Raw genomic sequence first — 230,686 nt, 5'->3', positions numbered from 1 at the left:
ATTCGGAAGGTTTTTTGTCGAGCGCGCGTATAGTAGGGAAAGTCGCGCGCTGAATCAAGAAAATGTCACCAAAAACTGTTTAATTGCCGGTTTATTAAGCGTTCTGGGCAGCCTTTTGTTGCAATTTGGCGGAAAAGTCCAGCATCCGGTTCAGTGGGACCAGGGCTTTTTGACGCAATCCTTCCTCAACAAAGATTTCGTGCCCCTCAGAACCTTCAGAAAGTGCGTTGTAAATCGCCTCTAGGCCGTTCATCGCCATCCAGGGGCAATGAGCACAACTTCGGCATGTTGCGCCGTTACCGGCGGTAGGAGCCTCAATAAAGGTCTTGTGCGGCGCCAGTTGTTGCATCTTGTAGAAGATACCTTTATCGGTAGCTACTATAAACTTTTCGTGAGGCAGTGTTTGTGAAGCCTTAATCAGTTGACTGGTTGAGCCGACAGCATCTGCCATCTCTACCACACTGGCCGGTGATTCAGGGTGAACCAGAATGGCGGCATCCGGATAAAGGGCTTTCATGTCTTGCAGTTTCTGAGCCGAAAACTCATCGTGAACGATACATTCACCCTGCCACATCAGCATGTCAGCACCGGTTTGCTTGGCAATGTACGCCCCCAGATGACGGTCAGGCCCCCAGATAATGGGTTTACCCAAACTATCAAGATGCTCAACAATTTCGAGCGCGATACTGGAGGTAACCACCCAGTCAGCACGGGCTTTCACTGCTGCTGACGTATTGGCATACACCACTACCGTATGATCAGGGTGCTGATCACAGAATTCACTGAACTCCTTGACCGGACAGCCCAGATCCAGCGAACAGGTTGCTTCCAGCGTGGGCATCAGCACCTGCTTTTCAGGGCTGAGTATTTTGGCGGTTTCTCCCATAAAGCGCACACCGGCTACAATGAGAGTCTGTTCCTGGGCATCACGCCCAAAACGGGCCATTTCCAGCGAATCTGCGACACAACCGCCAGTTTCTTCAGCCAGCGCCTGGATTTCATGATCGGTGTAGTAATGAGCCACAAGCACGGCATTGCGCGCTTTCAGCAATCGCTTTATCTCCGCCGTTAAACTTTGCTTGCGCTCTTCAGAGAGCGACTCAGGCTTTGGAGGAAAAGGATAGTCTATTTGTTCTACTCGAAAAGCTACTGTCATTTCTGTATCGACCCGGCTGTCTACAACGGCGGAATTATACCCGACTGTCATAAAAATTTCACATGCTAAAATTGCCTGCACAGTCAGGGATTACAAGGGTTGCAACACCTCATGGACTGGGTATTGAACTGACTTGGAACGAAATGAATGCCTATCCCCCGTTTATGGGGTAGAGCCTAGAGCCAGTACTTGAGATATCTTGAAAAGAGAGAAGATGGTGGGTCGTGCTGGATTCGAACCAGCGACCAATTGATTAAAAGTCAACTGCTCTACCAACTGAGCTAACGACCCATCTCTTGGATTCGGAAAACGGCTTCTGGGAACCAGGGAGCGATGGTGGGTCGTGCTGGATTCGAACCAGCGACCAATTGATTAAAAGTCAACTGCTCTACCAACTGAGCTAACGACCCTTCGCTTTCCGCTTGTTGCCATGCCTTGGCAACGGCGGCATATATTACTCATTTCCTGAGCCGGTGCAAGCCAAAAACCTAATTTATTTTCCTTTTTCTGCCAAAAACGCACCGAACGCTCAAAATCATAGCAAATAGCCGATTCTTTAACCTGCACAGCACACTGAAATATATCCCGGCCCTAAAGTTCATGCCCGCAAATGCGTCAGTTTTTTTAAGTAAAGGCAACAGAAAATGAAGAAAGCAAAGCTATAAAAACAAAAAAAACCTCTCGCTTGAGAGGTTTTTCAGATGACAACTTTCACATTGTTACAATGCGGAAATTTTCGACTCGGCCAGTTTGCTGGCTGAAGAGTTGGGATATTCACTTACAACTCGCTGGTAATACTGGCGCGCCTGACCCGCGTTACCGGTTCGGTGCGCAATATCACCGAGTTTCAACATTGCATCGGCTCGTTTGCTCGAACTGCCAAAACGGCTTACAACCACCGAAAACTCAGCCTGAGCGTCGGCCCATTGCTGTTTATTGAACAGCAACTGCCCTAGCCAATAATGCGCATTAGGTGCATATTCACTGTTAGGAAAACGCTCAATGAAAGACTGAAATGCCGGGATCGCTTTATCATACTCCCGGGACTTCAGTATCAGATTCACTGCTTCATCATACGCAGCGTCTTCGTCCGCAGTGGATGCAACTGAAACTGGCTGGTTTACAGCAGGTACCGACGCAGATGAGCCGGTACCGCCGGCCGGCTGCCCGGTAGCCATACCACCTTGCTTTAACGCTTCAACCCGTTTGTCAATTTCCAGGTACAGTTCCCGCTGGCGCTCGAGCACTTTTTCCAATTGGTAAGTGTGCTCCTCAACGGCACCGCGTAATTCGTCCACTTCCCCCTGCATGGCGTCAAGCTGCTGCTGAATGCGATGTTGCATTTCAGTTCGGCTGTCAACCATACGCTCGAGCACCTCAATACGCTGCTCAAGGTTTCCGTTGGAACCGTTTACGTCGTAAACCGGTGCCTGGGCACTCACAATACAGGGCACGCTCACAGCAGCGCCCAACAGCGCTGCCTGAACGAATCGATACGGCAAGGTGTGTTTAGGCATTACTGATAAACAACCACACCGCGACGGTTTTGCGCCATGGCGTACTCAGTAGCGCCCATAACTGCAGGTTTCTCTTCACCGTAAGATACGGTTGAAACCTGGCTGCTGCTAACGCCAGCGTTCAGCAGGTAGGTTTCTACTGCCTGTGCACGACGTTCACCCAGAGCAATGTTGTACTCAGGCGTGCCGCGCTGGTCGCAATGGCCTTCAATCACAACACTTTGAGAAGGGTTTTTGATCAGGAATTCAGCGTGTTTGCTCAGCAACGCCTGGAATTCAGGCTTGATGGTAGAACGGTCAAAATCGAAATAAACCGTCTGCTCTTTTTGCAGCATGTCCAGTTGCTGCTCAACCATTTCCTGTTGAGCCTGAAGGCGCTGGGCAGCTTCAGCCTGTACACGGGCTTCTTCAGCTTCACGAGCCTGACGCTCAGCGGCTGCCTGCTCCTGGGCAATACGATTACGCTCAGCTTCCAATTCTGCTTCAGAAGGTCCGGAGGAACAAGCCATCATAGTCACCACTGGCAAGGCGATAATGAAACTTTTCATTATTTTATTCATTTGCATGCTCTTTAATCCTTATTACTTATATTGCTTAATGTTCTGGTTCGTTAAAACAAAAAGGGTGACCAACTTGGCGATTTTACTTGCCCATTGGCTGCTGGCAACCTAGCTTTAAAGCGACCATCAAGAGATACTAAGGATAATACCTGAGTACCTTCATGCAAGGTGCTGTAAATAATCATGCTTCCATTCGGGGCAATACTGGGCGACTCATCCAAAAACGTTCGGGTCAGCACCTGCAATGCTCCATCGTCCAACGCCTGCTTGGCGATATGGTAATCTCCGCGGGTCTGATTCACCATAACCATCTGGCTACCATCAGGCGTCACCGTGCCACCGAGATTCTGCTCACCATCAAAAGTGAGGCGTCTCACTTTCCTAGTTGCTAAATTTACGCTATAAATCTGAGGTTTACCACCCCGCTCAGAGCTAAAAATCAAGCTCTTACCGTCCGGCGTCCACGCCGGTTCTGTATCAATCGCCCGGTTTCGGGTAATGCGGCGCGCTTCCCTGGTCGCAATGTCCATCACGTAAATCTCCGGATTACCATCTTTAGACAACACCATGGCCAATTGTTTGCCATCCGGAGAAAATACCGGGGCACCATTGATACCAGGAAAATTCGTCATCCTGGTGCGCTCCATCGTATAGATATCCTGTATGAATATTTGCGGGCGCTTATTCTCAAAACTCACATACGCGAGCTTTTCGCCATCCGGTGACCAAGCTGGGGACATTAACGGTTCTGGAGATGACAGTAAACGGGTTTCGTTTTCACCATCGTAATCCGCTATGACCAACTGGTATGGAAGTTCATACTTTTCCCGATCACGTACAATCACATAAGCAATGCGGGTAAGAAACGCACCGCGTACGCCAGTGAGCTTCTCGTACACTACATCACTCACCCGATGTGCGTACTGTCGAAAGTCACGCCCGGCTATCACCGCCTGGCGGGCTTCGATAATGTGATCGTTGCTGGCAACCAGCTGGCCATTACTCAGCACCTGGGACTTGCCACCGGTAATTTGCCCGCGAAGCACATCTATCAACTGGTACGACACTGTGTAACGGTCAACTGACTCTTGCTCGATTGCCCCAACCAACACTACGTCTACGCCACTGGAGGCCCATGCAGAATAATTCACTTCCGCGTCGGATGAAGGCAATTGGGGCATGCGCTCTACAGCAATCGGATTAAACTTGCCGCTGCGCATCAAATCGGCCATTACCACCTCGGAAATATCGCCGGGCAAAGCGCCCTGCCCTTTCCACTTGAAAGGTACCACCCCGATTGGACGGGCACTGTCGATACCTTCTGTAATTACGATTTCCAGAGTCGCACGGGCCATAGAGCTCACACATAGCGTCACTACGCCAAGCCAAATTCCCAGATTTCTGATTGTCACTACAATTCCACCCTTACATTGATGTCTTTTAATTGCTCATACACATCCGGCGCGTCGGACATGGGCATTCTGTCCGGTCTCAGTACCGCACTCTGAGCTGCCCGGCACAAAGCCGGATCGCCGTCGAGTATGGTTACCTTGGTTACCAGCCCGGTTGTAGCCAGCCTGATATTGAGACGGCACTGTTTGCCTTTGAAACTGTCATCTTCGATAAGAAAACGCATAATGGTCTGTTTGATCAAAGCCTGATAGCGTTCCACCTCTGACAACACCTGCTGTCTTCGGCGTTGTTGCTGGGCAGCCTGCTCCGCAGCGAGCTGCTCCTGCATTATCTTTTCCATTTGCGCCTTTTGTTCGGCCTCTTTGCGTTTGCGCTCCGCCTCAGCTTTCTGTTGAGCTTCACGCTCTTTGCGCTGCTGTTCTTTCTGCCTGGCTATGCGCTCCAGCTCTTTTTGCCGCTGTTGCTCTTTTTGCGCAGCTTCCTTTCGGGCACGTTCTTTCTGGGCCGCCAACTCCTGGCGACGCTTACGCTCGGCAACTTCCCGGGCCTTACGCTGGCGCTCCGCTTCTTCCGCACGTGCCTGGGCTTCCGCCTGCGCCTGGGCACGCTGTTGATCGGCAATGGCCTGGGCATCAATAAAAGTCGCCTGAATTACTGGCGCGCTGGGAGATGGTAGGTCCGGAAGCGGGTCCGGAGAAAAAGTGACGCTTATCAGCAACACAATGGCTATTGCCAGATGCACACCCAGCGACTTATATACCGCAACCTGCATGGGAGTCATAAATTCACTCTGACCCTTAATCCGGTTCAACAGGATCGGTCATGAGCCCAACGGAAGGCACCCCAGCCTTTTGCAACACAACCATCAACTGGATGACCTCGTTATAGGCAACAGCACCGTCGCCTTTTACAACCACGGGTGTATTCGGCTCTTTCTGCAGTTGTGCCTGCACCAATGCCGCCAGTTCATCAGCTTCCAGAACCTGCTGATCGTCTCCGACATTAAGGTAATAGTTGCCCTGCACGTCAACGGAGGCTATCAGAGGGGGCGTATCTTCCTGCTCGATCGGGTTGGCACTGGCCTTGGGCAGGTCCACCTTCACGCCCTGAGATATCAAAGGCGCAGTAACCATAAAAATAATCAGCAGTACCAGCATCACATCGATGTAAGGCACCACATTGATTTCCGAAACCGGTCGACGGCGTTTTCTTACGTACATAGTTGTCCTCCTGGCGGGAATATTGCCTGCTTAAGCATTATGCCTGCTGGGAAGCAATGGCCTGGCGATGCAGAATGGCGGAAAACTCTTCCATAAAATTGCCATAGCTGTTTTCCAGTTTTTCAACCTGATGACTGAAACGGTTGTAGGCGATGACCGCCGGAATGGCCGCAAACAATCCAATAGCTGTAGCGATCAGCGCTTCGGCAATACCAGGTGCCACCATGGCCAGTGTTGCCTGCTGGACTTCACCCAGTGCGATAAACGCGTTCATGATGCCCCATACGGTACCGAACAAACCAATGTAAGGACTGATAGAACCGGCAGTTGCCAAAAACGGCAGGCGACTTTCCAGTTCTTCCACCTCCCGCGACATACTCACCCGCATTGCGCGATAGGTACCGTCTACAATGCCATTGGTGCTGGTGTTGCTTTTTCTCAGCCGAACAAACTCTTTAAATCCGGCACAAAAAATACTGGCTATGCCGGATACGTTGTCATGGGAGGAAACTTCCTGGTATAGCTTGTTCAAATCGGCGCCTGACCAGAATTTATCTTCAAACTGGCGCATTTCTTCCCTGGCACCGCCCAATGCGCGGCTACGCTGGAAAATAAACGTCCAGGAAGCGACAGAAACTCCAAGCAGGAGCAACATGATCAGTTGTACAACGAAGCTCGCCTGCAGGAACAGGCCAATAAAGGTCAGATCAGATGACACGCGTTAATTCCCCTACTAAAGTGCGTGGTAATTTCCGGGCTCGCATTTTCTCCGGATCCACACAGGCAACTTGTATTTCCGCAGATACCAGCTGGTTACCCTGCGAATTTTTTATGATTTGTTGAAACGTCAAACTAGCGCCCTTTAATTCTACAACCTCGGATTCAATACTCAACAGCTGATTGAAGCGGGCAGGCGCATAGTTATGCATTTCAACCCGTTTGACGACGAAAGCCACCGATTGTTCCATCAGCGAGTCCTGCTCAAAGCCCAGCTCCCGTAACCACTCCGTGCGCGCCCGCTCCATAAATTTCAAATAGTTGGCGTAATAAACAATGCCACCAGCGTCAGTATCCTCGTAATAAACGCGCACAGAAAATTGATGCATAGTTATAAATTTAACCCCAGCAAATTTTATCAGAACCAGGAATTTAGACACTCCTGAAAAATTTCCCCAGCTACTTTTCATTGAGCCAGAAGCCAATCGGAGCTCGCATTTTAACCGCACAGAGCGAATAGGTTAACAGTCTGCTCACACATTAGTTTTTCTAATTAGAAAAACTAATTTTACTCAATTGTCGAAAGTAAGGATTCACCTATAATGCGCGCCATCAGTCGTACAGAATGTGATGGTGCAAACGGTCACGAAAGAGTTTTTCTCCTGTTTGACATGAGTTCCCTGGATTTATTTCCTTCAACACTTGTTGTTTCGCCCGCTCTTTTGAGCGGGCTTTTTTTTGCCTGCGTGAAAGCAGGCAAGTTAACGGTGCATCAGTCTTTTATGTCAAACCCAAAATGCAGGTAAGCCCGCTGGGACACAATTCGCCCCCTTGGCGTGCGTTGCAAAAAACCCTGCTGGATGAGAAACGGCTCTATCACATCTTCAATGGTTTCTTTTTCCTCACCGATTGCCGCCGCCAGGTTATCAAGCCCCACCGGTCCTCCATCAAACTTATCGATGATAGCGGTCAGCAATTTTCGGTCCATGTAGTCGAAGCCTTCCTTGTCCACATCAAGCATATCGAGTGCCTGTGCAGCAACATCAACAGTAACTGACCCATCGGCTTTGATTTCGGCATAGTCGCGCACCCTGCGCAGCAAACGGTTTGCGATACGTGGTGTTCCTCGCGAGCGGCGCGCCACTTCCCGCGCACCGTCAACGTCCATATCAAGGTTCAAATACCCGGCGCTGCGCTGTACGATAGTTGTCAGGTCGGTAACGGAATAAAACTCCAGACGCTGAACAATGCCGAATCTGTCACGCAATGGCGACGTTAATGAACCGGCCCGGGTAGTGGCGCCGACCAGCGTGAACGGTGGTAAGTCCAGTTTGATAGAGCGAGCCGCCGGCCCTTCACCAATCATAATATCGAGCTGATAGTCTTCCATGGCGGGGTAAAGAATTTCTTCAACCACTGGGCTCAGGCGATGGATTTCATCAATAAACAACACATCGTTTTGTTCAAGGTTAGTCAGCAGTGCGGCCAAATCGCCGGCTTTTTCCAATACAGGCCCGGATGTGGTTTTAATGTTTACGCCCATTTCATTGGCGACGATGTTTGCCAACGTGGTTTTACCCAAACCCGGAGGGCCAAATATCAAAAGGTGATCCAAAGCATCTTCGCGATTGCGGGCCGCCTGAATGAAAATTTCCATCTGCTCGCATACGTGCCGCTGCCCGGTATAATCCGCCAGCATTTTGGGGCGTATGGCGCGGTCTATAATTTCGTCTTCACTGCTGGCTGCAGGCGCAATGAGTCGGTCGGCTTCAATCATGAGTTATTTGTCTCTAAATCGCGGCTTTCAGGGCTTCCCGGATAACGTTTTCGCTCTCCATACCCTCTTTGTAAACGCTGTTAACCATTTTGCTCGCCTGAGCTGGTTTATACCCCAGCGCAACCAACGCACTGAGGGCTTCCTCTTTCACGTCATTCACCGTCACGCGGGCATCAGACGGCGCTTCCTGACCCGGCAAAACGGGCAGGCTGGTTTCCTGCTGACGGCTGAATTTGGCCAGACGATCTTTTAATTCAACCACCAGCCGCTCAGCGGTCTTTTTACCAATGCCGGGAAGGCTAACCAAAGCGGAAACATCTTCCTGCTGAACGCTGGTCAAAAACTGGCTGGCAGACATACCTGACAGAATTGTCAGGCCAAGTTTGGGACCAACACCATTGGCTTTGATCAGCTCCCGAAACAAACTGCGTTCAAGTTTTTCTGCAAAACCAAACAGCAGCTGGGCGTCTTCGCGCACCACGAAATGGGTATACACGGCAACCTGCTCGCCCACTGACGGCAGCTGGTAGAAACTGGTCATGGGCATCTGAATTTCATAGCCGACGCCACCTACATCGATCAACACTTCCGGGGGTTGCTTTTCGAGCAAGGTTCCTTGAATACGGCCTATCATAATGCTTTGTTTACCTCTTATCGCAGTCTTCTGCGTACTGTCTTACTGGCCTGACCGGCTAGCCGGATCAAGCTCTGTTCGGTGTGCGCGTGGCACAGGGCCACAGCCAGTGCGTCTGCAGCATCGGCCTGTGGCGTTCCCGGCAATTGCAACAAGTGTTTGACCATGTGCTGTACCTGGGCCTTTTCCGCCCCGCCTTTTCCCACTACCGCCTGTTTGATTTGCCGCGCTGAATATTCAGCAACCGGCAATTGGGCCTGAGTAGCAGCAACAATTGCTGCGCCCCTGGCCTGCCCAAGCTTAAGCGCAGAGTCCGGATTCTTGGCCATAAACACTTGCTCAATGGCAAATTGCTCCGGCTGAAACTGGCGAACAATGTCGCTCACGCCGGTGTAAATCTGAGCCAACCGCTCAGCGAGCGTATCGCCCTTGATTCGAATACAGCCACTGGCTACATACACCAGCTTGGTCTGCCTGCGGGCGATAACTCCATATCCGGTTACTCTGGACCCTGGATCAATACCCAGTATTATCATTAATTCCCTCCGGGTACAAACCGTTCCACCGCATCACGGTTGGACGGGGACCACAATTTCGCCAACGCATCGGATTTAGCCAGCCACTCAAAGGCGAGATGTTCCGTTAACTGTATCGCCTGACGGCTGTCCACTTGAGCGATAAAAACATATTCGGTGTTGAATCTGGTGTCGGGTGGATATCGGTGTCGCCAGCGAGAACGGATGGGATACTGATTGGTGATTTGGCAATCTCTGATTTGCCCTGAGGTTGGGCTGAGCGTCAGCCCGGTTTCCTCAGCCACTTCACGGTAGGCGGTATCGACAGGCTGCTCGCCCTCCTCCAGCGCCCCGGTAACCGATTGCCAGAATTCGGGGTCATCCTTACGCTGCAACACCAGTACCCGGTGATGTTGATCATACAACACCACCAGGACAGATTCCGGGCGCTTGTACTTCATTTATTCAGCAGTCTTTTTCACCACAGTTATGGCCAGATCGTCCAGTTGCTGAGGGTTTGCCGGGCTTGGAGCGTCGGTCAACGGGCACGCCGCAGTGGTGGTTTTCGGGAATGCCATTACGTCACGAATGGATGTCGCCCCGGTCATTAGCATTACCAGACGATCCAGACCGAACGCCAGGCCGGCATGTGGCGGCGCACCAAACTGCAGAGCTTCCAGCAGGAAGCCAAACTTGTTGCGCGCTTCCTCTTCCTCAATCCCCAGAATACTGAATACCGCTGACTGCATTTGCTGATCATGGATACGCACCGAGCCGCCCCCCAGTTCCACACCATTGAGCACCATGTCATACGCATCCGACAATGCGCCCACCGGATTGGCTTTGAGTTCTTCGGCTGTAAGGCCCCGTGGTGAGGTAAATGGGTGATGCAAGGCATGCAGAGCGCCGTCTACTTCTTCAAACATCGGGAAGTCAACAACCCACAGCGGGCGCCACTCACCTTCCAGCAAGTCAAAATCGTTACCCAGCTTCAGACGCAGTGCGCCCATGGCTTCAGTCACTACTGTTGCGCTGTCAGCGCCAAACAGCAGGATATCGCCGTCCTGAGCACCCGTGCGTTCGATGATGGCATCCGTTATTTCGGCACTAAGGAACTTCAGTACCGGCGACTGCAAACCATCCTGACCCTTGGCTTTCTCATTAACCTTAACCCAAGCCAGACCTTTGGCGCCATAGATGCCTACAAACCTGGTGTAGTCATCAATTTGCTTGCGCGACAGACTGGCACCACCGGGGACGCGAATAACGGTTACACGCCCCTTGGCATCGTTTGCCGGGCCGCTGAATACCTTAAATTCGACACTTTGCATCAAATCGGCCACGTCAACCAGCTCCAGTGGGTTACGCAAGTCCGGCTTGTCACTGCCGTAGCGCTGCATGGCTTCAGCGTAAGTCATACGCGGGAACTCACCCAAATCCACATCCAGCATGGTTTTGAACAGGTCGCGGATCATGGCTTCAGTGATAGACATCACCCCTTCGGCGTCCAAAAAGGTGGTTTCAATATCAATCTGGGTGAATTCAGGCTGGCGATCTGCACGCAAATCTTCGTCGCGGAAACATTTTACGATTTGATAGTAGCGGTCCATACCCGACATCATCAGCAATTGTTTAAACAACTGTGGTGACTGAGGCAATGCGAAAAATTCGCCTTTGTGAGTGCGGCTCGGAACCAGATAATCCCGCGCACCTTCCGGCGTAGCTTTGGTCAGGATTGGGGTTTCAATATCCAGAAACCCCTGCTCTTCCAAAAAGCGGCGTACGGCACCGGTAACCTTGGCGCGGAATTGCAGGCGCTGGCTCATTACTGGGCGGCGCAGATCGAGATAGCGGTAACGCAGACGCTGCTCTTCCGAGTTTTCCTGGTTCCAGTCCAGCGGCAGTACCGCCGATTTGTTGATCACTTCAAGGCCAGTACCCAGTATTTCAATTTCACCGGTTTTCATCTGTGCATTTACCTGGCCTTGCGGGCGCGGGCGAACCTTTCCGGTTAATCTGACACAAAACTCACCACGCAGGGTATTGGCCACTTCCAGTACATCAGGCAGATCAGGGTCAAACACCACCTGCACCATTCCCTCACGATCACGCAAATCGATAAAAATAACGCCGCCTAAATCCCGACGTTTGTTTACCCAACCGCAAAGGGTTACTTCTTGTCCGATGTATGATGAATCAATATTCCCACAGTAATCTGTGCGCATGGTCCCTGACCTCTGGTAGTTTTTCTTAAGCGTTGCATTCAATTTTGCTTCGTTGAAGGAGTGGTTGCGCATTCGGGTGCGCAATGCTTCAATGTTGGCTCATTTCACCGGTGAACCCGGGAAAAAGCAGCACAACCAAGCTGATCTATCTTCAGCAACTCAATGACAAAATAAAGGCCGCATAGTATAAACAAATGCATCGCAAAGCCCAATGACAAATCCATCCAAATCCGTGCCTTCTGAGTCTGAATTGCCCCCCGTTTATATTGGTCTGCCCTTATGGCAGCACCCACATTGGCCAACGCATTGGTTTGGGCAAAATACCGCGCGACAAAACGGCCTGGCATTTTATGCCCGCCAAATGAACAGTGTGGAGGGCAATACCACGTTTTATTCGCTGCCCGATACACAGACCCTGCTGCGCTGGAAGGAGCAAACCCCCGAAGAGTTCCGTTTTACCTTCAAGTTTCACCAGCACATTTCTCATAAGCTCAATTTGGTGAATACACAAGAGCTGGTGAGCAAACAACTGGAATTACTTTCATTGCTGGGTCCAAGGCTTGGCCTTGTCATGCTGCAGTTGCCTGCGTCTTTCGGACCACAAAGGCTGGATGTTCTTGGCCGGTTTCTGGCGGCACTTCCAACAACCGTTGATTACGGTGTAGAGGTGCGTCACCCCGCTTTCTTTGCCAAGGGGGATGAGGAGCGCAGCCTCAACCAGTTATTACTGGAACATGGAATTAACCGTGTGATCATGGACACCCGGGCGTTGTTCACCGGGCCGTCTGACAGTGAACTCACCACGGAGGTAAGGGGCAAAAAACCCAGGGTACCGGTTAATGTGATTGCCACCGCTAAAGCACCGGTGGCTAGGTTTGTTGGTGGGAATAACGCTGAAGTCAATCTCAAATGTTTACAGCCCTGGGTAAGCAAATGCCACCAGTGGCGTCTGCAGGGGCTGTCACCCTATCTGTTCTTTCACCGCCCGGACAACAGGGATTCGCCCTGGCTGGCACAACAATTTATCAGCTCCTACAATCTGAAACACCCGGGCTCCCCCCTGCCTGAGATCATCTTTCCGCCCAGTGCCCTGCAAGAAAAGCTGTTTTAATTTTAAAACAGCAGCCAGCCAGTTCAAGGACTGCCTGTAAGCCCACACAGAGCGATAGCAATTAGCGAAAATCGCTGGCGTCCAGATCATGCTTTTTCATCAGCTTGTGCATATCGGTACGGTTGCGCCCGGCCAATTCTGCTGCCCGGGTTACATTTCCATCGGTCATTTTCAATAGCTTGTGCAAATACTTTTGCTCGAACGCATCCCGGGCTTCCGTCAGCGTAGGCCAACTCTGCTTGGTTGCTGACAGCGCCTGCTCCACCAGATGCAAAGGAATAACCGGAGTCTGGGTCAGAGCAACACATTGCTCCACCACATTCACCAGTTGACGAACGTTGCCCGGCCAGTTGGTTTTCACCATCAACTGAAGCGCGTCATCAGAAAACTGCGTAACATTGACCCCATGGCGCTGGGCACTATGTTGCAACAGAGAGCGGGCGAGCAACGGAATGTCTTCACTGCGTTCCTTCAGTGAGGGCAGCTTCAAATTCACCACGTTGAGGCGGTAATAGAGATCTTCACGAAAACTGCCCTCTTCCATCTCCTTGTGCAGATCTTTGTGAGTAGCGGAAATGATACGTACGTCAATGTCAATGTGCTTGCTGCTACCCACCGGACGGATTTGTCTCTCCTGCAGAGCCCGCAGCAATTTGACCTGAAGTGTCATCGGCATATCGCCAATTTCATCCAGAAACAGGGTACCGCCATCGGCTTCCCGAAACAGGCCGGCGTTGGCCTGCACTGCACCGGTAAACGCCCCTTTAGCGTGCCCGAACAATTCTGATTCCAACAGATTTTCCGGCAGAGCCCCACAGTTAATAGCCACAAAGGGCTTATTGCTACGCTTGCTTGCACGGTGAATGGCGTTGGCCAGCAGCTCCTTTCCGGTACCACTGGCACCACTGATCAAAACGCTGACTTCACGCTGGGCAATGCGGTAGGCTTGGTCCAGTACATTCAGCATTTCCGGCGAGCGGGTAATAATATCCTGACACCATTCGCCTGGCTGGGCTGCCAGTGACTGGCTGAGAGCCTTGTTCAGCAGGCTGCGCAGTTCGTCATGATCAACGGGCTTGGTCAGAAATCCAAATACTCCCCGTTGGGTCGCTGCCACGGCATCCGAAATGGTACCGTGGGCAGTCATCAGAATAACGGGAATATCTTTGCGTATTCCCATGATTTCTTCAAACAGACTCAGCCCGTCCAGACCCGGCATACGCAAATCGCTGAGTACCACATCGAAGTCATCGCTGCGAATTTTTTTCAGCGCCGCCTGACCGTCTTCCACTGCCGTAACTTTATACCCTTCTCCTTCCAGCCGGATCGTCAGTAAGCGCAGCAGGCTCTTGTCATCATCTACCAACAGTAACTGGGGTGGTGTGCCTGATTTATTGCTCATTGCTGAGTACTCCTGTTTTTGTCCATCAGTGTTGCTTCAATCTGCAACAATTCTTCAATTTGCTTACGCTGTGCTTCCAGTTCTTCCCTGAGGTTCTCCATTGACTGTGCCTGTTGAGTGTTCACCCGGCTTAGTAACGTTATGGCTGATTCAAATTCCAATAACTGGGTGTTGGGCCGGGACACCAGCGTGTTCACAGCTTCTATTACCTGCGGGTTCAGTACAGACTGGATCTCAGTGAGATAGTTTTGTGCCCGCAGCCTGTCCTGATATGGGGTATCGGTTGGTAGCGACAACACTATTTTCTTGAGGGTATCGGGTAACGATGTGCCCAGTTCAGCCAGCAGGGCTTTTCGCTGGGGCCAGCGCATTGCGTCTGCTTCAACCCACATGCGCACCCAATAACCGATATCGCACTGGCCAACAAATGACTCAACGTCCCTGGGCACAATGCACAGTGGCGGTGACTTCTGTTCAGTACTGTAAACATGCTGAATTACCGGCGCCGGTGCAGGTGGCATTTGCTCCTGAGTGGCTTTGCACCCCTGCAATATTGCCAGCATCAGCACTACCGTCATTGTTCTCATTTAAAGCATTTCCTTTTGCGGTATTCTTACTCTGAAACAAACGTCAGCATAATCCACGTCCACCACTTCCACATCCCCGTGCATCAGGCGCGCGCAATCAGACACAATAGACAACCCCAGCCCGGTACCAATGACATTGTCATTACGTGGTTCATCGCCACGAATAAAAGGCTCAAACAGATTCGCAGCTTTGTCCTTTGCAATACGTTTGCCCCGATTAGCGACATCCAGAATGGCCATTTCCTGATCAAGGTAAATTCGCATGTTAATTGGCCGCCCGGGCGCACCGTGCGCCACAGCGTTAGACACCAGATTATCTAAAATACGCCGATATAATTCCTCATCAACACGAATTTTTTCCACCATGATGTCAACTGTCACTTCCCTGTCCTGCAATGCCAGTGCGTAGTCTTCCAGACATTCACTGACCAGTTGTCTGGGGCTGGCAAAAATAAAAGTCGGCTGGGCCTGCTGAAGCAATAAATTATAATCCAGCAGTTTTTCCACCAGCGTGTTGAGGCGCTGGGTGCTGGACATCAGCAATGAAAGGATTTCCATCTGCGAGGCATTCATTTCGCCAACCACCTGATCTGACAACAGGCTACAGCCTTCTTTAATACTGGCCAGAGGGGTTTTCAATTCATGCGCGGCATGACGTAACAGGGCCGTACGGATATGTTCCAGTTGTTTGAGGCGATCCGCCAGCCAGTGCAAATCCTTCTCTACCCCTATCAGTTCCCTGGGTGCCTGAGTGGACAAGGGCGGAAGCTGCCCCTGTTGCTGTGCCAGTATGCGAATGATTTGTTTGAGTTTTTTAACCGGATTTACTATCAGTTGGGTGCCAAGGAGGATAAGCAGCAAGGATACGCTGACCAGCATAGCAGTCAGCCAGGCCTGTTTGGCCTGCATCGCCGTTAAATCGTCTTTTTGAATCGCCAATCGTTGTTGTATCGCCTGGTCTACGTCCGAACGCAACTGCACAACGCTGGCATTCAACGACGCCAGATACGCATTCAGTAAAAGTTGATCGTTGATGGTACGAAAGTTTTCCAGTTGCTGTATGTGCTGCGCCAGTTTTTGACACGCTCCAAACTGGTTGAGGCGCTCACATAAAGCCAGTTTCGCATCATTGAATTGCTGGATGGCATTATCCGTAAGCTCGGCGACGGTTTCATTCTTAATCACCGAATATTGTCGCAGACTGCGTTCAAGGTCGATGGTTGCACTGTCAAGTTGCTGCATCAGTCCAACTGCGCTGACCACAAAGCGGGTTTCCACACTGGTCATGCGGCCGACTTTGGCAAGGTCATTCTGGCTTTGCCACAACAATGCAATCAGCGGCACCAAAGCCAGTACAAAGCTCCCCAACGTTAATTGGCGTAAAGAACCGAGTTGCACTAATCGCTCACTGATAGAAGACCGGTCAATCAGAATGGCATACCCCTAAAGTGCCCGCAAGGGCGGATGGCCCAAAGCTGGCCAACCGCATAATGAGTGGAATTAAGACTGGAGGATTTTCCCTCTGCCGTTGAACTGACTGGCAAGTATTTCCCGATCACTGAGCTTACCATCTTCATTGACATCCAGTTTTCCGAACTGCCTGAGCAGTTCCGTATCGCTAATTGCTTCTTTGATGGAGATAAAACCGTCCTGGTCCACATCCAGTTTACTGATGATATCCAGAGGTCCCTTGTTCTCGGCATTGGCATTCGCTACTACTATCGTCTGAATCACTGCGGCGGTAAAAAGAAGAAGAAAGAGTTTCTCGATGCGTTTCATCACGTCCTCCGTGTTCGCATTGTCGATACTGCTAACAGGGTTGCTTGGCCACCCCACAGCCGATGCACCAGGCATCGGCTTACCGCTACTAATCAGGTATTATGCCAAAAATAAAATAAATATAAATTTCAACAATTTAAACAAATTTTGTTAATGGGAAGATCATGCCGCGTCGCCAATAAGAGACACAAGAGGCGGATGGTGAATGATTAAAGCGACACTGGGTTTATGACTGGCCAGGCTCAGCCAAGGGCCATCCGCTGGGAGGTATCCCGGGCAAAGGTCTGGGACAATTCCGTGGCCTCTGCCAGAGGTACAGGCTCGCTGAACAGGTAGCCCTGAAAATGCTCAACACCGTGCTCCAGCAAATACTCCCACTGCCGGTGATTCTCAATCCCCTCCGCACATATGGTAAGCGACAGACGCTTGGCCAAATCGATAATAGTGCCGGTTACCAAACGACTGCGCTCGGAAGTTTCGAGCTTACAGATAAACTGGCGATCAATTTTCAGGGTATCGATACTGATTTGGGTCAGGTAACTCAGTGAGGAATAGCCAGTACCAAAATCGTCCAGGGAGATAGCACACCCCATATTGGAAACCCGGCGGAAAAACTTGTTCGACAACGCAAAATTCTCCAGGTACGCCGACTCTGTCACTTCAAATTCAATGTACTCCGGCTCTACCTGATAGCGCTCGAACACGCTGTGGATGGTGTCAAACAACCCGGCGTCTCTCAAATCATGCCCAGAAAGGTTAATCGATACCCGAAAACGGCTGTCGATTTGCTGCTGCAATACCGAAAGTTCCTGACAAACCCGATCAATGACCCAACGGGTAATGGCGGATATTTTGCCGCCCTGCTCCGCGATAGGGATAAACTCCCCCGGCATCACCAGACCTAGTTCGGGATGTTGCCAGCGAATCAGGGCTTCAAAACCGATGATGCGGCCTGTCCCGGCCACCTTGGGCTGATAGTAAACCACGAATTCACTGTTACTTACAGCCTGATCCATACTGTTGGCCAGTGACAGCTTGCGCTTGTATGCGTCTACCATGTCGGGAGTAAACACCGTGTAGGTACCACGCCCTTTCGCTTTGGAACGGTACATCGCCAAGTCCGCGTTACTCATCAGCTGGCTGAGCTCATAATCGGCGTCAGACGCCCGGGCAATACCAATACTGATGCCCACGCTGAGCTCCAGACCTCGCAATTCAAACGGTTGGGAAAAGGCGGTAATCAGTCGATTGGAAAGATTGGTAATACTGGTATCACTGCAATCTCCGTCCGGGATAATAATGAATTCGTCGCCGCCCAGTCGTGCCAGAAGATCACTCTCGGTCAGCAATGAACTGACTCGGTCCGCCACTTCGATAAGGATCAAATCACCGGTCTCATGACCGAGCGAATCATTGATGCCCTTAAATCCGTCCAAATCAAAAAACATCAGCACCAAATCCTGTTCGGTACGACTGGAACGCGCCAGCTCAAGGCGCAGGTTATCCATCACGAACTGCCGGTTTGGCAAGCCGGTGAGACTGTCGAAATTGGCCAGGCGGGTCATGGTTTCCTGCTGTTCAACCAGGGTCAGGTTTTGTTCCTGATTGATAGTCAGTTCAACTTCCATGGCTTCCATAAGGCTGTTGATGTCTTCACCCAGGCGCCGCACTTCCGAGTCGGAATGATCGCTGAAGCGTAATGAATAGTCCTTATTCTCTCGCACCAGACGGGTAAAGTGAGACAGTGAATACAAGGGGCTTAACAACCGCTTTAACAGGTAAAGACAGGCCAGAATGGTACTGAACAGTCCAACCAACACCAGCGGCATGGTTTGCCAAAGCAGATTGCGGCGGCTGTTTTGCACCGGACCAGAAATATCATTCACCACCATCAGGTAACCTTGCGGCACCGCTTGCGACCCAATCCGTTCAAAACTTATTACCCGGCCGCCCTCTACCGACGTTCCGGTCTGGCGGCTATGTACAGTGACAAAGCCGAGGCCCTGCTCTTCATCGGTTATTCCGTCTGTCTGAAACTGCTTTCTGCCTGCCCGCCCAACCAGGGTCGCCAGAGGCTGCCGGGACTGATTAAAAACCCTGGCATACACCAGATTGTCTAAACCCTGCAATTCACTGAGAATCTGGTCAATTCGATGAGCCCGCACCGGCGCGGCAGACAAGATGGGCGTAAGTTCACTGCTAAAATGGCGGGTTAATGTTGAAAGGTCTTTACTGACTGCGCCCACATACAGCTTTTCGTGTTCATTGATGGCAAGCCAGAGCACGATGATGGATGTGAATAAAACTGCGCCCACAATGGTGATCGACAGGGAAGATTTAATAGATTTTAACAACGCACTCTATCTACTTTTAATTAAAAACTTTCTGTGGTGTGTCACCACAGCCTGACGAACCGACCGGGCCGTACTATTCACCCGTCACTTCCAGTTTCGCCTTTATAAACTGGCTGTGTGGCAGGTACAACAATTCGGAAATCCGACGAATAACGTGCTCTTCTATCGGTGCGATGGTACTGTCTGCAAAGGCTATTTGCCACAAACTTTTGAGTATTTTCTGCTTTTCCCCGGAGTCGCACTGAGCATTAATGACCTTCGTAAACTGAACCAGATCCACCGCCTCGTCCGAAGATTGTAATCCATCGTCCATCAGCGCACACAGGGCTTCGTCAGACAGGTCAAAATGCGATGTCAGCATCGTGCGATAGGTTTCCAGTTCCCGCTCATCGGCGTGATGGTCTGCCCGAATGATTTCGCTCAACAGAACCGCAGTAGCCAGTTCAACCGACGTTCCCGGTGTGGCAGAGGCAGCACTTTTACGAAACAGCTCCAAAACCGCCTTTAACATAACTTACTCATTATTTTTACAAATTGCACTACCTATAGCATAACAACCGACGCCAAAGACAGACAATAGTGGATGTTATACCGCGAATAGGATCCTGGTCCAGGATTCAGTATACTAACCCGCATCGAGAATTCGGAATTGTTTGTACTCTCCGGGAAAGATTATGCAAGATTCAAAACTGGTTTACAGTACCGGTGTAGGGCGCATTGTTGAAACTGACAAAGCCGCCGCACGCTCGGTAAGCACCGATGGTGTGGTGCGCATTCATCGTGAAACAAAAGGCCGAAAAGGCAAAGGCGTATCGATTGTGAAGGGGTTAGACCTTGAACCCAAAGCTCTGAAGGATTTGGGTTCCGAGCTGAAGAAAAAATGCGGTTGTGGTGGTGCGGTCAAAGACGGCACCATAGAAGTACAGACCGACGACAGGGAAAAACTCAAAACGCTGTTGCAAAGCAAAGGATTTACCGTAAAGCTGGCGGGCGGGTAATGATTCGCCAATCAACCGAGCTCTTTATTCGATTTTAAAATCTGCAGTCAAATGAGAAGTAACATGGAAAAGCTGTCAATTTCTGATCTCCATATCGTGTTGGTTGAGCCCTCCGATACTCAACGGAAAATCATCACAACATTGCTGTTAAAAGAAAAAGTAAAAGAAATCGATCCGGTTTCAACCCTTGCGGAAGCCAGAGCAGCACTGAAATCTCATAGCGCCGATCTGATTGTCAGTGCCATGTATTTCGAAGACGGCACGGCCATTGAACTGATTAAATTCATCAAAGAGCACAAGGATTTTTGCGACATTCCTTTTATGCTGGTTTCCAGCGAAAACCGCCTCAGCAAACTCGAAGAATTCAAGCAGGCCGGTGTTGCCGCCATACTGCCCAAGCCCTTCAAGCCCATTCACCTCTCACGTGCACTTAATGCCAGCCTGGACCTGATTAATCACGATGAGCTGGAGCTGGAACTGTTTGACATTCAGAGCGTGAGGGTCCTGCTGGTGGACGACAGTAAACTGGCCCGCAATCACATTCGTCGGGTTCTGGAGAACATGGGCCTGCAACGCATTGACGAGGCAGAGAACGGTGCGATGGCGGTCACTCTGATAAAAGAAAACGACTACGACCTGGTGGTAACCGACTACAACATGCCAGAAATGGACGGACGTGAACTGTCGGAATTTATTCGTTTCAACCCGGAAACCACTCACATTCCCATCATCATGGTGACCTCAGAGTCTTCCGACAGTGCACACATGGCCAACATTCAGCAAACGGGCGTGAACGCACTGTGTGACAAGCCTTTTGAACCTAATGAAGTGCGGGCTATGCTGGCAGCACTGCTCAGCGAGTGACAGTACGAGGCTTCAGTTAGCATAGGAAAAGCATTAAGACCAGTTTTGAAGGCTAATCTATGGAAATTAGTTGTAAAAAGCGGTTGACACCACAGGCCCCGATGAATAAAGTCAGGCCATGAATATAAAAAACACACGGGCGTTCTTTTTTGCGTTTATTACCTTCAGGTAAGGGGGAAGCGCAGTGTGTTAAAACCTCCCCCAGGGAGGTTTTTTTTTGCCAAAATCGTGAGAAATATCTATGTCTGATTCCGCCTTGGGGCCATTACGGGAGCGTATTACCACGCTGGACGGTCAACTGCTGACTCTGCTTGCCGAACGTCGCCGGCTCACTAATGAAGTGGCAGAAACTAAAATTAAGCATCACATTCCCGTACGGGATGTAAAACGGGAAGAACAGTTACTGGTGCGCCTTATTCGGGAAGGCCAGAAAGTGGGCCTTGACCCCCACTACGTAACCCAGCTGTTTCACGTCATTATTGAAGACTCGGTACTGAACCAGCAGGCGATGCTGGCAGAAAGGGCAAACCCAGGCAGTACGCTGCCACTCAACCGCGTGGCTTTCCTCGGTGATAAAGGATCTTACAGCTATCTGGCAACCCAGAAATATTTCTCGCGCCGGCCGGGCGAACTACTGGAAATTGGCTGCCAGAGCTTCAGCGAAATTATCAACAAGGTAGAGCACGCCGAAGCTGACTATGCGGTACTGCCAATTGAGAACACCACCTCCGGCAGCATTAATGAAGTGTACGACCAATTGCAGCACACCCAGCTGAGCATCATTGGTGAACTGACACATCCTATTAAGCACTGTCTGCTGGTAGCAAAGTCCACCAGCATCAGCAAAATAAAAACCCTTTACGCCCACCCACAGGTATTTACTCAGTGCAGCCACTTTTTGGCGGAGCTGGGCAACGTGGAAGTAAAGACCATGGACAGTACCTCGTCTGCCATGCTGACTGTGAGTGAATTACAACGGGACGATGTAGCGGCTCTGGGCAGCGAAGCAGGTGGCAACCTGTACGGCCTGACCGCCATCAAATCCAACCTTGCCAACCAGAAGGAAAACCACAGCCGGTTTATTGTAGTCGCCCGTGACCCTGTGGTAGTGCCTCTGCAGGTACCGGCAAAAACCACTCTGGTACTTTCCACAGTGCAAAAGCCCGGGGCGCTGGTAGAAGCATTATTGATACTCAGAGACAACAACATCAATATGACCAAGCTGGAATCCCGTCCGATTCCGGGGAACCCGTGGGAAGAGATGTTTTACATCGATGTGGACGGTAACCTTAAAGACGGACACATGCAGAACGCACTGGACAATCTGCGCAAAATCACCCGATACATAAAAGTTTTGGGTTGTTACCCCAGTGAAGAAGTCAGCCCCACCAAGGTGGCGGCAGCAAGTGCGCTGGATCAGGCATAGCCTGATCCCGGTTTAAATCAGCAGGCTCTGAAAACGGATTTTCGGTGCCGGAGCCAGTTTTGCCTTATGCTTATTTTCGCATGGTCTGGCCATCATCCGCTTTGAGCAGCAATTGCTTGCTGTCAACCAGACATTTCTGGGCATATTCGCCGAACCACCTGGAAATTTGATTGAACTGTTCAATAAACCCGGCCTTATCTCCAGTTTCCAGCACGTCCAGTGCACGCCCGAAACGTTCATAAAACCGCCGAAGCAAGGCAAAATTGGCCGGATTATTAAAGATGATGTCGGCATAAAGTTCGGGTGCCTGCGCAAACAACCGCCCTACCATGGCCAGCTCCAACCGGTAAATCGGTGAACTGAATACCGTCAGGGTTTCCAAATCAATATCTTCCCCCTGCAAATGTGCGCCGTAAACAAAGGTGTTGAAGTGGCGCATAACCTGAATATAGGCCATGGCCTGATCGTGTTCTTCTGCTGAACTGAAATGCAGGGTAGCGCCCCAGGTGCGCATTTGCTCAAGCAACCAACCATACTGTGCTTCACCACGACCGTGACACACTACAACCACCTGTTTGATCATGCCAGGCGCATCCGGACCAAACATGGGGTGCAGGCCTACTACCGGCCCGGTATGGGTTTTGAGCATGGCATTCAGGGGCTTGGCCTTGATACTGGTAATGTCGGCCAGAATACAATCGTCAGCCAACATATCCAGGCTTTGAACAACCGACTCGGTAAGGTTAATCGGGACCGCGACGATCACCAGATGGGCGCATGCCAGCATGGCACGTGTTTCCGGCTTGTCCCAGTCATCCTTTTCAACCACCGAGACCTCATAATGGCTGCGCTCAAACAGACTGACCATGACGCGGCCCAGCGCACCCCGCCCACCGATAACAACCACGTTGCCGGCTTTTGGATTAATGCAGCGATAGCGGTTGTTCTGGGTATGGTAAGACTCACGCATGATACGTCGCAACAGGTCTTCCGCCATATCTGCCGAAACCCCCTTTGATACCGCCTTTTGTCTGCGACTGGCTATCAGCTCTTTTTCGCGCTCAGGCACATAGACCGGCATTCCGGTCTGCGCTTTTATCTGGCCAATGGAGCCGGTGAGTTTGGCCCTCTTGGCCAGTAATTCGATCAATTGATCGTCCAGCGTGTCTATATCCTGTCGTAAATCAGCAAGACGCCGGGATAAATCCGTCATATTAGCAACTCAGTTATCAATCAACTTCAAACGCTTATGTTACACAGACAAACGGCCCGGGTCGATCCGGGCCGTTTGTTAGCCAGCATGTGTGAACACCGAACGTTCAGTGTCAGGCAACTTCCGAACGCTTGTTCATCCGCAGAGGCAACACGGTAATCAGCTTGTCGCGAATTTGTGCTACCAGGGTTTCGGTGGTTTGCCAGTCTATACAGCCGTCGGTGATCGACACCCCATACTCCAGTTCATCCGGCGTTTTGTCGTCAGCCGACTGATTTCCCGAGTTAATGTGGCTTTCCAGCATCAGGCCTATAATCGACTGATTACCTTCCAGGATCTGGTTCACCACATTGAGAGCGACCAGGGGCTGACGGCGATAATCTTTACTGGAATTGGCATGACTGCAATCCACCATCAGTCCGGCAGTCAAACCAGCCTGGGCCAGCTCGGTTTCACAATCTGAAACACAAACCGAATCGTAGTTGGGTTGTTTGCCCCCACGCAGAATGATGTGCCCGTCTGGATTCCCCTCGGTAGCAATAACACTCACCTGCCCTTTCTTGTTGATGCCCATGAAACGGTGTCCGGATGCTGCAGATTTGAGCGCGTTCAGGGCAATCCCCAAACTGCCATCAGTACCGTTTTTGAATCCCACCGGCATAGAAAGGCCACTGGCCATTTCGCGGTGAGTCTGAGATTCTGATGTACGGGCACCAATAGCACTCCAGCTGAACAGCTCTGCCAGATACTGTGGGCTGATTGGGTCGAGGGCTTCAGTCGCCACCGGCAATTCAAGCTCTGCCAGCCAAATCAGTAATTCCCGGGCCTTTTTCAGTCCAGTTTCAATATCAAAACTGCCGTCAATGTGCGGATCGTTGATAAGGCCCTTCCAGCCTGTGGTGGTACGCGGTTTTTCAAAATACACGCGCATAACAATAAACAACGTATCCTTGCACGACTCATGCAATTCTTTCAGGCGCAAAGCGTAGTCTTTGGCAGCGTCAATATCGTGAATGGAACAGGGCCCACAAACAATCAGCAGACGATGGTCGCGGCCATGAATGATATCGGAAATGGTTTTACGGGCTTGCGAAATGGCGCTCAACGCCTGAGCTGAAACTGGCAGCTGTTTCGCTAGGTCTTCGGGAGTGATCAGCACATCTTCAGCGCTGACATGCACATTATTGACGGTGTCCTTAAGCATAACTTTCTCTTTCAGGCAATTAACGGAATTTCCGTGTAAATCAGATAAAACGTGGACTCAGGCACAAATGCACACATATCTTTACAGCTGGAAATCAAATATTCATATGGCGAGTTGACTTTCTACCAATTTAAGATAAGGGAAGCAAGTAAACTTTAAGATTAATTTTGTCTTTTTCATGCCTTACATCCGGACTGCTCACTTTTCACTCTGCCCGTGCCAAAAGGTCAGCCCCGAACCACTGAATTGTCCGTGATAACGGAACCGTCGGGGATCCGGGCTCCCGGCAGAATTGTTACATTGTTACCAATCTCCACGTTGGAACCAATAAATATAGGTTCACTGCGTTGCCAGCCCAGATTACGGCGCTTAGCATCAAGCGGATGGTGCAGCGCGCATACCACCACACCTGCTCCCACGCGGGTGTTCGCACCAATATGCACTTCCCCCGCATCCAGAATGGTTACTCCACCAGCCAAAGATACATTGCTCCCTGCATGGATGTTGGCTCCGTAATCACAATAAAAAGGTGGGCTGAGCTGAATGTTCCGGGCGTTGGGCAGCAACCTTGCCAGAATGCCATCCCGCTCGGTCTCACTCAGGTCGGAACAATTAAATTGCCAGCACAACTCCTTGGCGTAGGCGCGGGCCTGAGCCAGCCCCTTGGCGCGGGTTTGATACCAGCTGCCACTGAGCATAGCTTGCCACAGAGGATGTTGGGGAGTTGCGCGGGCCATGATGGGTAAATGACTTGAAAAATCGTCGCGACAGCATGCCACAACAGGCACAAAAAAGCCCGCTGGAAGCGGGCTTTTTGAAAGTTAACAATAACGCAAGGATTAGTAATCTTAGTTAAGCTTCTCTTTGATACGTGCAGACTTACCTGAACGCTCACGCAGATAGTAAAGCTTAGCACGACGAACCGCACCGCGACGTTTCACTTCGATAGAAGAGATTGCCGGGCTGTGTGTCTGGAACACACGCTCAACGCCTTCGCCGCTGGAAATTTTACGTACGGTAAAAGACGAGTGAAGACCACGGTTACGCTTAGCGATAACAACACCTTCATATGCCTGAAGACGCTCTTTGTCACCTTCGGTAACGCGAACTTTAACGATCACTGTGTCACCTGGGCCAAACGCTGGCACATCAGATTTCAACTGTGCTTGCTCGATTTTTTTGATGATATCTTGACTGACTTTGCTCATCATATCCTCTCGTCCTAGTTAACTGTCATCTTGCTGCAGTTCGGTCTGGAACTGTTCCAGTAGCCGTTGCTGCTCCTCAGTCAGAGCTAGGTGATTAAACAATTCAGGGCGACGTTGCCAGGTTCTACCCAGCGACTGCATTAATCGCCACTGCCTAATTTTTTCGTGATCCCCACTCAACAACACAGGAGGTACTGCACGACCATCCAGAATTTCCGGGCGGGTGTAATGCGGACAATCGAGTAACCCGTCAGCAAACGAATCTTCCTCTGCTGAAGCGCTGTGGCCCAATACACCAGGCACAAGCCTGGCGACTGCGTCCATCAGCACCATTGCCGGCAGTTCCCCACCGCTGAGCACGTAATCTCCGATTGACCATTCTTCGTCTACCTGAGATTCAATTACGCGCTCATCAATTCCTTCATAACGCCCGCAGATTAGTATCGTGCGGTCGTGGCTGGCGAGATGTTTTACACCAGCCTGATCGAGGGGTTTCCCCTGTGGTGATAAGTAAATCACCCTGGTATTTTCTCCGCCTGCCTGTTTGGCAGCGGATATGGCGTCAGTTAAAGGCTTAACCATCATCAACATACCGGGGCCACCTCCATACGGGCGGTCATCCACTGTGCGATGGCGATCATGGGTAAAGTCTCTTGGGTTAAAAGTGTCTACCGACAGCAAACCTGATTTCACCGCTCGCCCGACCACACCCTGTTGGGTGAAAGGAGCGAACATATCGGGAAACAGACTGACGATACCGAACCATTTCTCCGCGGTCACTTAAAACCCCGGATCCCAGTCAACCGTAATGATCTTGCCTTGTTTGTCGACCGATTGAACGACAGAGTCGAACACAAAGGGCAACAATCTTTCTTTTTGACCAAATGCGTCCTTCGGATTGGCTCTGACCTGTAACACGTCATTCGCCCCGGTATTAAACACATCTTTCACCACACCCAGGTTGTAACCTTGCGTAGTTACTACCTGCATGCCGGTGAGCTCACGCCAGTAAAACTCATTGTCACCCAGTTCGGGTAACTGGTGTGCAAAAATTTGAATATCCAGGTTTTTGATGCGCTCGGCATCATCACGACTGTCTATACCATCAATTTTTGCAACCAGAGCTTTACCGTGCGGTCGCCATTGATCGATTAGGTACTCTTTTTCGTCACTGAGAATCCAGGGACGGTACTCGAAAATACCTTCTGGTGTGTCGGTGAAGCTGTTGATTTTGACCCAACCTTGAACGCCATAGGGCGCGCCAATTTTGCCAATTACAACCATGTCAGACGCTTGACTCATCTACACCCACCAGTCCGCAACATTAAGCTGCAGCTTTTTTTGCTTCTTTAACCAAGCTAGTTACGCGCTCTGACAAGCTCGCGCCAACGCCAACCCAGTATTCAACACGTTCCAGGTCCAAACGCAGACGTTCAGCCTGACCTTGTGCAGTTGGGTTGAAGAAACCGACGTTTTCAATGAAACGACCGTTCCGGGCGCGACGGCTGTCAGCCACCACTACTTGATAAAATGGACGCTTTTTCGCGCCACCACGCTGTAAACGAATAGTAACCATAAGTGCCTCAAACTCGTTGTAGCGTTACCGTTAACTTACCTTCCCTATGATGCTTAAACATTCAGCACCAGTAAGAAGGCCGCAGAATTATACGTATTTAGCATGTAATTGCAAGGAACAATGACTGAAAAACCAGCAGTGGCTGGCCGTTTGCTGATAAAACCTTTGAGGGTATGCGCTACGGTAGGGCCTGTTGATCTTTGCTGTTCGAAATTTGTTCTCTCTGAGTGCTTTCAGGGCAAGGCGAAAGCCATGAAGCGTAGTCAGCCAAGTAAATGACGAACAACGCAGTCATGGAAGCACTCAGAGTGAACCCTAAGGGCAGCACTTGTCGCGCTTTTCAGCTGCGTTAGTGACTGTTCATGTAGATGACTACACTTCACAGCCTCTGCCTTGCATAAATGCACGACAATTTGCTGCAAAATTGAACAACAAAGATCAACAGGCCCGAGCAAAGATCAGTGAAAGTCGCTCGGTGCTACCGCCGCACAATCCACTATAGCACCGGCAACTTAAAGCATTAATCCCTGCTGGTTGATTTTTCACCCGACACAGGTCACATTCTATAGCGCTGATGTACGTGCAACTGACCAACAATTACAAGCTGATATGCCAATACCCTCAACCCCTAATACAGCCAGAATCCGCACCCGCCAGGTGCTCAGTTGGCTAGGCAACCTGCTCTCACCTTATCGCAAGCGGGTAGCTGCTGCTATTGCAGCCTTACTGGTCGCATCCGGTGCATGGCTGGCACTGGGCCAAGGCATACGTTTTGCCATTGATAGAGGCTTCGTGGCAGACAACATGGAAGTACTCAACCAGGCCGTATTGTTGGTTCTGGTAATCTGTTGCATAGCCAGCCTGGCAACCTACTGTCGCTTTTATCTGATGACCTGGCTGGGCGAGCGGGTAAGCGCAGACATTCGTAACCAGGTTTTCCATCATTTACTTACCCTGCCGCCGTCCTTCTTTGCCGAGTTGCGCACCGGAGAAGTTATATCCCGCTTTACCAGCGATACCACCGTCCTTCAAACCGTGGTCGGCATGAGTCTTTCCATGGCCGTTCGTTCCGCCCTCACATTCACCGGAGCCATGATACTGATGCTGATTACCAGCCCGTTGCTGACCGCCAGCGTTTTGTTAGCGGTACCCGCGGTATTGATTCCCATACGCATTCTGGCTCCCCAGGTGCGCCACTATGCAAAACTGAGTCAGGACAAAATTGCCGATCTGGGGGCACACATTGACCAAAGCCTGCATGAAATTGTCACCGTTCAGGCTTTTAGCGCAGAGCCTCATGAATATCAGCGCTTCAACCAGCGGGTGGAACTCGCCATGCAGGCGGCCAGGCGACGCATTCATTACCGGGCGCTGCTAATAGGCTGCATTATGTTACTCAGCTTGTCTGCGATTACTGTTATTGCCTGGATAGGCGCCCGCAATGTGTTCCATCAGTCCATGACCATCGGTGAACTGTCTGCGTTCCTGTTCTATGCAGTGATGGCTGGCGGTTCGGTGGCCACCATCAGTGAAGTGATAGGTGACATTCAGCGAGGCGTCGGTGCCAGTGAACGGTTACTGGAACTGCTTGCCAGCGAGCCAGGGATCGTCCCAGGAACACTCGCCCATCTGAATGACATCTCCGCCCCACCAGCCATTCAGTTTGACAATATTACCTTTGGCTATCCAGGTTCCTCACCGCTGTTCCGGCATTTTTCCCTGTCCATTCAAAGTGGTGAAAAAGTCGCTCTGGTGGGAGCCAGTGGAGCTGGGAAATCCACCTTATTTCAGTTACTCATGCGCTTCTACGATGTGCAGAACGGTACTATCCGCATCGGTGACACAGCAGTAAGAGATTTAACCCTTTGCGCGCTGAGAAGCCAAATAGCCATTGTTACTCAGGAGCCGGTTGTGTTCGCCGATTCGGTTCTGGAAAATATTCGCTATGGAAAGCCTGGCGCCAGTGATGCTGATGTTTTCCATGCGGCAAAAAGTGCATTCGCCCACGAATTCATTGACCAGCTTAGTGAAGGCTATTACACCCAGTTAGGCGAACGGGGTGTAAAACTGTCCGGCGGTCAGCGACAACGTATTGCCATTGCAAGAGCTATTCTGGCCGACCGCCCGGTGCTGTTGCTGGATGAAGCCACCAGTGCACTGGATGCCATTAGCGAAAAAATGGTTCAACATGCGTTGAATACCCTGATGCAGGGCCGCACCACCATAGTGATCGCACACCGTCTGGCGACAGTAAAAGATGCCAACAGGATTGTGGTAATGAAGGATGGAAACGTCGTGGCAACAGGCCGCCACGAAGAATTGATGAAAAGCGACGCACTGTACCGCGAATACGCCGAGCTGCAGTTGCTGAGCTAGGCCCCATATGATGCTATATCGTATGCAAAAAACATTACACCAATAATCAATCTTGTCATTGCCACCGGCCTCAATCAGACCTGAACATTCACAGGCGCAACAAGCGGTGGCAGAGAATGCATTTTTACTATGGAAGTCAAATGATTACTACAACCTCCCGGGGAATGAGGGCTTACGTCGCCTGCGTGTTTCTAAGTATCTTCAGCGGCCTCTCCCAGGCCCAGTTTTACGGTGATACCCAGGCCAAGCTGGTTGTCCTCGAACCGGTCAAGTTTCAGTATGAGCGTAAAAATGTGGAAGCCGTCGGCACCGCCGAAGCAGTGCGTTCAATTATTCTTTACCCGGCCGTATCCGATGAAGTTCTTGAAGTGAACTTCGTTCCCGGTCAGTTTGTCGAAAAAGGAAAATTGCTTTTAAGACTTGATGATCGCCGTCAGCGGATTGCATTAAACCGCGCCAGGCTGCAACTCGAAGATGCCGAACGCACCCTGAAACGCCTGAGGGAAAGCCGGGCGCAGGGCGCTGTTCCACAAAGTGAACTTGATATTGCACAAACCGACAGGGATTTGGCTAAAGTGGCCGTTGACGAGGCGCAGGCCAACCTGGACGATCGCCGTGTAATTGCTCCGTTCAGCGGCGTGGTTGGCCTCACCGACGTTGAAGTGGGTGACCGCATCACGCCTCAAACCGCGGTTACCAGCCTGGACGACCGCAGTAAGCTGTATATCAACTTCCGCGCTCCGGAGGCATCACTTAATGTACTTCTTTCAGCGCCGCAAGTGGAACTCCTGCCCTGGACCGACAGAAATAACCCAATTAATGCCGAAATCGCTCAGGTAGATTCCCGCATCAATGAAACCGATCGCACATTGCGGGCCCGGGCTGTGCTGGACAACAGCCACGACCGTTACCGCCCGGGCATGAGCTTCAGAGTCAATCTGTCAATGGACGGAGACAGGTTTGCCGCCATCCCCGAATCTTCATTATTGTGGGGAGCTACCGGCGCTTACCTTTGGAAGGCGGTCGACGGCAAAGCCAAGCGGGTGGAAGTAAAAGTGCACCAGCGTTTGCGCGGCACCATACTGGTCACCGGAGACCTCGGAGAATCCGATATGCTTATCGCTGAGGGCATTCAGCGCCTGCGCAACGGTCAGCAGATCACCACTGAATTGGCAAGGGGTGTGGGCAATGAGTAATCTCGCCCACCAGCACAATGATCTGCCTTCATTGTCAATTCGTCGCCCGGTACTAATTGTCGTACTGAACTTGCTCATTGCCATTGCCGGGATTGCTTCCTTGTTTGGATTGGAAGTTCGGGAATTACCGGATGTGGACACACCCACCATTACGGTTACGGCAAGTTACCCGGGAGGCTCACCCGAAACCATCGATGCTGAAATCACCAGCCGCCTTGAAGGCGCAGTGGCCAGGGTGAGCGGGGTCAAAACCATTTCAGCCCAGAGCGAAGAAGGCAGCGCCAGAGTGCGTGTGCAATTTCGCCCAGGCGTGAACCTGGAAGACGCTGCCAACGAAACCCGGGAATCCGTGAGCCGGGTGCAACGTCAACTACCCGAGGATGTCGAACGTCTGTCTATCATCCGAGCCGATAACGACGCCCAGGCCATAGTCAGCCTGGCGGTGTCGAGTTCATCTCTCGATCTGGAATCACTGACGGAAATGGTCGAAACCGATCTTGCGCCGCTGTTTCTGAGTATTCCCGGGGTGGCAGATGTGGGTTTGGACGGTGGCCGGCAGCGGGTACTGAGAGTATCAGTGGACCCTTTGCGGCTCACCAGTTTTGGCCTGTCGATGACCGATGTGGCCGCAGCGCTTCGTCAGGCTCCTTTTGACGTACCAGCAGGCTCAATTCAGTCCCAGGATCAATCCTTGATTGTGCGTGCCGACGCCACTTCGGTATCGGCAGAAGACGTGGCGCAAATCGTACTCGAAGGTGACGTTCGGGTCGGCGACGTAGCGAGCGTCTATTTTGGACCCGCGGATGCCCGCAGTATTGTAAGGCTGGATGGCACACCGGTAGTTGGGCTTGGCATTATCCGCCAGGCCAGTTCCAATACCATTGAAATTTCTGACGAAATTCTAAAAATGGTGGAAGACCTCAACAATCGGTTCCCGAATCTGGACATTGTTGTTACCTCTGACGATGCCGAATTCATCCGTGATTCAGTGCAGGAAGTGGTTTCCTCGCTAAGCCTGACCATCGTACTGGTGGTTGTAACACTGCTGGTATTCATCGGGTCCTGGCGTTCCACAATTGTTCCCGCCCTGTCCATTCCGGTATCGCTTGCCGGAGCACTGGGTATTATGTGGGCCCTGGGTTTTTCCATCAACATACTCACATTGCTGGCCCTGGTATTGGCCACCGGTATGATCGTTGACGACGCAATTGTGGTGTCGGAAAACATCCAGCGCCGAAGAAGTATGGGCCTGGGTGCCCGTGCAGCCGCCGTAATAGGTTCACGGGAAGTGTTCTTTGCCGTTATCGCGACCACTGCAGTACTGGCTTCTGTGTTTATTCCCATTGCCTTTTTGCCATCCACCGCTGGCCGTTTGTTCCGAGAATTTGGTGGTGTACTTGCTGGTGCGGTTATCATTTCTTCGTTTGTAGCCTTGTCGCTGGTACCCGCGCTGACAGCCCGCCTGCCAGTAAAAAGCATTAACCAGGGCGCCCCCTCGTGGTTCGACAAAACATTAGGCTGCGTAGGCCATGTCAGCCTGCAGTTTTACCAGCGTTCTCTGGCCTGGTCCCTGAAGTACGCCTGGCTCATCGTTCTGTTCAGCCTGTTATCGGGTGTGGGCGCCTGGATGACCGCCAAGACCATCAACAACGAGCTGATGCCGACAGAAGATCGGGGAACCGTGCGCATTTTCGCCCGGGGCCCGGACGGTGCAGGGCTGAACTTTATGGACCGGCAGGCTGAGAAAATGGAAGAGTTACTGCTGCCCTATGTGGAAAACGGAACCGTCGATTCGATTTATACCGTGGTTGGCCGATGGGATCCGAACATTGTGTTTATCACCGCCCCACTTAAACACTGGGATGAACGGGATAAATCTTTGCAGGATGTAGTCCGGGAGATACGCCCCAGCCTGCAATCCATTCCCGGAGCCCCCGGGAATGCCTTTGGCGGCAACAGCCTCAATCTCAGGGGCCAGGGTGGCGGCCTTCAGGTTGCCCTGACCGGTGATACCTACGAACGAATCTATCAGGCTGCGGTAGACTTTGCTGCGCGCCTTGAAACTGACATGCCGGAGGTTGGCTCCCCCCGAATCGGCTATGAGCCAACCCAGCCACAAATGCGGATCAACATTGACCGGCGTCGGGCAGAAGAGCTGGGCGTACCATTGAACGACATTTCCAGTACCCTTCGGGCTGCCGTCAATGGCAACGATCTGGCCGATCTCAATGTTGGCGACCAGGCCGTGCCGATTATTTTGCAGACCGACAGCCGCAATCGCATCAACCCGGCCGAACTCACCAATCTGTATGTCAAATCCAATAAAGGTACCCTGGTGCCGATGTCGAGCGTGGCGTACATCACCGAAGAAGGCGTAGCGGCTGAACTTGAGCGCCAGGCACAGCGTCGTGCCATCGAGGTCAGCCTCGAGCTGCCGGAGGACATGCCCATCGAAGAAGTTGTGGAAAAAATCCGTACGCTGGGCCAGCAAACCCTACCGGACGGTATCGGGCTGGTATTCCTGGGTGAGGCACAAACCTATGAAGAAACCTCAAGACAGGTTGCCATGACCTATCTGCTGGCCTTTTTGATAGTGCTGCTTGTTCTGGCTGCACAGTTTGAAAGTATTAACAGCGCCGTCGTGGTCATGCTAACCGTGCCCTTTGGAATTGGGGCAGCCATCTACGCACTGTATCTGACTGACACTACCATTAACGTATACTCACAAATAGGTTTGGTGATGCTGATTGGGCTGCTGGCGAAAAACGCCATTCTGCTGATTGAGTTTGCAGACCAGCTTCGAGATCGGGGTTACAGCGTCTACGACGCCATAGTCGAAGCCGGAAAAGTACGTTTGCGCCCAATCATGATGACCCTGGTTTCAACCATCTTTGGCTGTTTGCCACTTATCCTTTCATCCGGAGCCGGCTCTGAAGCTCGTAATGCAATAGGCTGGGTTGTCTTTGGTGGGTTAGGGATAGCCGTGCTGTTCACCCTTTATCTGACACCGGTGTTGTACCTGGCGCTGGCCCGATTTACCAAGCCCAGGGCTGACGAAAGCCAGCGGCTGGAAAATGAGCTCGCTGACGCACAGCAGCAACAACTTTAGGCCAAGTTAGCGGATAAAAAATCCCCCTGAAAAGGGGGATTTTTTCATCTGCCTTTCAGCAGCATATTGAGCATAGAAGTAAGTGGATCAATTCATCACGCTCGGCACATCCGCTGTCTGAACCGGCCGGACCAGACCTTTAGCCAGAATTTTGTGCGTTAAAAGGGATAGCAACTCGGTTTCCGACTCACTGCGTTCGCCATCCACACCAGTAATCGCCATGGCCACTTCCAGTGCCTTACCAGCGTCAAACAGAAGATCCTGCTGCAATGATCGGATGAAGTCCTTGGCTTCTCCGGTATCGAGTGCCTGACGGGTCCGGTAAATCGCATCATTCAGGAATGCACTCTGGCAAATCGGGCTTTGCCAGTTTAGATGTTCAATGACGTCGTCAATATACTCCTGTTCCGACAGAGTGACCTTGCCATCAACCTGATAAAGAAGAACGGAAAGTTTGATGAGTGCCTGGTTAAAGGCCTGTTCGCTTGATAACTGCATTTCTTGCCTCCTTAAGTGTGCTGTACGCCCAGCACATCAACACCTGGTCTGCTGCCCTGCTCTGACCAATGAAAAATGTCACGGGAGAATACGCATTGCGCGTGACACGCGTATTACAAAGTTAAGACGTTTATTATCGCCTCAAGTTGTTGCGAGAATGTTAACTATAAGTTCAATTGTTGAAATGACAAGTTAAATCGGTTCAATTGGTGCAAGATACGCGATCAGTCGGCCACAATTCAGCCAAATTGAATAACGGGTAGGCAGAAACCAAATACCTGTTACGGTGCAGGATGAACAAGGCCTGCTGAGCGATTTGGCTGCACACAGGCCTGTTGCCTCAAGAGGATAGGCTAGCGCAGCCCCAGCGTTACATCACTGATGTAAAAATTGCCACTGTATATGGGATCTGGCTGGCCGTTGGCATCGAGGGCAAAATACTGCTTGTCAGCATCTGCCAGTGACTGATAACCACCAATCACCTGATATATCCATACCTCCGGGTCGAAATCCAGATCTTCGCGGGCGTAATACTCGAGTGCCGACATGGGCTGACCGTTATCAATAACCTCACAAAAGTAGTCATCAACCGCAAGCTGCAACGGGTCTTTGGACAACGCCACTGATGTCTGCTCAGTGACCTCAATTTCTTTGCTGGCATGATTTTCAGCAGTTTGCGCCTTACGCCGATGAACGTTAGTCAGACCGGCTACTATGGTCTGGTAATCCGCTTCATGTCCTACCTGGTTCAGGTCGGCACTGGCGTTACCAAGCAGGCGACTGGCCTGATTGAACAGCAGCGGCACCTGACTCAGGCTGGGATAATTGCCTGGGGTAAAGTCCGGTTGCTGTTCCATATGCAGCAAATATCCTTTGAGCAAGCGGGTGCGCCCCTGGAATTCCCGGAACCGGCCGAGCAAATCGAGCAGTCGTGCCTGCACCACAGAAAGCTCCTGCGCCGCACGGGAGAAGCTTTGCTGCAGCGAAACCACCAGCAGATGGCGCAGTTCTCGGTTGCTGCCCGCAATGCTGCTTAGCTCATCAAAGCGGAAACATTCCAGTTGGTTGAGCAAATCGGATACCTGCCCCTGGGCCAGTTCATTTTCACGAATTTTGGCTTCCACCGAAGACACATAACCAAACTCGTTGTTAATACGGCTGAACAACACCCGGACGCTGTTGCCCAGTGATTCGGTCAGCTGATATACATGTTCGGTCAAATCGGTCATGTACGCATGAGCTTCGTTAAACCGGTTGTAATGCAATGCTTCCTTGTAATGCTCGGCCAGAGTTTTGAGACTGGCCAGAGAGGCGCCAATATTCGCGTTGATGGTACGATTGCGCTCATCCTGCAGACTGCCTTCGAGCAGGGTTCTAACTGCACTTTTCAGGCGCAGCGCACTTTGCGGATCCGGGCGCCATAGTACACCCAGTTGCACCAGTTGTTCGAGTACCTTGGGACTGTGATCGCGCTCAACCACTGAGCCGTTCACGTAAGCGTGCATGATCAGTTCACTGTGCCGCCCCAGAGCGTTGAGCAGCCGGGCACCGGCCTGGATCAGCACCTGACTCATAGCAGGCTGCCTTGCTGTATAGCGGCTTCGGCCTGTTCAGACAATGAAAGGGATTCCGTTTCATCAATAAATTTGATCATCTCGTACAGATGTTCAACCTTGCCGGTCACCAGATAAATCTGCTTTTCCGGGTTAGGTTTAAGCAGATAGCCTAAATCGGTCAAACGCTTGAACACCTGTTTGATCTGACCATCCAGATTAACACTGGTTGAGCCAAACAGCCGATAACGGGAAATTTTTTCCAGTTGTTCTGCATACGCCGGCGTGTCTTCAATCACGCTTTGCAGCTCATTAAGGCGAATGGCGTTGCCCATGGTAACCGGCAAATCCGACTCACTGGCCTGTTGCACCAGTAACAGCCATTCGACCAGCGGCACCAGGCTACTGGCGGTTTCCTGGAATTGCTGGGTAAGCACCTTTCTTTCTTCGTCACCCAGGGTCAGGTACGCTGCAAAAAATACCTCGCCATCGGCAGTAGCAGCCAGTGTGCGGTTAAGCATGTTCAGATGGGGTTCCAGTTTCTGGGCATTGTCGCGGCTTTTCAGGTGGCGCCAGCCTTCTTCATCGCTGACCTGACAAATAAACTGGCCCTGCAAAAGACTGCCGAGAATGCGGCCTTGTTCGGTCATCATGCTGATACCTCCTGTTGTTCACGTCGGGCCTGGATACGTTGCGCAATGGTGCTGACTTTGGGTTCAACCACCTGTAACTGGCGGCTGACCTTGTCGATCAGATAGCGGTTTTCAAACAGGGTCAGGACATCCGATTCCGGGTTCGGGAATGCGCCAACTACACTGATATTGTTGTTCTGACAGGCGTCGAAGATTTTTTTCACGTTGCTTTGGTGCAGGGTACCCAATTCATCGATGGGCCAGTGAATGGTGGCATCCGCTTCACCGCGCAGCAAGCGGGTAAAGGCCAGCAGGAACTTGCACAGGATCAGGTAGGCCATACCATGGCTGGACGACTCATTGAGCTGGCGGTCCGTGCGGATCACCAAATCGCTGTTGCCCTCGCGCAGATGCAGTTCGATGTCGAGCAGCTTACTTATGCCGCCAGTCAGAGCGGCACGGCCCAGAATGTCGAGAACCCGGCGCATACTCTGGCCATATTCCTCTTCCGGTAGTTCATTGGCTCCCTCATCCATCCAGCGCTGATAGTAGTCACGGAACTGCTCCAGCTCCGGCCAGAATTCCAGTTCGCTGATGCGTGAACGGATTTTTACCGCCGAATCGGATACCCCGTCGAGGAACAATTCGCCGTCCACCTCTTTGGTGATGCGGCGGCTCTGGCTGACAATACGCTTGTCGATGTCAGCCAGAACGAAGTAGTACTGGCTGAGGTCGGCACCAAATATGCGGCCCTGTTCTTTCAGCCCCTGCAGTTTTTGCGGCACAATCACATTCAGCAACTGCGCAAGGTGGCTAACCATTCGGCGATGGTCGATGCCTTTCACCCCATGAGCGTTGATCACCGCGCATTCTTCACGGGCCCGCTCCCAGGTGTCGCTGAGCCCCGTGCCGGCCTGGGCTGCAATCAGCTGGTCAAACCGCTCTACGTAATTACGCACGTCGCTTAACAACTCTTCACGCTCCTGCATCAGGCTTTGGGCCTGGGACAGACGTTGTGCAATGCTAACGTCGTCGTGCTTCACGTCTGCGGAAATTTCGGCACTGTGTAAATTCAGTTTGGCAAGGGAGCGGCGTAATGCGTCCACCTGTTCCAGCTGCTCGACAGCTGTTTTAAGCGTGGCTTCCAGACTTACCTGCTGCTCCTTGAGCTGCTCCCGCAGATCACGGTATTCACTTTGTTTGCTCGCCAGGCTGCGCTCAGCTTCCGCCAATTCCTTGCGGGCTTTGGCCAGGCCGGTCTGCCAGGTCATTTTATGGCCGGTGAACACGGTCAGATACCAGCGCTCATAGTCTGCAACCTTGTGGCGCTGGGATTCGGTACGGTAGATGTCTTCTTTGAGCGCTTTAACACGCTTTTTTAACTGGCCTATTTCGTCCACATCCACACCGCGCTGGTTGAGTTCGTTCTGCAACCACAACTCGGTTTCCTTACGATCTCTGGCAGCCGACTCGCGGGCTTTCTTCATATCGCTGTCAAGCTGGCCAATCCGGGCATCGGTGTCTGCGATCAGTTGCTGCCAGTGAAAACGGTGTTCGGTTTCCGCTTCGCGCTGCTGATCCCTGAGTTCGTCACGGGCCAGTTCATACTGGGCCAGACGCTGCTTTTGTGCCTGCCCGTTGGCTTCCAGTTTGCTCTTGGCTTTTTGCTTACGCGCCGACAAAGCCTGCTGATATTCACTCAGAACTGCATCCCTGTCCTGCTGAGCGCGTTTGCGGGTAGATTCTGCGCTACGCACGCTGTTGTCTTTCTGGGTCATGGCCAGTTCGGCGTTGCGCACTTCTTCATTCGCTTTGGCCAGTGCTGCTTCACATTCATTTTGCAATTCCAGCGCTTTCTGCTGCTGGCCTTCTGCGTCTGCCAACTGTTGTTTCAGGGCCTGTTCGGTCTGCGCATACTCTGGGGTGTCCAAGGCCTCCAGCGCCAGTTCCACCCCCAGCAATCCGGCCTTATCACCGGCCAGTTTAGGCGCCAGATCGCAGCGCTCAAGCAGTTCAGGGCGGATAACCTTCCCCAGCGACTGTTCCCAGTTATCAAGATTGCCTCGCAGAAACTCGAGCAAAGAGCCTTCACCGGGGTAAAGCAAAGCGCGGATTTTTTCGACGTTTTTCTCTTCTCGCTGAAACGCCAGACGAGCCTTGTCAAGATTTTGTGAAGCGTCGTTGCGCTGGTGCAGAACCTTCTGGTGCGCCTGCTGTGCCTGGCGATATTCGCTGCGCGCGGCATCTTCGTTGATGCTCGCCTCTTTGATGGCAGCATCCAGCAGTTCAAGCTGTGACTGTTCGAATTCATTGTAGCCAGCGTTGTTTAGCGCCGCTTTGAATTCGGCTTCGGCGACTTTAAGGCTACTAAGTTGCTCCTGATGCTGCTGATTTAACTGCTGCATCTGAGAGGAATAATCGTCGCGGATCCGTTGCAGCGCGTCGCGCTCTTTTTGCTGCTGCTCACTGCGTTTGTCGGCGGCTTCCTGACGTGCGGCAGAGAGCTGCTCCAGAGTCAGGCTGAGTTTATCACCCAATTCCGCCACACGGCGGTTGTAAGCTGATTCAATGTCCTGGTGCTTTTCGGTTAACAGCGCGTAGCGACTGGACACCAGTTCAAGTTCATTTTGCCATTGTGGCAGGTTGGCCACGTCTTCTTTGAGCTGCTCAATGTTCTGCTCCTGCCAGGCCTGAAACTCGTCCTCCACCGCATCCAGTTCACTGGTGTACTTTTCCACATCCGCACGGCACGACGACACCACCTGGTTCAGCCCATCACGGCTTTCCGACCACTGGCTGTCGTTGTGTTTGCGCTGAAACTGATTTTCATCCAGCGCGTTTTTGGTACTTTCAACCCGGGCGGCCAGATGGGTCTTATCCAGCTCAAAGTATTGCTTCACACCACTGAGCTGCGACTCGGCAGTATTCAACGCCATATCGGCCTGCTCCAGTTTGGCAAACTCGGGGCGTATTTTGTCGAATTGCTTGATCAGCTGACACTCTTTTAACCAGTCATCTACCCGGTTCCGGCTAAGATTGGACGTCGGTGGCTGCACACCATCTTCCTCCAGAATGGCAGCAATCATGGCCTTGATGGTTTCCATCTTGCCTTCTTTGGAGTGCACGGCCTTGGCCAGTTTTTCAATATGCCGAACGTGCAGATTGGGTTGGCACAAACTGAATATTTTGGCGTAACCGAGCAGTTCCCTGGCGTTGCTGCTCTGGTTCAGAACACCGTGATCGTTTTGCAGAATCGCGCGGAAATCTTTAGTATTCAGCAGGCTGGTTACCAACACATTATTACGCTTCATGGCGCGCGCCAATTCAGCACTGCCTATACTGCTGTGTTTACCGTTTTTCTGCCTAAACAGATAGTCGTCAATATCAAACGGCTTGCCAATAAAACGGTAATTCACACCGGTGCCGTTGGAACTCAGAACTGCCTGACACAGATCCCCTTCGGCGCGGGTGTATTCATAAATGATAAAACTGGAAGTGCGGGGCAGATACCAGCGCTCAAAGCTGTCACGGGTTGCCGGCACAACGCGACTGGGATATTCACCGTAGAAAACCGGGATCAAGCGCTGAAGGGTGGTTTTCCCCGAGGCGTTAGTGCCACAGATGTTGGTGTGGCCATCGAGTTTCAGTTCCACTACCCCGGGTAAATGGGTATCGATCAGTATTATACGTTTTAAGCCGGCCATATTAATCCTGTAATGCTAATTACTTCTGTGCAGGGGCTGCCTGCCCGCTTTTTCTTTAAGGTGGCTGAATGGGCCCGAAAGCCTAAAATACACGAAGACGCCCACCACCCAAGGCTTTGCAGACCGGGCAGTTTAGTACGAAACCAACGCTTTGCACAGCCTGGGAGCAGCTGAGGTGGGTATCATTCCCGTTGAATGGACATTAATTAGCCTGCGCGCCCTGTCGGGCAGATTGAATCAGGCAACCCAGGGCGAGTATGGGCTCACTGGGAGCCCTCTCACGAACTAGCGGGGCGGGAACATGCCTCCCATACCGCCACCCGGTGGCATCATTCCCTTCATCTGGCGCATCATTTTTTTCATGCCGCCACCGGACATCTTCTTCATCATTTTCTGCATCTGGGTAAATTGCTTGAGCAGACGGTTGACGTCCTGGATCTGGGTACCTGAACCCGCGGCAATCCGACGTTTGCGCGAACCCTTGATGATATCCGGGCGTTCACGCTCGCCTGGTGTCATGGAATTGATAATGGCTTCCATTTGCGTGAACTGCTTGTCGTTGGCCTGCTCTTTGATTTTGTCACTCATACCGCCCATGCCGGGAAGTTTGTCGAGCATCCCCATCATGCCGCCCATGTTGCGCATTTGCTCGAGTTGCTCTTTGAAATCCTGCAGGTCGAAGCCTTTGCCTTTCTGAACTTTTTTGGCCAGCTTTTGGGCTTTTTCCTTATCAACCTTGCGTTCCACTTCCTCGATCAGGCTGAGCACATCCCCCATGCCCAGAATGCGTGACGCTATTCGCTCCGGATGGAAAGGTTCAAGTGCATCAACTTTTTCACCCATACCGATGAACTTGATGGGTTTACCGGTGATGTGGCGTACCGACAAAGCGGCCCCGCCGCGGGCGTCACCGTCTGCCTTGGTCAGAACGACCCCGGTGAGCGGCAGTGCGTCGTTAAAGGCTTTGGCAGTATTGGCTGCATCCTGACCGGTCATCGCATCAACCACAAACAGGGTTTCTATCGGTTTGACGGCCTGATGCAACGCCTTGATTTCATCCATCATGTCGCTGTCGACGTGCAGGCGACCCGCAGTATCCACCAGCAACACATCAAAAAACTGCTTGCGTGCCTGTTCAATGGCACCTTCAACAATGTCCACCGGTTTTTGCAGAATGGTGGATGGATAAAACTCAACCCCTACTTCCTCTGCCAGGGTTTCCAGCTGTTTGATGGCCGCCGGCCGATAAACGTCGGCACTCACCACCATGACTTTTTTCTTTTCACGCTCTGTCAGGTACTTGGCCAGTTTACCCACACTGGTGGTTTTACCGGCCCCCTGCAAACCCGCCATCAGCACAACCGCAGGGGGCTGGGTGGCAAGATTCAGTTTTTCGTTGGCCTGTCCCATCACAGACTCAAGTTCAGACTGCACTATCTTGATGAAAACCTGACCCGGTTTTAAGCTTTTCGAAACTTCCGTTCCAACGGCGCGTTCCTTGACCTGGGCAACAAAATCTTTGACAACAGGCAGGGCAACATCCGCCTCCAGCAATGCCATGCGGACTTCCCGCAAAGTCTCTTTGATGTTGTCTTCGGTCAGTCGCCCGCGCCCACTAACGTTGCGTAACGTCTGGCCGAGGCGTTCAGATAAATTCTCAAACATATTGAATCAACACTTTTTCGATGGGCGTAAATGCAGCCATTATAACCAAAAAGCAGCACGGAACGTACCGCCTTTATAAATCTGTGCAAGATAAATTTTCAGCCCTCCCCGGGATGACTGGAATAACGGGTTTGGCCCCATACTACGCTGCCGTCCTCAGCGGAACACCCGGCACTGTAGCCAATGCCAGGGCAGGTTATCAAAAATTGCGTAAACCCAAACCATCAAATCCGATTGAGAAGGTTGAATTTACGCGTCAGTTTAGCTAACAATACCCGCTGCGATTTTTCGTCGCCTTACCAATCACAGGACAGTCAATGAGTACCATTTTTGCAGTTGCCGGAGCGGCCCTGTACATCCTAGCGGCCTGCCTGTTAATGGGTCGGTTTTTTCACACCCGGGGGCCAAATAAAGTGTTGGCGGTTTCCCTCGCCGCTTTCGGTGCCGCAGCACACATCCTGTTCCTGGGAGACGTGATTATGCTTGCGCCCGGGCAAAACATGAGCCTGACCAACGTACTGTCTCTGGTTTCATGGCTGATCACGGTATCAATGTTAGTGAGTGCAAGCATACTGCCCAACATTATTCTGTTGCCGGTCGTATTCGGGTTTGCTGCGCTTGCGCTGCTCGCTTCGCTGTTGATTCCGGCATCCCACATTGTGCACATTGAAATGCATCCTGGCCTGGTAGTACACATTACATTATCACTGTTTGCTTACGGCACGCTGGTTATTGCCTTTTTATACGCACTGCAAATGTCTTTTATTACTTATCGGCTCAAACAAAAGGGGGCAGCCTTGCTGCACTCCTCGTTACCTCCACTCACTCTGGTTGAGGGCATTCTGTTTAAATTACTGCTTGCAGGAACCGTATTGCTGGCAGTCTCGCTGATCAGTGGTTTCGTTTTTCTTGACGACATGTTTAACCGCCAATACGCCCACAAAACAGTACTCTCACTGCTGGCGATGGTTGTGTATGTCATCCTGCTGACTGGTCAGAAAATATGGGGCTGGCGGGGCAGGCAGGTGATTGCACTTACCGTAATCGGCGTCCTGCTACTCACCCTGGCGTACTTCGGGAGCCGCTTTGTGCGTGAATACATTTTAGGCTGATAACCTCCACCGAAACACTCCGGAGCGGATAAATATAACTATTCCGGTGATTTATCCGCACTTTCCTCTTGAAACCCGCTACCCGAATTACTACATTGGTGAGTCTGATGGTTTAAGGGCCCTATAGTTGGACGACATATCTACTGGCACGCTGTTTATTGTACTGTTCGTGCTTATTCTACTTTCCGCATATTTTTCCAGTTCCGAAACCGGGATGATGTCGATAAATCGATATCGCCTCAAGCATCTGCAAAATGAGGGAAACCGTGCAGCCAATCGGGTTCAGAAATTGCTTGATCGGCCAGACCGTCTCATCGGTCTTATTCTGATTGGGAACAATCTGGTCAACATCGCAGCCTCTTCCATCGCCACCATTATCGGTATGCGTCTGTACGGCGACGTGGGCATTGCAATTGCTACATTCAGCCTGACCATGGTGGTGCTGGTGTTTGCCGAAGTTACGCCAAAAACCCTGGCAGCCCTGTACCCGGAAAAAATCGCTTTCCCAAGCTCATTTATTCTACTGCCGCTGTTAACCGTGCTTTATCCGTTTGTGTATTTTGTTAACGGCATTACCAACGGCATACTGGCACTGCTACGAATCAACCCAATCGGCAGCGGAGACGATGCACTCAGCAGGGAAGAACTTCGCACCGTGGTTTATGAAGCCGGCTCGATGATCCCCAAAAAACACCAGGACATGCTGGTGAGCATACTGGACCTTGAAAATGTAACTGCCGAGGACATTATGGTCCCAAGGGCAGATATCGTTGCCATTGACATCAACGACGAATGGAAGGTCATTCAGAAACAACTGACTCTTGCCCAGCATACGCGGGTATTGCTCTATCGTGACAGTATCGACGACGCGGTTGGTTTTGTGCATTTACGAGATGCCCTGAGGTTGCTGGCGAAAGACCAGTTCACCAAATCCAGTTTGTTGCGGGCGGTAAGAGAAATTTACTTCACCCCGGAATCTACCCCGTTACATACTCTGATGTACCGTTTTCAAATCGAAAAGGAGCGAATCGCCCTGGTAGTAGACGAATACGGTGATATTCAGGGGCTGGTAACGCTCGAAGACATTCTCGAAGAAATTATTGGCGACTTCACCACCAGCATGGTGCCCGACCACAGTAAAGAGGTGCACATCCAGCAGGATGGCAGCGTACTGGTTGACGGCAGCGCCAACATTCGTGATTTAAACAAGGAAATGGACTGGAAACTGCCCATAGAAGGGCCCAAAACGCTCAACGGCCTGATTCTGGAATATCTCGAGGAAATCCCTGAACACAAAGTCAGTGTCAGGTTAGCAGGCTACCCGATTGAAATTGTCGATATCAGTGAAAATATGATAAAGACGGTTCGCATTCTTCCCGAATACTACCTGCCCGCTCACGATATAAGCCAGGAATAATCCGCTCAGCGATTTTTACCGGCGGCTCTGCGAGCCAGGGCTTTGGCTTTGGCTTCTGCAACCTTAGCAGACAATACGCTGAGTTTATCCAGAATTTGCCGGGTTTCTTCGTCAGCATGCAGATCCGCTTCTTCAATGTGGCTTTGAAGCGAGCGCTGCAGTAATTCCGGAAGTGACTTGGTGGTCATTGTTTGCCGTATGCCCCGATGATTAATCGTTATGAATTTCAAAAAATTGCACTTGAAAACTATATCGGACGATTCACAAAGTTCTGAAGGGACGATGTCAAAAATCTGACAATCCAATTAGTGGGCCGGAAACTCAATCCCCTTGATAGTGGTAGAGCAACTGCCCTTTATGCTGTTCCGGCCAGTAGTTCACCACTGCAATTGACGCGGTAGAAAACAAACTGGTGGTGTGTGACTGGCAAAGGCTGTCAACCAGATAACTGACCAGCGGCATATGACTGACAACCATCAGGCTTGTAAGCGGCATGCCATCTTTTTCAGGCTGCTGTAAACGGGCATCCAGATAATCGTGCACCCAATCGGCGTGGCCGTTCGGAGTAATATCCTGACAAATTTCCATATGCCTGGCTGAGATAACTGCAGAGATCGTATCGAAAGTTTGCCGGGTTCGGCGGTAGGGACTTACCAGAACCAGATCTATCTGTTTTTCAGGTAAAAACTGTCGTTGCAGCCAGTAAGCCGCACGGGCTACCTGACCTCTTCCAACTTCTGTCAGCTGGCGTCCTTTATCATCCTGGCACAGGGGTTCGGCTTCGCCGTGGCGCATAATGAAAAGTAAAATGCCGTCTTTGCTACTTTGACCTGACATATTATTACGCATAAGATGAGTTACTACCCGCTAACCTTATCAGACGGGAATCGCATCTCCTAGTAGTAAAGTACCTTTTTCATGCTACCTCATACTATAGTGGTAGCAGGGGCGAGCAAAATGTTGCTGTACTGTCTTGCTCACATACAGTTTGTTTCACCCCGAACAACTGTTTACGGCCTGAAATGAAAAAGAGGTTATAAGGCAGGCGAAAAATTTAAAAATGCAGTAAAAACAAAATAATATGAGAGCATTTTGACAACATCTCTGAATCTCGACAAATCGCTGTTTTTTACCCTTCCAAACGGGCTGAGAGTGATGGTTTGCCAACAGCGTAGCTGGCAGACCTGTTACGTTTCCATGTCAGTCAAGGCCGGTCATTTCTACGACCCGGAAGACTGCCAGGGGCTGTCCCATCTGCTGGAGCACGCTATGTTTCTGGGCAGTCGACATCTGCCCAAACCCAACAGCATAAACACACTGGTAGAGCAATGTGGCGGCACCATCAATGCGTGGACCGGAACCGAATATGCAAACTACCATTTCGACTGTCAAAGCGATGCCCTGACAAAGCTTTTACCGGCATTTGCCGATATGTTGCGTACCCCGCTAATGGACAAAGCAGCTATACGAAAAGAAATCCAGTCCATTGATGCCGAGTTTCAGTTTAAACTCAAAGACGATCTGCGTCGCCTATACCAGATCCACAAGGAAACCTGCAACCCAGAGCACCCCTTCAGTAAGTTTTCGGTCGGCAGCGGTGAGATATTCAACAGTCATACAATGGACGAGCTTCACCAGCGTCTTCAATCATTTCACAGCCAGTATTATTGTGGGCGCAACATGGCGCTATGCATTGCAACTCCGTTTGCCCCTTCGCGCATCAAAGAGTTGGTCGCCCAGTCATTCAATATGCTCAGGGCCGGAGCACAAGCGGCTGCCGAATGGCCTGCACTGTATTTGCCAGAGCAACTGGGCATACAAATCAACATAGTGCCACTGCAAACCGCCCGGAGGATGATTGTCACTTTCGCCCTTCCCGGCCTCCATAATGACTACCGCACCAAGCCGCTCAATTATCTGAGCCATTTGCTCGGCGATGAGGGCGAAGGAAGCCTGCTGGCCTATCTGAAATCCTGCAACTGGGTAACCAATCTGATCGCCGGAAGTGGTATCGAAGGAGATGATTTCAAAGACTTCAATGTCAGCTTTCAGTTAACTCCCACTGGTCTGAACCGTCGTTTTGAGATCCTCAATGCTCTGTTCGCTTACATTGATATCATCAAGGTTGGAGTACTGGAGCCCTGGCGTTACCAGGAGAAGGCCCGTCTGGCGATGCTGGCCACAGAATTTGACGATAATCCCAAACCACTTTCTGCAGCCTGCGAATACGCGCAGCATCTGTTTTCCTATTCATTTGAGGAAATCCCGCTGCTGCACGCCACTGTCGAAGATTATGACCTGCACAGCATAGAAAGAGCCCTGAGTTACTTTGTTCCGCAGAACATTCGGGTCAAAACCATCGCACCGAACCTGCCTACAGACAGAAAGTGCAGATATTATGATGCGCACTATCAGGTAGCCCCCCTCCCCGCAGAAATGCTGGAGGCACTGGCGACTCCGGAACCGATTACTGCTCTGTCACTGCCTCCGCCGAACCCGTATCTGAGTGACGACTATCATCTGACCCTGCCTGAGCGTGGCTTCGACCAACCCAAACTGATTGACAGCAGCCGGGGCCTGCGTACCTGGTTTGCCCAGGATCATCAGTTTCACAGCCCTAAAGGCGACATCTACATTTCCTTCGACACAGAGGCATTCTCTGTTGGCCTGCAGGCAACCGCTGCTAAGCGGATCTGGCTGGCAGCACTCAATGACCATCTGCAGGAAAAGTACTATCGGGCGGACATTGCCGGACTGCATTACCGTATTTATGGCCACCAGGCAGGCTTTACACTGCACACACGGGGCTTCTCCAATCAACAAACCACACTGGCAATGCAACTGTTGCACTCAATTCTGACCTTTGAACCCGGCGAGGAAAATTTTGAGCGTCTGAAGGGCATTCAGGCCCAAGGCCTGCACAATTCGCTGATGAATAAGCCTACGAACCGGCTGTTTTCGCGTTTAAGTGTTTTGATTCAACGCAATACCCAGGCACCGGTCGAATTACTCAAAGCAGTTCAGGACTGCAGTCTGGATACCGTCCAAACCCTCAGAAAGCAGGCGTTTGGTCGCTACTTTGTGGAAGCCTTCATGCACGGAAACTGGTCCAGCGAAGAAGCCATCCAGTTCGCACGAACGCTCAACACAACCTGCCGGAATGCGACCGGCGCCCCACTGTCCCGCTCGGTCACCAGACTGCCAGCAGGAGTGCGGCTGTTTCACGAAGTCACTTGTGAACATGACGACGCCGCAGTGGTATTTTATCTGCAGGCCCCGGGCAGTACACTACAGGACACGGCACTGTGCATGGTGCTTGACCAGATTCTGGCCGCGCCCTTTTTTAACGTGCTGCGCACCGAAAAGCAGTTAGGTTACGTAGTCGGGACCGGTTTTGTGCCCCACAACCAGCATCCGGGCGTCACCTTTTACGTGCAAAGCCCCACTACTTCAGCGACAGAACTGCTGAATGCAGATTACTTCGTTTCTCAGTCAGCATCTTCAGGAACTGGATTTTTACCGTTTTTACTGGACAAATATTCAGCAAAACCTGCTTAAACAGTTGCAGGAGAGGGATTTGTCGCTGTCGATGAAGTCCCAGCGCCTGTGGGTCAGCCTGGGCACACAGGACCTCACGTTTAACCGCAATGAACAGCTTGCAGACTGCATTGGCAAACTGACGTTCGAGGACATTCAGGCATTCGGAGAACAGCTGGCAAACCGGGAGTTGTTTGGTGAATTGGTGTTGTATGCGCCAGGCAAGTTTGGCCCCATGGATACTCCTGAAGAGCACACATTGTCGGACATCGCCGGGTTTAAAATGGGTACAGAGTACTTTGATTGAGTGTCACTTGAGCGATTGTGGGCTTCACAGTTGCCTATCATTTGTTCCAATACCTTGTTAATCCAGAAAAAAACCTTGTAGAGCGGATCCGATTTGGGCATATTGGGCCTACGGTTTGAACGGATTCAGCCGATAACCTCACTTAGTTTGTCATAAAAATTATAAGGCCCGGTGGCCGAAGGTGTGTTGGTGCGTTCAACCCTTAAACATTCTGTACTGTGTTTGTTGACCATTTTTGCTTGCTGTTTAAGTGCGGTAAGCCACGCTGTGTCGCTGGTTGACATCTACTTCACCGAACTGAATCAACGAGACGGGCTTTCCGACCTCACTATTGTCGACATCGTTGAAGACGCCAACGGTTACATGTGGTTTGCCTCTGTAAACGGCCTCAACCGCTATTCCGGTTACAGCACCCGGCAGTACCACCCTTCCGATGTAGACCCCAATTCCATTCCCTCAGGCTATATTCGCTCGCTGTTTGTAGATCACAATGGAACACTGTGGGTTGGCACACTCGACGGCCTTGCCAGATACCAGCCGCAAACCGACAATTTTAAAGTTTTTACCAAGCAGCACTCAGCCCTGAAGTCCAATGACATTTGGGCGATTAGCCAAAGCAGCGACAATCAGCTTATCGTGGCGGACAAATCCAACCTGTATGTGATGGACCCGAACACCGAGACTCTGTCACTTCTTGATAGCAAGGTGGACTTTCCTGACGATATCAAAGTCATCCGCGACGAAGCATCACGCATCTGGATAGGCACCTATCAGCACGGTGTCTTTATCTACAGCAAGAAAGAACAACGGCTGTATTCACTGAGCAAGGTCAACCCCTGGAGTTTTAATATTGATGCCACAACGATTTTCGACGTCAAAGTGGTAGATGGCGAATACTGGCTGGCCACTGACAGGGGCGTTTTCCGCGTCGCCAACAGCGGTGAAACGCTGGAAGTGATCAACCAGGAGTCACATTCAGCGCTGGCTTCTAACCGGGTAACTTCAATACTGCCCCGCGATGATTCTGTATGGCTGACTACCATAAACGGCCTTTCCATTTACGACAAAAAGTCGCGACACTTTGTTACCGCCGGAGTGGATACCAGTGCCCTCACCGGCCTGACACAGAAGTTCCTGCTCAAAATATACCAGGACAGTACCGGTGGGCTTTGGATAGGTGCACTCGCCGGGGCCTTTAAATATCATCCGGATATCAGCAGCGGCCGCCTGTTCAGCAATAAACGGGAATTCCAGAAGCGGGAAGACGGCAACAGCGTTTGGGGTTTGTCCGAAGATGAGCAGGGAAATGTATGGTTTGCCACCCAGCACGAAGGCATTGGTAAATTCAACATTGAACTGGGTACCCTGGATTATTATCTGACCAACATTGGCACGTCCTTTTGGGATTTGGAGATAGACGCCTATGGACGTTTCTGGCTTGCGTCTTCAAACGGTTTGCAGGTGTACGAATTGGAGGACGACGAAATTCGCCATCTTACTACCCTGTTCGAAGGCCAATATGTCGCATCGGTATTTTTCGATGGTCAGCAGATTTGGACATGGTCACCGTCTGAAGGTGTGATTTCCATTCGCACCAATCAGATTTTGCCTTATCTCAAAGACGGAACTACAAACCAGTTGTTCCAGCACCACCCGGAACTTCCCAAAAATAATGCTCCAGTGCCCATTTTCAAAGACGCACAAAACCGCTTGTGGTTGACTGATGAATCGGGTGAGCTAAGTATTTACGATGAAAGCCAGAGCAAAATCGTCAAGACAATTGGCACGGAAGATGGCTTAACCTCCAGGGCAATCAGGGTGCACAGCTGGCGAAATTTTTTCTGGGCTACCACCTTGTCTGACGGAGTACTGCAGATCGACAAGCGCGATCTCAAAGTGATCGCCAGACAACAGGGTCCAGTCGACGGTAGTTTCATTTTAGCGTCCGTGGGTCTGAACGGTTCGGTTTGGTACGCCAACAGTCTGGGTCTGCACCGGGTAGATTTGTCTGAGTTGACAATTGCCGAAGAAATCTCCCTTGAACAAATGCAATTCAACTCCCTGAACGAAGATGCAGTGCTCAGAACCCGTGATGACCGGATCATTTTTGCCGGAAATGAGGGTTTCAACGTGCTGGCCCGTGAAAGCTCGACACTTGGCGAACACAACGCAGAGCAAACCCGGGCGCCCCAATTGTTCGAATTTGAAATTTTTGGCTACTACCAGAGTAACGATGTCAAAACGGCTAACCAATCCATACGCCTGCAAACCAAATCAGGAGTAGACATCAATTACGACCAGTCTCGCTTCAGCATATCCTACGGGCTGGTTAATCCCAGAATGGCCAACACCGTTGAATACCGTTACCGCCTTACCGGCTTTGAAGACAACTGGATCCCGGTGGGCAATGACCGTGTGGTCCAGTTCAACAATGTGAAATTTGGCAGCTACGAATTTGAACTGCAAGCGAAAGAACCCGGAAAAGCCTGGTCTAAACCTCAAAAACTGGAAGTCAGAGTCGGCCGCCCACCCTGGTTGTACACCTCTGCACTGGCCTTCTATGCGCTTATCCTGGCATCCATACTGATTTATGTGCTGCGCCAGTATCAAACCCGCAAAGCGGCCCAAATTGCCATTCGTGAATCGGAAGAGCGACTCAAGCTGACCCTTTGGAGCAGTGGCGATGAGTTGTGGGACTGGGACGTGTATCGCGGCCGGGTCTACCGCTCGAATACCTGGGGAACACTGGATTTCCCTCAGGACAACATTCGCACCCAAAGCGCCTACGACGCCAACATCCACCCCAATGACATCGTCAGAGTTCAGGAAGCCCTGCAGGAACACCTCGAAGACAAAAGCGATTACTTCGAACTTGCCTACCGCGCCAAGACCTTTACCAACAAATGGATTTGGATCCTGGACAGAGGCAAGGTCGTACAAAGGGATCACAACAATCAGCCTATCCGGATGACAGGTACACTGAAGAACATTCATCACCTTAAGCAGGCAGAAGAACAGCTCAACCTGTTTAAACGCTCAATTGAAAACATTTCCGAAGGGGTGTTTATTGCTGACACCAATTTTAAATTTATTTCGGTGAACAATGCTTATTGCCGCTACACCGGTGAGACCCGTGAGCAGGCGCTGGCAAGCTACATGTATTTTCATCAGTATCCTGACGCTTTCACCGAGGAAATCAAGAAGACCCTGCGCGGTAAGGGTAACTGGTCCGGCGAAGTCGAGAGTGTGCGTGTCAATGGCGACCGTTATGAAATTGAGCTGAACATCGATGCTGTCCATGACGAAGATGGCAAAATCAGCCATTTTGTAGGCGTATTTTCTGACATTACGTCGCGTAAAAGCACCGAAAAAGAACTGCTGAAACTGGCCAATACCGACCCTCTGACGGAACTACCGAACCGTTCATTTTTCCAGGCCAGTCACCAGAACCTGGTTCGTAAGTCAGTCCCACACGCACTTCTGTGCCTGGACATGGATAACTTCAAAAAAATTAACGATTCACTGGGCCACCAGACCGGCGACGTGCTGATCAAGCAAATAGCCAAGCGGTTACTGAGGATAACCGGCACAGAAGCAACCTGTTACCGTCTGGGCGGCGATGAGTTCAGCATACTGGTCGAGGATAACTCCGACATTCACTTTATTACCCACTACGCTCAAAGCATTCTGGATACCCTTTCACGACCCTTTATTATCAATAAGCAGGAGTTCGTGCTCGGTGCCAGTGTGGGTATTGCCTTCTACCCGGACGATGGCAACTCGCCCCAGGAAATGCTCAAGAACGCAGACACCGCCATGTACTTCGCCAAAAACAACGGCGGTAATGGTTACCAGTTTTTCAGCGGTGAAATGAACCAGAATGCTGTTCGTCAGTTGCAAATCGAGAACCTTATCCGTCAGGGAATCAAGGACGATCTGTTCAGCGTGTATTACCAGCCGAAAGTAGATATTACCACCGGCAAACTGGTCAGTATGGAAGCCCTGGTGCGATTTGAGCATCCGCAAAAAGGGATCGTCAGCCCAGGGCAGTTCATACCGCTTGCAGAGCAGACCGGACAGATTATTGAAATAGGTGAGCAGGTTCTCCGTAAAGCCTGTGCCGACACCAAACGCTGGGTCAGCCAGGGCATATTCAGTGGCCGGGTTGCCGTGAACCTGTCTGCCAAACAGTTTGAGCTGCCTGATCTGGACGACCGCATTGACCGTGTTCTGCAGGAAGTAGGACTTTCTCCACTGCATCTGGAATGCGAAATTACCGAAGGCACCCTGATGGCCAACCCTGAACAGGGTTTGAGCATGATGGACCGCCTGCGTGAAAGAGGCATTCACCTGGCACTGGACGACTTTGGTACCGGCTATTCCTCTCTGGCGTATTTGAAACGCTTCCCGCTCAATACCCTCAAAATTGACAAAGCGTTCATTGACGATATTGCTGAAAGCAGCGTCGACCGCCATATGTGTGCCGCCATCATCAACATCGCCCACAACCTTGGGCTGAAAGTCGTGGCCGAAGGCGTTGAGCACGAAAGTCAGCTGACCATTCTGCGTCGCTATGATTGTGAGATGCTGCAGGGTTACCTGTACAGCCGCCCGCTAAGTGCCGATCGTTTTGAAAAATTACTCAAGGAAAATCAACAGCTTCACGACCTGATCGGCCAGAGCGCGCAGTGACAGCTTTTTGACACACCAATAAAAAATCATTTAAAAACAACACCTTAACTCAATAAAAAATCTTGGCACAAGATTCGCTATATCCTCTTTGACCGGCAAATTACTTGTCAGTCGGATTTGTTTGTTTTGTTCAAAATAAAAATCAGAGGATTGAATTATGTTGAAAGCTTACGCAGTAGCACTAGTACTTTCTACCACCGCGCCGGTTGCTGACAAGCAGGAAGGTGTTAAAAATGCATCAGAGAAGCCACAACAGGCTTCTACTCAGCCACAGGTTGTTAAACCTGGCCGTGGCGGATCTACAGGCGGTATCGCTTTCTAAATTGAACAGGGATATGACTAAAAAAGAGAGGCATGCCTCTCTTTTTTATGCGCGTAGATAAAGGTTATTGAAACCTGTTGAGCGGCGCCAGGCCACGTGGCGGCTAACCGTAAACATGGGAAACAGCAGAGGCCCTAACAGCAGGCCGGCGAGCGCCCAGTTGCGCGCATTCAAACCGGATTTAACCGCCTCAATGTAATAAAACACACTACTTAATACAGCGACCATCACTAATACCAACAAACAAGCCCCCTTATTAAGTAAATATGGCTCAGACACTAGCCAATAAATTGACGAACAAAACTCCAGAGAGTAGAAATTGTACAGATCGAAGTCTAATAAACCAGTGTTTTTGTCGCTTTGGTACAAAAAAACCGGGCAAAGCCCGGTTTTTAACTGTTTTATTACATTTTAGTAAAATGTTGTTCCCGTTTCCGCCATGCTGACTAACACGTCAGCCGGAGCAAATTTAGTGTCAACCGTCTCTGCCAGGTGCGTCAGTCGTTCAACCACATGCTGCAGCCCCAGACTGTCCATATAGCGGAACGGACCACCAAGGAATGGAGGGAAACCAATACCGAATATGGCCCCAATATCACCGTCACGGGCACTACGAATAACCCCCTCATCCAGACATCGGGCCGCTTCGTTTAGCATCATCATTACACAGCGCTCTGCTACCTGCTGTTCGCTTAATGATTTTGCCGCATTGATCCCAAGCAGTGTATAAATGCTTTCATCAACCTCTTTACCCGCTTTTTTACCGCTATAAAGATAGAAGCCTTTTTTATTTTTCTTGCCCTTGCGATCGTCTGCCAGTACCTTGTCAAACGCATCTGGGGCAGTGAAACGCTCACCGAATTCGCTTACCAGGAAAGGGATGATTTTGGTTCCTACGTCAATCCCCACCTCATCCAGCAATTTTACCGGCCCAACCGGGAAACCAAATTTCACCAGTGACTTGTCAATATGTTCTACCGGCTCGCCGTTAAGCAGCATGCAAGCGGCTTCATTCATATAGGGAGCCAGAATACGGTTCACATAAAAGCCTGCCCCATCCTTCACTACAATGGGGGTTTTACCTTGTTTGCGGGCAAAATCCACTGTTGTGGAAATTGTCTCATCCGACGTTTCGGCATGCGCAATAACCTCTGCCAGCGGCATTTTATCAACCGGTGAGAAGTAATGCAGACCAATCACGTTCTGAGGACGGCTTGCCTTGGCAGCAATTTGTGTGATTGGTATGGAGGACGTGTTAGAGGCGAAAACAGTATGCGCCTGACAGTGATTTTCCACATCAGCGACCATGTTCTGTTTGAGGCCAAGATCTTCAAATACCGCTTCCACCACAATATCCGCGTCCTGCATCCCTTTATAATCCAGAGTACCGGTTAACAGCGAAAGTTGTTGTTGCATTTCGCTCTTGCGCATAAAGCGACGTTGTACTTTCTTGCTCAGCAAATCGTATGAATATTTCATGGCATTGGCGATACCTTCGGCCCGCACATCTTTAATACGCACCGGCAAACCAGCCTTGGTCGCAGTAACATAGGCGATTCCGCCGCCCATCAGGCCACCACCGAGCACGCCAACCTTGCGAACTTTTGAAGGCTCAACCCCCACAACGCCCCGCTCTTTTTTCATTTCTGTGGTCGCGAAGAAAATCTGCCTCAACTGGAAAGATTCGGGGCTCATCACCAGTTTGCCAAACGCCAGGGCTTCCGCCTCCAGCCCTGCCCTAAAGCCTTTATTTATCCCGGTTTCAATTACATCAATAATTTTCAACGGTGCCGGATAGTTGCCCTTGGTTTTAGCCAGCGTTTGCTGACGGGCCTTCTTAAACAGAAGATTACGCCCAAACGACGTCCGCTCCAGTGCTTTGCTGGCGATGTCTTTTTGCGGAGTGCCCCGCTCAGGGTGAGGTTTAAGCGCGAATTGCGCTGCCACATCGGTAAGCACGCTCAGCGGCACCATTTCATCCACAATGCCATACTTTTTGGCTTGCTTGGCACGCACAGAAGCCCCGGTCAGCATCATTTTCATAGCCTGCTGTATGCCAATCAGCCGAGGCAGCCGTTGCGTACCACCGCTTCCGGGCAACAATCCCAACTGAACTTCCGGCAGTCCAAGCTGAGTGATGGCAGCATCACTGCAAACCCGGTAATGACAGGCCAGTGCCAGTTCCAGCCCACCGCCCAGTGCAGGGCCGTGAATGGCGGCAACAAAGGTGGCCCGCATGCGTTCTATTCTATCAAAAACCGCCTGTCCGCCTTGAGCCAGGGCTTCAGCATCCTGCTCCGTTTCACACGCGGCCAGCATGGCTATATCGGCTCCGGCAACAAAGGAATTCGGCTTGCCGCTGACCAGCACTACGCCTTTAATATCGCTGTCCTGTTCAATGTGATCAAGAACCTGATTGATTTCATCACCAAACGCCTGCTTGAGCGTATTCATGGATTCACCGGGAACGTCCATGGTGAGAATGGCTACACCGTTATCCTGCTTAACAAGCGAAAAAGCACTGACCGTCGATTGGGCTTGAGATTCACTCACTGGGGTATTCTCCTGACTCATTATTCTGTCTCCACGATCATGGCAGCGCCCAATCCACCTGCGGCACATGCGGTCAGCAACCCTGTACCTCCGCCACGACGGTTCAATTCATTGAGCATCTGCGTGATCATGCGGGTACCGGTAGCCGCAAACGGGTGGCCATACGCAATGGAACTGCCCATTACATTAAATTTTTCCATATCGATTTCACCGGTTGCTTTTGAGCGGCCCAGTTTTTCCTGCGCAAACTTGTCGCTGGCGAACATTTTCACGTTGGCCAGCGTCTGAGCTGCGAACGCTTCGTGCATTTCAATCAGGGTAAGATCATTCAGGCTCATGCCAGCACGTTCAAGCGCAATCGGAGTTGCATACGACGGACCCATCAGCATATCTTCCCATACATCAATGGCTGCAAAGGCATAACTGCGGATATACCCCAATGGCGTGTATCCCAGTTCCTTGGCCCGGCTCTCTGTCATCATCAGAACTGCCGATGCACCGTCAGTAAGTGGTGTGGCGTTGGCCGCGGTTACTGAACCGTATTTTTTATCAAACACCGGGCGTAATTTGGCGTATCCCTCAAGGCTGGAATCAAAACGCACATTGTTGTCTTTCTCTAGAGCGCCCTTGAATGGTTCGGCGTAGGCGGTCATGACTTCACCGTCCAGTTTGCCGCTTTCCCAGCTTTGGGCCGCAAGGGTATGTGAGCGATGTGCCAGTTTATCCTGCTCAGCACGGCTGATCTGATGGGTTTTGGCCATCTGCTCAGCGGTCTGCCCCATTGACAACCCGGTGGAATATTCGGCTACAGCCGGAGGTACCGGTAACAGATCCTTGAATTTAAGCTTTTTCAAAACCTGCCACTTCTGACCTACGGTTTTTGTCTTTTGCAAATCCACCAGTGCCCTGGCCAGCTTTTTGGACACCCCAATAGGAGATACGGACGTTGAATCTGCCCCGCCAGCGACCCCAACCTGAATGTTCCCCGCCATCATGCTCTCGGCAATGTTTACCGTGGACTGAAAGCTGGTCGCACAGGCACGGGAAACGCTGTAGGCGTCGGTATGCACATTCATCCCGGTTCCCAGCACTATCTCTCTGGCAATGTTGGGTGCCTCCGGCATTTGTACAACCTGCCCATACACAACCTGCTCCACCCACTCAGGTGCAACGCCGTTACGCACAAGCATTTCATTAACAACCATCTTACCTAAATCCACGGCGGGTACGCCGTGAAAGTAAGTTGCCATCTTTGCAAATGGGGTTCGCAGTCCTGCGACAATCGCAATGCGTTCACCAGAACGGGTAGTAACAGTTTGTTTTGTTGCCATGTTGCACCTAATTTTCGCCACGCCAAGTGGTCAGACCTGTAAATGCTGCAGATTTTTACAAACAATGAACAAAATAGCAAATATCCTATGCCCAACAGCCGTGTCCTTTCGTTTAAACAGCAAGACCAAGCGCTTAGAACACATTTTTTTACATTGCACATTTGTGCAGAAATTCACGCTCTGATAAAAACACCTCAATTCGATAGAACGACATCTCTTGAAGATGAACGAAGGAACCATATATGAGAAGGACAGTCTCTGATAGAGACCCGATGGGTTGTTAACCACACCGGGCGGCTGAACACACTAAACACACTGAGAATAATTCAATAAACGGACAATCACCGCTATGGCAGCAGAGCAGTTTCGGCAGTTACAAGCCTACCTTGATACACAAATTATTGGCCAGAACCAGCTTACCCGCAATTTGCTGATTGCGTTACTGGCTGACGGCCATCTCCTGGTGGAAGGCCCGCCAGGGCTGGCGAAAACCCGTGCCATCAACGCGCTGGCCAATGGCATGGACGGCGATTTTCATAGGGTGCAGTTTACACCAGACCTGCTCCCGGCGGATTTGACCGGCACCGATATCTATCGGCCGGAGACCGGCGAGTTTGTGTTCCAGAAAGGCCCGCTTTTCCACAATCTGGTGCTTGCCGATGAGATCAACCGTGCTCCGGCCAAAGTCCAGTCGGCGTTGCTCGAGGCAATGGCGGAACGGCAAATTACGGTTGGCAATAAGACCTACCGGCTTCCCAATCTCTTTTTGGTCATGGCGACCCAAAACCCGCTTGAGCAGGAAGGGACCTACCCTCTGCCAGAAGCCCAGCTTGACCGCTTTCTGATGCATGTAGAAATTGACTATCCGCAGGCCGATACTGAGCTGGAAATTCTCAGACTGACCCGTAACGAAGAACTAAAGCAGGGCACCGTGACCCCGCCATCACTCACTCAGCAGGAAATTTTTTCAGCCCGACAGTCAGCCCTCTCTCTGCATATGGCTCCGGAGCTTGAACAATATATGGTGCAGCTCATTATGGCCACCCGGCAGCCGGAAAAGTACGATGCAGCCATGGCCAACTGGATTGAGTTTGGGGCCAGCCCCCGGGCCACCATTTCTCTGGACCGCTGTGCCCGCGCCCACGCCTGGCTGTCAGGCAGGGATTTTGTCGGGCCGGATGACATCCAGGCTGTGGTCCATAACGTGCTGAGACACCGCATAATCCTGTCTTATCAGGCAGAGGCGGAAGGTATCAGCGTCAATAAGGTTCTGGATACCATTGTAAACACAGTAGCTGTACCCTGAATGTGATGGCAGACACAATGGACTGGCTCGACGAGTTACACACCGACGGCATTCACCTGGGCGTCAGTGAGCTGTTGCGTTATCAGCAACTCAATCGGATGTTGGATCTGACCCCCAAACGAACGCCCCTTGCCCACCTGTCTGGGGCATACCTGGCCAAACACAAAGGCCGTGGGATGGAGTTTGACGAAGCCCGGCATTACCAGCCCGGCGACGATATCCGCGCCATCGACTGGCGGGTAACTGCGCGAACCGGAAAAACCCACACCAAAATCTATCGGGAGGAACGAGAGCGCCCGGTACATATTCTGTGTGATATGACTTCCAGTATGCAGTTCGGCACCCAATTACTGCTCAAAGCTGTGCAAGCGGCACATCTGGCTTCCCTGATCAGCTGGGCTGCGGCCGCCCGTGGTGACAAAGTGGGCGCACTGCTGTTTAACGACTGGCAACACCGGGAGTGTAAGCCCCTGTCACGTAAACGTGCGGTACTGAATATCTGCCACGAACTGATTGGCATCCAGCAACAGGCACAAACTCAAGGCAACAATACGAATCCGGAAGTGTCGAGCAACGATCCTGAGCGCCTTTTTGCGGACGCCTGTGCCAGGCTTCGGCGCCTTGCCAAACCCGGCAGTCTGGTTTACCTCATTTCCGATTTCAACCATTTCGGCGAGTTGGCCCAACAGCATGTCAGCCAGCTAAGCAGACACTGTGAAATTCAGGCATTGATGGTCGTAGACCCGCTTGAAATGACATTACCGGCAACCGCAGATGTCCTGCCGGTCAACGTCACCGATGGCGTTCAACGCCAGACCTGGTTATTAGGCGACAAATCGCAACAACAACGCTATCAGCAGTGGCGAAGCACCCACTTTTCCTCGGTTGAAAAAAGTTTCGCCAAAGCATCGGTAAAACTGCATCAAATCAACGCAGGTTTACCTCTGGATACCCAATTGAACGCACAACGGGGGTTTGGATCATGAACAGCACAGTACCAATGCAAACAAACCCTCTGGATCAACTCAGGGATGTTCATCTGCCCGGTCAGGTAGACTGGTGGCCTTTGGCCTGGGGATGGTGGTTACTGGCTGTCGTGGTCCTGCTGGTTACCGTGTACGCTATTGTTACCTGGACAAAACGGCGTAAGTTTCGGCGCGCCCTCAATGAAGCCATTGGACATGTCCAGCAAATCGATGGCAATCAGCCCGACTGGGCCGGGCAACTTAACGGGATTTTAAAGCGAATATCAAAGCGCTACTTCCCTAACCAGCAAACCGCCAGTTTGTACGGCGAACGCTGGCTGGAGTTTCTGCTGAGACAACTGCCTGCCCGGCACCGAAAGGCATCTGTGCAGCAGGGCCTGGAAACATTACAGAACGCACTTTACCGCAGTGGCAGGGTTAACCCGAATCAGTTTGGTGTTTGCCAGCAGGCCTGTATAAGCTGGCTGAAAAGTGCCCGCTTGGGCGCAAAATCAAACCACCCTTCTGAAATTGCAGAGGCTAGCCATGTTTGAATTTGCCTGGTGGTGGGCATGGTTTGCACTGCCGTTGCCGCTTTTTATGCTTTTTTTACCAGCCCGAAAAACACAGCAGGACGTTGCCCTGAAGGTGCCATCTCTGCAGCCCGATACAGCAATATCGAGCCCGCCGGTCAGTAAAAAGCGTGGCATAACCGTAATCGCGTTCCTGGCGTGGATTTGCCTGGTGGCGGCCGCCGCCCGCCCTCAGTGGCTGGGTGAACCTGTCAGTGTGGCCGATGAAAGCCGCGAAATGATGCTGGCGGTGGACTTGTCAGGCAGCATGAAAATCGATGACATGCAAATTAACGGGCGCCCGGTTAACCGCCTGACAATGATCAAATCCGTTTTGCACGATTTCATCAAACGTCGTGAAGGTGACAGATTAGGGCTCATTTTGTTTGCCGATACGGCCTACTTACAGGCCCCCCTGACGTTTGACAGGGATACGGTTGCGACCCTGCTGAACGAAGCAGTTATCGGTCTGGTAGGTGAACAAACCGCCATCGGCGATGCACTTGGCCTTGCAGTCAAACGCTTTGAAGCGAAGGAAAACGGCAACAAAGTGGTGATCCTGCTCACCGATGGCCAAAACACGGCAGGAAACATTACCCCTCAACAGGCTAAGGAACTTGCGGTCAATCGTGGCGCAACGGTGTACACCATCGGAGTCGGCGCAGACAGCATGCTGGTACAGAGCTTTTTCGGCAATCGTCAGGTAAATCCATCGCAGGAACTCGACGAGGAAATGCTGACAGATCTGGCCACTTCTACCGGCGGAAAATATTTTCGGGCCCGCGACGCCGCGGAACTGGAAGCCATCTACCAGCGGCTGGATGAGCTCCAACCCATCAAAGGTGAAGATCGCAAGATGCGCCCGCAAAGTGCGTTATTTTATTATCCGCTGGCGGCAGCACTCATACTGACCTGCCTGCCCATACTGATGTATTTGCTTCGCAACCTTCGAAGCCGTTGGTCACTAAGTCAATCTCAACAGAAAATGGATACCGCATAATGCATTGGCAAGATTTTCATTTTCTCCGCCCTGAGTGGTTTTACGCACTGATTCCGCTTTTATTGGCGTTGTTTATTATGGTTCACTGGCGTAAGCGCCATTCCGGGTGGCAGAGTGTGATTGCCAACCACCTCTACTCACATATGGTGACCGGCAAAACTGCGCGGCGACATTCGCCGCCTTACTGGTTGCTGGCTGCTGGCTGGCTGCTGGCGGTAACGGCATTAGCCGGCCCCACCTGGGAAAGGCTGCCACAGCCGGTATTTCAGCTCAAAACAGGTCATGTGGTGGTGATGGATATGTCGATGTCGATGCGCGCGACGGACGTAAAACCCGACAGACTGACCCGGGCAAAATACAAAGCCATAGACTTAATCAATCAGATTGACGAAGGCGACATGGGATTAGTGGCCTACGCCGGTGACGCCTTTACTATTAGCCCGTTAACCGCCGATGCAACCAATCTTACCGCCCTGTTGCCCAGCCTGCGCCCGGAAATTATGCCGGTAGCCGGAAGTGAACCCTTGTACGGGCTGGAACTTGCGGCAGAATTACTGACCAACGCTGGCTACACCCGAGGTTCCATCTACTGGATTACCGACGGCATTGAGCTGTCCCAGCTTAATGAGTTACAGGACTTTGTTGGTGATCTTCCGTTTACAGTCAATATTCTCGGAGTCGGTACTGCAGAGGGAGCACCGATCAAACAACTGAACGGTGAACTCCTCAAACAAACCAACGGAGCCATTGTGATCCCAAGGATGGACGAGGGGCCACTCAAAAGCCTGAGCCGCAATGCGGGTGGACGATACAGTTCTCTGAGTGCCGACGAACGGGACATAAAATATTTGGTACACACCGACCTGTTAGACCGTACTCAGGCTGATGACGAACAAACACAGGAGCGTACCGGAGACCAATGGGACGAACTGGGTCCGTACCTGCTGCTGGTGCTGCTTCCCTTCGCAGCCTATGGCTTTCGTCGCGGCCTGGTGCTGTGTGTTGCCAGTCTGCTGATTTTGCCGCTCGCCTCTAATACAGCCACGGCCCAACAACAGCCAGAGGCTTCTCTTAATCAAGCTACAACGCCCTGGTGGCAAAAGCCGTTTCTCAACCCTGATCAACAGGGTATCCGGGCGTTTGACCAACAGCAATATGCAGAAGCTGCTAACCGCTTTGATTCATGGGCCTGGAAAGGTGCAGCCGAATACAAAGCAGGTAACTACCAGGCCGCCCTCGATGCCTATTCCCAGCTGGACACGCCAGAAGGTTTGTACAACCAGGGAAACGCACTTGCGCAGCTTGGAGAGCTGGACGCAGCCATTGAAAAATATTCTGAGGTTCTTGAGGCAAACCCGGATTTTGAAGATGCCCGCATAAACAAGGAATTGCTGGAGCAACTTAAGCAACAGCAGGAATCCGAATCTGACAACAATCAGCAGCAAAACGACGAGCAGTCTTCGCAGGATTCTCAGTCTGACGATTCTCAATCACAGCAGAGCAATTCTGAAAACAACCAGCAGAATTCCGATAACCAGGAGTCCTCCTCGGAGCCATCCTCTGAGCAATCAGAGTCTGAGTCTCAACAAAATGACGGTTCACAATCTTCACAGCCTGAGGAGCAGCAGGAAAACCAGCAGCCTCAGGACCAATCGGGTGAGGATCAGCAAGACTCACAACCTGATGGGTCCCGTGACGAATCGGAACAGTCTGAAGAGGCTTCGGTTCAGGATGCTCAGATGAGCGATGAAGAAAAAGAAAACCAGCGTCGGCTGGATAATCTGATGCGTCGTATCCCTGATGATCCGGCCTACCTGCTGCAACAAAAAATGAAATTGGAAGCCCAGAAACGCCGCCGTGAACGTATGCCGGCCAATAGGAGCGAATGGTAATGAAAAATGCCTTTTTTCTGTTTTTTACCCTTAGCCTGGTTTCATCGGCCTGGGCGGATGTGAGTCAGGTTGACGCCACTATCGACAAAAATCCGGTAATGCTGGACGAAGCCATTCAGTTAACCGTCATCTCCGAAGGTGATCCCAACCGCGATGCATTTGACAGTTCGGCCCTGCTTAAAGACTTTGTGGTTGGAAGAACGTCGGTCAGCACCCAGACTTCCATCGTCAATTTTGACAAACGCCAGACCACAACCTGGACCACTACCCTGTTCCCGCGCAAAACAGGGCGTTTTACCATTCCGGCGTTTCGCATCGAAAACCAGCAATCGGCCCCCATCCAGGTTGAAGTTATTCCGGTGCAGGATGGTGCCAACAAACCGGCGCGGGACTACTACGTGACCACGGAAGTGGATACAGACTCCGTCTATCTGCATCAGCAAATCCGTTATACCACCAAGCTGTACCTCGCCACGGGAATTGAACGGGGCAGCCTTCAGGCACCGGAGCTGACCAACGCTCAGGTCAAACAAATCGGAGATGACAAACAGTACTCTGAAATCATCAATGGCAAACGCTATCAAATTATTGAACGCAGTTTTGCCATCATTCCCCAGCATTCCGGAGAGTTTACTGTCCGGGGGCCGGTTTTCGCCGGCGAAGTGCTGGCCCCCAATACCAATCAGAGATTTGGCTTTTTCAACCGCACCCAGTCTGTCAACCGGGTCGGGCCCGATATTGATATTGAAGTAAAACCGGTTCCGGCAAACATTGGCTATCACTGGCTCCCCAGTGAATTCGTGCGACTTGATGAAGAATGGCAACAGGATAAGGAATTTGTGGTCGGTGAGCCCGTAACCCGAACGCTGACACTCACCGCCATGGGTGTTGTGGAAGAGCAACTGCCAGATTTGCCCCAATCTTACCCGCCAAACTTCAAGTTATATCCAGACCAGAGCAACACAGCGACGATCAACCGGGATGGTACGCTCATCGCTCAGCGGGTTGAATCCGTGGCACTGATCCCAACCCAGGCTGGCCGGTTCGTTCTGCCCGAACTGCAGGTTCCCTGGTTTAATGTTCTGACTGGAGAAACCGAATACGCCCGCTTGCCGGCACGCAGTATTGAAGTCAAAGCAGCAACGTCGGCGACTAGAGCCCCTGCTCAGCCTTTACCGGAAAACACCTTCCAGTCTTCAGTGGAACAAAACACAGCCGCTCCACAACCTCAGCCTTCCGTACCTGCAGAGATCTCTGTACCCAGCCGGGATTACGCCTGGTGGGCATTGGCGGCACTGTGGCTGGCCACATTGGCAGGATGGGGCGGCACTGTCTATTATTACCGCAACGCGCGGGCACGTCCGGCGAAAACAAGTATCCGGGTAGCACCTGGCATCGAAGCGGAAAAGCAGGCGTTTAATACCTTGTTAGATGCGCTGAAAAGTGGCAAAACCGGAAGCATCCAGGCTGCTTTGAAGCATTGGCTGACTGCTCTGGACTGCCCAAAAGGTCAGCTAATCAGGCCGGCAGACTGGGAGGTTACCAGGCCACTGCAGGTACCGGTAGATGAAATGCTGCAGTACCAGTATGGAAATCATGCGGGGCAGTGGCAACCAGAATTGCTCGTAAGCACGTTAAAGCAGGTCAGACAGACTTATTTACAGCAACGAAAAACGTCCGCGGACAGCCTGCCCGCGCTTTACCCAAGCTGAGAAATCAATTCAAAAACAACGATGGAAAAAATTCATGCATAGCAAAAAAATCAGCTGCGGCTTGCGCCTGACTTCAATGGCGGCCCTGTTCTGTGGAATCATCGGGTGTACTTCGACTCCGCCAGCCAGTAATAGCCAGTCTGCAGACAGCGCGCGACCATCTGAACAGATTCAGTCAGAATCACAGCGCTTACAGGCATTTTTCGCGCGAACCTTCGAGGAAGATCTGCAACGCTCGCCCCTATTTCAGAGTTACCTGGGAATCAAATGGAATTACGGCGAATGGGACGACGTATCCGAGCAACACATCGATGAAACTATAGCCATCGCCAAATCCCGCCTCCAGGAACTCGATGGCTTTGACACCAGCCAGTTGTCAGAATCCGAAATGCTGAGCCTTCGGTTATTCCGTCAGCAGTTGCTACGAGAGCTCGCTAATGACGAATTTCGTCATCACACCTATATTGTTCACCAGTTTCGCGCTGCCCACACGATGGTGCCCAGCTTTCTTATTAACATTCACCGTGTTGCCGATGAATCGGACGCACAAGCCTATATCAGCCGCCTGCAAAAGGTAGCAGCGCTCTTTGACCAAGTTATTGATCAGATGCGTGTGCGGGAACAGCTGGGTGTGTTTCCGCCAGACTGGGCGTATGACCAGATGATACAGGCTTCCCGCAATGTTATTGCCGGAGCACCGTTTGATAGCAGTGAACAGTCTTCCACCATATGGGAAGACTTTCAGAAAAAGGTCAATGACCTTGAGTTGGACCCGCAAAGTCAACAGCGATTACTGGATGAGGCGAAATCCGCCCTGCTTACTTCGGTGGAACCGGCCTATCGGAAATTGATGCATGAACTGGAACATCAGAAAACACTTACCCCCGACGGCGATGGCGTCTGGAGACTGCCCGATGGAGACCAATGGTACCAAAACCGTCTGAACTGGTTCACCACTACCGATCTTACTGCCGAACAGGTGCATCAGATAGGGCTGGATAACGTAGAGCGTATACACGAATCAATGAAAGGCATCATGCAACACGTTGGCTTCGAGGGCAGCCTGCAGGAATTCTTCGAATTCATGCGTACCGACGAACAATTTTACTACCCTAATACCGACGAGGGTCGCCAGCGTTATCTCGACGAAGCAAAAGCCGCCATCGACAAAATGCGCGAGGCTCTCCCCGAGTACTTTGGTCTGATCCCCAAAGCTCCTATGGTGGTGAAACGGGTCGAAGCCTTTCGCGAACAGTCTGCCGGTAAGGCGTTTTACCAGAACCCGGCACAGGATGGCTCCCGCCCGGGAATTTATTACGCCAACCTCTACGATATGAAAGCCATGCCCACCTACCAGCTTGAAGCACTTGCCTATCATGAGGGCATCCCGGGACACCATATGCAACGGGCGATTGCCCTTGAACTGGAAGGCATTCCCGAATTCCAGAAATTCCTGAGCGCAACTGCTTACACCGAAGGATGGGGGCTGTACAGCGAAGAACTTGCCAAGGACATGGGATTTTATCAGGATCCCTACTCAGACTTCGGTCGCCTTGCAATGGAACTGTGGCGGGCCTGCCGTCTGGTGGTCGACACCGGTATCCACGCCAAACAATGGAGCCGGGAATACGCCATTGACTACCTGATCAAAAATACGCCAAACCCGGAATACGATGCGGTGAAAGCGATTGAGCGTTACATCGCCATGCCAGGTCAGGCCACTGCCTACATGATTGGAAAATTGAAGATCATGCAATTACGTGACAAGGCACAACAAACCTTGGGGCCGAAATTTGATTTCGCCGGGTTCCATGATGAAATCCTTAAAGATGGACCGGTTCCACTGTCCATTCTGGAAGAAAAAATTGACGCCTGGATTATCAGACAGGCGACGGGGGAATAGCCAAAATCGAAGCCCCCGGTAAAAGGTCTGACGCTTTTGCGTCAGGCCTTTTTTGATTGTAATCAGAAAAAGTTAGGTATATGCGAAATAAAAATGGAGAGGCTCAGGTCTTATCCGGCATGAAGGAAAAACAAAAACGTTACGAAACCCTGGTCCGGGCATTTCATGCTGATATATATCGGTATGCCTACTGGCTGGTGAAAGACAAGCCAGTGGCCGAGGACATTGTCCAGGAGACCTTCCTGCGCGCATGGCGAAGCCTCGATTCCCTGCAGGATGAAAAAGCTGCAAAATCCTGGCTGATTACCATTTTGCGACGGGAAAACGCACGGCGCTTTGAACGCAAGCAACTGGATTTGGTCGACATTGATGATGTCAGTGTATTCGATGAACAGCCCTCTACCGAATCGGCGCTGGCTCATCGCGAGCTGAATCAGCTGATGCTGGGCCTGAAGGAGGAATACCGAGAACCTCTGATGCTACAACTGTTGTTCGGCTTCAGCGGTGAAGAGATTGCAGAACAGCTGAACCTGAACAAAAATACCGTCATGACTCGCCTTTTTCGGGCCAGAAACCAGTTAAAAGAAGCCCTGGAGAGTCAGAATACACTGCGAGGTCGTAAAAATGGATGAGTTGGAATTCAGACGCCGTGTTTACGCAAACCCTGACAATAATGAGCAGGATGTTATCGATGCTGCAACTCAGGACCCAGAAAAACAGGCGTTCCGCAACGAACTTAAGGCATTCAACAATCGCCTGAGCGTTGCCAGCAAAGTGCCTGTACCCGAAGATTTGGCACACAAACTGATATGGCAACAATCGGTAAGGGATTTCGCGTTACAGAAAAAACGCAATCGCTGGTATACCGCCATGGCAGCCTCAATTGCCTTTGTAGCCGGCATCAGTTTTACCCAGTGGTACAACGCTCCCCAGGCTGACCTTAGCATGCAGGCACTGGCCCACATGCAATACGCGGAGCAGGAAAAATCCCATTCAGCAGTGCCAGTAGACCTTCAACAGATAAACGCCAAACTTGCAGGGTTCGGCGCCCATCTGGCCGCTGACATCGGCAATGTAAAGTCCGCCAATTATTGCCATCTGAGTACGGTTCGTTCTCTGCATCTCATACTGGACACCGATCAGGGTCTGATGTCTGTGTTTGTGCTGCCCCACTCTGACGACACAGCGTTACCAAAAAGCTTTGCCGGTGAAAGATTCCACGGAGAGAGTGTGGATCTGCACAAAGCCAACGTCATCGTGGTGGGTGAAAACGGCGCCGAACTCGCACCACTAAAAAACAAGGTCACACGCAATATGTTATTTTCAACCTGACAGGCGGGGCTTGGTCCCCGCTTTTTTAGTTGATGCCGATACGTTTTTGCAGTGAACTGCCAGTTAACTGGTTACCGCCGCCATAGAAGCCCACTTTGAATCCTGTTAGCATTAAGTAAAAAATAACAAGGAAAAATCATGGCGACAGGCACAATCATTTCCCTGGGGTTGTATTTTTTGGCGATGTTGGGCATCGGTTTTTTTGCCTACAGGCAAACCGATACCAGTGTAGAAGGCTACATGCTGGGTGGGCGTCAACTTGGCCCTGCAGTTACCGCTCTTTCTGCCGGTGCCTCCGATATGAGTGGGTGGATGCTGATGGGGTTGCCCGGGGCCATGTATGTCGCAGGCATCTCGGCTGGCTGGATTGCCGTTGGCCTGATAATGGGCGCACTTGCCAACTACTATCTGGTCGCGCCCCGATTACGGGTTTACACTGAAGTTGCCAACAATTCCATAACTCTGCCCGATTATTTCGAAAATCGATTTGCCGACGATTCCCGCCTGCTGAGAGTCATCGCTTCGGTGGTGATTGTGATCTTTTTCACCCTGTATACATCATCCGGCGTTGTTGCTGGCGGTAAACTGTTCGAAACGTCGTTTAACCTGAGTTACGAAGTGGGCCTTTATGTAACTGCCGGTGTGGTGGTTGCCTACACCCTGGTGGGTGGATTTATGGCAGTAAGCATGACGGACTTTGTTCAGGGCTGTATCATGTTTGTTTCATTGGTCATGGTACCTTTCGTAGTGATCGCCGAGCTGGGCGGTCCCGGCCAGGCCATCGACGCAATACAAGCCATCGACCCTGCATTGTTTAACCCTTTCAAGAATGCGTCTTCCGGACAGTCGTTGTCTGTCATCGGCATCGTATCCCTGATGGCATGGGGCCTTGGCTATTTTGGTCAGCCGCACATTATCGTGCGCTTTATGGCTATTCGCTCAGTTAACGACCTGCCCTCTGCAAGGCGTATCGGTATGAGCTGGATGGTCGTTTCCATCATCGGCGCACTGGCGACAGGCCTGTTTGGCATGGCGTATGTTACTGCACAGCCCGGTGTGTCGATTGATCCGGAGACCGTGTTTATTTACCTGTCTCAGATCCTGTTTCACCCTTTGATTGGAGGCTTTTTGCTGGCAGCCATTCTCGCGGCTATCATGAGCACCATCTCTTCCCAGTTGCTGGTAACCTCCAGTTCACTGACCAGCGACTTTTATCAGGCCTTTCTGCGTAAAGACGCAACCCAGGGCGAATTGGTTATTGCCGGACGAATTTCGGTTGTGGTTGTTGCTCTGACAGCCATATTCCTGGCCTACGATCGCAACAGCACCATCCTGAATTTGGTCAGCAATGCGTGGGCAGGTTTCGGAGCGGCATTCGGTCCCCTGGTATTATTCAGCCTGTTCCGCCGTGGCATGACTCGCAGAGCGGCGCTGGGTGGAATGATTGTTGGCGCCGTTACCGTACTGTTGTGGATTTATCTTCCGGTTACGATTGGCGGCCAGAGCCTCAGTAACTGGATGTATGAAATTGTTCCGGGTTTTGTACTGTCCAGCCTCACTATCGTGATACTGAGTAAGTCTGGCTCTCCCCGTGACGGCGTAACCGAAACCTTCGATCGCTTCCGCCAGACACTGCTTGGTGCAAGCACGAAACCTTAATCTGTATTCCAGCATCAGCACCGGTCCTGTTCAGGCCCGGTGCTCTTTATCCTCCCGGCTCTATTACCCAAAAACCACCCGATTAGTCGCTAACTGCCTAATGAATAGTAATAAAACTGCTATTTAAAATAGCGAAATCGCATTACAGTTTTCCGTTTTAATATGTTAGGGTTCTATACATATAATTCTTTAGCATATAACCACAACCATCGGACTCGAAGACAATGACTGCAAGTATTCCGTCTATTACGCACCTTAAACAGCTCGAAGCCGAGAGTATCCATATCTTCCGTGAAGTTGCCGCAGAGTTTGACAACCCTGTCATGCTCTATTCTGTTGGAAAGGATTCCTCGGTATTGTTGCACCTGGCCCGCAAAGCGTTCGCGCCAGGTAAAATTCCCTTCCCGTTACTGCATGTGGATACAACGTGGAAATTTCACGAGATGATCGAGTTTCGTGACCAGCAGGCAAAAAAACATGGCTTCGATTTGCTGGTGCATATTAACCAGGAAGGTGTTGAACAGGGCGTTGGTCCGTTCACCCATGGTAGTGCCAAACACACCGACATCATGAAGACAGCGTCTCTCAAACAGGCACTTAACAAGTACAAGTTTGACGCAGCCTTTGGTGGTGCTCGCCGTGACGAAGAAAAATCTCGCGCCAAAGAGCGGGTATACTCCTTCCGCGACAGCAATCACCGCTGGGATCCGAAAAACCAGCGTCCGGAGCTGTGGAACATATACAACTCACAAATCAACAAAGGTGAAAGCATCCGGGTGTTCCCGATGTCTAACTGGACCGAGCTGGATATCTGGCAATACATCTATCTGGAAAATATCGAAATCCCGTCATTGTATCTGGCCAAACCCCGCCCGGTTGTGGAGCGGGACGGCGTTCTGATTATGGTTGACGACGATCGCATGCCGCTGGAAGACGGTGAAGTGCCAGAGATGCGTTCCGTACGTTTCCGTACCCTGGGTTGCTACCCACTGACCGGAGCAGTGGAGTCCAAAGCGGATACACTGCCGGAAGTTATTCAGGAAATGCTACTGACCAAAACTTCCGAACGTCAGGGCCGGGTCATCGATCACGACAGTGCCGGTTCCATGGAGAAGAAGAAAATGGAAGGGTACTTCTGATGTCAACCAACATTGTCTGGCATAAACACGAAGTCAATAAAGCTTCCCGTGCCGATAGTCTCGGTCAGACACCCCGAGTGTTGTGGTTAACCGGCCTGAGCGGTTCAGGCAAGTCAACCACAGCCAATCTGCTGGAGAAGAAGCTGCAGGCGCAGGGCAAACACACCTATTTGCTCGATGGCGACAATGTTCGTCATGGTCTGTGCGGCGATCTGGGGTTCAGCGACGCTGACAGGGTGGAAAACATCCGCCGCATCAGCGAAGTGGCCAAGCTGTTTGTTGATTCCGGAATCATTGTACTGACTGCCTTCATTTCTCCCTTTCAGGCCGATCGCAATTTCTGTCGCAATCTGCTGGAAGACGGTGAGTTCATAGAGGTCTTTATCGACACCCCTCTTGAGGTGTGCGAACAGCGTGACCCAAAAGGGCTCTACAAGAAGGCGCGCAGCGGTGAAATCAAACATTTTACCGGCATTGATTCAGCGTATGAGGCACCGGAAAATCCGGAAGTTCATTTGCAGTATCAGGAAGAGTCTGCGGAGCAAACCGCCGAACGCCTGTACAACTTGCTATCAGAAAAAGGACTTGTGTAATGGCACTACCTGATCCACTCGCAGAACAGATTCTGCGCATATCCAAATTAGCCGGCGACAAGATCATGTCGATTTATGATCAGGATTTCGCCATTTTTGAAAAGCAGGATACCAGCCCTTTAACCGAAGCCGACCTGGCCGCACACAATTGCATTGTCAGCGAGCTAAAGGCAATTTCTGACCTGCCCATTCTGTCGGAAGAGTCTGCCAACATCCCCTGGGATGAGCGTCAGACCTGGCAGCAATACTGGTTGGTTGATCCCTTGGACGGTACCAAGGAATTCATCAAGAAAAATGGTGAATTTACCGTTAACATTGCGTTGATTGACAAAGGTGTGCCGGTATTGGGCGTGGTGTATGCTCCGGTATTGCAGAAAGCTTACATCGGCATTGCCGGCTTGGGCGCCTGGACAGAAACCCCTCAGGGCTTCACCTCAATCTCTGCCCGACAGCATGAAGAAGGCGAAATCTGGAAGGTGGTAGGCAGCCGCTCTCACCAAAGTCCGGAGATCAAGAATCTGCTTGAGCAACTGGGCGGTGAATCCGAGCTGGTTGCAATGGGCAGTTCTTTGAAACTGTGCCTGGTCGCAGAAGGCGAAGCACATCTCTACCCCCGTCTGGGGCCAACTTCAGAATGGGATACCGGCGCGGCACACGCTGTCGCAAACGCAGCCGGAGCCAGCGTAACCGTACTGGACCCAGAAAACCCGCTGAACCCGGTTGCCGAGGCTCTGACCTACAATCAAAAAGAGTCTGTGTTAAACCCCTTTTTCCTTGTGAGCGCATGAGCATGAATAGCGAAAATACTTTATTACAACAGGATATCCTGGCTTACCTTGAGCAACACGAAAACAAAGATCTGCTGCGCTTTCTGACCTGCGGCAGCGTGGATGACGGCAAAAGCACCCTGATCGGACGCTTGCTGCACGACTCAAAAATGATATACGAAGATCAGTTGGCGGCAATCACCCAGGACAGTAAAAAAGTCGGCACCACAGGTGAGAAAGTTGATCTGGCACTGCTGGTAGACGGTCTGCAGTCTGAGCGTGAGCAAGGTATCACCATCGACGTGGCATACCGCTATTTTTCAACGGATAAACGCAAGTTCATTATTGCCGATACTCCTGGGCACGAACAGTACACCCGCAATATGGTGACCGGTGCGTCTACCTGCGATCTGGCCATCATCCTGGTTGACGCCCGTGGCGGAGTGAAAACCCAGACCAGGCGCCACTCATTCCTGGTCAGTCTGCTGGGGATCAAACACGTTGTTGTCGCCATCAACAAAATGGATTTGATGGGCTACAGCGAAGAAGTCTACAACCAGATTCGGGAAGATTACCTGACCTTTTCTGAAAATCTCGATATTCCGGACATTCGCTTCGTGCCCATTTCGGCTCTGGAAGGTGACAACGTTGTGAACAAGAGTGTCCACACCCCCTGGTTTGAGGGGGAGCCTCTAATGTCGCTGCTGGAAACCATTGAGATTGGCGAAGACAGCAACCACGACGATTTCCGCTTCCCGGTACAGTATGTGAATCGTCCAAATCTTGATTTCCGTGGTTTCGCTGGGACTGTGGTTTCCGGTCAGATCGCACCGGGTGATGCCATTACCGCTTTGCCGTCAGGAAAAACTTCCACGGTTAAGTCCATTGTAACCTTTGAAGGTGAGCAGGAACGGGCATTCACCCCCCAGGCGGTAACGCTGACACTCGAAGATGAAATTGACATTTCCCGCGGTGACATGATTGTCAAATCCGACAATCTGCCATTGATGTCTACCCAGTTTAAGACTCACCTGGTGTGGATGTCAGAAGAGCCAATGATGCCGAACAAGCAATACAGCTTTAAGTTCGCCACCAAGATGACCACTGGCGTGGTGGCTCACATCGAATACCTGATTGACGTAAATACGCTTGAGCACAAAAATTCCGTGCACATGAACCTGAACGAAATCGCGGTCGTCGACGTGAAGTTTACCCAGCCTGTTGCCTGCGACCCTTACGTGAAAAACCGCGATACCGGTGCTTTCATTATCATTGATCGCCTTACCAATGGTACTGTTGGAGCGGGAATGGTCATCGATGCACTGGCTAAGGACCAGCAACACGCTGCGCCGGAGTTTTCAGAATTCGAACTCGAATTTAATGCTCTGGTCCGTAAGCACTTCCCTCACTGGAATGCGATCGATATCAGCAAACTGTAGGGCGAGTACGGACACTATATGGACGTAAACCAAGTTATGGTGCTGATGGTTTTCCTCAGCACCATTTTTGCGCTGATCTTTTCCAATCAGCGTCCTTCGACCATTTTTGCGGTTGCCGTTTTGGGGTTGATGGTCTCACAGCAACTCAGCTTTGATGACATTCTTGAAAACCTGACCAATAAGGGTCTGATAACGCTGATATTGCTGTTGCTGGTGAGCAGCGCAATTGACAAAACAGCCCTCATCAAGCGGTTGGGCCGGAAACTCGTTACCGCCAGTTTTACTGCATCATTCTGGCGCCTGTTTGGTCTGACGTTTTTCTCCTCTGCATTGCTCAACAATACCGCCATTGTCGCCAGCCTGATTGGCCCGGTAAAACAGAATCAGTACCATCCGGCTTCCAGATTGCTGATACCGCTCTCTTACGCCGCCATTCTGGGCGGGACGGTAACGCTTATTGGTACCTCAACCAACCTGATTGTAGACAGCTTTCTCCAGGAGCATGGTCACCCGGGGTTCAACTTCTGGGACTTTACCCTGTTTGGGCTGGTAGCCGGCCTGAGTTGCGGGTTGCTGCTGTTTGTCACCACCCCCCTTTTGCCAACCATCGCCAACAAGCAAAACGATTATCGCGAATACATTGTAGAAGCAGAAGTTGAAGCCGACTCCGAGTTGATTGGCAAAACGGTGGAGGAAAATCACCTGAGAAACTTGCCGGAGCTTTTTTTGGTAGAGGTAATACGGGAAGGCCAACTGATAACGCCAGTTTCGCCGGATCTCATCATTATGGAGGGAGACAAACTAATCTTTTCCGGCAATGTGCAAAAGCTCGACAGCCTGAGCCACATTCGCGGGCTGACCACGTTCGCAGAGGCGGACGGCATTCTCAGAGAAAACCTCACCGAAGTGATTGTCGCCAACCGCGCCCAGATCATTGGTAAAACCATAAAGGCTCTCGGTTTTCGTGCATTGTTTGATGCGGCTGTGGTGGCCATTCGTCGCGACGGGGAGCAGTTATCCGGCAAGCTTGGGGAGATTACCCTTCAGGCAGGGGACTTTTTGCTGCTGGCCACAGGGCCGGATTTCCAAACCCGACAAAACCTGGGTAAGAACTTCTTCATTCTATCCGAGCAAAAAATTTCCCGCCCGTTAACTTACTGGCAGGAATGGGTCACTGTGGGTGGATTTCTGCTCACCGTTGGGCTGGCAGCGAGTGAAATTTTACCATTGGGTATCGGGCTACTGTTTTTTGCCGCACTGCTTGTAGGTGCCAAAGTCACCTCCAGCGGCGAAATAAAACGCAATATGCCGCTAAACCTGATTGTTGTAATAGTGGGAGCGCTGAGCCTTGCGACAGCACTGGAAAATTCCGGAGTAATCAGCCTGAGCACATCACAACTCATGCCCTACCTTTCAGACACCAATTGGTTTTTGGCCTTGGCTGTAGTGTATCTGACGACCCTTCTGCTGACGGAGTTTGTAACCAATAATGCGGCTGCCGCTTTGATGTTCCCGTTCGCCTATGGGCTGGTTGAGATCATCGGAGCACCTTTGATGCCATTTGCGCTTGCAGTTGCATTTGCCGCCAGTGCCAGCTTTATATCCCCCTACGGTTATCAGACCAACCTGCTGGTATTCAACGCCGCGAACTATCGCTTTAAGCACTTTATTCAGATCGGGTTACCAATATCCATTTGCTACAGCACAATTGTGCTGCTGTTACTCAATATGGTTTATCTGCAATCCTGAGCCATAAAAGGCGCTGAAAAGCGCCTTCAGAGTGTTGATGAAGTCTGGCTATTGACATTAAACACTCTGCAGATTAGAGACAAACGTAGCGAGCGAAGAAAGTGCAAGGAAAAAGCCGCCGAAAAACCGCAGTTTACAAATGGTAAATGAGGATTTTGAGAAGACTTTTGACGCCGCAATTTCGAGCGCAGTAGTTTGTCATCAGTCTGAAGGCGCTGAAAAGCGCCTTCTTCATTTGTATCGTCAGGTCGGTTATCTGAACAACACCTTCTCGCGATTGAACCAGTACAAGCAAAAGCCCAGAAAAAGACCGGCTATCATGACAGTAGATGAAAAAATGGCCAGTAGCTGAACGTAATCCATCGTCCCTTTGATTAGCTCTTTTATTGCCAGTGCGACGTTGGTCAGAGGAACCCACGCCCAGCCCCCTTTGAGCTCCATTCCAGGAAGCATCGCCAGTATAACCGGAACCACAACAACGAGCACAAGCGGCGTCATATACCCCTGGGCTTCTTTAAAGCTGCGGGCATAGATGGAAAGACTCAGCAGCACCGATGCGAAAATGGCAACCACCGGGATCAGCATAAGAAACATCAGAATAAAATCCACTGCACTGATAGCACTCATAAATTTGGCAACCAACTCAATCGCCATACCCTGACTGAGTACAATTCCCCAAATGGCCATGCTGCTGACAGTTATCATTGCAGACGTAACCCCGGCAAACGCAATGGTAATAAACTTGCCCAGCACCAGCTTATACCGTTCAATCGGCGAAATAAGCAGTGTTTCCAGAGTTCCCCGTTCCTTCTCTCCTGCGCCCAGGTCGGTAGCGGGGATCATGGCTCCCTGCAAACATAAAATGAAAACGAGGTACGGCACCAGCCCGCCGATTTTCTCCCCCCAGTTTTCACGCTGATCCGCCACATCTATTTTCTCGACAACAATCGGTTTGAGCATGGCCTTACTCTGACTGGCATCCAATCCCAGGCGCACAAACGCATCCTGTTGGTTCCGCTCGGCAATTTTGGTGGTGATTTCATTCAGGCGTTTCTCCACCATGTTCAGACTCGAGTCGTTAAGATGAACCGAAAGGGTGATTTGCCCGGCTGTGAGTACATCGTTACTGTAATTTGGCGGAATCACGAGTACAAAATCCACTTTCTCCTGTCGAACCCACTGTGCAGGTTCCGTATCCGAGGCCATTTCAACCCATTCAAACTCACCGGATTCCGATAAACGCTGGGCCAATTCCGGTGCATGCTGCTGCCCAATGATGGAATAGCGTAAAACCTTGTTCTGAGCCTCTTCGATGGCTTTACCTGAAAAATACGCCACTACACCAAAAATCAGGGGAAATACCAGAATAGGCAGAGCTATCATAAAAAACAGAGTCTTGCGGTCACGCAACAGTTCTTTAAGTTCTTTTCTAAAAACCAGCCACATAGATCAAGCTCCCTGTTGCAATGTATTCAAAAAGGCCTGATGCATGGAACCAGGGCTCAGTGCCTTGAAGGCTGAAAGACTGTTATTAAAGCGGGTAACCCCGGCATCAATAACGGTTACCTGATCACACAATTCGGACACTTCATCCAAATGATGGGTGGAAAAAATAACCGGCGTACCCTGCTCTTTTAGCTGGCGTATAAAAGTATGAACTGTTTGTGCCGCCATGATATCCAAACCGGTAGTGGGCTCATCCAGGATCACCACTTCAGGGCTATGCACCACCGCACGGGCAATGGCAGTTCTTTGCTTCATTCCGGTCGAGAAACTTTCGCAGCGACGATCCAGAAAGCTATGCAGTTCCAGCAGGTCTGCCAGGTAGGCAATGCGTTGTTCAATGGCATCAGCCTGCATTCCGTGCAACTGCCCAAAATAGGTTATGTTCTCGCGACCGGTCAGTCGCCCGTAAAGACCGGTAGATCCCGATAAAAAACCAATTTTCTGACGCGCGACCAGAGGCTTTTCCACTACATTCACGCCCTGGATAGCAATTTCCCCGTGGTCAGGTTTAAGAGCCGTGGATAACATACGCAATGTCGTGGTTTTACCCGCCCCGTTTGGCCCAAGCAATCCCAGCACCTGCCCTTGATTACAACTAAAAGACACGTCTTTTACCGAATGGAAATAGCGCCCCTTTAGTCGCGGATCTTTTTTTTCCTGTTCACTAAGCTTTTTGGGGTTTTCCACCGCAAAACGCTTGGCGAGGTGTGCAATCTTGATCATTCCCTTTCCTTACCTGAATATTTCTTTACACCGCCCCGCGTTCCCACGGCGATGACGTTCAGCTTAATCACTTAAAGTATCAAGCCCAACTGTAAATTGCTTCAAAATGTGTCCTCAGTAACGCCTTGTGCTCAGACAAAAATTCTGTTTATGCTTGTTGCTGCAATTAAAAACAAGGAACAACGGATGCATACCGTGAGTAACCCCCTTCAGGCCTGCAAAGACATATTTCTGCGCCCCAATGGGGTATTCAGGGCGCTCGCCGCCAAAGACAACTGGTCCTGGTTCCCGTTTATCATCGTAGCGGTGGTATCGGTACTGCCAAACTACGCCTACCTCAACACGGTAGATTTTGACTGGTACCGGGATTTGCTAATAACTGCTCAGTACGACCAAATCAGCCCGGCAGAACAAGACCAGATTCGGGCTCAACTCACCCCGCAATCCGTACTGGTATTTGCGACCGTCGCCACTGTGTTGGGCTACATTATCATCAATGCCATTGTTGCGGCATATCTGAATATTGTCACCCGCTCCGACGAGCAGAATGTGCACGGGTATATGGACTGGTACGGTTTTTCCTGGTGGACAGCAATGCCGGTTGTAGTGAATTGCCTGCTCGCTTTGGTGCTGATGATGTTTACCTCCAATCCGCAAACTTCGCCCAACATCCTGACGCCTTTGTCGGCAGCATTCGTCTTTGGCATTGAAATGGATTCGCCCTATCACAATTTCGCCCAGGCAATCCGCCTGGACAGCTTTTGGAGTATTTACCTGACCATCGTCGGCATCAGCCAGTGGACGTCGTTTTCGGTAAAAAAAGCGGCAGTAATCGCCATCACCCCGTACGCGCTGATCTGGGGCCTGTGGCTGATAGTCCTTGCACTCTAATCCAGGGGTAGTTGGCTGGTTGCTGGCCGCCCGGGACGCAAAGGCCGGAAGTAATCAGAATTGGCATAAAACTCTCTTTGCTGTTGGGGATACCAATGCGGTACCCCCAATAGCGGCAAGGGTTTCAGTATATGCGGGGGCTGAAAATCCTCCAGCGCCTGAATGCGCTCTTTCAGCGCAACATCAAGCATCTGCTGTTGCTGCATGGAGCCTAAGCAGACGAATTCCTCACCAACTGTGACCGCCAGCCATTTACCCGTCAGCCCAATAAAGGGCTCAAGCAACATTTCCAAATTAGCGTGCCCGAACATCACGGGTATCACAACTTCACCCCACCATTTTCGGCATTCCAGAAAGGCCCATTCCCATTGGTGATCGGCCAGCGCCTGTAATAATCGGTTGGCCCTGTCCAGGTGTTGCCGGGGGACGGCAAGCACAACACCACACTCGTCAAAATGGGTTAGACGATGTCGGCGAGATGTTCGGGGGTGAACGCCATATTCCCTGATATCCTGCATATGCAAAGTATTCAGATAACGCTTTGTAAGGGGAAACTCATGCCAGATAAGCGCATTGAACAGATCATGCCAACTGTCCTCGCGGGTAGGGATAACACCCGACTCGTATATGATCTGCTCGTAGTAGCGTTCTTCATCAGCAGCTATCTGGCCCTGATCAATAAATTCCGGCCCGGTACAGCCTGCTGTAGACGTAACCCGGGCCATACCATTCAGTACTTTCGCTCTCGGAAAACGGGCCAGTTCATCAATTCGGTATCTGCTAAGGATATCGTCCAGGGGTTTGAGCACCGGGTCTGGCAGAGCCTGGGACAACCAGGAGGGAACAACTTTTTTCATGTTACGGAGTTGGTTCAGAAAGGGCTTTTCTCTATACTGGGTGGCTATTGTAGAGCAAATAGAGACCAACAATGAAAAAAATTCTGTTGCCGTTTTTTGTACCCGCATTTTTCGGGCTCAGCGCCTGCATTCCGGACGATTCCCCGGCACAAAGCAGCCCGATACAGACTGACGAAACCGCAACGCCGGCGTCCAATTTCGAAGCTTCCTACCGTTACATCACTGACGAAAAGATCCGTGAACCACTGAAAACGCTTGCGTCTGACGAGTTTGAAGGCCGATTACCCACTACCGAAGGGGAAAAGAAGACCCTGGATTTCCTTACCTCGGAATTTAAAAAAGCGGGTTTTGCTCCCGGTAATGGCGACAGCTATCTGCAGGAAGTCGCGTTAATGGAAATCACCGCCAACCCGGAGATGCAACTGACCATTGGCAACAATACATTCCTGTATAAGGAAGACATGGTGGCTTCGTCAAAACGTGAACAGGCCAGCGTCAGTCTGACCGACTCAGAACTGGTATTTGTGGGTTACGGTGTGAACGCTCCGGAGTACAACTGGAACGATTATGAAGGCCTGGATGTAAAGGGCAAAACCGTGGTCATACTGGTAAACGATCCCGGCTTTGAAAACCCGGACAACGGCCTGTTTCAGGGCAAGACAATGACCTATTACGGCCGCTGGAGCTACAAATACGAAGAAGCCAGTCGCCAGGGAGCCGCAGGTGCCCTGATTGTACATGAAACCGCACCGGCCTCTTACGGCTGGTCAGTGGTTGCCAACAGCTGGAGCGGCCCCCAGTATGGCCTGGTATCCCAGGACGGCGGAGCCAGCCGGGTAGCGGTAGAGGGATGGTTAACCCTGGATGCGGCGAAGAAGGTATTTGCGGATGCCGGGCTCGATTTCGACGCGGAGAAAGCCAATGCCATGCAGGGCCCCTATTCCAAGGCGATGGACATTGCTGCATCGGTAACCGTCAACAACGAATTTGAAAAATCCCGCAGCTACAATTTCATTGCCACCTTGCCGGGCGCAAGTAAACCCGACGAGCATGTCATTTACAGCGCGCACTGGGATCATCTCGGTAAAGACGAAAGCCTTGAGGGAGATCAAATCTACAATGGTGCCCACGATAACGCAACCGGTACGGCGGCGAGCATCGTTATGGCCAACGCTTTCAGCATGTTGACGCCCCGTCCGGAGCGTTCGATTACCTTTCTGATTGTCACCGCTGAAGAGCAGGGCTTACTTGGCTCCAAATATTATGCCGATCACCCCGTTATTCCACTGGATAAAACGGTCGCCAACATCAACATGGATGCCATGAACGTACTGGGCAAAACCAAGGATGTGGCCGTTGTGGGGATGGGCAAATCGGAGATGGAAGAGTATCTGAAAATTGCTGCTGAAAAACAGGGGCGTTATCTGACCCAGGAAGACAAACCGGAGGCAGGATATTACTACCGCTCGGATCATTTCAGTTTCGCAAAGAAAGGCGTTCCGGCCCTTTACGCAGAAGGAGGATCTGAACCTGTCGACGAGCAGACAGCCCAGTACCGAAAACGCATGAACGTGATTGTTACCGGCTGCTATCATCAGGTCTGCGATCAATACCGCGATAGCTGGGATTTGAGCGGTATCGCCCAGGACGCGCAGTTGTTTTTTGATGTGGGTGTACAGGTTGCCAATGCACAACAATGGCCAAAGTGGAACCCCACCAGTGAGTTCCAGCGCCAGTAATTAACCATACCCATCTAAACGCCCCACTTTGACGGGGCGTTTTTTTTGCCCCTCTCCTTGTCAGGGCTTTCGAAGCCAGGAAGCCAAGGCGTTATCCGGCTCCAATTGTCTAATTCCTGAACAGGGGTATTAGATAGATAAAAATATGCTCAGATTCCGCTTGCTTTTTTCGCTCATGCTGGCACATTCGATAGACGCGGAATGCAACCAAACCAATAAAAAAACGCTTTTCGCAGGCATCATTAAGCTTCCCGACAGAAAGCAAGCCTTTAAAATTCAACAAGTGAAAAGAGAGAACCCGTTATATGTGTGGTATTTTCGGTATCCTGGATATCAAAACCGATGTGTCTGAACTCAGAACCCAAGCTCTAGATTTAACCAAACTGCTGCGCCATCGCGGCCCTGACTGGTCGGGTATCTGGAATAATGACAATACCATCCTGTGCCACGAACGGCTGGCGATTGTCGACGTAGATACTGGTGCTCAGCCGCTTACCAGTCAGGATGAACAACAGATCCTGGCGGTTAACGGTGAAATTTATAACCATAAACAGCTGGCCCAACAACTGGCTACTCCGTACGAATTCAAGACCCGCTCAGACTGTGAAGTTATCCTGCCTTTGTTTAAAGAAAAAGGTGCAGAGTTTATTGACGAATTGCAGGGCATGTTCGCATTCGTACTGTACGATCAGGAAGAAGACGCCTATCTGATTGCCCGTGATCACATTGGTATCATTCCGCTTTACACCGGTTACGATGAGCATGGCAACTTTTATGTTGCCTCTGAAATGAAAGCACTGGCGCCGGTTTGTAAAACCATCAGTGAATTCCCTCCAGGCCACTACCTGTGGAGCAAACACGGCAAACTGACCAAATATTATCAGCGCGACTGGATGGACTACAGCGCTGTAGAAGGCAACGAAACCAACATGGATGAGCTCCGTGAAGCGTTCGAGAAAGCCGTGAAATCTCACTTGATGTCCGACGTACCCTACGCGGTGCTTCTTTCCGGTGGACTGGATTCCTCACTGGTTTCTGCGGTGGCCGCCCAGTATGTCGCCAAGCGGGTTGAGGATGAAGATAAATCCGATGCCTGGTGGCCTCGCCTACACAGTTTTGCAGTGGGACTGGAAGGAGCCCCGGATCTGAAAGCCGCGCAGAAAGTGGCCGAGATGATTGGTACAGTGCATCACGAAATTCACTTCACAGTACAGGAAGGCCTGGACGCCATCCGTGATGTTATCTATCACCTGGAAACTTACGATACAACCACCATTCGTGCAGCCACACCTATGTACCTGATGAGCCGGAAAATCAAAGCCATGGGTATCAAGATGGTTCTTTCTGGTGAAGGCTCGGATGAAATATTCGGTGGTTACCTGTATTTCCACAAAGCGCCAAACGCCAAGGAATTCCACGAGGAGACGGTTCGAAAACTGGCTCGCCTGCACATGTTCGACTGTGCCCGTGCCAATAAAGCGACCTCTGCATGGGGCGTGGAAGCCCGGGTTCCGTTCCTGGACAAACACTTTATGGATGTAGCTATGCGTCTGAACCCCAGAGACAAAATGTGTCTGGAAGGCCGTATGGAAAAATGGATTTTACGTAAAGCCTTTGACAACGGCACCACCCTGCCGGCGGAAGTGTTATGGCGACAGAAAGAACAGTTTGGAGACGGTGTCGGATACTCCTGGATTGACTCAATCAAGGACTTTGTTGAAAACGAAGTCAGTGACCAGCAATTAGCCACCGCTGAATTCCGTTTTCCGGTCAATACCCCTGACACCAAAGAAGGCTATTATTACCGCACAATTTTTGAAAGCTATTTTCCACAGGAAAGCGCCGCACGGTGTGTGCCTGGAGGCAAGTCGATTGCCTGTAGTACTGTCGAGGCACTGGAATGGGATGAAAGCTTCAAAAATAACGCCGATCCATCCGGGCGGTCAATGAAAGACGTTCACGCCGGTCAGAGCCACTGAGCGGCGATTGCGGCCAAACCAGCTCTTGGTGCAGCCGCTGTGTAAAAACTCAAAAAGCAGGTTTTCTCCTGCTTTTTTTCTACTGCAACAGGTTTTGACTAGGCTGATACCACAGTTGGGTATCCTGCAACGGAGTGCGTTCCGGCAGCAGCGGGTTTTCGAGAACGAATACCTTGCGTTTATCCAACGCCAGTTGCTTCAGGGTTTCTTCGTAGGAGGCGAAGAACAGGGCATCAAATGAACCATCTTCAATCGCCCTGCGTAATCCGGTTTCAAGCAACCGGGCCATAACCTGGTTGCCCTTGTTAACGAAAAAGTACATTGCCGTCGGGTAATACAAGGCCAGGTCCTGTTCCAGAATAATTTCCCGGGCAAGGTTCTGGGTTTTCATTTCCTGAAACACCTCAATAACCGAACGGGGAAAGAAATCTCCACGGTTTGATGCCAGCACACTAAAGGCCTCCTGATAGGTAGGCACCGTGAATACATTGAAGCCATTAGCCTGCAGAATTTTGGTATCCGGCCACTCTTCACCCTGTATCGGGGCCAACGTGAGCAAATCACTCTTGCGTGTTATCATTGAGAATCGCGGCAACTTTTGCTCCGTCACCAAAAACACCCGCCAGCCAATCAGACCTTTGGCGATAGGGATGCGAATAGGCAGAAGATCCCGCTCACGCTGACTGTCGGTCATACTCCACACCACGTTGACTTCCCGGTTTTCCCGTAACTGACGCAAGGCCTTGCCCTGAAGCATAATACGATCGGAAGGCAACAGGCGGTATTTCACTCCGGTCTTTTCCAACGCCAGTGTAAGCAACGCAACCGGGTACTCATTACGTAGGTCGGTATCATCCAGCGAACGGGGGTATGTGATCGACCAGGTCGCCGATTGTGCTCCAAGCGACAATCCGGCCAGCAACATGACCGCTATTCCCATCACCAGTTTACCCATTACCTTAGAATGAGAAACGTTAACCGTTGCATCACCAGGCACAACTGGTTTGCGCCTGACGCATTGCCAAAACTGGGCGTCCATGAATTTACTCAATCCCGATGTATTTGTGAGTCTGTAACGATAATCGCCAGTTGCGCTCGATACAAGTTTTGATCGCAAGGTCGGTGGCCCGTTGCTGTTGGCTAATGGGTTGAAGACACACCACCGGCAACGTGTCCAGTTGCGCCAGCAACGTGTCCAGTTCATCAATGTGTTTTTGCATCGCAACAGGGTGCTTGATTTCATTCGCCCGTTTGAGAGCAGACACAAGCACTTCATACCCACCTTTCATATTTACTTTAGGTGAAACCGTTACCCAGGTATCAGGGTGACACAACACCTCGAAGGTACCGCTGGTTTCTATCTGGCTGGTAAAGCCCTGTTGATGCAGCAAGGTAGTCAGTGGCGTCAAATCATACATGCAGGGTTCACCGCCGGTGATAACCACATGCCTCGCACGATATCCCTGACGCGAAAACTCTGCCAGCAAGTTCGCTTCACTGGTGTTAAAAAATGCCTCGGATTCCTGCGACTTGTTCAATACTGCTGTCGGGGTAGTCGCCAGTGCCTCATTCACCACCCAGGTGTGTTTGGTATCGCACCATGGGCAACCTACCGGGCACCCCTGCAACCGGACAAAGACTGAAGGCACTCCGGTAAACACGCCCTCTCCCTGAATGGTTTCAAACATTTCATTGATTTTTAGTACTGATGAGCTCAATGCCTGCCCCTTTGATAAATGTCGGTTGGGATTTTAGCAAGGATCACATAAAATTCCGGTATTAATTTACTCAACCGTTTTACTATGTCTGAAAAAGTCGTTGTTATCTATTCCGGGGGAATGGACTCTTTCACGGTTCTGAATAAGGCCATTCGGGAAGGAAAATCACCGCTGGCGTTGTCGTTTGATTACGGGCAGCGACACAAAAAAGAACTCGTTTACGCTGCTGCCGTTTGTGACGAACTTGGCGTACCTCACAAGGTGGTCGACATCAGCGCTATCAACAGCCTGGTCGGTGGCTCGGCACTGACCGACGATATTGACGTACCCGAAGGTCATTATGAAGAGCCCAGCATGCAACAGACTGTTGTGCCGAACCGCAACATGATCCTGTTGTCGCTGGCGGTCGGTTACGCTGTCAGCCAGGGCGCGAACAAAGTGTTTTATGGCGCCCACTCGGGCGACCACGCCATCTATCCCGATTGCCGTCCGGAATTTGTCGAACGGATGAACCAGGTTTGTGCGATTGCCAATTACGAAGCAGTGGAAATTGTTACTCCGTATTTACAGGATTCCAAAACCGCCATCCTCACTGATGGCCTGAAAATGGGGCTGGATTACGGCAAAACATGGACCTGCTACAACGGCAGGGAAAAAGCCTGTGGAAAGTGCGGCGCGTGTCAGGAGCGCCTGGAGGCCTTTCGGGATAATCAGGCAACCGACCCGCTGGAATACGAATAACAAGCACAAAAAAGCGCCCCTCGGGCGCTTCAGAGTGTTGACAAAGTCCAGCTCGTAGCGAGCGAAGAAATTGTAATCTCAGAGGATCAGGTGCGCTGACTCTCTGCCACAAAATAGCTCAGTTCCTTGATACAGTGGCGCAGAACCGGATTCAAACGGGTATTCTTACCGTTCATAACAAACAATTCGTGTTCAAAGTTGAACATACTGCCCTGGGCAATAGGCACCAACCCCAAACTTGCTCCCTGCTCCCTGGCCATGTAATCCGGCAACAGGCCAACATATTCTCCGGTCATAATGGCCGACATTGCTGCATCGTAAGAGTCGGAGAAAGTCTGAATGGCCAAGCGACGATCGCCCTCTATATAATTTGCTGAAGACAAACCGGAAATGCCTATAGCTGGGTAATCTTCTATCTTGAGATCATCCGGAAAAGCCGAGTCACGGTATTTTGCCAGCGCGTGTGTGGGTGCACAATACAAGCGCCCTTTACACCCAACACCGATAGGATGGAAGGTTACAGACTCGGGTTTGACCATATCGTAGGTAGACACCACCAGGTGGCATTCTCCGGACAAGGCAACGTGTTCTACTTCGTTGTAAAGGCGGGTCTGAATATTCACATGAATATCATCAAACTTCTTCATGGTGCTTTTAACCGCCTTACTGACTGCCAGATGCACTGACAGTGGCAACCCAGCCATCAAAACCAGCGTAATGTGGCCGGAATAATCGTCATGCAGCGATTTAAGGTTGAATACGAAGTTATCGAAAGCATTAAAGATGCGTTTGGTTTCCTGAAAAACCACCTCACCTTCTTTTGTCATCTGAAAACCACCACGGCCACGATGACACAATACCAAATCCAGCCGCTCTTCGAGTTTTTTGATAGCCGCGCTGATATTCGGTCGTTGCATACGCAAAACCGGCTCTGCGGCAGTAAATCCGTTACAGCTGGCAACGGCGTAAAATACTCTGAGGAGCTTGATGTCTGATTCTTGCAAACGGTTCAGCATACGGCACCATTTATAGGTATAGTTATGGATACTTGAATCAGCATAATAGGCAAGTGTTCAAGGGATTACAACGGCAATCTTTAAGTTTATTATGCTTATGCGCATTTTTTTTGAACAGACACCACCTGATAGGTATTTTTTGCTATACAACATGGCAGGATGAATTCCAATTTCGATACCTTAAGACACCGCCACCACCTGCCTGCGTAACGCCTCAATGTCGTCCCGCAGTGCGGCGGCTTTTTCAAATTCAAGCTCTTTGGCGTAATCGAACATCTGCTTTTCCAGCTCTGCAATTTTCGCCATTAACTCAGTAGCACTTGCCATTTCCAACTGCTTTTTCTTCTCAGCCACTTTGCGCAGCTTAACTTTACCCGAAGCCGGGTGCGCGCTGTCTCCCACATCCATGATATCAGTGATGGGTTTTACCAGACGCTGTGGCGTCAGATTGTTAGCCTCATTGTGGGCCTGCTGTTTGGCCCGGCGACGTTCAGTTTCATCAATGGCCTTTTTCATGGAACGGGTAATGGTGTCGCCGTACAGTATTGCCTTGCCGTTAATGTGCCGCGCTGCGCGGCCAATAGTCTGAATCAGCGAGCGTTCTGCCCGCAGGAATCCTTCCTTGTCGGCGTCCAGTATTGCCACCAGCGATACTTCCGGCATATCCAATCCTTCACGCAGCAAATTAATACCGACTAGCACATCGAACTTGCCCAAACGCAAATCGCGAATAATTTCTATGCGCTCCACCGTATCAATATCAGAATGCAGATAACGCACTTTCACGCCATGCTCGTTCAGATACTCACTCAGGTCTTCCGCCATACGTTTGGTCAGCGTGGTGATCAGCACACGTTCATCGGCCGCCACCCGCAACTGAATTTCGGACAGCACATCGTCCACCTGGGTAGCAACCGGGCGCACTTCAATCACGGGATCGAGCAATCCGGTTGGACGCACCACCTGTTCCACAATATCACCCTGGGATTTCTGCAGTTCGAATTCTCCCGGTGTGGCTGAAACATAGATAGTTTGAGGTGATATATGCTCAAACTCTTCAAACTTTAATGGACGATTGTCCAGCGCAGACGGAAGGCGAAATCCAAACTCCACCAGGGTTTCCTTGCGTGAACGGTCGCCTTTGTACATGGCTCCGACCTGTGACACTGTGACGTGAGACTCATCAATGAACATCAGACCATCGGCGGGAAAATAATCCAGCAACGTAGGTGGCGGCTCGCCCGGCGCTCGTCCGGACAGGTAGCGCGAATAATTTTCAATACCGGAGCAGTAACCCAGTTCGAGCATCATTTCCAGATCAAATTGAGTGCGCTGTGATATGCGCTGCTCTTCAATCAGCTTGTTGGACTGTTTCAGTTGCTCTTTGCGTTCACCCAATTCCACTTTGATTTGCTCAATGGCGCTGAGGATCTTTTCCCTCGGCGTAACATAGTGGGTTTTAGGGAATACAGTAGCGCGAACTACGGCCTTTTCTACAGCACCGGTCAGAGGGTCAAAAAGGCTGATGCGGTCAATTTCATCGTCAAACAATTCGACGCGAATGGCCTGTTTTTCAGAATCAGCGGGGAAAATGTCAATCACATCTCCCCGAACCCGAAATGTACCACGCTCAAACGCCAGATCGTTTCGTTTGTACTGTAACTCCGCCAGACGACGCAGGATATCGCGCTGGTCCATGGTATCGCCCTGGCGCAAATGCAACAGCATTTTCATATAGGATTCAGGGTCGCCCAACCCGTAAATGGCGGAAACACTGGCAACGATGACCACGTCACGGCGTTCCATCAGGGCCTTGGTTGCTGACAGCCTCATCTGCTCGATATGGTCATTAATAGAAGCGTCTTTTTCTATAAAAGTGTCCGTACTGGGTACGTAGGCCTCTGGCTGATAATAGTCGTAGTAGGAGACGAAATATTCCACCGCATTGTTGGGAAAGAACTCCTTCATTTCGCCATACAGCTGAGCAGCGAGGGTTTTGTTATGCGCCAGGATCAGGGTCGGACGCTGCAACTGCTGGATTACGTTGGCCATGGTGAAGGTTTTTCCTGATCCGGTTACCCCTAACAGGGTTTGGCAAGCCAGTCCACTCTCCAACCCATCCACCAGACTGGCTATCGCCTTGGGTTGATCGCCAGCCGGCTGATAGTGGGAAACCAATTCAAAACCACGACTCATAAAATCTCACCTTGCTGCGTTGTGGGCCATTCCTGATTCAGCGCCCGCCTGAAACTGGCGAACGACAGTAGCGCCATCATAGCATTGGCTGCAACCGTCCCCCAAAACAGGCCCTGAATACCAAAATAAATACTGGCAATGTAGGAAACCGGAACGTAAAACACAAACAGACGAACAATACTGAGGATGAGGGCTGACATGGGCCGATGCATGGCATTCAACGAGGAGTTGGTCAGAATAATGATACCTTGCATCCCGTAACCCAAAGGCACAATAGTAAGGAACAATGCAATCAGAAATCCAACATCCGGTTCATTGGCAAATGCGGCGGCAATCCAGTCTGACAACAGCCATAGCAGAACAAATACTGCCAGTTGCCACATCAGAACAAACCGGATTGCAATGTGGTAAGCATGCCGCACTCTCGCATGCAGATTAGCTCCAACATTCTGGCTGATGAACGGTGGCAAAGTCATGGAAAGTGCCAGGATCACAATGCTGGCAATGGATTCCATTCGATTACCCACCCCCCAGGCAGCCACGGCCTCTGCACCATAGCCCGCCACCACAGCCGTCATAACCCCACCAGCTATGGGCGTCAACATGTTGGCACCCGCAGCCGGCAGACCTATACGCAATATTTCCCGCGCGCACTCCTTGAGTTCCGCCAGCCCAAGAATGCGAGGGAGAATTAACTGGCGTTTAACTGCAAGAAGATAAATGATCCAACTTGCCCCTACGAGCCAGGCAATCAGGGTAGCCAGAGCGGCCCCTTGAATACCCATCGCAGGAACAGGGCCAAACCCAAAAATCAATAGCGGGTCCAGGGCTGCGTTCAAGGCCCCGCCCGACGCCATGATAATGCTGGGAGTACGGGTGTCACCACAGGCTCTCAATACGCTGTTTCCCACCATCGGCAAGGAGAGAAAAATGCTCGACAAGTACCAGACTGACATGTAATCCCGAATCGCAGGCATCAGTGCCGGGTCAGCGTTCAAAGCAGAAAACACAGGTTCTATACTCAAATAACCTATAAAAGCCAGCGCACCAACCAGCAAAACCGACAGCATCAATGATCCAGTTGCATAAAACCGGGAGCGACTGAAATCCCGCGCACCCTGCATGCGCCCTATAATCGCAGAGGTGCCAATACCCAATCCGATGTTGAGACTGATTACCGTAAAGGTTACCGGGAAAGTGAAACTGATTGCAGCCAGTTCATGGGTTCCGAGCAGACTGACAAAGAAGGTGTCTACCAGTCCAAAACTCATCATCATCACCATCCCCATAATCATGGGAATGGTCATTCGTTTTAATGTGTTGCCTATGTCCCCTTGGGTGAGGTCGTTATTGCGTGCGTTGTGCTGCTTGTTGCTCACATTCTTCTCATTAGAATTTGATACACCATTAAAGGCCCGGGAGCCAACCGGGTCAGATTTTGTGACTGACACATCGGGTAGGTATGAGCACCACCGCTCATACTGCGTGTCACCGGGGCCTGAAGATCTCCCTAGTTTACGGTACAGCCTGCCCCTTCGCTATGACAATTACCAAAATTCATCTGTGCTGGCCGGATTCCAGACCGAAAACAGCCTCCTAATACAGGCAATCGGTATGATGTACAAAAATCCGGTCAATATTGGTCATTGGTGATGAAACTGGCATTTAATGCTTTTTTTCACGAATCAGTTTGCTTTGGGTAGCACTAAATCAGAAAAAAACAATCCGCCCACGAGAGCCAAAGAGATATTCGGCGTTGCGCTTCAAAGGGTAAATACACGCTATTGTATTGATAGCCATGGGGCTTTGTTAAATCAATGTTGCAAAACATCACCTAACGGTAAATCCCTGCGGTTAAGGATTGATCACTGCGGAATTAACACACAACACCGTTTGTGTCTATCAGATCACAAGCAGATCCCTTATTATGATCCAGGATCTGGGCTTTCCACCATGATTTATAAGGATTTTATACGCATCCCCCCTGTTTGGATCATGACCTGAAGCAGAACAACCAGACGCAGAAAACTTAGATCCAGACAGCTATCAACATAGTTATCCACAGATTTAGTGGATAACTGCCTAAACACCAGCAATGGCGGGATTTTCTCCGTTACTAGCACAATTTTTGGTAAGTAACGACTAACCTTTCGGACAGGAATAACAGGTTACAGTTTTATTAAACACTGTTTTTAAGTACAGTATTCAACACAATTTTAATAGCTTTTTGTAATGAATTGCACATGATTAATTATAAAGATGCTACTCCCTGCTTTTCGCATTTTTCATGCTCCATAAGAATGCAGCAAAATCACCAATTTCGGGCATTGCTTAATTTTTAAACTGTCATTTTTGGCTCATTAAGCCCAATTTGGCGATAAAACCAGCGAAATGACAATTTTTGTTCATTCGAAATAAAAAAGTCTTCAAGGTTGTTGACAGCAACCAAGGACCTCATTAATATTCGCCTCCGTTGAAAAGCAGGTCCCCCTTAGCTCAGTTGGTTAGAGCGACGGACTGTTAATCCGCAGGTCCCCCGTTCGAGTCGGGGAGGGGGAGCCAACTTTTCAAACGCAAACAAGGTCGATTCCCCCTTAGCTCAGTTGGTTAGAGCGACGGACTGTTAATCCGCAGGTCCCCCGTTCGAGTCGGGGAGGGGGAGCCAATCTTCTCACCGAACATATTCGTATTTACCTCCTGTTATCAATATCTTGGCTCTGCGATTGCGCGGGCTGACTTATCTGTCTTCATTGCTTTTTTCAAATATCCCTAAATTTATCAAGTTGTTAATCCTGCGCCAAAAAGCGATAATATGTGGGTAATTCGCTTGCCTGGTTTTTTCTAACTGCCGTGGCCAGCACAAACAAAACTTCAACACGTCCGTAAAGGAACTTTGAAATTTCATGACCGATTTCCTGTTGCTGTTAATTGGCACAGTGCTAGTTAATAACTTTGTGTTAGTAAAATTCCTTGGCTTGTGCCCGTTTATGGGAGTCTCAAGCAAACTGGAAACCGCCATCGGCATGTCGATGGCGACCACTTTTGTACTGACACTGGCTTCTGTTTCGAGCTACCTGGTCGAAACCTACCTGCTGCAGCCCTTGGGGATCGGGTATCTGCGTACGCTGGCTTTTATTCTGGTAATTGCCGTGGTGGTTCAGTTCACTGAAATGGTGGTACACAAAACCAGCCCTACGCTTTATCGGTTACTGGGTATCTTCCTGCCTTTAATTACCACCAATTGTGCCGTACTCGGCGTTGCCCTGCTAAACCTGACAGAGCAGCATAATTTTATGCAAAGTCTGATATACGGTTTTGGTGCTGCCTTAGGGTTCTCCCTGGTGTTGATTTTATTTGCCGCCATGCGTGAACGTCTTGCCGCCGCAGATGTACCTGCACCATTCCGAGGGGCATCCATTGCCATGATCACTGCAGGCCTGATGTCACTCGCCTTTATGGGGTTCAGTGGATTGGTGAAATTCTGATGACAGTGACCATCGCATTAATCAGCATCGGCTCACTCGCTTTGCTATTTGGTTTGATCTTGGGCTGGGCCAGTATCAGGTACCATGTTGACAGTGACCCTCTGGTGGACCAGGTGGACGAAATACTGCCACAAACTCAATGTGGCCAGTGCGGCTACCCAGGCTGTCGGCCTTACGCTGAGGCCATTGCTAACGGGGATGACATCAACAAGTGCCCGCCAGGTGGCGAAGCAACGATAAAAAAGCTGGCCGATTTAATGGGCGTTGAACCAAAACCTTTAGACGCCGCACACGGCCAGGAAGACGTGAAAAAAGTTGCCTTTATCCGCGAAGATGAGTGCATCGGTTGCACAAAATGCATCCAGGCCTGCCCGGTAGATGCCATTCTTGGGGCTGCCAAACACATGCATACCGTTATTGCGGAAGAATGCACAGGCTGCGATCTTTGTGTGGAACCCTGCCCGGTAGATTGTATTGATATGATCCCGGTGTCCCCTACCACCAGCACCTGGAAGTGGAATTTTACCCAGTCGCCCAAGGGCGATATCGCTATAAAGACGGTATCCTGAACCTTATGTATCCGAATTTTGATCAGGTTGTAGCTCAGCTCGATAGCGGAAGGCTTCAGTCTTTCCCCGGAGGAGTGTATCCTGCGGGCAACAAAGACCAGACCAGTGAATTGCCCATCAGACGGGTTGAATTGGCATCGATTCTCAACGTTCCTTTGCGCCAGCATGTCGGTACCGAGGCAACATTGATTGTTGAACCCGGCCAGCGTGTTCTGAAAGGACAACCCCTGACCAGCAGTCACCAGCCGTTCGCGGTTCCTGTGCACGCGCCGACATCAGGAGAGGTGGTTGGCGTTGGCCATCATGTTACTGCACATCCCAGTGGCCTGACCGAGCAATGCGTATCCCTCCGTCCAGATGGATACGAAGAGTGGTGCAGCCTGACGCCCCTCACAGATTATCAGACACTCAATCCTGCCAAGGTTGTCGCAGCCATCTGCGAGGCCGGGATTACCGGCATGGGGGGGGCAGGATTCCCGACTCATATCAAAACCAGTAGTAGCAAACCCATTGAATTTTTGGTTATCAACGGTGTGGAATGTGAGCCTTACATCACCGCTGATGACCGCTTGATGCGCGAGTACGCCTGGCAGATCCGCCAGGGCATCGATGTATTGCAACATCTGGTGCAGCCCAAAATGGTCCTGATCGCCATTGAAGACAACAAACCTCAGGCCATAGAAGCCATGCAAATCGCCTGTCAGGACAAGGCGAACTATCGAGTGGTGGAGGTTGAAACCAAATATCCGGCTGGCGGTGAAAAACAGCTGATACAGATGTTGACGGGCCGGGAAGTTCCCCGGGATGGCTTGCCTGCAGATATCGGCATCCTGATGTTCAATGTGGGTACCTGTTACGCCGTCGCCGACGCCATCTTTCAGGGCAAACCCCTTATCGAGCGGGTTGTCACATTAACGGGAGGGGCGCTAAGCCAACCGGGAAATGTGTGGGCTCCTATCGGCACTCCGGTCGCTCACTTACTGAATCTGGCTGGCTACCTGGCGGAAAAGCAATCGGCTCCGCAAGTCATTATGGGTGGGCCGATGATGGGCTTTACACTAAGCCATGCTGATATTCCGGTAGTAAAAATTACCAACTGCCTGCTGGCCCCGGCAAGAAACGAGCTGCGCTCCAGTGACAATGAGAGAGCCTGCATACGCTGTAGTGCCTGTGCTGATGCCTGTCCGGTCACTTTGCTGCCTCAGCAGTTGTTCTGGCACGCCAAGGCCCGGGAGTACGACAAGACCGAAGAATACAATCTGTTTGATTGTATTGAATGCGGTGCCTGCGCATTTGTATGCCCCAGCGAAATTCCGCTGGTGCATTACTACCGAAAGGCGAAAGCCGAAATTCGTCTGCAACGGGACGAAAAAATCCGCGCCGAGAAGGCCAAAGAACGATTTGAAGCCCGTAAAGCCCGCCTTGAACGTGAGAAACGGGAGCGCGAAGAAAAACACCGAAAAGCCAAGGAAGCCCGTCTGGCCGCGTCACAACAAGCTGGCAGTGATACCAGTGACAAGGTTGCTGCGGCTCTGGCAAGAGCAAAAGCAAAACGAGCCGCTCTGCCTGACAACAATCCAGACAATTCCGCACCGCCTGAAGAAAGTGTGCCTGAACGTAAAACCCAGGTTGCCGCAGCCATAGCCCGCGCCAAAGCAAAAAAAGCTGCACAACAGGCTTCTGCGCAGGAAACCGGAGATACGGAAAATACAGCCGCAACAGACAATGACAAGCAGCAACGCGTTGCCGCTGCAATAGCACGAGCCAAGGCCAAAAAAGCGGCCCAGTCACAAGGCTCGCCAACGAACAATACTCCGCAACCGGTCTCCCATTCCGATGATACAACAGGTACAGATGCCGATGCGGAGAGAAAAAAGCGGGTCGCTGCAGCTGTTGCCCGCGCAAAAGCCAAAAAGGAATCACAGAAGCTAACCGCCGGCCCTTTGGCTGAAGACTCTCATGGGACAAGGAACCCGCCATTGGGCGAAGCGAGCAGCGCAGAAGATGAAAAGAAACGCCGGATTGCCGCAGCCGTGGCCAGGGCAAAAGCGCGCAAAGAAGCTCAACGGGATGAAAAATAAACTGATATGAAACTGACCCTATCCAGCTCTCCGCACCAGCGTACCCCAAGAGATACCGGCCAGGTTATGCGACTGGTGATCTACGCCATGCTGCCCGGACTGGCGCTACAGTGGTACTTTTTTGGCTGGGGAGTCATTGTACAGGCAATACTTGCAGTGCTAGCTGCCATTGTTACCGAAGCCGCTGTTCTGACCCTCAGAGGCAAAAATATCCGGCATGCAGTCAGTGACTTCAGTGCCGTGTTAACTGCATTGTTGCTGGCTGTAAGCCTGCCTCCCCTGCTTCCCTGGTGGATGACCGTAATTGGAGCGGTATTCGCCATCGCTATTGTTAAGCAGGTTTATGGCGGGCTGGGTTACAACATGTTTAATCCCGCGATGGTAGCTTATGTCATGCTGCTGATTTCATTTCCGGCCGCAATGACAATGTGGATGCCGCCGCAGACCCTTGCAGCCAGCACTGTCAATCTGGGCGACACGCTCAGTGTCATATTCACTGGCTTCAGCAATGCCGGATACGATGTTACACAACTGCGCACTGATTGGGATGGCGTGACCATGGCTACGCCTTTGGATGCGGTTAAAACCGGTCTGACCCAGGGGCTGACCTATTCAGAAACACTTAACATGCCAGTATTTTCCGGTGCATTCGCCGCCAGCCTGGGGGCAGGCTGGGCCTGGGTGAGTCTGGCATACGCCGCCGGAGGGCTTGCCCTGCTCAGGCTGAGGGTTATCAACTGGCATATTCCTGTAAGTATGTTGGCTTCAGTTGTTGTGGTCTCGTTATTGATACACCTAATCAATCAGGATCACTACGCCTCTCCACTGTTCCACCTGTTTAATGGCAGCGTAATGCTTGGTGCCTTTTTCATTGCAACCGACCCGGTGTCCGCATCTACCACCAACAAAGGGCGGCTGATTTTTGGTGGCTTAATCGGGTTTTGGGTTGTCATTGTCCGAACCTTTGGGGGGTACCCCGATGCGGTCGCCTTTGCGGTTATTATTATGAACATGGCTGTACCTCTGATTGACTATTACACCCGCCCGCGTACCTACGGCCATCACAGCCATGTTCGAAGTGGAAAAGGAAAACGGCCATGATTCAGACCATGAGCAAAAATGCCCTGATGCTGGGCGCATTTGCGATCGTCACGACGGCTATGATTGGCCTTACTCACAGTGGCACCGAACAACGCATTTTGGTCCAGCAACAGAAAAATCTGCTGCGGGTTTTAAATGAAGTGGTACCAGAAAACTACCATGATAATGTCCTTTTTGAAGACTGCACTGTTATCAGCGCTCCCGAATTGGGCCCACTACCCGGGCGCAAAATATACCGCGCCAGATTAAACGGGCAGGACAATGCTCTGGCAATTGAGGCAACTGCCCCTGACGGCTACAGCGGTAATATTCATATGGTTATTGGGGTCGATACCGGTCTCAACGTATTGGGCGTCCGAGTGGTTGAACACAAGGAAACCCCTGGTCTGGGTGATAAAATCGAACTTGCTGTCAGTGACTGGATACATTCCTTCAGCGGTAAAAGCTTTGACGCCGCAAAACAAACTCTTTGGCAGGTAAAAAAGGACGGTGGCCAATTCGACCAGTTCACCGGAGCTACCATTACCCCCAGGGCCGTAGTCGGCGCCGTCCGTCGTGCGTTGTTGTTTGCTCAAGAAAACAGCTCCGTGCTGTTCGAGGCGAAAAATGACTGTGCCCCCATTGAAACTGCATCCAAGGGACAATAGAAACCATGAACGATTATCAGGATCTGACCTGGCAAGGGTTGTGGAAAAATAACCCAGCTCTGGTGCAATTACTGGGTTTATGCCCACTTCTTGCCGTTACCGCAACCCTGATTAACGGGCTAGGCCTAGGACTTGCCACAACTTTGGTACTGATCGGTTCCAATATTACAGTTTCTGCTGTGCGTCACTGGGTACGCAATGAAATTCGCATACCGGTGTTCGTAATGATCATTGCGGCATTTGTCACCGTTATCCAGTTGCTGATGAACGCCTTCACCTACCAGCTCTATCTTGCCCTTGGGATTTTTATCCCGCTAATTGTAACCAATTGCGCCATTATCGGGCGGGCCGAAGCGTTTGCATCAAAAAATGCCATGCTGCCTGCCGCCTACGATGGTCTGGTAATGGGGCTTGGCTTTACGCTGGTACTGATGCTACTGGGGGGCATTCGCGAGATACTTGGGGCCGGAACGTTGTTGTCGGGCGCAGACCGTTTGTTTGGCAGCATTGCCCATGACTGGAAGTTTACCCTGTTTGCAACGGAACAGCCGTTTTTGCTGGCCATTTTACCCCCCGGAGCATTCCTCGGAATGGGGCTGCTGATAGCCGCCAAAAATACGATTGACGCAAATCTGGCAAAGCGCCGGCAGCCGGCACAACAACAGGTTACCCGCGCGCGGGTTACTGCTGAGTCCTAGCCTTTCGCCGGAACGACAAGCTTTGGAATTATGAATAAAGAAAAGCGACTGGAAATACTGACCCGACTCAGAGACGCAAACCCACATCCGACCACAGAACTGAATTTCAGCTCCCCCTTTGAATTGCTGGTAGCAGTGACCTTGTCTGCCCAGGCCACCGATGTGGGGGTGAACAAAGCCACCGACAGACTGTTCCCTGTAGCCAATACGCCGCAGAAAATTTATGACCTAGGTGTGGAAGGCCTCAAGGAGTACATCAAAACCATCGGCCTGTTCAACGCCAAAGCCGAAAATGTACACAAGATGTGCCGAATACTTCTCGACAAACACGATGGGGAAGTTCCGGAGAACCGTGAAGCGCTGGAAGCACTGCCTGGCGTTGGCAGGAAGACAGCCAATGTGGTCCTCAACACCGCGTTCGGCTGGCCAACCATCGCCGTGGACACCCACATATTCCGGGTCAGCAATCGCACCAAATTTGCTATGGGTAAGAATGTTGACCAGGTGGAGGACAAATTGCTCAAAGTGGTACCCAAAGAGTTCAAACTCGATGTTCATCACTGGCTTATTCTGCATGGGCGCTATACTTGTGTGGCTCGCAAACCGCGCTGTGGCTCCTGCATTATTGAAGATCTGTGCGAGTTTAAGGATAAGACTGAGTAATTATTAGTGAGCAACTGAGATCAACTCTGCTATCAGTTAATCATACTTCATGGTATTACAAAGGCCTATTTAACTTAAAATCAGGCCTTAAATAATCATGTTATACTTTCTAACAACATAAGTGGGACATTTCTAAAATTAAACAAGCTAATGTAGGCTAGACATATCAGTTAAATAATTAAAGACTGAGTACCGCCTTGTTCATTAGAATTATTGATTTAGGCAGCAATCGGTAATAGTGGACAAAGCAACATCCATCGCATCCGTCGAAGGAACGGAAATATGAGGTTTCACACCATTGCCTTCTATACGACCAGAGTTGACGGAGTAATAATCTGCAATCGGCAAGAATATCTGAAAGCCACCAGCCACATCATACATTTTTTGTGACAACATCTCACCAGCTGTTGTTTCACCTATTAAGGTAGCATTGGGCAGAGCAAGAAGAGCGTCCGCCGCTAACTCACCAGCACTGGCTGTTGTTTTACTTATCAATACGAACACCCTGCCACCGAAATAGGGTGTTGCAGGCTGAAACTGAATTCTTGTTATATTGTTGTTTTGAGCGTCTTCCCAAAATGCTTTAATCGACCAACCTTCCCAAGCAGCGAGCTCTTTCATATCTTTCGCTGTGGGTGGATTACTATTATTGGCATTCCATGCCTGTGACACAAATACACCACTATCTATCGGAGATTCAATCAAATGGCTCACTAGTGGCTTAACTGCAAATGCTCCACCATTGTTTTGCCGTAAGTCGATTATTAGCGCAGCGGCATTCATTTGATTAATTTCATCATAGGCAGCATCAATCTGTTTTATTGTATCTTGCCCCATCATTGTATTAACGGTTAACACAGCAACATTGCCTTCCCATGTCAAAATTGCACCGTTTCCGCCTACATTCATCTTATCTAAAAATTCAGCCAATGCTTCTGCCGACTGATTGGCCTCATCAATTCTGACGTGAGAAAAAGGACCTTCCCACCACATGTGATTGAAACCATCGATAAATTCCTTTTTACTCGTTGCAGATTCTGCCAATGCTCGCATCTTCGCCTGCATCTTTTTATACTCTGGGGAGTTAAGCTCCTGCGGTGAGTAATGATAGGTTTGCATAGCCTTTTCAATATCAACCAATGTTTTCTCAAAAGGTGGCTTTGCAAACGCACTAAATGTTAAATGCACACTTGCCATTAAGACCATATAAATAACTAGCTTACGAAACATAATTTTTTTCCTCGGTTTTAAATATTGAGGGTTCAATTTATCGAAGAAAAAAACCAAAAACGTACATATTCTGGAATACGAACGTCATTTTTGCGTTTTTTTGTACTCGGAGGGAGTCATTCCTGTCATCGTTTTAAACGAGGAATTGAATACTGTCTTAGAATTAAAACCGACCTCAAAGCTTATTGCCAATATATTGAGTTCATCACTAGGGGTACTAGAGATGAGTTTTTTCGCCTCATCTATTCTTAATGTATTTACTAAAGAGTTAAAGCGCATTCCAGTATGCAAGTAGAGTGCGCGAGATAAGAAGCGTGGTTTCAGTCCTTTAGAATCCGCTAAGTCGCTGGCTCGCAAAGTCGGCTTTAGATATAGCTTTTTTTCTTTCAGGTAGGTAATAGCATCTTCTATAGCTGCTTTTTCTTCATCGTTTAGAATGCTTGAGTCGTCCTCAGTACCTTGAATTTGAGTCAGGTCCACACTAGTAAACCCTTCAAACTCCTCTGGGTAACGTATTGCTTTATAAGCAGACCAATTCATTAGCACAATGAGCATGATTAGAGTCATTTGGTGGAAATCAATGGTGCTTTGAAGAAGGTCGTATTTAAAGATCATTACATGACAAATATCAAATATGCTGATCAGTACTAGGCCGATAGTCGCATTTTGAATCCAATCTATACGTCCAGCGCCCGGCACACTAACGATATCTGCGCTTTTTTGTTTAACGCTTATAACAAGTTTGATAGCAAGTGCAAAGTAAATCGCTAGGCTAAAGATACCAAGTACATCGTAGATAAAGTAGGAATTTGCTGATGGCACCGCAATAAGAAAAGGTATAGCATGAACTAGATCTTTATATTCGAGTTTAGGCTTCTGTCTAATTATTTCTCGGACGGACAAATACAGCAACGGACCATAAACAAAACGAAATGAAAAAGTAATATCATACGAACTCGCTACCGTCTGTGTATCAATCAGAAAGTTCGTAATCATGTGTACTGATATGGTAAAAAGTAACAACGAGAATGGTAATAAACGCATCGTTCGCATCATAAAGATAACGTAAACGCTGAACTGTGCAGCCATAACAAGCTGAAAGATATTGGTCAGGGTTATCTGCATGAATTGCGGGAACTCATATTTAGTCTTCACTCTTTTTCCACCAGCCAGTCTTTAATAAACGTACGCTTTTGTCCAGATATAAGTTTGTTAAAAATCACTTATCATGGCTTGCTTAGCACGCTGAAACTAATACTGTGCGATGTAATTGGGTTTGAAGACTTAAATCTACCGTAATTATCTTTCGGCTGGCCAACCATCGCCGTGGACACCCACATATGCCGGGTCAGCAATCGCACCAAATTTGCTATGGGTAAGAATGTTGACCAGGTGGAGGACAAATTGCTCAAAGTGGTACCCAAAGAGTTCAAACTCGATGTTCATCACTGGCTTATTCTGCATGGGCGCTATACTTGTGTGGCTCGCAAACCGCGCTGTGGCTCCTGCATTATTGAAGATCTGTGCGAGTTTAAGGAAAAAACCAGCGATGAGTGACCAAACAGATTTGGCCCTGAAACTAACTCTTTCTGGAGAATTTTAATGCGAATGTTGCACACGATGATTCGGGTTGCAGACCTGGATAAATCCCTCGAATTTTATACCCAAACAATGGGCATGAAGCTGCTGAGGAAATCCGAAAATACAGAATACCAGTACACGCTGGCCTTTGTCGGCTACGCTGACGAATCTGAACAGGCGGTATTGGAGCTGACCTACAACTGGGGGCAGACCAGCTACGACAAAGGAAATGCCTATGGCCATGTTGCCTTTGCCGTGGATGACATCTACGCTTTTTGCGAGCATCTGGAAAATAAAGGTGCTGACGTTTATCGCAAACCCGGGCCGGTAAAAGGTGGTTCAACCGTTATAGCATTTGTCCGCGACCCAGATGGTTACGCCATAGAACTGATCGAATCCAAGGAATAATTATGCCCTCCACCAGCCAGCTTTGCGCATGCGTATTGTTGTGCTGTATCCCTGCCCTGGCCCAGGCCTTTGATGTTGTCGCCCATCGTGGTGCCTCGGGTTATCTTCCCGAGCATACTCTTGAAGCTGTTACGCTTGCCCATGCACAAGGGGCGGATTTCATTGAACAGGATGTGGTGATAAGTAAGGACGGTGAGGCAGTGATCCTCCACGACATCCACATCGAGGAAGTTACTGACGTTGAACTCAAGTTTCCGGATCGGGTGCGTGAAGATGGGCGCTACTACGCCATCGACTTCACCCTTGAGGAACTCAAACGTCTTTCGGTTAACGAACGCCAGAATGAAAACGCCAAACCCATTTTTAAAAATCGCTATTTTGGCGAAGAGAATGGCTTCACAATCCCCACTCTGGCAGAACAAATTGAACTCATCGACAACCTCAACCGCCTTACCAACGCTCATGTCGGCTTTTTTCCCGAAATTAAATATGCCGCCTGGCATCGCGAGCAAGGTTTCGACATAAGCAAAATCATTCTCGGTGTGCTGGAGCGATTCGGTCTGGATGGACCGGACACCAACCTTTACCTGCAGAGCTTCGATTTTAAGGAACTGCAAAGGCTGCGCAACGAACTGGGGTTTAAAGGCAAGCTGGTGCAGTTAATCGGCGAGAAAAAATGGCGGGAATCCGATACGGATTTCCAATGGATTCGCACAGCGGAAGGGTTGGATGCCGTCGCCAAAGTAGCGGATGGCGTTGCTCCCTGGATTGCCCACCTGTTTGAACCGGAACCGCTACGCAATGGTGAGCGGGTTGAACAACAGTGGTTGGCCCGGGCCAGGGAAAGGGGCTTGCAAATCTATCCGTACACCTTTCGGATTGACGCCCTCGCCGCGGACATGACAAAGCAAGAATGGCTGGATGCACTGGTCAAAGAACTCAAGGTGGATGGCATTTTCACTGACCAGGTGCCACCGGTTCTTGACTACCTGGGCCGCTAGGATTTCGACAGTCTGACTATCACACGTCGGTTAAGCGCCCGGGAAGCGCTGTTTGAGTTGGGCGCGATATGGTGCTTTTCTCCGTGCCCGGTCACTTCAATCCGGTCAGCTTCAACTCCAAGCCCAGTAAGATAATCCTTTACCTGAGTGGCACGACGGACGGACAGCTGCTCGTTATTCCAGCGCCCGCCATAGCTGTCAGTATAGCCATCCAGTAGCACCAACTCCATGTTGTTGTCCTCTTTGAGGTACTCTCCAATCATGCTCAGGCGCTTCTGGGAATATTTGGTTAGTTCGGTGCTGTTCTTCTCATACGCCAATACGGTATAGGCAATATCTTCAAAACCAAAAGGTAACAGGTTCGACACACAGCGCACGAACTGGCGATAGCTGTAGGTAAAATTGCTCGCGTTCAGGGCCACGGCAACCTTATCGTAGGGGTTGTACCAGTCCTGATAGTAAATAGTTGGCCAGTAACCTTTTTCCAGCTCACTCAGCATGGTCCAGGCTGCCTCTTCAGGAAGATCACCATTGTACTGTTTGCGCAGAGTCATATCGGCGATGGGTTTAGGCGCTTTACCTGGCATCCACTTCGGTGGAACCGAATACACCGCTGCCATGGAAAATTTCTTTGGCAACAGATGCATATCCAGTTCAAACTCCATATTCAACTGCTTAGAGGCCACACTGGTAAATAGGGCATCCCCATATCCGGGCAGCGGATGGCGCAGGGTACAGGCCAGCCTGGAACCATCATCCACCTGCCAGTCTGAGTTTTCCACCGCTGCCGAATACTGCCGCATTGCCCCATGACAAAACGAACACGTCAGCAAACTGATAAGCACTAGCACTCGATACATTGGATTCTCACATTGATAGCAGGATTACGCCTTACTCACACTTATCGCCCGCCCGGGCAAAAAGTTTAGCGCCAATTTCCGCCAAAAAAGGAATGGCGCTGCCAATTACCCTGCTTCGATTATATTTGCCCGAACAGGGTAGATACTACCGGATAGAGCTGAGATAATCTGCGTCTTTATATGGTTTGCACTGCTATCGGCATAGCACTTGCCGACGTGCGGAAACCTTGGGCGATTAGAGAATTAGAAAACGAGAGATATGTCAGATAACCAAGCCAGTTTAGCCGCGCGTTTCAGAGGATATTTCCCGGTTGTGATCGACGTTGAAACTGCAGGGTTTAACGCTCAGACCGATGCCTTGCTGGAGATCGCCGCCGTCACCCTGCGAATGGACGAGCAAGGAATATTGCACCCGGATCAGATTTTTCATCGTCACATTACCCCTTTTGAAGGGGCCAACCTGGAACAGGCCGCGCTGGATTTTAACGGGATAGACCCCGACTGCCCTTTAAGGGGGGCCGTCGCGGAATCCGATGCCATGAAAGATTTGTGTAAAGACATCCGAAAAGCCCAGAAAAATGCCGCTTGTCAACGATCGGTGATCGTCGCCCACAACGCCAATTTCGATCAGAGTTTTGTCAACGCCGCCATTGAACGCAGCAGTATCAAGCGCACGCCATTTCACCCGTTTGTTTCTTTCGACACCACCAGCCTTGCAGGCCTGGCAGTAGGGCAAACCGTGCTGGTGAAAGCCTGCCGTGAGGCGGGTATTGAATTTGATCAGAAAGAAGCTCACAGCGCGCTCTACGATGCCCAAAAAACTGCCGAGCTGTTCTGCTTTATTGTTAACCGTTACAAATCGCTGGGCGGCTGGCCGCTATCGGCACAGGAAACGGAACAGTAGCAGTACACTGCGAATTATTGGGAATTTGTTCAGTCAGGCTGCGGTTTGGCAAATAAAAAACGCAAAGGCACATCCAGTCTGGCTGCCCAGGCCTTTTCGCTATGATCAGCCCCCTCAAATTGCAAAGACAGCCAACTACTTTCAGGATACCCCCTGCGCTTCAACAGGTTGTCTACCTGGCTCTGCAACGGTGGGTACATCGCATCCAGGGTAACGGTACCGTGATCAAAATAAAGCTTATGCCCAGATAGCCGGGCTATATTCTGGTTGATGTAGGCAATAAATGCATCCGGAGCCGGATTGTTTTGTTCGCTGAAGCTGCCGGGCCAGTGCGTCGACAGACACGCAGCCCCTTTGAAAACGTCAGGGTATTCAAGCATTCCATACCAGGATATCAACCCGCCCATGCTCGACCCCATCAAATAGGATTCTTCCGCATCAGTGGCATAATGGCTGTCGATGTAAGGTTTCAGTTCCCTGACCAGAAATGCCAGATAATCGTCAGAGTACACCCTGGTTGCAAAAAGCCGCTGGTCAGCGCTGCGTCGCTTTTGGTACTCCGCCGCCTGCTGGGCTTCGCTTAATGCCTCAAATGGCTTTTGGGGAAAATATTCACTGTGACGGTTTTCACCGCCATTCCATACCCCGACCACAATAAAAGGCACAACAGCCTGTGATTCAATCAACGCTGAAGCGACTTCATCAACCTGCCACTCCTGATGGTTCCAGGTTTTAGTCGCATCAAACAGCATCTGGCCGTCATGCATGTAAAGCACAGGATATCGTTTGGATTTCAGGTATCCCGGTGGCAGCCACACATCAACGTGTCTGGCCGGAACAAACTTCGAAGAAAAATCCGCCAGTCTTTCCAGCCGCCCTTTGGATACCGACGGCTCGCTTGCAAATCCATACTGCGCCACGAAAATAAAAAACAGCATCAAGAATCGCATGTAAGGGCTCCTGTTCTGTGGTTACCACTCAAGCATAGAAGACTTACGCTGCCCTGTGATACCTAAACAGCAAAAGCAACTGAGCCGCTGGCCCCGAAGACAAAAAAGCCGCAGCGACTTGGCTGCGGCTCTTCGGCTTCAGGGGCGCTTCGCTTACAGCGAGTCAGCCTCTTCAGACAGATATTTAGCAACACCTTCAGGGCTTGCATCCATTCCGGCTTTGCCTTCAGTCCAGCCTGCAGGGCAAACTTCACCGTGCTCTTCGTGGAAGCTCAGAGCGTCAACCATACGCAACATTTCGTCGATGTTACGGCCCAGTGGCAAATCATTGACAACCTGGTGACGCACGTTACCTTCAGCATCGATCAGGAATGATCCACGGAAAGCAACACCTGCTTCCGGATGCTCTACGTCATACGCCTGGCAAATTTCATGCTTGGTATCAGCAACCAGAGTGTACTTAACCGGGCCAATACCGCCCTGGTTAACCGGCGTGTTACGCCATGCATTGTGAGAAAACTGAGAATCGATTGAGACGCCAATGACTTCCACACCGCGCTTCTGGAACTCTTCGTAACGCTTGTCAAACGCAATCAGTTCAGAAGGACAAACAAAGGTGAAATCCAGCGGATAGAAAAAAATCACCGCTTTTTTTCCTTTGATGGCTTCACTCAACGTGAAGGTATCAACAATCTCGCCACTACCCAACACTGCTGCGGCGGTAAAATCAGGGGCAGGACGCCCTACTAGTACGCTCATGATTCACTCCATTAATTTGTGAACAATCGTTATATTGGCTGCTTTCCAAAAGCAGTCTTGTCTACAAGCCCGATGGCTATCTCCATTATTGGTTCTGTTTTGCAAATAACAACCCGCTTGAAGAATTATCTTTAGCGATTCCGGCAGCTTCATACTAAAGAATAATGCAACGGTTTAATTCGCTAAAGAAATGCCACTTGCCTTAATGTTAAATAACAATTATTATCATTAGCAGAAACAGTGAGGGCTAATCTTTTATGTACATTTGCATGTGTTTTGGCATTACCGACTCAGCCATCCGCCACGCGGTGGAAGAGAAAGGCGTGGGTAATCTGCGAGAATTACGCGAGCATTTGAATGTAGGTAGTCAATGCGGAAAGTGCATCCAGATGGCACAGCAAATTATTGATTCAACTATTATTGACGAATCTTTGTTTAAAGAAGTGTGTTGATTCAACGTATTGCCGGGGCCGAAGCCCCAGCATCCTGTTACCTTCCTCAGAAAGTATAAATTCCCTTCAGATAGTAATAGCCACCGTTGATTCCAATCGGAGCTGTGGTTGGGTATTTCGAGCCGGCAATTTCCGTATCGTACAGCACGTTTTCATCCGGGTACTCGTTCAGAGCATTTTTCGCGCCCGCGATTAATTGCAGATTCTCACCGAAGTGATAACCCACTTCCAGATCCAGAGTAAACTCTGATCCCACTTTGTCGATAGGTAAGCCTGAGTCCAGGTGATCTTCGAAGATGCTACCGAAATAGTTCAGCCTTCCCATTACCCGCCAGTCTCCATTGGTGTGTCGGGTTGTCAGACTGTAACGAACCGCCGGCAGGTTATCCTCCAGCATGCGAATTCTGTCGGCGGAGATATTATCCGACGCTTTATCAACAACCGTCGATGTCCAGTTATAAGCCAGTGAGAATCGGGTGTCACCGCCCAGCATTGGCATGCTGTAGCTGCCCACAACATCAACCCCTTCGGTGGTGGTGTCGAAATCGTTGGTGAAGAAGCTAATCTCAGAAAAGCTGGATGCATCGCGGATCCCCTGAGCAAGCAATGCCTCAATATCCTCTTCCGTCAGCTTGATACCGGATGCGGTACTGATGCGGTCGGTCACTTCAATGTGATAGTAATCCATGGTCAGGAAAAGGCCATTGTCAAAATCAGCAACCAGACCCAAACTCATGCTTTCAGATTCTTCCGGCGTCAGTTGTTCACCGCCTTTCAGTACGGAAACCGGATCCGTCGGAGGTAACGTTGCACGATCGATCAGCTTGCCATCGGTTCCAAAAGCAGTAGTAACATTGCGCACATTACTCTGCCCCAGGGTGGGTGCTTTAAACCCGGTTGAATAGGCTCCACGGAATGCAATGCTGTCCAGCGCCTGCCAGCGAAACGCCAGCTTGCCTTTGGTGGTGTTACCAAAATCGGAGAAATCCTCATAACGTAGTGCACCGGTCAGCATCAGCGATTCCGTCAGATACGCTTCCGCATCCACGTAGAAGGCGATGTTGTGTCTGGACACTTCACCCTGACTGTTGGCTGCCAGTCCCGGGAAGCCGTTGGAGCCAATACCAAACCCCTGTGATGCCAAATCGCCTATTTCATAGGAAGCCGGATCACCCGCCACACTTTCATAGGTTTCGTGGCGATACTGGAAGCCACCAGCAAGATAAAGTGGCTCACTCAAACCGATATCAACAGGCTTGTTCAGGTCGATGTCCAGAGACTGCTCAGCCTGGGTATATTTACCCGGTTTGAACGCCATCGGCGTATCCGGGCCCAGTGATGGGTTAATGGTATTGTAAATGGAAAAATCGACTTCATTTTGGCCAAGATTCACGCTTACATCGTAGCCAATTTCATTGGCCAGTTCACCACGGGTACCAAAAACCAAGGACATGTCAGTGATATTGCCGCCAAATCTTGGGGTAAAACCACCAGGCAGTAGTTCGTTGAAGCCAAAACAGTTGGCTCCAACAGCGGTGCTGTTGTCAGCAATTACAGCGTAATCGGCATCATCCAGCACGTTCCCATCGGTAATTTGCACTGCCGGGCATTCAATGCCGTTATTTAGACCATCCAAGTCGCCCACCAGCAGCAATTTGTTGCCATCGGCATCTTCACCACCGTTGTAAACCCCGTCGCGTGTATGCGGGTTACGATAGTAGAAGCCTCCATCCACTTCGCGCTGCGCGTAGTTACCAAACAAATAGGCTTCTGAACTATTGCTGAGTTCAAGGCCAACATTGGCGAACAACTTAATGTCATCCTTAACTTCCGGACTACCCCAAATTTGTGACGGGTTGGCGACAAACGTATTTCCGGCTGCAGTGAGCTCGGCAGCGTCATCACGCTGAACACTTCGGGAGGTATCATCAGCTGTGCGGTATTCTGCACTCAGATTGACAAAGCCATTGGCAGTCAGGGGCAGACCAATGTTCCCGGACATCTGCACGGTATCACCGTCGCCCTCGTAGTAAGAACCATAGTGAACCTCGGCATAGCCACCTTCCGATGCGTCCTGAAGGACAAAGTTGACCACACCGGCGATAGCGTCAGAGCCATATTGTGCAGCAGCACCATCACGCAACACTTCGACCTGCTTGAGCGCTGCCGCAGGGATCACGGAAATATCCGGCCCCTGTGCACCGTCAGACAAGCCCCCCCCTAAAAAGGTGATAACAGCAGAACGATGACGGCGCTTACCGTTCACCAGTACCAGAGTATGATCCGACGCCATTCCGCGCAGGTTTGCCGGGCGCACCAGCGTAGAGGCGTCATTAATTGGTTGGTCGTTGACATTGAAGGACGGCACCACAGTCTGCATCATTGAGACCATGTCCGTTGCCCCCTGATTTTTGATTTCACCCTGAGAGATGATATCAATCGGTACCGCAGAATCGGCAACCGAGCGGGGGGCCGCACGAGTACCTACAACAGCGATTTGTTCCATGTCCTCGGGCGTTTCCGCCTGAGTTTCCTGAGCCTGTACCGGCGACAGACAAAACACACTTAAAGCTGCGCTAGCGGCCAGAGACGCCCTCAGTTGCAGCGTTAATTTGGATAACTTAGAGTTCATAAAAGAATTCCCAGAATTACATTCCTTCTTTGTGGGCAACGGCGTTAGCGCCCTTGCCTATGAGGAATTTATTAATTTTTAGTTGAAAGAGACGCCTTCAGAAGCAGGCAAAACTGACCTGAAAACGTATCAACATTAAGACCAAAATCCGGGCTGATTTCCAGTGTTTTTGTAAGTTTTATGTGAGCAGCTCAATAAAAAAGCAACCACCCAAGAACGGAAAATTAATCTACTAAAGCGGGATTTGTTATGAGAAAAATTCTGAATGCCAATAAAAAAGCCGCCTGATGGGTACAAGGCGGCATTTTGCTATGGTACTTGCAAGGCCAGTTTCCGGCCAGATGATATTTACACTTTATTAACTTTGAGCGTCATCTTGCGTATATTTTTTGGCCGTTTCCTGAATCAATGGTTGCAGCTCATTCTGTTGAAACATTTCGAGAATGATATCACAGCCACCGACTAACTCACCTTCAACCCAAAGCTGGGGAAACGTCGGCCAATTAGCGAACTTAGGCAGTTCTGCACGAATGTCCGGATTTTGCAGAATATCAACATAGGCAAAAGGCTGCCCGCAAGACATCAAAGCCTGCACTGCCTGAGCGGAAAAACCGCAGCTTGGGAGTTTTGGAGAGCCCTTCATATACAGCAGAATCGGGTTTTCTTCTATCTGTTGCTTGATTTTATCTAAGGTAGATTGCGTGTTTTCCATCCTATCCTCTTAAGGTGGCTGATTAATATGCCCGAGATGGGAATCAACGGGATTTATTTCAAGGCCCTAGGGCCTGTTGATCTTTGCTGTTCGAAATTTGTTCTCTCTGAGTGGTTTCAGGGCAAGGCGAGAGTCATGAAGCTTAGTCAGCTAAGTAAATGGCGAACAACGCAGCCCTGGGAGCACTCAGAGTGAACCCGAAGGGCAGCGTTTGTCGCGTTTTTCTGCTGCGTTAGTGGCAGTTCATGTAGATGACTACACTTCACACCCTCTGCCTTGCATAAATGCACGACAATTCGCAGCAAAATTGAACAGCAAAGATCAACAGGCCCTAGTGTACCACAGCATGCGGGGATCCGGCATAGCCCGGTACGAGCATTCCGGGTCACAGCGCTGTTTCAAATTGACATACCATAAAACTGATCGTCCCGCTCAGAATGCTCAAAAAAATTACCAATTTGTCATTGGGTTAATAAAATCTGCCCCCACATCTGCTAATTAAGTTGAGACCACTGTTGGCCCTGATATAGTGTAACCCTCTGGTTTACCTGGTCAGCAGTTAACCCTTTACCAACATGGAGAATCGTATGGCTTTTGAATTACCAGCATTACCCTATGAAAAAAATGCTCTGGAACCACATATTTCCGCAGAAACCCTGGAATACCACTACGGCAAACATCACGCCACTTACGTAACCAAATTGAATGGGTTGGTTGAAGGCACTGACATGGAAAATAAAAGCCTTGAAGAAATCGTTAAGACTTCTGAAGGCGGTGTTTTCAATAACGCAGCACAAATCTGGAACCACACATTTTACTGGCATAGCCTGAACCCGAATGGTGGTGGTGAGCCAACTGGCGCATTGGCTGATGCCATTAACGCCAAGTGGGGCTCATTTGCTGATTTTCAGGCTGCGTTCAACGATAAAGCCGTCAATAACTTCGGCTCAAGCTGGACCTGGCTGGTAAAAACCGCAGATGGCTCACTGGACATCGTAAATACCAGCAATGCAGCAACGCCTCTGACTGAGGAAGGCCTGACTCCATTGCTTACTGTAGATCTGTGGGAACATGCCTACTATATTGATTACAGAAACCTGCGCCCAAAATACCTTGAAGGTTTCTGGGCACTGGTAAACTGGGAATTTGCTGCAGAAAATTTTGCCGCCTAAGTAACCAGCAGATTCCTGACAAAAGCCCGCATCAGATGCGGGCTTTTTGTTTCTTTTTTGTTAATGGAACTGATTACGCTTTTGCACCGCTAACCCGAGTAAAGCGACTTCACATTCCAGCCAAACAATAGCGAATAAAACTTTTTATCCCATTGTGGAAAGTAATCAATAAAACCGCCTCAAAGCACATCTTCAATTTTGAACCATACGCCTAAACCTGCCTCAAGCAAGCCTTTCAGAACGACGACTCCACGGGCGACATGGAATTCACAGGAATTATCTCAGTTAGTTTTTTAAGACGAAACTTCCCCTGATAAATCTAGTTCAATATTTTGGCATGTAAAGCCCGTTGATAGTCCAGATGCATGAACCTGGCAAGAATTTACACAAAAATAACAATAACATGAATTTCTGACTCAGCTAACTATAAGTAAATTCAAGAAAAAAAGTCATAAACTGATCCGTCCAGATGATTAAAAATTATGCTAATTTTTCCGTAAATATCCTTTTTCTTTCAAAAATATTTACTACACTTTTTTTAAAGGGGATCGATTTTTGAGGGGTGCATATGGGAATATTTGAACATTATCAGCAGCGATACGAGGACCGGAAACACGAAGAATTTACCATTCAGGAATTTTTGGAAATCTGCAAAACCGACCCAATGGCCTATGCCAATGCTGCTGAGAGACTACTCAAAGCGATCGGCGAGCCGGAAATGGTGGATACGTCCAAAAATTCTGCTTTAAGCCGCATTTTCTCCAACCGTGTGATAGCCCGCTACCCTGCTTTTAGCGAATTTTACGGTATGGAAGAATCAATAGAACAAATTGTTTCCTATTTACGCCACGCCGCCCAGGGACTGGAAGAGAAAAAGCAAATCCTTTATCTGTTGGGGCCTGTTGGAGGCGGCAAATCGTCCCTGGCTGAGCGGTTAAAGGAATTGATGCAGAAAGTGCCCATATACATGCTGAAGGGCTCTCCGGTTAACGACCACCCTTTTTGCCTCTTTGACGTTAACGAAGATGGGCACTTGCTTGAGAGTGAATACGGCGTTCCAAAACGGTATCTGAAAACCATCATGTCTCCCTGGGTCAGAAAACGTTTGCACGAATTTAACGGTGATATCACCCAATTCAAGGTTGTACGGGTATACCCTTCTGTGCTTGATCAAGTGGGCATAGCAAAAACGGAGCCGGGTGACGAAAACAACCAAGACATTTCTTCCCTGGTAGGGAAGGTGGATATTCGTCGCCTCGAACAATACGCCCAAAATGACCCGGACGCTTATTCCTACTCTGGTTCTCTGTGTAAGGCTAACCAGGGGTTAATGGAATTTGTCGAAATGTTTAAGGCCCCGATTAAGGTACTTCATCCCCTTTTGACAGCAACCCAGGAAGGAAATTACAACCCAACTGAGGGATTCTCTGCGCTCCCCTTTGACGGACTCATACTGGCTCACTCGAATGAATCCGAGTGGCAAACCTTTCGCAACAACAAAAACAATGAAGCTTTTCTGGACCGGGTGTTCATCGTTAAAGTGCCGTATTGCTTGCGGGTGTCCGAAGAGATGAAAATTTACAAAAAACTTTTGGTCAACAGTGAACTGGCGGGGGCGCCCTGTGCTCCTGACACGCTGGAGTGTCTGGCCCAGTTTACGGTACTGTCGCGGCTTAACGAACCAGAGAATTCCAGCCTGTATTCAAAAATGCGGGTGTACGATGGTGAAAGTCTCAAAGACACCGATCCTAAAGCCAAGTCCTATCAGGAGTACCGAGACTACGCCGGGGTCGACGAGGGTATGGAAGGCCTCTCTACCCGCTTTGCCTTCAAAATTCTGTCCAGGGTGTTCAACTTCGATCACCAGGAAGTAGCCGCCAATCCTGTGCATCTTTTTTATGTTCTGGAGCGTCAAATTGAGCGGGAGCAATTTCCACCTGAAACCGCTGACCGGTATAAAGAGTTTCTCAAAGGCTATCTGATTCCACGATACGTAGAATTTATCGGCAAGGAAATTCAAACGGCCTATCTGGAGTCGTATTCCGAATACGGCCAAAACCTCTTCGATCGCTACGTGACCTACGCTGACTTCTGGATTCAGGACCAGGAATACAGAGATCCGGAAACCGGTCAGTTATTTGATCGGGAATCGTTGAATGCGGAGCTGGAAAAAACCGAAAAACCTGCGGGTATCAGTAACCCCAAAGACTTCCGCAATGAAATTGTTAACTTTGTCCTTCGGGCCCGGGCAAGTAACGGAGGTAAAAATCCGGCGTGGACAAGCTACGAAAAACTGCGGACCGTTATCGAGAAGAAAATGTTTTCGAATACAGAGGACCTGTTGCCGGTTATTTCTTTCAACACCAAAGGTTCTACAGAAGACAAGAAGAAACACGACGACTTTGTCAATCGGATGACCGAAAAAGGCTACACACAAAAACAGGTAAGATTACTGTGTGAATGGTACTTGCGCGTACGTAAGGCATCGTAGACCGTTACCCAAAGAGCAGGTGCCATGGCGCATTTTATAGACAGACGACTCAACAGCAAAGGAAAAAGCACTGTTAACCGACAGCGCTTTTTACGCCGCTATAAACAGCAGATAAAGCGCGCGGTTTCTGATGCTGTCAGTCAGAGATCAGTAACGGATTTGGAAACCGGTGAACAAATCAGTATACCGGCAAGAGATATCTCTGAACCTGTTTTTCACACTGGCAAGGGCGGAAAGCGCACTATTGTTCACCCGGGTAATGATCAGTTTACTGCCGGTGACCGCATAAACCGCCCCCCAACCGGGGGTGGTCAGGGAGCTGGCGAAGGGGACGCGAGCAACAGCGGGGAAGGCAAGGACGATTTCGTTTTTTCCATTTCAAAAGACGAATACCTCGATCTACTGTTTGATGATCTGGCATTACCTAATCTCAAGCGGAACCAGTTCGACAAAGTGGTACAGTATGAAACCTACCGGGCTGGTTATCAGACCGACGGGGTACCAGCCAATCTTGATATTGTTCGTTCACTAAAAGGCTCTGTAGCGCGACGAATTGCGCTTACCGGAAATGATCGTCGACAACTCAGGGAGTTGGAAGAGCAACTGGAAAAGCTGAAGCAGGATAAGCATGATCAAGTTCTTGCCCGCATGGAACTGGAAGCTCAGATCGCGGACTTAAAACAAAAGATTTCCAGAGTGCCCTTCATCGACACCTTCGATCTTCGATTCAAAAACTACGATCGCCGTCCCATTCCTACCAGCAAAGCGGTTATGTTTTGCCTGATGGACGTATCCGGATCCATGGACCAGGCAACCAAGGACATGGCTAAGCGATTTTACATATTACTCTACCTGTTCCTGACCCGAACCTACGAAAATGTAGAAGTGGTTTACATACGTCACCACACACAGGCAAAAGAAGTTGATGAACAGGAGTTTTTTTACTCTCAGGAAACCGGGGGCACCATCGTTTCAAGTGCGCTCAAATTAATGGATGAAATTATTCAGCAACGATTCAAGAGCGGTGAATGGAACATTTACGCAGCCCAGGCTTCTGACGGTGACAATTGGGCCGATGATTCTCCTCAGTGTCGCGAGATACTGACGAAAAATCTGCTGCCGGTTACACGGTACTTCGCTTACATTGAAATCACTGACAGACAGCACCAGAGCCTGTGGCGGGAGTATCAGAAAGTATCAGACATTAACGATAATTTTGTTTGCAAACATATCCGTTCAGTCAGTGACATCTATCCGGTGTTTAGGGAACTGTTTAAACGGTCGAGTGAGCAAACTCAATCTGGAGCCCAGTGACAACGATGGACGTTGAAACAAAAGAGAAACACTTGGATGACGGGCCGGATTGGACGTTTGAGATGCTTGAGCAATATGAATTTCACATAGATCGTATTGCCAAGCAATTCCGGCTCGATACCTATCCGAATCAAATTGAGGTGATTACAGCAGAACAAATGATGGACGCCTATGCGTCCATTGGCATGCCCATCAATTACACGCACTGGTCATTTGGTAAAAAATTTATCCAGACAGAACAACAATATCGGCGTGGCCACATGGGGTTGGCCTACGAGATTGTAATTAATTCTAACCCTTGCATCGCTTATCTGATGGAAGAGAACACCATTACCATGCAAGCCCTGGTGATGGCACACGCATGCTACGGCCACAATTCGTTTTTCAAAGGCAACTACCTGTTTAAAACCTGGACAGACGCCAGTTCGATCATTGATTACCTGGTATTTGCCAAAAATTACATCACAAAGTGCGAGCAAAAATATGGTACGGAGGAAGTAGAAAACATTCTCGATTCCTGCCATGCGTTGATGAATTACGGTGTTGATCGTTATAAAAGACCGCAAAAGATTTCCCTGCAGGAAGAAAAAAGCCGTCAAAAGCAACGAGAAAAATATCTGCAGTCGCAGGTTAACGAGTTATGGCGTACATTACCGGAATCCCGGGAATCTCTTAAACCCAAAAACCGCCGGTTTCCTTCAGAACCACAAGAAAATTTACTGTATTTTATTGAAAAGAACGCCCCCCTGTTAGAACCCTGGCAGCGCGAGGTGGTGCGCATCGTACGTAAAGTCTCTCAGTATTTTTATCCACAAAAACAAACCCAGGTAATGAACGAAGGCTGGGCTTGCTTTTGGCACTACCACATCGTCAATACCCTTTACGACGACGGATTGGTTACCGACCGATTTATGATGGAGTTTTTGCACAGTCACAGCAGTGTAGTTATGCAGCCGGATTACAACAGCCCATACTACTCAGGCATAAACCCATACGCATTGGGCTTTAATATGTTTATGGACATCAAACGCATCTGTCAGGAGCCTACCGAAGAAGACCGATATTATTTACCGGACATTGCTGGCAAAGACTGGCTTGAGACCGTACATTTCGCCATGCAGAACTTTAAGGATGAAAGCTTTATCAGCCAGTTCCTGTCTCCAAAGCTAATGAGGGATTTTAAATTTTTTGCTGTGGAAGACGATGCCGATAAGCCGTTTGTGAGCGTAAGCGCCATCCATGATGAGCAGGGCTATCTGAAAATCCGGGAAAAACTGTCAGCCCAATATAACCTCAGCAACATTGAACCAAACATTCAGGTTTACAGTGTGGATGTCAGGGGCGATCGTTCACTTACTTTGCGCTATGTGCCACAAAGAGGCGTTCCATTGGGAGAATCAAAGGACGAGGTCATGCGTCACTTACATCGCCTGTGGAAATTTGATGTTTGTCTCGAACAGCAAAATGGGCCGGACGACGTCCAGGTTATTGCTCGCTGTAAGCGTCATGCTCCTGCGCCGTGAGTAAAACGGCTGAAAATGGTTTACCTTACTGTTCACATACTGTAGCCAGTTTCCGGCCATCGTTACTGAAGTGCAAGCGAGTTAAAGTGCCTTCGCAATAGTCAGACAAATCCAGCCACTCGTGCCAGGGAGAGGCCTCTGAAAGGCCACTCTCAGCCTTTTCATCCGCAATGTTTTTGCTTTGCAGCGACCAGGCATAGATTCGATTTTTGACGCCAACCAACGCCTCAGCCCGAGCGCTCCACGCCATATAATAGGCGTTTTCAGGCATGGTAACCAAAACATGAGCCTCCTGGGTTGCAGGGTCATAGCCCATTAGGGTCCAGGGTTGCTGTTCCGGAGCGGGGTTTTTGGTATAGCTGAACATTGAAGTAGTTGGAATCTTCCACATGCTGGGGCCGATATGATCATCAATGATTGTTTGATGCCCGTTCAATGTAATGGCTTGTAAGGTATGAGGGCTGCCCAGAATGAATGCCAAAAAAGACTCCTCCGCCAGCCACACATGGTAGCCCACCGGTTCCGCTGACGAAAGTTTGCCTAAGCGATTCCCGTTATCGTCGAATGCCCACAGCCATTGTTTACCGGCCTCATCAACCCGTATTACGGAAAAACCGTTACCGGCTGGCATCGGCGTCGGAGAATATTCAGATAACCCTGATGCAGTAAGATTGCGATGAAATCCTCTAACGATGTCATAAAGCATCACATCGGTTTGGGCTGTATCCCCAAGCCCAAAAGACTGGCTGAAATAAAGCCCATCACCGTTGTGCAAAAAATAAGGCTGATTGGAATAATCCGGGTTGTCCGTCAGCTTTTTAGCTTCCACAACCCTCATATTCCCGGCGTCCCGGATCACGCTGAATAACCAGATATTGCTTTCGACGGCAATAGCCTGAAAGTTTGCAACTACTAAAAAAACTGAAAATACGGCTTTGGTGAAGCAATCTTTAAACATGATTTATCTCATTACTCATTTTGATATTCAATCCAGCCTCACCGACAGCACCGCGCTTTCGAGCGTCTGACCAATATTGAGGTTCATGCGGGTCTTGCGTCCATTTTTTTTGCGCCAATCAGCATCAGTACCAGGGCTCCTGCCAATGCGCAGGCCGCTGCAACATTAAACGTAAGAGCAGCTTTCTCGCCCTGCTGCCAAAGCTGTCCTGCCAGATAATTCCCTACCGCCCCCCCTGCGCCAAATGCCAGGCTGATATAGATAGCCTGCCCTCGGCTATGAAAACTGGCAGGAAGAAAATGATGGATAAAGTGCACGGAAGTGGCATGCGTCAGACCAAAACTGAGGGCATGAAAGAGTTGGCTGACAAATACCACCCAAAAAAGATGCGCGTATTCGGCGAGCAAATGCCAGCGAAATGCGGTAATCAACATACACACCAGTAACAATAAACGGACACCAAAACGGCCAATCAATCGCCTTGCAACCAGAAATATACCTATCTCAGCCAGAACCCCCAACGCAATCAGCAACCCTGTTTGCTGGCCGGTATAACTGAGATCACGCATGTAGAGCGCGAAGAAACCGTAGTAGGCCCCAAAGCTGACCTGCAATAAGGCGGCTGACAGCAAAAATACAATGAATACAGGAGTAAGCAGGTAGAGCCAGATACGGGTGTCAGAAGTGTCTGAACGATGAACCGAAACTGGCGAGCTTAAAAACAGGGTACTGACAAACAGTGCACTGAGCACGGTGATGCTGACATATATTGGCGCCTCACTGGAAGCAACATCCAGTAATTTTCCCACAAAGATGGTCAGCACGATAAAACCAATACTTCCCCACAGCCTGATCTGCCCGTAGCTCACGTTGCTACCCGCAACGGATTGCATGGTAATGACCTCCAGCTGTGGTAATACCGCAGTCCAGAACATCATCATCAAGCCAAAGGAAAGGGTCAAGCCCCAAAAACCATGAAAATAAAAGACACTGGAAAAGCACACCACGGTGAGCAGACATCCGAACTTCAAAATTCTTAATGCCTGACCGGTTTTATCGGCAATGCCGGCCCACAGAGAAGGCCCGATTATTCGGGCCAGTGTGATAACCGCGAACAACTCACCGATTTCTGCGGAACTGAATCCCCTGCCATCGAGGAAAATACCAAGATAGGGTACCAATACCCCCAACTGTCCGAAATACAGCCAGTAGGTGAGTGCCAGCAACATCAGGTTGGTGCGTGAGAGCCTACCCATATGCTGCGTCCAACCGTCAGAGAATTCTTGGATGCTTCGGCTGACGCAGTATCAGCTTTTTGCTGCTGCCGGAATCACCGGTGTTTCGCTGTGAACCAATGCATTCTGTGCCCGGTGACGGAGACAGTGGTCCATAAGGACCAACGCCAGCATGGCTTCTGCGATGGGTACAGCCCGGATCCCGACACAGGGATCATGACGACCTTTGGTCACGATGTCAGTGGGTTCCCCTTGCTTGGTGATGGTTGTGCCCGGTACCGAAATACTGGAAGTGGGTTTCAGTGCCATATGCACCAACAGATCCTGACCGGTAGAAATTCCTCCCAGCACGCCACCAGAGTGATTGCTGGTAAAACCTTGAGGAGTCAAAGTATCACGATGTTCACTGCCCTTTTGCTCAACCACGTCAAATCCGTCGCCAACTTCAACCCCCTTAACGGCGTTAATACCCATCATGGCGCTGGCAATATCGGCATCAAGGCGATCAAATACAGGTTCGCCCAAACCAACCGGCATACCGGTGGCAACAACGGATATTTTCGCCCCAATTGAATCGCCGGATTTCTTCAGGTCCCGCATGTATTCATCCAATGCTTCGAGTTTGCTCTCATCCGGGCAAAAGAATGGGTTGGTATTAGTAATTGAGTGATCCACCTGGTCAATTTTGATTGGCCCAAGTTGCGACAAAAAACCTTTTATTTCGATGCCAAAAACCTGCTTCAGATACTTTTTAGCTATGCCGCCCGCAGCCACCCGTATGGCGGTCTCCCGGGCAGACGAACGACCGCCGCCGCGATAGTCCCGAATTCCGTACTTTTGCTGATAGGTATAGTCTGCGTGACCAGGACGAAAGCGATCCGATATATTGGAATAGTCCTGGCTCCGCTGATCCTTGTTTTTAATCAGTAACCCAATGCTGGTTCCTGTGGTTTTGCCCTCAAACACTCCCGACAGAATTTGCACCTCGTCGTCCTCCCGACGGGCAGTGGTATAGCGGGAAGTTCCCGGTTTGCGGCGATCCAAATCAACCTGTAAATCCTGTTCCGACAATTCCAGTCCAGGGGGACAACCATCTACAACGCCACCCAGAGCGATGCCGTGACTCTCACCAAAGGTCGAAACCGTGAAGTATTTTCCGAAGCTGTTGCCTGCCATAGTGTGAAATTAGTCCTTGTTGTTCCAATAAGTTTCTAATGCGGATTTTGATACAGCGAAGATTCCGTGTCCGCCCTGCTCTAACGATACCCAATTAAGGGCCAGCCCGGGGAAACGAGCAGCCATATGCACCTCACTGTTTCCGACCTCCACCAGCATCCATCCATTGTCTGCGAGATGATTCGGGGCTTCCCGGAGCATGATTTCAACCAAATCCAGCCCATCATTTCCCGCCGCCAGAGCCAGTTCAGGTTCATGCCGGTATTCATCCGGTAAATCCGCCATATCTTCGGCATCAACGTAGGGAGGATTTGATACGATCAGGTCATAGACCTGGCCGTGCAACTCACTGAACAGGTCCGATTGAATCGGATACACACGATCTGTCAGCCCATGCTCCTGAATGTTGTAATCCGCCACCTCAAGCGCTTCTGAACTGATGTCCACGGCGTCGACCGTTGCGTCCTCAAAAGCGTAAGCCAAGGCAATCGCGATGCATCCGCCGCCAGTACACATATCCAGGAGCTGGGCAGGAGGCGCATCAAGATAATTCGCAAAGCGGCCTTTTATCAGTTCTGCAAAAGGTGAGCGCGGAATCAATACCCGTTCATCGACATAAAAGGGCAAATCACAAAACCAGGCCTGATTGGTAATATACGGTAACGGCAATCGGGTCTGCACCCGTTTCAATACCTGCTCGGCGATTTTTTCCCGCTCACTGCGAGTCAGACGAGCCTGAAACAACCCGCTTTGCATTTGCAACATCCACTCATGAGGGAGGTGCAAGGCATGCCCCACCAACGCCATGGCTTCATCCCATGCGTTATCCGTACCGTGACCAAAATAGAGATGTGCGTCATTGAAGCGGCTGGCAGCCCAGCGAACCATATCCACAATGCTATGCAGATCGTCAATGGCCTCTTCCAGATAGATTTTGTCAGTCATAAGTCCATCAGTACATAGGGGAGTCGAAAACTGCTATGATAACAAACTTCATTGCTGCGCCCACGGATATTTTATTCAGAATTACCAAGGGTTTGTAAACTGTATTATTCAGGAGCCGAGCGTTGTCCGGATCAAAGAACGACTCATTTGCCGATTCGTCTGACAGTCAGCTGTTTGAGCAGGCAATGTCCGGCGTTAAGCCCCTCTCCCAGGACAAGCTCGCGCCCCTGAACAAGTGGAAACTCGCCAAAAAATCCTCCTCTGCCTCCGCAGGCGCCCGACGTCAATCAGCCGCCAAAAGGCAAACCGCTGCCAGCTTTGCGTTTTCTGATGTATATCAGGCAGCTCTCTCAGATGAGGGCCCGGTGCGTTACTGTCGGGAAGATGTTGCTACCCACGCATTGAAGCGTTTGCGTCGTGGGGATTTTTATCCTGAATTGGTATTGGATTTACATGGTCTGGATAAAGAGAATACCAAACTGGAACTATCAGCTCTGTTGTACACGGCCCACAAGGAAATGATTGACTGCGTAGCGGTTGTGCACGGAATTGGGCAGGGGGTGTTAAAGCGGGCCCTGCCCCATTACCTGATCCAGCATCCGCATGTGATGGCGTTTCATCAGGCTCCTCTGGAATATGGTGGGCAGGGTGCGCTGCTGGTGCTAGTAGAAACCCGCGAGCCGCCCCAAAAACGTTAGGGCCTGTTGATCTTTACTGTTCAAAATTCGTTCTCTTTGAGTGGTTTCAGGGCAAGGCGAGAGCCATGAAGCTTAGTCAGCTAAGTAAATGGCGAACAACGCAGCCATGGAACCACTCAGAGTGAACCCGAAGGGCAGCGTTTGTCGTATTTTTCTGCTGCGTTCGTGGCTGTTCATGTAGATGACTACACTTCACAGTCCCTGCCTTGCAGAAAAGCGCGACACTTTGCTGCAAAATTGAACAGCAAAGATCAACAGGCCCTAGCGTGTGTTTACTTGTTGTGATCGGCACTGTTATGCATGAACAGATAGGTATAGTAGCCCATCATCATGATCACAATAAAAATGCCCAGTAATGAACCCCAAACAACCGGATCTTTAAACATGGTCATCAGCATAACGCTTTCCTCATACAGTTTGAATTGTCTGAGTACAGTGTGTCAGGCAGACGACTGGTGTGTACTGATCCACATCAAATTTGTGGCGTTTCCGTGCTTGGGAATGAAGCCCTTTTACCAGAAAAATCAGCTGAAGAGTTTCCAGAACCAATTTTTGTTCAGGTCTTCCTCACAACTTTTAAGCTGTGTTGCGTAGCGCAGAGAGCGGGCTTTGACCTTTGAAGCCACATTCTTCAGCCAGGGTTTCTGGTTGTAAGTCTGGCGGCGGTAGCCTCCCCAACCTTCGTGATAATTGAGATACTGGGCATACGCATCCCACTTCGATACACCATTAATCTTATGAGACTTGTAGATAAACCAACCCATAAAATCGATTGCATCGTCAAAATCATCCCTGTCCGCCCATGAGTTTCCGGTTTCCCTAACATAGTCGCTCCAGGTTGGTGTTTTGGCCTGCGAATAGCCGTAGGCAGAACTTACCCTGCCCCAGGGAATCAGGCCGAAAAATACGTAGTCACGGGGTGGTAAAGCGTCATGATGGAATGAGCTCTCCTGATACATCATCGCCATTGGTACGTGAATGGGGACACCCCACTTGTCCCGGACATCTGCGGCCGCATCATACCAGTCTTCTTTTTCGTAAAAAATTTCGCAAAGATTACTGCTGTCCCGGGGAGGGCTGGTGGCGCAGCCACTAAGCAAGGCAGGTAAGAAGACAACACATCCTGACAAAAATATGCTGACTCGTTTGAACTTTTTTAACATCACATGTCCAAATAAGTGTTCTAGTAGTGTGTGTGTTTCCCTGGAACCCATTCAATGCCTGGCTGGTCAGCCAGGCATTTTTTTCGCCGGTGGCTCGTTAAAGTAATCTCGTATGAAAGTGTCGAAGTCCTTGTTATCCGACGCTTCAACTTCCTTCTGGGCCTGAATTGAACCGCGCGCCAACTCGGCAAAACCTTCCGCTGATGTATGCCGGTAAGGTTGTTCACCAATCACATGAGCGTACTCCTGCGCAAGTTCCAGCCCCAACCTGCCATTATCAGTATCATTGGCCAATAATCTCTGTAACAACTGGCCAGAAAGGGTCTTATCCGGATCTGCGACCCGGGCTCGCTGAATATTCACACTGAGAGAATATCGCTCACAACTGTTTGCTTTGTCCAGTATCTGGGCTGCCTGCCCGAAATGTTCAAGCAAATCCGAAGCCCACTGCTGCAAGGTGATGGCTTCACCGTCACGTGATAACTCCAGCCCCGGTTTGCGCCCTTCGAGCACCACTTTATTCAGATTGTCGGTACTTTCTTTTAGCTGCTCAGCGGTCATCTCAGGACTAGGTAGAAGCAGACAGGTCAGCAAAAATACATCCAGAAAATCCATTTGCTCCTGGCTTATTCCAATTGGAGAAAACGGGTTTACATCCAATGCCCGCACTTCAATGTACTTTACCCCTCGGCGCACCAGCGCGTCAGTGGGCTTTTCCATCGACTCGGTAGGCTGCTTAGGCCGTATGGGTGAGTAGAGTTCATTTTCAATTTGCAGAATGTTGTGGCTCAGCTGCTGGTAGTGTCCCCCCTCTCCAGCGGCGAACTTCGTGAAGCGACTGGACGGAGTTTCCATTGCCAAACGTAACAGACGCACGTAATTATCCAATTTGTTGTAACAAATCTGCAGTGCTGACTGTTCGGCATTGGTGTAGCCCAAATCGCTCATCCGCAACGACGTTGCATAAGGCAGATAATAAGTCCCCTTTCCCACTTTCTGGAAAGGCAGGCGGTGGCTCTTACCAGCCAGAAAAGAACCGCACAGGGCCGGTGATGCACCAAAAAGATAGGGAATCAACCAGCACAACCGACGGTAATTCCGAATCAGCGCAAAATACTGTGCCGAAACCTGATCGCGGGAGTAGTCCAGTCCCTGCTTCTCGCACCAGAGCTTCCAGAACTCATCGGAAAACGAAAAATTAAAATGCACCCCTGCTATGGCCTGCATCATACTGCCATAACGGTTCTTAAGGCCCAGACGATAAACCCGTTTCATCTTGCCGACATTGGACTCACCAAAATAGGCAATCGGGATGTCGTTTTCGTCTTCAATAAAACACGGCATGCTCAGTGGCCATAACCACTCACCATCAATGTTTTCATAAACGTACTTATGAATATCCCCCAGTCGTTCCAGTGTTTCACCGGATTGGGTGAGAGGAGATGTGATAAATTCCAGCAGGGATTCAGAGAAGTCGGTCGTAATGCTTTCATGGGTCAGTGCCGACCCCAGGGCCTCAGGGTGAGGTGTGCAGGCTAGCTTACCGGACGGTTGTATCCGCAACGTTTCCCGCTCAACTCCCCGGCGAATGAGGCTCAAGGCAGATAAAAAGTCAGCAGAAGAAAGCGCCTCAATACGTTGGCGAAAAAATGTATGAGTCGTGGTCAAAACCCGTTTCCAAGATTAGGTGGCATCTTCGCTAAGTGGTGCAGATGCCACTGATTTTCAAGAGTGGGAATACAAATTCCCGGGGAAATTATAGCCCTTCAGTTGAGCGGTGTCGTAACATTCGTTTGCACATCCAGCTCGAAAATGGGCACCTCCAGCGTCACCAGCTGCTCCATTAGCTGCTGTTTATCACCGGCTACGATAATTTGCATTTGCCCGGTATCCAGCTGCTGACGTGCAAGTGCCGTTAGCTCATCAGCCCCGATCTGATGAATAATTTGAATCTGTCTGGCCCGGTAATCATCACTCAGCTGATATGACAATAGCTGGCGCAAAAAACGGGCCTTGCTGGTGGGCGTTTCATACTCTAGCGCATCGCTCAGGGTATAGGCATTGCGCATAAAGCTGACTTCCTGCTCACTCACCCCCTGTTCCTTGTACCGAGTAATTTCGCTGAAAATTTCCTTGATACCGTCAGCCGTATTGGGGCCGTTTAAATCGGCGTTCACCTCAAACCACCCTAAAGTTTTGCCACCCATGAAGTTACTCGAAGCCCCATAGGTATAGCCTTTGTCCTCCCTGAGGTTCAAGTTGATGCGGCTGTTAAACGCTCCGCCTAAAGGAAAGTTCATCAACTGAGAACGGAAAAAAGTTCCGGTCGCATCAAATGGCAACCCTCGTTTTACGATATACACTACCGACTGCACCGCGCCAGGGTTGTCGACCAGATAGAGGCTGGTCTGCTGATATTCTGGGAAGCCCTCATACTCTGGGAAGTCGTAGTCTTTGCCCTGCCAGGAGGATAAAAACGCCAACCCGCGTTGAACCTGTTGCTGACTCAAGTCACTCACAACAACAATATTGGCCTTCGCAGGCACATAATAACGCTGATAAAATGCTTTGATATCAGCCAATTCAATGTTATCGAGACTTTGCAAAGTCCCCTCATCCGGTTGGCTGACCCGGTTTTGTTCACCAAACAGCACCCAGTCCCGGGCACGTTTTGCCAGGTATCCCGGGCTGTTTAGCTGCTGTTGCATGCTTTGTTTCAGGCGCTCTTTCAGACGCTTGAAATCCTGTTCTTCAAATGCAGGAGAGAACAGTTTTTCCTGCAACAGATTCAGTGTTTCGGGAAAGTGTTGAGTCAGACTGGAAACGTACACCTGTGAATAACGCCCGGCAGCATTAAAACTGATGGTACTGCCCAGTTTTGCCAGCTCATTGGCCATTTGTTCATTAGTGAAATTCTGTGTGGCCTCGTTCATCATCATAGCGGTCAGATACGCAGTACCAGCCTTTCCGGGCGGGTCAAGTAACACTCCCCCCTCCATGCTCAGGGTCAACGTCACAGTCGGTGTTTCATCGCTGGTCACGCCCAGCAGCTTTATGCCCGGTTCTACCTCAGACTTCCAGTACTGTGGAACTTCTACGATCGGCGCAGGACCGGCTTCGGGTAACTTCGAGCGGTCAAAGCTGTCGACCACGGAAGCAACCTCCTCGCTGTAAGAAACGCTACCGGACTCTGCCGGGATTTGGCGCGCCGGCATGGCAAAGTTCTGCTGCCTCACAGCCATGGAAGCCTGCCCTTGCGGGACCACACTGAGTATCACTGCATTACGCCCTTTGATGTATTGACGATACACCCTCATCACATCTTCTGCCGTCACCGCTTTATAGCGGGCAATATCTTCAGCCACCAGGTCAGGCTGGCCGTCGAAGGTCTGATTGGCGGCGAGGGTTGAAACTTTGCCGGCAACGCTCTGAAGACCAAAAACCGTCGAGGCTTCAATCTGCCCTTTGGTGCGGGCCAAATCGTCAGGCAATACCCCACGGGCTTCAAATTCCGATAACGTCTGCTCTACAGTTTGATTGAGTTCAGCCAGATTGGTGACTTTGGCCGGGTTTGCCAGAGCCAGCAAACGAAATTCGCAGGCCAGTTCGCGACATGGGTGGCTAACCACAGCTTGCACAGCACTCCCGCCTTTGACGAGGTTTTTGTAAAACAGTGATGTTTTGCCACCGCCCAGAATGTCCGCCAGTACGTCCAACGGCGCTTCATCCGGGTGCCGTGCATACACAGTGGGAAACGTAATTTGCAACAATGGCAAGTGAACTTTGTCTTCCAGGGTAAGGTAGCGGTTTTCCGCCAACGTTACTGGCATTGGGGCAGGTTCATCAACTGCTGGGCCGGTGGGTAAAGAGCCAAAATACCGTTCCACCCAGGCTTTGGTCTTTGCTATGTCGATGTCGCCACCGATGGTCAAAACGGCATTATTCGGACCGTACCAGCGTTTGAAAAATGCTTTCAAATCATTGACATTAACCCTATCCAAGTCTTCAACATAACCAATAGTCGACCAGGAATAGGGATGCCCCTGCGGATACAAAGCTTCGGAAGTGCGCTCATCACGCAGCCCGTAGGGTTGGTTGTCTATGCGCTGAGCGCGCTCGTTTTTTACCGTCTCGCGCTGGTTTTCAAACTTTTCCTGATCAACGGCGTCAAGCAGGAACCCCATACGATCGGCTTCCAGCCACAGCACTTTTTCGAGCTGGTTCGCCGGAACCGTCTGGTAGTAATTGGTTCGATCAGTATTGGTGGAGCCGTTAAGTTCACCACCCGCTTCGGTAATGACTTTGAAATGCTGTTCGTCAGCAACGTTTTTCGATCCCTGGAACATCATGTGTTCAAAAAAATGTGCAAAACCGGATTTCCCTACCTCTTCCCTTGCCGAGCCAACATGGTAGGTTACGTCCACGTGCACCAGCGGATCGGACTGATCCTTGTGCAAAATAACGGTAAGCCCATTCTCCAGGGTATAGCGCTGATAGGGAATATGGATACCGCCTGCTGAATCCTGGGGGGAAGCCACTTCGCCAGGCTGTTGCTGACAGGCTGCCAACAACATGATTGCGCTGGCAAGCAAATACTTTCTAAAAGTCAGGGACGCTGACATTACTGATCCTTCTTATTCTTTGTCTACCGGGTAACCGATGGCAGGCAATGCAGCCTGTCGTTAAAGCAGGTTGCAGCCCGGCAGAAAGCCGTAACCCCGGAAAATACCTAGTCGGTCAGCCTAACAGAAAACAAACCGCTTTACTCTACCTGTTTGTCTCAGTTTGTATCAATTTATGTCTCTATCGCATACACTTAGCAAACGATGCTTAAGCAGGAATCTACTCTCAAAATGGCCTATGTAGATCGGGGTTTTGGCCTCAAGCAATTAAATGGGGACTCTCAGTTGCAAATCCGGCTGTTTAAAAAATTTCACAAAGAATACATTACTTTAGAGGATGACCTCCGCCAGTGTATTCAATCCGGAAATTATTCCCGGGCCCATGGATACGTGCATACACTGAAAGGCGTGTGTGCAAATCTCGGATGCCATACCTTATTCCGCCTCAGCGACCTGCTACAGACCCAGTTACTTTCAGAGCAAGTAGAGGCTGAAACGCTAAAGAGCTTTATCGATGCGCTCGACGGAACACTAAAAGAAATCAACCGGCTTGTTTGTGCGTGACTACTCTACCTATTTTGTTTGAACACCAGGACTTCCTGATCGTACACAAACCCGTTGGTGTTGCCATGCACGACAGTGAAACCGGAATCATTCCCCTGACGGAGCAGCAAACCGGAATAACCGGCCTGCATTTGTGCCATCGCCTCGATACCGGCACATCCGGCTGCCTGCTGCTTGCCCGCAACCCGGATTCCGCAGCCTATGTTGGCGAACTGTTCGCATCGCGAAAAATTCAAAAATACTACCTGGCACTGCTGGATTCCAAACCCAAAAAAAAGCAGGGCACCGTGTCAGGGGACATGAAAAACCGCCGTGGCGGTCAGCATATTCTGCTTAAATCCCAGCTCAATCCTGCTGTCACCCAGTTTTTTAGCCAATCTCTTGTTCCCGGGATACGGGTTGCCATCGTTAAACCACTGAGCGGCAAAACCCATCAAATCCGGGTTGCGATGAAAAGTCTGGGTGCGCCCCTGCTCGGCGACGAGTTGTACGGGGGCACCGCGAGTGATCGCATGTACCTCCACGCGTGGGGTTTGAACTTCGATTATCGAGGCCAGCACATCGAATGTTTCAGCCCTCCGCAGCAGGGAGAGTATTTTAGCAGCCCCCAGTTTAATCACTGGCTCGATATTCAGGAAAACCCGCAGCGTCTCCCGTGGCCCGGTGCCAAATACGAAAAAGCAGACTCGGCTCAGGTTGAAGGAAAACCTTCGTGAGTCGCTTTGGATTGCGGCTGCAAATTGTTGGCAGTGGGGCTATTGGATCATTACTGGCCGCAGGGGCACAGAAAAGCAAGGTGCCCTATGGACTGGCTACCCGCCCGGCAATATTGCCGACACAACGGGTTGTATTGTCAAATGGCGATGAGGTAGAACTCAAGGATAACGATGGCGAAAAGCCCAAATTGTCAGACAGCGACATTCTGGTCCTGCCACTAAAGGTGTACCAACTGAAATCCGCCATTGCTTACTGGCAACCGCGAATGACGCCCGATACCCCGGTTGTATTGCTGCACAATGGTATGGGGGGGCTGGAAATCCTGCGTCAATTCCTTCCCGCCCAGCCAGTGTATCAGGCCACCACCAGCCACGGCGCCATCAGGCAGCCCAACCATAGTGTGCAACATACCGGCAACGGGCACACCCTGCTGGGATCGGCAACAGACGTTACCAAACAAAATCCTGAGCTGAACTCGCGAATAAAGTTGGCCTTTGAACAATGTTTGCCACCGGTTCAATGGCAGACAGACATGAAACTGGCATTATGGCAAAAGTTATTTGTGAACGCGGTCATCAACCCCCTCACCGCGCTGCACAACATCCGTAATGGTGAACTCGGAAAACCAGAATACCAGCCGCTGATTAAACAGATTTGTACCGAATGCCAGCAGGTAGCATCGGCCTGTGGCGCTTCAGAAAGCCTCGACAACATTTTGCAGCGGGTACATCAGGTAATTGAACTTACTGCTGCAAACTACTCGTCAATGCACCAGGATGTACATCATCACCGCCCAACCGAAATCGATGCCATCAATGGCTATCTGGTTAAACAAGCACAAAAAAAGGGTATTGACGTGCCCATCAATACCCTGTTGACCGAACAGATAAAAAACCTCGGTTGAGGTGCCTGTGATGTTATTCCTGCCCCTGGCCCAGCGGTTTCATGTGTGGGAACAGGATCACATCCTTGATGGTCGGGCTGTCGGTGAACAGCATGGCGAGGCGATCGATACCAATGCCTTCACCGGCAGTAGGTGGTAATCCGTATTCCAGCGCACGAATGTAGTCATCATCATAATGCATGGCTTCATCGTCGCCGGCGTCTTTTTCCGCTACCTGCTTCTGGAAGCGCTCGGCCTGGTCTTCCGGGTCGTTCAGCTCGCTGAAGCCATTGGCAATTTCGCGGCCGCCGACAAAGAATTCAAAACGGTCGGTAATGAATGAGTTCTCATCGTTGCGGCGCGCCAGTGGCGACACTTCCCATGGGTATTCAGTTATGAAGGTCGGTTGCTCGAGTTTTTCTTCTGCCGTGGCCTCAAAGATTTCACACAGGTACTTGCCTGCACCCCAGATACCGTCCACTTCTGGTTCTTTGATGTGCAATTGCTTCGCCATCGCTTTCAATTCATCAAGATGAGACTCAGGGTCACGAATAGCCGCTTCGTTGGCTTCCGGCCAGTATTTCAGAATGGCATCGCCCATACTCAAACGCTCAAACGGCTGGCCAAAATCATAGTGTTTCTCTTGAATGACTTCGCCGTCAGTATTACGTACCGTATTCACCAGTTTGGTGGTACCCAAAATATCCTGCGCCAGAGTGCGCAGCATGTCTTCGGTCAAGTTCATCAGGTCATGGTAATCCGCATAAGCCTGATAGAACTCGAGCATGGTAAATTCCGGATTATGACGGGTCGACAACCCTTCATTACGGAAGTTACGGTTAATTTCAAACACCCGCTCAAAACCGCCTACAACCAACCGCTTGAGGTAGAGTTCCGGGGCGATACGCAGGAACATGTCTATGTCCAGAGCGTTGTGGAAAGTCACAAACGGCTTGGCAGTCGCACCACCGGGGATGACCTGCAACATCGGGGTTTCCACCTCAATGTAATTGCGGGTGGTCAGATAGTTGCGAATACCGTTGATGATTTTGCTGCGGATCACAAAGGTTTCGCGGGTCTTTTCGCTGGTGATCAGGTCCACATAGCGCTGACGGTATTTAGTTTCCTGATCCGAAAGGCCATGAAATTTTTCAGGCAGCGGGCGCAGCGCCTTGGTCAGCAGCACATAGTGCTCCATGTTGACGTACAAATCGCCCTTACCGGATTTGTGCAGGGCACCACTCACACCAATGATGTCGCCGATATCCAGGCTACCATAACGGGCTTTGATGTCTTTTTGAGTATCTTTATCCGCGTAGCTCTGAATACGACCGGACATATCCTGCAGTAACAGAAACGGCCCACGCTTGGCCATAATACGACCGGCAACACTGACTTTATTGTCCTGCGCCAGCAGGGTTTCCTTGTCTTCCTCGCTGTACTGCTTTTGCAGTTCATCTGCATAATGCTCACGGCGAAACGAGTTAGGAAAGCCGTTGGCCCGGCAGTTTTCCCGAATGGCGCTCAATTTTGCCCGGCGCTCGGCAATCAATTTGTTTTCGTCGAGTTGTTGGTCGGTCATAACCTGTTCACTTGTGTTTTTTGCTTACAAACCTGATTTCAGGCTGGCTTGAATAAATTTGTCCAGATCGCCGTCGAGTACCGCCTGAGTATTGCGGGTTTCAACACCAGTACGCAAATCTTTGATGCGGGAATCGTCAAGCACGTAGGAGCGGATCTGGCTGCCCCAGCCAATATCAGACTTGCTGTCTTCCATGGCTTGCTTCTCGGCGTTTTGCTTCTGCAGCTCATATTCGTACAACTTGGCTTTCAGCTGCTTCATGGCCTGATCGCGGTTTTTATGTTGAGAGCGGTCGTTCTGACATTGCACCACGATCCCAGTCGGCACATGGGTAATACGTACCGCAGAATCGGTTCGGTTAACGTGCTGACCACCAGCACCTGATGCACGATAGGTGTCTACCCTCAAGTCAGACGGGTTAATTTCGATTTCGATGTCGTCGTCGATTTCCGGGTACACGAAAGCAGAAGAAAATGAAGTATGCCGGCGGTTGCCTGAATCAAACGGCGATTTACGCACCAGACGATGAACACCGGTTTCCGTGCGCAACCAGCCAAACGCATAGTCACCCTCGAAACGAATGGTGGCACTTTTAATACCCGCCACTTCGCCTTCTGACACTTCAATCAGTTCGGTCTTGAAGCCGTGGGCTTCACCCCAACGCAGGTACATACGCAACAGCATATTGGCCCAGTCCTGGGCCTCGGTACCACCAGAGCCGGACTGTATATCTATGTAACAGTCACAGGCGTCGTTCGGGCCGCTGAACATACGGCGAAACTCCAGACCTTCCAGCTGTTGCTGCAGGCCTTGCAATTCCGTCTGGGCTTCATTGAAGGTGTCTTCGTCTTCGGCTTCTACCGCCAGTTCCACCAGCCCTTCAACGTCTTCAGTGCCCTGTTCGAGCTGCTGAATGGTTTCAACAACCTGCTCAAGCGCGACCTTTTCCTTACCCAACGCCTGGGCCCGCTCCGGCTCATTCCAAACGTCCGGGCTTTCCAGCTCGCGGTTAACTTCTTCTAAACGTTCTGACTTCTGATCGAAGTCAAAGATACCCCCTAAGCGCCTGGGTGCGCGTACGGATATCTTCAATGGCATTTTGCACAGGATTTACTTCAAACATGGTTCGCAGCGATCAATAAAATTAAGACCGCGGATAGTAACGAATTTACGCCGATTTTGATAGCCAGAGGCGAAACAAATTGTGGCTTTGAAAAATTTTTCCCGCCACGCCTGGCACACCTCAGCCAGCCTTGAGCTTTGAGGCAAGTCTGGCAGTTTCCTCGCCCAACGCTTTCAGTTGCCGGACTGTGGCGTCATCGTCCAGTTTACCTGCATCATCCAGCAGAGTATTTACTCTCGCTACGGCCTTTTGGGTTGGCAACACCATCACCCCAATGTTTTCCAGCAACATTCTAAGCACCGTCAATACGCGCATACCACCGAGTGCCCCGGCAGACGCCGACATAATGCCCGCCACTTTGCCTCGATAGGCTGCAAGGGGCTTTTCATCACCGCTTTGGCGGGAAGCCCAGTCAATGGCATTTTTTAACAAGGCCGGGTAACTGCTGTTGTATTCGGGGCTGGCGATCAAAAAGCCATCGTGTTCCATCAGCAGATGTTTAAATGCCTGAGCACGCTCCGGGAGACCGTACTGCGCTTCCTCATCCTGATTAAATATTGGCATGGCGTAATCCGACAGATTGATTTGGGTTACTTCCGCCCCCGCCTCACGAGCGCCTTCAACGGCAACATCCAAAATGGCCTGGTTATAAGAGCCCGATCTAGTACTTCCTGCAAATGCGAGTAGTTTGGTCATAACGACGCTTCCCTTCAATTGTATTTACTGAGGATGATAGTGTAGCTTGCGCCGAACACCAATGTGATTCCATCGTAAATTTTTAATGACTGCTTGGACTTTGTGCCGATAGCGGAGAGCCCACAGAGCTAATTGACAATAGGAATAATATCAACTCATCAATAACGGGCTGATAATGTTTGGCTTGTTACTGCTTACCTGCCACACTTAGCAGGTATTTTATATTAGGCATCCCTATGAAACTTTTGGTTCGCAATCTTGAACGTAAAACTACTGAACAAGAAATCCGTATTTTGTTTTCTGCGCATGGCACTGTCACTGACTGCCATTTGGTATTAGACCAAGAAACTGGACTATCAAAAGGCTTCGCATTTGTTGAAATGCCTAACGAAGCTGAAGCCAAAACAGCAGTTGAAAACTTAAACCTGTTTAATGTGGCAAAGAGTAAAATCCGAGTTAAATTCGCTCAAAGCTAACCATAGCAAGAGCCAGCTCTATATATCCATTGCTAGGGCCTGTTGACCTTTGCTGTTCGAAATTTGTTCTCTGTGAGTGGTTTAAGGGCAAGGCGAGAGCCATGAAGCTTAGTCAGCTAAGTAAATGGCGAACAACGCGGCCATGGAAGCACTCAGAGTGAGCCCGAAGGGCAGCGTTTGTCGCAATTCCATGCCAGAATTAAAGCTGAACGTGCCTATAACCGGGTTTGTATAAAGACTTCTGCGGCATAAGAATGGTTGATTCTTATAATTCCTAGTCACAACCAATTGCTGGCAGCCAGTGTTGCGCCGGTTATCAAAGATAATGAAAATACCCATCAAACCCAAAAGTTTGGCAACAAAAAGCCTGGAATAATTATCCCAGGCTTTTTAGTAGGTTGGGCAAATTGTAAGCTACATCCTGTCGAGTGTTTCAATTCCCAGCAGGCCCAAGCCCTGTTCTATGGTGGCAGAAACCAGAGCAGCCAGCGCCAGACGACTGTTGCGTACCTCATCGGCAACGTCAGATTTCAGAATTGGGCAGGCTTCATAGAAGGACATAAATGCACTGGCCAAATCATAGAGATAGGTGCACAACACATGCGGCGTGGCGTCTCTTGCGACAACACCAATCACCTCCTCAAACTGAAGCAACAACACTGCCAGCGCGTGTTCCTGCTTTTCGGTCAGATTGATATCAGCCACCAACTCGGTTGGAGCAACGCCCGCTTTACGGAAAATACTCTGAACCCGGGTAAAAGCATACTGCAGATAAGGTGCCGTATTGCCCTCAAAGCTCAGCATGGAATCCCAGTTGAACACATAATCGGTGGTGCGGTTTTTACTCAGGTCGGCGTATTTCACTGCACCGATACCCACCTTGCGCGCGACATCATTGAGTTCTTCACGACTGAGATCCGTATCCCGTTCTGCAATCAATTTACCAGCCCGCTCAACCGCTTCATCCAGCAACTCCACCAGTTTCACCGTACCACCGGTGCGGGTTTTAAACGGCTTGCCGTCACTGCCCAGCATCATTCCAAATGGGCAATGCTCATAGGATTGCTCGGCCTTCATAAAGCCAGCTTTACGACCGACGATTTCCGTCTGTTTGAAATGCAATGCCTGACGGGCATCGGTCAGAATCAGGGTACGATCCGCGTTCAGCGTGCCTGAACGATGACGCATGGCCGCCAAATCGGTGGTTGAGTATAAATACCCGCCACCGGATTTTTGCACAATGTATACGGCGGGATTGCCTTCCTTGTCGGCTAACTCATCAATGAACACCACCTGCGCGCCCTGATCTTCAACCGCCAGCCCCTGAGCCTTGAGGTCTGCAACCACATTAGCCAGATCATCGTTGTAAGCCGACTCGCCCATAATGTCCTTGCGGGTCAGACTGACATTCAGCTTGTCATAGACTTCTTCGCTGTGGGCAACTGAAACATCAATAAATTTGTGCCACAGTTCCATGCACTGGGGCTCACCACTTTGCAGCTTGACCACATACTCACGGGCCCGGTCAGCAAAGCCGTCCTCTTCATCGAAGCGCACTTTCGCTTCACGGTAAAAGTTCTCGAGATCTGATAACGCGGTTTCAGCCACCTGGTTGCTCTGTAGCTTGTCACTCAGATGCGCCAACAGCATGCCGAACTGCGTGCCCCAGTCGCCCATGTGGTTCTGACGAATCACCTGATGGCCGAGAAATTCCAGTACCTTAACCACTGCGTCACCGATGATTGTGGTACGCAGATGGCCTACGTGCATTTCCTTAGCCAGGTTGGGAGAGGAATAATCCACCACCACTTTCTGTTCAGGCTGCTTGGCAATACCCAGGCGCGGGTCCTGAAGGGTAAGCTGGCACTGGCGCGCCAGCCACTCATCGTTCAGGTGAACGTTAATAAAACCCGGGCCGGCGACTTCAAGCTTGCTGGCTACGTCTTCCAGTTCCACGTTAGCCACAATGCTTTCGGCAATATCACGGGGCTTTTGCCTGAGCTGCTTTGCCAGTGCCATGGCACCGTTGAATTGGTATTCACCAAATTCCGGGCGTGCGCTTCGAGTGACCGGTACCGGCGCATCCTGCGCGCCGAGCTTTTGCAACGCTTCGGTAAAACGGCTGACCAGCAGTGCGTGTATGTTCATAATACGTTTAATTCTCTGTTTTCAATCACCGGAGCATTAGTGCTCACGGGTATGTTTAAATTGAATGTCCGGGTAGCGCTCCTGCGCCAGTTGCAGATTCACCATGGTCGGCGCGATATAAGCCAGGTTGTCACCGCCATCGAGGGCCAGGTTCTGCTCCGCTTTGCGACGAAACTCATCGAGTTTTTTGTCGCTGTCGGAATACACCCAGCGGGCAGTACTAACATTAACGTGCTCATACAAGGCATCCACGTTGTACTCCGCCTTCAGGCGCGCCACAACCACATCAAACTGCAGCACCCCAACCGCGCCAACAATCAAATCGTTGTTGGCCAGCGGGCGGAAGACCTGTACGGCCCCTTCCTCAGAAAGCTGGATCAGGCCCTTGAGCAACTGCTTTTGCTTGAGCGGATCTTTCAGGCGAATACGCTTGAACAATTCAGGCGCAAAGTTCGGGATGCCGGTAAAGCGGAAATTATCCCCCCAGGTAAAGGTGTCACCAATGCGAATGGTACCATGGTTATGCAGGCCGATAATGTCACCAGCATAGGCCTCTTCCAGCAGTTCGCGATCGCCGGCCAGAAAGGTTACCGCATCGGAAATACGCACATCTTTGCCAATTCGACTGTGGCGCATTTTCATGCCCTTTTCGTACTTGCCTGAGACAATACGGCAAAAAGCGATCCGGTCGCGGTGTTTGGGGTCCATATTGGCCTGGATCTTAAACACAAACCCACTGAACCCGGCTGAATCGGCTTCAACTTTACCTTCTTCGGTCTCCCTGCCCTGAGGCGCAGGAGCCCATTGAATCAGCCCATCGAGCATGTGATCTACACCGAAGTTGCCCAGTGCAGTACCAAAAAATACCGGAGTAAGTTCGCCTGCCAGAAACAATTCCAAATCAAATTCGTGCGATGCTCCAACCACAAGTTCCAGTTCTTCGCGCAACTGCTCAGCCAGCGCAGAGCCCACGGCTTCATCCAGTTCCGGGTTGTCGATACCTTTTACCGAGCGCACTTCCTGAATGGTGTGGCCCTGACCGGTTTTGTAAAGAATGGTTTCGTCCCGCAGCAGATGATAAACCCCTTTGAATTCCTTTCCACAGCCGATTGGCCAGCTTACCGGCGCACAGGCAATATTGAGCTCGGTTTCCACTTCATCGAGCAACTCCATGGGGTCACGAATATCGCGGTCAAGCTTGTTCATAAAGGTGATGATCGGGGTGTCACGAAGACGGGTTACTTCCATCAGCTTGCGGGTCCGGTCCTCAACCCCTTTTGCCGCATCGATAACCATCAGGCAGGAGTCCACCGCCGTCAGTGTGCGATAGGTGTCTTCAGAAAAATCTTCGTGCCCGGGAGTATCAAGCAGATTCACCAGATGATCGCTATAGGGAAACTGCATGACCGAGGTGGTCACGGAGATCCCCCGCTCCTTCTCCATTTCCATCCAGTCGGACTTCGCATGCTGGCCGGATTTTTTCCCTTTAACGGTACCGGCTTTTTGCAGAGCACGTCCGAACAACAATACTTTTTCGGTTATGGTGGTTTTACCGGCGTCCGGATGCGAGATGATCGCAAACGTGCGCCGCTTGTTAATTTCACTGGAAAAGTTGGCGGTAGCCATAAATTCTCAACCCCAATTTGCACTGGCAATGGTACAAAAAACAGCCGAATAAACCGACTGTAAAAACAAAGGGCGGGATTGTAGCAAAACTCAGAGGCGCTATAAATCGATTCCTGCGACTAACCACAGTGAATGACATGACTTTGATGCTGATCAGGGTGGTGCAAACACCACCCTGAACCAGATTCAGTTTTTAGCCTGAGCAGACTGCGCCTTCTTAATGGCTTCATTAATATTCAAAGAAGCCGCTTCCTGCCGGGGTGGAAATTTCTCAAACGTTTTGATGTGATCCATCAGGATGGCGATGGCTGGCTGGAAAACCCAGCTTTTACGCATTATCTGATGGAAGCCGGTTACACCGTCATAAGTCTCCATCGGGTCTTTTCTGAGATTAAACAGCTTGGGCATAGTATGTACAACCAGGTCCTCATAATAACGCCCACCTGGCTTAGTTGCGAAATGCATTTTCCAGGGGCCAACCCGAAGCGCAGTAAGACTCGATTCATAATAATAAAAGAAATGGTTGCGGGCAGATTTATCGGTTTTGCCCTCCCAGTAAGCCAGATTATTTTCACCATCAATGTACACATTGTCCGACTTCATCAGCGTACCGCGTAAATCATCCTCACCTAATGCAGCGGCCAGGGTAGGAAACACATCTTCGTGAGAAGAAATGCCATTGAGCTTCTTACCGGCAGGGAAATGCCCCGGCCAGCGCACGAGGAAAGGAACGCGCACACCGCCCTCCCAGGTAGTCATCTTCTCACCCCGGAACGAGGTAGTGCCTGCATCCGGCCAGGAACTCTGCTCAGGGCCATTATCTGTGGTATAGATAACGATGGTGTTGTCAGCAATACCTAACTCTTCGAGTTTGTCGAGCAGTTGGCCGACATGCCCATCATGCTCGAGCAAACCGCTGCCAAACAAATCGTCCTCAGAGGAGACATCGGTCGCCAGATGGCGACTCTCAGGCTTCAGGTGAGTGTACACGTGCATGCGACTGGACGCATGCCAGATAAAGAAAGGTTTGTCCTGTTTAACCGCACGCTCCATAAAGTTGATACTGCGGGAAAGTATCTCCTCATCGAAGGTTTCCATACGTTTGCGGGTTAAGGGGCCGGTATCGGTAATTCGGCCATCAGCGTAGGATTCAATGACACCACGAGGCCCGAATTTTTTGATGAACTCGGGGTTCTTTGGGTAGTCTTCCTGTTCAGGCTCTTCTGACACATTGAGGTGGTAAAGATTACCGTAAAACTCATCAAACCCGTGGTTGGTAGGCAAATGCTCATCCAAATCACCCAGATGATTTTTGCCATACTGGGCTGTCATGTAGCCGCGGTCTTTCAAAAATTCGGCAATGGTGGGGTCTTCTTCCTTAATACCCAAAGGGTTTCCAGGCTGCCCCACGGTAGTGAGGCCGGTACGTACCGGAAGTTGCCCCATCAAAAACGCTGCCCGCCCGGCAGTGCAGCTTGGCTGAGCATAGTGATCGGTAAACAGCAATCCTTCATTGGCAATTCTGTCGATATTGGGGGTCTGATACGTCATACCATGGGAATAGGCACTGATCGAAAGTGATGCCACATCGTCAACCATAATCGCAAGGATATTAGGCTTTTCCTGTGCATTGGCCAGGGAAGATGTTAAGCAAATCCAGATAGTAAACAACAATAGATAACCGCGAGCCTTCATGGAAATTGTCCTTTTGGAAGAGGGTAGTATGTCGAATAATCATTACCGATTGGGTTGAAAAAGTGATCACTCTATGCACAAATTCCAACCTGAATTCATACTTCTCCTGTTTTGGCTGATAGCGACTCATCAAAGGATGGCAAATGCCCTCAGGTAAGCCGTGAAGCTGCACAGAACAGGAACTCACAAGCGAATTGATTTAAGGCCTATGTGCTAAGCCACAAGTTAAAAATTAGTAGAGATCTTGAGGGATTACAAATTGCGGAAATTCAGCAAAAAAAGTTATCAGAACCGGATTACGCCAGCAACAGGTGGGTATTTCAGGTGCTTTCCTTATTCAGCCATTTTACCATTATAACAGCGTCTTCCGTGCCGTCTGCACACGGGTAATAACCCTTACGGACTTCCTGAACCACGAAACCATGCCGATGGTAAAGACGTTGAGCTACCAGGTTACCAGAGCGTACTTCCAACCAAACAGATGCCATGGAATGGTTACAATCGCTGAGCAGGGCTTCCAGCAGTTTTTGGCCCGCTCCCTGCCCACGCGCTTGCGGCAATACGGCAATATCCATCAATGTAGCTTCATCGGCAACTTTCAGCACCACAGCGTAACCAATGAATGTTTCACCTGATTCTGCGACCAACAACTCATACGGGGGCGTTGTGCAATCTTCAAAAGTAGTTTTCGACCATGGGCGAAAAACAGCTTCACAGTGCAATTGATATGCCTGATGAACCTCATCAGGGGTTGCAGGTCGTACAACTATTGACACAGGAGATTTAGCCGCACATCGACTGCCAGAGCCTACGTTTTTCGGTTGGCCCCATGCCACTTGGGTTACACGGTAAAACGACCGTATTTCCCGTCACACGGAACTGTTCACCTACGTGCCATTCTGTCAGTTGTTCAGATTCTTTCAGAGTACCAAGCACCAGGAGCGCGCTACGAATATCACTGAGCAGTTGAGCTGACTCAGCCTGCTTTTGTGCACTTAACGGGGAGGAATGTTGAGGTTCATCACACTGTTGCAGGGCATGAGCAGATGCCGATTCCGCCTTTCCGGCGGTCAGCGATGAGCGCAACTGGGCGAGCTTTTCGGCGCCATTGGCCCGGCTGTTCGCAGAAGATTTGGGCGCCTGCCGTATTGACAACTCTGAGGCAGATTCCCCGGCTGAATGGCTATTGCTCTCCTGCTGGGATTGCCAGACGCAGATACCCATTTCCTGCAAAGCAGCAATTTGATATTCGGATAAAAAATGCGTCATAAAAAACGAAGAAAATTAGTATGCTGACACTATAACTCAGCTGATGGGAAAATGGCAGGGGTGGAGGGACTCGAACCCCCAACCATCGGTTTTGGAGACCGCTGTTCTACCAATTCGAACTACACCCCTAGCGCGCTGAGCATTATACGTATGAGTTGTTAAAGGTAAAGCACTTTTACTTAAGATTGGTTCTATTGCTCACCGTTTAGGCAAAAATCCACGTTAACCGGCATCAACAGCATTACCAGAAGTCCGTTGCATGGCTTTAAACCACAATTGGGTAGTCAGTTGCACAATAGGCAGGTGGCTTGCCAGTTGTTCTCCAACCCACTGGGCCGACAACTGTGCACTCCGTGCGTATTCCTCTTCCATTTGGCGCTGTTGGCGTTCTGTCATGTTGTTAATCAGGCTGCAACTGGCGAGATCAAAGAAACGATTACCCAGCGCAGCATATTCCCAGTCCACCACACAGGGCCGCATATCATCCACAATGTGTCCGAACGACAAGTCATTGTGGCACAGCACATAATTTTGCTTGTCCTGCTCCAGCCATTGCTGCGTAAGAGTGGTAACGACATGTCGGATTGGGTCGGTACGGCCCAGCTGAGCCAGTTCGATGTAATGCTGCCATCGGCCGGGCAAGTCCAGCACTTCAGCATCTATCTGCTGTTGGTGAATAGTAGCAAGCACCCTGCCGGCCACCAAAGCCGGTTCATTGTTTACCAAACAGGAAGGACGTTTTGGTTCTGCCCATTTTTCAACCCACACTGAAGCATCCGCACTCTTCCATATCGGTGCCGGAGCCAGGCCCAAACGTGCCAGTTGCTGTTGCAACCCGAATTGACGGTTACGGTCCAACCCGCTGAAATTATCACCTCCGAGCCATTTCACCACCCAGTCGCCTTCGCCGTCTTTTAGCCGCCAGACCCGATTGACCGCGCCGCTTTCCATTTGAGACCATTGCGCGCTGGGAGAAAGCCCCAATACCTGGGTTACCGGCTCAGTGAGGGCCTTCGGTAGCATATTGCCCCTCCCATTCACGGTTCCACTGCCAGTATCCGTAAACAGCAAACCCCACGTAACCCAAAAACAGGCAGGCTGACAGAAGCAGGCCAGTCTGCAAGCATAAATAGGCTGAGGCAATATCGATCACCACCCAGTACAGCCAGTTTTGCAGTACCTTGTGAGCAACCATAAAGGTGGTTATCACGCTGAAGAGCTGAATACTGGCATCGAGCCACAGGTGCTGACTGGAAAACTGGCTGGCGGCAAGGTTAGCCAAACCCAGCGCAGCCAGCCATAAAGCCGGAATCAGTAGCAGATGCCACCACAATGGCCAGCTTCGGATCCCCGTATCAGCACTGCTCTCCTTGCCCCATTGGTAATAACCATAAACCGCCATAACCATATAAAAAACGTTCAGCGCTGCCTGGAATGGCAGAGTAACCTGCCAGAACAGCCAAGTGTAAATAGAGGTACTGACAAATGCACACAACCAGCACCAGCTGTTTTGGCGGGCAGCCAGCCACACATAGGCAAGAGCCAGCACCACCGCCAGCCACTCCGCCAATGATGTGGCGGCAATCTGATTCACAAACTGCTGCACCAATTCAATCACCCTGAGATTGACGCGATTGCATGGCGTCGAAATTAAGAAACTTGGTCACAAAGATTGCCTGCCCCACCGACCGATGGGTTTTCTCCATTTCTTCTCCCAAAATGCGCACCACTGTCTGATAATCGCCGCTAACCTGGGTACTGGTTGACGATGTGAATACCGACAACTGCGAGTAGCCATTCAGACGGTCAATGAAATCCTGGATAGGCGGAATGAATTCATTCACAAGCGGATACAAAGATATTTCTACCATTACCTGCATGACTGCCTCCTAAAACTGATACCGAACCGTAACCCCAAACTGGCGACCATCACCCAGCTGGTAGTAAGGCTCATTAAACTCATAATAGTCTCTCGGGTCGTTACTGAAACCGCCAAAGCCCCTTATGTAATAGGTGCGGTCGAAGACATTTTTCACCCACAGACTGGTCTCCCAGGCCAGCTGCAACCACACCAGCTCTGAATTTACCAGGGTCGTCGCAGGAGAAGTCACGTCGTGACCGTCTGAAAAGCGGTAGTCATCCTTGTAATCCATGTCTAACCGCCAAAGCCAGCTATCGGTCATCTGCCATTCGCTGAACAGGTTAGCGGTGTATTCAGGAGATTGAGCCTGGCGCTGCTTTTCAACAAAATTACCATCAGCTGTTTGATATCCCTCAAAGCTGGCATCCAGGTAACCAATACTCGACTGAACCAGCCAGGCATCACTGGGTTGCCAGCTCAGTTCCAGCTCAACGCCCTGGTTAGTGCCTACATCGGCGTTGCCAATAATGTCAATGAACCCAACTGGGGCGTCTTCACGCTCGTGTAAATCAAAATCTGCCACCTGGGTATTTTCCCTATCCATATAAAATATGGCAGCACGGGCCATCAGAGCATCGTTAAACAGCGGCCCTTTAACGCCCAGTTCATAATTCCAGTTATATTCAGCGTCGAAGAAGCGCTTTTCTTCACTGACTCGCTCATCCGGGTTAATACCAGCGCCCTTATATCCACGGGAAACACTGGCATACCAGAAATGTTCACCGCTGGTGTACTGCAATGCCAGCTTGCCGCCCAGCATGTCTGTGTCGTCGCCATTGTTCAGTCCGCGATTGTCCCGGTAGTCGAAACCGTAATTTTCGGCCCGAAGTCCGACTACCAGGCTCAGCACCGGAGTGAGTTGCGTCTGGGTTTGGGCGTAAACAGCGGTTGTGGTGGGTGAATAGTTGCTACTGAAATCACTGTCGGCATAGGTGTATTGCCTAAGCAAGGTTTCATCGCTGGATTTCAGGTGCGCGCCAATGACCCAGGATGTGCTGCCGGCAAATAAGCGGGCTGATTCAGAAGAGCTGAAACGAGCTTCCAGCGTTTGGGTATCCACCTCCCGGTAATAGGCATCGAAAGATGTGTACCCCCATGGGTGGAATCCGCTATACGTCCAGTCTTCATCATAGCCGTAGGCAATATTATGGCTGGCATGGGTGGCAATAATCCGTAATTCACCGGGCGCGAACTGGTGCGAAAAATTGGCGCTCACGGCGTGTGTCTGATGCTCGTCAAAACCCGGCTCATCAGAGCGGGTATTGCGATCATTATCCAGTGAAAAAGCATCGTAGCCGTTGTCGATGTCATACCACCGATAGCTGAGTGCCAGTTCAGAAGCTGTGCCAGGTTGCCAGTTTAGAGCCAGCCGGGCGGCAGTTTCATTAAGATCATTGCTGGCCTCATCCAAATAGGTATTGGTAACAAATCCGTCACTCTGATTGTGCAAAAAGGCTCCCCGTAGCTGGATATTGTCGCTTAAAGCCCTCCCTGCTCCACCTTCAAAACGATAGGTATTTTGCTTTGCAATACGAACTTCTCCGTATCCCTGAGGCTCTGAAGTTGGCGCAGTGCTGACAATTTTCACCGCACCGGCCAAGGCACCAGTTCCAAACAGGGTGGCCTGAGGGCCGCGATAGACTTCCACCTGCTGGTTATCAAACAGAAGGCCAGCTGCGGCCAACCCGGAAAAATCGAAATCGTCTATGAGGAAGCTCACCGATGGGTTAATGGGTTCGGCGAACTGGCTGCGTTCACCAATACCACGAATTTGTATGAAGCGCCCTCTCGATGCACCACTAGCAAAATTCACATTGGGGGCCAAGTTGAGGATACTGTCGAGATGGTCAGCCTGTCGGCTTTGCAAACGTGTTGCGTCAAGCACAGAAGCGCTAGCGCTGAGTTGATCGAGAGTAACCTGACGAAAATCGCCAGTGACGGTTACGCGTTCAATTTGATTTTCCTGACCTGACAGCGGCGCGCTGGAGGCCAGTGCAGATAGCACGATAAAGGTTGTTTTCATATGGATCTCTTAATCTTAAACAGAAAAAGGACCCGGCGTTACGGCAAACGAATAGGCTTGTGATTTAGACCATCCCTACGCCGGCATTATCCGGATCAGGTTGCAGGGTTCCCGCAAGTCGCGGATCTCAGCCGGTTTAGGCACCCCTTGGCAGCTGCTGATTAAACCAGCAGCAGCGAGAGTCTATCAGTACGGATTAAAACGTCAAGTTATTCTCATTTAACGTAAAATGCAGAAAGGGGAAACCCGGAACCTGCAGGCTCCGGGCAGACAGCTAGCCAAAAATCCGGTAGCGAGCCCGTCGCCAGCCTATTGCAGCCAACGCAATCAGAGAGAAAAGAACTGGGGTAGGTTCAGTTACCTGTTTCAGTACTACATCTTTAAAGCGGGCATTGGTACCGCCGCAATTATCACTAGCCACATTGCCGTCACAATCATTGATGAACACCAGGTCAGTCACGAGACCCGACATAAACTCATCGAGGGTAAAACTGTATGATACCCACCAACCTGAGCCGTCCCAGGAGAAGTTGTCGTACCCAAATTTTTGGGTACCATACAGATTAAAGGTGCGATTCTCCTGAGGCTCAGTGACGCCTTGGCTGAAATCCGCAAACATCAGGCCAGCAATTTCAGGAGACAGGCCGGAGTCATTCCGGTCTTTCACAAAAAAATCAAAACTGATCAGCCACTGGGTTAACGGATCATCCAGGTTGATGGAATCCAATCCCCAGTACTGTGACAAATTCAGTGTAAACCAGGCATTTTCGGACAGTGACAATACGGAGCCCTGATGGTCCCATACACTGTAGGTACCCTGATTCTGGTTGTTGTAGTCATAGGCGGTAAGTTCAGCGCCCTGAAAATCCAAACCATAATTTTTGATGACGGCTGCTGATGCCGGGGTACCGACAAAATAACCCACAACCAGTATTAACGGGAAAATCATTCGCTTCATCAAATCAATCCTTGCAGCGTAAGTTATTTGTCTGAAATTGGCGCGGCCAGATTCAGAGCTCTGAGCAATTCCACTGCAACCCGGCTGTCTTGCGTCAAGACCCGTGGCTTTCCGTCCTTACCTCACGATAAGTTTGGCGACAGAAACAAACCTGATATCTATTTCTGAAACCGAAGAATAAATTCAATCATCAGACAGACATAGGACAGTTTTGAGCATCTTCTAGGACATTTTTATACGCAGATAGGTGTGATTTTTATCAAGGTTGCGTATATTGGAACTTGACTGCGATTGATTTTTGTATGATGAGCAGCAAGAGGTGCACTTGTGAAAATAAATGGCTTGTTTTGGTCAGCGATTGTCCGGGCCTTGTTGAGTATGCGACGAGACATGGGCATTGACAACGATCAGGATATACAGGCTATCGAAGCATTGCCAAAAATTGAGCAGGAGCAACTGAGTGCTGCCGACCTCGATGGTTTACTGTTTTTGCTGTGCCCTCAGGCGCTGCAATCCGAATTCGCAAAAAAACTCTCCTGTTATCTCGACTTCAACCGTATGGGCAACACAACCCTCTACTTCACTGCCCTAAAAGACGTTAGTGAGTGCTTACAGGAATTAGCTGCTTACGGCGACAGTCTGTTTGGAGAAAGTTGCGAATTTCACTTTGATAGGTGTGATGAGAATACCGTGCTTGAATGGCGTTCAAGCCAGTCTCCGCTATCCCAGGTATTAAAGTGCTATTTCCTTTTGTGCCTGTTTCGTCATCTTGCCGGACACAAATTTGATGTTCACGCTTTGGGGGTCGCCAATGACATTACCCCTTGCCCCCATCCAATATTGTCAGTGCTAAGCTCCGGGGTCCAGGCCCCCAATGAAAAGTGGTCACTCACTATCAGTAACAAATGGCTAAGCAGGCCTTCGTTTTATTACAGCGCAAAACTCAAAAGCATGCTCAAACCTGAGTACAAAGCCAGCGAGCAACCCAGTCTGCAGAAGGCTTTGATGGCAGTATTCAGCGAGGCTCAGAGTCCCGCCCGGATCCGGGCAGACTGGGCGGCTGAGCGCCTGCAAATGAGCGAATCGGTATTCAGACGCAGTTTGCGCCAGGAGAAGCTGAGTTTCAGCGCCTTGCTCAAAGATTTTATCCACGACAAATCCTGCAAAATGCTGCTATGCGGAGAAAAGGTAGACACCATTGCGCAGGATTTGGGTTTTTCTGATCGCCGATCACTGGATCGGAGTTTTAAGGACCACACCGGAATCAGCGCCGGCCAGTTGAGAATGCTGGGAAGTCGACTGCGTTTTCGCCGCGGCAATGACAAATTATTGGAACTGGTTGAACATTTTCCGCCTCTACCAACAACCATACAGGCTCTTATCAACTTACCGGAAGAACACACAACCCTTGAACAGGTCTCGGAACTGGTACGCCAGGATCCAATATTCCACGCCCACATCATGAGTAAAGCCAGCCGGGCAATTTACGGGCAGACGCCCAAAAACCTCGAACAGGCCATCGGCCGGAATTTGGGGCTACAAACGGTCAAGCACCTCGCTCTGGTTTTTGCTGCGCAGCAGATACTTACTCAGCAATGTCGGTTTGAACAGGTCAATACACTGACTGACAGCATGTTACTCAGCGAGAGACTGTACTCGAAAGCATTTAGTTACCGGCAAATCAACTCCGATGAAAAAGAATGGGTTCAACAGGCTCTTTTGTTTGGCATGCTATCGGTATTCCTCGTATTTCACGAAGACTGCGCATTTGCGGATGGCGCAATAAAATTGTGGAATCAAACCGAAAGCTTTGCTTCATTTGTCAGTCAGTTAAACGAGCTTTATGGTGTTTGCCTGTACGGAGCCACGACGCTCATGCTGATGCGTTGGGGATACGACAGTGTTCTTAACCAGCAATTGTGGAAGTTATGTCAGCACCCTACCAGCTCAGCAGAGCAGACCATAGAACGTCAGATTCAGTTGTGTCATCAGGTGGCTTTTACCGAATTGGCCTTCATGCCCACTCATCAACAACTCCAGCCACAACTTGAACCTGTTAGAGAACTGCCCAGTGAACAACGTCGTTGCATCAGCGAAACACTGGAAAGCTGGCGCACTGTCGCCTGACCCCGGCTGTTAGCTTTCGCTCGGATACAGATTAAGGCTGCGAAGTTCCCTTTCAGTTTGCGCTTTTAGCCCTTCCAGAGTCTTGCCGTGGGGCGCCGGTTCCCGGGTCTCGGGATCAAGCTTCACGAACACGATGTCATCCGCCAGACAAATGGTTTTCTTGGTCGCTTTGTTTCGTACCAGGCAGGTAACCGTGATGGAAGTTCGGCCCACAGACTGAGTTTCAAGACCAAACTCCACAATATCCCCCTGCATTGCCGGAGATTCAAAAGAGATTGCCCCTATGTGCTTAGTAACCAGACAATTGGTTTCAAGCTGGCAGATAGCGTATATGGCTGACTCTTCATCAATCCATTCCAGGGCCCTGCCGCCAAATAAGGAACCGGCATAATTAAGATCACTGGGCATTACCAGTCGCCGGGATAAAAAGCGCATTCGTATTCCTTTTTAATAGTGGTTAAAATTGCATTTTTAATTATACGTTAATTCAATATGGGTGTTCATGGCTTTTGAGAGCGTACTGGAATGGATACGCCTGCCGCTGCAGCACGACACGCGTGAATTTCGGCGCCAGCTCTTAATCATCAGCGCCGGACGTGATTGGTGCTACAGGCAGGCAACCGCTTTAATAGCCCTATTGAATGAGGAGCACAAAATCTGCGTGCTCGGTAACCTGCCCGATGCCGGTGATATCCAACGACCAGTGCGCCTTTATCGCAACGTATTGGGGCAGGAGTACGACATCGTGATTTACGATGCCTTTTGTGACTTTCGCCCAAATGCGCTACTTGCCCTTTCCGGCACACTTAAAGGTGCGGGCAGCATGATTATCCTGTGTCCGCCATTTGACGACTGGCCCAGACACCGCAGCACCGCCCCCCCACATTTTTTAAGCTTTGGCCATATACTCGAACGAAGCCGCACAATAGCGAGCTTTGTTACCGGACTTAAATCAGAGACCCATGTTTCAATATGGCAGGAAAACAACCTGAAACTGGCTCCTCGCCGAACTTCCGATAACCATCAATACCGTAAAGACAACTTTGCAAATTCGGAGCAGGCCCAAGTCTATCAGGCTATATTGGCAGCATTCGATACCCATTCCCGGGTAGTAACATTATCTGCCCCCCGAGGGCGTGGGAAATCCTATTTACTTGGTCTGATAGCACAGCAATTCCTGAACAGGGGTACGAATGTCACCTTGGTTGGCCCCCTACAGGATTCAACCAACAGTTTCTTTGCCGCATTTTCTACAACAACCCATCAATACCGCATGTTAACCAAGCGATGTTATGAACACACTGGCACCAAAGCACGGGTCACCTGGCTGGCTCCAGACAACCCAAAAATGTTAAACCAGACTCATGCAATGTTAATCATTGATGAAGCTGCATCACTGCCTTTGCCAGTACTAAAAGCACTTTGTCCAAAAGGTGAAAAATTGCTGCTTGCCACTACAACCTCCGGTTACGAGGGTTCCGGCCAAGGCTTTTTGACCCGTTTCATACCTTGGCTGAAACGCCGTTATCAGATTGCAGGTTTTGAACTAACCGCGCCGATCCGCTGGTCAGATAACGACTTTATCGAACCATTTCTAAACCGATGGCTTAACTATGAATCAGCAAGCCGAGAGCTCCCTGCACCATCCGTTGAAACTTTTCGAATCCGCTGCCTGCCCTTTTCCGAAATGGATGATGCGCTGCTGCTGCAAACAATGAGTTTGCTCAAAATCGCGCACTACCAGACCACTCCAGACGATATGATGCGACTTGCAGATTCACCCGACAGCCTATGTATTACCATGGAACAGGGTGAAAGGCTGATTGGGGCGGCCGCTCTAAGCGTCGAAGGCGGTTTCAAACTGAAAGAAGTTGCTGACGGCATTGCAAGCGGCAAGCGCAGGGTTAAAGGCCACCTTGGTGCCCAGGCTCTAGCACTAATCAGTGCGGACCCAGCCATAGCATGCCTTAACTACTGGCGAATAAATCGCGTTGCGGTAGTTCCTTCCCTGCAACACAAGGGTCTCGGGAGCCAACTGTTGGCTCACATTACTGAGCTGGCCCGAACACAAAACATCGACGCGGTCATCACGTCATTCGGCGCAACCAGACCCCTTATTCGTTTTTGGGAAAGAAATAATTTTGGTATCTACCGCATTGGTCATAAACCTGATAAATCCAGTGGAGAAAAGAGCATTCTAATGGGCATGAGCACCGGCAGGCTAAACCACGATTACATTACCGCCCTAGGATGCTATGACGCACAGAATGGCTATGGTGCGTCTTTAAATGGCACACATTCCACAATTATAAACGGCGCTCAATTTACCCACCCAATAGCCGAAGCCTTGCATCTGAGGCGAGTTAAACAGTTCGTTGCAGGCTTCCGTAATCTGGAACAGATGGGAGGAAGCGGATTTTGGATCGCTTATCGCACCTCGGTGAATACCCGGGTTTCCCCAATAATTGCAGATACGTTCCTTAACCGGTTAACAATCCCCGAACTGGTGAAACGACACCGGATGAAGGGACACAGGGAGTTTATAAATGCTATACGATTGGAACTAAAACGCGTTTACCCCGATTTGTTCAGCGGTGAATCTTGAAAAATACGCAGACACAAAAAAGCCCCTTAATCAGGGGCTTTTTTCATCTAAACGCGATTATAAGGAAATACCGCGGTTCTTTGCTTTTTCCTTGATATAAGGTTCCCATGCAGCCGCGTTACGGCGTATGGTTTTGTCTTTCTTCGCTTCAACTACGTGCTCATAAGCACCTTTAAAGTCACCCGCGTAGAAATTCGCTTCCATCAAAGAGAAGTGGATTTTACCCACATCGTCCGCACCACGCTCAAGGGCATTCTGCAATGCCTTGATGGCTCCTTTGTAATCTTCCGCAACCAGCAGCAAGGTGCCCTGCTTACGGTAGTACTCCGGATCCTGAGTTTTTTCCGCAGCTTTTGCATAATAGTTAGCTGCAGTCACATAATCTCTGGACTGGTGATAGGAGTTAGCAATATTTGCCAGCATTTCAGCATCGTCTTTCAACATGCCTGAAGCGACGTGCTTTTCCAAAAGCTTGGCAGCTTTGTAAGGAATATCATTGGTCGAGTACAACTGTGCCAATGCCTTGATTTGGTTTTCCTTATCAAGGAATCCACGCTGATACGCAATCTCAAACGTAGACAGTGCCTTCTTGTAGTCTTCCACCAGCATGTAGAACAACCCAAGCTGCGACCACCAACGACCCGTTTCAGGGAAATGGCGAACCAGTTCTTCTGCTACGGCTACCGTTTGAGGGTACATCTTACGTTCATAGAACGAAGTAAGCTTCAGGACGTACGGATTCTTGTTGGGCTCTTCGTACAAAGCAATGGCTTTGTCCAGTGGCTCAATCATTTTATCCAGCTGTTTGGACTCGTAAAACGCCTGCCCCATACGAGTGTAAACGTCAGGATCCTGTTTACAGGTAAACTCCATCCATTTGTCGTACCACTTTACGGCATCAGTGTACTTCTGCTCCTGCATACTCAAATCACCCAACAACTTCAGTGTTTGAGAATGTTCGGTATCGTTCAGTACTTTTGGTTCAACGGCACTTTTCAGATATCCAAGTGCCTTTGTACCCTCGCCTTCCTTTGCTGCAAGCAAATTACCGATGAAGCGACCAACGTAAGCCTTATCAAAATCATCTGAAGGATCAATGTCGATCAGAATTTGCAAAGCTTCGTCTACCAGGTCCTGGTTGTATGCTTCAAAAGCCGCGTTAACCTTCTTACCAGTACGCTCGCCAACCAGCTGCGTTTTACCGCGCTCGTAACCCGGGCATTCAACCGGCAAAGCAGACTGTGCCAGGACTGCAGGAGCGGCCAGTACAGAGCCAACTCCCATCACCAAAGCAACGGCTGACATTTTGAATGTACGTTTCATCATGATCATTGCTCCAGTTTAAAGTCCAGCTGTACGAACATGTTTTCCTGTCGAACAGCCTTACCATCTACAATTTTAGGCTTGTATTTCCACTTGCGCAGAGCACGACGTGCTTCACGATCGAAAATACGCTTGGGGTCGGCATCAAGTACTTCAATGTCTTCGACTCCACCCACCTCGTTGATGGTGAACTGAAGCCTTACCCAGCCTTCTTTGCCATCACGCGCAGCTTCAGGCGGATACTTTGGATCGATACGAACGATTGGTGTTGCTTCACCGTCGCTCTGCATTGCACCCACTGCACCAATGTTAATGCCTACGCCTCCGGTATCAACCTGTGGAATATTGAGGCTAAAACCGTCGGTATTAGGCTCAGCTTCCTCTGGTTCAACAGGCTGCATTTTCGGCGGCTGCTGTGGCGGAGGCGGTGGTGGAGGCGGAACACGGGTACGTGTCTGTACGTCGTCGTCCGGCTCCTGCATGACGATATCAATTACCGGTGCTTCCGGCACTTCGTCTGCCGGGCGGGCAGAGTTTTCAATCAACTTTGCCATCAACACAAACAAACCAAATGCTACAGCAGCACCTATTAATATAGATACGATAAATCGTGCCATCTTAACCCCTTGCTGCTACCGAAACGCGATCAATACCTGCCGCTTTCACCTGGTCCATGATTTCAACAACCAGGCCATGCTTGGCTTTTACGTCAGCCTGTATGATCACATAATCTGTGGGCTGCTCGGTCAACAATCGCTCTAAATTTGCTCTAACGCTGTCCGGTGACACTTCACGCTTGTCCAGCCATACATCGCCATCTTCAGTGATGGCGATAAATATGTTGGCGTTCTTATGAAGTACCGCTCGGCTCGCGTCAGGCTTATTCACTTCAATCCCCGCTTCCTTAACGAAAACGGTGGTGACGATAAAGAAGATCAGCATGATAAACACGATGTCCAACATGGGCGTCATGTCAATCTGTGCATCTTCTTCCTCGGTTCTGACTTTTCGAGCCATAATCTCTCTCTCTAATGATGTGGCAGGCTGTCAACCAGACCTTCTTTCGCCAGCTTCACCTTCGCTTCGAGACGTGAACTGATAAACAGCCCTGACAACGCAGCAACCATTCCCGCCATTGTCGGGATTGTTGCCATTGAGATACCTGCTGCCATAAGACGGGCATTGCTGGTTCCCTGGGTTGCCATTGTCTCAAAAACACCAATCATACCGGTTACCGTACCCAACAGGCCGATAAGCGGACACATTGCTACCAATGTGCGAATGATTAGCATTCTAGCGTTCAGGTCATTTGACGCCTGAGAAATCCACGCGTCACGGATTCTATGCGCATACCATGATGTGGTATCACTGCGGGCATCCCAATTGGCGATAATTTGCTTTTTCACCTTTGGGAATACCCCAGTTAAATACCAGTAACGCTCAATCATTAAAACCCACATGAGAAAGAGCGCGGCAGCAACGAAGTAAAGTACGTCACCGCCAGTAGCGATAAAGTCCCTGACCGATTCCCATAATCCAATCAGGTAACCCATATTACGCTTTCTCCGCCTCGGTATGAGCAGCTACGATACCCGCAGTTTGCTCATCCAGAATGTGAACGATAGATTTGCTGCGAGACGCCACAATGCTGTGAGTCAGAATCAGAGGCAGAGCCGCAATAATACCCTGAGCAGTAGTTACCAGAGCCATAGAGATACTTCCGGCCATCATACGAGGGTCACCAGTACCGAACAGAGTGATGGTCTGGAACGTTGCAATCATACCCAAAACCGTACCCAACAGACCCAACAGAGGAGCGATAGCTGCAAAAATCTTGATTACGTTGATGCCGCTTTCGATAGAAGGCAGTTCTTTCAGAATTGCTTCGTCGAGTTTCAGCTCCAGATTTTCTGCGTCTGCATCTTTGTTGTCTTTATAGACCTGCAGAATACGACCCAGTGGGTTGCCAGAAGAAGGGTTACCTGGGTTTTTCAGCTGTGAACGGATTTTGCCACCCATTACAGTCAGAGTTACCAGTTTGTAGATACCGATCAGCAAACCAATTACCAGCATACCGGTAATCACGTAACCTACTACACCACCCGCGTGATAACGCTCAGACATGGTTGCTTTCTGCTTCAGCAGGCCCAGAATGGCGCCTTGAGAAGGGTCAGCATAAAAAGGTACGAAGCCCGATTTGGTATCCAGCAAATCTTGTGCTGAACCTACCAGGTGGCTGTCAGGTTGGCGACCCAAAGGCTGAACAACTTCGTTTTCTACGTCGTACGTCAGGTAACCATTTTCACCAACCAGGTTAAAGGTACCTACACGAACAACTTCCTGCTCACTTGTACCGCCATCCAGGTTTACAACCTGAGTATTGAAACGTACAACCTGACCAGACTCAGTCATTTCAGTTTGCAGTGCAAACCACAGGTCTTCCAGTTCATGAATATTTGGCAGACCTTTAGAGTCTTCAGACATTTCCGCAAGGAAGTCGTCACGGCCAGGATACTGGGCGCTGACGATTGAAATGGAAATACGGCCGTAAGCTTCAGAAGACGCCTGACGAACTACACCGAACATTTCACCCAAGGTACCGGTTGCCTGATCCAGCTCTGCAGCCTTGTCGTTCATGGTAACTTCGTTGTCGGAGAACTGCTTCTGCAGGCGATCACCACGATCCTGCTCTGCCTTCAGTTGTGCCTGGGCGTTGCGCAACAACGCTTGTTTGTCAGCACGCTCAGAACGGAACTCAGCTTCACGCTGTTCGTTAATACGTGCTTCAGAAACACGGTTTTTCTTAACTTGCTCAAGCAGGTCCTGCAGGCTAGCCGCTTCCTGAGCCTGGGCTCCGGTTGCCAATACCGCTAACGACGCAGCGGCGACGAGAGATTTAAATACTGGTTTCATTAAAACTTACTCCGCTGCTTTGATAGGTAGTTTGATGAGGTCAGGTGGAATGACGTTGTTGGCCATTTTCACTGCATCAACAACTGCGTTCAGATATTCTTCACCCAGTTCTTGCCAAACGCGGGCGTCGTTATCCCAAACCCAAGCATGGTTTTGATCAAGAGACAATGCCATCAAAGCGGTACGGCCAAGATTGAAGAAATCAACTGTAACTTCAGTGCCACTTACGTCAATGGTGCCCTGATAAGATTGGATACGTGTGCCGTATTCTACTTCTACCAGATAAGCTTCGATAACCTGACGAAACTGCTCGGATACAGTAACGTTTGAGTTGGCCATCAGGTCACGCAGGCGTGAAACACGCTCACGACGCTCGTCGATGTTGATTGGAACGTCCAACTCAATGAATTTCTCTAAGCTGTCGATCATGCGGAACATCAAAGGAACGATACCTTGCTTGGTTTCTTCGATGCTGTCGATTTGACGTTGCAGAGAATCAATGCTGCGTTGCTGATCAGCAACCAGGCTGGCAATGTAATCGTTGTAGATTTTCAGATTTTCAGTTTCGTCAATAACCTGACGATACTCAACCAGCAAATCCTGTGACTGTTCGAATAACGCGTTGATTTTTTCTTGAGATTTTGCTGCTGCCGTGTGGATCTTAGCTTCTTCGTTATGAAGATCGCTAAGAAGGTCTGCAGAGACGGCTGTACTAGCTGTCAGTGCAAATGCGCCCATGACAGTAGAAGCAATAAGAGTTCTCTTGCTCATTTTGGACATAGTTCCCAACCAATTTCTTATTTGAATCCTCGCTACGGAGAAAAGTTCCGGGCAAGGGGCGTATTAAAACTTTTACAATTTTCGTTGTAGGAAGGTAGCCGTTGCCATGACTCGGTCAATGCTACGAACATCCAATAGTCACATGGAATAGCGGAAGGAGTCAAGTAACCTGCTTTTAACAGCATTGCCTACACAGACAACTGCTTAAGCGATAACCACCTTTTTAAAAAATCGGCCTAAATTATAGCCTAATCCGCACCAGTTCCCAGCAATGTTCGCCAACTCCTACCTAACGATAGCAAAGCCGACATACATCATTTCTATGTAATATCGTTCACATGTTTAACAATTATTGAATCATCAATGGGTGAAAGCTGGCTGAAATCTGTCAGCACAATAGATAAAGAATGGTGAAACATGCGGTGTGATGAGAAAAGCGCTTTTGAAATGGTGTTACAGCTTAACTAACGGCAAATATAAAAAGCCCCTCAATAAGGGAGGGGCTTTCATGTCACTGATGACTGAATGGCATCCAATAGAGACACTCGGTCAGTTTAAATACGTTTAAAATGCATTTATTCCAGTTCGAGGACAATCGCTAATTAAAAGCGCGCCTCTACACCAACATACCAGTAAGTGCGAATTGCATCGTAAACGTCAGCAGCAGTGTTAGTACCAGTTACATCACCTGGGATGCCCTGGCCAAGTACTGGCGGCTCTTTGTCAAAGATGTTGTCGATACCGGCGTAAACTTCGTACTTCCCTTCTGCATCAAGCACGTAGCGCGCTTGGATATCGTGGTAGAGGTAAGTACCAATCTCACCGAAGTCCAGGCGATCATTTTCAATGTTTACGCGGTCGATATAACGGGTAGACCAGTTAACAGTCAGATCTTCCCACTGATAAGTGAGGCCCGCGTTAACACGCAGATCAGGCACACCAATTTCACCCTGGCTGTCAACAGGCTCTCCACCTATGAACGGAGTATACTCGTTCTTGGTTGAGTAGCTACCAATAACATTGGCGCGCAGGTTACCTGGGCCAACATCTATGCTGTAGTCTACTGCAAAGTCAATACCTTCCGCTTCAAATTGCGCAGCATTGATAGCCAATGCATCAATACGAAGTACAAGACCGGTATTCGGGTCACGACTTACCAGGTCACAGAAAGGATTGTCTGGGAAGCTGGACTGTCTGACACACTGGTCAACGGTGGTTTGCGCAGTGAACGTAGAAATCGCATCATCAATCTTGATGTTGAAGTAATCCACAGTAAGGTTGAGGTTTTCTATCGCAGACGGTGAATAAGCAAAACCAAAGGTCACAGTTTCTGACTCTTCTTCATGCAAATCAGGGTTACCGGCAGCCAGGCCGCCAGCACTGCGGATGTTCATCGCAAATGGATCCAGTGTCGCTGTGCCAGGAATGGTCGCACAGTTCGCCTGAACCTGGGTAGACTCCGCTGTGTAGACATCATCCGGGTCACCAGATGCACTTACACCGCCCGCGCCACCGAGAGCACATGGGTCAACAAAGTTACGGAAAGTTTCGCTGCCTGGATCGTACAGTTCATCGATGAACGGAGCACGAACCGCAGTTGAATAACCACCACGTACTTTCAGGTCTTCAATAGGCTGCCAATCCACAGCAATCTTGGTTGCGTCTGCGCCACCAATGGTGGAATAGTCAGCATAACGATAGGCCAGTTCAAGACCCAAGTAATGCATCAAAGGAGCGTCAGCAAAAATAGGAACAATGGCTTCTGCAAAGTATTCCTGTACCTGGTAGTCACCAGTCACGTTAGGCGTAGTGTTACCTGTAGTCAGACCTGTCTGTGCCAGGGCATCTGAGTTGAAGCTACTCTCTTCAGAGCGTCTTTCGTAACCGAAAGCAACTCCCAGGTCACCGGCTGGCAGCTCAGCAACAATACCGGTTACAGTTGCTCCGAATACTTGCTGCTCCATACGAGAAGTGGTTTGTGGTTGAACCGCTACGTAGTCCAACGCAGCACCATCCACAGTCCCTTCACCGAAGAAGTTAATGGGCACACAGCCCAGGCTGCGGGCAAGCGCGTCGGCACACTGAACCGTACCGTCTTCAAGCACTTCGGTATCCAATGCCTGCAATACATTGAACGCGTTAGCAACACCGGTGTTTACCTGGTCTTGCCCCATCTTACCGTACTGATAATAAACCTCGTAATCCCAGTAATCGTTGATGATGCCTTCTACACCAACGGCTGTTCTGAATACACGGCGTTGAGTGTCGGAACGACGGTTGTCCAGTTCGGTGAAGCGGCGAAACATAACCAGCTCTGTTGCGTCAGGGTCAAGCGCCAGGGCCGCATCGCGCAGCTCATCAGGCATAAACGCGTTGTCAAGGGGCATTCTCACGTTTGGAACACCGCCCACGCTGATGAACTCACCCATGATGGTCGGTTCCAGGCTGGATTCAGAGGAAACGTCAGAGTAGGCTGATTCACTGAAAAAGTTTAAGTGCTCATTTACTTCGTAATCAACGTTCGCATTGAACTGAATACGCTTGGTAGGAACACGAATCAAGCGGCGTGCGTTACGGTTAAAGCCGTCTTCAGCAGCAACAAAGGGTTTATTCCACAGGCCGGTATCTTCGTCCAGGGTGGTAAGCTGGTTACCAATAAAGAAGTTACCTTTGGGGCCAAAAGAGCTGTTCACAGCATCGGCTTCTGAAATTTTACGATCAGTTGCTTTCAGTATTCCACTGTCGCTGATTCCGCCGTAAATGATGGCGTTACCTTTGTCGCCGTCGAAATTACCGCCTGCCATGAAGGAGATATCACGTTCGATACCACCACCTTCAACTGAATCGCCATAACGGGCGTGCACGTTCAAGCCTTCAAAATCATCTTTCATGATGAAGTTGATTACGCCGGCCATCGCCTCAGAACCGTAAACCGCAGATGCACCACCGGTTACGACTTCGACACGGTCAATCATATCCATAGGGATCATGCTGACATCAACAACAGGACTGCCCGCAAGGCCACCAACGTGACGTCGGCCGTTTACCAGGATCAAAGTTCTGGTAGAACCCAAGTTACGCAGGTTAACAGTGTTCACACCTGTAGCAACGGTTGAGAAGTTAGAGTTAGTATCGGAACTTCCCGGCACACCCGCTGAAGGAAGTTCGTTGATGAACGACTGGATATCGTTTACACCAGAAATTTCAAGAACTTGCTCATCGAAAACATTGATTGGAGAAGTTGCTACAAGGTCAGTACGTGCAATACGAGAACCGGTTACGGAAATCTTCTCAACTTTCTCTTCTTCTATTGCATTCTCTTCCTGAGCCAATGCCGCAGTTGACGCAACCATTGATGCAGACAGTGCACCAAAAGCCATAGCCAACTTAACTGACTTAGCCAGTTTAGTATTTTTATACATGTATAGTCTCCCTGGACCACTAATTTAGATAGTTAGTGTGTGTTTTTGAATCGTTTCAACGACTTATTATTTTAAGGTCGAAGCCTCGCATTGATAATAACCACATCGCAACAAAAGCGTCAACTTACTACAGGCCGCATTTCGCCGAGAAAAGCATCAATCAGGCAAATAAATACAACCCTTTGTGTAAAGAATAAATTACACAATTTTTAAAGGTGATTTTTAATATTTTGGTTTACATATAGTTAGTAAGCAAACCCGTCCTATTCATACAAAAAACCAACAATCTGACTGACTGTGTTTTGTACTGGAAACTTAATTTTTTTCAGCAAAAATTGAGAAGGTGGCTAGGGATTATCTTTGCTCAGGCCAAAAAATGCACTTAGCAGGCTATTTTTGAAGCAAATGCGTCGCGCAAAAAATAAGCAGTTGAACTATTCCTTTCAACTTGCATTACCGAGTGCCCGCTTGTCACTCATGCTCTTTGTTGACACTCCTTTTCGGTTGTTGCAAAAAAAAACCGCTCAAAATATGTGAGCGGCTTTTAAAGTCGTTAATACAGAAGATGCTTACAGTTTAACGTTCACACCCGCAAAGAATCTGCGTCCCAATACGTCATAGGTGTAAGGATCGGTATTGGAATCATTATTCCCTGTGTAGTATGGCGGTTGCTTGTCCAACAAATTGTTAACGCCAGCGCGCAGGGTAACTGTATCGTTCAGATAGTAGTTTGCGCTCAGGTCATGGTAGACCACACCTGGCGTGCTTGGTGCCAGACAACTGTCGTCGTTCAGACAGGAGAAGCTATCCATTCCTGCAATATAACGGGCATTGTAGGTTGCATCCCAGTCGTTACCGGTCACATTGAGTTTCAGGTTGGTTTTAAAATCAGCATATCCGCCTGAACCTGAGGTAATCAGGCCAGCATAATCGACAGGCGCACCAGTTACCTGAACAACGTATTCATCCAGATAAGTCGTATCCAGAGACGCTTTCCAATCCAGACCAGCTGCTTCGAAAGCGTACTTCACGTTTACGTCAACTCCGGATGTCTTTTCAGAACCAATGTTTTGCAACTGGTTGTTGAAACGGATTCGTCCGGTTGCATCAATGCGCACGTTGGCCGACTGACACAATGCTGTACCTGTATTCGCGGTTGATGCCAGACACTGGTCAACGATGAATTGGTCGTCCACAGTCGCGATAGCATTAGAAATATCGATGTTGTAGTAATCGACGGTCATCGACACGCCATCGATGAACGAAGGTTCAAACACCAGGCCAAAAGTCAGGGTCTCGGCTTCTTCCGGAGTCAGCATTGAGTTGCCACCCACGGTCACTTCCGCCTGGTCCTGGGCTCCTGGGTAAGTCACCCGCTCAAATGAAGGAGAATTACCAGAGTAGAGTTCATCTACTGTCGGAGCACGATAAGCGGTCGACGCTACACCACGGAACATAAACTGGTCATTCACGGTCCAGGTAAAGCCCAGCTTCCAGGTGTTATCGCTGCCGAATGTGCTGTAATCAAACGCGCGAACAGCGGCACTGACTTCCACATTTTCAGCCAAAAATTGACCTTCGAGCACTGGCAACGCAAGCTCAAGATACGCTTCGTTGACATCAAAACCACCTGCAGTGGGTTCCACTTTAGGATCGTTGGCCAAACCTTGGGCAGTCAATGAATCCGGAATGAACCAGGCCTTTTCGCTGCGATGTTCAAATCCGGCAGCAAAGCCTGCGTAACCGGCTGGCAATTCAAACAGTTCACCAGATAAGGAACCACTTAGCATAAACAACTGGCTACCGCCGGAATTTTGCTCCGTGTACAGATAATCCTGCATGTTTTCCGTTGTCCATGCCGCCTGATCAATCGGATTGAAGGCGCCGGTTGCAATGTCGTCCTGAATAGACCCCATGTTGTGCAGGTTGGTCAAACGGTCAACGGAATCGTTGCGGCCGAAGTTTGCAGAGAAATCCCAGTAGTATTCACCAATGGCACCCTCGGCTCCGATCACAGCACGAACCGTATCAACAACCTGTGAAAAATCACGGGTACCGGTATCAGACATACGGCGGCCATAAGAAATCATGTCGCCATAAGCGTAGTTGGTTTCAGTGAATACAGGGTTACCCTGCGCATCCAAAACAAATTCACCGTCCTCATCACGAACCCCCTGGTCCCAGGTTTGGCTCAGAAGCGCATCACCCATCGACTCAGTGTATTCAAAATCAAACCACACTGGCTGAGGCGCCATCTGTTGCTCTGACCAGCGTTTGGTATAGGTAAACTCAGCAAACAGTTTGGTGTCGTAGTTCAGTTCATAATTCGCAATACCCGTCAGGTTCAAGCGCTCCATTGGAGTAAACAGGTAGCTGTCCTGACTGAAGTTAAACCGATCAGCGTCGGTGAAACGATGGTACTGGCCACCAAGACCACTAATACCATTGTCAACAGCCAGGCTTTCCTTTTTGTCGTTAACGTTGGAGTTCCAAATATGACCACCTTCGGCGTAGTCTGATCCAGCACAGAACAAACCATTGTCGCCTTCATCCAGAGGACACTCGGAAAACTTGCGATCAGCCTGGCTTGCGTCGCCACGGTCGGTGTACTGAATACCCAGAACAAAGTTACCGCGATCGGATGAGCCGCCCAGAGTGATATCGAACGAACTTTCCTGCGCGTCACCTTCTCCGCTGATGGCACCGTTGTAGTTGGCTTCTAGACCTTCAAAATCATCTTTGAGGATCACGTTGACAACACCGGCAACCGCGTCAGTGCCGTAAACCGCAGAAGCACCGTCTTTCAGCACTTCGATCCGGGCAATCATGGAAACAGGAATGGTATTCAGGTCAACGGTGGAAGCAGCACCGGTGCCGGAATTGATCATACGACGCCCGTTGACGAGCACCAGTGTACGCTGGCTGCCCAAGCCCCTCAGATCAATGCTGGCATTACCGCCAGAACCATTGTTGATGCCAGGGTTCGTCATTGCTCCACCCATTGCAGTTAATTTCTGCAAAACACCATCGACACTGGTTGCGCCCAGAGCCGCAATATCATCGGCCCCCAACATGGTAACGGGGCTCGCTGTTTCGGTATCTGAACGCTTGATGCGTGAACCGGTTACGGAGATTTTTTCGAAGTTTTGAGCGCCTTCAGAATCCTGCGCGAAAACGTTGGTACTAAGAGAGATGCTAGATACTGTACCAATTAAAATGGCACGTCTTATCGCATAGGATAATCTAGTTTTTGAATGCATATTGAAATTCCCAGTATCACCACTTGAAGTGACTGTTTTTTTAATTAAATAACTAGCCCATCCTTAGCCACGTAAAATCCGGCGGCGGATCCTACACGTTGAAAATAGGAATAATCAATACACAGAATGAAATTGGGTTTAAATCAGATTTAAACTTACAAAAATTTAACAGGGAAATTAAAAAAATCGATCTTTTTCGTTTATTTATAGAGCAATCCCACACAAAATTAGCAATCAATCAAATAGTCTTATCGATAGTGCTTACTCACAAACATCAGAAAATAAACCTAAGAAATAAAAACAAATATCAAATAACCAATCGCTATAAAAAATAACAAACAGCCGCCACCCACATTGAAATAACGGCCCGATAAAATACAATTAATTTTAATTAAAAAATTAACTTTTACCCTGACTAAGATAAAAGCCCAAATATCGGCTAATCGCATCAGGGAGTGGAGGAAGCATACTTTTGGGCAACAAAAATGTCGCCATGTTGAAAAAGTCGAGGAATATACGGTTCGATTCTGTGGTCTTTTTAAGGTAGTGGTGCCCGGATGAACCTCCGGTGCCTATTTTTGTTCCCAGCATACGCTGAACCATCATCGCATGCCGGTAACGCCAAATGGTTAGCTTTTCATCAATTTCAGTGAGCGCTGTAATAACCTGAAATGGCAGGTTAAATATGGGCTCTTCGGAATACTGCTTAATAAACAGAGCGGCGAGCATGGCTTTGTGGCTCAGCCTGAACTTACCCTGTTCCCTGAGTTTGTTGTAGTTTTCCTGCATAAACAGAGCATCAAAATTGTCCCGGGTGCTCTGCCAGTCCCTGAGTTCCTGTTCCCGTTCAGTATCAGACAAGGTGGTATTGGTAACTATGGTTTGTCTGTCATCTGAGAGCATTGTGTCAGTGGCCTGCTGGTAGTATTTCCAGAAGTCAAAGTCGTTAAATTTCAGCAAAGGCATTCTCGCAAGCCACTCATCAACCAAATCAAATAAGCTTGGTTTCGCCTCCAACCCTTCCAGCAGTTCACGATCGGCATCCTTTAACCGGGAATAGAAACTTTGTTTATCGAAATCTATGCGAAATTCCCGTTTTAACCCAAGAGAAATTTCAAGACGCTTGAACTGAATACTCTGAAATCCGGACGCTGGCACCAAATAATCACGAAAGGCCAGAAACTGCTGTGGTGTCATGGTTTCCATCACACTGATTTGATCATTCATCAACTGTTGAATCTGGATGATTCTGTTCAGCCTGTGAACCACTGAAATAAGGGCCTGATCGGGGATGGAGTCCTGTGCAAAAGCATCTATCACAGAATTCAGTTCATGAAGGACCTGCTTAAACCACAACTCGTAGACCTGATGCACGATAACAAACAGCATCTCATCATGGGCTGGTTCACCGTAACGGGTGCTCTGTAGAGATTGCGCGGACAGAATTTTATCAAGTTGCAGGTAATCGCCATAATAGACGGGAGAAATATTTCTTTTCATGCTTGTTGATTTTTACAGTAGGGTTACGGGTATTTTACCACTCAGCCTTCGATGTCGACAGACACGGCAAAGCTGCATACTGCTGTTATGAGCTCGAATGGCCGTGAAAGACGAAAAAAGCAAGTTAGAAAAAATAACGAAAAGTTTATTCCGGAATCGCCACCGCGTATGCAATACAGAGAAAGAAACGAACCGAAAAAAGTGTGTGCGAATTTGGGTGGCAAGCCCCCAGCCACATCCCGGCACATGAGTCGTCTGCTGCGGCTGCTCCCTTCCAGGCCTGACCGGGTTCACAGAGTATCATTGCGAGAGGACCGAAGGCCTACCATTGAAACTGTGCAGGCGAAGAAAAAAACTTCGCCCTGAATGAGGGGCGCATTATGCCGACTCATTCACAAACTTTCAAGCCTTGCTACCGAATCGCTCCACAGCAATTTGGTTGGCAATACGGTTAGTTGCCATATTCGCTTGTTCCGAGCGGACAAAAATCTCCCTGAGTGTTTCGCCAATTCTTTCAATGTGCTCTCGCAATGCCTGATTGGAGGAATTTCCTATGCGCTGATGATAAATATCAATTACACCACCGGCATTGATCACGTAGTCAGGTGCATAAAGGATCCCATGGTGACGAAGTAAGTCACCCATTTCTTCCCGCGCCAATTGATTGTTGGCAGCCCCGGCTACCACCTTGGCGCGGATAGTTGGTAGTGTTTCATCATTAATGGTCGCTCCCAGAGCACAAGGTGCAATCACATCCACATCTGTGGCATAAATGTCTGCAGGGTCCACTGCAATGGCACCAAACTCAGCCACTGCCCGCTCAACACCTTCGCGATAAATGTCGGTGACAACCAGCTCAGCTCCGGCATGATGCAAGTGTTTCGCTAACCGGTAGCCAACATGCCCCATACCCTGAATTGCTACCCGAACACCTTTCAAATCCGTCCTCAGTGCATGCTCAACTGCCGCACGCAAACCAACAAACACCCCGTAAGCAGTAGAAGGAGCCGGATTTCCATCGGCCGTCTCACCGGCGTAATGATACTGCGCCTTTACACCAGCAATGTACTGAGAATGTTCTGCCATTTGTTGTAAGTCGCTTACCGCTATGCCTGAATCCTCTGCAGTAAAATACTTACCACCCAACGAATCCACGAATTTCCCCATCGCCGCCATCATTTCTGGGGTTTTATCTCTGCGCGGATCGCCAATAATGACCGATTTTCCGCCGCCCAGAGCCAAATTTGCCATCGCAGCCTTATAGGTCATCCCCTTAGATAACCTCAGAACATCGTTAAGGGCTTCGCTGCTATTGACATAAGGCCACATTCTGCATCCGCCCAAAGCCGGACCAAGATTGGTGTTGTGAACCGCAATGATCGCGCTTAGTCCAGCTTTTTCATCGTGATAAAAAGCAACGTGTTCATGGTTGTCGAATTCTGGGTGATCAAATACGGACATAGGTTCTCGAAGAGTGGTAATTTTGCAATATGGTACTAAAAGTATTCGAGGACGTTTTTTGCGTCCTGAAGGACGAGATTATAAAAACGTAAAATTTCATCATCGAAGAATGATTCTTATCTAGGATGGCTATCCTAGTTTTATTTTTATTATATAATGCACATCATAACTATCGTGGATTAGCTTGGAATGAAACTCGACAAATTTGATCGTGAAATTCTCCATGTCCTGCAGCAGGACGCGACCGTCTCAATGGCAGACCTCAGCCAGCGAGTTGGATTGTCTCACACCCCTTGCTGGCGCAGAGTAAAGCGCATGGAGGCAGACGGCATCATATTGCGTAAGGTCACCTTGTTAAACAGCAAAAAGCTCAACCTTGGTGTGTCGGTATTTATTTTCGTTACGTTAAAGAACCACGATGGTGACTCTCTTACAGATTTTGAGAATGCGGTTCAGTCAATCAACGAAATCGTTGAATGTCATACCACCAGCGGAGAGAAAGATTACCTTCTCAAAGTGGTGGTAGAAAGTATTGAAGAATATGAATATTTGCTGAAGTCAAAGCTGACACATTTGCCTCTTGTCGACCATCTGAGTTCAACATTTGCACTCAAACAGGTAAAGAATACGACTGAGCTTCCAATTAAAAATCCGTAACCGAGAATCAAGGGAGGGTGCGATTAAGCACTATTCCTCTTGATCACTGAGCATCAGGCTGGTTTTCCGGCCTGGCTCGGGCAAAAGCTTCCAGTTCCTCACAGTGATGCCAAATGCGATTAATCAAGGGGAACTGTTCCATGTTAACACCGAACCGAATTGCATTATAAACCTGCGGAACCAGGCATACGTCTGCCAGAGTTACATTAAAATCAAAGCAATATTTTCCTGCCTGGGTTTGAAGCCGCTTCTCAATGCCACTAAAACCCTTTTCAATCCAGTTAGCGGCCCAGATTCTCACCGCTTCATCACCCGCGTCGAATTGCTCGCGTAAACGATTGAGCACTCTCAGGTTTGCCAGCGGCTGTATATCGCAGGCAATATCCTGCGCCAGACCGCGGACCCTAGCCTTATCTGATGCATGCTCCGGCAACAGAGGAAACGGCTCCGGATAGCGTTCATTGATAAATTCCACTATGCTCATAGACTGATTGAGAATGAGATCCTCATCCTCATCAACCAGAGTAGGAACCAGTTCAGCCGGGTTTAGCCCTTGATAATCAGGAGAGTGCTGTTGCCCGCCTTCGCGCACCAGGTGCACCGGAACATATTCGTATTCCAAGCCTTTAAGATTGAGCGCAATACGTACGCGGTAGGTGGCTGAAGAACGCCAATAGCCATACAATTTCAAATTCATTCAGCCCCTCCAATGCCTTTCACGGGCACACTTTGTCTATAAACCTTAGGGCGCTTCAGCTTCAAAACGCCTAACCTTTTGCTCAATGGCACCAAAAATACTTCGCCCAGATGCATCCAGCATTTCGATTCGGACGGTGTCACCAAATTTCATAAACTCCGTTGACGGCCTGCCATCACGAATGGTCTCTATCATCCGAACTTCGGCTATACATGAATACCCTGCTCCACCGTCTGCGATGGCAGACCCGAAGTCAGTTCCCTGCTTGTTGGATACCGTCCCAGAGCCTATTATGGCACCAGCTTTCAAATGTCGGGTTTTTGCTGCATGGGCAATAAGTTGCGCAAAATTAAACGTCATGTCCTTGCCAGCATTCGGCCTGCCAAACAGTTTGCCGTTGTAAGTCGTCAGTAAGGGTAAGTGTAGCTTGTTATCCTGCCAGCAGTCCCCCAACTCGTCGGGCGTCACGGCAACAGGAGAGAACGAAGATGCAGGCTTGGACTGGAAAAAGCCGAAACCTTTCGCCAGTTCTTGGGGAATAAGCCCACGCAACGAAACATCATTCACTAACATAAGCAGGCGAATATTGCCTGCCGCTTTCTCCTCAGTAACCCCCATCGGCACATCACCGGTCACTACAGCGACTTCAGCTTCAAAATCAATACCATGCTCCTCACTGGGAAGCACGATATCTGCTCGTGGAGCAATGAAGTCATCCGACCCTCCCTGATACATCAAAGGGTCGGTCCAGAAGCTTTCGGGCATCTCAGCCCCTCTCGCCCTGCGCACCAGTTCCACATGGTTAACGTACGCACTGCCATCCGCCCACTGATAAGCTCTGGGCAACGGAGAATGGCACCGCTCAGGCTCAAAAATCTGACTCAGCACCGTACCATCGTTGAGCGCATCATAACGCTGCTGCAGTTTGGGCTCGACGTTGTCCCAGTCGTCCAAAGCCTGCTGCAAGGTTGGCGCGATATCCGAAGCGTCACAGATTCGGCCCAAATCTCTGGAAACCATCATCAGTTGACCATCACGGGTATTATTGTGATAACTCGCCAATTTCATCGTTCACTGAACTCCGCGGTTTGGTTAAGCTGGCTTCGCCAGCTGTTTACGTAATTAGGGTTTTCCACTGCCAGCGCTGCCTCCCCGATATTCAATGCGTCACGGGTATCCAGCATCACAGCAACCTCTTCGGCAAAAGTTTTTTCGCTGGCTTCAGCGGATTGAAACGCTTTGGGATGAGGCCCGTGAGTAAACCCCGCTGGATGAAAGGTCACCATCCCACGTTCGATATTGTCCCGGCTGAAGAAATCTCCCCGGTGATAAAACAGAACTTCATCGTAATCATCATTGCTGTGATAGAAAGGCACTTTTAGCGCTCCGGGGTCGCTCTCTATTGGCCGTGGAACAAACGTACACACTACAAAGCGACTCGCTACGAATGTTGTATGGACAGACGGTGGAAGATGGTATCGATGACTCATCAGGGGCCGGATATCCCGCCAGTTAAGCCTTACTACCGACAGTTCTCCATGCCAGCCCTGGGCATCAAGAGGATTAAAGGGATAGGATATATACGACAGTTTTTCATGCCGCTTTACAACGATTTTCCAGGGATTCTCATCCTGTTGTTGCAAAAACCGGCTATCTATCTTCGGTGTATCCAATACTGCCGGATCAAATATTGCGTGCCCCCCCAACATGCCTTTTTCCGGCAGCTGATAACTGTCATTGGTCGCTTCAATCATCAAAATTGACATCGGAGAATGGGGTTCCAGTCTCCACATAGTGGATCTTGGCAACACCACATAATCCCCTTCGCGAATATACAGTCTGCCGTAATCACAATACAGTTCCCCTTCGCCCTCATGTATGAACATCAGTTCATCACCGTCGGCATTGCGCACCAGAAATGTCATGTTGGACTTGCACTGCCACAACCGGTACTGGCAGTACGGATTATGCAAAATTGTTGGTGCCGTAAACGGATTCGGTTCATCAGACTGGTGCCCTGACACATCCAACCGATTGAGATCAAAAGCTCGCGGGCGCAACTCCCCCTCCCATGAAATCCAGTCAGTTGGAGGATGCTTGTGATGCATATGAGTTGCCGGACCAAAAAAACCTTCCCGGCCAATCTCGCGCTCAAATTTTGCCTCAGCAGGAAGATCTGCGTGAGCCTGGCGGGAATGGGTACCCTGTGCTGCTGGTAGGCGGATCCAGTTACGCATTTTCCTGCTCTTCCGAAATGACACCACGGCGAATTTGGTCAAGTTCTATGGATTCAAACAAGGCTTTAAAGTTGCCCTCACCAAATCCCTCATTGCCTTTACGCTGAATAATTTCAAAAAATACCGGGCCGATAACGGTATCGGTAAATATTTGCAGCAAAATACCGTCTTTTAGCGGGGCACCATCAATAAGTATGCGCAACTCCCGCAATTCATCCAGATCTTCCCCATGGCCGGGCACGCGCGCATTGACTCCCTCATAATAGGTTTCCGGTGTATCCATAAAGTTCAGACCTCGAGACTTTAGATCTCTTACCGTTGCGTAAATATCCTCGGTTGACAGTGCAATGTGCTGTATTCCCTCACCATTGTACTGCTTGATAAACTCTTCAATCTGAGACTTATCGTCAGAAGATTCATTTATCGGAATGCGAATTTTTCCACATGGCGATGTCATAGCCTTGCTGACCAAACCGGTTAATTTTCCTTCAATATCGAAATACCGAATCTCGCGAAAATTACCGACGCGTTCGTAAAAATCTGCCCACACCGCCATATTTCCCCGGCGCACGTTGTGAGTTAGGTGATCAATCACAAGTAGCCCGGAATCGGCGGTTGCCATTTTTTCGCGCCAGCCCGGATAGAAGTTAAAATCAACGTCGTAGATGCTGGTGTCACCATAGCGATCAACAAAATACAATGTGCTCTCACCAATTCCATAGACTGCGGGAATATTCAGTTCCATAGGCCCGAGATTTCCGACAAACTGCTTTGCACCGTGATTCAATGCATGCTCAAGTGCCTTACCGGCATCTCTAACCCGAAAAGCCATACCGCAAACACTGGGCCCTCTGAGTCTTGCAAATTCCTCTGCCTGGGATGCGGGTTCTGCGTTGACAATAAAATTAATGTCACCCTGCCTGAACAGCCATACCCGCTTGGATTTATGCTGAGCGACCTCGGCAAACCCCAAAGACTCAAACAATTGTTTCAACGCTTTAATGCCGCTTTCATCGGCAGCGGTATATTCAACAAACTCAAAGCCGTCTGTCCCGAGGGGATTGAATGTGGATGATGAATCTGGCGCAGACATAACTCAGCCCCTTCTAATTAACAATCTGTTTTCACAATAAACAACATTATTAACAATCAGGGAAGCAGGGGCCGGAAGTGCACCTCAATCTGCATTGCTGAGTCGGTGTACAGTTGAATTGACATTTGGGAGCAAACAACTCTCAGGGCAACATGACCGCCGCCTGCAGAGGAATAGGGTGTAATTAATACATTACACCCAGTACTTACAGCTTTACGGTCGCCTTGTTAATGCCATATTCTCTGAGCTTATTGGCAATTGCGGTGTGACTCAGCCCCAGCTTTTTGGCCAATTGCCGTGTACTGGGGTAAGAAGGGTACAGGCGCCTGAGTAAATCTTTTTCGAATTTTTTTACTTCTTCGTCCAAAGTGCCTTCAAAGTTTTCGTCAATGTAACTCAGACTGGGTGTGCAACTGGGAAGCTGAATGTCTTCCTTGGTAATTTCATTGCCGTCCAATAATGAAAGCGCCCGGTACAAGGCATTCTGCAGTTGCCTGACGTTGCCAGGCCAAGGGTACAGCTGCAGGTATTCCACACAGGATTTACTCAGCTTAGCAGGTCTGCGGCCCAGTTTATTGCTATGCTGTACGATAAACGATTCAGCCAACGCAACAATGTCTGCGCGACGCTCCTTCAGCGAAGGCACCACCAGGCTTAATACATTCAGACGGTAGTAGAGTTCTTTACGGAACTTACCTTCTTCCACCAGTTGCCCCAAATCTCTGCAGGTTGTACAGATAAACCGCACATCTACAGACACTGGTTTGTCGCCGCCAACCCGTCTGTACTCTCCGTTTTCCAAAACTCGTAACAATTTTGCCTGAAGCTGAGGGGACATGTCGGCGATTTCGTCCAGCAGTAAGGTTCCTCCTGCAGCGAGTTCCAGCAACCCAGCCTTGCCTACCGGCTGATTAAACGCACCTGCGGCATAACCAAAAAGTTCGCTTTCTGCCACGCTGTCTGGCAACGAAGCACAATTGAGGGCCAGAAACTCACCACTGCTTCGACGACTGGCCTGATGGCAGGCCCGGGCGATCATTTCTTTACCAGTGCCAGTCTCACCGAATATCAGGATCGGTGCATCAAGATCTGCCACTCGCTTCGCATCGTTGATGGCTTTATGCATGGCAGGAGAATGAGTTACGAAACGGTCAAAACTGTTGGATTCAGTTTGATGAAACGCGGTGAATTGCTGTCCAAGCCGAATTTCAGACTTAAGCATCACCACAGCGCCGGCAAGAATGGTGTTTTCGCCTCCGTCCGGCACGACTATCGGCAACAAATCCGCCAGATAATCCTGCTGAACGAACTGCACTTTCGTAGTTTGCGCCTGGGGAGCACCAGCCTCCAGCCAGCGGTGAAAATTAAACCCTTTCACCCATTCAGAGATTTCTGTAGCTTCCAATTCAATAAATGGCATTTCCAGACTGCTGGTCACAGCATCATTGCACATCAGAATTGCACCTCTGACGTCTACCGAGAACACCGGGTCTGGCAATGTTCGTAAAATCGCTGCCAGTTGGTTACGCTCCCTCTCACCGGGCATAAAGGGGGTTGTTTTTACATCGTCGATACCATTTATTCGACGAATTTTTGGCATCAAATGCTGAAAGTCAGCAAACTCAATATTAGGGAAGTTCAAGAAAATTTTGCCCCCCTCATCAATTTCAATTCCGCGTAAATCGATGTTGTGAGCCACCAGAATGTCCAGCACATCCTGCGTGATGCCTAATCTGTCCTGACAGGAAATTTCTAAGCGCATAACCATGTTTGATTGTAAAGGTATTTTTACAGAATATCACATTTTTGTAACTAAGAAAGTCGGTCAGTGGAGAATTCATTACCCTGACCAGCGTATTAGTGTTCGATACGGGGTCAGGTTTTCTGTCAGCAATTCAGCTGGCTTGTCGTTTAGGGGGGAATCTGGGTACAAACAGCCCTAACCGTTTGGCCTGTTGCACCAAAGCCATAATGTCAGACTGCGCCAAATGGAATAGCTGTTCGAAATCTGCAAGCACATAGTAGAGGGGCTGCATAATATCGATTCGGTAAGGGGTTCTCATTGCCTCAACCGGATTTAACGGCAAACGCAAAGGTTGATTACTTTCAAGCGCATAGACTGTTTCTCCAGGCGAAGAAAGTATACCACCTCCGTAAATTCTCAACCCTTCAGCACTGGTAACGAGACCAAACTCCACTGTAAACCAGTAGAGTCGTGCGAGAATTACCCGATCTTCCTTACTCGCGGCTAAACCTAACTTTCCATAGGTATGAGTAAAATGTGCAAAAGCCGGGTTGGTAAGCAACGGACAGTGCCCAAATACTTCGTGAAAAATATCCGGTTCCTGCAGGTAGTCGAAATCTTCCCTGGAACGAATGAAAGTAGCAACCGGAAACTGCCTGTTTGCTAGCAACCGGAAAAACTCGGAAAAATTGATCAGGGCGGGTACCTGGACCGTTGTCCAGCCTGTGGCCTGTTCCAGTGCACTATTGACATGGGGTAATTGTGGAATCTGATCAGGAGGCAAATCGAGCAATTTTAGCCCGGACAAAAATTGCGGGCAGGCCCGCCCCCGTATTACCTCAATCTGACGACAATACAAGTCTGACCAAATACGATGTTCGTCTTCGGTCCAATGTATAAATCCCAGTGCATCCGCCTGTCTGGAAAGATACTTTGATTCCTTCATCACTAAATTACCGCTCAGTCATTTCCGTTAGGTTGAGTCTAAAACGATTTGACCGCAGAAAAAGTAGCTGGGTAAATCCAACCCTCCCAATAGCTGTAACAGGATTTTTACATTTAATGTGAAACTGAAGGCGAAAAACTAAAAAAGACAGCAACTTGCTGTCTTTTTAGTCTTCATAATCGGGAAACCGGATCTAAAGGCGACTTATTTCGCGATTTAGTTGATATTCCTTTGAGGTTACGTATTTTTCCATTTTCCGCAGCCTATGTTCTGCGTCAGAAAAACGTTTACTTATATCATGGAATGCCTGGCGAGGAGGTTCACCTGCCTGCCAAACCTTGGTTTTCACCTCTACCTTTTGACTACTCTGCTCACCACTGCGGTTGCGCCAACCCTTTCCGGATTGCTGAAAAACGAAACCTGAAGCAGCTCTTGGCTGGTTTAATGGTTGTTTGTCCAATATAAACCAACACGCAATGTAGGCTACCAGCATGAAGGGCCCTGCCAGGAGGAAAAAGCCTGTTACGAACAGTATTCGTACCAACCAGCGTTCGATGCCGAAATAATTGGCAACGCCCGCACAGACACCGGCAATCCTGGCATGCTCGGTATCCCTGTAAAGAGCCTTGGTTGTATTCATGCCCGATTCCTCCACTCCGGAGCCTCGCTGTCCAAAATTGCTTCCAGTGTTTGAATTCGGTCAGCCATTTTTTCAGCTTTGTCGGCCAGTTCCTGCAATGACGCATACTCTTCCGAACTCAGCCCCTGATTCACCTGTTTTTTGCTTCGATAATGCAAAATCAGCCAGATGGGCGCTACAAAGATCATGAAAATAATCAGTGGCGCAATTATTAAGGCGACGATTCCCTCTTCCATTTTTTTACCTCCTCTAACAGACGGTGAGTGTCACATCGGCGGCCCCTGAGGCCCCCGTGTGAGTGAACAACCTATTTTTTTGATGTCGCCTTACTTGGCTTTTTGCTTCCCTGCACTTTTGCTTTTAGTGCAGCCAGCTCTTCATCAATCTTATCACCGCCTTCTAATTCAGCAAATTCGTCATGCAAGGTCTTCTTGCCAAGATCGTATGCTTCGACCTGAGATTCAAGATCATCAATCTTGCGTTCGTATTGCTCGAACCGGCCCATCGCTGCATCAACCTTACTGCTGTCCAGAGTGCGCTTAACTTCCAGACGCGAGCTGGCTGTTTTCTGACGCATGATAATGGCTTTTTGACGGCTTTTCGCATCCGCCAGTTTTTCCTGCAACTGACCAATTTCGTCCTGCAGTTTCGAAATTTGCTCTTCTACTACCTCAAGTTCCCTGGCCAGTGCATCAGCTGCCTCGCTGGACTTTTTCTTTTCCTGCAACGCTGCCCGTGCCAGATCCTCCCTGTCCTTGCTCAAAGCCAGTTCGGCCTTTGACTGCCAGTCTTCAGCGTCTGACTGGTACTTACTGATCTGAGCCACAATTTCTTTCTTACTTGCCAAAGTCTTGGCAGAAGCAGACCGCACTTCTACCAAAGTGTCTTCCATTTCCTGAATAATCAGACGAACCATTTTCTCCGGATCTTCTGCCTTATCCAGCAAAGCATTAATATTCGAATTCACAATATCGGTGAAACGCGAGAAGATACCCATAATCATTACCTCACACTCGAGTTAAAAAACATGCCCGTTGGCAATATCTGGGAGTTTTATATTCAATAACCCTGCCAACCTAAAAGAATTTTTAACCCACTGTTAAATAAAGTGTTTTTAGAGGTAAAATAACTATCGAACCGGAACCATTTTTCATCTACACTAATAATTGGTCGATATGACTAATTTTTGAGGAAATAAATGAGTAGATTTCGCCAACAAGATAATTTGTTGGGCCAGGCCAACAGTTTTTTGGAAGTCCTCGAGCAAATCTCGCAAATTGCGCCTTTGAACAAACCCGTCTTGGTGATCGGTGAACGCGGAACGGGCAAGGAGTTGATCGCAGCCCGTCTGCATTTTTTGTCTCAGCGCTGGGACCAGAATTACATCAAACTCAATTGTGCGGCTTTAAACGAAAATTTGCTTGAAAGTGAACTTTTTGGCTATGAAGCGGGCGCTTTTACCGGCGCCGCCAAGCGACGTGAAGGGCGATTTGAGGTTGCTCATAACGGTACGCTTTTTCTGGATGAGTTGGCGAACACATCCGGCCTGATTCAGGAAAAGTTGCTCAGAGTAATAGAGTACGGTGAATTTGAGCGGGTGGGTGGCACCAAAACACTTAAAACTGACGTGCGGTTAATTGCCGCCACGAACGAAGACTTGCCGTCGCTCGCTGAAGCCGGGGAGTTTCGGGCTGATTTGCTTGATCGCCTGGCCTTTGACGTTATCACCATCCCGCCTTTGCGTCACCGGCGGGAAGATATTCTGTTGCTGGCAGAACATTTTGCCATCAATATGGCACGTGAGCTCGAGATGGAACTTTTCAGTGGTTTCACCGAGAAAGCCCGTCGTACACTGCTGGATTATGACTGGCCCGGTAATATTCGGGAACTCAAAAACGTTATAGAACGGGCAGTTTACCGATGCAACAATCCCCATCTGCCGGTTCATGAAATCATCCTGAATCCATTTGAATCGGATTACCGTCCGACTTCACGAATAAAAACTCAGGATAGGATGGTATCGGTTGCAAATGAAGCCCCGCAAACACAGGCCAGCGGCACAAATGGAGAAAGTCAGGTATCCGCGCCTTTGGTGTCACTTCCGGAGGCCAGATCACTCAACTTTCCCATTGATCTGAAAGAGCGATCGCAGCAATACGAAATAGACATGATCCGCCATGCATTGACAGACAGCCAGTTCAACCAGAAAAAAACCGCAGAAAAACTGAGCCTTACCTACCATCAGTTGAGAGGTTATCTGAAAAAGTACAATCTGCTGGATTCCGCTTCTGAGGAACAGGAGTCACTTTGATGAAATCAACCGGGTGGGTCGCTAATACGTGCAAAGGGCTTGCAACAATTGCTCTTCTTTCCGCACTGCCAGCCTGCACCGAACACCGTCAGGATCCCTTTTATCAAACAGGTCTGGTGTACTGTTCTGAAAGTAACCCGGTAAATTTCAATCCACAGTTGGATACCTCAGGCACTACCGCCGATGCCACGGCCCACCAGATATACGGACGCCTCTTGGATTTTAATCCCGATTCGGGGCGTATTATGCCGAGCCTGGCGAGTAGCTGGATGATTTCTGAAGACGGACTGACTTACACATTTCAATTGCGTCGGGATGTCCAGTTTCATGCCACCGACTATTTCACGCCGAGCCGAAATTTCAATGCTGAAGACGTGATTTTCAGCATCAATCGCTGGAGAGTTCCTGAACATCCCTATCATCAGGTTTCCGGAGGTCGCTACCCCTATTTTGAAAGTCTGGGCCTGGCCGACAATATTGCTGATGTAAAGCAATTGAACAAATACCGGGTACAGATATCCCTGAATAATCGGGACAGTTCCTTCCTGTCGAATCTGGCGACCGATTTTTCAGTGATCCTCTCAGCCGAGTATGCCGCACAAATGATGGTAGCCGGTACACCCGAGCGGGTTGATTATTTCCCGGTTGGAACTGGCCCGTTCAAATTTGAAAGTTATCGCAAGGACCATTTCATCCGGTATCAACGCCATGACGAATTTTGGGGCAACCTGAATACGGCTGACCGTCTGATTTTCGACATTACGCCCAAAAGTTCGCTGAGGCTGGCCAAGCTGATAACCAGTGAATGTGATGCCATTGCCTTTCCTGCCCAGACGGAACTGGATATTATTCGCAACCGCCCTAACCTGGAACTGGCTGAAAAGCCTGGGCTTAATATAGGATTCTGGGCATTCAACACTCAACGTCCTCCCTTCGATAATCCGGATGTGAGGCGGGCTCTGGCTTTTGCTATCGACAAAAATACGCTACTCGAAGCCGTCTATTTTGACGGAGCAACAAGAGCCAAAACGCTTCTCCCTGCAGCAAGCTGGGCCTACCAGAGCGATGCAGACGACACGGCTTACAACCCGGTTTTGGCAAGAAATCTGCTGGATGACGCTGGTGTGGAAGAAGGCTTTACCATGACAATCTGGGCGATGCCGGTAGAGCGTGCATACAATCCCAATGCGGCGAAAATGGCCGAACTGATTCAACGCTACCTGGCCAACGTGGGTATTCGGGCAAACATAGTCACCTACGACTGGACCACATTCCGGCGTCACTTGCGGGAGGGGCTGCACGATTCTGTGCTGATTGGCTGGTCAGCAGACAATGGTGACCCGGACAATTTTTACCGGCCTTTGCTCAGTTGTGATGCCATTCCCTCCGGCACCAATCGCGCAATGTGGTGCAACGAGGACTACGACCGGCTTCTCAATCAGGCTCTGGCAACAGACGACATCGTAAAGCGTCGTGCCATCTATCAGCAGTTGAATCGGTTGCTTTACGAAAGGCTACCCATTGTTCCCATAGCGCATGCGTATCGTTATCAGGCTTATCGCACCGAACTGCAGGGTATGACCATTAATCCCTACGGTGGCGTCAGATTTGGCGGAGTGAGTAAAACACTGTGATAAGCGCAATGATTAGATATACCACACTGTTTGTCCTGACCTTGCTGGTTCTGGCTGCGTTGTCATTTTCACTCGCTTATCTGTTTCCGGGGGACGTACTGGTTAATCTTACCGGGATCACCCCACAAAACGACATTCAGCGAAGCGCCCTGATTCAACAATACAGGCTGGATCAGCCTTATATCGTCCAGTTTGCTTTTTACTTACAGCAGTTAGTCACCGGTAACTGGGGCTACAGTTTCATATCGGGTTTACCGCTTAGAAATGAAGTGGCCATCGCGTTGCCGGCCACCATAGAACTCAGTGCCTATGCAATGCTGATTGCAGTTATTGTTGGTGTTCCATTAGGTTGCTATGCAGGCCTACGCAGCTACTCCACGGCAGACTATGCCATTAATACCGGCAGCATACTGAGTTACTCTTTTCCGGTTTTCTGGCTGGCCCTGGTGTTTATTCTGGTCTTTAGCCTGGAATTGGGCGTGGCCCCCTTGTCCGGGAGAGTCAGCTTGCTGTTTGACGTCCCACATCGCACCGGGTTCGTGTTGCTGGATATTCTGCTGGCCGATGGCATTAATAGAAAGCTGGCATTTACCGACGCATTACACCACCTGTTACTGCCCACACTTTCGATTGCCCTGATAAGCACCGCAGCCATGATCAGGCTTACCCGCCGTTCGGTGATTGACGTACTCAATCGCCCATACATCACTGCGGCGCGTTCGCGTGGGCTTTCCAAGTGGCAGATATTTTTCCGTCACATTCTGAGAAATGCGCTGCTGCCAATTTTACCTCTAATGGCGATGCAAATTACGACACTGATCACCAACGCAATGATTGTGGAAACCTTATTTTCATGGCCAGGCATTGGTAACTGGCTGATCCAGGCCATCTATCAGCGTGACTACCCTGCATTGAGAATAGGTATGCTGGCTGTATCGTCGGTAGTCATTACTCTGACCATTACCATCGATTTGATTAACCGATTGATTGATCCAAGCAGGGAAAAATTCGAACGTGCCACAGTTTAGTCTCTACGAAGAAGAATTCCAGCCCTCTCCCTGGCAACAGACCTGGCGGGAGTTCAGGACAAGTCACGCCGCGTTTATTGGCCTGTTTATCTTAGGTCTGTTTGTCTGTTTTGCCCTTTTTGCTCCGTTAGTCGCCCCCTATGATCCCATTGCACAGAATATTGATGCTTTGATGATCCCGCCCAGCTGGAACATGAACGGTACCATCTCACACCTGTTCGGTACCGACTCACTGGGAAGGGATCTGTTCTCACGCATTGTTTACGGCTGCCGGGTCACTCTGGGAAGCAGCCTGCTTCTGGTCCTGGTTGCATTAATGACAGGCGTAACAATTGGCACCATTGCCGGTATGCTGCGGGGCGTGCGTTCAAGCATCGTAAACCACCTTCTGGATGCCCTGATGGCAATCCCTACCCTGCTTATCGCGATCATCATAGTTGCCATACTCGGTACCGGCCTGGTAAACAGCATGTGGGCCATAACACTGGCACTGACTCCACAATTCATTCACCACACCCGTTCTTTCGTGCGTAATGAAATGAAGAAGGAATACATTCTGGCTTCCAAGCTGGATGGAGCAAATCACTGGCAACTGTTTTTTCACTCCATACTCCCAAATATGATTGAAATGCTGGTGGTTCAGGGGACACTTGCGCTGTCGATTGCGGTTATCGACATTTCAGCACTGGGTTTTTTAAATCTTGGCGCTCAACCACCGCTACCGGAATTAGGTGCAATACTGGCTGACGGGCTGGATGTAGCGTACCTGGCTCCCTGGAACGTAGCTCTGCCCGGGCTGGCGATTTTCCTCATTGTACTTTCAATTAATGTAGTGGGAGACGGCTTGCGGTCTGCCCTCAGAAAAAGGTTGAGCCGATAATGCCGATGCTGGACATAAAAAACCTGACGCTGGAAATTGATACCGGGACCAGCAGAGTAAAAGCTTTGGACAAAGTAAGCCTTACCGTCAACAGCAGTGAGATTCGGGCATTGGTAGGTGAATCAGGCTCGGGAAAGAGCCTGATCGTTTCAGCCATCAGCGGCTCGTTACCGTCTAACTGGCACATTACTGCTGACCGTATGAGTTGGCAGGGCCAAAGCCTGCTCAGCATGTCCTCTGCCGAACGCAGGGAAGTTATGCGAAGAGATATCGCTGTGGTCTTTCAGCACCCCATATCGGCACTGGACCCGTCTGCCACGCTTGGAGAACAACTCGAGGAAAGTATCCCCGATGAATTTGTCGAGGGTTCCTGGTTCTGGCAACGAAAGCAAAGCCGGCGCAGCACCGCCATCAGCACTCTGCATAAAGTGGGTATAAAACAACACCAGCAATACCTGAGTGCCTACCCACACCAGATTTCAACGGATATCGGTCAAAAGTTCATGATTGCCATGGCACTGATATCCCAGCCCAAATTATTGATCGCCGACGATCCAACCCGTGGTATGGAAACCACCACCAAAACTCAGTTGCTCAAACTGTTTACCCGTTTGAATCAAACAAAAGCGCTGGCGATTCTGTTTGTCAGCCATGATTTGCTGGCCATTGCGAGTATGTCCCATACCATGACTGTACTGTACTGTGGCCAGACCGTGGAATCCGGCAATATGAAGCATCTGCGCAAACGCCCCCTTCATCCTTATACCAAGGCCTTACTTGACAGTGCACCGAGCTTTCGTAACGATTTGCCACCCAAGTCGACACTGCCCACGTTACCCGGAACCATCCCAACGCTGCAACATCTTCCGATTGGCTGCCGGCTTGGGCCCCGCTGCCCGCGGGCACAGAGGGATTGCGTTATAACGCCGGTGGTACGACGCATACATGATCACAATTACTCGTGCCATTTCCCGTTGCACATGGAGAAACTATGAACGAGGTCATGCGGGTTTCCGACCTGGTGTTTGAACACAGCCGTAAAAAACGCTGGCTCAAAAAACCGGAAATATTTCGTCTGGGGCCCATCGAACTGTCTGTACAAAGAGGCGAAACAGTCGCTATCATCGGAGAAAACCGTGCTGGCAAGTCACTGCTGGCTAAAATGCTGGTAGGCACCATTGCCGCCGACAGCGGCGAAATTTGTCTCAACAGCCAGCGCTACAATGCTGCCCAGACTCCATCACCCAAAAGCCACCATCGCAGCAATGACATCCGCATGATATTTCAGCACAGCAGTGAAGCGATGAACCCAGGGATCACTGTTGGGAAAATATTGAACGAACCATTAAGGCTGAACACCAATCTGGACGAGGTGGAGTGCAAACAGCTGATTGAAAATACATTGGTTAAGGTGGGTCTGCTAAGAGAGCATTACTTTTTTTACCGCCACATGCTCTCTGACGGCCAGCAGCAGCGTGTTGCACTGGCCAGGGCCATTATTCTTCAACCCAAAATTCTGGTTGCCGATGAGCCTTTTGCAGCGCTTGACCCATCCATACGCTCACAGACAGTCAATTTGATCCTGCAACTGCAAAAAGAACTGGGCCTGGCATTCATTTTTATTTCCCACAACCTCGGTATCGTCCGTCACCTGGCTGACAAGGTGATAGTCATGGAAAACGGTCAGATTGTAGAATCCGGGAAAACCGAGACCATCTTTCGATGGCCTCAGCATCCGATGACCAAAAAGCTGATTTTGTCTTATCAGTCTTTGGTTCCACAACAGACCCTTCGCTAACCAACCAGCGAAAGCAGAATACCGGCTGCAACTGCCGACCCAAGGACACCCGCCACATTGGGTCCCATTGCGTGCATCAGCAAAAAGTTATGCGGATTGGCTTCCAGCCCAACCTTGTTCACGACCCTTGCCGCCATGGGCACCGCGGATACGCCCGCAGCGCCTATCAGCGGATTAATACCACCGCTGATCCTGTTCATCAGTTTTGCCATTAATACCCCTGCAGCAGTACCTATTGCAAAAGCGATAGCGCCAAGAGCCAGTATGCCGAGTGTTTCAACGGTGAGAAATTTCTCAGCCGATAACTTGGAGCCCACCGCCAAACCAAGAAAAATGGTTACCACATTTATCAATTCGTTTTGAGCAGTCTTACTGAGCCTGTCTACCACGCCACATTCTTTCATCAGATTACCCAGGCAGAACATTCCTACCAAGGGGGTCGCGGAGGGCAAAAACAGAATGGTCATAAACAGCACGGCAAGCGGAAAGATGATTTTTTCCCGCATTGATACATGCCGAAGCTGCGCCATTTGAATTTGCCGTTCCTCTTTAGACGTTAACGCTTTCATAATAGGTGGCTGAATAATGGGTACCAATGCCATATACGAATAGGCCGCCACAGCAATTGCACCCAGTAATTCAGGAGCAAGCCGGGAAGCAAGAAATATTGCTGTTGGCCCGTCCGCACCACCAATAATGGCAATGGCGCTGGCGTCTTTGAGGGTAAATTCGAAGCCGGGGACAAAATTAAGCGCAATTGCCCCAAACAACGTAGTAAAGATCCCAAACTGAGCAGCGGCGCCCAGCAACAACATTTTGGGATTTGCTATCAGTGCACCAAAGTCTGTCATGGCGCCCACTCCCATAAAAATCAGCAGTGGAAAAACGCCAGTATCAATACCCACCTTGTAAATGTAATACAACAGCCCGCCGGCTTCGGAAAATCCGGCCAGCGGAATATTGGTCAGTAATGCACCAAACCCAATCGGCAACAGCAGAAGGGGCTCAAACTTTTTGACGATAGCAAGGAAGAGCAACAGGCACCCTACCGCCATCATGACCAGTTGGCCGGGCTGAAAATGAGCCAGCGCTGTGCTGTCCCACAGAACAAGAATCTTTTCCATACCCGCTACCCCAGTTCGATCAGTGACTGACCACTGGTAACGGCAGCACCTTCGGCGACCAGCACACTGCTGACGATACCGTCATAGGCACTGCGGATCTCGGTTTCCATTTTCATCGCTTCCAGAATCATCACAACGTCACCGTTGGCTACACTGTCACCTTCAGCTACCAGTACTTTAAATACTGTACCTGCCAATGGAGCATCAATGGTTGCACCAACGGAACCGGTGTGTTGCTCGGGTGTGCTCTGTGAAACTGGCGGCGCGGTTTGCGGGGTTATACCACTTAAGGTGCCGGATGCCCCAACTTCCACGCTGTAGATTTTACCGTCTACCTTAACATCATAAACCGCAGAGCCGGACTGGCTCACAGTTTGGCCCTTGGTCTGCTCTACTGGTTCAGGTTGCTGGGTACCGGGGGCTGGCTCAAACGCATCAGGATTGTCTCTGTTTTGCAGAAATTTGAGACCGACCTGTGGAAACAGGGCGTAGGTCAGAACGTCATCCACCTTCTCGCTGGCAAGACGAATGCCTTTATCCGCTGCAAGTTGCTCCAGCTCTTCAGACAGCGTCTGCAACTCTGGCTTTAACAAGTCTGCCGGGCGACAGGTTACCGGCTCTTCGCCATCCAGCACGCGTTTTTGCAGTTCAGCATTCACCGCGGTAGCCGTCGCACCATACTCGCCTTTGAGCACCCCTGCGGTTTCCTTGGTAATGCTTTTGTATCGCTCCCCGGTGAGTACATTCAGCACTGCTTGGGTACCAACAATTTGGGATGTAGGGGTAACAAGCGGAATGTAACCCAGATCTTCACGCACTCTGGGAATTTCCTGCAACACCTCGTCAAACTTTTCAGATGCGCCCTGTTCCTTCAGCTGATTCTCCATGTTGGTCAACATACCTCCGGGTACCTGAGCCAACAGAATTCGGGCATCCACACCTTTCAGGCTACCTTCAAACTGACTGTACTTTTTACGTACTTCGCGGAAGTATCCGGCAATGTTTTCCAGTTCCGGCAAAGATAAACCGGTATCCCGCTCTGTGCCCTCAAGAATGGATACGATGGTCTCAGTCGCGGAATGGCCGTAGGTCATACTCATTGATGAAATCGCCGTATCCAGCATGTCAATGCCGGCATCAATGGCCTTCTGATACGTTGCGGTACTCAAGCCTGTGGTGGCGTGACACTGCATGGCAATCGGCACATCCACCGATGCTTTCAGACGAGTTACCAGCTCCTCACAGTCGTATGGCTTAAGCAATCCGGCCATATCTTTTATGCATATGGAATGAACGCCCATGTCTTCGAGCTGTTTGCCCAAATCCACCCAGGAATCCACACTGTGTACCGGGCTTACTGTGTAGGAGATGGTCCCCTGGGCATGGGCGCCACAGTTCACTGCAGCTTTCACTGCGGTTTCCAGATTGCGCACATCATTCATGGCATCGAAAATTCGAAATACGTCAACCCCGTTGTCGTGAGCCCGCTCTACAAATCGTGTTACTACATCGTCTGCATAATGGCGATAGCCCAGCAGATTTTGACCCCGCAGAAGCATTTGCTGTCTGGTGTTCGGCATTGCCTTTTTAAGCGCCCGAATTCGCTCCCACGGGTCTTCACCCAAATAACGAATACAGGCATCAAAGGTAGCGCCCCCCCAGGACTCAATGGACCAATACCCAACCTTATCCAGTTTTTCAGCGACAGGAAGCATATCTTCCAGGCGCATTCTGGTAGCCAGTAAAGACTGGTGTGCATCGCGCAGGACCAATTCAGTTAGGGCCAGTGGCTGTGCCTTAGGCTTGGACATGGTAACTCCTAGTGTGTTCTATTGGTTCTTTTTATGATGCGAGTGCACTGCTGCACTGATGGCAGCGACAACGTGATCGCTCAATCCGTGATCTGTCGAAGGTGATTTTGGCTTTGACGCTCTAAGCGGCGTTTGAGGTTCCTGACCGGGAAACTTGCGGCAGAACCATGCGATAAGGTTTATGCCAACAATGAGCAGCCCTAAAAACGCAAATACAACACACATGCCCACCACCAGAAGTGTTCCGGCTTCGAAGAGCAAGTCGTTAATGGATTCTGCTGCCATGCCAATTTCCGTTCAAGCAATTTTGAGATGTAGATAAGTAACATGTGAGCAGGGAAAACACAACTCCGAGCCCCGCCAAACTGAATAAAAAACCATTATGAGTGAATTAATTTTCATAATTAATGGTGTTTATGCAAAAACAGTAAGAAATGGTCGGGGCCTGTTGATCTTTGTTGTCTTGACAGGGTATCAGGCAATAGCCTTCCGGGAGATATCACAACAAACCGTCGAAAGGGCGAGCACAAAAAAGGCCCACCTGATGGTGAGCCTTTTCTGTAAATGGCGCGTGTGGAAGGATTCGAACCTCCGACCGCCTGGTTCGTAGCCAGGTACTCTATCCAGCTGAGCTACACACGCATAAAACGTACTTTTACAGTTTAGTGTAAAAGGTGGCAAAAATTAAGTGGCGCGTGCGGAAGGATTCGAACCTCCGACCGCCTGGTTCGTAGCCAGGTACTCTATCCAGCTGAGCTACGCACGCGCAAAACTTATGTTGGTTGCCACGCCAACGAAATCAAATGGCGGAGAGGGAGGGATTCGAACCCTCGATACCAGTAATAGGTATGGTTCCTTAGCAGGGAACTGGTTTCAGCCACTCACCCACCTCTCCGGAACAAACTTAACGTTTGACAACGTATCAGAGAGCTTCGTTTACGCTTTGAGCGTATTTAGATTATAACTTCCATAGAGCCTGAAACCCTACTCTCCCTTAGCTCGGGAGCGTTTTAATCCGCTCGGAGACCTCTCCTTAACGTGGAGCCGCAGTTTAATGATTCGCTCAGGGAAGTCAAACCTTTTTTAGCAGAATTAAGCACACCTGACGGCATTTTAGACAATAGGGCAAAAAAACACCAAGCCAGTACCAAACTAACCCCATGAGTCATGGAATTCATGTATGAGCACAGTAAAGGTGTGAAAATGGTAGATGGGTAAATTTCCGTCTCAGCTCAGCACAACACTCTTCACAATTGGCAGTTTGATGCTGAAACTAAAAAAGGCTGGTACAAACCAGCCTTTACTAACGTTTTGGTTACTCTTTATCTGGGCTGCCAGGCTGGCCACTCTTCTCCGCCTGGATGCGCATATAAATTTCTTCCCGGTGGACTGAGACTTCCTTTGGAGCGTTTACTCCAATACGCACCTGATTCCCCTTCACTCCAAGTACAGTCACGGTTACATCGTCACCAACCATAAGAGTTTCACCAACACGACGAGTCAATATAAGCATTCGCTTGCTCCTGATCCTTACTTAAGAACATATCCCTTGATTCCCGCCAGTCCACCGGCACGACCCGGTGCTGGCAACAGTGATTCCCTGTCTTTGTGTCACTTCAAAGACTCACCGTTTATTAACACAGAGAGGATTATAGCTTATCTGCCAACCAAGGGGTAACAGACTCAAGGGCAGAAGCCAGATTTTCTGGAGAATCACCGCCAGCTTGCGCCATATCGGGCCGACCACCACCTTTTCCACCCACCTGGGCGGCAACCATATTCACCAGCTCACCCGCTTTCACCTTATTGGTGAGACCCTGGGTTACACCGGCAATCAGATTAACTTTTCCATCTGCAGCAACTCCCAGCACCAGTACGCCTTCACCAATCCGGTTTTTTAAGTCGTCCATCATGCCACGCAGCGCTTTGGCCTCGACACCCTCCAACTGGGCAACCAGAACCTTCACGCCATTGATGTCCTTTGCCTGGCTGAGCATGTCAGCGCCCTGCTGGCTAACCAGTTTTTGCTTGGCGCTATTGAGCGCTTTTTCCAGTTCTTTGTTTTGTGTCTGCAAGCCGCAAACGCGTTCGTAAAGCCCCTGAGCATCCGTTTTTAACAAACCACCAAGCCTGTTCAACAGGCTTTGCTGGCTTTGGACGTAGGCAACGGCAGCTTCACCGGTTATTGCCTCTATGCGGCGCACGCCCGAAGCAATACCACTTTCAGCAATGATCTTGAAAAGGCCAATTTCACCGGTACGGGCTACGTGAGTTCCCCCGCACAGCTCAACCGAGAAGTTGCCCATGGTCACAACCCGAACCTTCTCATCGTATTTTTCACCAAACAGGGCCATGGCACCCGAGGCCTTGGCTTCATCCAACTCCATCAGTTCAGTATTTAACTGGTGGTTCGCACGAATTTCCTCGTTAACCCGTGCTTCAATGTGCTGCAACTGATCAGCGGTAACCCCTTCAAAATGGGAAAAGTCAAAACGCATTCGAGACGCTTCCACCAAAGAGCCTTTCTGGGTAACGTGTTCACCCAGAATTTCCCGCAGCGCGGCATGCAACAAGTGGGTTGCGCTATGGTTCTTTTTAATTGCATCACGGTTTGATGCATCCACCGTCGCGGTTACCGTTTCACCTTTGCGAATTTCACCGATAACTCTCCCTCTGTGAGCAAAAGCGTTACCCATCTTTTGGGTATCGGTGACCGCAAACTCACCATTGGCAACTTTCAGAATGCCCTTGTCACCAATCTGACCGCCGGATTCTGCATAAAACGGAGTCTGGTCAAGCACCACAACACCTTCCTGACCATCCTGAAGGCTGTCACATAACTGGTTGTCAAAAATCAGCTCGACAACCTTACCTTGCCCTTCCACTCCACTGTAACCCGTAAACTCGGTCTGCTGGTCGATGCGGAGCATTTCATTGTAATTGGTTCCGAACTGGCTGGCTTGCTGTGCCCGTTCACGCTGAGCCTGCATGGCCGCCTCAAATCCGGCTTCATCAATCTTCAAATCCTGTTCACGGGCAACGTCATTGGTAAGGTCAACCGGAAAACCATAGGTATCATAAAGTTTAAACACAACGTCGCCAGGTACAGTGTCGCCTTCAAGGCCGGCCAGTGTGTCGTTCAACATCGCCATACCGCGGGCAAGGGTCTTACTGAACTGCTCTTCTTCAACGCGCAATACTTTTTCAATCACCGGTTGTTGATCAACCAGTTCCGGGTAGGCCTGGCCCATTTCATTACACAGAGCTGCCACCAGTTTGTAGAAGAAAATGTCACTGGCGCCCAGTTTATAGCCATGGCGTACAGCCCGGCGAATAATGCGTCTCAGCACGTAGCCACGGCCTTCATTGCTTGGCATTACGCCATCACACACCAAAAATCCGCAGGAACGGATATGATCCGCAATCACCCGCAGGGATTTGTCTTCAAGATCAGTGGTGCCTACTACATCAGCAGCAGCTTTGATCAGGTTCTGGAACAGATCAATTTCATAGTTGCTGTGCACGTTTTGCATGATTGCAGAAATACGCTCAAGCCCCATGCCGGTATCGATAGACGGCTTGGGCAAGGGTTCCATGGTGCCATCAGACTGCTTGTTGAACTGCATGAAAACCAGGTTCCAGATCTCAATAAAGCGATCGCCATCTTCTTCCGGAGTACCGGGAGGGCCTCCCCAGATATGCGCACCGTGGTCGTAAAATATCTCAGAACAGGGGCCACAGGGGCCGGTATCGCCCATTGACCAGAAGTTATCTGAGGTATTGATACGGATAATTTTTTCTTTGGGAACACCAATGTGTTTTTCCCAGATATCGAACGCTTCGTCGTCTTCTGCGAATACGGTAACCAGCAACTTGTCTTTGGGCAGCTTTAATTCCTGGGTCAGGAAATTCCAAGAAAATTCAATCGCTTCCTTTTTAAAGTAATCACCAAAGCTGAAGTTACCCAGCATTTCGAAAAAGGTATGGTGACGTGCGGTATAACCCACATTTTCCAGGTCATTGTGCTTGCCACCGGCGCGCACGCAGCGCTGCGATGATACCGCCCGGCTATAGGAGCGCTTTTCGCTGCCAAGGAACACATCTTTAAACTGGTTCATACCGGCGTTGGTAAACAACAGGGTAGGATCATCTGCGGGTACCAGCGATGAACTTGCCACTGGCTGATGGCCATGTGTCTTGAAATAATCGATGAACTTTTGGCGAATGTCAGCAGTTGATAATGTCATTGAGATCCTAACTTCCTATTTCAAACAGTCACAATAGATGTTGATTCCGATTCGGCGTTCGATTCAGCCTGAGCCCGCTTTGGCATTCGGCCGGACATACCTTCCGGAAGGGCGCAACGATAGCATGGAATATACGGTATTGTTAAGGGATTGGGTTGATTTTAGTCACCATTTACCGCTTCCTGAATGTGTTCTGAACTAAAGCCCCGATACTGCAAAAACTGCTGCTGTTTTTGACGTTGCCTGAAATCCTCTGGCAGTTGTTCACCAAACTTTTTTTCCCTGACCCGAGCAGCCAAGGCAAACCAGTCTAGGCTTAATTCATCCATTGCCATTTTGATACAATCACCGCTGATTTTATGTTGCGCCAATTCACCTATTATCCTTTGCGGTCCCTGCCCTTTGTTGTACGCGGCGCGAATTTTCATTTCCGCAAATCGGTAATCACTCTGAATACCAGCGCTGCGAAACTCTTCAACGGCCCCCCGGCTGTCCTGCTCTCCTATGCCCTTGTCAGCGAGCTTGCGAATAATTTCAACCGCACTGTGCTCCCGCCGTGCGAGCATACGGGTAATTGCGTCAATAATGATTTTTCGATTGGAATCTGACATGGTAATGCCCTTGGCTGGAATCAGTCTAAATACCTGCAACCGGCCATCTTCGGACAAACGGGCATTTATCGCAACGGATCTTCTATGCAAACGAGCGAATACCTGACTAACTTCAGCGCTGGCATTGCCCCTATCCCACAAGATCAATGGCAAGCTCTGGCGCAACACTGTGGACCATTTCTACAATATTCGTTTTTAAACGGGCTTGAAACCTGTGGCTGTGTCGGCGGCACCACCGGTTGGCAACCTCATTTTATTACCGTACATCGTCACGGAACTTTGGTCGGCGCCATGCCGGGCTACCTGAAGTCAGACAGTTACGGCGAATACGTGTTCGATCACAGCTGGGCCAACGCGTATCATCATCATGGGCTGAACTATTATCCAAAGTGGATTTCAGCCGTTCCTTTCACGCCTGTAACCGGCCCCAGAATGCTGATTCACCCCAACGCTGACAAACAGATCATTGTGGAGAAATTACTTGAACAGGCAGGTCGCCTTGAACAATTTGGCGCATCATCCTGCCACCTGTTGTTCGCACAGGATTTTGAACGACACAATGCCTGTCACGCTGGGTATCGGGCCAGATGGAGTGTGCAGTTCCAGTGGCACAACTACGATTACACCGACTTCGATGGGTTCTTATCCGCATTGACCTCAAGGAAGCGCAAAGACATCCGCAAATCCCGTCAATTCCTACAGGCCAGTGGTATTTGCATTGAACGACGGGGCGACGGGCAGATTCGCCCGCAGGACATGGCATTTTTTCTGAGCTGCTATCAACAAACCTATTTAAAACGCAGTGGCCATACCGGTTACCTAAATCAGGAGTTCTTTGAACACTTGCTGAAAACCCTGAAAAACCGGCTGATGCTGGTTATTGCGCGTCAGGGCGATGTGCCCGTTGCCAGTGCCCTGTTTCTTTATGACGACAAGGGACTTTACGGTCGGTACTGGGGGAGCCTAAGAGACGTCAATGGATTGCATTTTGAATGTTGTTACTTTCAGGGTATTGAATTTGCGATAGAAAACCGCATTCCCCTGTTCAACCCGGGAACACAGGGTGAGCACAAGATACTGCGTGGTTTTGAGCCCATCTATTGTTGCTCACTCCACCGATTGTTTGCTTCTGAATTCGACGCAGCAGTCGGTGAATTTTTGGATAGGGAAGCCCCGGTTATAACCAATTACTATCATCAGGCACATAATGTTTTGCCATTTAATGCAACTTTTCGCGCTCAGTTGATATCGAGCCCCGAAAACAAAAAAGGCCACTTCTGAGTTGAAGTGGCCTTTGGGACTTAACTTGAAAAAGTATTATGAGGCCTGAGCCATTTCACCGCTAACGGCGCTGGCTTTATCCGACTTCTTTGAGTCAATCACCTCCAGGGCTTTGTGCAACGCCTGATGACGCGTTTCAAAAACCTGAACCCCGGACTGATGTGCGTTAATACCGTCGAGCACTTGCTGCACTTCTTTACTCGCTGCACAGATAAACAGTGTGCGACCTGCAGCAATGGCATCGGCTGTGACATTTTCCACTGCCATCGCCGCTGAAACATCCATGGCCGGTACTCTGGCAAAGTCCAGTATCAGAACTTGAGAGCCCGGTTTCACTTTCTCCCGCACATGGTGACCAAGGTCTGCGGCCGCTCCAAAGCTTAAAGGGCCGCCAAAACTGAAGATGTTGACCTTGCCCTTGGCTTTGGCAAGCAGAGCATTTTCTTCCGGATCATTGAGCGTTTCTGGAATTTTCTTCAGTTCTTCAATTTGAAGATGTGCAACCTGTCTCACGTAAGCCAAGGCCGCAAGCACAACACCAACGCCAACAGCGGTAATCAAGTCAACAAATACGGTAAGACCCAGCACAAGAACCATCAAGGCAAAATCCCAACGAGGCCCTTGGTGAGCGCGCTTAATGTAACTCCAGTCGATGATGTCCAGACCCACTTTCACCAAAATGCCCGCCAGTACCGCATGAGGGATATTGGCCGCCAGAGGGCTCAACCCCAGAACCACCGCCAGCAGAACCAGAGCGTGGATCATTCCCGACAAGCGCTGCTTACCTCCACTGCGGATATTCACCACAGTACGCATGGTCGCCCCGGCGCCGGCAATGCCGCCAATCAGGCCAGCTACGGTGTTGCCGATCCCCTGACCAATCAATTCCTTTTTACTGTCATGACGGGTTCGGGTCATGTTATCGGCTACCAGAGAGGTCAGCAGGCTGTCTATCGCCCCCAGCAGTGCCAAAATAAACGCTGCTTCCAGCACCAACCAGAACATAGACTGTTCAAACACTGGCATATGCAGGCTAGGAAGCCCTGTTGGAATGTCTCCCAGAACCGGTATATTTGACATTGTCAGTGCGACAAGAGTGCCGATGATCAATGCGGCCAGAGGACCTGGTATATATTTACCCAGAGCTGGAGGCCACTTCAGGGCAATAATTAATGAGCCAATTCCCAAACCCAATGTCGCATAATCAATATTTGACAGAGCGGTGGGCAAATAGCTTAAAGCACCTATGGTGCCGCTTGGTGAGTCATGCCCCAGCAATGGGCTGAGCTGCAATATGATTATGATGGCCCCGATACCGGTCATAAACCCGGATATTACCGGATACGGAACAAGTCGGATGTATTGACCGATGCCCAGGAAGCCAAACAGAATCTGAAATAATCCGGCCAACATTACAGCCGTGAATATCAGCGAAGCATCACCTGACAAGCTGGCAAACAAGCCTGCCAGAACCACCACCATGGGGCCGGTGGGGCCAGAAATCTGGGATGGCGTTCCGCCAAACAATGCAGCAAAAAAACCTACTGCGATAGCACCATAAAGGCCAGCCATAGGGCCCAGACCTGAGGCGACGCCCAACGCCAGAGCCAGCGGCAAGGCGACAACGCCGGCGGTTACCCCACCGGTAATGTCACCACGCAGATTGGACAAATCCAATTTCATCATGAACCTTCTCCTGATTTGGAATGCAATGCAGAACTAAGCAGAAGCAAGTTGCTGCTTCGCATAAACCTCGTCCATCGGGTTGAAACTTTGAGAAGCTTCATCGAAGCATAGAATTTCGCCTTTCTCGATGTCATAAACCCAGCCATGCAGTTTTACCTGACCAGTGGCAATCTTGGCCGCCACCGCAGGGTGAGTACGCAGGTGCTGAAGTTGTTGAACCACGTTTTCACGGGTTACCTCATCCAGGTGGGAATGATTCAGTTCACCACAACGCTCTTTCACCACTTCAGTGGCAACCCGGCAGTGACCCAGCCATTCTTTAACATGTGGCAATGCATCCAGTCCCTGAGGGTTAAGCGCACCTTTCATCGCACCACAGTCGGTATGCCCGCACACCACTATGTGACTCACACCCAGAGCCGCAACAGCAAACTCAATGGAAGCTGTCATGCCTCCGGTCTGGTTGCTGTGTGGCGGTACAATGTTGCCCGCGTTACGGCAGATAAACAAATCACCCGGGCCTGTCTGGGTTACCAGATTCGGGTCGATACGAGAATCAGCACAGGTGATAAACAAGACTTCCGGGCTTTGGCCGTTTGCAAGCTTCGCGAATGTAGCCTTCTTGCCTGGAAACACTTCCTCTTGGAATTTAGCGACGCCAGAAATGACATGTTCCATGGAACCTCCGAAATTATAATTGTTAACATAAGTTTAAGATTCGATTGAACATCAGTGTCTCTGATAGATTTATAGAAAAATATACATTGTCGAGATAGCATTTAACTATCAAATTGATCACTACAAGGGTGGGATTCGAGTCAAAAATTTGTCTGGCAGGGTAATCCTGCCACCTTCGTTGCAAAAAATTGCGAACAGAAAAGTCACTAAGTGCGAAGTTTACCTTCTTTGTAAACACTTTCCATGGCTTCAAATCCATTACTTTGGTCACTGAAACAAAGCATTTTTCCAGTTCCAATGTCATACACCCAGCCATGCAACTGAACCTGCCCGGTGGCCAGTTTTGCGGCGACTGCAGGGTGGGTTTTAAGATGTTGTAACTGCTGCAGTACATTCTCCTGAGTCAATGCTTCCAGGTGCTGACACCCCAGTTCACCATGCTTTTCACGCAGTACTTCGGTGGCACTGCGGCAATGGCCCAGCCATTCTTTCACGTGTGGTAAACCCTCCAGAGAATCCGGGTCCAGCGCGCCTTTCATAGCGCCACAGTCAGTATGCCCGCATAGCACAATGTGCTTCACGCCCAGAGCGGCTACGGCAAACTCAATAGACGCTGTCATACCTCCGGTCTGGTTGCTGTGCGGCGGCACTATGTTGCCGGCATTACGACATATGAACAACTCGCCAGGCTCAGTCTGGGTAACCAGATTTGGATCAATCCGCGAGTCTGAACAGGTAATAAACAACACCTCAGGGTTTTGGCCACTGGCAAGTTTCTGAAAGGCCGCTTTTTTGCCTGGATAGACATCTTTTTGAAACTTGCTTACGCCAGTGATTACATGGTCCATACACTTTTCCTCGAGTTAGTTTTGAGGGCGAGCACCTTCAATTTTTATAGATGGCCCCTCTGATAGCTTTATAGATTTTATTGCATATTGGTGATAGCCTTTAGCTATTAAAGTGATACTTACCCTCCGAGTATATGAGGTCCTCGTAATGCAACACACCGGCAAAATGCCATCACTAAATCAAATTCGCTACTTTATGACCGTAGCAAAACACCTCAATTTTCGCCGGGCCGCGCAACTACTTGGCATAAGCCAACCCACACTAACTGCCCAAATCAATGCGCTGGAAACCAGCCTCGGGCTGACCCTGTTTGAACGTTCACGCTCCGGAACATTTTTGTCTCCGCAGGGTCAGGCTTTACTGCATAGTGCCGAAGACATGCTCGGTGCCTCATTACGATTCATAGAAGAAGCGCGCTCGTTATCAGAAGGTGAAAATACCACCTACCGGCTCGGCATACCACCCACTCTGGGCCCCTATCTTCTGCCACATATTTTACCCGAAATTCACCGTCTGAAGCCCGGGCTGAAATTCTATGTACGGGAGGCGGCGCCGGCCAACCTTCAGCAAGGTCTGTTGGCCGGTGAATATGATTTAATTCTGTCACCTTTATCCAGCAAAAGCAGCCAGATCCAGGTACAACCTTTGTTTCTGGAGCCGTTAAAATTTGTTATGCCCTCAGACCACCCGTTGGCCGGTGACAGTTATATTGATCCGGAGAAAATTCGCGGGGAAAAGGTGCTCACACTGGAAGATCGCCATCACTTTCACTATCAGGTACAGGAAATATGTACCCAATTGGGCGTAAAAATCGACCGCGACTATGAAGGCACAAGTCTGGATACTTTGCGTCAAATGGTGGTTATGGGCATGGGCGTGGCGTTCTTACCCGGCTTATACGTGCATTCTGAACTGCACGACCCTGAGGCACTTCACGTATGCGAACTGGCCGATATGCCGATTGTCCGGCAGCATTTGCTGGCGTGGCGGAATACCGCCCCGGCCAGAACGTTTTTTCGCGAACTGGCGAGCCTGATTCGGCAAATCACCCAGGATAAGCTGTCCAGTTCAGTGATGGTCACAGATATGTCGTCGGTGTAAGAGCATTACACCGACTGAAGGCGGGCAGCTAGTTTGCAGCTTCAAATTTCCATTTGGTGCGGTTTCCTTCCCAGCTGTTGGAGCCCAGAATAAACCGCGTATCGTCCTCCTGCATGTGCATGCGAAGCCCGGTCTTGCGATGAATCAGGCGCCCCCATTCACCTTCGTCCTGATACATCCACTCTACGGTGTCACCCGTGGTCGTATTGGCAAGATGCACGACATCGGTATCGTTGGCAGACCCCAGAACTTTCCCGGTTGGCAAATGCTCCAGCCGGAACCAGCCGTTGCCAACGGGGATCACATCCCACTGAAACCAGGTGCCCACCCCGGAATCCAGAATGAAGTCATCGGTTGACGATCGGTAACGTAAGCGTTCACTTGCTACTCCATGAGTAAGAAACTGAGGGCCGGAAGGAATTCCGGTGAACAGATTCAGTACCGTATCGTCCTGTGCACCGCTGCCATCAAACAGTGAAGCACGATCGCTGTTATCCACGGGTCCCGACTGATACCCCGTCACCACCAGATTATTAAATTCGACATTCTCAATTACGATATTTGACGTTGGGTCAATACGGCTTTTATCGAACAGGTTGCCATTAAGGGTGGTGTTATTAAAGGTAATGTTACGGATCCCAGGCACCCCCTGGTGCTTGGCCGGGTCGTAATTAGCCTGACTCAATCGGCTGGATTCCTTGAGATTGGTGATACCCGCTATATCACCGTATATTTGTGTATTGTTGAAAGTGATGTCTTTACATTCGGCGTAAGGCCCAATTTGCGAAACCATAATGCCATTGTTTTCACCCAGACCACCCCATTCCGGACGATAAATAATATTGTTGTTGAAAACTGTACCGCCGGAATCTTCTACATTCTCCCAACCACAGGTCAGCACGGCGCCATTGTAGCTTTGGTAAATCAGGTTATTGTTCACCGTTATGTCTTTGCTGTATAAGGCATCATCCACCGCGCGCATAAAATTGTATTCAACCAGAGAGCCGTCACTGGGACGGAACGCGTCGTTATTACCGTGCCAGCCCCAAAGTTTGACGCGGGAAATGGTCGAATCGGTGCGGGTAACAATACCATGCCACATGGTATCGGCAACGATGATCCCCCGGATGGTGGCCCGATCCCCCGCAATGATAGCTTCAAACATATCCGGCACAGGCACGACGTTTTTCCAGTTCGGTGACCAATAAGGACCAACAGAGGGATTACTGGGATCATTACGAAAGTCGCCCTGATACAAAACACCGCGCCCGTAAATGAGGGTATCATCACCCAGTCCGCCGCCCGCTCGCTCTATGTGCCCTGTAACCAGGGCCTCAGGGTGCAGCCAGATTATTTTATTATTATTGGCCGGAATGGCCCCCGCAGCAGGGTGATTTTTAACATCGTGGAATCCCCCTCTAAACACGATAATGTCAGCGTCCTGCATCTGCTGATGAGTGACGGTGCTGGAATAAACCAGCTTGGTCTGACCTGAAGAAGCAACGGGTTCAACAAGATCGCTGTCGTCGGGGTCTGCAAATATCGCCAATGGATATTTGATAACCGAGAGTCCGTTGGCGGAATTCACGTTTTTGTTGCTATTAACGTCAAAATTCACCATCACATACTTGGGTTCATTCAGAGTAAATTCCACCGTATTGGCGTCAATAAATACCGGACCTGAATCGGCATTTACTACCTCGACGTTACTCGCATTTGAGGAAACCGATTCCGGAATATCCTGCGGGTCCTTGGTAATCCGTATGGTCAGAGCCCCCTCAGCAGGGTCAAACGAAAGGGGGGTAAAATGAAACTGTCGGTTTTTGTAAATACCGCCGTTATTGGAACTCATCAACTCATCCTGAGACTCCGTCCGTTTGACGTAGAGTGTCTGCCAGCTTCCGCTGCCTTGCTTTACCTGTGCAGTGTATATCAGTGAATTTTTAAAGTTTGAACTGATAGGGGCTGGCAGGTTTGGACGAACCAACTCCGCGTGCGCAACTGTCTGCAGATTCAAACAAGCGAGTGCCACCACTCCAAAAATCGTACTTTTCATATTCTAGCCTCAGTCGTGTAGGTCTATTGCTTTCATTCAACATTGAGCGCCGCAACACTCAATTAATATTACAATAACATTTAATTTAATTAATATTAACCTACAAAACATAAAACTCACATACCACAAAGCGGACAGGCGAACATTTTCAAGGCACTCGGCGCATGCGGAATAATCCAAACTGCCGACTAAGCCTCTCGCATTACACACCGTGGGCCGAAGATTTTCAGGTAAGGCTGGTGACGGCAGGAAGATTGTCTGCGGAAAATCGAATCCATTTTCTGCTATCGGGAGTGAAGGAAGTTGACCGGGGGCGCTACCTTCCCGGCCGCAAGAGTTAAACAATCAGATTTTGAACTGGCTCACCAGCTCCTTGAGCTCAGAAGATACCCCGCTTAGCTGCGTAGCTTCTACCGCCAAAGCTTCTGCGTTTTGGCTGGTTTTGTCACTCAGCCCGCTGATGGTAACTAGAGAGCTGTGAATTTCTTCTGCTGCAATGGTTTGTTGCTCCGTTGCCAGCGCAATATGGCTGCTTTGAGCCTGAACGGTACTGATACCGGTATTAATTTGCTCCAGAGATTCCACTACGCTTTCGGTTTTCTCCACCACCCGCAGTGACTGATCGCGTCCCTGCTGCATCATACTGTCGGTTCTGAGAGCCATGGATTGCAGACGCTCTACCATCTTGCGAATGTCATCAGTTGAATCCTGGGTGCGGCTGGCAAGGGAACGGACTTCATCGGCTACCACCGCAAAGCCCCTGCCCAGTTCACCCGCCCTGGCAGCTTCGATAGCAGCGTTCAGAGCCAACAGATTGGTTTGATCGGCAATACTATTGATAACATCGATTACTGCACCGATGTTCTCGGATTCTTCACTTAGGCCGCTGACCAACTCCACGCCGTCATGAATGGACTTGGCGAGGCCACGGATTTCCGCCATCGCGTCGCCTGCAATAGCCTTGCCTTCGTGCACCCGTGATTCGGCATCTGTAGCCGCTTTACTCGACTCCGCCGCGTTGTTGGAAATTTCCACAACCGTTGCTGCCATTTGCGTTACGGCAGAAGAAACATTGTCGATCAGATGCCGCTCCTGTTGTATTTCTGTATTGGAATTCTGTGAGACCTCGCGCAAATGCGCAGATGCTTCCGCCACGGCCTGGGTATGCCGGCTGGTTTGCTGGAGCAAACTGCGTAAGCGGTCAGTAAAGCGATTAAATTCGGCAGCCAGTTGACCGATCTCATCAGAAGTCTGAACGACAAGCCGCTGAGTCAGATCGCCATTGCCACTGGCAATATCCGCCATCGCCAGCCTCATCGTAAGCAATGGAGAAGTAATGCGTTTAGTTGCCCACCAGGTAATCAGCATTATCAGTGCAATGATTACGGCCGATGCCAGAATAGCTGATGTGATCGCATCGAATATAGGATCGCTGATCACCGATTCAGGGATGAGAACGGCCAGTGTCCAATCCATTTTTGGCGACGTCAGAGTGGCGTGTTTGAATACCACTACATGGGGCTGACCATTCCATTCCAGCGCCTGCAGACCATAGGGCCGCTGGGCTATCTTGCGGCTAAGTTCGGCAAACCCCTGGGTATGGTCAAATCGCTGATCAAAGCTGGACAGTTCGGTGCTCAATGGCAGCTCGGCCTGCTTGCTTGGGAAGTAAACGATTTTTTGCTCGGAGTCGACCAAAAACGCCGTCCCCTGCCCTTTGTACTGAATGCTGTCGATGACTTCACCAATGGTACTGATGAGAATATCGACCCCACCAACCCCTATCAGTTTGCCTTCCCGGTATACCGGCCCCTGCACCACCGCAGATACACTGCCGTCCTGAGAGTCCACTGCCGGAGGTGTAACGTAAAGCTCTCCGGTCTGTACGGCGGTGTTAAACCACGGGCGCTCAGTGGTAAAATATCCTTTTTTGGGGTCGCCTGCGTCAGGGCCGGTCTCGTCCACACCTACCCGACCGTCTTCAAAGAAATATTCCCCTGTGATCGCCGACCCAAAAAATGCTGACTTGATGTTTTCATCCGCCGAACTGATATTGGTAAATACTTTATAAACTTCGCCAATATCCTCTATCTGAGACTCGGGGGCGCCACGACGATGATTGGCTGCGAAAAAATTCTGAACAAAGGGGCTGCTCAGGAATCCCTTGGCTGTGCCGCCGTAACCATTAAAAAATCGCTCCACCGCACCGGCTTCCTGGTTAACCAGTGCCTGCACTTCATTTTCAACTTGCTGACGGGTCTGGTTGCCAATAAAACTGACAACACCGATAGCGGTAAGTACTAGCAGGATGGCGGTGCTGCCACCGACGATAAGTAAAAATTTCTGCTGGAGACTCAGAGACTTCATATTACTACCCGGTATTTTTTGCTGCGGCAACTCTTGCGTCGGCCTGTCGCCAAGTTGCTCTTATCGTTGCGGAAAAACACCCTTTTTTCCTCTTATAACATCGGTTATACCCAATATGACAAAAGAAAAAAAGCCATCTTCAGCAAAAAAAGCTGAACTCAAACAAATAGTTAAGTCACTGTTAATTGGAAGATTTTTTTTGGATTATTGTTTACACCAAACCAACATCAGGTTGTTGGCGGGCATGTCTATGACTTCACTCAAAATCATGGGGTTAGCCCAAATGAGCAACTCACTCAGATCGCGGTAACCGCCATAGCCCTGCTCCAGCAATCGTGCATGAAAAGCGGCATTGCTGTTGCTGCTGAACTGCCCCTCTTGGGTAAATGGGCCATACTGGCAAAAGACCCCTCCGGGCGGCAGAGCATTTGCGACCAGTTCCATCATGGTTTGTACTTCTGCCATTTGCATTATGTGGGCGGTATTGGCGGTAAAAACGGCATCAAAGCTCCCTTGGGGAAAAGCATGATGACCAATTTTAAACGCCACCGGGGCTTGCAGATTGGGCAGTTGAGCTTCACTCAACCAGGCCAGAATTCCGCTATGGTAATCCGGCTGGTCACTGGTATGCCATTGCAGATGCGGCAGGTGGCCGGCAAAATGTACCGCGTGTTGACCGGTTCCACTGCCAATTTCCAGTACCTTTGAGCTAGTTACAAAGAGCCGCCTGAGTTGCTCAAGTATCGGCTCTTTGTTGTTCTCACAGGCCTGGCTGAACGGTTTATTCATATTTATGAGCCACCGCCCGTAGCCGGTCAGTCACTGAGATTGGGAGCCAGCCATTTTTCTGCTTCATCCAGCTCCCACCCTTTGCGTTTGGCATAATCCTCAACCTGATCGGGCTGAATTTTTGCCACCGCAAAATAGCGGCTTTCCGGATGCGCGAAATACCAGCCGGATACTGATGCCCCGGGCCACATGGCGTAGCTTTCGGTGAGGCTCATACCGGTGTGTTGCTCCACCGAGAGTAAATCCCATATCAGCTGTTTTTCGGTATGCTCTGGGCATGCGGCGTAACCCGGTGCAGGGCGAATGCCCTGGTATTTTTCCCTGATCAGCGCGTCATTGTCGAGGCTCTCATCCGGTGCATACCCCCAATAGACCTTGCGCACCTGCTGGTGCAGATATTCGGCAAAAGCTTCAGCCAGACGATCGGCCACGGCTTTCACCATGATGGCGTTGTAATCGTCACCCGCCTTATTGTAGGCCTCAGCCAGTTCATCCTCGCCAATACCTGCGGTGACTGCAAAGGCCCCTACGTAGTCGGGCACTCCACTGCGCTTGTCGGCAATAAAATCGGCAAGACAATAATTGGCAAACTTCTCTTTCAATGTTTGCTGCCGCAGGTGATGGGCAACCCCAATGATCTGTTCACGAGCTTCCGAATCATAAATTTCAATGTCGTCGCCACTTCGGTTGGCTGGGAACAACCCAATCACCCCTTTGGCTTCCAGGCCGCCTTCAGCTACCAGTTTATCCAACATTGCGTTGGCGTCAGCGTACAGTTCTCTGGCCTGCTGCCCAACCACTTCATCATCTAGAATTCGTGGAAACTTGCCCGCCAGCGACCAGGTCAGGAAAAACGGCGTCCAGTCGATGTAGTCACGCAATACCGAAATGCTGGCACTAACCGGTGTGACCCCTGGCTGGGCCGGAACCGTAGGCACATACTTCGATTTTGCCACAAAGCCATTGTCCCGTGCTTCCTGTAATGAAACCGGGCGTGAGCGTGGCTGCTTTCTGGCGTGCTGCTCCCGCACCGTGTCGTACTCTTTACTCAGCACCTGAGCAAATTCAGCACGGGATTGCGGGTTGAGCAATTTCTGACACACGCCTACAGCACGGCTGGCATTCGGTACATACGCCACTGGCGCATGATAATTCTGCTCAATTTTAACCGCTGTGTGGGCTTTCGATGTGGTAGCGCCGCCAATCAGCAGCGGTAAATCAAACCCTTCCCGTTCCATCTCTTTGGCAACGTGTACCATTTCGTCCAGTGACGGTGTGATCAGACCCGACAGGCCAATCATGTCAACCTGTTCTTCTCGGGCCTTTTGCAGAATGGCCGCACACGGCACCATTACGCCCATGTCCACCACTTCAAAGTTATTGCACTGCAGCACCACACCAACAATGTTTTTACCGATATCGTGTACGTCACCTTTCACAGTGGCAAGCAGAATCTTGCCGTTGCTGCGGGCATCACCGGACTTTTCGGCCTCAATAAAAGGCTGAAGATGAGCCACGGCTTTCTTCATCACACGGGCAGATTTAACCACCTGCGGCAGGAACATCTTGCCTTCACCAAACAGGTCGCCAACCACGTTCATGCCGTCCATCAGCGGGCCTTCAATCACGTGTAGCGGTTTCTCTGCCGCCAGGCGTGCTTCTTCCGTGTCATCGACAATGTAATCGGTGATCCCTTTAACAAGCGCATGTTCCAGGCGCTTGTTTACCGGCAGTTCGCGCCAGCTCAAATCTTCCGCTGCGGCCGCCTTTCCGTCGCCCTGATAGTTGGGTGCAATTTCCAGCAAGCGCTCAGTGGCATCATCCCGGCGGTTGAGGATCACATCTTCAACTGCTTCTCTGAGCGCTGCCGGGATCTCGTCATACACTTCCAACTGGCCGGCATTCACAATTGCCATATCCAGCCCGGCACGAATGGCGTGATACAGGAAGACTGAGTGCATGGCTTCGCGCACCGGGTTGTTACCACGGAACGAAAATGAAATATTCGAGAGCCCACCGGAAACGTGGCAGTGCGGGCAGGTCTGGCGGATGATGCGGGTGGCCTCTATAAAGTCCACCGCATAGTTGTTGTGCTCTTCAATACCGGTTGCGACAGCAAAGATATTCGGGTCAAAAATGATATCTTCCGGCGCAAACCCTACCTGCTCAGTGAGGATCCGATAGCTACGCTGGCAAATTTCCACCTTGCGGGCCTGGGTGTCGGCCTGACCGGTTTCATCAAACGCCATCACCACCGCTGCCGCGCCATATCGCTTAATCAATCGGGCATGGTGCACAAAGGCTTCTTCGCCTTCCTTAAGGCTGATGGAGTTTACGATGGCTTTGCCCTGAACGCACTTCAACCCTTCCTCAATGACTTCCCATTTGGAAGAATCAATCATGATTGGAACACGGCAAATATCAGGCTCAGACGCTATCAGGTTTAAAAACGTGCGCATGGCGGCAACCGAGTCCAACATGGCTTCATCCATGTTGATGTCGATGATCTGGGCACCATTTTCAACCTGCTGACGGGCTACATCCAGTGCAGTTTCATAGTCGCCATTCAGAATAAGGCGCTTGAATACCGCCGAACCGGTTACGTTGGTCCGTTCGCCGATATTGATAAATTTAGAAAACTCAGCTGTCACAATACCACCTTAGTGTACAAAGGGTTCCAGCCCGGAAAGGCGCATTTTAGGCTCAAAGTGCGGCACACTGCGAGGTGCAATGCCCGCAACCGCGTCGGCAATCGCTTTGATGTGTTCCGGCGTAGAGCCACAGCAGCCACCCACAATATTGACCAGCCCCGACTGCGCCCATTCTTTGACGTGCGCTGCCATCTCATCGGCTTCGAGGTCGTATTCGCCAAATTCGTTTGGCAACCCGGCATTCGGGTGTGCCGACACCAGGGTTTCCGCTACATTCGAGACTTCATCAACATACTGGCGCAGCAAATCAGGGCCAAGCGCACAGTTCAGGCCGAATGAAAACGGCGCAATATGGCGCAAAGAGTAATAGAAGGCTTCGGCCGTCTGCCCTGACAACGTTCTGCCGGAGGCATCGGTTATGGTACCGGAAATCATCACCGGTAAGTGCTTACCAAGCTTTTCAAACACAACATCGACAGCAAACACTGCGGCTTTGGCGTTCAGTGTATCGAAAATGGTTTCCACCAGAATCAAGTCACTGCCACCTTCAATCAGCGCTTCGCAGGACTCAACATAGGCTTCTACCAGTTGGTCGAAGGTAACATTGCGCTTACCCGGGTCATTTACATCCGGCGATATGGAAGCGGTTCGGTTGGTCGGCCCCAATACTCCTGCCACATAACGGGGCTTTTCCGGTGTACGGCGGGTAAATTCATCCGCTGCTTTGCGAGCCAGCCTGGCAGCGGCCAGGTTGATGTCCCGCGAATGGGCCTGCATGTCGTAATCGGCCATGGAAATGGTGGTTGCATTAAAGGTATTGGTTTCAATGATATCGGCACCGGCTTCAAGATACGCACAATGAATATCGTAAATGATTTTCGGTTGGGTGATGGCCAGCAAATCGTTGTTACCTTTAACATCGCAGTGCCAGTTGGCGAACTGCTCGCCCCGGTATGCGGCTTCGTCGAGCTTGTGACGCTGGATCATGGTGCCCATGGCGCCGTCCAGAACCAAAATACGCTGCAGGGCGGCTTGGTTTAACTGATGTAACAAATCAAGTGACACGGGTTACCTCTTTGGCTGTGCTTTTTCTGACAGCTGACTCAAATCAAACGGAGTGGTCTGATACAAACAATAATTTAACCAGTTGGTAAACAGAAGACTACCATGGGAACGCCAGCGCACAACAGGCGGCTGTGAAGGGTCATCGCCGGGGTAGTAATTTTCAGGTATAGCCGGTTGCTGCCCGGCATTCAGATCGCGGGCATATTCATCGTTCAATGTTTCCGGATCGTACTCAGGGTGCCCGGTTACGAATACCATACGCTTGTCTTCGGAAGCAACAATATAGGCACCGGCTTTGTCTGACTCGGCGATCACCTGCAGACCGGCAACACTGTTGTACTGCTCAGACTCAATGTGACCGTAGCGGGAATGCGGTGCATAGAACACCGGGTCGAACCCCCGCAGGATCTCATTGTATGGGTCCAGCACCCGATGCTCAAATACTCCGGAAAGTTTGTCCTCGCGAAGCTTTCGCTGGATCCCGTAAAAATGATACATGGCCGCGTGCGCTGCCCAGCACAGATACATGGTGGACTGCACATGGCGCTGGGCCCATTCCAGTATGGTTTTCATGGTGTCCCAGTATTTGACGTCTTCGTAATCCAGAAATGCCAGCGGTGCCCCGGTCACGATCAGACCATCGTATTTTTTGTCTGCTACGGCGGAAAAATCGTGATAGAAGGCGTCCATGTGCGACTGGGGCGTATGCTTGGGTGCCTGATCATCAATGCGAATCAGGTCGACATTGATTTGCAGCGGTGTGTTTGACAACAGCCGCAGCAATTGAATTTCGGTTTCAATTTTGTTGGGCATCAGGTTGAGGATGCCAACCTCCAGTGGACGAATGTCCTGATGGGAGGCTCGGGCACTGTCCATGGTAAAAATATTTTCCCCCAACAGGACACCCTGGGCAGGGAGTTGTTCAGGAATTCGGATCGGCATGTCAGCTCCAACGAAAAATTGACGTTGGGTTATTGTGGCGCAATCAATCTGATTGTCAACATCTTTACGTCTAGACGTCTAAATGGATAATTGAGCTGTCTTGAATCCGGCAAGTTTTGTACAACGACATTGGATTTGAGATCGGTGCCAACTGTGAGATCAGGCTGCAAGCCTTATCAATAAGAAGATTATTAAGTCCACTTTATATGCAGGCACGATACTATGATCCAGTCATAGGTCGTTTCTATAGTAATGACCCTGTTGGGTTTACGGGAGAGGTCGATACATTTAACAGGTATTCTTATGTTGCGAATAATCCTTATAAATACACCGACCCAGCAGGTGAATCTAAAGTATATATTTGGAACAAAGGGCCAACAGCGACGCCCGGTAATGACAGTTCTTTCGGGCATGTTTCAATACAGACTGAAGGAAAGAATCCCAAATATATTAGTAAATTTCCTACTAAACAGGTGCCTTGGAAGTCTGAAGCTAACTTTAAAACTTACGAACAAGATAAAGAGTTTTATGGTAGGGATGCAGATATTGTAATCGACTTAGATTTACCAGATGAAAATGCAGCTGACGATTTTGCTGATACTTTACTGAAAGATCCTGAACAAACTTGGGATGTAACAGATAATTGTGCTGATACCGTTGAGTCGGTGATCAATGCTGGAGGAGTAAATACACCAAAGGATGATCCTATAAACACGCCTCAAAAACTAAAAGATGAACTAATTGACTAGGAAAAGTAATGGTTAAAATACCAATGAGCTTCATTAAATTGATTGTGACGCAGATATTATGTTCATTTTTCCTAATCTTTGATGACAGGATCTCTTCCCTAGTTGGAAAGAGCATTAACGCGTTAGGAGGAAGTGCTGGAGCTTCACCGCAAATAACAGTAATGGCTATTATGTTAGTTATTTTAGTTATATTCATAGTGATTACAGTATTTCAACTAATCAAAATTGCTAAAGAAATGAAGGAACTCAAATGGCTAATTTTTATTGAATATATATTTTTTATTTTAGGGATAGTGTTATTGAAATTTATATAGATTAAGTTTTTGAATCCAAAGCCCCGCCCTTCAATGAAGTGGGGCTTTTTTGTTAAATATCTACCTGAAAACATCACATTCTATGAATTGACTGCAAAAAGATAAGCTAGACTTATAACCAACTGTATTATTTGAATTTTTATAAGTGATACAGTGGATCGTAGTGTCGATTAATGTATATGCAGGCACGATACTATGATCCCGTCATAGGTCGCTTCTATTCAAATGATCCTATCGGATTTCGTGATGTACATAGCTTTAACAGATATGCATATGCTAACAATAACCCTTATCGCTATACAGATCCTACTGGTCGTATTCCTGAATCTTTTGATGAGTGGAAGAACTTAGGAATAGGAGCTTTAAGTGTTGCAGGTTCAGTAGGAGAACCTCTTACTGGGACCGTCGGTGTAGCTTATGGAGCAGCAGATCTATTAGCAGGATCTAAAGTTCTAGGCTCTTTATCGATGGCAGGAGGTTTGTACCTTATCCATGACTCCAAATATACATTTGAGAATGGTGCCAATAAGATTAAAGATGCGTGGAATAATGAAACAGGTAAAAATAATCGAAACACACCCGAAGGCCCTCTAGAAGCTACAGCAAGTACACTGGGGTGTTCTTCAGATTGTCAGAAAGTTGCGGGAACAATCGATAAGGGTATTGAAATGGTCGCTGGCAAAAATGCTTCAAGTGCAACAAATGGCATGAAAGTTATTGAGGGGTTGAATACCGCTGGTGATGTAGCATCAAAAGCTGAGCAAATAGAAAAAATAACGAATAAATTAGAAGAGCAAAGATAGGGCGAAGTAATATGTTGAATGGATCGGTACTAATAGTGATAGCTATCTGTGGTTTAGCGTTGTGTTTGGGGAAGGGAAAAACAATATCAACGGAAATCGCTAACTCCCATCTTGCGCGATTTTTGAATGGAAATAAGTTAATGATGGTTGGCTTCTTATTGGTCATGATGACTGGAGTATTAAAGCTATTCGGCCTTCTATAATACTGCGAGTTTGACAGGGAACTAAGAAGTTTGAATCCAAAGCCCTGCCCTTCGATGGTGGGGCTTTTTTTGCCTTGGAATGCTGGTGAGGGTTGTTACCAATGCTGGGTGACCGGGCTTGCCCGCATTGAATAACCCCAGAGCCTCGCACTCGCGGGGCTTTGTTTTTTGCCCACAAACCAACTGACTTTAAGAAGTAAGCTATACCACTAAAGCACTGAATAAATGAGGTTTATTGATATTTTCACAATGGTTCGTAGTGTCGTTGAATGTATATGCAGGCACGATACTATGATCCCGTCATTGGTCGGTTCTATTCGAATGATCCGGTTGATGCGGCGACTTTTCTCAATAGAGGGAATGTTCACGGATTTAACAGGTATTCATACGCAAATAACAATCCGTATTAATATATCGATCCGGATGGTAAAGACGCAAGAACAGTTCACAATGATGATGGAACTATAGACATAGAAATTCCGATTTCATTTTCTGGAGAAGGAGGGCAGGTAAAATTCTGCTTCAATCTGGACGGTCACATCATCACCAATGGTAGGTACATGCTTGCTCATTCCCCACTGTGAGCGCTGAATTACCGCGGTTGCCGATACCCCCAAAGCGGGTTTACCTGAGAGCGGATGCCTGGGCAACCCGCCGTTCAGGATAACATCAAAGGTTATCGGCCGGGTTTGGCCCAGTAAGGTCAAGGTTCCCGTCATTAAAGCGGTATTGGCACTAATCATCTCGATTTTGGTGGAAACAAAATCAATGCTGGTAAATTCACCGGCATTAAACCACTCTGGGTCCTGTGCCAGGGTGGAATTAAAATCCTCCTCATCCGGGTGGGGGTAATGGGTTTCAATGGACAGGGGGTCGATCCGTGCGGTGACTCTGCTTTTCTCCAGATCTTCGGGATTGAGTTCGATGCTGGCCTCAAAGCGGGTGAATAATGCGGTGTAATTCGACAACCCCATGTGGGACACTTTCCAGACCACGCTGGCGTGAGTGGTGTCCAGCACATAGGTACCTTGAGGCATGTCAACGAAGTCCGCTTTTGCCAACACCCAGCTCAAACAGCTGGTCAACACCAACACTGCCAACATTCCTGCTATCTGCTTTTTCATTGGAAACTCACTGAACGGCCGGTTAACCGTCAGTATAGTCCAGGCCGACCGCTAAGCGGATTTCTTCGCTGCGAATTCGGTGTCAGTTTTTGCTTTGAAGATGTGATAATAGCGGGGGCTTCGGTGGGCAGGCGTGTTAACTTCAACTACCAGAATATCAGGGCTGCCGGTGCAAACTCATCATCAGTTCGGCTTCAGCTCTTGGCAGGTCACAGGCCTGCATCACCTCTTCAAGGCTGGCCCCCTGCTTCACCAAATCTGCAGCTCTCTGATACAGGCGCATTGATGGGTCTTGCTGTTTGGCTTCCCGCAACTGGTTTTCAAGCTGGGTTTGGGCAAGTTGCAAATCCTGTATGTGTTTGGCCAGCGCCACCGAACGGGCGTGATCCTCTTCTCGCTGATTCAGTGCCTGTGTAAGTTCAAGTTTGAGTTGTTTGAATCTGGATTCACTCTGCGCAAGCTCCCTGGCCACCAAACGGGCTTGGGATTTCAGTCTCAAAAGGCTAACAACAACCAGCAACAGGGCAATCAGCGCCACCGCAAAACTGATGACGGTGAGTTGTGAATAATCCATACGATTCAGTGGGAGGTAAGAACAGAAGTCATGTACTGCATCTTAACCTATTTGCCGGAAAAAGGGAGCGTTGACGACGACTTAACACACTAAGCCCAACCCTTTGCCGGGCTTATCTGTGCTTGAGCAGGCAACGAAATTACAGATTGCTGATTTCGTCCCACTCTTCATCACTGAGCAGTTTGTTGAGATCAACCAGGATCAGAAGCTCACCATCCCGATTGCTAACGCCCTGGATAAACTTGGCGCTTTCCTCTGTACCCACATTCGGCGCACTGTCGATGTCGGAAGAATTCAGATAAACCACTTCGGCCACGCTGTCGACCAAGATCCCTACCACCTGCTCATCAGATTCAATGATCACAATGCGGGTATTATCGGTAGTTTCTGTTGGCGGCAAGCCAAATCGGGCGCGGGTATCAATCACCGTTACCACATTGCCACGCAGGTTGATGATCCCCAGAACATAGTCTGGTGCACCTGGTACTGGCGCAATTTCGGTGTGACGCAAGACTTCCTGTACTTGCATTACGTTGATGCCATACGTTTCCTCACCCAGGCGGTAGGTAACCCATTGCAGGATTTCGTCGTTGCCATCAACGGTATTACTTGTCATTTTGTCATTCATTAAGCTGACTCCCATCGCTAAGGCATCTGGTCATTACTGCCCAAGCCATTGTTTAGCATTGATATTAACTGTTCCACATCAATCAGCGCACACATTCGCTGCTTGACCATGCCCGCTAACCAGGGCCGTTTTCCACTGGATTCCCGCCACTTTACTTCATCTTTCTTTAAAGTCACGGTATTGACCAGCTTTTCGCTGGCCAAGCCCCAATTACTGTCGCCGAGCATAATTAAATATTGATAATCCAACCCTTCAATCAGGGATGGATTGCACTTTTCCGGCATTACCCAACGGGCTGTGTCCACCACGCTTAATTTTTGTTCACGGTGCAACATTACCCCTTTGAACCAGTCCGGCTTGCCGATCAAAGGGCCGATTTTTTCAAGTTGATGAATTCCACCCAAAGTGATCAGGGGAACCGCCAACGTCAAACCGGCAACTTCAAAAAACAGGGCCTGAAACTTCGAATCCAGACGCTCGTGCAAGGCGCTGCTGCTCACAACAGGCGGCACCAATTTCACCACAGGGGTTTCAATGACGGCCGGTTCCGGTAAGCAAACCTCCTCGGGCTCTTCCCATACCGCTTCGGGTTCAACGCTCACAGGAGGAGCGGAAATAACGGTTGTAACCTCTGCAGGTTCAGGAACCGCTTTCAGCGCAGCTAGGCTGGCCTGCTCCAACAATCTGGCGGCAGTGACACTTACCTCATCAGGCTCATCCTGTGGCGTCAGCAAGCTGTCCAGGTAATCCTGCATGACATCTTCGCGGGCGAACGGCGTCGGGGTCGTCATAAATTCGTTTTTTGTTCCAGCTCTTTAAGTAACTTGGCGTAGGCGTAAACACCCCGGGTACGGGGGTATATCAGTGAAACTGGAGCCTGGGCCTGGCTGGCATCCCTGAAACGGGTATCCACCGGGATCACCTCCTGCCACACCGCATCACCATAATCTTTTTGCAGGGTCGCCAGTGCCTCGATAGCCGCCTTAATGCGCCTATCAAACATAGTTGGCACAATGAGGGTGTCAAACTGCTTGTTCAGCGAGCGCCCCATAATCACCAACGTGTGCATCATCCGCTCCAGCCCTTTCAGGGCAAGAAATTCCGTCTGCACCGGCACCACCACTTTTTCACAGGCAGCCAGTGCATTAACCATCAGCACTCCGAGTACTGGGGGGCAGTCAATAAGGACATAATCAAACTCATTACGTACTGCCTCCAGCGCCCGCTTCAGCACCAACCCCATACCATTTTGATTGCCCATCTGGCGGTCCAGCGTTGCCAGTGCCATATTGGCCGGCAATATAAACAGACTGTCCAGCTTGGTCGGACACAGACAATCGAGTACTGTATCGGCGGTCAGGGGCTTATCGTTAATGAAAATATCGTAGACAGATGCGGACAACTGCTCCGAATTAACGCCAAAATAATAACTCAGCGAGGCGTGCGGATCGGTATCCACAAGAAGAACACGTTTTCCCCGCTGGGCCAGAAGCCCCCCCAGACTCACGGTGGTTGTGGTTTTTCCCACACCGCCCTTCTGATTGGAAATGGTCCAGACCTTCATCGTCTGAAGCCCTCTCTATCATCGCTGCGCATACAGTATCGGTGCATCCGCCTCAGCCCATTTCTGTCAGTATGCATTCAGCCATATTATCGATAGGAATACTCTTTTCGGATATGTTTTCACTGGCCACTGCCTGGGGCATACCATAAACAACACAAGAGTCCTGATCCTGGGCCCAGATTTTTGCTCCTTTGGATTTCAGCAACCGAGACCCTTCCCGGCCGTCTGCCCCCATTCCTGTCAGTATGACTCCCAGCACGTCGCCCTGAAAAATCTTGCTCAGGCTGCCGAATGTCACATCAACGCTTGGCTTATAACTGATTTTGTCACTGATGGCGGCTTCGCTTATGACGATTTTGCTCAACTTACTGTCACCGTCCACCAACATCTGCTTGCCCCCGGGCGCAAGATAGGCGTGACCCGGCTTGAGTACATCACCGTGCTCTGCCTCTTTCACCTCAATTTTGCAATGGGTATTCAGCCTTTGGGCAAACGCCTGGGTAAAGGTACCGGGCATATGCTGAACCAGTAAAATCGGGTAAGGGAAAGACGCCGGTAACTGGGTAAGCACCTTTTGCAGCGCTACGGGGCCGCCGGTGGAAGCACCAATCGCCAGACACTGATAATCTTTGCCAGAACGTTTGACGGTGGAAACTGTCGGTTGTGTCTGCGCATCTGTGCGGCCGGTCAGAACACCGGAAGAGCGGAAAAAACGGCCTTTGGGAGCATTATCAGGCATGCTCACATTCTGGCGCAGCGTTGACATGACAGGACGACGAATACCCACACCCCGTCTGGCGATCAAACGCACCTTGGTTCGCAGCAGGCTAACCGCTTCCCTGCGATCCTTGGCGATATCTTCAAAATTTTTAGGCAGAAAATCCAGCGCGCCAGCTTCCAGCGCATCCAGGGTTGCCTGGGCACCGTGATGGGTCAGCGAAGAGAACATCAGAATCGGCAACGGGCGCTTTTGCATAATAGCCCTAACCGCAGCGATGCCATCCATAACCGGCATTTCTACGTCCATGGTTACCACATCCGGCGCCAGTTCGTTGATTTTATCCAGTGCATCCTGGCCGTTACGGGCTTCGCCAACCACTTCCAGTTCCCGATCTTCGTCGAGAATTTCCCGAACCCGCCGACGATAAAAGGTGGAATCATCCACAACCAGGACTTTAAACACCATGAAGTTATTTTTCCTTACGCATTTAGCCTATTTTAATGTTTTACGCGCGTATCGTTTCAGCAAGCCCGGAATATCCAGGATCAAGGCAATACCACCATCTGAGGTGATAGTTGCCCCGGCCATACCCGGTGTTCCCTGTAACAGGGCGTCCAGCGGCTTGATTACCACTTCTTCCTGGCCTATCAGCGCATCCACCACAAAGCCGACCTGCTGGGTCCCAATCTGGACCACAACCACATGGCCTTTGTCCCGTTCTATGTTTTTCGGACCGCGTATCAGCCACTCACCAAGGAAAAACAGCGGTATGGCCTTTTTGCGTACTATCATTGTCAACTGGCCATCTACCGTATTGGTTTTCCTGATGTCCATGTTGATGATTTCGTTCACGGCCCCAAGCGGCAACGCAAATGTCTGCTTGCCGACAACGATCATCAGAGTGGGTAATATCGCCAGTGTTAACGGTACCTTAATCTCAAGCCGGGTCCCTTTACCCAGTTGAGAATCAATATTCACCGTACCATTGAGTTGGGCAATTTTGGTTTTTACAACGTCCATGCCCACGCCGCGACCGGAAATGTCACTGATTTCCGTTTTGGTCGAAAAGCCCGGGGCAAAAATAAGATTAAAGGCTTCCACATCTGACATTCGGGCTGCTGCATCAGCGTCAAGCACACCACGGCTAATGGCGATAGACTTGAGCTTTTCAGGATCCATGCCCTTGCCGTCATCCTCGATAACCAACAGAATATGGTCACCTTCCTGGGAGGCTGATAGCTTGACGGTTCCCATTTTGGGTTTGCCTGCTGCCAGACGCTCGTCCGGCATTTCAATGCCGTGATCCACCGAGTTTCGCACCAGATGCACCAATGGATCGGCCAGCGCCTCAACCAGGTTCTTGTCCAGATCGGTTTCTTCACCTTCAAGCTCGAGGGTAATTTCTTTCTTCAGACTGCGGGCCAGATCACGCACAACCCGTGGGAATCGGCCAAAAACTTTCTTGATGGGCTGCATGCGGGTTTTCATTACCGCACCCTGCAAATCCCCGGTCACCACATCCAGATTGGCAATTGCCTTGGACATACTTTCATCATTGACATTGATGCCAAGGCTCAGTAAACGGTTGCGCACCAAAACCAGTTCACCGACCATATTCATAATTTGGTCTAAACGTTTGGTGTCAACCCGAACGGTGGTCTCCGCCTGGGGCGCGTTCTGTGACGCTTTCTTGTCATCTTTTTTGGGCGTTACAACCGAAGCCGGCACCGCTTCAGGTTTGGGTGAAGCCGATTGTGGCTGCGCCTGTGTCTGTGCCTTTTTCGCCTGCTCTACGGCCTGCGTAGCCTGCTGGTCAACTTTAATACGCGGTTTACTGGCCTGCGGCTGAGACGTCGGTGACTCAACACTCTGTTCTTCAGTTTTACCGGTAGAGGGCCCTTGCCCCTGCCCGTGAAGCTGATCCAGTAGCGCCTCAAATTCATCATCAGTGATTTCTTCATCATTGCCGATAGCCAAAGCATCCGGAGCAACTGGCTCTGCCTTTTGAGGTGCCGCGCTGTCATCGCTGCCAAACTTGCCCTTACCGTGTAATTCATCCAGCAAGGCTTCAAATTCGTCGTCAGTGATGTCATCACTGACATCTTCAACCGGTTCTGTCACCTTAGTGTCTGTCACCGGGCGCCCCGGAGCACCAGAGCCGTGAAGTTCATCCAGCAAGGCTTCAAATTCGGCTTCGGTGATCTCATCAATACTGGCATCACCAACAACAGATTTTTCATCAGCAACCGAGCTGGTCTCTTCGATAGTGAATTCCTGCTGATCAGCGAATGAGTCAACTGAGGGGGCCGATTCGGTATCGGCTTTGAAACCTGCTTCGTCGGCAGATTCAGGCTTACTGAGTTTATGCAACAGCTCCACAAGGGCGGGATCGGCAGGTTCCAATGGGTCCCGGGCTTTAACCTTAGCGAACATATCCACAACCACATCGGTGGCCTGTAGGATCACGTCCATCAGTTCAGGCGTGAGGGTACGCTGACCGTTTCTCATTACGTCAAAGACGTTTTCCGCACCGTGGCAAATTTCCACCAGTTCGGTGAGCGACAAAAATCCGGCACCGCCTTTTACGGTATGATAGCCACGGAAAATCGCGTTAAGGAGATCGGCGTCCTCTGGATGGTTTTCCAGGTCCACTAACTGTTCTTGTAGTTGTTCCAAGATCTCTCCGGCTTCAACCAGAAAGTCCTGCAATATATCCTCGTCGACATCAAACGACATGCGTCCGCTCTCCTAAAAACCTAAGCTAGACAAGAGGTCATCCACATCATCTTGGCCCTTAACCACGTCATCACGCTGATCAGCGTCAATGATGGGACCCTCCGCTTCAACCTTATCGGTCTGTTTGCGGGATTGTTTAGGTGTATTTGCAATTTCTCCGGGCTCACCAAACATGGTCAGCATGTTTACCAGGCTGTCTTCAACTTCTTTCACCAGGTCGATAACACGGCGAATAACCTGCCCAGTCAAATCCTGATACCCCTGCGCCATCAGAACTTCCGTCAGCAAGCTGGTGAGTTTGTTGGATTTTTGCGAGGCATCACTTAGGAAAGTGTCGAGCTCATTGCACAATACCTTGAATTCGCCCAACTCAATCTGACGGGTCATCAGCTTTTTCCATTCCGGCATGATGGTGTCAATTTGCTCAGTCAGGCCTTCCGCAATGGGCATGCTTGCTTCCACCGCATCCATGGTGGTATTGGCAGCCTTTTCGGTTTCTTCAATCACATACGTCAGACGGCTTTGTGCGTCTGGAATGTCATCATTGGCAAGATCGACGATGCGCTCGTCAAGCTGAAAACTGTTTAGCGCATCGTGCAACTGGCGGGTTAGCTTGCCAACTTCGGCAAACAACTCGATGGACTCTTTCATAGAAGCGGCTTCGAGCAGAGCATTGGCCGAGGCGCTGTCTCCCTGCTCCAGGTACGTCACCAACTGCTTTGCTTCCTCAAGCGAAATAGGGACGTTAGCTTTAATCGACATCCGGTAATCCTTGGTAATACAGAGCGTCCGGATTAACCTAAACGTTCGAAGATTTTTTCCAGTTTTTCCTTCAATGTGGCGGCGGTAAAGGGTTTCACAACGTACCCGTTAACGCCCGCCTGTGCCGCAGCCACAATCTGTTCCTTTTTGGCTTCTGCAGTAACCATCAACACTGGCAGATGTTTCAGTTTGGCGTCTGAACGGATGGCCCGCAGCAGGTCAATCCCCTGCATACCCGGCATGTTCCAGTCGGTTACCACAAAATCGAAGTCGCCCTGCTGCAACATTGGCAGCGCCGTATTGCCGTCGTCCGCTTCCTGAATATTGGAAAACCCCAAATCTTTAAGCAAGTTCTTTATGATTCGTCTCATGGTCGAAAAGTCGTCTACCACGAGAATTTTCATACTCTTGTTCAAAATAGCCTCCAGTGAGGAATTGCTCGTTATAAGTAATTTATCGCTATTATTATTTTATTATTCAGCCCGCCAGGACTGCATGCGAGCTTTGAGCTTTAACATCGCCTGGCTGTGTATCTGGCTGACCCTGGACTCACTGACATCAAGCACTTCACCAATCTCACGCAGGTTCAGCTCTTCGTCGTAGTACAGGGAAAGCACTATCGCTTCCCGTTCAGGTAGCGTAGTAATAGCATGAGCAAGGGCTTTTTGAAAAGCACCTTGCATCAAGTCTTCCAACGGTGTGTCACTGCCCCGGTTATGTTCGGTAGTGATAACGTCCTCGGAAACACCCAAATCTTCTATTCCCACCAGCTTGCCAGCGTTTACCTCATTGAGCATCTGGTGATACTGATCCAGAGTCACGTTCAGCTGGGCGGCAATGTCCGCGTCCCGGGCATCCCGGCCGGTTTCTCTTTCAACCTGGGCAATGGCCTCTGAAATCGCCCGGCTGTTTTTGTGCACAGAGCGGGGAGTCCAGTCGCCTTTACGAATTTCATCCAGCATGGCGCCACGAATTCGAATACCGGCAAAGGTTTCAAAGCTGGCTCCTTTGGAACCGTCAAAGTTTCGTGCCGCCTCCAGCAAACCAATCATACCGGCCTGAATCAGGTCATCCACCAGTACACTGGCAGGCAAACGCGCCATCAAGTGATGGGCAATACGCTTAACCAGCGGTGCATGCCGCTCTACGAGCTGGGATTTGTCCGTATGCTGTTGATAAGCTGCGGCTTTGCTGTTCAACTTTGACTACCCGTTGATTTGTTGCTGACCAGTTGCTCAAGAAAAAACTCGAGGTGTCCGCCAGGCTGACTCGGAATCGGCCAGGTAACGGCTTTGGCAGCCAATTGCGAAATGGCTTTAGCTGCAGGTGAATTCGGAAAGGCATCAACGATGGCCGTTTGCCGGCGCACGGCACGGCGAATGTTCTCATCAAAGGGAACAGTAGCCACCAGTTCCAGCGCAACGTCAAGAAAACGGCTGGTGACTTTGGACAACTTGCTGAACAACTCCTGACCTTCACGAACATCGCGCACCATGTTAGCGATGATCTTGAACTTAAACACACCGTGTTCCCGGTTCAGCAGTTTGATCAGGGCATAAGCGTCAGTCAGAGAGGTGGGTTCATCACACACCACCACCATAATATCCTGGGATGCCTTGGAGAAACTCAGAACCATATCCGAAATGCCCGCCGCAGTATCAACCAACAGGACATCTATTGGTGTACGCAATTCGCCAAATGCCCGAATTAGGCCGGCATGCTGAATGGGAGTCAGTTCTGTCATGGCCTGGGTGCCGGAAGTGGCAGGGGCAATTTTGATGCCGTGGGGCCCTGTGACCAGCACATCATCCAGAGTACATTCCCCGGAGAGTACATGAGACAGGTTTTTTTCTACCCGCAGACCCAGCATGACATCAACGTTTGCCAAACCAAGGTCGGCATCCAGCACCATCACCCTTTTGCCCTGTTTGGCCATGGAAATGGCTGTATTCAACGTGATGTTGGTTTTCCCTACACCACCTTTACCACCGGTAACGGCAATAACCTTGATTAACCGCGATTGATTCATCTTTCGTAAGCTACTCGCTTGATCTTCGATCATACTGCACGTGCTGCGTTTACAACTTGATTGCCACTAGTATGAGTCAAACCATACTTTTTATAAAGCCTTGCCGCAGCAGATACCAGAGATTTTGCCTCTGCAACCTTGATATCTTCCGGAACCTTCTGGCCGTCGGTAACGTAACTGACTGGCAACTGGTATTCAATTGCCGCACTTAACACCTCGCCAAGACTATAACATTCGTCGAGTTTGGTGAAGATACAGCCTTCAAGCTTAACGGATTGATAGGCTTCGATGATACGTTGCATGGCTGGATATTGCGTATTAGATTGCATAACAAGGTATCGTTTTACTGGTTGCATTTGCCCATTGTTAAACTGGGCAAGCTGTTGAATGAGTCTGCTGTCGCGCTGACTGAAGCCTGCGGTGTCGATCAGAATGAGGCGTTTGTGCCGCAACTGGAACAGCTGTTCAGCCAGTTCTTCACTGCTCTGTGCCTTGCGTACCGTACATCCGATGATTTTTCCGTAGGTTGCCAGCTGTTCAAAAGCAGCAATACGATAGGTGTCAATGGTGATCATGGCCACCTGCTCGGCACCGTATTTCTGTGCATAGCGGGCTGCCAGTTTGGCCACCGTGGTGGTTTTGCCCGTACCGGTAGGGCCTACCAGCGCGACAACACCACTCTGCGTAAGAATGTCGTTACCCGTTACGTTCACGCGATTTGCCAGCAAGTTCAACAGGTAAACCCAGGCTTCACGTTCGTTGCTGTCAACCGGCGTGTAACTTACAAGCTGTTCTGCCAGTTTTCCGCTGATACCCATGTCCGTCAGACAAGTGGTGAGGTAGCGATGCATCGGCTTCTGGCGCTGATGCTTGGCTTCCATTAAATCCGCCACCTGGTGCTGCAGCACACTGCGCAATGAAGCAAGCTCTGCCTGGATAGCAGACAAATCGGTTTGAGGAGCCTGGTTCACCGCGGGTGCCGGCTGAGCAAAAGAAGGTTCAGCCGAGTCTTCAAAATTAAACAGTGAGTCAGACTGATGGTTTTGCGCTGCCGCGTAACCGGCCGCAGGCTGTGGGGCCTGAGATTGGGCCTGAGGATGAATCGAAGTGCTGGCCGAAGGCTCGTTAACCCGGCTGGCTGCTTCGGACTGCTTTTCCAGCAGCGCCATCAGACTGTCGGGGCCATCATCACCAATGATTTCACTTAGGCTGGGTACCGGCTTCGCTGCTTTGGGAGCAGGAGTTGCGGCGCCGGCAGATTTCATTGAAAGTTTTGCTTCCGGCTCTTTGTCGTAGGCCGCCACCAGTTCAATGCCGTCAGCTACCTTACGATTTGACATGATTACCGCGTCGCTACCCAGTTCCGCTTTAACCAGGCTGAGCGCCTCCCGCATATCCTTGCCAAAAAACCGTCTTATTTTCATCTCAACCTCTCTACTGCCTGGCGTCAGATTATTGACCCACTGAGCTGACTATTTTGATTTGTTTGTCGTCGGGGATTTCCTGGTAAGACAGTACGTGTAAGCCAGCGACTGAATACTTCAGGAAGCGAGAAAGCACCGGACGCAGCATACCGGACGTTAACAGTACTGCGGGCTCTCCCGCCAGCTCCTGTTGCTGACTGGCCTGTTGCAGCGACTGCTGGATCCGGTCGGCCAGACCAGGCTCGATGCCTGCGCCGTCTTCTCCCCCTGCCTGCAGGGACTTGTGCAACATCTGTTCCAACTCTGGCGCCAAGGTTATGACGGGGATTTCTTTGCCGCCCTGGCAAATTTCCTGCGCGATAAGGCGCTTGAGTGCGATGCGCACTGCCGACACCAGGACGTCAGGGTCCTGACTCTTGGGGCCATACTCTGAAAGGGTCTGAACAATGGTGCGCATATCCCGAATAGGCACCCCTTCAAACAGCAGGGTTTGCAGCACCTTCACCACGGTACTCAGAGGCAGGATGTCAGGTACCAGCCCTTCCACCAGTTTGGGGTGGTTTTTGGCCAGCATATCCAGCAACTGCTGAACCTCTTCGTGGCCCAGTAACTGGTACGCATTATTCGTAAGCAACTGGCTTAAGTGAGTGGCCACCACCGTCGCAGCATCAACCACTGTGTAACCCAGTGTTTGAGCGTGTTCACGCTTGGCCGGCTTGATCCACACCGCATCGAGCCCGAACGCAGGGTCTTTGGTAGGCCGGCCGTCGAGCTTGCCAAACACCTGACCGGGGTTGATGGCCAGTTCTTCATCATGGCTCAGTTGGGCGTCTCCAATGGTGACCCCCATCATGGAAATTGTGTACACATTAGGGTCCAGGTCCAGGTTATCGCGGATGTGCACCGCCGGCACCAGAAAGCCCAGTTCCTGTGACAGCTTTTTACGTACGCCCTTGATGCGGGTCAGTAACTCTCCGCCCTGGGCTTTGTCAACCAGCGGAATTAGGCGATAGCCCACTTCCAACCCGATGGTGTCGACCTGATGCACATCATCCCAGCCCAACTCTTTCATTTCAGGCATGCCACCATCGTCTTTTTGCACCGTGGCCGGTACTTTGGCCTGCTCGGCTTCCTTCTCAGCCTGCTTGCCCTGCCAGTAGCCGTAACCCGCTGCCATGGCGGCAAAGCTCAAAAACGCCAGATGCGGCATGCCCGGTACAATGCCCATTACAAACAGCACCGCTGCGGCAATGTACAACGCCTGACGGTTACCCAATTGGGAGCGGATTTCCTTACCCATTTCCTGGGTTTCATTTTCCCGCGTTACAATGATGGCGGTGGCAACCGACAACAGCAATGAGGGGATTTGCGCCACCAAACCGTCACCGATGGTGAGGATGGTGTAGACTTCCATGGCGTTGCCAAACGACAAATCGTGCTGGATCATGCCGATGAACAAACCGCCGACAATGTTGATGAGCATGATGAATAAACCGGCAACGGCATCACCCTTTACAAATTTTGACGCACCGTCCATCGAGCCGTAAAAATCCGCTTCAGCGGTGATCTCTTCCCGGCGACGACGGGCCTCGTCCTGGTCAATATAACCGGCGTTAAGGTCGGCATCGATGGCCATCTGCTTTCCGGGCATGGCATCAAGAGTAAAGCGGGCACTCACTTCGGAAATACGGCCGGCACCGGCAGTCACTACCTTGAAGTTAATAATCAGCAGGATGGCAAACACCACTACCCCGACGGCGTAATTACCACCAATCACCACTGCGCCAAAGGCTTCAATGACCTTACCTGCGGCATCCCCACCCTCATGACCGTACAGCAGCACCACCCGGGTTGACGCTACATTGAGCGCAAGCCGAAGTACGGTGGCGATTAGCAGTACCAAAGGGAAAATACCAAAATCCACCGGTCGCTGGGTTAACACCGCCACCAGGATGATCACAAGAGAAAGGGCAATATTGAAACTGAACAAGACATCAAGGAGGAAGGGCGGCATGGGCAGAATAACCATCCCCATGATCGCCAGTAGCACGATGGGGGCACCCAGCCCGCTGGTAAATTGTTGCAACTGGTTTTTGTCGACTCGTTGCAGGTAGCCTGATAACTGCATTGTGTGTGTATCTCACTATCAGAATTTTGACGCTTACCGCCTGTACGAATGGTACAGTTCAACTAGCGTGCCAGCTTGTCAGGCTAACTGAGCAAAAATCCCGCTATCGGCGCAGCTCCGGCGGGATGGGCAGGTCTTTTTTGAGCGGTTTGGGGCGCTTACCTTTACCCGCTTTGTAGGCCCGTAACTGATACACATAAGCCAGTACCTGAGCCACTGCCATAAACAGCTTGTTGGGGATCTCGTGATCGACTTCAGTTGAATAGTAAATGGCCCGGGCCAGCATAGGCGATGGCAGTAGCGGCACGTCGTGGGCGGTGGCAATTTTCCGAATGTGCATGGCCAGTTCGTCGGTGCCCTTGGCCACCAGCACAGGGGCGCGACTGCCGTTTTCATCGTATTTGATAGCAACAGAGAAATGGGTCGGGTTGGTTACCACCACATCGGCGGTGGGCACATCCTGCATCATTCGATTGGCTGCAGCCTGATACTGCAAACGCCGGATACGCCCCTTGACCTGCGGGTCACCTTCCGCGTTCTTGCGTTCATCCTTGACCTCCTGCTTGGTCATTTTCATTTCCTTGTTGTGCTTGTAGATCTGATACGGCACATCAAACAGGGCAATGGGGATCATCCCAAGGGTAAGCAGCAAAAATGCCCATTCGAGCATGTCCAGGGCGTGAAATATATTGCGCGGAAACAACTCCCTGTCCAGATGCAGAGCTTCGTCCTGAAAATACATCAGCGCGCACAGTGCCATCGCAGCAATCACCACAAACTTGGCCAGCGCTTTGAACAGTTCCACCATCCCGTTGCTGCCAAACATGCGCTTAAAACCGCTGATAGGGCTCATTTTGCTGGCTTTGGGTTTGGCCGATTCCCAGGTAAAGTTGTAGCCACCCAGTGCAATGCTGCCGTAAATGCCAGCTATCATGGCCACTATCATGTAAAGCAGCACTGGCCCGCCAACACCAAGCAGCGATTCACCCCAGGCTGAAAACATGTGGGTAGTGTCGTAGGTCTCGTCCCGGGAAAGAGTAAAGGCCCTTCTGGTCATCTCAAATACCGCTTTGGCAATCACGCCGCCGATAAGCAGAAACATCAGCCCGCTTACAATCAGCACCAAAGTGGTAGACAGTTCCCGTGAACGGGCCAGTTGGCCTTTTTTTCGCGCGTCTTCGAGTTTTTTCCCCGTGGGGTCTTCTGTTTTTTCGTGAGCGTCAGCCATCCAAAATCACCTAAGCAGGACAGATGTACAGCAACTGGCACATAAACTGTTCAGCCCGTTGCCACTGGCTTTCAAAGTGAGCGGTAAAGTTATCCAGTGTGATCCAGATGATCAACAACCCCATCATCTGGGCAATGGAAAAACCGATACTGAAAATGTTGAGCTGTGGCGCCGCCTTGGTCATCACCCCAAAGGCAAGGTTCACAATCAGCAGGGATACAATGGGTGCCAGCGACAGGGTAACTGCAGACACAAACATCCAGCCGCCCCAGTGTGCAATGGCCCGGAGTTGTTCCGGCCCCCACCATTCGGCCCCAATAGGAAAAGCACTGAAGCTCATGACCATCATCTGGATCATGGCCAGATGGCCGTCCATGGTCCAGAACAACAAAGTGGCGAGGATCAGATAAAACTGGCCCACTGCGGGCACGTTAATGCCGTTCACGGGGTCAACAATCGAGGCGAAACCCAGGCCGGTCTGCATGGCAATGATCTGGCCGGCCAGTATGAAGGTGTTGAGCACCATCATGGAGATAAACCCGATGGCGACGCCAATCAGCAATTGCTGAATAACCAGCAGAAAGGTGCCGGCGTTCACCAGCTCGGTCACCGGTGATGGTGGTACCACAGGCATGATCACCAGCGTCAGAAAAATCGCCAAAAGCGCCCGCACTGGCGGCGGGATAGACTTGGCGTTAAGACCAATCATGGCAGCGAACATACCGCTGATGCGCATAAACGGCAGCAGCAGGTCGGCCAGAAACTGCATCACCGAATCGAGCGGGACCTGCATATCAGCCAATCACCTGCGGGATCTGTTCTACCATGTGGTAGGTGAAGTCCATCAGTTTCTGCACCAGCCAGTTGCCGCCCCAGCTCAGGGCCAGCAGGGTAACCAGCAAACGGGGTAAAAAACTCATGGTTTGTTCGTTGATGGAAGTAGCGGCCTGAAACACCGCCACAATCAAACCCACAATCAGACTTGGAACAATCACCGCCGACACCAGCAGGATCACCATGAACATGGATTCGCGCAGGATTTCGACAAACACCTCTGGTGACATAAGGCTCTCCTAAATGCCCATACCGAAACTGGTGGCCAGGGTCCCGAAAATCAGATTCCAGCCATCCACCAGCACAAACAGCATCAGCTTGAAGGGCAGTGACACTATCATGGGTGACAGCATCATCATCCCCATCGCCATCAGGATGGAAGCCACTACAAGGTCGATGATCAGAAACGGAATAAACAGCATAAAGCCAATCTGGAATGCGGTTTTCAGCTCGCTGGTCACAAACGATGGAATAAGAATGGTCAGCGGCACCTCTTCCGGGCTGTCGTACTTGCCTTCGTCGCCAGCGATGCGCACGAAAGTCTCAAGATCTTTCACCCGGGTTTGCGAGAGCATGAAAGCACGCATCGGCCCTTTGGCCTCTTCGAAAGCCTGTTTTGAGGTGATTTGCTCACCCAGATAGGGCTGCAGTGCGCGCTCGTTTATCTCGTCGAATACCGGCGCCATAATAAACAGTGACAAAAACAGGCTCACCCCAATCAGGATCTGGTTCGAAGGTGACTGCTGCAAACCAATCGCCTGACGCAGAATCGACAACACGACAATGATACGGGTAAACGAGGTCATCATCATGATGAACGCCGGGATCAGACTCAGCGCAGTCATAATGAACAGCGCCTGCAGCGTCATACTGTAGTCCTGGGTACCATCGGCGTTGGTGGTCACGGTGACCGCAGATATGCCCTGCTGAGCCAGTGCCGGTTCGGCAAAAATGAGCCCGCCCGCCAGCAACAGCAATAAACTGAACAGTGATTTAGTCTTTGTCATGCCCGGCACCCTTAACTGCAGGATTCATTTTACCGGCCATGGCTTGAATGAGTTTTTGTTTGAAATGTTCAGCTCCGTTTTCCTTGCGGGAGTCTGAAGATAAGGGGGTTTCCAGTTTGCTCAGATGGGTTATGGTATGGGAAGTCACCCCAATCAGGTGCTGTTCCTGCCCCACTTCAATCACCAGAATGCGCTCTTTGGCACCGGCAATCATGCTGCTGACAACCTTCATCTGACCACTGCTGCTGTGAGCGACATTAAACCGACGCATCAGCCAGGCGAGGCTGAAAATGATCGCCACTACCAGCAAAAGTGATAGAAAAATTGACACTACCGAACCGGGATTGGTGATGGACTGGGTATTGTCAGCGAATGCCTGAGGGCTGAGGAAAAGGGGCGACATAACGCAACCCCTTGTAAGAACTGTACTTTTAGCGGAGCTTTTTGATTCTCTCGATTTGACTAATAACATCGGTTAACCGGATACCAAACTTTTCATTAACGACAACTACCTCTCCATGAGCAATCAGCGTGCCATTTACCAAAACGTCCAGTGGTTCTCCAGCAACCCGGTCCAGTTCTACCACTGAGCCCTGGTTAAGTTGCAACAGGTTACGAATACTGATCTGACTGCGGCCCACTTCCATGGAAATGGTCACTGGAATGTCCAGGATGGTATCCAGCTTTTTCTTCTCTTCCTGGGAAATGGGTGCATCATCGGTCAGTTCATCCAGTTCTGCAGCCTGAACGCCTTCCGCCTGATCCGCTTCTGACTCAGCCTGTTCGGCCATTGCTGCGGCCCAATCGTCCATTCCGTCTTGTTCACTCATGGAATTGCCTCATTTAACTGTCAACCTGATCACAGGTCTTCTTCGAGTACTTGCAGTTCGGCGTCATTATCTATCATGCGCCCACCGCGGGTTAATAACTGCAGCTCAGATTTGACTGACTGCGGACGCGGGATCTTATCGGTGATCTTCAGCGCCAGATTGTCGCGGGACCGCCCCAGCTTCGCTCTGAAGGTAGGCAGCTCCTCTATCAATACGGTGATATGCTCCGGCATTTCAATCGGCAGCACATCCCCTTCTTTAAATTCCATCACTTCCCGTAACGACACTTCCAGATCGAGCATGTGGGTGCTGAGCTCCACTTTTACGTCCATGATCTCGTCACGCAGCGCTTTGCTCCAGCGCAGATCGGTGTCTTCCTTATCGCTCTGAACCCCGGCATCGAGCAGTTCCCGAATGGGTTCCAGCATCGAGTACGGCAGCGACACGTGGAAGTCACCGCCTCCGCCATCCAGTTCAATATGAAACGAGCTGATCACCACCACTTCGGTAGGGCTGACAATGTTGGCCATCGCCGGGTTGACTTCTGAGTCGAGGTATTCAAACGACACATCCATAACCGGAGCCCAGGCTTCCTTGTAATCTTCAAAGATGATCTTCAAAAGCATCTGGATAATACGGCGCTCAGTGGGGGTAAACTCCCGCCCTTCGATTTTGGCGTGGTAACGCCCGTCGCCGCCGAAGAAGTTGTCCACCAGAATAAATACCAGGCGTGCTTCCATGGTAATCAGCCCGGTACCTTTAAGCGGGCGAAAGCGCACCATGTTCAGGCTGGTGGGTACAAACAGAGTATGAATGTACTCACCAAACTTGATCATCTGGATACCGTTAATCGACACTTCCGCAGAGCGACGCATCATGTTGAACAGGCTTACCCGCATATGCCGGGCAAACCGTTCATTGACAATTTCCAGGGTGGGCATGCGCCCACGTACAATCCTGTCCTGTGAGGAAAAGTCATATTCCAGCGCTGAGGAGTCCGAGGGATTGAGATCCGCCTCGTCTTCCTCAACGTCATCGACCCCATGTAAGAGGGCGTCAATTTCGTCTTGGGATAATAAATCGCTCACAGTCTGTTCCTGCTTATTGCATTACGAAGCCGGTAAACAACACCTGCTCCACCACTTCAACGCCAACAATGTTTTTCAATACTTGCTGGACTTCGCCCAGCGCCTTTTCACGCAGGGCAATTTTACCGGCTTCCGTCACCAGATCATCGGCATTGCTGGCGCTGAATACGTGCAAAAGTGTGCCTTCAATCAACGGAATATGCGATTTGGCAGTTTCTTCATTATCGCTGCCCCGTACCATCAGTTGAACCTTAATCTGAACAAGGCGGTCACGACCGGTCCCCGGTACATTGAACACAAACGGACGCGGCATGGCCACATACAAGGCCGTGCCGGCTTTTCCACCCCGGGTTGATGTGGTTGGGCGGCTGGTGCCTTTGGCGTCCGCCAACTGCTGGGTTGCACTGCTATCAGAGCTGCCACTCAGCCACAGATAACCACCGATGCCACTGGCAATCACAATCACGGCCGCCACTATTATAATGAGCTTGCCTTTCTTTGCGCTGTCTTCAATTTGTAATTCTTGTTCAGCCATAACGACCTCTTAACTGTCTGCTGAGCGTATTATCAGGGTTCACACTAAAATGGCAACGCAATTCCGGTATGCAGGTAGGTACTTTTACGCATAATCGTCAATTCCACCTTGTGCCTGACGGCTCAGTCGCTGCTCAATCACCTGGGTGTCTTCGTCCGCATCGGCAGCAAGACTCCCATGAGATGCGCCACCAGACTGCTGCTCCCCGGCCTGTTCGCCAGACTCCTTGTTCTGTTGCTGTACCGAAGACTCGCCCAATTGGATCCCCTGCTCGGCCAGCATGTCTCTTAAACGCGGCACTGCGTCTGCCAGTGCTTCTTTAGCGGCGGCGTTCTGTACAACAATACTGACACTGGCGGTGTCGCCCGACACATTAACCCGAACCTGCATGCTGCCCATTTCAGGCGGGTCGAGGCGTATTTCCGCCATGCTGTTACGACTGTTCACCATCCAGCGAATTTTGTCGCCCAGTTGTTGCTGGCCGTCGGCATTGTGAATATTTACCGGTTTTTCCAGCCCTTCCCGCTGCGCCTGCGCTTTGCTTATCTCACTTCTCAGCTGACTGTTTTCCTGAATTACCGTGTCAGCAGAAGCCAAACTTTGTATCGCGCTGGCGCTGGCTTGCTGAGCGTTACTCAATACTGACTGAAACTGTCCCAACTGTTGCTCCACTGCCTGGGCCAGCGTTCCGTCAGCCGGAATATTTGCCTGTTGAAGGGCAGTGGCGATCATGTCCTGCAGGCTCACACCCGGTTCACGCCCCTGTGCCAGCTGCGACTGCATTTCCTGTACGCCAGCGATCACAGCCCCTTTCACACCACTCTGCTGGGCCTCTGACACACTCACAGGCAACACCGCAACAATTTTATCTGCCAGCGCCTCGGTCGCCTGCGCTCTGGCCGGCTCAGTAAGTTGCTGCAGTGTCAAAGAAATGTCATCCAGCTTACTGGCGTCCAAAACGTTCACAGCTGAAACCTGCGGTATGGAGAGCGGCCTGTTACCGGAAGAAGTTGCTTCCTTAGCGCCGGCTCCACTCACGCCTGCCAGTTGCGCCTGCATCAGCGCAAGCATCAGTTCTGCATCTTCTTGCTGCTGGGAAGAAAGCGGCGAGGGTTCCACCTCTGACTCGGGGCTCAACTGCGCCACCAGTGCTGTCTGGGTCGCCGTCAGTTCAGATTGCCCTGCTCTACCCGTTTCAGCGCCTTCAAGCTGGCGGGCAAGCAATTGCCGGGCAGCCTCCAGTAGGCCTGCCGATTCCTCTGCCACTTCGCTCTGCTTCGCTACTTGCAGTAACCCGACCAGTAATGCGGCTACTTTCGTTTCCGGAGCAAGCTTTCCGCTATCGGTATCGTCGGAAACCTCAGTCTGAATTTCTGCCGCTGTTCCATCGCTCGCTAAAGGTTGAACATCGTTCACCAGCGCCAGAAAGTCCGCATCCTGGAGCATCTGTTCCGCCCTTGCAGACGGATCACCTGTCAGCGCCTGTTCAGTGTCTGCCAGTGAGCGGATACTTTCTACCAGCGCCAGCCAGTCTGGCTCAGAAGCAGCCTGTTCGGCCAAATCATCTGCGGGTATCTTCTGCCCTGCAGTATCCTCATGGATTTCAGCTGGTTCCGCATCGTTAAACACAATTTCGCCATCGCCCGCCCCGTTATCGTCATCCGATTGAGGGGCTGCGCCTGCTGTTTTTGCATTCTCTTCAGCCGTACTTACTTGAGCAACAGGTTGCGCAGCGGCTTCAGAATTCTGGCTTACTTTACTGTTCGAAACACCTGGCTGCGACGATGGCTGATTTTGAGATACCTGTCTGAATACGTCGGAAAACTGACCCTCTGCGTTGTCAACGGACAGCCCTTTCGCATTGCTGTCCGTCTCAAACGGCAAGGCGGCAATTTCTGAACTTTTGGCGGCAACTTGTTGCATCATTTCCGATTTCCTCTCCCTGCCAATCCCTCTGATAGCTTGATGATTTAAGGGCTTGACCGGGCTGTACTGCTGATTCTGATAGTGGAAGAGCAATTAGCATTCCAACTGGGTATTCAGAGTAAAATTTTTGTTCAAGGCCTATCAGGCTTTGTATTTCTGCCGGAAATACTTCTGGCTGGCAAATTCATCCATCAGACGCTGCTCCGCCTGAAGCGCCTTCTGTTGGGCCTGCTGGGCCTGTTTGTCCAGCAACAGCTCTACGGCTTTACGCCGTTTCTGTTGAGCCAGCCACTGCTGCTTGCGCTGATCCGCCACAAGGGTAGCCTGAGATAAAATGGTCGTTTGCTGCTGGCATGCCTTGTCGAGCTTGCCAACGAAAGACAGATGCTGGCTGTACTGCTGTGCACCCAGGCCGGATTTGCCGTTTTGCTGAATTTGACGCAGGTAATCCAGCCGGTATTGTTCCAGGCTGGTGAGTTTCTGCTTCTGCGCATTTACGTTCTGTTGGGCAATCTGAAAAGCCTGGGCAGTTTTCTGCTCCTTCTCACGCTCAAATTGCAACACCAACTGCAACTGCCCCATGCGGCTTACCCGTTACCCAAGCCGTTGGCCAGCGCACTCATGCCCTCCAGGCTTTCATCGTAAGGTAGAACCTGTCGGAACCCCTGTTGCAAAAAAGCATTGATGGCGGGCTCGGCACGAATGGACAGATCGATGCGTGGATCACTGCCCTTGCTGTAGGCACCAATTGAAATCAGATCGCGATTTTGCTGATAGGTGGAATACACCTGGCGTATACGGCGCGCCTGGTTCAGGTGCTCATCGCTCACCACATGCGGCATCACCCGGCTGATCGAAGCTTCAATATCAATGGCCGGATAGTGGCCACTGTCGGCCAGTTTGCGCGACAACACCACGTGGCCGTCAAGAATCGCACGGGCCGCATCGGCAATGGGGTCCTGTAGGTCATCGCCTTCGGTAAGCACGGTATAGAACGCCGTGATGGACCCCTGCCCTTCACCGCCGTTTCCGGCCCGCTCCACCAGCGCTGGCAAACGGGCAAACACCGAAGGCGGGTAGCCTTTGGTGGCTGGCGGTTCACCTACCGCCAGGGCAATTTCCCGCTGCGCCATGGCATAGCGGGTCAGAGAATCGATGAGCAGCAACACATTCATGCCCTGATCGCGAAAATATTCGGCTATGGTAACGGCGGTTTCACAGCCTTTGAGGCGCATCAGCGGAGAGGTATCCGCCGGAGCCGCCACGACCACGGCTTTTTGACGTTCTTCTTCGGTCAGAATGTCGTGAATGAATTCCTTAACTTCGCGGCCCCGTTCTCCCACCAGGCCCACCACAACTACGTCGGCCTGACTGCCCCGGGTCATCATTCCGAGCAACACACTTTTACCCACACCACTGCCGGCAAACAGACCCATTCGCTGGCCAACGCCTACGGTATTAAGCGCATTTATGGCACGTACGCCCACATCCATAGGGTGAGATATCGGGCGGCGGATCAGCGGATTCATAGGAGGTTTAATGGTTGGCACCCGGGCATCGGTAACAATGGCTCCCAGGCCATCCAGCGGCTGACCGTTGCCATCAACCACCCGTCCCAGTAACCCCATACCCACCGCCAGACCACTGTCGCGGTTAAGTGGCATCACCCGTGAGCCGGGCACAATTCCGCGCACCGCCTCGGTGGGCATCAGGTAGGTAATATCATCGCCAAAGCCAACCACTTCGGCTTCAATTTCACCTTCTATTGTTTGCACCATGCACTGACTACCCACGGGCAACTGACAGCCCACCGCTTCCAGTGTCAGGCCGATGCCTCTGACCAGCTTGCCAGCCGCCACTACGGGCGGATTCGGCACCTGCGCAAGCAGTCCCTCGAAGGACCGGTGCCAGGGGTTAGTCATCCTTAAGCCCCTGCTGCAGTAAAAACTTGTCCAACACTTCCCGGCAGCGTCGCTCGATGGAAACGTCCACCGCGTTCTGCTCGGTAACAATGTCACAGCCCCCACGTTGCATACTGGGTGACTCAACCAGATCCCAGCCTTTTTCTGCCACCGTTTGCGCTCCGAAGTGCTGCGTCACCAGTTCAATATCCTCGGGGTTCATCTGGATGCGGTAGCGTTTGTCATTAATGGGCAAGGCTTTGAGACCGTCAGAGAGGGCCTGCAAAATCACTTGTTCATGGGTTTGGATCTCAGTACGAATGACGGAGCGGGCAAGCGCCACAGCCAGCTTGACCAGTTGCTGGCGAGCCTCTTCATTGGCCTGTGACAAAGGATTGCGCAAGGTATCGGACAGCTGTTGCCACACCTCAGCCTGCTGCTGAACAACAGCCTTACCGGCTTCCAGGCCCTGTTGCTCGCCTTTCAGGAACCCTTCCTCAAAACCTTTTTCACGGCCTTCCTGTAGCCCCTGTTCAAGGCCCTGTTGATAACCATGTTCTTTCCCTTCGCCTACCCCCTCTTCATAGGCAGCCTGGCGAATGGCTTCAATTTCTTCTGCGGTCGGGGGCAGTATTTCTTCTTCCGGCTCAGGGGGCTCGTATTTCCAGTCGGAACGACGGTTAAGCGCATTAGTTTTGCCGTCATTCTGGCGCAACTGGGGATCTTCCATAAAAGGCAGATCCCAGGCTTTCAGCCCATCTACGTCAGACTGGGAAATTCGGCTGGGTTTGTTCATGGCTACCACACATCAACTATTACAGGAACTCTTCGCTGCCACCGCTGCCCAGCATGATCTCGCCGGTATCAGCCAGTCGGCGCGCCACCGACAGGATCTCTTTCTGTGCCGTTTCCACTTCCGAAATTCGCACCGGCCCCAATGCTTCAAGGTCATCGAGTAACATTTCAGCCGCACGCTTGGACATGTTCCTGGTGATTTTGTTTTTAAGCTCTTCGTCGGCGCCTTTAATGGCTTTCAGCAAAGCATCCTGCTGTACTTCACGCAGAATGGCCTGAATGCCCCGGTCGTCTACATCCACCAGGTTGTCGAATACAAACATCAGGTCCTGGATCTGTTGGCTCATCTCTTCATCCTGCTCACGGATGGCATCCATCAGCTGGCCTTCAATGGCCGTATCCAGATAGTTCATGATATCGGCAGCAGACTTGAGCCCGCCCATCTTGGCAGCCTGGGCGCCAGCCTGTCCGGCGAACTGTTTCTCCATGATTTCGTTCAGTTCCTGCAAGGCAGCTGGCTGCACTTCTTCCAGATTGGCAATACGCATCAGCAGATCCAGACGCACTTTTTCCGGGAACTGGGCCAGAATTTCGGCGCTTTGCTCCGGCTCCAGATACGACAACACAATGGTCTGGATCTGCGGGTGTTCGTTGCGGATGATGCTGGCCACCTGCTTTGAATCCATCCACTTGAGAGAATCAAGACCTTTGGCACCGGAGCCCATCATGATCTGGTCAATCAGGTTGGCGGCCTTGTCTTCACCCAGTGCTGCTGTTAGCGCGCGTTTAACAAAATCCTGGCTCTGGAAACCGATGGTGCTGTAGTTCTGAATGTCTTCAATAAAATGTTTGTGCACGGCAGTGATTTTGACCTGGGTCATATCATCGATTTTGGCCATTTCGGTCCCCAGCTTCTGAACCTGCTTGGGCTCAAGGTGCTTGAGGATCTGGGCCGCATCTTCTTCCGACAGGCTCAGCAACAAAATTGCGGCTTTTTCGACCCCTTCGAGTTTTCTGACGTCATACCGGGGTTCATCATCATCGATGGTCGTTATTTGGTTAGCCATACTGCGGCTCCTACTCGTCTTGTAACAACCAGCCCTTCACAACCTGAGCGGACAGCTCGGGTTCGTTGGCCACCAGGGCCCGAACGGCTTTCAATACATCTTCGTCTTTATGCAGGTCCGGCAACATCAGTGAACCATCCGGCGCAAAGCCCACCTGACCTTCATCAAATTCATTGGACAACATGGTAATGGTTTCGTCGCCCAAATCCAGCCCTTCGTCAGCGTCAAAGTCATCACTATCCTTGATATTTTCAGGATAGATAAGGCGGCGCAGCATCGGTTTGATCACGGCCAGTATCAGTACAATAATCACCAGGCCACCCACCACCAGCTTAAGGATGGGCATAAATTTGGGCTGTTGCCACAGTGGAAGTTCTTCAACCTCACCACCGTCAAACCGGGTAAAGGGCACACTAACCACTTCAAGGGAATCACCACGGGCCACATCAAAGCCAATACCACCCTGCAACAATCGGCGAATATTGAGGATCTCTTCCTGACTGCGCGGCACGTTCTCTGCCTTGCCATCTTCTGCCACTTTGCGTGTGTAATCCACCGCCACTGACACACTTAAACGGCGGATAACCCCGGTTTGCTTTTTAGTGTGGCTGATGGTGGTGTCCAGCTCATAGTTACGGGTGGATTCTTTTGAGGTACGCCCGGGTAAAGGTCGGCTGTTTCCACCGGCCAGAGCATTTTCGGGAATGTTACTTTCCATCGGCGGCTGGTTGGACAAAGCGCCGGGAATTCCGCCAGCGGCATCACCGACACTGCTCTGTTCCACCACCATCTCGCTGCGAACGGCCGGCAAGTCAGGGTTATAGCTGCGCTGGGTCT

Annotated in this window: 199 protein-coding genes, 8 tRNA genes, 1 other RNA gene, 1 pseudogene and 2 riboswitches (1 of these 211 running past the window's edge); of the genes and pseudogenes, 69 read left to right on the top strand and 140 right to left on the bottom strand. The window is 50.3% G+C overall.

Annotation, left to right across the window (positions count from 1 at the left end; translation table 11 throughout):
• Positions 1-94: 94 nt before the first annotated feature.
• The 15 genes from nadA to aspS all read right to left on the bottom strand — a co-directional run bounded on the left by nadA (position 95) and on the right by aspS (position 11,734).
• On the bottom strand, positions 95-1,156 hold the full coding sequence (gene nadA, locus DXV75_RS11645; protein WP_115593617.1) for a quinolinate synthase NadA: 1,062 nt from the start codon (positions 1,154-1,156) through the stop codon (positions 95-97).
• 215 nt (positions 1,157-1,371) lie between these two features.
• A tRNA-Lys gene (locus DXV75_RS11640) sits at positions 1,372-1,447 on the bottom strand.
• Between the two features lie 43 nt (positions 1,448-1,490).
• Positions 1,491-1,566, bottom strand: a tRNA-Lys gene (locus DXV75_RS11635).
• 309 nt (positions 1,567-1,875) lie between these two features.
• Complete coding sequence (gene ybgF / locus DXV75_RS11630; protein WP_115593574.1) at positions 1,876-2,673, bottom strand: tol-pal system protein YbgF; 798 nt, start codon at positions 2,671-2,673, stop codon at positions 1,876-1,878.
• Complete coding sequence (gene pal, locus DXV75_RS11625; protein ID WP_115593573.1) at positions 2,673-3,239, bottom strand: peptidoglycan-associated lipoprotein Pal; 567 nt, start codon at positions 3,237-3,239, stop codon at positions 2,673-2,675. The genes ybgF and pal overlap by 1 nt, the downstream gene beginning before the upstream one ends.
• Before the next feature lie 44 nt (positions 3,240-3,283).
• The gene (tolB, locus tag DXV75_RS11620) at positions 3,284-4,588 is read right to left on the bottom strand and encodes a Tol-Pal system beta propeller repeat protein TolB (RefSeq protein ID WP_425451705.1); all 1,305 of its coding nucleotides are present in this window, start codon (positions 4,586-4,588) and stop codon (positions 3,284-3,286) included.
• A gap of 56 nt (positions 4,589-4,644) precedes the next feature.
• On the bottom strand, positions 4,645-5,427 hold the full coding sequence (gene tolA / locus DXV75_RS11615) for a cell envelope integrity protein TolA (protein WP_115593572.1): 783 nt from the start codon (positions 5,425-5,427) through the stop codon (positions 4,645-4,647).
• Positions 5,428-5,443: 16 nt separating this feature from the next.
• Entirely contained in the window at positions 5,444-5,866 is a 423-nt protein-coding gene (gene tolR / locus DXV75_RS11610) for a protein TolR (RefSeq protein WP_115593571.1), read from the bottom strand.
• 37 nt (positions 5,867-5,903) lie between these two features.
• On the bottom strand, positions 5,904-6,584 hold the full coding sequence (gene tolQ, locus DXV75_RS11605) for a protein TolQ (RefSeq protein ID WP_115593570.1): 681 nt from the start codon (positions 6,582-6,584) through the stop codon (positions 5,904-5,906).
• Positions 6,574-6,972 (bottom strand): tol-pal system-associated acyl-CoA thioesterase, encoded by a 399-nt coding sequence (ybgC, locus tag DXV75_RS11600; protein ID WP_115593615.1) that lies wholly within the window; start codon positions 6,970-6,972, stop codon positions 6,574-6,576. Before ybgC ends, tolQ begins: the two co-directional genes overlap by 11 nt.
• 383 nt (positions 6,973-7,355) lie before the next feature.
• Entirely contained in the window at positions 7,356-8,360 is a 1,005-nt protein-coding gene (gene ruvB, locus DXV75_RS11595; RefSeq protein WP_115593569.1) for a Holliday junction branch migration DNA helicase RuvB, read from the bottom strand.
• 13 nt (positions 8,361-8,373) lie between these two features.
• Complete coding sequence (gene ruvA, locus DXV75_RS11590; protein WP_115593568.1) at positions 8,374-8,994, bottom strand: Holliday junction branch migration protein RuvA; 621 nt, start codon at positions 8,992-8,994, stop codon at positions 8,374-8,376.
• 17 nt (positions 8,995-9,011) lie between these two features.
• Positions 9,012-9,530: a crossover junction endodeoxyribonuclease RuvC gene (gene ruvC, locus DXV75_RS11585; protein WP_115593567.1), complete on the bottom strand. Its 519-nt coding sequence runs from the start codon at positions 9,528-9,530 to the stop codon at positions 9,012-9,014.
• Positions 9,530-9,970 (bottom strand): dihydroneopterin triphosphate diphosphatase, encoded by a 441-nt coding sequence (gene nudB, locus DXV75_RS11580; RefSeq protein ID WP_115593566.1) that lies wholly within the window; start codon positions 9,968-9,970, stop codon positions 9,530-9,532. Before nudB ends, ruvC begins: the two co-directional genes overlap by 1 nt.
• Positions 9,971-11,734, bottom strand: coding sequence for an aspartate--tRNA ligase (aspS, locus tag DXV75_RS11575; protein WP_115593614.1), 1,764 nt, complete (start codon positions 11,732-11,734; stop codon positions 9,971-9,973).
• A gap of 211 nt (positions 11,735-11,945) precedes the next feature.
• Here aspS and DXV75_RS11570 point away from each other — a divergent pair, with 211 nt between their 5' ends.
• A complete protein-coding gene (locus tag DXV75_RS11570; protein WP_115593565.1) occupies positions 11,946-12,845 on the top strand; it encodes a DUF72 domain-containing protein in 900 nt (299 codons plus the stop codon).
• Between the two features lie 61 nt (positions 12,846-12,906).
• Here DXV75_RS11570 and DXV75_RS11565 read toward each other — a convergent pair whose 3' ends face one another.
• The 6 genes from DXV75_RS11565 to DXV75_RS11540 all read right to left on the bottom strand — a co-directional run bounded on the left by DXV75_RS11565 (position 12,907) and on the right by DXV75_RS11540 (position 19,478).
• Entirely contained in the window at positions 12,907-14,247 is a 1,341-nt protein-coding gene (locus tag DXV75_RS11565) for a sigma 54-interacting transcriptional regulator (protein WP_115593564.1), read from the bottom strand.
• Positions 14,244-14,834: a hypothetical protein gene (locus tag DXV75_RS11560; protein WP_115593563.1), complete on the bottom strand. Its 591-nt coding sequence runs from the start codon at positions 14,832-14,834 to the stop codon at positions 14,244-14,246. The genes DXV75_RS11565 and DXV75_RS11560 overlap by 4 nt, the downstream gene beginning before the upstream one ends.
• Positions 14,835-16,232, bottom strand: coding sequence for a sensor histidine kinase (locus tag DXV75_RS11555; protein WP_115593562.1), 1,398 nt, complete (start codon positions 16,230-16,232; stop codon positions 14,835-14,837).
• A 102-nt stretch (positions 16,233-16,334) separates the two neighbouring features.
• Positions 16,335-16,613 carry a calcium-binding protein gene (locus DXV75_RS11550; protein ID WP_115593613.1) on the bottom strand — a complete coding sequence of 93 codons (279 nt, stop codon included), beginning with the start codon at positions 16,611-16,613 and terminating at the stop codon, positions 16,335-16,337.
• Positions 16,614-16,855: 242 nt separating this feature from the next.
• Positions 16,856-18,967: a putative bifunctional diguanylate cyclase/phosphodiesterase gene (locus DXV75_RS11545; protein WP_245953184.1), complete on the bottom strand. Its 2,112-nt coding sequence runs from the start codon at positions 18,965-18,967 to the stop codon at positions 16,856-16,858.
• 73 nt (positions 18,968-19,040) lie between these two features.
• On the bottom strand, positions 19,041-19,478 hold the full coding sequence (locus DXV75_RS11540) for a tellurite resistance TerB family protein (RefSeq protein ID WP_115593561.1): 438 nt from the start codon (positions 19,476-19,478) through the stop codon (positions 19,041-19,043).
• 163 nt (positions 19,479-19,641) lie between these two features.
• Between DXV75_RS11540 and yciH the strand changes: the two genes are divergently transcribed.
• The 3 genes from yciH to pheA all read left to right on the top strand — a co-directional run bounded on the left by yciH (position 19,642) and on the right by pheA (position 22,255).
• Positions 19,642-19,965 carry a stress response translation initiation inhibitor YciH gene (gene yciH, locus DXV75_RS11535; protein ID WP_115593560.1) on the top strand — a complete coding sequence of 108 codons (324 nt, stop codon included), beginning with the start codon at positions 19,642-19,644 and terminating at the stop codon, positions 19,963-19,965.
• Positions 19,966-20,028: 63 nt separating this feature from the next.
• On the top strand, positions 20,029-20,829 hold the full coding sequence (locus tag DXV75_RS11530) for a response regulator (RefSeq protein ID WP_115593611.1): 801 nt from the start codon (positions 20,029-20,031) through the stop codon (positions 20,827-20,829).
• A gap of 241 nt (positions 20,830-21,070) precedes the next feature.
• Positions 21,071-22,255, top strand: coding sequence for a prephenate dehydratase (gene pheA, locus DXV75_RS11525; protein WP_115593559.1), 1,185 nt, complete (start codon positions 21,071-21,073; stop codon positions 22,253-22,255).
• A 70-nt stretch (positions 22,256-22,325) separates the two neighbouring features.
• Here the strand turns inward: pheA and tyrA are convergent, their stop codons facing one another.
• The 7 genes from tyrA to rpsP form a co-directional block, all read right to left on the bottom strand.
• Entirely contained in the window at positions 22,326-23,468 is a 1,143-nt protein-coding gene (tyrA, locus tag DXV75_RS11520) for a bifunctional chorismate mutase/prephenate dehydrogenase (RefSeq protein WP_115593558.1), read from the bottom strand.
• Between the two features lie 112 nt (positions 23,469-23,580).
• A complete protein-coding gene (locus DXV75_RS11515) occupies positions 23,581-24,672 on the bottom strand; it encodes a 3-deoxy-7-phosphoheptulonate synthase (protein WP_115593557.1) in 1,092 nt (363 codons plus the stop codon).
• A 227-nt stretch (positions 24,673-24,899) separates the two neighbouring features.
• Complete coding sequence (locus DXV75_RS11510) at positions 24,900-25,460, bottom strand: maltose acetyltransferase domain-containing protein (protein ID WP_147291826.1); 561 nt, start codon at positions 25,458-25,460, stop codon at positions 24,900-24,902.
• A 60-nt stretch (positions 25,461-25,520) separates the two neighbouring features.
• Positions 25,521-25,880: a 50S ribosomal protein L19 gene (rplS, locus tag DXV75_RS11505; protein ID WP_115593610.1), complete on the bottom strand. Its 360-nt coding sequence runs from the start codon at positions 25,878-25,880 to the stop codon at positions 25,521-25,523.
• 18 nt (positions 25,881-25,898) lie between these two features.
• The gene (gene trmD / locus DXV75_RS11500; protein WP_245953188.1) at positions 25,899-26,615 is read right to left on the bottom strand and encodes a tRNA (guanosine(37)-N1)-methyltransferase TrmD; all 717 of its coding nucleotides are present in this window, start codon (positions 26,613-26,615) and stop codon (positions 25,899-25,901) included.
• Positions 26,616-26,660: 45 nt separating this feature from the next.
• Complete coding sequence (gene rimM, locus DXV75_RS11495; protein WP_115593554.1) at positions 26,661-27,182, bottom strand: ribosome maturation factor RimM; 522 nt, start codon at positions 27,180-27,182, stop codon at positions 26,661-26,663.
• Between the two features lie 22 nt (positions 27,183-27,204).
• On the bottom strand, positions 27,205-27,456 hold the full coding sequence (gene rpsP, locus DXV75_RS11490) for a 30S ribosomal protein S16 (protein WP_115593553.1): 252 nt from the start codon (positions 27,454-27,456) through the stop codon (positions 27,205-27,207).
• Positions 27,457-28,065: 609 nt separating this feature from the next.
• Between rpsP and DXV75_RS11485 the strand changes: the two genes are divergently transcribed.
• From DXV75_RS11485 to DXV75_RS11475, 3 genes are all read left to right on the top strand, one after another.
• Positions 28,066-29,832, top strand: coding sequence for an ABC transporter transmembrane domain-containing protein (locus DXV75_RS11485; RefSeq protein WP_115593552.1), 1,767 nt, complete (start codon positions 28,066-28,068; stop codon positions 29,830-29,832).
• Between the two features lie 164 nt (positions 29,833-29,996).
• Positions 29,997-31,028 (top strand): efflux RND transporter periplasmic adaptor subunit, encoded by a 1,032-nt coding sequence (locus DXV75_RS11480; protein WP_245953187.1) that lies wholly within the window; start codon positions 29,997-29,999, stop codon positions 31,026-31,028.
• Positions 31,021-34,137 carry an efflux RND transporter permease subunit gene (locus tag DXV75_RS11475; protein WP_115593550.1) on the top strand — a complete coding sequence of 1,039 codons (3,117 nt, stop codon included), beginning with the start codon at positions 31,021-31,023 and terminating at the stop codon, positions 34,135-34,137. Before DXV75_RS11480 ends, DXV75_RS11475 begins: the two co-directional genes overlap by 8 nt.
• A gap of 87 nt (positions 34,138-34,224) precedes the next feature.
• Here DXV75_RS11475 and DXV75_RS11470 read toward each other — a convergent pair whose 3' ends face one another.
• The 5 genes from DXV75_RS11470 to ffh all read right to left on the bottom strand — a co-directional run bounded on the left by DXV75_RS11470 (position 34,225) and on the right by ffh (position 42,189).
• Positions 34,225-34,635 carry a tellurite resistance TerB family protein gene (locus DXV75_RS11470; protein WP_115593549.1) on the bottom strand — a complete coding sequence of 137 codons (411 nt, stop codon included), beginning with the start codon at positions 34,633-34,635 and terminating at the stop codon, positions 34,225-34,227.
• Between the two features lie 353 nt (positions 34,636-34,988).
• Complete coding sequence (locus DXV75_RS11465) at positions 34,989-36,209, bottom strand: phosphoenolpyruvate carboxylase (protein ID WP_115593548.1); 1,221 nt, start codon at positions 36,207-36,209, stop codon at positions 34,989-34,991.
• Positions 36,206-36,841: a condensin complex protein MksE gene (locus DXV75_RS11460; protein WP_115593547.1), complete on the bottom strand. Its 636-nt coding sequence runs from the start codon at positions 36,839-36,841 to the stop codon at positions 36,206-36,208. Before DXV75_RS11460 ends, DXV75_RS11465 begins: the two co-directional genes overlap by 4 nt.
• Positions 36,838-40,524, bottom strand: coding sequence for an ATP-binding protein (locus DXV75_RS11455; protein WP_115593546.1), 3,687 nt, complete (start codon positions 40,522-40,524; stop codon positions 36,838-36,840). Before DXV75_RS11455 ends, DXV75_RS11460 begins: the two co-directional genes overlap by 4 nt.
• A 285-nt stretch (positions 40,525-40,809) precedes the next feature.
• A complete protein-coding gene (gene ffh, locus DXV75_RS11450; protein WP_115593545.1) occupies positions 40,810-42,189 on the bottom strand; it encodes a signal recognition particle protein in 1,380 nt (459 codons plus the stop codon).
• Between the two features lie 317 nt (positions 42,190-42,506).
• Here ffh and DXV75_RS11440 point away from each other — a divergent pair, with 317 nt between their 5' ends.
• Together DXV75_RS11440 and DXV75_RS11435 are read left to right on the top strand one after the other, a co-directional pair.
• Positions 42,507-43,301 (top strand): cytochrome C assembly family protein, encoded by a 795-nt coding sequence (locus DXV75_RS11440; RefSeq protein WP_115593543.1) that lies wholly within the window; start codon positions 42,507-42,509, stop codon positions 43,299-43,301.
• Between the two features lie 127 nt (positions 43,302-43,428).
• Complete coding sequence (locus DXV75_RS11435) at positions 43,429-44,718, top strand: HlyC/CorC family transporter (protein WP_115593542.1); 1,290 nt, start codon at positions 43,429-43,431, stop codon at positions 44,716-44,718.
• 5 nt (positions 44,719-44,723) lie between these two features.
• Here the strand turns inward: DXV75_RS11435 and DXV75_RS11430 are convergent, their stop codons facing one another.
• Both DXV75_RS11430 and sixA read right to left on the bottom strand, forming a co-directional pair.
• Entirely contained in the window at positions 44,724-44,906 is a 183-nt protein-coding gene (locus tag DXV75_RS11430) for a hypothetical protein (protein ID WP_115593541.1), read from the bottom strand.
• 133 nt (positions 44,907-45,039) lie between these two features.
• Positions 45,040-45,555, bottom strand: coding sequence for a phosphohistidine phosphatase SixA (gene sixA / locus DXV75_RS11425; RefSeq protein WP_245953183.1), 516 nt, complete (start codon positions 45,553-45,555; stop codon positions 45,040-45,042).
• Between the two features lie 255 nt (positions 45,556-45,810).
• On the opposite strand from sixA, the gene DXV75_RS11420 reads away from it, so the two are divergent.
• The 4 genes from DXV75_RS11420 to DXV75_RS17110 all read left to right on the top strand — a co-directional run bounded on the left by DXV75_RS11420 (position 45,811) and on the right by DXV75_RS17110 (position 53,576).
• Positions 45,811-48,276, top strand: coding sequence for an insulinase family protein (locus DXV75_RS11420; RefSeq protein WP_245953182.1), 2,466 nt, complete (start codon positions 45,811-45,813; stop codon positions 48,274-48,276).
• Entirely contained in the window at positions 48,188-48,562 is a 375-nt protein-coding gene (locus DXV75_RS17225; RefSeq protein ID WP_245953181.1) for a hypothetical protein, read from the top strand. Before DXV75_RS11420 ends, DXV75_RS17225 begins: the two co-directional genes overlap by 89 nt.
• A gap of 189 nt (positions 48,563-48,751) precedes the next feature.
• A complete protein-coding gene (locus DXV75_RS11415; protein ID WP_115593609.1) occupies positions 48,752-53,254 on the top strand; it encodes an EAL domain-containing protein in 4,503 nt (1,500 codons plus the stop codon).
• Between the two features lie 157 nt (positions 53,255-53,411).
• The gene (locus DXV75_RS17110; RefSeq protein WP_181898411.1) at positions 53,412-53,576 is read left to right on the top strand and encodes a hypothetical protein; all 165 of its coding nucleotides are present in this window, start codon (positions 53,412-53,414) and stop codon (positions 53,574-53,576) included.
• A 411-nt stretch (positions 53,577-53,987) separates the two neighbouring features.
• On the opposite strand, the gene fadJ is transcribed toward DXV75_RS17110, so the two are convergent.
• A complete protein-coding gene (gene fadJ / locus DXV75_RS11405; RefSeq protein ID WP_115593538.1) occupies positions 53,988-56,150 on the bottom strand; it encodes a fatty acid oxidation complex subunit alpha FadJ in 2,163 nt (720 codons plus the stop codon).
• On the bottom strand, positions 56,150-57,460 hold the full coding sequence (gene fadI, locus DXV75_RS11400) for an acetyl-CoA C-acyltransferase FadI (RefSeq protein ID WP_115593537.1): 1,311 nt from the start codon (positions 57,458-57,460) through the stop codon (positions 56,150-56,152). The genes fadJ and fadI overlap by 1 nt, the downstream gene beginning before the upstream one ends.
• Before the next feature lie 349 nt (positions 57,461-57,809).
• Between fadI and DXV75_RS11395 the strand changes: the two genes are divergently transcribed.
• The 15 genes from DXV75_RS11395 to DXV75_RS11325 all read left to right on the top strand — a co-directional run bounded on the left by DXV75_RS11395 (position 57,810) and on the right by DXV75_RS11325 (position 75,488).
• Positions 57,810-58,766: an AAA family ATPase gene (locus DXV75_RS11395; RefSeq protein ID WP_115593536.1), complete on the top strand. Its 957-nt coding sequence runs from the start codon at positions 57,810-57,812 to the stop codon at positions 58,764-58,766.
• 5 nt (positions 58,767-58,771) lie between these two features.
• Positions 58,772-59,752, top strand: a complete 981-nt coding sequence (locus DXV75_RS11390; protein ID WP_115593608.1) for a DUF58 domain-containing protein — start codon at positions 58,772-58,774, stop codon at positions 59,750-59,752.
• A gap of 14 nt (positions 59,753-59,766) precedes the next feature.
• A complete protein-coding gene (locus DXV75_RS11385; RefSeq protein WP_181898410.1) occupies positions 59,767-60,285 on the top strand; it encodes a DUF4381 domain-containing protein in 519 nt (172 codons plus the stop codon).
• Complete coding sequence (locus DXV75_RS11380; protein WP_115593534.1) at positions 60,278-61,303, top strand: vWA domain-containing protein; 1,026 nt, start codon at positions 60,278-60,280, stop codon at positions 61,301-61,303. The genes DXV75_RS11385 and DXV75_RS11380 overlap by 8 nt, the downstream gene beginning before the upstream one ends.
• Positions 61,303-63,195, top strand: a complete 1,893-nt coding sequence (locus DXV75_RS11375; protein ID WP_115593533.1) for a vWA domain-containing protein — start codon at positions 61,303-61,305, stop codon at positions 63,193-63,195. Before DXV75_RS11380 ends, DXV75_RS11375 begins: the two co-directional genes overlap by 1 nt.
• Positions 63,195-64,907, top strand: coding sequence for a BatD family protein (locus DXV75_RS11370; RefSeq protein ID WP_245953180.1), 1,713 nt, complete (start codon positions 63,195-63,197; stop codon positions 64,905-64,907). Before DXV75_RS11375 ends, DXV75_RS11370 begins: the two co-directional genes overlap by 1 nt.
• A 34-nt stretch (positions 64,908-64,941) precedes the next feature.
• Positions 64,942-66,810: a DUF885 domain-containing protein gene (locus tag DXV75_RS11365; RefSeq protein ID WP_425451702.1), complete on the top strand. Its 1,869-nt coding sequence runs from the start codon at positions 64,942-64,944 to the stop codon at positions 66,808-66,810.
• An 80-nt stretch (positions 66,811-66,890) separates the two neighbouring features.
• Entirely contained in the window at positions 66,891-67,442 is a 552-nt protein-coding gene (locus tag DXV75_RS11360; protein ID WP_115593531.1) for a sigma-70 family RNA polymerase sigma factor, read from the top strand.
• Positions 67,435-68,142 carry a DUF3379 family protein gene (locus DXV75_RS11355; protein ID WP_115593530.1) on the top strand — a complete coding sequence of 236 codons (708 nt, stop codon included), beginning with the start codon at positions 67,435-67,437 and terminating at the stop codon, positions 68,140-68,142. Before DXV75_RS11360 ends, DXV75_RS11355 begins: the two co-directional genes overlap by 8 nt.
• 138 nt (positions 68,143-68,280) lie before the next feature.
• Positions 68,281-69,801 (top strand): sodium/proline symporter PutP, encoded by a 1,521-nt coding sequence (putP, locus tag DXV75_RS11350; RefSeq protein ID WP_115593529.1) that lies wholly within the window; start codon positions 68,281-68,283, stop codon positions 69,799-69,801.
• A gap of 224 nt (positions 69,802-70,025) precedes the next feature.
• Positions 70,026-70,940, top strand: a complete 915-nt coding sequence (gene cysD, locus DXV75_RS11345; protein WP_115593528.1) for a sulfate adenylyltransferase subunit CysD — start codon at positions 70,026-70,028, stop codon at positions 70,938-70,940.
• Positions 70,940-71,533: an adenylyl-sulfate kinase gene (gene cysC, locus DXV75_RS11340; protein ID WP_181898409.1), complete on the top strand. Its 594-nt coding sequence runs from the start codon at positions 70,940-70,942 to the stop codon at positions 71,531-71,533. The genes cysD and cysC overlap by 1 nt, the downstream gene beginning before the upstream one ends.
• On the top strand, positions 71,533-72,321 hold the full coding sequence (gene cysQ / locus DXV75_RS11335) for a 3'(2'),5'-bisphosphate nucleotidase CysQ (protein WP_115593527.1): 789 nt from the start codon (positions 71,533-71,535) through the stop codon (positions 72,319-72,321). Before cysC ends, cysQ begins: the two co-directional genes overlap by 1 nt.
• Positions 72,322-72,323: 2 nt before the next feature.
• Positions 72,324-73,739, top strand: a complete 1,416-nt coding sequence (gene cysN / locus DXV75_RS11330) for a sulfate adenylyltransferase subunit CysN (RefSeq protein ID WP_115593526.1) — start codon at positions 72,324-72,326, stop codon at positions 73,737-73,739.
• Between the two features lie 18 nt (positions 73,740-73,757).
• The gene (locus DXV75_RS11325; RefSeq protein WP_115593525.1) at positions 73,758-75,488 is read left to right on the top strand and encodes an SLC13 family permease; all 1,731 of its coding nucleotides are present in this window, start codon (positions 73,758-73,760) and stop codon (positions 75,486-75,488) included.
• A 252-nt stretch (positions 75,489-75,740) separates the two neighbouring features.
• On the opposite strand, the gene DXV75_RS11320 is transcribed toward DXV75_RS11325, so the two are convergent.
• Both DXV75_RS11320 and DXV75_RS11315 read right to left on the bottom strand, forming a co-directional pair.
• A complete protein-coding gene (locus DXV75_RS11320; RefSeq protein WP_115593524.1) occupies positions 75,741-76,934 on the bottom strand; it encodes an ABC transporter permease in 1,194 nt (397 codons plus the stop codon).
• A gap of 3 nt (positions 76,935-76,937) precedes the next feature.
• Positions 76,938-77,717: an ABC transporter ATP-binding protein gene (locus tag DXV75_RS11315; RefSeq protein ID WP_115593523.1), complete on the bottom strand. Its 780-nt coding sequence runs from the start codon at positions 77,715-77,717 to the stop codon at positions 76,938-76,940.
• A 186-nt stretch (positions 77,718-77,903) separates the two neighbouring features.
• Here DXV75_RS11315 and DXV75_RS11310 point away from each other — a divergent pair, with 186 nt between their 5' ends.
• The gene (locus DXV75_RS11310) at positions 77,904-78,608 is read left to right on the top strand and encodes a Yip1 family protein (RefSeq protein ID WP_115593522.1); all 705 of its coding nucleotides are present in this window, start codon (positions 77,904-77,906) and stop codon (positions 78,606-78,608) included.
• Here DXV75_RS11310 and DXV75_RS11305 read toward each other — a convergent pair.
• The gene (locus DXV75_RS11305; RefSeq protein WP_245953179.1) at positions 78,605-79,465 is read right to left on the bottom strand and encodes a DUF3025 domain-containing protein; all 861 of its coding nucleotides are present in this window, start codon (positions 79,463-79,465) and stop codon (positions 78,605-78,607) included. The two genes, DXV75_RS11310 and DXV75_RS11305, sit on opposite strands and share 4 nt — an antisense overlap.
• Before the next feature lie 71 nt (positions 79,466-79,536).
• Between DXV75_RS11305 and DXV75_RS11300 the strand changes: the two genes are divergently transcribed.
• Positions 79,537-81,204, top strand: a complete 1,668-nt coding sequence (locus tag DXV75_RS11300; protein ID WP_115593521.1) for a M28 family metallopeptidase — start codon at positions 79,537-79,539, stop codon at positions 81,202-81,204.
• Positions 81,205-81,509: 305 nt separating this feature from the next.
• The gene (gene asnB, locus DXV75_RS11295; RefSeq protein ID WP_115593520.1) at positions 81,510-83,183 is read left to right on the top strand and encodes an asparagine synthase B; all 1,674 of its coding nucleotides are present in this window, start codon (positions 81,510-81,512) and stop codon (positions 83,181-83,183) included.
• A 79-nt stretch (positions 83,184-83,262) separates the two neighbouring features.
• Here asnB and DXV75_RS11290 read toward each other — a convergent pair whose 3' ends face one another.
• Positions 83,263-84,138 carry a type 2 periplasmic-binding domain-containing protein gene (locus DXV75_RS11290; RefSeq protein WP_115593604.1) on the bottom strand — a complete coding sequence of 292 codons (876 nt, stop codon included), beginning with the start codon at positions 84,136-84,138 and terminating at the stop codon, positions 83,263-83,265.
• Positions 84,139-84,226: 88 nt separating this feature from the next.
• On the bottom strand, positions 84,227-84,871 hold the full coding sequence (gene queE, locus DXV75_RS11285; RefSeq protein WP_115593519.1) for a 7-carboxy-7-deazaguanine synthase QueE: 645 nt from the start codon (positions 84,869-84,871) through the stop codon (positions 84,227-84,229).
• A 114-nt stretch (positions 84,872-84,985) separates the two neighbouring features.
• Here queE and queC point away from each other — a divergent pair, with 114 nt between their 5' ends.
• Entirely contained in the window at positions 84,986-85,642 is a 657-nt protein-coding gene (gene queC, locus DXV75_RS11280) for a 7-cyano-7-deazaguanine synthase QueC (protein ID WP_115593518.1), read from the top strand.
• Positions 85,643-85,728: 86 nt separating this feature from the next.
• Here the strand turns inward: queC and DXV75_RS11275 are convergent, their stop codons facing one another.
• The 3 genes from DXV75_RS11275 to DXV75_RS11265 form a co-directional block, all read right to left on the bottom strand.
• Positions 85,729-86,658 (bottom strand): LysR family transcriptional regulator, encoded by a 930-nt coding sequence (locus tag DXV75_RS11275; protein ID WP_115593517.1) that lies wholly within the window; start codon positions 86,656-86,658, stop codon positions 85,729-85,731.
• A 180-nt stretch (positions 86,659-86,838) separates the two neighbouring features.
• Entirely contained in the window at positions 86,839-88,854 is a 2,016-nt protein-coding gene (gene uvrB / locus DXV75_RS11270; protein WP_115593516.1) for an excinuclease ABC subunit UvrB, read from the bottom strand.
• A complete protein-coding gene (locus DXV75_RS11265) occupies positions 88,851-90,233 on the bottom strand; it encodes an MATE family efflux transporter (protein WP_483964191.1) in 1,383 nt (460 codons plus the stop codon). The genes uvrB and DXV75_RS11265 overlap by 4 nt, the downstream gene beginning before the upstream one ends.
• A 1,106-nt stretch (positions 90,234-91,339) precedes the next feature.
• On the opposite strand from DXV75_RS11265, the gene DXV75_RS11260 reads away from it, so the two are divergent.
• The 9 genes from DXV75_RS11260 (at position 91,340) to nth (ending at position 98,098) form a co-directional block, all read left to right on the top strand.
• Positions 91,340-91,416, top strand: a tRNA-Asn gene (locus tag DXV75_RS11260).
• Positions 91,417-91,442: 26 nt separating this feature from the next.
• A tRNA-Asn gene (locus DXV75_RS11255) sits at positions 91,443-91,519 on the top strand.
• A 238-nt stretch (positions 91,520-91,757) separates the two neighbouring features.
• Positions 91,758-92,339 (top strand): electron transport complex subunit RsxA, encoded by a 582-nt coding sequence (gene rsxA / locus DXV75_RS11250; protein ID WP_115593515.1) that lies wholly within the window; start codon positions 91,758-91,760, stop codon positions 92,337-92,339.
• Positions 92,339-92,908 carry an electron transport complex subunit RsxB gene (gene rsxB / locus DXV75_RS11245; RefSeq protein WP_115593514.1) on the top strand — a complete coding sequence of 190 codons (570 nt, stop codon included), beginning with the start codon at positions 92,339-92,341 and terminating at the stop codon, positions 92,906-92,908. The genes rsxA and rsxB overlap by 1 nt, the downstream gene beginning before the upstream one ends.
• Complete coding sequence (rsxC, locus tag DXV75_RS11240) at positions 92,854-94,989, top strand: electron transport complex subunit RsxC (RefSeq protein WP_342767310.1); 2,136 nt, start codon at positions 92,854-92,856, stop codon at positions 94,987-94,989. The genes rsxB and rsxC overlap by 55 nt, the downstream gene beginning before the upstream one ends.
• 6 nt (positions 94,990-94,995) lie before the next feature.
• A complete protein-coding gene (rsxD, locus tag DXV75_RS11235) occupies positions 94,996-96,090 on the top strand; it encodes an electron transport complex subunit RsxD (RefSeq protein ID WP_115593512.1) in 1,095 nt (364 codons plus the stop codon).
• A complete protein-coding gene (gene rsxG, locus DXV75_RS11230; RefSeq protein WP_115593511.1) occupies positions 96,087-96,737 on the top strand; it encodes an electron transport complex subunit RsxG in 651 nt (216 codons plus the stop codon). The genes rsxD and rsxG overlap by 4 nt, the downstream gene beginning before the upstream one ends.
• A gap of 5 nt (positions 96,738-96,742) precedes the next feature.
• Entirely contained in the window at positions 96,743-97,435 is a 693-nt protein-coding gene (locus tag DXV75_RS11225; protein ID WP_115593510.1) for an electron transport complex subunit E, read from the top strand.
• Positions 97,436-97,465: 30 nt separating this feature from the next.
• Positions 97,466-98,098: an endonuclease III gene (gene nth, locus DXV75_RS11220; RefSeq protein ID WP_115593509.1), complete on the top strand. Its 633-nt coding sequence runs from the start codon at positions 97,466-97,468 to the stop codon at positions 98,096-98,098.
• A gap of 210 nt (positions 98,099-98,308) precedes the next feature.
• On the opposite strand, the gene DXV75_RS11215 is transcribed toward nth, so the two are convergent.
• Together DXV75_RS11215 and DXV75_RS11210 are read right to left on the bottom strand one after the other, a co-directional pair.
• Positions 98,309-99,328: a S41 family peptidase gene (locus DXV75_RS11215; RefSeq protein ID WP_115593508.1), complete on the bottom strand. Its 1,020-nt coding sequence runs from the start codon at positions 99,326-99,328 to the stop codon at positions 98,309-98,311.
• 84 nt (positions 99,329-99,412) lie between these two features.
• Positions 99,413-100,483 carry a helix-turn-helix domain-containing protein gene (locus DXV75_RS11210; RefSeq protein ID WP_115593507.1) on the bottom strand — a complete coding sequence of 357 codons (1,071 nt, stop codon included), beginning with the start codon at positions 100,481-100,483 and terminating at the stop codon, positions 99,413-99,415.
• Between the two features lie 147 nt (positions 100,484-100,630).
• On the opposite strand from DXV75_RS11210, the pseudogene DXV75_RS11205 reads away from it, so the two are divergent.
• The 3 genes and pseudogenes from DXV75_RS11205 to glpQ all read left to right on the top strand — a co-directional run.
• Positions 100,631-100,885 (top strand): annotated as a pseudogene (locus DXV75_RS11205) (endonuclease III); the annotation flags it as partial.
• Positions 100,886-100,930: 45 nt separating this feature from the next.
• Positions 100,931-101,317 carry a lactoylglutathione lyase gene (gene gloA / locus DXV75_RS11200; RefSeq protein ID WP_115593506.1) on the top strand — a complete coding sequence of 129 codons (387 nt, stop codon included), beginning with the start codon at positions 100,931-100,933 and terminating at the stop codon, positions 101,315-101,317.
• 2 nt (positions 101,318-101,319) lie between these two features.
• A complete protein-coding gene (glpQ, locus tag DXV75_RS11195) occupies positions 101,320-102,318 on the top strand; it encodes a glycerophosphodiester phosphodiesterase (RefSeq protein WP_115593505.1) in 999 nt (332 codons plus the stop codon).
• On the opposite strand, the gene DXV75_RS11190 is transcribed toward glpQ, so the two are convergent.
• Positions 102,315-103,178, bottom strand: a complete 864-nt coding sequence (locus DXV75_RS11190; RefSeq protein ID WP_115593504.1) for a flagellar protein MotY — start codon at positions 103,176-103,178, stop codon at positions 102,315-102,317. The genes glpQ and DXV75_RS11190 overlap by 4 nt on opposite strands.
• Positions 103,179-103,437: 259 nt before the next feature.
• Here DXV75_RS11190 and rnt point away from each other — a divergent pair, with 259 nt between their 5' ends.
• Complete coding sequence (rnt, locus tag DXV75_RS11185; RefSeq protein ID WP_115593503.1) at positions 103,438-104,082, top strand: ribonuclease T; 645 nt, start codon at positions 103,438-103,440, stop codon at positions 104,080-104,082.
• 29 nt (positions 104,083-104,111) lie between these two features.
• Here rnt and DXV75_RS11180 read toward each other — a convergent pair whose 3' ends face one another.
• Both DXV75_RS11180 and DXV75_RS11175 read right to left on the bottom strand, forming a co-directional pair.
• Positions 104,112-105,032, bottom strand: a complete 921-nt coding sequence (locus tag DXV75_RS11180; RefSeq protein WP_115593502.1) for an alpha/beta hydrolase — start codon at positions 105,030-105,032, stop codon at positions 104,112-104,114.
• A 153-nt stretch (positions 105,033-105,185) separates the two neighbouring features.
• On the bottom strand, positions 105,186-105,791 hold the full coding sequence (locus DXV75_RS11175) for a peroxiredoxin (protein ID WP_115593501.1): 606 nt from the start codon (positions 105,789-105,791) through the stop codon (positions 105,186-105,188).
• 257 nt (positions 105,792-106,048) lie between these two features.
• Between DXV75_RS11175 and DXV75_RS11170 the strand changes: the two genes are divergently transcribed.
• Positions 106,049-106,243, top strand: coding sequence for a (2Fe-2S)-binding protein (locus DXV75_RS11170; RefSeq protein WP_115593500.1), 195 nt, complete (start codon positions 106,049-106,051; stop codon positions 106,241-106,243).
• A gap of 46 nt (positions 106,244-106,289) precedes the next feature.
• Here the strand turns inward: DXV75_RS11170 and DXV75_RS11165 are convergent, their stop codons facing one another.
• Positions 106,290-108,875 (bottom strand): TonB-dependent receptor plug domain-containing protein, encoded by a 2,586-nt coding sequence (locus DXV75_RS11165; RefSeq protein WP_115593499.1) that lies wholly within the window; start codon positions 108,873-108,875, stop codon positions 106,290-106,292.
• Positions 108,876-109,233: 358 nt separating this feature from the next.
• Entirely contained in the window at positions 109,234-109,587 is a 354-nt protein-coding gene (locus DXV75_RS11160) for a Grx4 family monothiol glutaredoxin (RefSeq protein WP_115593498.1), read from the bottom strand.
• Positions 109,588-110,174: 587 nt separating this feature from the next.
• On the opposite strand from DXV75_RS11160, the gene sodB reads away from it, so the two are divergent.
• From sodB to DXV75_RS11140, 4 genes are all read left to right on the top strand, one after another.
• Positions 110,175-110,759, top strand: a complete 585-nt coding sequence (gene sodB, locus DXV75_RS11155) for a superoxide dismutase [Fe] (RefSeq protein ID WP_115593497.1) — start codon at positions 110,175-110,177, stop codon at positions 110,757-110,759.
• 568 nt (positions 110,760-111,327) lie between these two features.
• Entirely contained in the window at positions 111,328-113,250 is a 1,923-nt protein-coding gene (locus DXV75_RS11150) for a PrkA family serine protein kinase (protein WP_115593496.1), read from the top strand.
• Between the two features lie 24 nt (positions 113,251-113,274).
• Positions 113,275-114,564, top strand: a complete 1,290-nt coding sequence (locus tag DXV75_RS11145) for a YeaH/YhbH family protein (RefSeq protein WP_115593495.1) — start codon at positions 113,275-113,277, stop codon at positions 114,562-114,564.
• A 5-nt stretch (positions 114,565-114,569) separates the two neighbouring features.
• A complete protein-coding gene (locus DXV75_RS11140; RefSeq protein WP_115593494.1) occupies positions 114,570-116,087 on the top strand; it encodes a SpoVR family protein in 1,518 nt (505 codons plus the stop codon).
• 25 nt (positions 116,088-116,112) lie between these two features.
• Here the strand turns inward: DXV75_RS11140 and DXV75_RS11135 are convergent, their stop codons facing one another.
• From DXV75_RS11135 to prmB, 4 genes are all read right to left on the bottom strand, one after another.
• Positions 116,113-117,045 carry a TolB-like translocation protein gene (locus DXV75_RS11135; RefSeq protein ID WP_115593493.1) on the bottom strand — a complete coding sequence of 311 codons (933 nt, stop codon included), beginning with the start codon at positions 117,043-117,045 and terminating at the stop codon, positions 116,113-116,115.
• An 83-nt stretch (positions 117,046-117,128) separates the two neighbouring features.
• Complete coding sequence (locus DXV75_RS11130) at positions 117,129-118,301, bottom strand: MFS transporter (protein WP_115593492.1); 1,173 nt, start codon at positions 118,299-118,301, stop codon at positions 117,129-117,131.
• A 51-nt stretch (positions 118,302-118,352) separates the two neighbouring features.
• On the bottom strand, positions 118,353-119,456 hold the full coding sequence (aroC, locus tag DXV75_RS11125; protein WP_115593491.1) for a chorismate synthase: 1,104 nt from the start codon (positions 119,454-119,456) through the stop codon (positions 118,353-118,355).
• 9 nt (positions 119,457-119,465) lie between these two features.
• Entirely contained in the window at positions 119,466-120,401 is a 936-nt protein-coding gene (gene prmB, locus DXV75_RS11120; RefSeq protein WP_115593490.1) for a 50S ribosomal protein L3 N(5)-glutamine methyltransferase, read from the bottom strand.
• A gap of 122 nt (positions 120,402-120,523) precedes the next feature.
• Here prmB and smrB point away from each other — a divergent pair, with 122 nt between their 5' ends.
• On the top strand, positions 120,524-121,099 hold the full coding sequence (gene smrB / locus DXV75_RS11115; RefSeq protein WP_245953178.1) for an endonuclease SmrB: 576 nt from the start codon (positions 120,524-120,526) through the stop codon (positions 121,097-121,099).
• A 272-nt stretch (positions 121,100-121,371) separates the two neighbouring features.
• Here smrB and DXV75_RS11110 read toward each other — a convergent pair whose 3' ends face one another.
• The 4 genes from DXV75_RS11110 to DXV75_RS11095 form a co-directional block, all read right to left on the bottom strand.
• Entirely contained in the window at positions 121,372-121,497 is a 126-nt protein-coding gene (locus tag DXV75_RS11110; RefSeq protein WP_115593489.1) for a DUF3149 domain-containing protein, read from the bottom strand.
• A gap of 126 nt (positions 121,498-121,623) precedes the next feature.
• Positions 121,624-122,262: a transglycosylase SLT domain-containing protein gene (locus DXV75_RS11105; RefSeq protein WP_115593488.1), complete on the bottom strand. Its 639-nt coding sequence runs from the start codon at positions 122,260-122,262 to the stop codon at positions 121,624-121,626.
• Between the two features lie 66 nt (positions 122,263-122,328).
• Positions 122,329-123,930, bottom strand: coding sequence for a glutamate--cysteine ligase (gshA, locus tag DXV75_RS11100; protein ID WP_115593487.1), 1,602 nt, complete (start codon positions 123,928-123,930; stop codon positions 122,329-122,331).
• 98 nt (positions 123,931-124,028) lie between these two features.
• Positions 124,029-126,884 (bottom strand): M16 family metallopeptidase, encoded by a 2,856-nt coding sequence (locus DXV75_RS11095; protein ID WP_115593486.1) that lies wholly within the window; start codon positions 126,882-126,884, stop codon positions 124,029-124,031.
• Between the two features lie 231 nt (positions 126,885-127,115).
• Between DXV75_RS11095 and DXV75_RS11090 the strand changes: the two genes are divergently transcribed.
• The 3 genes from DXV75_RS11090 to DXV75_RS11080 are packed head-to-tail and all read left to right on the top strand — an operon-like array spanning position 127,116 to position 129,069.
• Positions 127,116-127,448, top strand: a complete 333-nt coding sequence (locus DXV75_RS11090; protein WP_181898408.1) for an Hpt domain-containing protein — start codon at positions 127,116-127,118, stop codon at positions 127,446-127,448.
• On the top strand, positions 127,445-128,164 hold the full coding sequence (locus DXV75_RS11085; RefSeq protein ID WP_115593484.1) for a TIGR01621 family pseudouridine synthase: 720 nt from the start codon (positions 127,445-127,447) through the stop codon (positions 128,162-128,164). Before DXV75_RS11090 ends, DXV75_RS11085 begins: the two co-directional genes overlap by 4 nt.
• Positions 128,161-129,069, top strand: a complete 909-nt coding sequence (locus DXV75_RS11080; RefSeq protein WP_115593483.1) for a ketopantoate reductase family protein — start codon at positions 128,161-128,163, stop codon at positions 129,067-129,069. Before DXV75_RS11085 ends, DXV75_RS11080 begins: the two co-directional genes overlap by 4 nt.
• A gap of 13 nt (positions 129,070-129,082) precedes the next feature.
• Here DXV75_RS11080 and lysS read toward each other — a convergent pair whose 3' ends face one another.
• The 3 genes from lysS to DXV75_RS11065 all read right to left on the bottom strand — a co-directional run bounded on the left by lysS (position 129,083) and on the right by DXV75_RS11065 (position 132,449).
• A complete protein-coding gene (gene lysS, locus DXV75_RS11075; RefSeq protein ID WP_115593482.1) occupies positions 129,083-130,630 on the bottom strand; it encodes a lysine--tRNA ligase in 1,548 nt (515 codons plus the stop codon).
• Between the two features lie 24 nt (positions 130,631-130,654).
• A protein-coding gene (prfB, locus tag DXV75_RS11070; protein ID WP_115593481.1) for a peptide chain release factor 2 occupies positions 130,655-131,753 on the bottom strand; the annotation gives its coding sequence in 2 pieces (ribosomal slippage) (positions 130,655-131,677 and positions 131,679-131,753; 1,098 coding nt in all).
• A gap of 120 nt (positions 131,754-131,873) precedes the next feature.
• Complete coding sequence (locus DXV75_RS11065; RefSeq protein ID WP_115593480.1) at positions 131,874-132,449, bottom strand: NADPH-dependent FMN reductase; 576 nt, start codon at positions 132,447-132,449, stop codon at positions 131,874-131,876.
• A gap of 236 nt (positions 132,450-132,685) precedes the next feature.
• Between DXV75_RS11065 and DXV75_RS11060 the strand changes: the two genes are divergently transcribed.
• Positions 132,686-132,925 carry an RNA recognition motif domain-containing protein gene (locus DXV75_RS11060; protein WP_115593479.1) on the top strand — a complete coding sequence of 80 codons (240 nt, stop codon included), beginning with the start codon at positions 132,686-132,688 and terminating at the stop codon, positions 132,923-132,925.
• Between the two features lie 414 nt (positions 132,926-133,339).
• On the opposite strand, the gene argS is transcribed toward DXV75_RS11060, so the two are convergent.
• From argS to DXV75_RS11005, 11 genes are all read right to left on the bottom strand, one after another.
• Positions 133,340-135,073: an arginine--tRNA ligase gene (argS, locus tag DXV75_RS11055; protein ID WP_115593478.1), complete on the bottom strand. Its 1,734-nt coding sequence runs from the start codon at positions 135,071-135,073 to the stop codon at positions 133,340-133,342.
• A gap of 36 nt (positions 135,074-135,109) precedes the next feature.
• Positions 135,110-136,699, bottom strand: a complete 1,590-nt coding sequence (gene prfC / locus DXV75_RS11050) for a peptide chain release factor 3 (protein ID WP_115593477.1) — start codon at positions 136,697-136,699, stop codon at positions 135,110-135,112.
• 186 nt (positions 136,700-136,885) lie between these two features.
• Positions 136,886-138,394: an arylsulfatase gene (locus DXV75_RS11045; RefSeq protein WP_115593476.1), complete on the bottom strand. Its 1,509-nt coding sequence runs from the start codon at positions 138,392-138,394 to the stop codon at positions 136,886-136,888.
• Positions 138,395-138,714: 320 nt separating this feature from the next.
• Positions 138,715-139,170 carry a ribosomal protein S18-alanine N-acetyltransferase gene (gene rimI / locus DXV75_RS11040; protein WP_181898407.1) on the bottom strand — a complete coding sequence of 152 codons (456 nt, stop codon included), beginning with the start codon at positions 139,168-139,170 and terminating at the stop codon, positions 138,715-138,717.
• 7 nt (positions 139,171-139,177) lie between these two features.
• Positions 139,178-139,663 (bottom strand): hypothetical protein, encoded by a 486-nt coding sequence (locus DXV75_RS11035; RefSeq protein WP_115593474.1) that lies wholly within the window; start codon positions 139,661-139,663, stop codon positions 139,178-139,180.
• A 52-nt stretch (positions 139,664-139,715) separates the two neighbouring features.
• Positions 139,716-139,792: transfer RNA gene (locus tag DXV75_RS11030), tRNA-Trp, on the bottom strand.
• A 93-nt stretch (positions 139,793-139,885) separates the two neighbouring features.
• Entirely contained in the window at positions 139,886-140,686 is an 801-nt protein-coding gene (locus tag DXV75_RS11025; RefSeq protein ID WP_115593473.1) for a phosphotransferase, read from the bottom strand.
• Positions 140,664-141,281: a nicotinamide mononucleotide transporter family protein gene (locus tag DXV75_RS11020; RefSeq protein WP_425451701.1), complete on the bottom strand. Its 618-nt coding sequence runs from the start codon at positions 141,279-141,281 to the stop codon at positions 140,664-140,666. The genes DXV75_RS11025 and DXV75_RS11020 overlap by 23 nt, the downstream gene beginning before the upstream one ends.
• Entirely contained in the window at positions 141,274-141,543 is a 270-nt protein-coding gene (locus DXV75_RS11015) for a hypothetical protein (protein WP_115593472.1), read from the bottom strand. Before DXV75_RS11015 ends, DXV75_RS11020 begins: the two co-directional genes overlap by 8 nt.
• A gap of 9 nt (positions 141,544-141,552) precedes the next feature.
• A complete protein-coding gene (locus DXV75_RS11010) occupies positions 141,553-143,607 on the bottom strand; it encodes a TonB-dependent receptor (RefSeq protein ID WP_115593471.1) in 2,055 nt (684 codons plus the stop codon).
• 55 nt (positions 143,608-143,662) lie between these two features.
• Positions 143,663-143,765: riboswitch (TPP riboswitch) on the bottom strand.
• 116 nt (positions 143,766-143,881) lie between these two features.
• Positions 143,882-144,565 carry a hypothetical protein gene (locus DXV75_RS11005; RefSeq protein ID WP_115593470.1) on the bottom strand — a complete coding sequence of 228 codons (684 nt, stop codon included), beginning with the start codon at positions 144,563-144,565 and terminating at the stop codon, positions 143,882-143,884.
• Between the two features lie 71 nt (positions 144,566-144,636).
• Positions 144,637-144,713: riboswitch (cyclic di-GMP riboswitch) on the bottom strand.
• Positions 144,714-144,892: 179 nt separating this feature from the next.
• Between DXV75_RS11005 and DXV75_RS11000 the strand changes: the two genes are divergently transcribed.
• Positions 144,893-146,692, top strand: coding sequence for a helix-turn-helix domain-containing protein (locus DXV75_RS11000; RefSeq protein WP_115593469.1), 1,800 nt, complete (start codon positions 144,893-144,895; stop codon positions 146,690-146,692).
• 9 nt (positions 146,693-146,701) lie between these two features.
• On the opposite strand, the gene DXV75_RS10995 is transcribed toward DXV75_RS11000, so the two are convergent.
• Positions 146,702-147,127, bottom strand: a complete 426-nt coding sequence (locus DXV75_RS10995) for an acyl-CoA thioesterase (RefSeq protein WP_115593468.1) — start codon at positions 147,125-147,127, stop codon at positions 146,702-146,704.
• A 67-nt stretch (positions 147,128-147,194) separates the two neighbouring features.
• Here DXV75_RS10995 and DXV75_RS10990 point away from each other — a divergent pair, with 67 nt between their 5' ends.
• The gene (locus DXV75_RS10990; protein WP_115593467.1) at positions 147,195-149,297 is read left to right on the top strand and encodes a GNAT family N-acetyltransferase; all 2,103 of its coding nucleotides are present in this window, start codon (positions 147,195-147,197) and stop codon (positions 149,295-149,297) included.
• A gap of 57 nt (positions 149,298-149,354) precedes the next feature.
• Here the strand turns inward: DXV75_RS10990 and DXV75_RS10985 are convergent, their stop codons facing one another.
• The 11 genes from DXV75_RS10985 to DXV75_RS10930 form a co-directional block, all read right to left on the bottom strand.
• Positions 149,355-150,623 (bottom strand): tetratricopeptide repeat protein, encoded by a 1,269-nt coding sequence (locus DXV75_RS10985; protein WP_115593466.1) that lies wholly within the window; start codon positions 150,621-150,623, stop codon positions 149,355-149,357.
• A gap of 2 nt (positions 150,624-150,625) precedes the next feature.
• Complete coding sequence (locus DXV75_RS10980) at positions 150,626-151,237, bottom strand: energy transducer TonB (protein ID WP_115593465.1); 612 nt, start codon at positions 151,235-151,237, stop codon at positions 150,626-150,628.
• A 1-nt stretch (position 151,238) separates the two neighbouring features.
• On the bottom strand, positions 151,239-151,637 hold the full coding sequence (locus DXV75_RS10975) for an ExbD/TolR family protein (protein WP_115593464.1): 399 nt from the start codon (positions 151,635-151,637) through the stop codon (positions 151,239-151,241).
• 11 nt (positions 151,638-151,648) lie between these two features.
• Positions 151,649-152,173 (bottom strand): MotA/TolQ/ExbB proton channel family protein, encoded by a 525-nt coding sequence (locus DXV75_RS10970; RefSeq protein ID WP_115593463.1) that lies wholly within the window; start codon positions 152,171-152,173, stop codon positions 151,649-151,651.
• Between the two features lies 1 nt (position 152,174).
• Positions 152,175-153,533: a MotA/TolQ/ExbB proton channel family protein gene (locus DXV75_RS10965; protein WP_115593462.1), complete on the bottom strand. Its 1,359-nt coding sequence runs from the start codon at positions 153,531-153,533 to the stop codon at positions 152,175-152,177.
• Between the two features lie 6 nt (positions 153,534-153,539).
• Positions 153,540-154,304 (bottom strand): DUF3450 domain-containing protein, encoded by a 765-nt coding sequence (locus DXV75_RS10960; RefSeq protein ID WP_115593600.1) that lies wholly within the window; start codon positions 154,302-154,304, stop codon positions 153,540-153,542.
• Positions 154,305-154,915: 611 nt separating this feature from the next.
• Positions 154,916-157,735 (bottom strand): TonB-dependent receptor plug domain-containing protein, encoded by a 2,820-nt coding sequence (locus DXV75_RS10955; protein ID WP_115593461.1) that lies wholly within the window; start codon positions 157,733-157,735, stop codon positions 154,916-154,918.
• A gap of 569 nt (positions 157,736-158,304) precedes the next feature.
• Positions 158,305-160,995, bottom strand: a complete 2,691-nt coding sequence (locus tag DXV75_RS10950) for a TonB-dependent receptor plug domain-containing protein (protein WP_181898406.1) — start codon at positions 160,993-160,995, stop codon at positions 158,305-158,307.
• 399 nt (positions 160,996-161,394) lie between these two features.
• Positions 161,395-162,495, bottom strand: a complete 1,101-nt coding sequence (locus DXV75_RS10940; RefSeq protein ID WP_115593459.1) for a tryptophan 2,3-dioxygenase family protein — start codon at positions 162,493-162,495, stop codon at positions 161,395-161,397.
• Positions 162,496-162,718: 223 nt separating this feature from the next.
• An RNA gene (ffs, locus tag DXV75_RS10935) (signal recognition particle sRNA small type) lies at positions 162,719-162,815 on the bottom strand.
• Between the two features lie 82 nt (positions 162,816-162,897).
• Positions 162,898-163,956 (bottom strand): Glu/Leu/Phe/Val dehydrogenase dimerization domain-containing protein, encoded by a 1,059-nt coding sequence (locus DXV75_RS10930; protein WP_115593458.1) that lies wholly within the window; start codon positions 163,954-163,956, stop codon positions 162,898-162,900.
• Between the two features lie 189 nt (positions 163,957-164,145).
• Between DXV75_RS10930 and DXV75_RS10925 the strand changes: the two genes are divergently transcribed.
• The gene (locus DXV75_RS10925; protein WP_115593457.1) at positions 164,146-164,613 is read left to right on the top strand and encodes an Lrp/AsnC family transcriptional regulator; all 468 of its coding nucleotides are present in this window, start codon (positions 164,146-164,148) and stop codon (positions 164,611-164,613) included.
• A 43-nt stretch (positions 164,614-164,656) separates the two neighbouring features.
• Here DXV75_RS10925 and maiA read toward each other — a convergent pair whose 3' ends face one another.
• The 9 genes from maiA to pspA form a co-directional block, all read right to left on the bottom strand.
• Positions 164,657-165,310, bottom strand: a complete 654-nt coding sequence (gene maiA, locus DXV75_RS10920) for a maleylacetoacetate isomerase (protein WP_115593456.1) — start codon at positions 165,308-165,310, stop codon at positions 164,657-164,659.
• A gap of 45 nt (positions 165,311-165,355) precedes the next feature.
• Complete coding sequence (locus DXV75_RS10915; RefSeq protein ID WP_115593455.1) at positions 165,356-166,378, bottom strand: fumarylacetoacetate hydrolase family protein; 1,023 nt, start codon at positions 166,376-166,378, stop codon at positions 165,356-165,358.
• Positions 166,375-167,547: a homogentisate 1,2-dioxygenase gene (locus tag DXV75_RS10910; protein ID WP_115593454.1), complete on the bottom strand. Its 1,173-nt coding sequence runs from the start codon at positions 167,545-167,547 to the stop codon at positions 166,375-166,377. Before DXV75_RS10910 ends, DXV75_RS10915 begins: the two co-directional genes overlap by 4 nt.
• Entirely contained in the window at positions 167,540-168,640 is a 1,101-nt protein-coding gene (hppD, locus tag DXV75_RS10905; RefSeq protein WP_115593453.1) for a 4-hydroxyphenylpyruvate dioxygenase, read from the bottom strand. Before hppD ends, DXV75_RS10910 begins: the two co-directional genes overlap by 8 nt.
• A 205-nt stretch (positions 168,641-168,845) precedes the next feature.
• Positions 168,846-170,402, bottom strand: a complete 1,557-nt coding sequence (tyrR, locus tag DXV75_RS10900) for a transcriptional regulator TyrR (RefSeq protein ID WP_115593598.1) — start codon at positions 170,400-170,402, stop codon at positions 168,846-168,848.
• Positions 170,403-170,535: 133 nt separating this feature from the next.
• Positions 170,536-171,330 (bottom strand): phenylalanine 4-monooxygenase, encoded by a 795-nt coding sequence (gene phhA, locus DXV75_RS10895; RefSeq protein ID WP_425451700.1) that lies wholly within the window; start codon positions 171,328-171,330, stop codon positions 170,536-170,538.
• Between the two features lie 193 nt (positions 171,331-171,523).
• Positions 171,524-171,970 carry an envelope stress response membrane protein PspC gene (gene pspC, locus DXV75_RS10890; protein ID WP_115593451.1) on the bottom strand — a complete coding sequence of 149 codons (447 nt, stop codon included), beginning with the start codon at positions 171,968-171,970 and terminating at the stop codon, positions 171,524-171,526.
• Positions 171,967-172,206 (bottom strand): envelope stress response membrane protein PspB, encoded by a 240-nt coding sequence (gene pspB / locus DXV75_RS10885; RefSeq protein WP_115593450.1) that lies wholly within the window; start codon positions 172,204-172,206, stop codon positions 171,967-171,969. The genes pspC and pspB overlap by 4 nt, the downstream gene beginning before the upstream one ends.
• Positions 172,207-172,277: 71 nt before the next feature.
• On the bottom strand, positions 172,278-172,967 hold the full coding sequence (gene pspA / locus DXV75_RS10880; protein WP_115593449.1) for a phage shock protein PspA: 690 nt from the start codon (positions 172,965-172,967) through the stop codon (positions 172,278-172,280).
• 201 nt (positions 172,968-173,168) lie between these two features.
• Between pspA and pspF the strand changes: the two genes are divergently transcribed.
• Genes pspF through DXV75_RS10850 form a run of 6 tightly spaced genes read left to right on the top strand, consistent with a single transcriptional unit; the run spans position 173,169 to position 179,621 of the window.
• A complete protein-coding gene (gene pspF, locus DXV75_RS10875) occupies positions 173,169-174,281 on the top strand; it encodes a phage shock protein operon transcriptional activator (RefSeq protein ID WP_115593448.1) in 1,113 nt (370 codons plus the stop codon).
• The gene (locus tag DXV75_RS10870; RefSeq protein WP_115593447.1) at positions 174,281-175,915 is read left to right on the top strand and encodes an ABC transporter substrate-binding protein; all 1,635 of its coding nucleotides are present in this window, start codon (positions 174,281-174,283) and stop codon (positions 175,913-175,915) included. The genes pspF and DXV75_RS10870 overlap by 1 nt, the downstream gene beginning before the upstream one ends.
• Before the next feature lie 8 nt (positions 175,916-175,923).
• The gene (locus DXV75_RS10865) at positions 175,924-176,943 is read left to right on the top strand and encodes an ABC transporter permease (protein WP_181898405.1); all 1,020 of its coding nucleotides are present in this window, start codon (positions 175,924-175,926) and stop codon (positions 176,941-176,943) included.
• Positions 176,930-177,823, top strand: coding sequence for an ABC transporter permease subunit (locus DXV75_RS10860; protein ID WP_115593446.1), 894 nt, complete (start codon positions 176,930-176,932; stop codon positions 177,821-177,823). The genes DXV75_RS10865 and DXV75_RS10860 overlap by 14 nt, the downstream gene beginning before the upstream one ends.
• Positions 177,823-178,818 (top strand): peptide ABC transporter ATP-binding protein, encoded by a 996-nt coding sequence (locus DXV75_RS10855; protein ID WP_115593445.1) that lies wholly within the window; start codon positions 177,823-177,825, stop codon positions 178,816-178,818. Before DXV75_RS10860 ends, DXV75_RS10855 begins: the two co-directional genes overlap by 1 nt.
• A complete protein-coding gene (locus DXV75_RS10850) occupies positions 178,815-179,621 on the top strand; it encodes an ATP-binding cassette domain-containing protein (protein ID WP_115593444.1) in 807 nt (268 codons plus the stop codon). Before DXV75_RS10855 ends, DXV75_RS10850 begins: the two co-directional genes overlap by 4 nt.
• Here the strand turns inward: DXV75_RS10850 and DXV75_RS10845 are convergent.
• The 9 genes from DXV75_RS10845 to DXV75_RS10805 form a co-directional block, all read right to left on the bottom strand.
• Positions 179,618-180,745: a sodium ion-translocating decarboxylase subunit beta gene (locus tag DXV75_RS10845; RefSeq protein ID WP_115593443.1), complete on the bottom strand. Its 1,128-nt coding sequence runs from the start codon at positions 180,743-180,745 to the stop codon at positions 179,618-179,620. The genes DXV75_RS10850 and DXV75_RS10845 overlap by 4 nt on opposite strands.
• A 5-nt stretch (positions 180,746-180,750) precedes the next feature.
• Positions 180,751-182,556 carry a sodium-extruding oxaloacetate decarboxylase subunit alpha gene (gene oadA / locus DXV75_RS10840; protein ID WP_115593442.1) on the bottom strand — a complete coding sequence of 602 codons (1,806 nt, stop codon included), beginning with the start codon at positions 182,554-182,556 and terminating at the stop codon, positions 180,751-180,753.
• Positions 182,557-182,574: 18 nt separating this feature from the next.
• On the bottom strand, positions 182,575-182,841 hold the full coding sequence (locus DXV75_RS10835) for an OadG family protein (RefSeq protein WP_115593441.1): 267 nt from the start codon (positions 182,839-182,841) through the stop codon (positions 182,575-182,577).
• A gap of 280 nt (positions 182,842-183,121) precedes the next feature.
• Positions 183,122-183,198 (bottom strand) — tRNA-Arg (locus DXV75_RS10830).
• Positions 183,199-183,245: 47 nt separating this feature from the next.
• A tRNA-Arg gene (locus tag DXV75_RS10825) sits at positions 183,246-183,322 on the bottom strand.
• A gap of 38 nt (positions 183,323-183,360) precedes the next feature.
• Positions 183,361-183,451: transfer RNA gene (locus DXV75_RS10820), tRNA-Ser, on the bottom strand.
• A 420-nt stretch (positions 183,452-183,871) separates the two neighbouring features.
• Positions 183,872-184,069: a carbon storage regulator CsrA gene (csrA, locus tag DXV75_RS10815; protein WP_115593440.1), complete on the bottom strand. Its 198-nt coding sequence runs from the start codon at positions 184,067-184,069 to the stop codon at positions 183,872-183,874.
• Positions 184,070-184,205: 136 nt separating this feature from the next.
• Positions 184,206-186,803 (bottom strand): alanine--tRNA ligase, encoded by a 2,598-nt coding sequence (alaS, locus tag DXV75_RS10810; protein ID WP_115593439.1) that lies wholly within the window; start codon positions 186,801-186,803, stop codon positions 184,206-184,208.
• A gap of 161 nt (positions 186,804-186,964) precedes the next feature.
• On the bottom strand, positions 186,965-187,504 hold the full coding sequence (locus DXV75_RS10805; protein ID WP_245953177.1) for a regulatory protein RecX: 540 nt from the start codon (positions 187,502-187,504) through the stop codon (positions 186,965-186,967).
• On the opposite strand from DXV75_RS10805, the gene DXV75_RS10800 reads away from it, so the two are divergent.
• Positions 187,499-188,695: a GNAT family N-acetyltransferase gene (locus DXV75_RS10800; RefSeq protein ID WP_115593438.1), complete on the top strand. Its 1,197-nt coding sequence runs from the start codon at positions 187,499-187,501 to the stop codon at positions 188,693-188,695. The two genes, DXV75_RS10805 and DXV75_RS10800, sit on opposite strands and share 6 nt — an antisense overlap.
• A 36-nt stretch (positions 188,696-188,731) precedes the next feature.
• On the opposite strand, the gene DXV75_RS10795 is transcribed toward DXV75_RS10800, so the two are convergent.
• The 3 genes from DXV75_RS10795 to DXV75_RS10785 form a co-directional block, all read right to left on the bottom strand.
• Complete coding sequence (locus DXV75_RS10795; protein ID WP_181898404.1) at positions 188,732-190,381, bottom strand: SulP family inorganic anion transporter; 1,650 nt, start codon at positions 190,379-190,381, stop codon at positions 188,732-188,734.
• A gap of 33 nt (positions 190,382-190,414) precedes the next feature.
• The gene (locus DXV75_RS10790) at positions 190,415-191,059 is read right to left on the bottom strand and encodes a carbonic anhydrase (RefSeq protein WP_115593437.1); all 645 of its coding nucleotides are present in this window, start codon (positions 191,057-191,059) and stop codon (positions 190,415-190,417) included.
• A gap of 206 nt (positions 191,060-191,265) precedes the next feature.
• Positions 191,266-191,907: a carbonic anhydrase gene (locus DXV75_RS10785; protein WP_115593436.1), complete on the bottom strand. Its 642-nt coding sequence runs from the start codon at positions 191,905-191,907 to the stop codon at positions 191,266-191,268.
• A gap of 148 nt (positions 191,908-192,055) precedes the next feature.
• On the opposite strand from DXV75_RS10785, the gene DXV75_RS10780 reads away from it, so the two are divergent.
• On the top strand, positions 192,056-193,009 hold the full coding sequence (locus tag DXV75_RS10780; RefSeq protein WP_115593435.1) for a hydrogen peroxide-inducible genes activator: 954 nt from the start codon (positions 192,056-192,058) through the stop codon (positions 193,007-193,009).
• A gap of 28 nt (positions 193,010-193,037) precedes the next feature.
• Here the strand turns inward: DXV75_RS10780 and DXV75_RS10775 are convergent, their stop codons facing one another.
• The 6 genes from DXV75_RS10775 to metA form a co-directional block, all read right to left on the bottom strand.
• Positions 193,038-195,065 carry a hypothetical protein gene (locus DXV75_RS10775; RefSeq protein WP_115593434.1) on the bottom strand — a complete coding sequence of 676 codons (2,028 nt, stop codon included), beginning with the start codon at positions 195,063-195,065 and terminating at the stop codon, positions 193,038-193,040.
• 345 nt (positions 195,066-195,410) lie between these two features.
• Complete coding sequence (locus tag DXV75_RS10770) at positions 195,411-197,432, bottom strand: methyl-accepting chemotaxis protein (RefSeq protein WP_115593433.1); 2,022 nt, start codon at positions 197,430-197,432, stop codon at positions 195,411-195,413.
• A gap of 204 nt (positions 197,433-197,636) precedes the next feature.
• Entirely contained in the window at positions 197,637-198,221 is a 585-nt protein-coding gene (locus DXV75_RS10765) for a DUF938 domain-containing protein (protein ID WP_115593432.1), read from the bottom strand.
• 26 nt (positions 198,222-198,247) lie between these two features.
• A complete protein-coding gene (gene metH, locus DXV75_RS10760; protein WP_115593431.1) occupies positions 198,248-200,872 on the bottom strand; it encodes a methionine synthase in 2,625 nt (874 codons plus the stop codon).
• A gap of 9 nt (positions 200,873-200,881) precedes the next feature.
• A complete protein-coding gene (locus tag DXV75_RS10755) occupies positions 200,882-201,937 on the bottom strand; it encodes a homocysteine S-methyltransferase family protein (protein ID WP_115593430.1) in 1,056 nt (351 codons plus the stop codon).
• A 3-nt stretch (positions 201,938-201,940) separates the two neighbouring features.
• Positions 201,941-202,879 (bottom strand): homoserine O-acetyltransferase MetA, encoded by a 939-nt coding sequence (gene metA / locus DXV75_RS10750; RefSeq protein WP_115593429.1) that lies wholly within the window; start codon positions 202,877-202,879, stop codon positions 201,941-201,943.
• A gap of 116 nt (positions 202,880-202,995) precedes the next feature.
• On the opposite strand from metA, the gene DXV75_RS10745 reads away from it, so the two are divergent.
• The 3 genes from DXV75_RS10745 to DXV75_RS10730 all read left to right on the top strand — a co-directional run bounded on the left by DXV75_RS10745 (position 202,996) and on the right by DXV75_RS10730 (position 205,358).
• On the top strand, positions 202,996-203,628 hold the full coding sequence (locus DXV75_RS10745; RefSeq protein WP_245953176.1) for an RHS repeat-associated core domain-containing protein: 633 nt from the start codon (positions 202,996-202,998) through the stop codon (positions 203,626-203,628).
• Positions 203,629-204,115: 487 nt separating this feature from the next.
• Positions 204,116-204,745 carry an RHS repeat-associated core domain-containing protein gene (locus tag DXV75_RS10735; protein WP_115593427.1) on the top strand — a complete coding sequence of 210 codons (630 nt, stop codon included), beginning with the start codon at positions 204,116-204,118 and terminating at the stop codon, positions 204,743-204,745.
• A gap of 472 nt (positions 204,746-205,217) precedes the next feature.
• On the top strand, positions 205,218-205,358 hold the full coding sequence (locus DXV75_RS10730) for an RHS repeat-associated core domain-containing protein (RefSeq protein WP_342767308.1): 141 nt from the start codon (positions 205,218-205,220) through the stop codon (positions 205,356-205,358).
• A gap of 75 nt (positions 205,359-205,433) precedes the next feature.
• Here DXV75_RS10730 and DXV75_RS10725 read toward each other — a convergent pair whose 3' ends face one another.
• From DXV75_RS10725 to fliF, 27 genes are all read right to left on the bottom strand, one after another.
• Positions 205,434-206,072 (bottom strand): YceI family protein, encoded by a 639-nt coding sequence (locus DXV75_RS10725; protein WP_115593426.1) that lies wholly within the window; start codon positions 206,070-206,072, stop codon positions 205,434-205,436.
• 157 nt (positions 206,073-206,229) lie between these two features.
• Entirely contained in the window at positions 206,230-206,646 is a 417-nt protein-coding gene (locus DXV75_RS10720) for a DUF2802 domain-containing protein (protein WP_115593425.1), read from the bottom strand.
• 139 nt (positions 206,647-206,785) lie between these two features.
• Positions 206,786-207,274, bottom strand: a complete 489-nt coding sequence (locus DXV75_RS10715; protein WP_115593424.1) for a chemotaxis protein CheW — start codon at positions 207,272-207,274, stop codon at positions 206,786-206,788.
• Between the two features lie 17 nt (positions 207,275-207,291).
• Positions 207,292-208,065: a chemotaxis protein CheW gene (locus DXV75_RS10710; RefSeq protein ID WP_115593423.1), complete on the bottom strand. Its 774-nt coding sequence runs from the start codon at positions 208,063-208,065 to the stop codon at positions 207,292-207,294.
• Positions 208,062-208,838: a ParA family protein gene (locus DXV75_RS10705; RefSeq protein WP_115593422.1), complete on the bottom strand. Its 777-nt coding sequence runs from the start codon at positions 208,836-208,838 to the stop codon at positions 208,062-208,064. The genes DXV75_RS10710 and DXV75_RS10705 overlap by 4 nt, the downstream gene beginning before the upstream one ends.
• Positions 208,839-208,890: 52 nt before the next feature.
• Positions 208,891-210,024 (bottom strand): protein-glutamate methylesterase/protein-glutamine glutaminase, encoded by a 1,134-nt coding sequence (locus tag DXV75_RS10700; protein WP_115593421.1) that lies wholly within the window; start codon positions 210,022-210,024, stop codon positions 208,891-208,893.
• A 27-nt stretch (positions 210,025-210,051) separates the two neighbouring features.
• Positions 210,052-212,295, bottom strand: coding sequence for a chemotaxis protein CheA (locus tag DXV75_RS10695; RefSeq protein ID WP_115593420.1), 2,244 nt, complete (start codon positions 212,293-212,295; stop codon positions 210,052-210,054).
• Positions 212,296-212,307: 12 nt separating this feature from the next.
• Positions 212,308-213,057, bottom strand: a complete 750-nt coding sequence (locus DXV75_RS10690; RefSeq protein ID WP_115593419.1) for a protein phosphatase CheZ — start codon at positions 213,055-213,057, stop codon at positions 212,308-212,310.
• 32 nt (positions 213,058-213,089) lie between these two features.
• On the bottom strand, positions 213,090-213,473 hold the full coding sequence (cheY, locus tag DXV75_RS10685; protein WP_115593418.1) for a chemotaxis response regulator CheY: 384 nt from the start codon (positions 213,471-213,473) through the stop codon (positions 213,090-213,092).
• 57 nt (positions 213,474-213,530) lie between these two features.
• The gene (locus DXV75_RS10680; RefSeq protein WP_115593417.1) at positions 213,531-214,256 is read right to left on the bottom strand and encodes an RNA polymerase sigma factor FliA; all 726 of its coding nucleotides are present in this window, start codon (positions 214,254-214,256) and stop codon (positions 213,531-213,533) included.
• Positions 214,253-215,119 (bottom strand): MinD/ParA family protein, encoded by an 867-nt coding sequence (locus DXV75_RS10675; RefSeq protein WP_115593416.1) that lies wholly within the window; start codon positions 215,117-215,119, stop codon positions 214,253-214,255. Before DXV75_RS10675 ends, DXV75_RS10680 begins: the two co-directional genes overlap by 4 nt.
• On the bottom strand, positions 215,116-216,510 hold the full coding sequence (gene flhF, locus DXV75_RS10670) for a flagellar biosynthesis GTPase FlhF (protein ID WP_115593415.1): 1,395 nt from the start codon (positions 216,508-216,510) through the stop codon (positions 215,116-215,118). Before flhF ends, DXV75_RS10675 begins: the two co-directional genes overlap by 4 nt.
• Before the next feature lie 28 nt (positions 216,511-216,538).
• On the bottom strand, positions 216,539-218,638 hold the full coding sequence (flhA, locus tag DXV75_RS10665) for a flagellar biosynthesis protein FlhA (protein ID WP_115593414.1): 2,100 nt from the start codon (positions 218,636-218,638) through the stop codon (positions 216,539-216,541).
• Positions 218,639-218,741: 103 nt separating this feature from the next.
• Positions 218,742-219,866 carry a flagellar biosynthesis protein FlhB gene (gene flhB, locus DXV75_RS10660; RefSeq protein ID WP_115593413.1) on the bottom strand — a complete coding sequence of 375 codons (1,125 nt, stop codon included), beginning with the start codon at positions 219,864-219,866 and terminating at the stop codon, positions 218,742-218,744.
• Positions 219,867-219,876: 10 nt separating this feature from the next.
• Positions 219,877-220,659 carry a flagellar biosynthetic protein FliR gene (gene fliR / locus DXV75_RS10655; RefSeq protein WP_115593412.1) on the bottom strand — a complete coding sequence of 261 codons (783 nt, stop codon included), beginning with the start codon at positions 220,657-220,659 and terminating at the stop codon, positions 219,877-219,879.
• Between the two features lies 1 nt (position 220,660).
• The gene (fliQ, locus tag DXV75_RS10650; protein WP_115593411.1) at positions 220,661-220,930 is read right to left on the bottom strand and encodes a flagellar biosynthesis protein FliQ; all 270 of its coding nucleotides are present in this window, start codon (positions 220,928-220,930) and stop codon (positions 220,661-220,663) included.
• Positions 220,931-220,939: 9 nt separating this feature from the next.
• Positions 220,940-221,707 (bottom strand): flagellar type III secretion system pore protein FliP, encoded by a 768-nt coding sequence (fliP, locus tag DXV75_RS10645; RefSeq protein WP_115593410.1) that lies wholly within the window; start codon positions 221,705-221,707, stop codon positions 220,940-220,942.
• Positions 221,694-222,110, bottom strand: a complete 417-nt coding sequence (gene fliO / locus DXV75_RS10640; RefSeq protein ID WP_115593409.1) for a flagellar biosynthetic protein FliO — start codon at positions 222,108-222,110, stop codon at positions 221,694-221,696. The genes fliP and fliO overlap by 14 nt, the downstream gene beginning before the upstream one ends.
• Positions 222,111-222,138: 28 nt before the next feature.
• Complete coding sequence (fliN, locus tag DXV75_RS10635) at positions 222,139-222,537, bottom strand: flagellar motor switch protein FliN (protein WP_115593408.1); 399 nt, start codon at positions 222,535-222,537, stop codon at positions 222,139-222,141.
• 29 nt (positions 222,538-222,566) lie between these two features.
• Positions 222,567-223,625, bottom strand: a complete 1,059-nt coding sequence (fliM, locus tag DXV75_RS10630) for a flagellar motor switch protein FliM (protein WP_115593407.1) — start codon at positions 223,623-223,625, stop codon at positions 222,567-222,569.
• Between the two features lie 13 nt (positions 223,626-223,638).
• Positions 223,639-224,160, bottom strand: a complete 522-nt coding sequence (fliL, locus tag DXV75_RS10625; RefSeq protein ID WP_115593406.1) for a flagellar basal body-associated protein FliL — start codon at positions 224,158-224,160, stop codon at positions 223,639-223,641.
• Between the two features lie 84 nt (positions 224,161-224,244).
• Positions 224,245-226,086, bottom strand: coding sequence for a flagellar hook-length control protein FliK (locus tag DXV75_RS10620; RefSeq protein ID WP_115593405.1), 1,842 nt, complete (start codon positions 226,084-226,086; stop codon positions 224,245-224,247).
• 141 nt (positions 226,087-226,227) lie between these two features.
• Positions 226,228-226,668 carry a flagellar export protein FliJ gene (fliJ, locus tag DXV75_RS10615; protein ID WP_115593404.1) on the bottom strand — a complete coding sequence of 147 codons (441 nt, stop codon included), beginning with the start codon at positions 226,666-226,668 and terminating at the stop codon, positions 226,228-226,230.
• Between the two features lie 5 nt (positions 226,669-226,673).
• The gene (gene fliI / locus DXV75_RS10610; protein WP_115593403.1) at positions 226,674-228,008 is read right to left on the bottom strand and encodes a flagellar protein export ATPase FliI; all 1,335 of its coding nucleotides are present in this window, start codon (positions 228,006-228,008) and stop codon (positions 226,674-226,676) included.
• Entirely contained in the window at positions 228,001-228,783 is a 783-nt protein-coding gene (gene fliH, locus DXV75_RS10605; protein ID WP_115593402.1) for a flagellar assembly protein FliH, read from the bottom strand. The genes fliI and fliH overlap by 8 nt, the downstream gene beginning before the upstream one ends.
• Before the next feature lie 19 nt (positions 228,784-228,802).
• The gene (gene fliG, locus DXV75_RS10600) at positions 228,803-229,849 is read right to left on the bottom strand and encodes a flagellar motor switch protein FliG (protein ID WP_115593401.1); all 1,047 of its coding nucleotides are present in this window, start codon (positions 229,847-229,849) and stop codon (positions 228,803-228,805) included.
• A gap of 10 nt (positions 229,850-229,859) precedes the next feature.
• Positions 229,860-230,686 carry the end of a flagellar basal-body MS-ring/collar protein FliF gene (gene fliF / locus DXV75_RS10595; RefSeq protein ID WP_115593400.1) on the bottom strand. 871 nt of this gene lie beyond the right edge of the window, so the window shows 827 of its 1,698 coding nt (coding positions 872-1,698); the start codon falls outside the window, past its right edge; its stop codon occupies positions 229,860-229,862.

The sequence above is a fragment of the Alteromonas aestuariivivens genome, from assembly GCF_003367475.1.
Classification (GTDB): Bacteria; Pseudomonadota; Gammaproteobacteria; order Enterobacterales; family Alteromonadaceae; genus Alteromonas; species Alteromonas aestuariivivens.
The sequence above is the reverse complement of the archived record's forward strand: the minus strand, read 5'-3'. Positions and strand labels throughout refer to the sequence as shown.

Coding starts and splice junctions, on each gene's coding strand:
- nadA (WP_115593617.1), bottom strand. CDS start 1,156: ATGACAGTAGCTTTTCGAGTAGAACAAATAGACTATCCTTTTCCTCCA.
- ybgF (WP_115593574.1), bottom strand. CDS start 2,673: ATGCCTAAACACACCTTGCCGTATCGATTCGTTCAGGCAGCGCTGTTG.
- pal (WP_115593573.1), bottom strand. CDS start 3,239: ATGCAAATGAATAAAATAATGAAAAGTTTCATTATCGCCTTGCCAGTG.
- tolB (WP_425451705.1), bottom strand. CDS start 4,588: ATGGCCCGTGCGACTCTGGAAATCGTAATTACAGAAGGTATCGACAGT.
- tolA (WP_115593572.1), bottom strand. CDS start 5,427: ATGACTCCCATGCAGGTTGCGGTATATAAGTCGCTGGGTGTGCATCTG.
- tolR (WP_115593571.1), bottom strand. CDS start 5,866: ATGTACGTAAGAAAACGCCGTCGACCGGTTTCGGAAATCAATGTGGTG.
- ybgC (WP_115593615.1), bottom strand. CDS start 6,972: ATGCATCAATTTTCTGTGCGCGTTTATTACGAGGATACTGACGCTGGT.
- ruvB (WP_115593569.1), bottom strand. CDS start 8,360: ATGATTGAAGCCGACCGACTCATTGCGCCTGCAGCCAGCAGTGAAGAC.
- ruvA (WP_115593568.1), bottom strand. CDS start 8,994: ATGATAGGCCGTATTCAAGGAACCTTGCTCGAAAAGCAACCCCCGGAA.
- ruvC (WP_115593567.1), bottom strand. CDS start 9,530: ATGATAATACTGGGTATTGATCCAGGGTCCAGAGTAACCGGATATGGA.
- nudB (WP_115593566.1), bottom strand. CDS start 9,970: ATGAAGTACAAGCGCCCGGAATCTGTCCTGGTGGTGTTGTATGATCAA.
- aspS (WP_115593614.1), bottom strand. CDS start 11,734: ATGCGCACAGATTACTGTGGGAATATTGATTCATCATACATCGGACAA.
- DXV75_RS11570 (WP_115593565.1), top strand. CDS start 11,946: ATGACAAATCCATCCAAATCCGTGCCTTCTGAGTCTGAATTGCCCCCC.
- DXV75_RS11565 (WP_115593564.1), bottom strand. CDS start 14,247: ATGAGCAATAAATCAGGCACACCACCCCAGTTACTGTTGGTAGATGAT.
- DXV75_RS11560 (WP_115593563.1), bottom strand. CDS start 14,834: ATGAGAACAATGACGGTAGTGCTGATGCTGGCAATATTGCAGGGGTGC.
- DXV75_RS11550 (WP_115593613.1), bottom strand. CDS start 16,613: ATGAAACGCATCGAGAAACTCTTTCTTCTTCTTTTTACCGCCGCAGTG.
- DXV75_RS11540 (WP_115593561.1), bottom strand. CDS start 19,478: ATGTTAAAGGCGGTTTTGGAGCTGTTTCGTAAAAGTGCTGCCTCTGCC.
- yciH (WP_115593560.1), top strand. CDS start 19,642: ATGCAAGATTCAAAACTGGTTTACAGTACCGGTGTAGGGCGCATTGTT.
- DXV75_RS11530 (WP_115593611.1), top strand. CDS start 20,029: ATGGAAAAGCTGTCAATTTCTGATCTCCATATCGTGTTGGTTGAGCCC.
- pheA (WP_115593559.1), top strand. CDS start 21,071: ATGTCTGATTCCGCCTTGGGGCCATTACGGGAGCGTATTACCACGCTG.
- tyrA (WP_115593558.1), bottom strand. CDS start 23,468: ATGACGGATTTATCCCGGCGTCTTGCTGATTTACGACAGGATATAGAC.
- DXV75_RS11515 (WP_115593557.1), bottom strand. CDS start 24,672: ATGCTTAAGGACACCGTCAATAATGTGCATGTCAGCGCTGAAGATGTG.
- rplS (WP_115593610.1), bottom strand. CDS start 25,880: ATGAGCAAAGTCAGTCAAGATATCATCAAAAAAATCGAGCAAGCACAG.
- trmD (WP_245953188.1), bottom strand. CDS start 26,615: ATGTTCGCTCCTTTCACCCAACAGGGTGTGGTCGGGCGAGCGGTGAAA.
- rimM (WP_115593554.1), bottom strand. CDS start 27,182: ATGAGTCAAGCGTCTGACATGGTTGTAATTGGCAAAATTGGCGCGCCC.
- rpsP (WP_115593553.1), bottom strand. CDS start 27,456: ATGGTTACTATTCGTTTACAGCGTGGTGGCGCGAAAAAGCGTCCATTT.
- DXV75_RS11485 (WP_115593552.1), top strand. CDS start 28,066: ATGCCAATACCCTCAACCCCTAATACAGCCAGAATCCGCACCCGCCAG.
- DXV75_RS11480 (WP_245953187.1), top strand. CDS start 29,997: ATGAGGGCTTACGTCGCCTGCGTGTTTCTAAGTATCTTCAGCGGCCTC.
- DXV75_RS11475 (WP_115593550.1), top strand. CDS start 31,021: ATGAGTAATCTCGCCCACCAGCACAATGATCTGCCTTCATTGTCAATT.
- DXV75_RS11470 (WP_115593549.1), bottom strand. CDS start 34,635: ATGCAGTTATCAAGCGAACAGGCCTTTAACCAGGCACTCATCAAACTT.
- DXV75_RS11465 (WP_115593548.1), bottom strand. CDS start 36,209: ATGAGTCAGGTGCTGATCCAGGCCGGTGCCCGGCTGCTCAACGCTCTG.
- DXV75_RS11460 (WP_115593547.1), bottom strand. CDS start 36,841: ATGATGACCGAACAAGGCCGCATTCTCGGCAGTCTTTTGCAGGGCCAG.
- DXV75_RS11455 (WP_115593546.1), bottom strand. CDS start 40,524: ATGGCCGGCTTAAAACGTATAATACTGATCGATACCCATTTACCCGGG.
- ffh (WP_115593545.1), bottom strand. CDS start 42,189: ATGTTTGAGAATTTATCTGAACGCCTCGGCCAGACGTTACGCAACGTT.
- DXV75_RS11440 (WP_115593543.1), top strand. CDS start 42,507: ATGAGTACCATTTTTGCAGTTGCCGGAGCGGCCCTGTACATCCTAGCG.
- DXV75_RS11430 (WP_115593541.1), bottom strand. CDS start 44,906: ATGACCACCAAGTCACTTCCGGAATTACTGCAGCGCTCGCTTCAAAGC.
- sixA (WP_245953183.1), bottom strand. CDS start 45,555: ATGTCAGGTCAAAGTAGCAAAGACGGCATTTTACTTTTCATTATGCGC.
- DXV75_RS17225 (WP_245953181.1), top strand. CDS start 48,188: ATGCAGATTACTTCGTTTCTCAGTCAGCATCTTCAGGAACTGGATTTT.
- DXV75_RS17110 (WP_181898411.1), top strand. CDS start 53,412: ATGTTGAAAGCTTACGCAGTAGCACTAGTACTTTCTACCACCGCGCCG.
- fadJ (WP_115593538.1), bottom strand. CDS start 56,150: ATGAGTCAGGAGAATACCCCAGTGAGTGAATCTCAAGCCCAATCGACG.
- fadI (WP_115593537.1), bottom strand. CDS start 57,460: ATGGCAACAAAACAAACTGTTACTACCCGTTCTGGTGAACGCATTGCG.
- DXV75_RS11395 (WP_115593536.1), top strand. CDS start 57,810: ATGGCAGCAGAGCAGTTTCGGCAGTTACAAGCCTACCTTGATACACAA.
- DXV75_RS11390 (WP_115593608.1), top strand. CDS start 58,772: ATGGCAGACACAATGGACTGGCTCGACGAGTTACACACCGACGGCATT.
- DXV75_RS11385 (WP_181898410.1), top strand. CDS start 59,767: ATGCAAACAAACCCTCTGGATCAACTCAGGGATGTTCATCTGCCCGGT.
- DXV75_RS11380 (WP_115593534.1), top strand. CDS start 60,278: ATGTTTGAATTTGCCTGGTGGTGGGCATGGTTTGCACTGCCGTTGCCG.
- DXV75_RS11375 (WP_115593533.1), top strand. CDS start 61,303: ATGCATTGGCAAGATTTTCATTTTCTCCGCCCTGAGTGGTTTTACGCA.
- DXV75_RS11370 (WP_245953180.1), top strand. CDS start 63,195: ATGAAAAATGCCTTTTTTCTGTTTTTTACCCTTAGCCTGGTTTCATCG.
- DXV75_RS11365 (WP_425451702.1), top strand. CDS start 64,942: ATGCATAGCAAAAAAATCAGCTGCGGCTTGCGCCTGACTTCAATGGCG.
- DXV75_RS11360 (WP_115593531.1), top strand. CDS start 66,891: ATGCGAAATAAAAATGGAGAGGCTCAGGTCTTATCCGGCATGAAGGAA.
- DXV75_RS11355 (WP_115593530.1), top strand. CDS start 67,435: ATGGATGAGTTGGAATTCAGACGCCGTGTTTACGCAAACCCTGACAAT.
- putP (WP_115593529.1), top strand. CDS start 68,281: ATGGCGACAGGCACAATCATTTCCCTGGGGTTGTATTTTTTGGCGATG.
- cysD (WP_115593528.1), top strand. CDS start 70,026: ATGACTGCAAGTATTCCGTCTATTACGCACCTTAAACAGCTCGAAGCC.
- cysC (WP_181898409.1), top strand. CDS start 70,940: ATGTCAACCAACATTGTCTGGCATAAACACGAAGTCAATAAAGCTTCC.
- cysQ (WP_115593527.1), top strand. CDS start 71,533: ATGGCACTACCTGATCCACTCGCAGAACAGATTCTGCGCATATCCAAA.
- cysN (WP_115593526.1), top strand. CDS start 72,324: ATGAATAGCGAAAATACTTTATTACAACAGGATATCCTGGCTTACCTT.
- DXV75_RS11325 (WP_115593525.1), top strand. CDS start 73,758: ATGGACGTAAACCAAGTTATGGTGCTGATGGTTTTCCTCAGCACCATT.
- DXV75_RS11320 (WP_115593524.1), bottom strand. CDS start 76,934: ATGTGGCTGGTTTTTAGAAAAGAACTTAAAGAACTGTTGCGTGACCGC.
- DXV75_RS11315 (WP_115593523.1), bottom strand. CDS start 77,717: ATGATCAAGATTGCACACCTCGCCAAGCGTTTTGCGGTGGAAAACCCC.
- DXV75_RS11310 (WP_115593522.1), top strand. CDS start 77,904: ATGCATACCGTGAGTAACCCCCTTCAGGCCTGCAAAGACATATTTCTG.
- DXV75_RS11305 (WP_245953179.1), bottom strand. CDS start 79,465: ATGAAAAAAGTTGTTCCCTCCTGGTTGTCCCAGGCTCTGCCAGACCCG.
- DXV75_RS11300 (WP_115593521.1), top strand. CDS start 79,537: ATGAAAAAAATTCTGTTGCCGTTTTTTGTACCCGCATTTTTCGGGCTC.
- asnB (WP_115593520.1), top strand. CDS start 81,510: ATGTGTGGTATTTTCGGTATCCTGGATATCAAAACCGATGTGTCTGAA.
- DXV75_RS11290 (WP_115593604.1), bottom strand. CDS start 84,138: ATGGGTAAACTGGTGATGGGAATAGCGGTCATGTTGCTGGCCGGATTG.
- queE (WP_115593519.1), bottom strand. CDS start 84,871: ATGTTTGAAACCATTCAGGGAGAGGGCGTGTTTACCGGAGTGCCTTCA.
- queC (WP_115593518.1), top strand. CDS start 84,986: ATGTCTGAAAAAGTCGTTGTTATCTATTCCGGGGGAATGGACTCTTTC.
- DXV75_RS11275 (WP_115593517.1), bottom strand. CDS start 86,658: ATGCTGAACCGTTTGCAAGAATCAGACATCAAGCTCCTCAGAGTATTT.
- uvrB (WP_115593516.1), bottom strand. CDS start 88,854: ATGAGTCGTGGTTTTGAATTGGTTTCCCACTATCAGCCGGCTGGCGAT.
- rsxA (WP_115593515.1), top strand. CDS start 91,758: ATGACCGATTTCCTGTTGCTGTTAATTGGCACAGTGCTAGTTAATAAC.
- rsxB (WP_115593514.1), top strand. CDS start 92,339: ATGACAGTGACCATCGCATTAATCAGCATCGGCTCACTCGCTTTGCTA.
- rsxD (WP_115593512.1), top strand. CDS start 94,996: ATGAAACTGACCCTATCCAGCTCTCCGCACCAGCGTACCCCAAGAGAT.
- rsxG (WP_115593511.1), top strand. CDS start 96,087: ATGATTCAGACCATGAGCAAAAATGCCCTGATGCTGGGCGCATTTGCG.
- DXV75_RS11225 (WP_115593510.1), top strand. CDS start 96,743: ATGAACGATTATCAGGATCTGACCTGGCAAGGGTTGTGGAAAAATAAC.
- nth (WP_115593509.1), top strand. CDS start 97,466: ATGAATAAAGAAAAGCGACTGGAAATACTGACCCGACTCAGAGACGCA.
- DXV75_RS11215 (WP_115593508.1), bottom strand. CDS start 99,328: ATGTTTCGTAAGCTAGTTATTTATATGGTCTTAATGGCAAGTGTGCAT.
- gloA (WP_115593506.1), top strand. CDS start 100,931: ATGCGAATGTTGCACACGATGATTCGGGTTGCAGACCTGGATAAATCC.
- glpQ (WP_115593505.1), top strand. CDS start 101,320: ATGCCCTCCACCAGCCAGCTTTGCGCATGCGTATTGTTGTGCTGTATC.
- DXV75_RS11190 (WP_115593504.1), bottom strand. CDS start 103,178: ATGTATCGAGTGCTAGTGCTTATCAGTTTGCTGACGTGTTCGTTTTGT.
- rnt (WP_115593503.1), top strand. CDS start 103,438: ATGTCAGATAACCAAGCCAGTTTAGCCGCGCGTTTCAGAGGATATTTC.
- DXV75_RS11180 (WP_115593502.1), bottom strand. CDS start 105,032: ATGCGATTCTTGATGCTGTTTTTTATTTTCGTGGCGCAGTATGGATTT.
- DXV75_RS11175 (WP_115593501.1), bottom strand. CDS start 105,791: ATGAGCGTACTAGTAGGGCGTCCTGCCCCTGATTTTACCGCCGCAGCA.
- DXV75_RS11170 (WP_115593500.1), top strand. CDS start 106,049: ATGTACATTTGCATGTGTTTTGGCATTACCGACTCAGCCATCCGCCAC.
- DXV75_RS11165 (WP_115593499.1), bottom strand. CDS start 108,875: ATGAACTCTAAGTTATCCAAATTAACGCTGCAACTGAGGGCGTCTCTG.
- DXV75_RS11160 (WP_115593498.1), bottom strand. CDS start 109,587: ATGGAAAACACGCAATCTACCTTAGATAAAATCAAGCAACAGATAGAA.
- sodB (WP_115593497.1), top strand. CDS start 110,175: ATGGCTTTTGAATTACCAGCATTACCCTATGAAAAAAATGCTCTGGAA.
- DXV75_RS11150 (WP_115593496.1), top strand. CDS start 111,328: ATGGGAATATTTGAACATTATCAGCAGCGATACGAGGACCGGAAACAC.
- DXV75_RS11145 (WP_115593495.1), top strand. CDS start 113,275: ATGGCGCATTTTATAGACAGACGACTCAACAGCAAAGGAAAAAGCACT.
- DXV75_RS11140 (WP_115593494.1), top strand. CDS start 114,570: ATGGACGTTGAAACAAAAGAGAAACACTTGGATGACGGGCCGGATTGG.
- DXV75_RS11135 (WP_115593493.1), bottom strand. CDS start 117,045: ATGTTTAAAGATTGCTTCACCAAAGCCGTATTTTCAGTTTTTTTAGTA.
- DXV75_RS11130 (WP_115593492.1), bottom strand. CDS start 118,301: ATGGGTAGGCTCTCACGCACCAACCTGATGTTGCTGGCACTCACCTAC.
- aroC (WP_115593491.1), bottom strand. CDS start 119,456: ATGGCAGGCAACAGCTTCGGAAAATACTTCACGGTTTCGACCTTTGGT.
- prmB (WP_115593490.1), bottom strand. CDS start 120,401: ATGACTGACAAAATCTATCTGGAAGAGGCCATTGACGATCTGCATAGC.
- DXV75_RS11110 (WP_115593489.1), bottom strand. CDS start 121,497: ATGCTGATGACCATGTTTAAAGATCCGGTTGTTTGGGGTTCATTACTG.
- DXV75_RS11105 (WP_115593488.1), bottom strand. CDS start 122,262: ATGTTAAAAAAGTTCAAACGAGTCAGCATATTTTTGTCAGGATGTGTT.
- DXV75_RS11095 (WP_115593486.1), bottom strand. CDS start 126,884: ATGTCAGCGTCCCTGACTTTTAGAAAGTATTTGCTTGCCAGCGCAATC.
- DXV75_RS11090 (WP_181898408.1), top strand. CDS start 127,116: ATGGCCTATGTAGATCGGGGTTTTGGCCTCAAGCAATTAAATGGGGAC.
- lysS (WP_115593482.1), bottom strand. CDS start 130,630: ATGACCGACCAACAACTCGACGAAAACAAATTGATTGCCGAGCGCCGG.
- DXV75_RS11065 (WP_115593480.1), bottom strand. CDS start 132,449: ATGACCAAACTACTCGCATTTGCAGGAAGTACTAGATCGGGCTCTTAT.
- DXV75_RS11060 (WP_115593479.1), top strand. CDS start 132,686: ATGAAACTTTTGGTTCGCAATCTTGAACGTAAAACTACTGAACAAGAA.
- argS (WP_115593478.1), bottom strand. CDS start 135,073: ATGAACATACACGCACTGCTGGTCAGCCGTTTTACCGAAGCGTTGCAA.
- prfC (WP_115593477.1), bottom strand. CDS start 136,699: ATGGCTACCGCCAACTTTTCCAGTGAAATTAACAAGCGGCGCACGTTT.
- DXV75_RS11045 (WP_115593476.1), bottom strand. CDS start 138,394: ATGAAGGCTCGCGGTTATCTATTGTTGTTTACTATCTGGATTTGCTTA.
- DXV75_RS11035 (WP_115593474.1), bottom strand. CDS start 139,663: ATGACGCATTTTTTATCCGAATATCAAATTGCTGCTTTGCAGGAAATG.
- DXV75_RS11025 (WP_115593473.1), bottom strand. CDS start 140,686: ATGCTACCGAAGGCCCTCACTGAGCCGGTAACCCAGGTATTGGGGCTT.
- DXV75_RS11015 (WP_115593472.1), bottom strand. CDS start 141,543: ATGCAGGTAATGGTAGAAATATCTTTGTATCCGCTTGTGAATGAATTC.
- DXV75_RS11010 (WP_115593471.1), bottom strand. CDS start 143,607: ATGAAAACAACCTTTATCGTGCTATCTGCACTGGCCTCCAGCGCGCCG.
- DXV75_RS11005 (WP_115593470.1), bottom strand. CDS start 144,565: ATGAAGCGAATGATTTTCCCGTTAATACTGGTTGTGGGTTATTTTGTC.
- DXV75_RS10995 (WP_115593468.1), bottom strand. CDS start 147,127: ATGCGCTTTTTATCCCGGCGACTGGTAATGCCCAGTGATCTTAATTAT.
- DXV75_RS10990 (WP_115593467.1), top strand. CDS start 147,195: ATGGCTTTTGAGAGCGTACTGGAATGGATACGCCTGCCGCTGCAGCAC.
- DXV75_RS10985 (WP_115593466.1), bottom strand. CDS start 150,623: ATGATGAAACGTACATTCAAAATGTCAGCCGTTGCTTTGGTGATGGGA.
- DXV75_RS10980 (WP_115593465.1), bottom strand. CDS start 151,237: ATGGCACGATTTATCGTATCTATATTAATAGGTGCTGCTGTAGCATTT.
- DXV75_RS10975 (WP_115593464.1), bottom strand. CDS start 151,637: ATGGCTCGAAAAGTCAGAACCGAGGAAGAAGATGCACAGATTGACATG.
- DXV75_RS10970 (WP_115593463.1), bottom strand. CDS start 152,173: ATGGGTTACCTGATTGGATTATGGGAATCGGTCAGGGACTTTATCGCT.
- DXV75_RS10965 (WP_115593462.1), bottom strand. CDS start 153,533: ATGAAACCAGTATTTAAATCTCTCGTCGCCGCTGCGTCGTTAGCGGTA.
- DXV75_RS10960 (WP_115593600.1), bottom strand. CDS start 154,304: ATGAGCAAGAGAACTCTTATTGCTTCTACTGTCATGGGCGCATTTGCA.
- DXV75_RS10955 (WP_115593461.1), bottom strand. CDS start 157,735: ATGTATAAAAATACTAAACTGGCTAAGTCAGTTAAGTTGGCTATGGCT.
- DXV75_RS10950 (WP_181898406.1), bottom strand. CDS start 160,995: ATGCATTCAAAAACTAGATTATCCTATGCGATAAGACGTGCCATTTTA.
- DXV75_RS10940 (WP_115593459.1), bottom strand. CDS start 162,495: ATGAAAAGAAATATTTCTCCCGTCTATTATGGCGATTACCTGCAACTT.
- DXV75_RS10930 (WP_115593458.1), bottom strand. CDS start 163,956: ATGTCCGTATTTGATCACCCAGAATTCGACAACCATGAACACGTTGCT.
- DXV75_RS10925 (WP_115593457.1), top strand. CDS start 164,146: ATGAAACTCGACAAATTTGATCGTGAAATTCTCCATGTCCTGCAGCAG.
- maiA (WP_115593456.1), bottom strand. CDS start 165,310: ATGAATTTGAAATTGTATGGCTATTGGCGTTCTTCAGCCACCTACCGC.
- DXV75_RS10915 (WP_115593455.1), bottom strand. CDS start 166,378: ATGAAATTGGCGAGTTATCACAATAATACCCGTGATGGTCAACTGATG.
- DXV75_RS10910 (WP_115593454.1), bottom strand. CDS start 167,547: ATGCGTAACTGGATCCGCCTACCAGCAGCACAGGGTACCCATTCCCGC.
- hppD (WP_115593453.1), bottom strand. CDS start 168,640: ATGTCTGCGCCAGATTCATCATCCACATTCAATCCCCTCGGGACAGAC.
- tyrR (WP_115593598.1), bottom strand. CDS start 170,402: ATGCGCTTAGAAATTTCCTGTCAGGACAGATTAGGCATCACGCAGGAT.
- phhA (WP_425451700.1), bottom strand. CDS start 171,330: ATGAAGGAATCAAAGTATCTTTCCAGACAGGCGGATGCACTGGGATTT.
- pspC (WP_115593451.1), bottom strand. CDS start 171,970: ATGAATACAACCAAGGCTCTTTACAGGGATACCGAGCATGCCAGGATT.
- pspB (WP_115593450.1), bottom strand. CDS start 172,206: ATGGAAGAGGGAATCGTCGCCTTAATAATTGCGCCACTGATTATTTTC.
- pspA (WP_115593449.1), bottom strand. CDS start 172,967: ATGGGTATCTTCTCGCGTTTCACCGATATTGTGAATTCGAATATTAAT.
- pspF (WP_115593448.1), top strand. CDS start 173,169: ATGAGTAGATTTCGCCAACAAGATAATTTGTTGGGCCAGGCCAACAGT.
- DXV75_RS10870 (WP_115593447.1), top strand. CDS start 174,281: ATGAAATCAACCGGGTGGGTCGCTAATACGTGCAAAGGGCTTGCAACA.
- DXV75_RS10865 (WP_181898405.1), top strand. CDS start 175,924: ATGATTAGATATACCACACTGTTTGTCCTGACCTTGCTGGTTCTGGCT.
- DXV75_RS10855 (WP_115593445.1), top strand. CDS start 177,823: ATGCCGATGCTGGACATAAAAAACCTGACGCTGGAAATTGATACCGGG.
- DXV75_RS10850 (WP_115593444.1), top strand. CDS start 178,815: ATGAACGAGGTCATGCGGGTTTCCGACCTGGTGTTTGAACACAGCCGT.
- DXV75_RS10845 (WP_115593443.1), bottom strand. CDS start 180,745: ATGGAAAAGATTCTTGTTCTGTGGGACAGCACAGCGCTGGCTCATTTT.
- oadA (WP_115593442.1), bottom strand. CDS start 182,556: ATGTCCAAGCCTAAGGCACAGCCACTGGCCCTAACTGAATTGGTCCTG.
- DXV75_RS10835 (WP_115593441.1), bottom strand. CDS start 182,841: ATGGCAGCAGAATCCATTAACGACTTGCTCTTCGAAGCCGGAACACTT.
- csrA (WP_115593440.1), bottom strand. CDS start 184,069: ATGCTTATATTGACTCGTCGTGTTGGTGAAACTCTTATGGTTGGTGAC.
- alaS (WP_115593439.1), bottom strand. CDS start 186,803: ATGACATTATCAACTGCTGACATTCGCCAAAAGTTCATCGATTATTTC.
- DXV75_RS10800 (WP_115593438.1), top strand. CDS start 187,499: ATGCAAACGAGCGAATACCTGACTAACTTCAGCGCTGGCATTGCCCCT.
- DXV75_RS10795 (WP_181898404.1), bottom strand. CDS start 190,381: ATGATGAAATTGGATTTGTCCAATCTGCGTGGTGACATTACCGGTGGG.
- DXV75_RS10790 (WP_115593437.1), bottom strand. CDS start 191,059: ATGGAACATGTCATTTCTGGCGTCGCTAAATTCCAAGAGGAAGTGTTT.
- DXV75_RS10785 (WP_115593436.1), bottom strand. CDS start 191,907: ATGGACCATGTAATCACTGGCGTAAGCAAGTTTCAAAAAGATGTCTAT.
- DXV75_RS10780 (WP_115593435.1), top strand. CDS start 192,056: ATGCAACACACCGGCAAAATGCCATCACTAAATCAAATTCGCTACTTT.
- DXV75_RS10775 (WP_115593434.1), bottom strand. CDS start 195,065: ATGAAAAGTACGATTTTTGGAGTGGTGGCACTCGCTTGTTTGAATCTG.
- DXV75_RS10770 (WP_115593433.1), bottom strand. CDS start 197,432: ATGAAGTCTCTGAGTCTCCAGCAGAAATTTTTACTTATCGTCGGTGGC.
- DXV75_RS10765 (WP_115593432.1), bottom strand. CDS start 198,221: ATGAATAAACCGTTCAGCCAGGCCTGTGAGAACAACAAAGAGCCGATA.
- metA (WP_115593429.1), bottom strand. CDS start 202,879: ATGCCGATCCGAATTCCTGAACAACTCCCTGCCCAGGGTGTCCTGTTG.
- DXV75_RS10735 (WP_115593427.1), top strand. CDS start 204,116: ATGTATATGCAGGCACGATACTATGATCCCGTCATAGGTCGCTTCTAT.
- DXV75_RS10730 (WP_342767308.1), top strand. CDS start 205,218: ATGTATATGCAGGCACGATACTATGATCCCGTCATTGGTCGGTTCTAT.
- DXV75_RS10725 (WP_115593426.1), bottom strand. CDS start 206,072: ATGAAAAAGCAGATAGCAGGAATGTTGGCAGTGTTGGTGTTGACCAGC.
- DXV75_RS10720 (WP_115593425.1), bottom strand. CDS start 206,646: ATGGATTATTCACAACTCACCGTCATCAGTTTTGCGGTGGCGCTGATT.
- DXV75_RS10715 (WP_115593424.1), bottom strand. CDS start 207,274: ATGAATGACAAAATGACAAGTAATACCGTTGATGGCAACGACGAAATC.
- DXV75_RS10710 (WP_115593423.1), bottom strand. CDS start 208,065: ATGACGACCCCGACGCCGTTCGCCCGCGAAGATGTCATGCAGGATTAC.
- DXV75_RS10705 (WP_115593422.1), bottom strand. CDS start 208,838: ATGAAGGTCTGGACCATTTCCAATCAGAAGGGCGGTGTGGGAAAAACC.
- DXV75_RS10700 (WP_115593421.1), bottom strand. CDS start 210,024: ATGGTGTTTAAAGTCCTGGTTGTGGATGATTCCACCTTTTATCGTCGG.
- DXV75_RS10695 (WP_115593420.1), bottom strand. CDS start 212,295: ATGTCGTTTGATGTCGACGAGGATATATTGCAGGACTTTCTGGTTGAA.
- DXV75_RS10690 (WP_115593419.1), bottom strand. CDS start 213,057: ATGTCGATTAAAGCTAACGTCCCTATTTCGCTTGAGGAAGCAAAGCAG.
- DXV75_RS10675 (WP_115593416.1), bottom strand. CDS start 215,119: ATGATCGAAGATCAAGCGAGTAGCTTACGAAAGATGAATCAATCGCGG.
- flhF (WP_115593415.1), bottom strand. CDS start 216,510: ATGAAAATAAGACGGTTTTTTGGCAAGGATATGCGGGAGGCGCTCAGC.
- flhA (WP_115593414.1), bottom strand. CDS start 218,638: ATGCAGTTATCAGGCTACCTGCAACGAGTCGACAAAAACCAGTTGCAA.
- flhB (WP_115593413.1), bottom strand. CDS start 219,866: ATGGCTGACGCTCACGAAAAAACAGAAGACCCCACGGGGAAAAAACTC.
- fliR (WP_115593412.1), bottom strand. CDS start 220,659: ATGCAGGTCCCGCTCGATTCGGTGATGCAGTTTCTGGCCGACCTGCTG.
- fliQ (WP_115593411.1), bottom strand. CDS start 220,930: ATGTCACCAGAGGTGTTTGTCGAAATCCTGCGCGAATCCATGTTCATG.
- fliP (WP_115593410.1), bottom strand. CDS start 221,707: ATGACAAAGACTAAATCACTGTTCAGTTTATTGCTGTTGCTGGCGGGC.
- fliO (WP_115593409.1), bottom strand. CDS start 222,110: ATGTCGCCCCTTTTCCTCAGCCCTCAGGCATTCGCTGACAATACCCAG.
- fliN (WP_115593408.1), bottom strand. CDS start 222,537: ATGAGTGAACAAGACGGAATGGACGATTGGGCCGCAGCAATGGCCGAA.
- fliL (WP_115593406.1), bottom strand. CDS start 224,160: ATGGCTGAACAAGAATTACAAATTGAAGACAGCGCAAAGAAAGGCAAG.
- DXV75_RS10620 (WP_115593405.1), bottom strand. CDS start 226,086: ATGATGCAACAAGTTGCCGCCAAAAGTTCAGAAATTGCCGCCTTGCCG.
- fliJ (WP_115593404.1), bottom strand. CDS start 226,668: ATGGGGCAGTTGCAGTTGGTGTTGCAATTTGAGCGTGAGAAGGAGCAG.
- fliI (WP_115593403.1), bottom strand. CDS start 228,008: ATGACTAACCCCTGGCACCGGTCCTTCGAGGGACTGCTTGCGCAGGTG.
- fliH (WP_115593402.1), bottom strand. CDS start 228,783: ATGAACAAACCCAGCCGAATTTCCCAGTCTGACGTAGATGGGCTGAAA.
- fliG (WP_115593401.1), bottom strand. CDS start 229,849: ATGGCTAACCAAATAACGACCATCGATGATGATGAACCCCGGTATGAC.